The sequence below is a fragment of the Ruminiclostridium josui JCM 17888 genome (assembly GCF_000526495.1).
GTDB lineage: Bacteria > Bacillota > Clostridia > Acetivibrionales > DSM-1351 > Ruminiclostridium > Ruminiclostridium josui.
The window spans coordinates 680,001-910,686 of sequence record NZ_JAGE01000001.1 but is presented as its reverse complement, the minus strand read 5'-3'; the positions used below and the strand labels follow the sequence as shown (position 1 = coordinate 910,686).

Here is a 230,686-nt window from a genome sequence, read left to right as displayed (position 1 = left end):
AAGTGACGGAGGAGGCGGTTTTGCATCCTTTGGCGGAGGCGGAGGCTCCATCGGTGGTGGTTCTGGCGGAGGAACGAGATAATTCTTTATTACATATCCGTCATTTATTAATTTAGCAATAAATAACATTGATAGAGGTAGAATTTTTAGGTCAGCTTAAATAACCTAAAGATTCTGCCTCTTTTCTTTAATTAAACTAGCTATGGTGTAAGATGTTTATATATTGCAAATATGGTACGCATTGACAATTAATTAGGTAATTGATAAACTCAGAAAGTACAGTGTTCAGATTATGATGTAAGAATCATAATGAAAGGAGGTCTATACTGTACTGCTGATAATCAGCTAAACGTACTGCTTTTAGAGATAATATTTGCAAAGTAAAAGGATTTCCGCAATAACTTCAAAATAGTCGGACGGCTAACTATACAACAAGGAGAGATTTTATATGAAATTTAGTAAAAAGAAATTGTTGTCATTACTCATGGTTGTTTCAATGTCTTTTGCTTTTATTTGTCCAATGAACGTAGTTGCAGCAGAAAAAACAGATTTAAAAATGCGTGTTGAGTATGCACCTAATAAAGAAATAAAGACACAAGAAGCAGTACAGGTTACTAATTTGATTTCTGCTAAAAATACAGTGAAGTCAAAAAAACTGGATAAGAAAGTTGATATTTCAAGTGTTAAAAAGGGACGTCTACAGAATGATACAGGAACAGCAAAGGTAGCGGCTGCCAAGTCAGAAGTAACGGCTCAATCAACAGTAGTTGCAGGAACAGTAAGTGGCTATTTAACTGCTACTGGTGATGCAAGGTTATATTCTTTAAATTTGCAACCGGGAATATACCTTCAGGCACAGCTGACAACACCTGCAAATCCTAATTTAGATTATGATTTATATTTGCTGGATTCGCAAGGATATATTCTGTGCGGCTCAGAATATTTTACGCAGATTAACGGGACTGGAGGGACATTGCCGGAAGCACTGGGATATATAACATCAGGCGATGCAACAGCTACATATTATTTATATGTTCATTCATCAAGCGGCGGAAGTGTAAGCGAAGCATTTAAATTAGATTATTCAGTAAGCGCTGCTTGTGATAGCTATGAAATCGACGAGCATGCAAGCCAGGCTCTGGCATTTACATACGGAACGAGCGGAGCATATGTTAACGCAAGAAATTTGAGTTCACCTATTGATAACGATTGGTATGTTATTACAGTACCCAGCAGCAGAATATATGATAAATTGCAGATTACTGCTACTACTTCGTCTACTAATACATGTTCAGTTCAGGTTTATAGGAATGTTTCATCATCAGGTTTTGCTATGCAGAGGATAACCCCAAGCGGAAATAATTTTTCTGTTGGCACAGGAACATATTATATAAGGGTCAGCAATGCAAAAACCATGGAAGAGTATAATGATACTGATATTCAGAATTATACATTGACAGTAACTCCAATATTAAGAGCAGACACTATAACAATTACTGATTTAAACGGAACAGAAGGTTTGAATCATGTGGTTAACTACCCTGGTTATGGAACTCATTTCAGGACTGGTACAGGAACATTAACAATTTCCGGGTATGCCACGGTAAAAGACCCAACTACAAATGTTACTTATGCAGTTGCAGGAGTGGGAGTTACAGGGATGTATTACAATCCCCATTGGGATAGTAATAACACACCGGATTATGCCGTCAGAACAGGTACTAACGTGACTGATTCTTCAGGCAAATTTAACATTTACATAAACTTACCGTCGGGATATGGTGCCTTTATGTACGTTTCAACTGCTACCTACCATTATTTCGATATATGCGGTGTTCAGGCATATTTGAGTGATAACCCAAATATAAAAGATGAGGAAACCATTTTCCATCTTGCATATACAGTGTATCATCCATTCTAATCTAAATTATATAAAAATATGTCTAGTGGTAGTAAAAATAGGAAATCCAGCAAATATTAAAAACAGTATACATAACGCTGAAACAGCTTTAAAAGCTTCATCCGCTTTGGATGGAGCTTTTTTTATGAGTGCGTGTTATAAATTCCCAGTAATTTTGTTGGTTTTCACTTCTTATTTTGGGTATAAATATATTAACACAATATAAAAAGAGGTGTTTACAATGGACGCTTGGAGATATTTCAAAACTGGCAACTGGTCCGAAGAAATAGATGTAAGGGATTTTATTATTAATAATTATACACCATATGAAGGAGATGATTCATTTTTAAAGGGCCCCACGGAAAGAACCAAAAAGCTCTGGAAAAAAGTCAGTGATAAACTGGATGAGGAAAGAAAGAACGGAGGAGTCCTTGATGTCGACACTAAAATAATATCAACAATGACTTCACATGAACCTGGATATATAGATAAAGAGTTGGAGAAAATTGTAGGTTTGCAAACTGATGAACCTTTGAAAAGGGGCATAATGCCATTTGGCGGTATCAGAATGGTGGTAAAGGGTGGTGAGGCCTACGGCAAAAAAATTGACGAAAGCGTTGTTAAGCTATTTACTGAATATCGAAAAACTCATAATGACGGCGTTTACGATGTATATACCCCTGAAATGATGAGGGCAAAAAAAGCAGGTATCATAACAGGGTTGCCTGATGCATACGGTAGAGGAAGAATAATAGGTGATTACAGAAGGGTTGCACTGTACGGAGTTGACAGGCTTATCAACGATAAACAGAAGCAGCTTACAAGTCTTGAAATGGATTATATGGACAGTGAGACTATCCAAGAGAGAGAAGAAACCAAAAGCCAGATAAAAGCTCTTGAGTACTTAAAACAAATGGCACAAATGTACGGCTTCGATATTTCAAGGCCTGCTGAAACCGCACAGGAAGCCTTCCAATGGCTGTATTTCGGTTTCTTGGGAGCAGTAAAGGAGCAGAACGGTGCTGCTATGAGTCTCGGAAGAGTTTCAACATTTCTTGATATTTATATAGAGAGGGATATGAAGGAAGGTACACTTACTGAGGAAGAGGCTCAGGAGCTTGTGGATCACTTTGTAATGAAACTGAGATTGGTAAGATTCCTGAGAACCCCAGAATACGAAAAACTGTTTTCAGGAGACCCTACATGGGTAACAGAGAGTATTGGAGGAATGGGTCTTGACGGACGTACATTGGTAACTAAGAATTCCTTTAGAATGCTCCATACATTGTTTAACTTAGGTCATGCACCTGAGCCTAATTTAACGGTATTGTGGTCGGTACATTTGCCTGTTGGCTTCAAAAAATATTGTTCATATGTTTCCATTAATACAAGCTCCATCCAATACGAGAACGATGACATAATGAGATACTATTGGGGAGATGATTATGGTATAGCGTGCTGTGTTTCCGCCATGAGAATAGGAAAACAGATGCAGTTCTTTGGAGCCCGTTGTAATATGGCTAAAGCCCTATTGTACGCAATTAACGGAGGACGTGACGAAAAAACAGGAGTTCAGGTAGGGCCTATTATGCAGGCTGTTGAGACCGAATATCTTGATTACGATGATGTAATGAAAAGGTTTGACGCAGTACTTACATGGGTTGCAAGACTTTACATTAACACTCTGAATATTATACACTATATGCACGACAAGTACGCTTATGAAAGACTGCAGATGTCTTTGCACGACAAAGATATATTAAGAACTATGGCCTGCGGAATAGCCGGATTGTCCGTAGTTGCAGATTCGCTGAGTGCTATCAAATATGCAAAGGTAAAGGTAATAAGAAATGAAGATGGACTTGCAGTTGACTATGATATAGAAGGTGATTATCCGAAATTTGGAAATAACGACGACCGTGTAGATAATATAGCAGTAATGTTAGTGAAAAATTTTATGGAAAAGTTGGAAAAACAGAGAACTTATAGACATTCTGTTCCTACTCTTTCAATACTTACTATTACATCAAATGTTGTATATGGTGAAAAGACAGGTAATACACCTGATGGAAGAAAAGCAGGAGAACCTTTTGGCCCAGGTGCAAACCCAATGCACGGAAGAGATTTGAACGGAGCACTTGCTGTTCTTCAATCTATTTCAAAACTGCCTTACCAATTTGCACAGGACGGTATATCATATACATTTTCCATAATTCCAAAAGCACTTGGAAGAGAGGAAGATGCAAGGATAAACAACCTTTTATCCCTCCTAGACTCCTACTTCAAGTCAGGTGGACATCATATTAATATAAATGTGTTTGAAAGGGAAATGTTGATGGATGCAATGGAGCATCCCGAAAAGTATCCTCAGCTTACAATCAGAGTATCAGGCTATGCGGTAAACTTTATAAAGTTGACAAGGGAACAGCAACTGGATGTAATAAACAGAACTATACACGAAAATATATAGGTAACAACCGGATGGATTTCGGGGTATATACTAATATAAATCCCGGAATCTATTCTGGATTTAATTTTATAAGGGTGTGCAAGTTAGAAGGAGGTAATTCTGGTGGAAATTAAAGGAAGAGTGCATTCGTTTGAAACCTTTGGGACTGTGGATGGTCCAGGTATTAGATTTATAGTATTTCTCAAAGGCTGTCCTCTGCGATGCAAATACTGCCATAATAGGGATGCATGGAGCTCTGAAGGGGCAAAACTGTACACACCACAGGAAGTGATGACTGAAATACTGAAGTACAAAAACTTTATAGAAGCCTCTCAAGGAGGAATAACAGTTAGCGGAGGAGAGCCGCTAATACAGCATGAATTTGTAAAGGAATTATTTAAATTGTGTCGTGAAGCGGGAATACATACTGCTGTTGATACTTCAGGCTACGTCAATGTTGAAGATGTAAAGGAAACACTTGAATATACAGACCTTGTACTTCTGGACTTAAAACAGGCAAATGCAAAGAAGCATTTGGACTTGACTGGTGTGGAAAATGAACGCATAAAGCTTTTTACAAGCTATTTGAGTGAAATTGGAAAACCAGTGTGGATTAGATATGTCCTTGTACCAGGTTATACAGACCACGAAGAGGATTTGCTGGCAGCATATAATTATTTAAAGGGATTCAAAAATATAGAGAAAATAGAGGTTCTTCCATACCATTCTATGGGGAAAGTTAAATGGGAGAAGCTAAACGTAGAATATCCTCTGGAGGGGGTGCCTTCCCCTTCTCAGGAAGAAGTGGACAGAGCTAAAAATATTCTGACCACAGGAAAACCGTAGCAATTTTACATTTGCTTTCTTACGGTTTTATATTCGTCATTAAATTGAAAGTAAGGGCAGTTGCTAAAAGATTTTGTAATAAATCTTAACATTTCATCTTCATCCAGATTTACCTGACAGTAATAAGAGCCGTATTCTTCATCATACAGGTAATTGATGCAGCAGTCGCAGTTTGATTTAGTTTTCATCAGAAAAACCTCCTACTAAAAAATTGTACTATAATAAAATGTCTCATGATTTTAAATCATAGGGGCATTTTTTTATACCATATATTAAAAAATGATGTATTGTCAAGAAGTAGTAAAGTGACTATAAAAATAAGTAAAGGTTAGAAGTATTTGATATAAAGAATGTGGTTGTAAATATGGGGAATTATGAGTGTAAGCTCCACAGCTAGAAATAAAATGGTTACATATGCAACAACAAATTGCTCTAAAAATCAACCAAGTTCAGGAAATTCAAGCCTTGCTCCATACTATGATTTTTCTCACATTAGTGGAGCATATGATTGTACTAATTTTATATCCCACTGTTTATTAGCGGGAGGTGCTGTAGAAAATCATAACGGTTGGTATTATGATGGGGATAAGGGACGCTCCGCTTCATGGACTGGTGTTGTGCAATTTTATAATTTTATAGTATCAAATACAGGAAAAGGACCCAAGGGTAAGGGGAATGGATTGAAATACGCTTGTCCTCCTTCAGAAGTAAATTGGCAAAAAGGGGATATTATACAGATAAAGTATACTGATGTATTTCGTCATTCTACAATAATTACCGGTACATATGCTCCAAACGCATACAGCACTATACCAAAAATAACTTCCAGAACAGCTGATAACAATTACAAAAAAAATGTAGCTCTTACTAGTGCATACCCGATTGGACAAGGGGTTAAGGAATATAGATTGATTAACATAACCAGTTTGACTTAAAAGTAAATTTTACATTAAATCTGTTTTATTTGTGAGGGCTATATGGACTATTGAGTATTGCAGTCGTCCCTCAAGACAAAGTATAAAGTATTTACTAACAAGTAAAAATTAAAATGCGAGTCCTAAAGAGGCTCGCGTTTTCTTTTTTTATAAAGTTTGAAACGAGAATGCCGATAAATATATGTAACAGTATTACAAACAATCCAAAAATTAGAATAAAGTTTATCTTAAACTTACTTACTAAAGGAACTAGTTCAATGAAAATTAAATGTTTTATTTGTATGATTGCAATATTATCAATTATTTTATGCGGTTGTAATGGACAGAAAGTGTCTGTTAATACTCAAGATGTCAGTCAAAGTGAAAATACTCCTGATGTTAAGGTTAATACGGAAGTAACCTTAGGCAGCTGCCCGTTAACCGATATGGGAAAAGCTGACTATATACTGGCACTACGAATGTACAAAGGTGAGTATCATGAACAGTATCTTCCGGGAAGTGATTCAGGGCCTAACTGGACAGGAAACTTCAAACTGTGCATTATTGATACACTACAGGATCGTGTTATTGAATCATACCCAATTAATGAAGAGCTAACCTTTAAAAAGCAAATAGGAATAACCTTAAAGGATTATAATAAGGATGGGAATTTTGATTTTCTGATAGGTCAATATGCATCATCTAATTTTAATATATATAAAATGTACTATATTACAAAAGACTTTAAAATAGGGTATTATAACAATATCGGCGAAATTTCCGTTAGCAGTAAAAGCTATTCTCCGGAATTAGAAGAGGATGATAAAGGTAATCTGGTATACGCCTTTTATGATAATTCCTCAGGTAAAACAATTACAAAAACAATAGATTTAAAAATGCTTAATATAAAAAAGTAAACTTTAATATGAATATGTATTTCACCAAATGGCTAAACAATGACTAAACATTCAATTTTAGGGAAACATAATTATTGAATGTTTAGTTTTTTTATTAAAAATTTTAAGATAAACGGTGATATACATATATGAATAATATATCAATTATCCTAATAATAATATTAATTGCTATTATTGCAGGTTTGATAGGACTTGTTCTTAGAAAGAAACCATCTTATGAGGTTCACATAGAAGATGTCGTCCTCAGTCCTGATGATTTATTGAGACATGCCGAGCAGTTGGCCAAGACACAGATTACAGAAAAGAGAAGCACAGGAATAAATAAGATTAGGGAAAGAATAGAAAGAAATTTTCAAAATGTTCTTGACACCTATCATAAATTCAATATAGATATTTCTGCGTCTTTCCCTATTCCTCCGGCGGCTGAATGGCTTTTAGATAATTTTTATATCATTGAAGAACAAAAGAGTATTCTTTTAAAGGAATTAGGAGAAGCAAAGCAGGCATTACCTGTAATAACCGAGGGTGCTTATGCAGGATATCCAAGGATATTTGCAATAGCGGTGGATTTAGTGTCTCATTGTGATGGCAATATCAATGAAAAGGTTATAAGAGATTTCATTACCGCCTATCAGAAGTACTCTTTCCTTTCAATACAGGAACTTTGGATGCTGTCAACAATGTTAAAGGTGGCTCTTTTAGAAAAACTATGGGCTGTGTGCGACAGGATGAAGGAAAACCGTCAGGATTGGTATAAGGCGGAAAATATAATTAATGGTATCAGGCATAATAATGAGAATTGCGATGATTTCAAAAGGCATATAGACCAGCTTGACAAAATAACACCTGCTTTTGCGGAACATCTTATTAAAAAACTTAGGAAAGATGGAGCAAAAACTCTATGGATGATTGAATGTCTGGACAGTATTCTTATTCAAAAAAGTACTTCAACAGATAATCTGATTTCAGAGGATCACTTTAATCAAGCAACACTTCAGGTATCCATAGGAAATGTTATTAATAGCTTCAGAGCATTATCAAGCTTTGACAATACTGTCCTGTTTGAAGAATTAAGTGAAGTTGAAAGAATTCTCAAACTTGACCCATGTGGAATATATTCTCAAATGGACTTTAATTCCAGAAACCATTATAGAGACATTGTAATGAAAATGGGAAGCAAATATAATACAACTGAAATAAACATAGCAAGATTATGCGTAGATTTGGCAAAGGAAAAGTACCAACAGAATCCTTCTATAACTGCTGAAACCCATGTAGGATACTATCTTACCGGAAATGGAATCGGCATTCTTACTGACAGACTCGGAAACAATAAGCCGACATTCTTTAAAAACCGCGAGAGATGGTATATTTCAGCCGTGGTGATTTTCTCTATTTTAATTGCACTTATACCTACAGTAAACAGTATAGCAAGAGAAAAGGGTGCAATGGTCTATTTTGCCTTACTGACTGGAATACTTTCAATTATTCCTGCAAGCGAGATAGTTGTGTCGGTACTCAACAGCAGTATAAGCAGAATTGCAAAGCCTGCAAGACTTCCAAAACTGGAACTCAAGGATGGCATACCTGAGGAATGGGCAACTATGGTGATTATTCCAACCCTTATACCTAATGTAAAGAGAACCATTGAACTAATTGATAATTTGGAAGTTTTTTATCTTGCCAACAAAGGCAGTAATATATACTTTTCCCTTGTGGGAGATTTCAAGGATGCGGATGAAGAAACCCTTTCAGATGATAATGAAATAATAGAAGCTGGAATAAAAAGGGTAAAAGACTTAAACAGCAAATACTCTAATGCCGATGGAAAGCCAATTTTCTATTTTTTCTGCAGGAAAAGAACCTATAACGAAAAGCAGAGTAAGTGGTTGGGTTGGGAGAGAAAAAGAGGAGCAATTGTAGAATTCAACAGACTTCTTGTGGGAGACAGAAATACAGGTTACGTGTTTAGCAGTGGTGATATTAATTCACTACCTAATATAAAGTATGTAATAACTTTGGATGCAGATACACAGTTACCTCTGGATACTGCAAAACAGATGGTAGGAGCTATGGCTCATCCCTTGAACAAGGCGTATTTTGATGTTGAAAAGGGTATTGTCACTAAAGGCTATGGTATTATGCAGCCTCGTGTTGACGTAAATATCGAAAGTGCAGGAATATCCCTATTTACCAGAGTATTTGCAGGGCAGGGAGGTATTGACCCGTATACAACAACTGTTTCTGATGTATATCAGGATACGTTTGGTGAAGGTATATTTACCGGGAAAGGCATATATGACGTTGATGTTTTTAGAATGGCTCTTGATACAACAATACCTGAGAACAGTGTGTTAAGCCATGACCTGTTGGAAGGTAGTTTTTTAAGAACTGCTCTAGTTACTGATATAGAATTGATTGACGGCTATCCGGCAAAGTACAATTCATTTATGATGAGACTTCATCGCTGGACAAGAGGAGATTGGCAACTGCTGCCGTGGATACTGGGGAAAAATCCTTTATCTTTGCTGTCGCGCTGGAAAATGATAGACAATTTAAGGAGAAGTCTGGTTCAGCCACTTCTAGCACTTATAGCATTATTGGCTGTATTGCTGTTTAGATATAGTAGCAGGGGATGGCTTATCCTAGCGCTAATTTCTCTGTGTTCCCCAGTTTTGAATTATTTTGTACAGCTTGTGCTTGTAGGTAACTATAAGATATATATTGCAAAGCGAAGAACTACTATTATAACTGGGCTAAAAGCAATACTTTTGCAATTAGGACTACTTCTGACATTTTTGCCGTATCAGGCTGAATTAATGGTAGATGCTGTATTTAAATCACTATACAGAGTATATATATCAAAACGGAACCTTCTGGAATGGGTTACGGCAGCGGATATGGAAATGTCCCTTAAAAATGGAGTGGACAGCTATTACAGACGAATGTGGTTCGCGCCTGTATATGGTACGGTTATTTTACTGATTTCAATTTTTTACAGGAAAGAGTTTATACCTGTGGCTGCGGCAGCATTTGTTTTGTGGGTTCTTTCTCCCTGGATAGCGTATGCTATCAGTATTCCCACATCAAAAAGTAAAGCGCTGCTTGATTCAAAAGAAATTGAAGAGGTCAGATTGCTGGCAAGAAGAACCTGGTGCTATTTTGATGAATTTGCAGGATTAGAAGAAAACTATTTGCCTGCAGATAATTACCAAGAAGAACCATATAAGGGAGCAGCACATAGAACATCTCCTACAAACATAGGTTTGCTTCTGGTATCAAATTTGGCTGCCAGAGATATGGGATATATAAATACACTGGACTTTTTAACAAGAATTGAAAACACAATAAATACCATTGAAAAAATGGATAAATGGAACGGGCATTTATATAATTGGTATAATACTACAACATTGGAGGTGCTTCGCCCTAAATTTATTTCAACTGTAGACAGCGGAAATTTCATAGGCTACTTGATGGTGCTTCAAGAAGGCCTTTCCGAGCTGATGAAAAGGCCAATATATGACTTCTCAACAATTGAGGGGTTATTTGACCTGCTTGCGATATGCAATTCGGAAATAGACAAAAGTTGTGCATATTTTGATATAGAACTACTGAAAAAGCTTATAAATAAGGATAATACAGGAGAAAGTCTTAAAAATCTTTTGTCTGCCGCATTAAAATTAGTTGACGAGCTGGACAAAAGTAAAAGGACAGGGTACTGGCTTAAAAAGCTGGATAGATATATTAACACAATTAATTCTGAATACGCAAAATACAAGGAAAATCTCTTTTCTCCCATTGAAAATATACCCCAGGAGATGGAGAGAATTCATAAGCTGCAAACCAAGATTCAGCAGCTTATTGATGCAATGGAATTCAAGCATTTATTTGACCCGGTCAGAAATCTCTTTACCATAGGCTTTGATGTTGAGGAAGGCCATGCAAGCAAATCATATTATGACCTTTTTGCTTCGGAAGCCAGACAGACCAGCCTTATTGCTGTAGCCAGAGGCGAAGCAGGGAGGCAGCACTGGTTCAAGCTGGGAAGGAAGCTGGTTAAAGTAAACGGTATGAAGGGGCTTGCCTCATGGACAGGAACAATGTTTGAATATCTTATGCCAAGACTGCTAATAAAGAGTTACTCAAACACTTTAATTGACAAAACCTACGAATTTGTTGTAAAGACACAGATAAAATATGGACTGTCAAACAAAGCACCTTGGGGAATTTCAGAATCTTGCTATTATGCATTTGATATTGGATTAAATTACCAATATAGAGCTTTCGGTGTACCTCAACTGGGATTGAAAAGAGGTCTTGCAAATGATTTTGTTGCTGCACCATATGCAACTGTAATGGCTCTGGACATAGCTCCACGGGAATGTATTGAAAATATACAAAGGTTCATGGCTATTGGTGCTGTTGGAAATTTTGGACTTTATGAAGCAGTTGATTTTACAAACTCAAGAATGGGCAAGGATCAGTTATATGCTGTTGTGAAATGCTATATGGTTCACCATCAGGGAATGAGCATGCTTGCATTTGTGAATTTCTTTAAAAACAACATAATGCAGGAGCGTTTCCATAGAAATCCTATTATAAAAGCTGTTGATTCTCTATTACAGGAAAAATTCCCTGCAGCTGCGGTAATAAGCAAGGAATTTAGAGAACAGCCTGTAGGAGGAATACGAAAGAACGTTACCCACGAGGATACAGTTATAAGGGAATATGAAAAGCTCTATGCATATCCAAACATGCATTTGTTGTCCAACGGAAGCTACTACCTGATGATAACGGACAAGGGCTCAGGATATGGCAAGTTACATTCAATGTCTGTGTACAGATGGATTAACGATTATATGCAGAGTAGCGGAGCATTTATATATATTAGAAATGTTAACTCAAATGAGTTTTGGTCCACTACGTATAATCCGACAAATACCAAGCCGGAGGTATACAAGGCTATATTCGCACCTCACAAGGCGGAGTTTGTCAGGAGAGAAGGGAATATTGAAACAAATACTGAGGTGATTATCAGCTCTGAGGACAACACCGAGGTAAGGCGAGTAAGCATACACAACCACAGCAACTCCAAAAGGATAATAGAGCTTACCAGCTATATGGAAGTTGTGCTGACACAGCCTGAAGCCGATACAGCTCACCCTGCATTCAGCAAGTTGTTTGTAAAGACTGAATATGTGGACGAATACAACGGACTTCTGGCAATGAGAAGGAAAAGGGATGATATAAAACAGACTACATGGGGATATCATATTGCCTCTACAAATGGAAAAGTACACGGACATGTGGAATATGAGACAGATAGGTCTCTTTTCATAGGCAGAAACAGAAATCTTTCAAACCCGCGTGCAATGGAACCGGACAGACCTCTTTCCAATTCTGTAGGTTCTGTACTTGACCCTGTTTTCAGTTTGAGAATAAGGGTTATAGTTGAGCCGGGAGAAAGTACTGTAGTCAATTTTTGCATGGGAGCATGCGACAGCAGGAAAACAGCTGTTGAAATGCTGGCAAAATACAGTGACCCCGCAGCGGCAGATAGAGTCATTGAAATGGCATGGACAAGAAGCATTGTAGAAGCAGGCTTTATAAACGTCAATGCCGATGACGAGAAAAATTACCTTAGACTTTTACCTCGAATGATATTTGGCATTGACAGAAGAGATCAGGCCGAATATATCCTGAGAAATTCTTTGAGTCAGCCTGATTTGTGGCCTTTTGGTATATCAGGGGATTTGCCTATTGTACTTGTTACGGTAAAAAGCAGAGACAGCTTTGAAGAGGTTGACTGGGCTTTGAAATTACATGATTTCTATAGAATCAAAGGGGTTGTATTTGATTTGGTAATTCTGCTTACGGATGAAGAATCCTATATACAGCCTATATTTGAAATGATACGGGATATGGCTGTTTCGGGAAGACCTTTTGATCTTATGGATAAAAGAGGCGGTATATTCATACGAAATTCAAGGCAGATGAATGAAGAACAAAAAAATCTGCTTTATGCATGTGCAAAAATAGTATTGGATGCTGATAAGGGTATTTCGTCATTGATGGACGTAATAGAAGGTATTGAAAAATCTCTGAATGTTGAAACTCATGGGATTTCCGAGGTTTCTCCGGAGGAGGTTATTACATCAACTCTGATAGACGAAAACATTAGGAAAAATGCTGTAATATCCGAAGAACTTTTGTTTTTTAACGGCTTTGGCGGTTTTGCTAAAGATGGTAAAGAATATGTTATCCAATTAGGTGCTGGAATGAGTACTCCTGCACCATGGGTAAATGTAATTGCCAATGAAAAATTTGGATTCATATGCACCGAGTCAGGAGGAGGCTATACATGGCATCTTAACAGTAGTCAGAATAAACTGACCTCCTGGATAAACGACCCCATTACCGATACTCCATCGGAGATAATATATATTTGTAACACTCAAAGCGGTAAAGTGTGGAGTTGTACTCCTTTGCCTGTAAGAGAAACAGAACCGTATACCATAAGACATGGCTTCGGATATACCTGCTTCAGGCATAACAGTAACGGAATCAATCAAACCCTTACACAGTTTGCAGCAACAGAAGCAGCTGTGAAATTAAGTATATTGAAATTGGAAAATACCACAACAAGAGAAATGACTCTGGAAACAGCATATTATTTTAGGCCTGTACTGGGTACAGATTTTTCCCAGACATCACCGTATATTGTTACTGGTTTTGATGATGCTGCAAATGCAATATTAATTGATAATGTTTACAATGCAGATTTCAGAGGATTAAGAGCTTTTCTGGCTTCTTCAGAGAGTGAAATATCCTACACCGGCAGCCGCTTGAAATTTTTTGGCCCGGATATGGATATGCAAAACCCGGCAGGTATGAGGGAAAAACTTGATTCTAATACAGGAGCAGGTATTGATGCATGTGCGGTAATAAAGTCAAGTATAAGGCTAAAACCCGGTGAGATAAAAGAAATAGTATTCCTGCTTGGGCAAGATAATTCTGAAAAGGTTTCGGAAGTCATTGGGGCGTTTAGAAATATCGGAAATGCCAAAAATGAATTAGAAAAAGTTAAAGACAGTTGGAATAGAAGACTGGGACACATACAGGTAAAAACTCCTGACGAATCAATGAACCTGCTTCTGAATGGATGGTTACAATATCAGGTACTTTCCTGCAGAATATGGGCAAGATCAGGCTTCTATCAAGCAGGAGGGGCATTTGGTTTCCGTGATCAGCTGCAGGATGTAATGGCAGTTGTTTATAGCTTGCCGGAGCTTACAAAAAACCAGATACTTTTGCATTGTAGACACCAGTTCCCAGAAGGGGATGTTCAGCACTGGTGGCATAATCAAAAAATGAATGGTATCAGAACCAGGTATTCTGATGATTTGCTGTGGCTGCCTTACGTAACATGCGATTATATAAATGCAACGGGAGATTTTGATATACTTAATATAGAGGAACGGTATATTACATCTCCTATCCTAAAGGAAAATGAACACGAAAGATATGAGATACCCGGTGATTCAGGTCTGAAGGGGACAGTTTACGAGCACTGTATCAGAGCTATAGACCATGGCCTGAAATTCGGAATCCATGGAATACCGCTAATGGGCGGCGGAGACTGGAACGACGGAATGAATCTTGTAGGTGTTAACGGAAAAGGTGAAAGTATCTGGCTGGGATGGTTCATGTATTGTGTACTGCTTAGAATGATTCCTATTTGTAATAAAATGGGAGATACTGAGAGGGCAGAAAACTACAAAATAAAGGCAGATGCTATTATACAAGCAATTGAAAAAGAAGCATGGGATGGAAGTTGGTATAGACGTGCATATTTTGATGATGGAACGCCTCTGGGGTCAATAGAAAATGATGAATGTAAGATAGACTCATTGTCACAATCATGGGCCGCAATAACTGGTGCAGCAAAAAACACCAGAGTAGAGGAAGCAATGAGTGCCGTAGAAAAATATCTGGTTGACAGGAAAAACGGACTTATCAAGCTGCTGACTCCGCCGTTCTATGACAGTGAACTAAACCCTGGTTATATTAAGGGCTATTTACCTGGAGTGCGAGAAAACGGAGGTCAGTATACTCATGCGGCTACTTGGGTTATTTACGCATTTTCCAAACTAGGAGATGGAGAACGTGCATGGGAGCTGTTTAATATGATTAATCCTATAAATCATGCCAGAACAAAGAATGAAAGTATGACCTACAAAGTGGAGCCTTACGTCATGGCTGCCGATGTATATGCAGTTTATCCAAATGAAGGAAGAGGTGGATGGACATGGTATACCGGAGCAGCTGGCTGGATGTACAGGATAGGTATAGATCATCTTTTAGGACTTAAAAAGCAGGGAAATTCCATTTTGCTGGACCCATGTATACCACAGAGTATGATGGAATACTCCGTCAGATATGTTTATGGCAGCTCAGTTTACAATATAACAGTAAAAAATCCGGGACACAAAAATAGAGCCATTCAAAGAATAACCATAGACGGTAAACGTTACGAGACCAACAGAATAGAGCTTGTTGACGATGGAAGTACGCATGAGGTGGAAGCGGTAATGTAGACGAAATGAGGCTTTCGTAAAATTAAATTTTATTTTTATTAACTTGTATTTAGAGTATAAATTATATCAATGGAAGCTTGGTAGCAACCATTGATATAATTTTATTCGGGAGTACGGTGCTAAAACAATAAAATTCTGTATTGCAGCAGCCCGATTTTTATACGGATTTTAGTATATCAGCTTGTTAAACAGTTTACATACATCCTTCTCATATGCTATATTAAAGTAGTGTGTGAAATCTGTAACAAACTGACTTTGTATAATAAACTCGGATTTTACTGGAGATAAAGTACAATCTGAGTAAAATAACTAAAAAGGAGTATATATATGGCAAAAATATCAATGAAAACTCCACTGGTTGAAATGGATGGAGACGAAATGACCAGAGTAATCTGGAAAATGATTAAGGACATTCTTTTAAATCCTTATATTGACCTCAAAACAGAATATTACGATCTTGGGCTTGAGTACAGAGAAAAGACAGGAGACCAAGTAACTACAGATTCTGCTATTGCTACTAAAAAATACGGTGTTGCAGTAAAATGTGCAACTATAACTCCAAATGCAGAAAGAGTAAAGGAATACAACCTTACACAGATGTGGAAAAGCCCTAACGGAACAATAAGAGCAATTCTTGATGGAACAGTTTTCCGTGCACCTATATTGGTTGACAGCATTAAACCCTTTGTTAAAACATGGACAAAGCCTATAACAATAGCAAGACATGCATACGGCGACGTTTATAAGAATGTAGAATACCGTGTTCCCGGAGCAGGAAAGGCAGAATTGGTATTTACAAACGAAAAAGGTGAAGAAACCAGAGAGACAATCCATGATTTCAAAGGCGCCGGTGTTATACAGGGAATGCACAACATTGACAAGTCAATAGAAAGTTTTGCAAGATCCTGCTTCAACTATGCACTGGATGTGAAACAGGATGTATGGTTTGCTACAAAGGATACCATTTCAAAGAAATATGACCATACATTTAAAGATATTTTCCAAGAGATATACGAAAAAGAATATGATGCAAAATTCAAGGAAGCTGGAATAGAATATTTCTATACCTTAATTGATGATGCAGTTGCACGTGTTGTAAGGTCTGAGGGTGGATTCATATGGGCCTGCAAGAACTACGACGGTGACGTAATGTCAGATATGGTAGCTACTGCTTTCGGAAGTCTTGCAATGATGACTTCTGTTCTTGTATCACCTGAAGGTTACTATGAATACGAAGCAGCTCATGGAACAGTTCAGCGTCACTACTATCAGCACTTGAAAGGACAGGAAACCTCCACTAACTCCATGGCTACATTGTTTGCATGGACAGGAGCACTCCGCAAGAGAGGGGAACTGGACGGAATAAATGAACTTGTGGAATTTGCGGACAAGCTTGAAAAGGCTTCAATAAAGACAATTGAAAACGGTATAATGACAAAGGATTTGGCTGCTCTTTCAGAATTGAAGGATATAAAGACTGTAAATACAGAGCAATTCCTTATTGAAGTAAAAAATACTCTTGATTCAATGATGTAATTAATGAGAACCTAAAAGCATAATAACCATAGGATTCGGTTATTATGCTTTTTTGTCTGCCAATGGCAATTTACTATATATTTTCCTGAAAGTGTGATAAAATGACACTAGCTGTTTTGCGACTTGCAAATTTTAGAGATTTATTATGTTTTGAATAATAATTTTTCAGGAGGGTAACATGAACAGTTTGATTAAGCCAAAAGGCTATAAACCAAGCCTTGACATACGTATGACAGAAGTAGCCATAAAAAAGACAAAAGATTATTTTGAAAATGAACTTGCAAAGGAATTGAATTTAACCAGGGTTTCTGCGCCATTATTCGTAAGACCTGAAACAGGCTTGAATGACAACCTCAACGGTACTGAAAGACCTGTGGCTTTTGATGTAAAAGGTATCGGAGGAGATACTGTAGAAGTTGTTCATTCACTTGCGAAATGGAAGAGAATGGCACTCAAAAGATACGGTTTTGCACCGGGAGAAGGCCTTTATACAGATATGAATGCAATCAGAAGAGATGAGGATATGGACAATCTTCATTCAGTATATGTTGACCAGTGGGACTGGGAGAGGATAATCCAAAAAAGTGAAAGAACCGAAGAAACCTTAAAATCAATTGTAAAAAAGATTTTCTCAGTATTCAAAAGAACTGAGGATTATTTGGCAGGACTGTATCCAAACTTGCAAAGATACCTTCCGGAAGATATATTCTTTGTAACCACTCAGGAACTTGAGGATATGTATCCTGAATTGACCCCAAAGGAAAGAGAAACTGCCCTTGCAAAAGAAAAGAAAGCTATATTCATTATGAAAATAGGAGATACTCTGAAGTCCGGTATTAAACACGACGGTAGAGCTCCAGACTATGATGATTGGTCACTGAATGGAGATATAGTTTTCTATTATCCTGTTCTGGATATAGCATATGAAGTTTCTTCAATGGGAATTAGAGTAGACGAGGATTCACTTTTGGCACAGCTTAAAAAAGCTGGCTGTGAAGACAGAAAGAATCTTAAATTCCACAAGGATCTTTTAAACAAAGAGCTTCCTTACACAATCGGCGGAGGAATCGGCCAATCAAGAATATGCATGTTCTTTTTGGGAAAGGCCCATATCGGAGAGGTTCAGGCTTCAATATGGAGCGATGATATGATAGAAGAATGTTCACAAAATAACATAGAATTACTATAATAACCTATATAAAATGTACAATGGGGTACTAAAATTTTATACAGGTACTTTTAATTTAATATATTTTGACATATTATAGACTAGAGTATGTTATGTAAAACAAATGTACAAAGGAGTACGGGTAAATGAGTTATACAGAGATAAAAAAATTATTCAGGTCACCGAATGAATATATTGGAAAGACCATAACAGTTCCTGGATGGGTAAAAACAGTCCGTGATTCAAAAACCTTTGGTTTCATTGAACTAAACGACGGTACTTTCTTTAAAAATCTTCAGATTGTATTTGAAGAAGGTAATCTTGAAAACTTTAAAGAGGTTGCAAAACTTTCTGTTGGTTCGTCCATAGAGGTTGAAGGTGAATTGGTGGAGACTCCAAACGCAAAACAGCCCTTTGAAGTAAAAGCAAAGAGGATATCCATTGAGAACCTATGTCCTGCGGACTACCAGCTCCAGAAGAAAAGACATTCCTTTGAATTTTTAAGGACTATCTCACATTTGAGACCAAGAACAAACACATTTTCTGCTGTTTTCAGAGTAAGATCTCTGGCTGCCTTCGCCATACACAAATTCTTTCAGGAGAGGGGTTTTGTCTATGTTCATACTCCCCTTATTACAGGAAGTGACTGTGAGGGCGCAGGACAGATGTTCAGGGTTACTACACTGGATATGAAAAATCCTCCAAGAACAGAAAACGGTGAGATAGATTTTTCACAGGACTTTTTTGAAAAGGAAACAAGCCTTACAGTAAGCGGTCAGCTTACGGGTGAAGCTTATGCTTTGGCATTTAAGAACATATACACCTTCGGACCTACTTTCAGAGCTGAAAACTCCAACACTGCTAGACATGCAGCGGAATTCTGGATGATTGAACCTGAAATTGCATTTTCAGATTTAAAAGATGACATGATGCTTGCAGAAGATATGCTTAAATATGTTATTAATTATGTTCTTGAAAATGCACCTGAAGAGATGCAGTTCTTTAATAGCTTCGTAGATAAAGGTCTTTTAGAAAGACTGGATAACGTTGTTAATTCTGATTTCGCACACATTACTTATACAGAAGCTATTGAGATATTGAAAAAGAATAAGGACAAGTTTGAATATCCTGTGGAGTGGGGTGCTGACCTTCAAACAGAGCATGAAAGATACATTACGGAACAGGTATACAAGAAACCAGTATTTGTTACCGATTACCCAAAAGAGATAAAAGCATTTTATATGAGGTTAAACGATGATAATAAGACGGTAGCAGCAATGGACCTTCTGGTACCTGGTGTAGGTGAAATAATAGGCGGAAGTCAGAGGGAAGAACGTCTTGATGTCCTTGAGAAGAAGATGGATGAAATGGGTCTTAACAAGGAAGATTATCAGTGGTACCTTGACCTTCGTAAATACGGAGGAACAAAGCATGCAGGCTTTGGTCTTGGTTTTGAGAGAGCGATTATGTATCTCACAGGAATAACAAATATTAGAGATGTAATTCCTTTTCCAAGAACTACAGGTAGTTGTGAATTCTAGTGAAATTAGGGAGCTTCACAAAAAATGTGAAAAGCTCCCTTTTGTTTTTATACTCTCAAATAAGTAGTACCGTCCATAGGGATGTATACTTGTAAACCGGGTTGAATACTTGGATTTCCGACAACATAGAAAGTCAAGTTTCTTCTGGGGAGAAGATTTACAGGTACAAGTAGAAGGTTGGTTGATGAGTTGGACGGTCTGACAAAAAAGTTGTATCTTCCTAGAGGGAAGCTTCTGTAATCAGAAACTTCTGTATATCCTATATCTGTAAATACTTCTGGGCCTCCTCTTAAAACGAGATCAAGGTTTCCAGAATTGGGAGAGAGATTTGCAAACCTGATGTTGACTCTTCCGGGAGCGAGAGTTTCATATTCATCTTCAACAGGCAGTATCCCTATTCTTGGAAGGATACCTATTACAGCCAGAGTGAATACCTGTTTTTCTGATACAGGGAAATTTATACGTAATATAAGAGCATTCTTCTGTCCAGCAGGATATACTTCAATATTGTACGTGCCTGTAGCTAAGGGCATATATTCAGTAAACTGCCCATAAGAAAGCCCCCTGGCAATAAGTCTGTCATTTGCATAAACATCAACAGCAGGAGTTCTCGGAGAAGCGTGAAACAGCCTGATATATGAAATACCGGGCATTTGTCTCAGACTGTCTGTTTTATTGATGTCAATAAAGTCATAATCCATAAAATTCACCACCATGTTTTTAATAAATTTTAGTAGTCATATATCAATATATGCTGTGGAATTAGGAAAAGTTAACATAAGTATTAAATAAAAAAGAATTATGCAAAAATTTTATGTTGTATGGAATTAAATAATTAGTGTATGATTAATATGTTTATGGTATAATATCATGAGATTTTATAAGAAAAGGAGTAGTTGTTATGTCGATATACGAACAGTGGAGAGAACTAGCGGATGCTGAAAGAACTCCACAAGAAAATGAGTCTTTCTGGAAAGATTATTTTTTAAAGGAAAAAGATAACTACGCATATATATTAGGTAATAATTTAAAGACCTTAAAAGGCGAACTCAAAGAACTTGCAAGCACATTCAATATGGACAATGTTATATTTACAGGTTTTTTGGATGGAATAAATACCAGTCTTGTACAAGAGATTGATTTGGAGTCATTAGAAGAAACAACAGTTCTGGATGTGGAAATAGATTACGAAAAGCTGTATTATAACATGTTAGATGCCAAAGCAGAATGGTTATACAATCTTCCTGAATGGGAAGGCATACTATCTGCTGAAAGAAGAAAAGAAATCACTACTGAATATAGAAAGGCAGGAATTGCTGTAAGCAATAAAGTTGGGAGAAATGACCCATGTCCTTGTGGAAGTGGCAAAAAGTATAAAAAATGCTGCGGAAAGTAAGATTTTCTGATCCTAGAGAATAATTATACACATAAATAAAAGGCTTGAGTTATACACGGATATTTCCCTGATTGACTCAAGCTTTTATTTTTTTTGATAAGTGCTGGGGGATAAAGGTTCTAAAAAAATGCATACTGATATTGATGAATTTTTAACAAATTAAACTTGCACTGAGAAATGAATTATTATACAATTAGAATAATTAGGAACTTTTTGTGAAAGAACTGATCTCTGATAATTCATTCTAGAACAAAATAAATTAGTTTATTTAGAAAAATAGTGGCACAGGTATAAATGTATTTATCCAATGCCGGAAATGGAGGAAGTATGGAAAAAAAGTTAAATGCTTATATTGATAAGATGATAAGTGTAGTTGATTGTATAAACAAAATTGACCCGGAATACTTTACAAAATACAGTGTAAAAAAAGGACTAAGAAATAGCGATGGTTCCGGCGTTTTGGTAGGATTGACCGAAATAGGTGAGGTTCACGGTTATGTTATGTACGAAGGCGAGAGAAAAGAGGATGAAGGTCGTCTTGTATATAGAGGTATAGATGTATACGAACTGGTAAGAGGATTTCAGCAGGAGAAAAGATTTGGCTTTGAAGAAGTATGTTATCTGCTGTTGTTTGGAAAGCTACCAAATAGCCAAGAATTGTCAGAATTTACTGAGTTGTTGGGAGGATTAAGAGCATTACCCAATGGCTTTACTGAGGATATGATATTAAAGGCACCCAGTTCAGACATTATGAACAAGCTGGCAAGAAGTGTACTTGCGTCATATTCATATGATGAAGATCCCGACGGTATAGACCCTAAAAATCTTTTAAGGCAGAGCATTGAGTTGATTGCAAGATTTCCAACAATGGCTGCTTACGGATTCCAGGCAAAGTCTCACTATTACGGAGGTCAAAGCCTTTACATACATAGTCCAGTTCCAGAATTGTCAACTGCTGAAAATATACTGTACATGATTAGGCCGGATAATAAATATACTCAGACTGAAGCGGAAATTCTTGACCTTGCACTGGTACTTCACGCAGAGCATGGAGGAGGAAACAATTCAACATTTGCAGCAAGAGTAGTTTCATCTACTGAAACAGATACATATTCCGCTATTGCGGCTGCAGTAGGCTCTCTGAAGGGACCGAAGCACGGTGGAGCAAACATTAAAGCAATGAATATGCTTGCAGATATAAAAGAACACGTTGAAGATTGGGCTGATGATGACGAAGTTAGAAATTATCTGGTAAAGATAATCAACAAGGAAGCCTTTGACAGAGCAGGCCTAATATATGGAATGGGTCATGCCGTATATACCTTGTCAGACCCAAGAACAATACTGCTAAAGGAAAAGGCACATCAGCTTGCAATTGAAAAGGGTAGAGAAAGAGAATTTCTCTTATATGATTCTGTTGAAAGGATTGCACCTGAAGTATTTGCACAGGCAAAAGGTACAACTAAAAATATATGTGCCAATGTTGACCTTTACTCAGGATTTGTATATGATGCACTAGGAATTCCAACCGAGCTGTTCACACCTTTATTTGCAGTTGCTAGAATAGTCGGATGGTGTGCCCACAGAATTGAAGAGGTAGTATCTATGCAAAAGATAATAAGACCTGCATACAAGAGTATTTCAAAGCCACAGAAATTCTTGCCACTGAGCGAAAGATAATATTCTTTTTAAATAAGAGATGGGGAAACGCATAAATTGCGTTATCCCCATACTCCTATCATACTCATAAAAACAATAAACAGTAGAACCGGTGCAATATACCTTACCAAAAAAGTATAAATCCTTATAAGTGTCTGATTTTTCAACTCTCCATAATTAGAAAGTTCTGTTTGAATATCTTTTTTATTTATAATATAACCTGCGAACAATGCAATTAGCAGTCCTCCAAGAGGCAACAATACATTTGAAGAAGCCTGGTCGAAGAAATCAAATAAGCTTAAGCCGAAAGGTTTTATTTTGCTTATAGGATTATCACTGTTCTGAGACATAGTAGCAAATGTTCCTATAATCATAACTATGGAGGAACATATTAATACTGCTTTTCTTCTTGACACCTTTTTTTCTTCTACAAAATAGGTAACTACAACTTCAAGCATTGAGAGCATTGCGGTTGTTGCTGCAATGGCCGACAATACAAAGAAAAGAACTATTAGTACTCTACCAAAGGGTACTTTTGAAAATACCAACGGAATAGTTTTAAATAGCAGCCCGGGGCCTTGTTGAGGAGTCATGCCAAAGGAGAAAACTGCCGGGAAAATTGCTAATCCCGCCAGAAGCGAAACAATAGTATCTGATACGGCAACCCTTCCGGCGGTAGCTATCATGTTGTCGTTAGAAGTAAAGTAGCTGCCGTAGGTAATTATTGTTCCCATTCCTAAAGACAATTTGAAAAAAGAAAGTCCTAATGCCATTAAAATAACTTCTTTTGTGATGCTGGAGAAATCTACTTTGAAAATGAAAGTTATTCCCTTCATAGAACCTGGCAATGTCAGTGCACGTATATCACAAATTATAATAAGAATCAGTAACACAGGCATCAAAACTTTGGTCATTCTTTCAATTCCTTTTTTTACACCCAGCACCAGAATAGACGCTACTACTGCAATAGCCACAAACTGCCATATAATAGGGGCAACAGGGGAAGAAGCCGTTTGATTGAATATGTTGTCCATGTCTTCATAAGAACTGTTGGCGAAAGTTCCTGATAAACTCTTAAAAATGTAGGAATAGACCCAGCCTGCCACAGAACTGTAGAAGAAAAGAATAAAAAAAGCCGACAATATACCCATATACCCTATTATTTTCCATGGCCCTCTGGGCTTAATAGCAGATATAGCGCCTATAGTATTTTTTCTGGTCCTTCTCCCGATATACAGTTCACTTATCATAACAGGCAGCGCTACAAGAACAACACATATAAAATATATAAGTAGAAAAGCCCCACCTCCGTAATTGCCTGTAAGATAAGGAAATTTCCAAATATTCCCGAGACCCACGGCAGAACTTAAAGTTGCAAAAAATGCTGCTAATCCTGTTGAAAATCTTTCTCTTTCCTGTGCTTGTTTTTCCATTAATTTAAAATACCTCCAATGCTTTAGTGATAATTATTTTTTGCAGTTTGATAATAATAATACGGATGTGATAATTTAAGAGATTAAATGTTTAAAACATGGGTATAACCAAAATAACAAAATAATTTTATGTGGACAAGGAGCAAAAAATAAAATATCATAAATTAGATGATTATGCAATAAAACAGTAATATTAATAACAATTTAAAACAAAATAAATGGTATATATGGAGGACGAATATGAGGAGAACAAAAATAATTTGCACATTGGGGCCTGCTTCTGATAGTGAAGACATATTAAGGAAAATGATGCTTGGCGGAATGAATCTGGCAAGATTGAATTTTTCCCATGGAACACATGAAGAACATAAAAAGAGGGCAGACTTAGTAAAGAAAATAAGAGAAGAACTTAATCTTCCTATACCTTTATTACTTGATACAAAAGGGCCTGAAATACGAACCGGCAAATTTAAGGACGGTCAGGTCATACTTGAAGAAAATAATGAGTTTATACTTGTTAACAAGGATATAATAGGTGATGAAACAAAATGTACAATTACCTATAAAGAACTTTATAAAGATGTTTCAAAAGGAAGCAAGATACTTATTAACGATGGTTTGGTTGAACTTGAAGTTACCGAAATAAAGAACAAGGATATTTACTGCAGGGTTCTTAACGGCGGAGCAGTAGGAAATCACAAGGGAATAAATGTACCAGGTGCGGAAATCAAACTGCCTGCATTGACGAAACAGGATATTGACGATATCAAATTTGGTATAGAAAATGACTTTGACATTATTGCAGCCTCATTCGTCAGAAAAGCTTCGGATGTTATAGAAATAAGAAAGGTTCTTGAAAAGAATGGTGGCAAGGACATATTGATAATATCAAAAATAGAGAATAGAGAGGGTATAAAAAACTTTAATGATATTCTTAAGGTTTCTGACGGAATAATGGTAGCAAGAGGAGACCTTGGTGTTGAAATACCCGTAGAAGAGGTTCCTATTGTTCAAAAGAACATTATAGAAAAGTGTTATCAGGCAGGTAAACCTGTAATAACTGCTACCCAAATGCTTGACTCTATGATTAGAAATCCAAGACCTACAAGAGCAGAAGCCAGTGACGTTGCAAATGCTATATTTGACGGAACAAGCTGTGTAATGCTTTCAGGAGAAACAGCAGCGGGAAAATACCCTCTTGAAACTATAGAAGTAATGTCAAGAATTGCTGAAAAGGCTGAAAGCTCAATGGATTACTGGAAGAGATTCACAACTACACGTACCGAATTAAATTCCAGTGTTACAAATGCTATCAGTCATGCAACCTGTACCACGGCATTGGACTTAAAGGCTTCTGCCATAATAACGGTTACGCAGTCGGGACACACAGCAAGAATGATAGCCAGATTTCGTCCTGCATGCCCGATTATTGCAACAACAGCAAATCCAAAGGTGCAAAGACAGTTGAACTTGTCCTGGGGAGTATCGCCATATTTAGTAGGAGTTGCTAATACAACAGATGAAATGTTTGATAACGGCGTTGAAAAAGCGTTGGAGTCTGGTCTTGTAAAGAATGGTGATTTGGCGGTAATAACAGCCGGAATGCCTGCCGGAATAAGCGGAACAACCAATACACTTAAAGTTCATATAGTAGGAAAAGTGTTGGTTCAGGGTGATGGAATTGGTACAGCTTGTGCAACAGGCGAATTATGCGTTGCACAGAACGGAAAAGAAGCTATGGATAAATTCAGCGACGGCAATATATTAGTTGTTCCATTTACAGATAACTCAATGCTCCCAATAATAAAGAGAGCCTCTGCCATAGTTGTGGAAGAACACGGACAGTCTTGCCATACTGCAACAGTTGGTTTGGCACTGGATATACCTGTAATAGTAGCGGCTGAAAATGCTACTAAGATATTGAAATCAGGTTCAGTAGTAACCGTTGATTCTGAAAGAGGCCTCGTAATCAGATGTAATTGATAAATACCTGAAAAAGGGATTTATCAGTTGAACTGGAAAGTCAATAAGGTTATAATAATTAATGCTAATTGGAATATTTTATGGAAAAATGAGAGGATAGACATGGCTGACAAAAGTGAAAAAAAACAGAAAAAACAATTACCGCTGCTTCCGCTCAGGGGACTAACGGTTTTCCCTTTTATGACCCTGTACTTTGATGTAGGAAGGGATAAATCCATAAAGGCACTCGAAGAGGCAATGATCAATGACCAACTGATTTTTCTTGTAGCACAAAAAGATGCTTCCACTGATTCTCCAGGTGCTGATGATATTTATTCAATCGGTACTGTATCAAAGGTTAAGCAGTTACTTAAACTACAGGGTGATACAATAAGAGTTCTTGTTGAAGGTATAAACAGAGCTGAAATAAAGAAAATTGTCCAAGATGATCCTTTTTTCATTGTAGAAGTGGTTGAAACAAGGGTAGAAGAAGAGGACTTTGAGGGAAATGAAGTAGAAGCTTTAAAAAGAAGGCTAATTTCGGCCTTTGAAGATTATGTAAAACTAAGCGGGAAGATTTCTCCTGATACAGCTCTTTCGGTTGTGGAGATTAGCAATATAAGTCAGGTTTCCGATATAATAGCAAATAATATACCTCTGAAGGTTGAGCAGAAGCAGGCCATACTTTCAGAATTTCACCCATTAAGAAGGGTTGAAAAACTACTGGAAATCTTATATCAGGAAATAGAAATACTTGAGATTGAAAAAGATATAAACGCAAAAGTAAGAAAGCAAATAGATAAGCTCCAGAAAGAATACTATCTTCGTGAACAGATGAAGGCAATTCAAACTGAACTTGGCGATAGAGATGGGATTGCCGGTGAGGTAGAGGAGTACAGAGAAAAATTAAAATCAGCCGGACTTCCGGAAGAGGTTGAAAAGAAGGTTAATAAGGAATTGGATAGGCTTTTGAAAATGCCGCAGGGCTCTGCCGAAGGCGGTGTGATTAGAACCTACCTTGATTGGATATTTGACTTGCCATGGAATAAATCAACACAAGAGCATATAGATTTGAAAAGTGCAGAAGAAATTCTGGAAAAGGACCACTACGGTCTTACGAAGGTAAAGGAAAGAATAATAGAATATTTAGCGGTCCAGAAGCTGAAAAACAGCCTGAAAGGCCCTATTCTTTGTCTTGTAGGACCACCGGGAGTGGGTAAGACATCCATTGCAAAGTCTATTGCAAAAGCACTGAACAGGAACTATGTACGTATCTCTCTTGGCGGTGTTAAGGATGAGTCAGAGATAAGAGGACACAGAAGAACATATGTGGGCTCAATGCCAGGAAGAATTATATCAGCCTTAAAACAGGCAGGCTCAAACAATCCTTTGATACTTCTGGATGAAATAGATAAAATGAGCTCTGATTTTAGAGGTGACCCTGCCTCAGCAATGCTGGAAGTGCTGGATTCAGAGCAAAACTTTGCTTTCAGAGACCACTATATTGAATTGCCTTTTAATCTGTCAAATGCAATGTTCCTTACTACTGCAAACACTTTGGATACAATACCAAGGCCACTGCTTGATAGAATGGAAGTAATTAATCTTTCCAGTTATACTGAGGAGGACAAGGCAAATATAGCTATGAAATATCTGCTTCCAAAGCAGATTAAGCTTCACGGACTTACATCAAAAAATATAAGAATAGATGAAAAAACCATAAGAGATATAATCAATTACTATACCCGTGAAGCAGGAGTAAGAAATCTTGAAAGAGAGATAGGCTCTGTTTGCAGAAAAGTTGCAAAGATTTTGGTATCTGAAAATAAAAAATCAGTTACAGTAAACAAGAACAACCTTGAAAAATTCCTTGGTGTTAAGAGATTCAGATTTGATTATGCAGGGGAAAAGGATGAAATTGGTATTGCCACAGGGCTTGCATGGACACCTGTTGGAGGTGACACACTTTCCATAGAAGTAAACCTTATGCAGGGGAACGGTAAGTTGGAACTCACAGGGCATTTGGGCGATGTTATGAAAGAATCCGCCAAGGCTGCTATGAGTTTCATAAGATCAAGATGCACAGAATTGAAAATAGATGAGAAGTTTTATGAAAAAAATGACATACACATTCATGTTCCCGAAGGTGCAATTCCTAAAGACGGACCATCAGCCGGAATTACACTTGCAACGGCAATGGTATCTGCCTTGTCAGGAGTGCCGGTAAACAGAAAGGTAGCTATGACAGGGGAAATTACCTTAAGAGGCAGAGTTCTTCCAATCGGTGGATTGAAAGAAAAGGTGCTGGCAGCACATAGAGCTGGAATTGAGACTATAATTCTTCCGGTGGACAATAAAAAAGATATAGAAGAAATACCTGAGAATGTAAGACAGTCTTTAAATTTCATATGTGCTTCTGATATGCATACCGTATTGGAAAATGCGTTGGTATATAAAAAGGACAGTTTAAAATAACTTAAACCAACAAAATATTACTGAAAACAGCTGTGAGGGTTTTATCCTTTGGAGCTGTTTTTTAGTTTCAAGAGTATGATAAAGTATTATATTGCCATATTATTAAATAAATGTTAAAATAAAATGCAAGAAGGATATGACGGCAGTGGCAATTACAGTGACAAAATTCGGGAAAATCACATAAAGTATAATCAAAAAGATAGCATATAAAGATTATGGTACTCATACTATAAAGAACTCTGCTATTGTAAACTGAAGAGAAATTAATGGAAATTTAGGTATTATCATTAAAATTCTAAAGTTTATAAATGCTTAGGCCTTCGTATTTAGGAGGTCTTTTTCATGTTTGAGAAAAGAATTGATAAAATAACATTAGGCTTTAACAGAGCTATTTTTAAAAAAATTAAAATCAAGAAGGAATTTTGTCGATTTATGACGAATATAATATTTTTAGTACAATTATGTATACTAATGATAATTAGAGAGTTATATCCGGAGGACCATATGACAAATAGTATAATGGCAACTGCGACTATACTAATTACAACTTTGATGGCTTTTTACTATTTATATAAATCAAGAGAGCTTGATTTGGGTACTTTATTGTCGATTTCATTAGGATCGGTTATTCTAGGTATTACTTTCAATCCGGCTTATAATACTATATTTGGATATATAGATAGTTTTTGGAATATTAATCCTAAGATTGAATTTTTATTTTTTGTAATTATAGCTTCTATTTTCTTTTTAATCTTGGCTTTTACCATAAGCATAATTGTTTCTGTTTGTCTTCCTGACAGGCTAAGTTCAATAAATTGCAGTTTGGTAATAGAAAGGTTTTTTGTAAGGACAAAGAGTTATTTTAAACCCGAAATATCAGAAAATAAGACACCTGAAATCCCCGAGAACAATGAAACCTTTGAGGAGGATTTATCAGAGGATTTATCAGTTGAGGAAAATAGTGAATTTGACTCAACTGTTGAAGAAGCTGCTGCTTGTGTTGAAGCTTTAGAAGATACCCCCAAACAAGAAATTGCGGAACCTACTTATGAACCTGTCAATGAATCAGAAATATTGGTATTGAAAGCTTTTGACTGCAAAGTAAAAGGTCAGAAAGAGCTGGCTGTACAGCACTATACAAAGGCTTTGAACTATGGCAGTCTCAGTAATGATATGGTTTTTTGGGTAGTATTGGACATTTGTACTCTGTATAAGGAATTGGGACTTAATGAATTGGCTTGCAGCATCTTGAATAGTGTTGCACAAAGGTACGGTAATGAATTAAAACCGGAAATTAGAAGAGAAATTTTAAAAAACTTACAATAGAGGAAGTTTTTGTTTTACATTTTTCAAGGAGGAACATCTTTAATGAAAAAAACTGAAGAGATAATAGGTTTACCTATAATTAGCATCTGCGATGGTGAAGAAGTTGGTAAGGTAAAGGGAGTTATAGTTAATGCTGCAAAAGGCGCAGTTGACTATGTGGTAGTAGAAAACGGAATACAGATTCTAAATGCAAAAGTAATTTCTGCAAAGGATGTAATAGGAATCGGTGAATATGCACTTACCATTGAAAATGAAGCCGTAATAAGTGATATTAGTAAAATACCCGCTGCCATAGACCATCTCCAGAAAAATATACCTGTTAAAGGTACAAGAGTTATGACTAAAAAGGGAAGCCTAATAGGTGAGATAGGGGATATCTATATAGATGAGGATAACAACTGTTTAATATTTGCATTAGAGTTTATTTCAGTTAAAGACCAAAATAATATAAGATTAATTCCAAGAGAAAGCGTTATAACATTTGGTAAAAATCTAATTGTTGTACAGGAAAATGTTGAAGCTACTCTTGCAGATGATATTTCAAAGTTAGAATCAGGAGTAGAAAACCATAGTTCAGATTCAATCCAAACAAACAATGAAATCATTGGCGAAAATATTGAATCGGGTTCAATGAGTGAGCTTATGGAAAAGAAACACCGAGAGTTTCTCAATGGTAAAAGAGTATCCAAAACTATATATGACGATGAGGGAAAAGTATTGATAGAAGAGGACACTCTTATTGATGATGATGTATTTGACCTGGCAAAAGCTTATGACAAGGTAATTGATTTGGTAATGAATAACAAATAGAATAAAAACGGCTGCATCCCATGCAGCCGTTTTTAGCGGTTAGTTAAAAGTAAACGTTTAAAGTTTCTAAAGCGTTTTCCCGGATAATTTTCTCTCCGTATTCATTAAGATAGCCTTCGAAAAAGTTAGCATTTCCCACATGTACAGAGTACTCATCCATGATTATGTCCAGCTTGGGAGAGGATGAAGAACCGGCAAGCAGAAGATAGTAGCTATTTTTAAGCCGGTAAACAGAACTGTCACCATTGTACAAAGTGTAAATCCGTTTTGCCAATTGGCATAAGTCTTCAATTGAATCAAAACAGTATATGTTCAAAGTGGAGCAAACCTTGCTTTTTTTCTTTTTCTGTCTCAAATCAGAATTCTTGTATTTGCTTTTAATATATTTATGAATGGATTCAAATTCACCGTCTGAGTCAATCTTTGTAATAGTTACTACAAATCCGTCTTCGCTTTCAGGAGAAGCTTCAAACACCAATTGAGAATCCCCGGATGCGAAACCATACTCTTCTTCGGCACGTTCCATCATATCCCAGAATAATTCCTGGGCGGCAGGTGAATTATAATTCAGAGAAGAAATATCTATATTTCTTTCTTCCAGGTCATTTAATGTGATTGTGACCTTCAGTACATTTTCATTAACTTTTTCTATTCTCATTCAATCACCAACTTACTTTAATTAATTTAATTTGGATCTGGAAAACCTGCTGAACATTATTTTTAATAGTTTATTATATTATACTTCGAAAATAAATACTTGAGAAGTAATATTTATCAATAATATATTTTAAAAAGACATGTAATATCTATAAATACATCCATATAATACATTACTAATATTATACTGCAATGTAAATAATACATAAAAGGTTAATTACCAAGCTACAATACATTTGAAATAATACCTATAAAAATATATAATATTTAAAAAAATATCCAATTTGTAAGAGGAAATAATAAATGAGAAGTATAGTTTTGGCATCATCGTCACCCAGAAGAAAAGATTTACTGCAGCAAATAAAATTACCCTTTGAAATTATTCCAAGCGAAATTGATGAGAATATAAACGAGCTGACAGGTACTCCGGCTCAAAAAGCAGAACAGCTTGCATATAACAAAGCTAAAGATGTTTCCAACAGAATAAAGAAAGGTTTGGTTTTAGGTGCAGATACCATTGTTGTCATTGATAATGAGATTTTAGGAAAGCCTAAAGATTCTGAAGATGCATTTCAGATGCTCAAAAAACTTAGTGGCAAGGAACATGAGGTTATTACAGGAATATGCTTACTAGACCTGGATAATAATATTGAGCTTATAGAACATGAAACAACCATTGTTCAATTTATAGAGTTGGATGATGAAAAAATCAGAGCTTATATTAAAACAGGTGAGGCATTTGATAAGGCAGGCTCTTATGCAGTACAGGGCTTAGGCTCGGTATTAGTAAAGGGAATAAATGGTTGTTATTCAAATGTTGTGGGGCTTCCATTAACTAGATTGAGTTATATGTTGGAAAAGCTTAAGGAAAGTGTCATTAAATAAAAGCTTTATGATAGCAAGTTCTTAAAATTGCGACTTCAAAACACATAATGACGATGTAATTGAAATAAAAACATGGTATAATGAAAGATATGTGAGTTGAATAGATTGTTCAAAAAATAACGAGGTTAACCATGGATAGGTTAAAAATAAAAGAACTTCCCGTATGTGAGAGGCCTTATGAAAAAATGTCGGAAGTGGGGGCAGAGCGCCTGTCAAACGCCGAATTGCTTGCTATAGTAATTAAGACAGGAACAAAATCTTACACAGCTGTGGAGCTTGCACAGATGGTTTTAAAGCTTTCCCATGACGGAAGACTTTCCTCACTTAACAACCTCTCTATTGAGCAGCTTATGAGAGTTAAGGGAATTGGTCGTGTAAAAGCCATTCAGATAAAAGCTGTGCTTGAGTTTTCAAAAAGAATAGCAACCAGCAACGGAGTTGTACGTCATTTTATCAAAAGTGCCGGTGATGTAAGTAACCTTATGATGGAAGAAATGCGATACCTTAAAAAGGAAATGTTCAAAGCTATTTTGCTGGATACAAAAAATAAAGTGATGAAAATAGAGAGTATTTCAACAGGCAGTTTGAATGCTTCTATTGTTCATCCCAGAGAAGTTTTCAGCGAAGCTGTAAAATGCGGTTGTAACAGTATTATTTTTGTACATAATCATCCCAGCGGAGATCCTACACCTAGTAGCGAAGATATACGTACTACTGAAAGACTTGTAAATGCTGGAGACATATTGGGAATAAAGGTATTGGATCATATTGTACTGGGTGATGGAAGATATGTGAGTTTAAAAGAACAAGGATATATTTAGCTAAAATACACAGGAGGTACTACTTAATGAGTTTTTTTGCAAGAGATATAGGTATAGATTTAGGAACAGCGAATACACTGGTACATGTTAAAGGAAAAGGAATTGTTGTCAGAGAGCCGTCTGTTGTGGCAGTTAACATTAAGAATAACGAAGTATTGGCGGTAGGAGAAGCCGCAAAGGAAATGATTGGGCGTACCCCGGGCAATATTGTAGCAATTAGACCTATGAAAGATGGAGTTATAGCTGATTTTGACATAACTCAGAATATGATAAAGTACTTTATAAAAAAGGCTATGTCTCAAGGCAGATTTAGCAAGCCAAGAGTTGTAATATGTGTTCCGTCAGGTGTAACAGAGGTTGAAAAGAGAGCTGTTGAAGATGCAACTTTACAGGCAGGAGCAAAAGAGGCTTATCTTATTGAAGAGCCCATGGCAGCAGCAATTGGTGCAGAATTACCTGTAGAAGAACCTTCTGGTAGTATGGTTGTTGATATAGGGGGAGGTACTTCAGAAGTTGCGGTAATATCTCTTGGAGGTATTGTTACAAGTAAGTCCCTTAGAATTGCCGGTGATGAATTGGACGAATCAATTGCTCACTACATTAAAAAGGAATACAGTCTTATGATAGGTGAGCGTTCTGCTGAGGAAATTAAAGTTACAATAGGCAGTGCTTTTCCTAAGGCAAAAGAAGAAAAAATGATGATAAGGGGAAGAGACCTTATTACAGGTTTACCAAAAAACATAGAGATAACTTCCACTGAAATAAATGAGGCATTGAAGGAGCCTGTTAATGCCATAATAGATTCCATCAAATTTACTCTTGAAAAAACTCCCCCTGAGTTGGCTGCGGATATTATGGATAGAGGAATAATGTTAACAGGAGGAGGAGCACTTCTTGATGGCTTGGATAAGCTGATAAAGCAGGAGACGGGTATGCCTGTATCAATAGCAGAAAATCCTCTTGATTGTGTTGCTTTGGGAACAGGCAAAGTTCTTGAGGAAATAGAAACATTAAAGAAGGTTCTTTTAGCACCACAGAGGTTAAAATAAGTAAAAGCTTTAAATAGGTGGGTTAAGAGAGGAGAAGTATTCCTTGAAGTATTTTAAAAGCAGGGCATTGATAGTAACAATAATAATTTTAATTCTTATTGTTTGTATAGGCTTGACCGTAAATCCGGCAAGCAATATAAATTGGATTGGAAACTTGATTTCAGTACCATTTACATCTGTTGAAAAGGCATTTTCCTACACTGGGCAGAAGGTTGAGGAAGGTATCAACCTTTTTGATAATGTCCAAAGACTGCAGGCTGAAAACAAGGAATTAAGAGAAAAAATTGATAAGTTAAATAACGAAAGAACTGAGTATTTAAGGCTGAAAAGGGAAAATGAAGACTTGCGTAAAGTTTTTGATTTGAAAGATCAGCTAGCAGACTCTGATTTTGTTGGTGCCAATATAATAGCCAGGGATAGCGGAAATCTCTTTAATATCTTTTTAACGGATAAAGGGTCTGCTAACGGAATTGATTATAACATGCCGGTTATTACCAGTAAGGGACTTGTGGGAAAAGTAGTGTCTGCACAGCCTTTTTCCTCCAAAATCATAAGCATTATTGAAGACGGCAGTTCTGTAAGTGCCATTGTTGCCAAAAGTGGTGACTATGTGGTTGTAAAGGGAGATATTAAGCTGGAAAAAGAGGGCTTGTGTAAATTGGAATATATTCCTGCAGAACTTGACCTGATTCAGGGGGATGTAATTGAAACCTCTGGAATAGGGGGAATTTATCCAAAAGGTATTATCATTGGGACAGTCAAGGAAATTAGATCCGGGGAAAGTGATCTTGACAGATATGCAATTATTCAGCCGGCTGCGGATTTAAAAAGACTAAATCAAGTGGTAATACTAAGAAACAAAGAAGCACAATCAAAGTCAGAAATGGAAAATTCAGACAAATGAGAAACAAAGTAATTTTATATGCTATACTTATATTCATATTTGTAACTGCACAGGTTACATTTTTGAATAACTTTGCAATTTTTGGAGTATCTCCGAATCTTGTGATTATTTTAATAGTAAGCATTTCACTGCTGAAAGGCAAGACCGACGGCGCCGCTGTGGGTTTTGCTGCAGGATTGTGCATGGATGCCGTAATAGGTGTTGCCTTAGGATATCATGCACTTGTAGGAATGCTCCTAGGACTTACACTGGGTAATATAAATAAAAGGCTATTCAAGGAAAATATGCTTGTAATGGCTTTTTGTACTTTTTTATCTACATACGTTTTTGAGTCAGCAATTATATTTATATCCTATTTGCTGGGTCTAAAAATTGAGTTTATTACAACACTAAAAACTGTGATTTTACCGGAATCACTAGTAAACTGTGTTTTGGGTATTCTTATATTTTTAATTATCATATTGCTGGATAGGAAATTTTTAGAGGTTGAAGAAAAAAACAGGTACTAAATGAGGTTTAGAGGTTAAATGAAACAGTTTTTTAAAGACAGATATACCATTGTGGGAATAGCTTTAGTTTTAATTTTCTCCGTAATTGTTTACCAGCTGGCAAATATGCAGTTGGTTCAGGGCGAAAACTACTATACACAGTCCCAAAGTAAAATAAGGAGATCCACTACCATTTTGGCTGAACGTGGGAATATACTTGATAGATATGGTGTTCCTATAGCTATAAATTCTACTAGCTATTCTATTTTCTTGATGGATACTGGGCTTGGGTCGAAAAAGCTAAATGAAATGATGTATAAGCTTTTAAGAGTTCTTGAGAAGAACGGTGACTCACACGTAAATACTTTCTCAAAGTATATGACATACCCGATTGGTTTTGGCTCTATGTTAAAAAATAATGAAAATAGAAGAAAAACTCTAAAAATAATGACAGGCTATGAATTTAAGGGTTTTGATCAAGAGTCTACACCTGAAGAAATATATGAATATTTCAAGGATATGGTGTTCAAGGTTGATGATAAGTACTCTGATAAGGATGCTTACGATATTATGGCACTCAGATTTCAAGGAATTTCAATGGACCCTGTTCTTGCAGATTCAATCAGTACAAAGACAATTGCAGAATTGGAAGAACGGAGTGATGAATTTCCGGGAATAATAATAGAGAGTGTTCCTAGCAGGAAATATGTTGATGCACATTATGCAGGACAGTTAATTGGTCATGTAGGACCTATAGATGCTGAAGAACTGGCAAAAAACAGCGATGCAGGCTATAAAATGACAGATATTATAGGAAAGTCAGGAGTAGAACTGACTACCGAAGGGTATCTGAGAGGTACTAACGGTTACAGACGTGTTGAGATAGATGATAACGGAAAGCCCAGAATAGTTAGTGAAGAAGCGGTAAAGCCCGGTAGTGACGTTGTTTTAACTATTGATATGGGACTTCAAAAGGTAGCCATGGATTCCCTGGCAAAAAATATAAAGCTTATCCGGGAGTCCAACAACAAAAAAAATCATCATGATGCTTTTGCAGGAGCAGCGGTTGCTATAGATGTTAATACTGGGGAAGTACTTGCACTGGCAAATTATCCAAGTTATGACCCATCCATATTTATAGCAGACCCTGACGATAAGGCTGCAAAAAAAGCTAAAGCAGCCTTGGCAGATCCTAAAAATAAAACTACTTCGGAGTATAACAGAGCCATTGCAGGAATATATACACCTGGCTCAACCTTTAAGCCATTGGTTGGAATTGCTGCATTAGAGGAAGGAAAGACAACTCCATATGAAACATATTTTGATAAAGGATACGAGCAATATGACGGTTTGATGCTAAAGTCAATTGAGTATAACCAATATCGTGCAGGTTTAGGAACAGTTAATCTTATAACTGCAATACAGAAGTCATCAAACCCATACTTTTACAACCTTGGTAATAGGGTTGGGATTGATAATATAGTAAAATGGGCCAAAAGGTTTGGACTGGGTCAAAAGACGGGAATTGACCTCTTAGGTGAAAGTAAGGGAATTATTTCCTCAAGAGAATATAAAAAGACCGTAGAGCCATATCCCTGGACTGCTGCGGACACTGCACAGTCATCAATAGGCCAGATGTATAACAGCTTTACCCCAATACAGCTTGCAAATTATGCAGCTACTATTGCTAATGGAGGTAAGCATTTAAAACCTCATATAATAAAGAGAGTTGTAAAGTATGATGGCTCTATTGTAACTGAAACAAAGCCAGAATATGAAATAATTCCGGTTAAGAAAGAAAATATGAAAGCAATTCAGCAGGGAATGATTGCGGTTGCCAATGCAACAGATGGAACAGCTGCAGATAAATTCAAGGATTTGCCTGTAAAAGTTGCCGGAAAAACAGGTACAGCTGAAACAGGAATGGAAGCAACTCAGTCATCAAATGCATTATTTATATGCTACGCTCCGGCTGATAAGCCTCAGATAGCAGTAGCTGTAGTAGTTGAAAGAGGTGTATTTGGTGCTTACACAGCACCTATTGCAAAGGATATACTTAAATATTACTTTGATTCAAACGGAACAGGCAATAAGGATTATACTGTTAAAGCAGATATAGTTCAATTGACCAAGTAAAGTATTTATGCCGCAGGGTTAGGCAGGTGGAGGGTAAAATTATGGATGAAAGTTCAGTAACTTTTAAAGGGACTGTAAACGGTTTGACAATTATTTTAAAGGACGAGCCTGCATTTAGTGAAATTCTACAATGTATGAGGGACAAAGTAAACTCCGCAGGTAAATTCTTCAGAGGTGCGAAGCTGGCAGTAAAGTATAGAGGCAGACTCCTTAACGAAGAAGAGAAGTCTCAGCTGTTGGAAATACTTGTAAAAGAAAGCGGAGCAAGGATAGAGTCATTTGAAGAAGATAAAGAACAGGTGCAGGCAGTAGCAAGTAATGTATCACAGGACAAGGCTGTTGAAAGAAAGAATCAGATAAAAAAATATATGTTCTTTAAGGGAATAGAAGAGGGACAGACAAAGTTTTACAGAGGCACTGTCCGGTCAGGACAATTGGTGAATTTTGACGGAAATCTAGTAATACTTGGGGATGTTAATCCCGGTGCAGTAGTTGAAGCTACCGGAAATATAGTTGTAATGGGCTTGCTAAGAGGAGTAGTTCATGCAGGCAGTGATGGAAATAAGGAAGCAATTGTAGCAGCTTTGGGGTTGAATCCCACACAACTTAGAATAGCAGACATTATAACACGTCCTCCTGATGAAAAAGGAGTAGTTGGGAATCCTATACCTGAACTGGCATATGTAAAGGATGATACCCTTTATGTAGAACGGTTTTTACCTGCCAGATAGCCCTATTCAAAAAGGCTGCAATATTGACAAATTGAAAAAACAAATATATAGTTTAATGTATATGAACTTGAAATAATTCTCTTTTTTATATATTTTCTTCTTAGAATTGGAGGCAATGCTGTATGGGCGAGGTAATTGTAATTACATCCGGAAAGGGTGGAGTAGGTAAGACTACAACAACTGCCAACATTGGTACAGGTCTGGCACTGGCTGGTAAAAAGGTTGTGCTTGTGGATACTGATATAGGACTAAGAAATCTGGATGTTGTAATGGGCTTAGAAAACAGAATCGTGTACGATTTGGTTGACGTTATTGAAGGAGTTTGCAGAGTGAAGCAGGCTCTGATAAAAGATAAAAGGTACGAAGGATTGTATTTGCTGCCCGCAGCACAGACAAGAGACAAGTCTGCGGTAGTACCTGAGCAGATGATAAATCTTGTTAATGAATTGAAAAGTGAATTTGATTACATAATAATAGATTGTCCGGCAGGAATCGAGCAAGGCTTTAAAAACGCTATTGCCGGAGCAAACAGAGCAATAGTAGTAACAACACCAGAGGTTTCAGCGGTAAGAGATGCTGACCGTATTGTAGGATTGCTTGAAGCAAATGAACTAAGAAATCCCAAACTTTTAATAAACAGAGTAAGAATTGATATGGTTAAGCGTGGAGACATGATGACCATAGATGATATTATTGATATACTGGCTATAGACTTGATAGGTGTGGTACCTGACGATGAAAAAATTGTTGTGTCTACAAACAAAGGTGAGCCTGCGGTAACTGATGAAAAATCTCTTGCAGGACAAGCATACAGGAATGTAACCAGAAGAATACAAGGTGAAGATGTACCTATTATGAATCTTGAAAATGATGAAGGATTTTTGAACAAGTTTAAAAAATTATTGGGATTTAAAAATACGTAAGGAGGGTTAGTAGTATGCTGATAGATTTCTCTAAAATCTTTGGCAGATCCAAGCCGTCTAAGGATGTAGCCAAAGAAAGGCTTCAATTGGTGCTTATTCATGACAGAGCTAACGTTTCTCCTGAATTTTTAGAAATGGTTAAGGGCGAAATAATAAAAGTAATACAACATTATATGGAAATTGATGAGGGTGCACTCGATATACAGTTAACTAGAACCAAAAGTGAAGAAGGTGACAGAGTAGTTCCGGCTCTTATTGCAAATATTCCTATAAAAAACGTAAAAAATGCAGGCAAATAAACTCAAAGGCAAGTGATTGGTTAGATGAATATAGCATTTATAGCTCATGATAACAAAAAAGAATTAATGACAAGCTTTTGCATAGCATACAAGTCAATTCTTCAAGATCATCATATAATAGCGACACGATCTACAGGTATTATGATCAACAAAGCCACAGGGTTGAATGTCAATCTTCTTGCATACGGCAGTCTGGGTGCACAGCAATTGTCAGCCAGAATTGCTTGCGATGAAATTGATTTACTTATTTATTTCAGGGATGCAAATAGTGAAGAAGACCACAATAATTACCTGTTATTCAAGCATTGTGATGTGAACAATATTCCTTTTGCTACCAATATAGCATCTGCCGAGGTTCTTATAAAGGGTCTTGAACGTGGAGACCTTGCGTGGAGAGAACTGCTAAGGCAGGATTAAATTATTTAAACAGAGTATTATTTTAAAAGATATCCTACATATACTAGGGTATCTTTTTTGTTAACAATAAAATCTTCTAAATGGAATATTCTTTCAAATAAATAAATATAATTTATATAATTAATCAGCCAAAGAAAGGGTGTAAGTCATGGATGAAATTATTGAAAGACCAAAATATTCCCGACCTACCGGTACTCCCCGGAGAAACAGAAGAAATACAAACAATGATCTTATTTCAACAATTGCAGCTGCAAAAATGCTGATTGTAGTGGTCTTTTTATCTTCAATAGCATTGTGCAAGGCAGCAAATACACCTGCAACAGATGCATTTATATCAAAGGTTAAGGTAATTACAACTGTAAACTATGACGTAAATAAATATATTATGAGTGCGGCAACTGCATTAGGCGTAAAACTTCCAAAAGGGGATGGCAAACTTCAAAATTTAGCAGAGGGTGAAAGCAGTAAAGAAGGTAATGATATTCAGACTTCATCAGTTTTAGATAAAATAGATTCAGATGATGGGGTTAATGCGGCAGCGGGTACAACCAGCAGTTCTGTATCAGGAAGTAATATGCAGGTACTGGACGAAATTGAAATAAAGAGTATTGCAGATAAATACTCATTTATTGTTCCTATAAAAGGAGAAATAATTTCACCCTTTGGTACAAGGACAGACCCTTTAAGTGGAAATCCTCAGTTCCATTCTGGTATTGATATAGAGGCGAATATGGGAACATCCATAAAGGCAGCATTAGCAGGAGAAGTTACTGAGGTGGGATCGAACCCTGAATATGATAATTATGTAAAAATAAAGCATAATGATGGGATATCGACTCTATACGGACACTGCTCAATTTTGGTTGCAAAAGTAGGGCAAAAGGTTAATCAAGGTGATGTGATTGCAAAGGTGGGTAACTCAGAGGATGAGTCAAGCTCAAATCTTCATTTTGAAGTATGGAAGGATAACAAGTTAGTTAACCCGGGAAAGCTTTTTGACCTTATTAACGGAGGTAACTAAAGCATTGCCAAATTTGGATTTCCGGCTCAAAGGGACAAGGATTCAGATAGATTTATTAATTCTTCCTGTATTTTTGTTGGCAATGATAGGAAGACTTCTTGTAGAATATTCTATGACTTTGGGTTTTATTATTTGTCATGAACTTGGCCACATTGTTGCCGGAGCAGTGTGCGGGGCTGAGCTCAGAAGTTTAAGGCTTTTGCCTGTAGGCATTAATGCAGCTATTGAGGATTTTCAATGTTCCAAGTCTCAAAAACTTCTGATTTACATTTCAGGTCCTTTGGTAAATGTTGTTTTTACAATAATTATATACTGTGTATGCATGTGGAGGACTCCTTCAGGAGGACTAACTGTAAATCTTATGCTGGCCGTAACAATAAATTTATGGCTAGCTATTTTTAATTTGATTCCAATACCTCCTCTTGACGGTGGCAGAATTGTAATAGAACTTCTGGCGGATAAAGTGGGTTTATTCCGTGCAAACAGATTTATGAATAGATTTTCATGGTTTTTTTCAATTATGATTATATGTATTGGAATCATTGTATTAATAAAAAGTAGGTACAATGGGAGTTTTATCTTAATAGGAGTTTACATTATTCTTCTTTTAAGGAAAAGTAAAAAGGAGGCCGCCATCTTGAATATGAAGAATTTCATTTTAAAACGTTCGGCTATTATCAAAAAAGGTATTTTCCCCGTAAGAGAAATTGCCGTATTGGAAGATGTTAAGATACTGGATGTAGTAAAATCCATGGATTATTCCAATGTATTTCATATAATAAAGGTATTGGATCGTGATTTGCATGTTATAAAAACCATAACTGAGCAAGATGTTTTGAATACACTTATGAAAGGTGTTACAGATATTAAAATAGGTGAAATAATAGCAAAAAATACATAAAATTCAAAAGAATGGAATTACCGATAAATGGTATAGTTTAATCAAATTGTTTGTGTTGACTTTTAGTACATGATAATTATAAAATTAAAATTAGAATTTCTCATAGAGCGTTATAAAACCATAATATCAATTGGGGGGGAAAAATAGGATGTTTAAAATAGTAAAAAAACAAGTGTTGAATCCTCAAGTAGTTTTAATGTCTATAGACGCACCATTAATAGCAAAGAAGGCGGAGCCAGGACAATTTATCATTTTGAGGATATCTGAGGGGGGAGAAAGAATACCTCTTACTATTGCTGATTATGACAGGGAAAACGGTACTGTTACTATTATATATCAGATAGTAGGTAAGACCACAAGTGAGCTGGCTGAAATGAATGAAGGAGATACTCTTCTGGATTTTGTAGGCCCCTTGGGAATCGCTTCTCATCTTGAAGGCTATAAGAAGGTTGCTGTTATAGGAGGAGGCCTTGGAAGTGCTATAGCCTATCCACAAGCCAAGAAACTTCATAGCCTGGGTGCAGAAGTTCATGCTATTACAGGATTTAGAAATAAAGACCTTATTATTCTTGAAGAAGAAATGAAAAAAGTCAGCAGTAAGCTAGTTGTAGCAACTGATGACGGTTCAAACGGAAATAAAGGTTTTGTTACTAATGTGTTAAAGCAGCTCATAGATGAAGGCAATAAGTATGATTTGGTTATTGCTATAGGGCCCCTCGTAATGATGAAGGCTGTTAGCAACCTGACCAAAGAATATGGCATTAAGACATTGGTAAGCATGAATCCGGTAATGATTGACGGAACAGGAATGTGTGGAGGATGCAGGCTTACAGTGGGAGGAAAGACGAAATTTGCTTGTGTAGACGGACCTGACTTTGATGGACATGAAGTAGATTTTGACGAAGCAATGAGAAGACAGAACATGTACAAAAAGCAGGAGAAAGAATCCAATGATATACATGTATGCAGACTTGGGGGTGTAAAAAATAATGCCTAATATGTCATTAACTAAAGTAAAAATGCCTGAGCAAGAGCCGGATATAAGAAATAAGAATTTTAAAGAAGTTGCACTGGGTTATGATGAGAAAATGGCTATTGAAGAAGCACAGAGATGCCTTAATTGCAAACACAAGCCATGTGTTTCCGGCTGCCCTGTTAACGTAAAGATACCTGAGTTTATCCAGCTTGTAGCTGAAGGAAAATTTGAGGATGCTTATTATAAAATAAGAGAAACTAACAGTCTGCCTGCTGTATGCGGAAGAGTTTGTCCCCAAGAATCCCAATGTGAAATGTTATGTGTAAGAGCAAAAAAAGGTGAGTCTGTTGGAATAGGTAGACTTGAAAGGTTTGTAGCAGATTGGTACATGCAAAACGTAAAGATTTCTGTTAACAAGCCCGAAAGTAATGGTATAAAAGTAGCAGTTGTAGGTTCAGGTCCTGCCGGACTTACTTGTGCAGGAGACCTTGCAAAAATGGGATACGAAGTAACTATTTTTGAAGCATTCCACGTTCCTGGAGGGGTTCTTATGTACGGAATTCCTGAGTTCCGTCTGCCAAAGGCTTTGGTTCAGCGGGAAATCCAGACTGTGAAGGACCTGGGAGTTGATATACAGACAAATATGGTAATAGGTAGGGTACTATCAGTTGAAGAGCTGAAAGCAGAAGGATACAAGGCAGTATTTATAGGTTCTGGTGCCGGTCTGCCAAGTTTTATGGGTATTCCAGGAGAAAACTACAACGGAGTGTACTCTGCAAATGAGTTTTTAACAAGAATAAATCTTATGGGTGCATATAAATTCCCAAATACTGATACCCCTGTGTTTGTAGGGAAAAATGTTGCAGTTGTAGGGGGCGGTAATGTTGCTATGGATGCAGCCAGAAGCGCAAAACGCCTTGGTGCCGAAAATGTATACATTATATACAGACGTTCCGAAGCAGAAATGCCTGCTAGACTTGAAGAAATTCACCATGCAAAAGAAGAGGGAATTATTTTCAAGGTTCTTACCAATCCAAAACAGATTCTTGGAACAGAGGACGGATGGGTAAAAGGAATAGAATGTGTGGAAATGGAGCTTGGTGAGCCTGACAAGTCAGGAAGAAGACGTCCTATAGAAAAGAAAGGTTCTGAGCATGTAGTGGACCTTGAAACAGTCATAATTGCAATAGGACAGTCTCCAAATCCCCTTATATCTTCTACTACTCCTGGACTTGACATACAATCTTGGGGCGGTATAATAGTTGAAGAAGAGACTGGTGCAACAAGTAAGAGTGGGGTTTATGCCGGTGGAGATGCTGTTACCGGCGCGGCTACTGTTATATTGGCAATGGGTGCCGGAAAGAAAGCAGCAGAGGCCATAGACAAATATATCCGGCAGAACCAATAAGTCTTTTACAAACTTAACAATATTTGTAGAGGAGATTGCAATGAAGACATGGGTTTTGTATTACAGTAAAGGTGGAAATACCAAGAAGATTGCGGATGCAATTGCAGATGAGTTGGATGATGTATTGAAATCAGAACAGATTCCCCCTGCATATCCGCCTGAAAACGTTGCCTTATTGTTTCTCGGTACAGGTGAATACGCAGGTAAGCCTGATCCAAAAACACTGGAGTTTGTTAGAACTTTAAACAAAGACAGAGTTAAAAATGTAGCTGTTTTTGGAACTAACGGAAAGGGCGTAGCAGGTCAGGCAATTAATACAATTAAATCTCTTTTAAAAGAAAAGGGTATAAATGTTGTTGATGAATCATTCTGTTGCAAAGGAAAGTTCTTTATATTTGCAAACAGAAAGAATCCTGATGCAAATGACATAAAAGCTGCAAAAGAATACGCAAAAAGAGTTTATAATAGCATTAAATCATAGAAATAAAAGGGCATAACAACTGTTAATTACGGCTGTTATGCCTTTTCTTTTTTCATTTTTTCCAGGCACTTATTAACATCAATGTTTACAGGAACCCAGGCACCGTCTTTTTGTATAAGTGTGTTTATAAGAAAATCTGTACCATTGGTTAATTTTGCAAACTTAAACATGTATTTGTCGCCATTTACTCCGTCAACGACAATTTCCTTAGTGAAATCATTTTGCTGAGGAGTATACTGTTTTTTAATTAAACCGCACCAATTACCATATACTATTTCCACATATGATTCTGCGTTTTGAGACCAGCCATGGTAAGCAGCACAGAAAAAGTCCTCTGGAGAAAGCAAGAGCGAATCAATATAATACCTGTTATTTGCATTTACAAGTGAAATTTCAGCAAAATAGTAGTTGAAAGATGTTCCACCGGTATTTGTACCTTCAAGAATTTCCAATTCCAAAAAATATTTGATTTCATTGGAATTTTCAGTTATTACTGGTATTACTTTTATGAGGTTTATATGTCCTATGCCTTGAAAGGAATCAAGATATTCATTGTAGGACATTGATTTCTTATTACTTTCGGAAAGAAACTGATATGCTATAGGATATGGCTCTTTGGCATAACCCACAGTGCCGCAGCCTCCAGTTTTTTCAGCTGTAAGATTTTCAGCCTGTTGGAGCACACTGAAATAATTGACTATTGTTTTAACTGGAGTATCCATTAACTCAGCTGGAACCGTTCCTCCTTTAAAAGTTTCTGAAAAGGTGTTAAAGTCAATAAAATTGTTATTTAGAGACTTTAATGAGGATGGCCTGAAATAAGTTTCATTGAAATTATTCCGTTTTTCTTTCATAATGGAAATTGTCTGTCTGGATAATACCTCATCAGTTTCTTTAATCTGTGTTAATTCTTTGACAGAGCCTCCGATTATATTTGATTTGTGATTCTGATTGTCTACTCTTATACAGATTGTAGTTATAGCAAGAACAATAAAGAAGAAAGATACTATAATTCCCGATTTATATATGTATTTCATAAAAACCCCCAACCTATTATTACTATAAATATATTCATAATAAGCTTATACATTCTTTAAAATTTAAGTTGCTACATCTTAATCAAATTTTGCTAATAATATTTGTGTATACAAAGCCTGTTTCCTATTAGTGGGGCAGAGTTTATTATACTTGAAAATATGTATTATATATGTAAAAATTACTATTAATATATTTAGATAGCAGTATTGTTTTCGAAAATAAAGGTAATTATTTTAATAAATATGTGAACTGAGAGGAGAAAAAATGAGACTTATACTAGCAGGTTTTGTGCTTCTTACATATGCTTTTCTGAATTATTATATCGGATTAAGAGGACTAAAATCTATAAATATAAAGGTTCCTGTAAATAAGTATGCATACTGGGCTATAATTGCCGTACTTGCATCCACCTATTTTATAGGAATGATAGGTGGTAAATATCTACCGGACAGACTTGAACGCATAGTTAACAGGGTGGGAGGCTACTGGCTGGCAGCATTTGTTTACTTAATAGGAATTGTTGTTATACTGGATGTATTTAGAATCCTCGGAAAAAAGCTGAATATTCTTCCGGATTTCTTAAGAGAAAGAACCTGGGTGGTGGCAGCGGCGGTAGTATTATTCGTGGGAATTATACTTGCTGTGGGAACATACAATGCCTTTATTCCAAGGGTAGTTGCATACGATGTAAATGTAAATAAAAAAGCTGGAGATATGGATAAGTTAAAGTGTGCCATGATTTCTGACGTACATCTTGGAGATACTATAGGTAGAGACAGACTTCGCAGGGCTGTGGAGAAGATTAATTCCCTAAATCCGGATATTGCTGTTATTACAGGGGACTTAATTGACAGAGAAATAGAACCAGTCAAAAAAGCAAATATGCTGGAGGAACTAAAAGGGCTTAAAACAAGATTCGGTGCTTATGTCATTATGGGAAATCACGAATACTATTCAAATGATGTTGAAGAGATAACCAGAATGTATGAAGAAAGCGGACTTGTTGTGCTAAGAGATAAATGCGTTAAGATTAACAACAGCTTTTACCTGGTAGGACGTGAGGATTATATGGCTGATGACAGCGGCTATCGTAGAGAAAAACTTAGTAACCTTTTGGAAGGTATAGATAAAAGCTTACCGGTTATTGTGCTTGACCATCAGCCTAAAGACTTGTCGGAATCAAGGACGGAAGGTGTGGATTTGCAGCTTTCAGGCCATACACATGGGGGGCAGTTTTTTCCCATTAGTCTTGTAACCGATAGTATTTTTGAAGAAGATAACGGCTACCTTAAAGACGGTAATTTTAACCTAATAGTATCCTGCGGATACGGAACATGGGGTCCCACGGTCCGTATCGGAAGCAGGTCAGAAGTTCTGGATATAAATATTAATTTTACTTTTTCTTCTTGAAACTGAACTTTGGTGTTTTTTTAGGCTTTTCAGGTTCATCTGGTATATCCAGATTAAGTGTTTCTGCATATTTTGGGTAGTACATTTCAATTATATTTTTAATTGTAATTTTGATTGCAGAATACAGAGGGATAACTATTATCAAACCTATGAATCCCAATATAGGTATAATACCCATTAAGAGCAGAATTACTGTTAGTGGGTGGATATCCATACTCTTTTTCATTACCTGAGGTGAAATGAAATTATTATCTATTTGCTGAACAATTGTCATTACTAGAAATATCTTTACTGCCATAAATGGGTTATCTGCTAATGACAGAAGTATGGCAGGAACAATTCCTATCCATGGACCGAAGAATGGGATAATACAAGTAATCATTGCGAATATTGCCAGTAATAAGGAATATTTCAAGCCTATAATCAGGTAGCCGATATACATAAGAAGCCCTATAAAGAAAGCTACAAGAAGCTGGCCTGCAATGTAATTTGACAGTACAAAATCTATATCAGTTAAGATTTTTCTTATGTTATCTTTTTGGGAAGCAGGGAAAAATCTTACTACACTTGGCATAAACTTATGTCCGTCTTTTAAAAAATAAAACAAAATGACCGGCAAAATAATAATTACTGAACCGATATTTGTAATAGCGCCTATAAGGTTAATTGTATTTTTTCCTATACTCTTGGCAGCACTTTGCAGAAAATTGGAAACTTTATCAGCTATGTCTAAGCTCTGAAAATTTGAATCATTAAAATAACTTAGCAAATTGCTTGAAAGAAGATTATTTATAGTATTTTCAGCCTTTTCATACAAGAACGGTAGACTCTTTGCGAAGTCGTTAAACTGGGATTTAATAATTGAGCCGGTATATGAGCTTAACAAGATTAATGCAGAAAGAACAATAACAAAAGCAAGGACTATAGCCCATATATGTGGAATCTTACCCTTTTCCAGCGTTAAAACAATTGGCCGCAGGATATAATATAACAACCCTCCGAAGAGTATAGGGAAGATTATTGAGTATACAAAACTCTGAAAGGGTGAGATAAAGAATTTTATCTTCCCGAACATATATATTATAATCAGAGCAAGAAGCAGGTAACAACCGTATCTGAAAAGCTTGCTTTTTAATAAACTGTTGTTGCTTGAATCCATAAATTATACCTCTTCTAATATAGTTTTATAGCTTGTTACAGCTACATAAATTATAAAATTAAATATATTATTATTCAACCTAATATTTGGATTTCTTGACATCAGAAAATATCAAATTAACGAATTATTACCAGTGTATAATCAAATATATTATAAAACAATAACAATAAGAAGTAATTACTTTTGGAGGTTGCTAAATGGCGTTCTCAGGTAGGACTGCAAGATATCTGAAATACATCCTGATAGGCATAGCTGCGGGAGTAGCAAACGGGCTTTTTGGCTCGGGAGGTGGAACCATAGCTGTTCCTGCAATGGTATTCCTCCTTGATGCAGAGGAACACAAGGCACACGCTACTGCATTGCTTATTATTCTGCCATTGACAATTGTGAGTGTTTATTTCTATTTGACTAATAATTATGTTGATTGGAATATAACATGGAAGGCAATGGTCGGAGGAGTTGTGGGAGGGGCTATAGGGGCTTTTCTTTTGAATAAATGTCCTTCAAAAATTCTTCGAAAAATATTTGGAATATTTATGATACTTGCAGCAATAAGAATGATTTTTTAGGAATAAAACTTAAATGGGAGGGGAATTTTGCTATGACAGTTATTTTAATAGGTCTGGCAGCAGGAATAATAAGTGGTATGGGAATAGGCGGGGGAGCTATACTTATACCTGCTCTTGTAATTTTCGTTAAACCAGAGCAGCACATAGCACAAAGTGTAAACCTTCTCTTTTTTATTCCTACGGCTATTGTTGCACTTGTAATACATATAAAAAATAAAAATGTCAACTTCAGAATGGGTATACCAATAGTAATTTCAGGACTTGTGGGAGCTGTGTTGGGCTCTAAGCTAGCACTTTCAATGAACGGGACAGCCTTAAAATGTATTTTTGGAGTATTCCTTCTTTTAATGGGGCTGTATGAGATATTTGGAAAAGGAAGAAAGAAAAAGGTAAACAATGTCTGATAATGTGTAACCGCTTTATAAGATGTGGTATAATTATGTGAAAATCTAGAAAAGGTGGTTAAATATATGGAGCTTGGAGATATTGGACTAATAGCAAATAAAATAAAAGAAAATGTTTCAAAAGTAATTGTTGGTAAAGAAGACATAATAGATTTGTCGTTAATTTGCATAATTACTGGAGGTCATATGCTTTTAGAGGATGTTCCAGGAACAGGTAAAACGGTTTTTGCTAGAGCATTGGCCGCTTCCCTTGATTGCAGCTTCAGACGCATACAATTCACACCTGATTTGCTGCCCTCTGATGTTACGGGTATAAATTTCTATAGCCAGAAGGAAAGTAATTTCACTTTCAGACCTGGCCCGGTATTCTCCAATATTGTTCTTGCTGATGAGATAAACCGTGCTACTCCACGTACTCAGTCCTCAATGCTGGAATGTATGGAGGAAAAACAGGTGACAATTGACGGCGAGACCCGATTACTTGCTGCTCCATTTTTCGTTATAGCTACGCAGAATCCCGTGGAAATTCAAGGAACATTTCCGCTGCCTGAAGCCCAGCTGGATAGGTTTTTGATTAAAACTTCAATGGGGTATCCCGATAGTAAGTCTTCAATAGATATTCTCAAAAGGTTTAAGGAAAACAATCCTCTTACGGAGCTAAAGTCAGTTGTTTCCGCTGCTGAAATATGTGAGGCATCGGAGATATACGCAAAAGTGAAAGTTTCAGAGGATATAATGGAATACATAGTAAACATTGCAGAAGCAACAAGAAAACATTCGGGGGTTCATCTGGGAGTCAGCCCAAGAGGTACATTATCTCTTATGAAAGCCTCACAGGTTCATGCTCTCCTTAAAAACCGTACATATGTTACACCTGATGATATTAAAGCAATGTCTGTTCCTGTTCTGGCACACAGAATAATACCAAAAGGACTTTCAGCTGATATGAGTAATCCTGGTGAGAAAATTATAAATAATATTTTAGAGCAGACAGCGGTTCCGCTTGAATAGGAGGAAGTATGTTATTTTTGCAGATTGCACTTGCTCTGCCGCTGCTGATTCTCATTGAAACTATTCTTTTTAAGCGGCTTTTGCTTAAAGGAGTTGTTTACCGCAGAACTATTTCTGAAACCTCAGTTTTTGAGGGTGATAAAATATCAATGATTGAGGACATAGAAAACAATAGTTTTCTGCCCATTCCATGGATGAAAGCAGAATCTCGGATAAGTCCGAACCTAGAGTTTAGTGCTATTAAAAATATGCAGGTTTCTCAGGGAGGCTATCATAGAAGCGTTTTTTCAATAATGCCTTTTTATCGGTTGAAAAGAACCCATACTGTCACCTGTCTTAAAAGAGGTGAATATAACGTGGGGAATGTGACGCTAACAGCAGGGGACATATTGGGCTTTGTTACTAAGATATCATCATATGAAAATGAGGTCAGACTTCTTGTCTATCCAAGTCCTCTTTCCGAAAACAGAATGGTTCAGTGTTACCAATCTCTCCAAGGTGATGCAGTTGTAAGAAGATTTATAAACCCAGACCCGTTTCTTGTAGCAGGAGTGAGAGAGTATCAGGCAGGAGACCCTATTTCGTCCATTAGCTGGAAGTCAACGGCAAGAACCAATTCACTTCAGGTATATAAGTATGACTATTCGGCAGATACAAAACTCTTGATTCTGTTTAATATTGATTCCAGCAGTAGTCAGGATAATTACCCTAATGAGAAAGAATGTGAAAAAATAGAGTTGGGAATACATTTCTGTGCTTCAATAGTTGACAAAGCAATTAAACAGGGGATAGCTACAGGGTTTTGCTGTAACGGACACTTCAGAGACCAAAATGAAATTGTAAATATACCCTCACGCTGCAGTCAGATTCAGCTTTTTACTATTTTTGAAGCCATGGCAAAATTGCAGCTTAATAGAGTGTTATCCTTTTATACAATGATAAAAAACATAAAAAGCACTATTCCGAAGGATACAGATATACTTATTATTTCTCTTTACAATGATGAAAAAATCCAGGAACAGATTTATGAACTGAAACAATCCGGTCATGATGTTGAGACTTGGATTATTTCTGAAAGTGAGGTGGAATAATGTCAAAAATGTTTTTGCTCTCTAATGTATTGCAAAGTTTAGCCTTGATACCATTGAATTTTTTTATTATGCAGTTTGTACTTCCAGCGGATAATGCTCTTATTTTATCAGTTATCATAGTGGTTATTACTTTTCTGTCGTCATGGGTGTGTAGCTTAAATATAAAAGCCTATTTGCATAATCCTGTCTCTTTGGCTGTATCAATTTTTATTGGAGTTGCAAGTACCAATACTGTCCTTGGGAGACTTATTGTAACCGTAATGTTTATGGTAGTTCTTATTAGTATCCGGTACAGTTTGAAAAAAGAAAATGATTTGTCTATGCAGACTGCAGTATCTGCACTTATTATAAATGTCATCTGCGGGGTAATAAACAATGTGGGCGATATGAGCGACAGTGTACCATATGGAAATGCAGCAATTTGTATTTCTGTGATTTCTGCTGTTATACTATTGATAGTAAGGCAGGTAGATGATTCCAGAAGCTTTGGGAAAGCTGCCATGGACATAAGCAGAACCCAACGAAAGAATAATAGGATATTCGGTGGAGTAATACTTTTAGTGCTTATAATAATGGGCACTTTTGGAAGAGTATCAGAAATTTATAAGTTTGTATTGAGATTAATAGGAAGAATATTCCAGTTTTTAGTTATGTTGCTAAGTCCCGAAGCAACTCACTCAGAGGAAAATCAAATACCTGCACAACAATTTCAGGGAGCTAAAGCATCCTCAAGTCTCTTTGATGAAATACTGAAGGTAATTCTTGATATATTTGCAGTAATATTAATAGCAGCTTTTACAGTATACATTTTGTACACAATAGCAAAATTGATAATCAAACTTGTACGCGGTATCATCAGGTGGCTTGCCAATAGAGAATCGGCAGCCATAATAGTAAACGAAAACGGACTCATTGATGAAAAGCAAAGCCTTTACGGTAAAAATATAAAAAAAATCACCGACAGATTTATTAGCAGGACAAAGGGACTATTCAGAAGAGAAGTTCCTTATAGCAAATTACCTGATAGGAAAGCTAAAATAAGAAGATTGTTTAGAAACTTTGTTGATAAATCTAGGCAAATAGGAGTTAATATAAAAAAATCTTCAACTGCAGATGAAATATCAAGAGGTGCTTCTGAGGCAGTACCTTCTGAAACAGAAATCAACAGTTTAATGTCTGAAAGCTACAATGCTGTACGTTATGGCGATATAGAGCCATCTCCAGGGGACCTAGAGATTCTGGAAAAGAAGTTTAATATAGGAGGTATCCGTTGACAAAAAACTAGAAATATTATATAGTGGTTTTATATAGAACCACTATTTTTATGAAGAGAGATGTTGCAGGTGGATATTATTGATGCTCTGATGCAGGCGGGTTTTACCAGACATGAGTCTGTTTTGTATATTACTCTCTGCAGGGAAGGCGAACTAACAGGATACGAAGCGTCCAAGCTCACAGGGATTCCAAGATCAAACGCGTATCTTGGTCTTGCCGGTTTGTGCGACAAGGGCGGTGCTTACAAAATAAGCGGTGAAACAGCCCAATATGGTGCGGTGCCTGTTAATGAGCTTGTTGAAAACCTGAAAAGAAAGTTTTCACAGACCATAAAGGTAATTGAAGAGATTCCAAAGGTTAATATACCCAAGGATACTTTTGTAACCATAAATGGAGCTAAGCAGATAGTTAATAAAATGAAAAACCTGATAAATGAGGCTCAATACAGGATATATATTTCAATAGCCAGAAATCAGTTGGAACTTGTTCTAGAAGAACTTATCCGTGCAAAGGAAAGAGGACTCAAAGTAGTTCTGATAACCTCTGATTGTATCGACATGGATGGTTTTATATGTTATAAATCCCAAAAAAAGCCCGGAAGCGTCAGACTTATTACAGATTCTTCTAATGTTCTGACAGGACATTTAAGTGAATTTGATGCTACAGGATTATTTTCAATGAATAAGAATATGGTTGATGTTATAAAAGATTCTTTGACTAATGAAATCAAACTTATAAAAATTGAAAATAATCAGAAATGAAGTAGCACCTATATGCAGAAAGAGGTTTATAATATTACAAATTAAATAAAGAAAGGTGTATATTATGACAGAATACTATTCAACAAAAACAAACTTTTTCGGTAATTCAAATCCGGAAAAGCTAATAAATGAATATGGGAGCCCATTATATGTCTACAATGAAAAAATATTGAGACAAAAGTGTAGAGATATGAAGAATCTTGTGGATTACAAAAATTTTATCCCAAACTACTCCATAAAAGCAAATTCAAACCTTACTATTCTGAAGATTGTGAAAGAAGAAGGACTGCGAGCTGATGCTATGTCTGCCGGAGAAATACAGCTTTTGCTTTATGCGGGTTTTAAGCCTGAAAATTTGTTTTTTGTGCCAAACAACGTATCGGAATCAGAACTAAAGTATGCGGTTGATAACGGTGTATTGGTAAGTGTGGATTCACTTTCACAGCTTGAAATGTTGGGCAAAATCAATCCAGGAGGAAAGGCCGCTGTAAGGTTTAATCCTGGAGTAGGAGCAGGTCACCATGAGAAGGTTGTAACAGCCGGAAAAAAAACAAAGTTTGGAGTAAACATTGACTGTGTGGATGAGGTTAAGGCAATTGCCAAAAAGTATAATATGAAAATCTGCGGAGTAAACCAGCACATAGGTTCACTGTTTATGGAAGGTGATTCATACATTGAAGGAGTAAAATCCTTACTAGCCGTAGCAGAACAGTTTGAAGACATAGATTTCGTTGATATGGGCGGAGGGTTCGGAATTCCTTATAAAAAGCAGGAAGGCCAAGCACCTCTTGATTTGGCAAGCTTTAAGGAAAAGCTTACACAGGTTCTTGAGCAATGGACTGACAAGTATGGAAAGAAGATTTTGTTTAAAACCGAGCCCGGCCGTTATATTGTTGCAGAAAGCGGAGTGCTTTTGGGTAATGTTTATGCCACAAAATCAAATTATGGTAACAAGTATGTTGGTACTGATATTGGATTCAATGTGCTGGCAAGACCTGTTATGTACGATTCACACCACGATATAGAAGTATACAGAAACGGAAATCCTTTAAATGACAGTGAAGAAGAAGAGGTAACAGTTGTAGGTAATATCTGCGAAAGTGGTGATATTATTGCAAAAAACAGAAAACTACCTGTCATAAAAGAAGGAGATATTCTTGGAATAATGGATGCAGGGGCCTATGGTTTTGCAATGAGTTCAAACTACAATATGAGACTAAGACCTGCAGAAGTACTTATAAAGGAAGACGGTGAGCCTGTGTTGATAAGACGCAGGGACACATTTGAGGACCTAATAGCAGGCTTCAATATTTAATAAAATCAAATTATAATGGAAAAGAGGATTAATGATGAACAAGATAAGAATAGGTATCGTAGGATATGGGAATATAGGTAAGGGAGTTGAAGCGGCAATAAGACAGAATAGTGATACAGAGCTGGTTGCCGTATTTACCAGAAGAAATCCTGAAAGTGTGGTTTTAAAGACTACTGGAGTCAAGGTAGTGGATATAAAAGACGCTGAAAAATATAAAAATGATATAGATGTAATGATTCTATGCGGGGGTTCTGCAACAGACCTTCCTGAACAAGGGCCTAAATTTGCAGCTATGTTCAATATTGTTGACAGCTTTGATACACATGCAAAAATTCCTGAGTATTTTGCAAAAGTAAATAATGCTGCCGAGGCAGCAAAGAAAACTGCAGTTATATCCGTTGGATGGGATCCTGGATTGTTCTCAATGATAAGAATGTTGTCAGGCGCTATTCTGCCAGAAGGAAACGATTATACATTCTGGGGTAAAGGAGTAAGTCAGGGACATTCTGATGCAATCAGAAGAGTAACGGGAGTAAAGAATGCAATTCAGTATACTATTCCTATAGATGATGCCGTTGAAAGTGTAAGAAACGGTAAAAATCCTGAATTGTCCACAAGACAGAAGCATTTGAGAGAGTGTTTTGTAGTAGCAGAAGAAGGTGCAGACAAGGCAAAAATAGAAGCGGACATAAAGAATATGCCAAACTATTTTGCAGACTATGACACAGTAGTACATTTTGTAAGTGAAGAGGAACTGAAAAGTAACCATTCCAAAATGCCCCATGGAGGATTTGTTTTCAGAAGCGGTAAGACGGGTATAGATACAGTTAACAACCATATTATAGAATTTTCACTCAAACTGGACAGCAACCCTGAGTTTACTGCAAATGTATTGGTTGCATATGCAAGAGCTGCCGTACGCATGAACAAAGAAAGCAGCTACGGAGCCAAAACAGTATTTGACGTACCATTGTCATATTTGTCAGCAAAGAGCCATGCTGAACTTATAAAGGGACTTTTATAAGTGGAATTAGAACCAAAACTCATTATCCGCCATAGTATGTATTATTATTTTATGGATGCAGCTATGCGGGTAGGAGGTAGTAATGAGGAGTTCAGCATTAAACAATGTTACTTGGAAAGGCAACAGCAGAAAAATGTTTAAAGCAGTAATGTCTGCAGTTCCTCCAATTTTCAGATCCATGATAAGACGTGAGATAGAGAGCTGGATTTTGGAGCACAAAGTTAAAGTTGTTACTGAAGAGTTGCTTTTGAGAATGTTTTATGAAAAAGCTCCAAAGGCATATAAACAAAAGCTTGGCCCGAAACTTGAAGCAATGAAAACAACTCGGGGAGAAACGCGGGGAGAATCAGAAGAAGGAAATAATGAATCTGAAGATTCTAAAGATGAAGAATAATTTTATCTAATTAAATAGCAGATACAGCACACTCATGAGTGTGCTGTATCTGCTATTTTTGTCCCTCTGCTTGTCTTAAAGCAACCCCGGTTGTAAATAGTACCTTCATTTTACCTTCTTTTTTAGAAAGTTAAAAATGGACATTGCTTATATGGGGGGTAAGTCTAATGAGGGAATTTTTCATTGATTACTGGTTTGTTATATTAATTGCCATAGGGTTTGCAGGATACGTTATTTACCTGATAACAAAACACCGTTGGACAAAGTTAAGGGAAATGGCATATAAAATGATTATACAGGCAGAGCAGGTTATTACGGGAAGTAAAAAAGGACAGGAAAGGTTTAATGCTGTACTTAACCAGCTTTATAATGCTATGCCTTTGTGGATTAGATTGTTTATTTCAAAAAACCTTCTTGAGAAAAAACTTCAGGAATGGTATGAGCTTATAAAGGATTCACTGGATGACGGAAAAATAAACCACTCTACAGTACATGAAAAAAATAATAATATAGATAACTTATAGTTATATGGGGACTTATTGATTAACTTGAAAAACCTTGATATTATACCATTACATTACAAATATAAAAAGGAGATGGTAGGATAATGAAAATCAAGGGATTGATAGTTACTTTTACACTGCTTTTGGCAGTGGTATTCAATTCAGGTATTTCTTTGACTGTCGGAACGGCTTCAGGAAATTCGCTAATCTATGGCGACTACAATGGTGACGGGAACATTAATGCATTGGACTTGGCAGGGTTTAAACAATACCTTATGGATTCAGAACGTACATACAATAGTAGTATGGATCTCAATTTGGATAATGCCGCAGATTCAGTGGATTATGCTATTTTGAAACAGTATTTGCTGGGAATAGTAACTACACTGCCTATAAATGCTCCTGTAAGCAATATTAAGACAGGTGTTAATTACAAGATAATCAATCGTAACAGCGGTAAACTTCTAGATGTATCAGGTGCATCTGTTGCTGATGGAGGAAATGTTATTCAGTGGGGCCTCACTGGTGGAACAAATCAGCAATGGAGCTTTGCAGATGCAGGTGGAGGATACTACAAAATAGTTAACCGCAATAGTGGAAAGCTTCTGGAAATACTTAACTCCTCAACTGAAAATGGCGGTGACGCTATTCAGGGAACAGATAGTGGGAGTGATTCTCAAAAATGGAGATTGATAGATATTGGCGGGGGATACTATAAAATAGTTAACATGAGAAGCGGAAAGTTGCTGGATGTGTTAAGTGTATCTACAGCCAACGGAGGTGATGTAGCCCAATGGACTGACAATGGAGGCAAAAATCAGCAGTGGTATCTTGTTCCTCAAACAACAGGCAACATTACATATACACTGGTTAGAGAGCAAAATCCCACAGCCGACCAAGCCGATGCATATGCAAAAATAAAAGCCGCTATGGATTCTGCAGTTCTATACTATAATAATCTCACTAATATCAGCAAGCAGTTAACTGTATATTACAACCCATCAGTTTCTACAGCAGATGGAAGTATAAACGGAACTATAAGATTTGGAGCATCAAGAAGTTATATGGACACCTGCACCGCTATGCATGAAATTGCTCATACTGTGGGTGTAGGACAGAGCTCAGCTTGGTATTCTTTGGTAAAAAATGGCATATATACAGGAATATACGGTACAGAAGAATTAAGAAATATTACTGGTGTTTCAACGGATGTTGTACATGGGGACAGTCAGCATTTTTGGCCCTATGGACTGAACTATTCCAGTGAGGTAAAGACTGATGCAGACTATGTAAATCATTGCAGAATTGTAAACCAGTTTAAAAAGGACGGGGTATAAAGCTCAACTAAAGGAGAATGCAAGAATGGGTAAAACAAGTTTTTTTTCTATAAACAAGTTTTGCATAATGATAGCTTTAACTGCTTTTTTTTCCTTATGCTTTCAGGTAAATATAAATGCATATGATCCTGGGAATGATGCCACGTTGAGTACGGCGTCAACTATAAAAGGGGTTAAAATAGCAGACTTGGGAACCCCAGCAGGGTCATTAGAGGGCTCTATTACCCCGGGAAAAGTGTTGCTAAATGGTATTCAAGCAGCGGACACATCTAATGCAGGGGCGTTTATTACACTATTTGCTCAAAATGCTCCTGGGGCAAAGGTAAAGGCAGTCAAATATAAATATGGGGCATGGACACGATATTTTGAAACGGATGCTGCATATGCAAATGAACCTATATCAGATAATGATTTTTTTATAGTAAAGGTAACATCATCATACAATACACAAATAAGATACTATAAAATAATAGTGACTGTTGATGCAAATGCACCTTTTTTAGGATACTATCCCATAGAGGGACAGATGCAGGCGACGGGAACAAAGAAAGCAGAGATTATTGTAAAAGCAGACGATTCTGGAATGATACACTACATAGTTAGTAAAAATACTCCAAAACCTACTGCTAGGCAAATAATGGAAAGAAAAGATGGATATGATGATCCGGCTTATGCCTCAGGTAGTACAGATATAACTGCCAATAGAGAAAAGAGCATTATAATAGAGAATCTACCGGAATATTCCACAACATATGATGTATGGTTAGTGGCTGTGGATTCAATTGGTAATATTTCAGATATATACAGAATTGATATAAGAACCCCTGGAGAAACTGCCAGCAGCGAAGCAAAGTTGGACTACATGTCTACAATAAAGGGAAAAACAATTGGCTATTACAATACGGGAACTCCTGCTTCCACAATAGCAGGGGTAACAGCTGGAATGACAGAACTGACAATGGCTCAGGCAATTAATGAAAGTAATAGTTGGCCTTATATCACATCTTTAAGAGCAACCTATGCAGAGGCTGATGTTAAGGTGGTCAAGTACGCAATAGGAGAGTCTACGGAAAATTTTGAAACAGACTCGGAATATGCAAATGAGCCTGTAACCAACAATGACTTTTTCATAATAAAAGTGACTTCAGAGGACAAATCAACAATAAGCTATTATAAAATCATAGTAAAATCACCTTACTTGTCTTACAAACTGCCACAGGTGAAAAATGTAACATTAGATGAGACTGGGACAGCGAGATGGGATGATCTTACAAATGAATCTGGGTATGTGGTGCAACTATATAGTGATTCCGGGGAAGTAGGCTCACCAATAAATTTGCCAGCAGGAACAACCTCCTACAACTTTTTAGCTGCTATGAGAGCAGCAGGAGAAGGCAGCTATAACGTAACTGTAATGGGAAAAGGAGACGGTATATTGTATTTAGACGGTCCCTGGTCTCTTCACTCAGCTGAGCAGACAGTAATTTGTCTTTCAACAGTAACTGAAGGTCTCAATTGGGATGGGGATGTGGCAAAGTGGTGCCAGGTACCATATGCTGTAAGCTATGAGGTACAGGCATATAGAGACGGAAAGGAATGGGTAATGCCTGTAACTGTGCCTGCTGAAAAGGCATCAGAGGGTTTTGATTTCGGGCCATCAATTGCTAGAGCTGGAGCGGGTAAATACACTTATAAAGTAATGGCAAAGGGAAACGATACACTTATTCTGGATGCACCAGCTCCATCACCATTATCAAATGAAAACATAAAGTTATCACAAATCAGCAGTACACTATTATGTACAACATCAACAATAAAAGGTACTGCCATCAACGATATGGGAATTCCCAATGCAGACCCAAATCTTGTAGTACCGGGAAGTGTAACGATAAGTGCAACCAGAGCTGCTGATACTTCCAATGCAGGATTATATATAACCTTATTTACGCCAAATGATGCAAAATCAAAGGTAAGAGTAGTTAAATATGCCAATGGAGCCTCAACAGCAAACTTTGAAAAGGATTTAGCATATTCAAACCAGACTATAAAAAATAATGACTTCTTTCTTATTAAAGTAACAGCAGAGGATAATGTAACAATAAATTACTACAAAATTATCGTAAATGTTGTGGGTACAATACCTGCGGTGTACGACCGTTATGGCGGGCCTATACAGGCAGCAGGCACAAAGAAAGTTGAGTTGGTCGTAAAAGTCAATCAAACAGGAAGGGTATATTATGTAGTTACAGAAGAAGTTGGTTATTACGATCCAACTCCAACAAAGGAGCAGGTATTGACAGGTAAAAACGGAAAGGGCGGAACCGGATTAGCTTCAGGAAATGTGTCCATAACAGCCAATGTAGAGGAGAGAATTATAATAGATAATCTTCCTGGGTATTCGACCACATACAACGTATGGATAGTTGCAGTTAATGAAGAAGGGAATATGTCGGCACCATGCAGACTAGAGGTAACAACACCGGGATTGAGAGCAGGCAGTGAGGCAAAATTAGACCACATGTCAACAATAAAAGGTAATGCCATAGGGTATTATAATATTGGTATACCGGCAAAAACAATAGACGGTGTTACAGCCGGGACAACAGTGCTGACTGGTGCGGCTGCAGCAGATAAAACAAATGCCGGATCATATATTACATTGTTCAGGGCAACTTATGCAGAAGCTGAAATAAAAGCAGTCAAGTATGCAGAAGGAGCTTCCACAATAAACTTTGAAACAGATGAATTGTATGCAAACACTCCTATATCCAATAATGACTTTTTTATATTAAAAGTGACTTCGGAGGACAAAAAATCACTTAACTACTATAAAATCATAGTAAAAGTAAATCCTTGATTATTTTTTGCAAAGGGGCTGTCACAAAATTTTTCTACTTTAGCACCTGTACTCATGTATAGGGTAAAAAGATAGAAAATAATTTTATGACAGCCCCAAAAATTTTATTCCTGTACTGTTTTCTTTTTATTTTTTAGAAGCAGGGCTGCAACCAACCCTATAATTGCAATAACACCTGCGGCTATAAACATATTTCTGTAGCCTGTGCTTATTGCAGTCTGAAATGTGTTTTCAATAGTTGCTCTAGCACCTTCAATTTTATTAAGATAATCCAGCTTCCAATCACTGAAAATTTTATCTAGATTGATTTGTGAAGCAACACCTTTTGGAGCGGCTGACATTGCTTCAAGTACTTTATCCTTGATAGTTGGTATTACTTTATCAAGCATATTTGAAGTGAAGTCTTTCAGAACATCTACCACAGTAGTAACATCAGCAGACTGAAGTTTTTCTATTGAACTACTTGAAACACTACCTCCACTTGTCATTTTTGACATATCAAAGTAACCGGATACATACTGGGAACCCGGGAACGTAGGTGTTGGTGGTTCAGGCATTACTGCCATTATTTTACCCTGAACACTCTTACCGGCTTCAGCTATAAAGTTAATCATTATATTAGGAGAAACAGCTATTCCTATTGACCTTACCAAAGACAAGGTAGATAATGCTGAAGCTGATTCACTTTCACTTACAAATGACAGCATAAGGTAATTCAGCGGAGTACCCATTGTGAAGCCCATACCGAAACCTACAAAAACTAGTCCTATCATTATTGAAAGGAAGCTTGGGTGGGCTGTTGTATAAAATGCCAGGAAGAAAGTACCTAAAGCGGTACAAATCATACCTAGAACTGTTACAAGTTTAGCAGAATACTTATCAATAAGCTTTCCTCCAAGAGGTGAACCCAGACCTGCGAATACAGACATTAACGTAACAAGATATCCACCGTTTCCAGTCTTAATCTTTAGAATGTTTTCAGCAAATTGAGGTATGAAAACAACTGCCATAAGACCGACACCAGTGATAAAACCAAGTATAAGAGTTAAAAGTATCTGACGCTCTTTAAAATATCTCAGGCTTAAAATTGGATCTTCTGCTTTAGATTCCACAATAACAAACAAAGGCAAACTGATTACAAAAACAATTAGGAAAGGATACACATGCAAATCCTTAATACTTTCAATAAAATTGAAGTAGTTCAGGTTGGTAAGGGCATACATAAGGCTTAAAATCATAATACTTAGTACGAGACTGCCCTTTAAATCCATTTTACTGTTATTGTCCCCAAGGTTTTCAGTGAGATTGTAGCTTAATGCAATAATTAATAAACTTATAGGAACGTTTATGAAAAATATCCATCCCCAGTGCTCAACTCCTGCAATATCCAGAATTGATGAACCCATGGTAGGCCCAAGAATTGTGGCTATACCATAAACTCCTCCTACAAAACCAAGTGCGGTTCCTCGTTTTTCAGGAGGAAAACTGTTTCCTATAAATGCATTTGCTATAGGCATGATTCCTCCACCGCCGATGGCTTGAATAACTCTGGATATAAGGAAAAATGTGAAATTGCCGTAAAAGTTTGATATACCGCATAAAAATGAACCAATTGCAAAAACAATTATGCTGGTCAGATAAACTTTCTTACGACCAAACTTATCTGAAAGTTTACTTACTATAGGCATAGCTACTGCATATGCCAAAGTGTAAATGGTAACCATCCATACACTTAATGATTCGCTGATACCAAAGCTGTTCTTAATTACAGTTCTTGCCGGGGATACAATACCGCTGTCTATAGCCCCCATAAAAATACCCAACAAAAAAATTGTCAGTACAACAATTCTTTTCTTATTGTCGTTTTTAGTATTCATTTTTTCACCTTTCTGAACATTGTTCACTTAATAATAAAATAATAAAAAATTTTTAAATATTCATATGACAATATAATTCGTCAAATGATATATACTTGGTTTTACTCAAATACACTAGGTTAGATACAATAAAATGGGACAAACAGTGGGGTGTTAGCATAGACTTAATTGCTCCGTTTGCTTTTTCAATATTTAAAATATCTTCAACCATGGTATAGAGTTCTTTCATATCATCGTCTCTTTCAGGACTATAGCCTTTAAGCATTGAAATTTCGTAGAAAATAGAAAGATACTTATCTACAAAGCCATCCAGATAAATGTATATTTTTTGGATTTTATCCTTCAGGGGCTCTTTTGAAGATTTAAGGCTTTCAGAGAGCCCTATAATCTTTCTCCAGTCGTCCATAAATATTTCGTGGACAAACTTTTCTTTGTTTTCAAAGTAATTGTAAAAGGTACCTATACCGATACCGCAAGTTTTTGCAATATCACGTATGTTCAGTTCCTTGTAGCTCTTTTCTATAAGAGTTTTTCTCCCTTCCAATATTAAGTTTTCCTTTATATTTTCAATTATCTTTGGCACATAATCACCTTTTATATGAACGATGTTCATATTATAACACCCTGTAAATAAAAATAAAAGTTTAAATTTGCACAAAAATAATGTTAATTAACCAAGTATAACCTTATACTATGCAGGAAATTTATTTTAATACATAGAATAATGTTTACGTAGAAAGGGGTTGAGAAAATAAGTGGAGCAAATAAACGAAACCTATCCGGAAAGGCCCTGGGAACTTAAACCTTGTAAATTTGAAGAACTTGAGAATAAAACAAGGAAAATGATGGGCAATGATTACTGGGAGAAAAACAAAGAGCAATTAATAGAAAAGTGGAAGCAATCTGTAAACATAGAAAACAAAAGAATACAGCTGCTAAGTTTTCTCTCCGAAAAGGGTAAGGCTACCTTAGATGAAATTTATGGGGTTATTGGAGAAAAAGAGAAAAATGAAGTTCTTAAAATATTAGCAGTAATGAAATTTCAAAAACTTATAGAAGGTATTGATAATCGGTTAATTATAATTAGTGACCTTGGAAAAGAATATTTGAAAAACTCATAGAAAGAGCTAAGACTCTTTCTTTTTTTGCGGTTAACGATAAATTTAGAATACGTAGCTGAATTACTTGATTTTAGTTTAAAAATCATTTACAATATACATTAAATGACAAATAATACATTAGTTTGTTAAATATATAATTAATTAAAAAAATGCATAAAAATGTAATAAAAAATTGAATAAAAACTTTTTTGCTATATTCTAAGTACACGGAAACAGCTGTATTTTAGGCATACCTTATAAGCATAACTAGTACAAGCTCGTATATAGAAGTAAAAATTTTGTCAGATAAGATTATTTAAATGCCTTATGTTCACAGTTTTTTTGAGTGATTGTGATGGTACACTTTATATTTTGTTGCAATATGATGTATTAAAAATATATAAAGTTTTACAAGAACACCAAGGATAGGAGGTTTGGAATAATCTATTTTTTATATTAGGGTTTTAGATACAGTATTTTTAACTTAATTGAGGGGGCGTGTACTAAAAATGAAAATAAAATCAAAAATTTATATTATATTTTCGGTATTAATTATATCTTATTTGGGAGGACAATTTTTATTTCTTAGCGTAGCAAACGATATACTATATAACAATTTTAATAATCTCACATCAACTTTAAGTAAATCTGCAAATCAAAAGGTAAAGGGTCAATTAGAAAACATATCAAATCAAATAAGCGTGAGTATAGAATCAATAGAAAATCAGGTTGATCTATCAATGCTCAATGCGGCATACGCATTACAAGAAATAGATTCTCAGAAAACTCTTACTGACAGCGATCTTGAAGCAATCCGCAATAAGATGGGAATGAGTGATTTATATCTTACAGACGAAAATGGCGTATTTATAGCTTCAACGGAAAAAGCGGCAAAAGGTTTATCACTGTTTTCCATATGGGAGGGCTATAAAGACCTTGTCACAGGAAAAGCCCAAGTATTACCGTCTACTTTAAAAATTAAGGAAGAAACAGGACAAATATTCAAATTTACTGCAATACCAAGAAAAGGAAATAAGGGCGTTATTGAAACTGCATGCGAATCCGGCGTTGTAGAAAAGGCACTAAGCATGTATGTTGACAATAACAATAGCAACGGAATTAACTCAATTCAGATAGTTGACAGTGAGGGCATTGCCCTGACACAGAACCTCAAGCAGGGAGTTAAGGCTCAATGGCCTAAAGGTAAAAAAGTTGAAAACAATTATGTAAAGCAAGTATTCAAAGACGGAAAAGCAGTAATTAACATTAATGACAAAAATGGTGATGTTTTTGCTCCAGTCAAGTTTGGAAACGAAATCAGATATGTAATGCATGTAAACATAGATACTTCAACTTACTATAGCGAGGCAACAGTAACGAAAAAGAATCTGGATTCTGTTCTAAAGAATCTGAGTATAAATCTTATCCTGTATGCTTTACTTTCATTCGTTATACTTTTGGTATTGCTTTTTATACTTCTGATGTATCTGAATTTTGTATTGAAATCTTTGAAGAGATTTGCAAATGTACTCAAATCCATGGGTAAAAATAAAAATAATAATAATAATCTGGAAACTGTTAATGTAAAAGAGGCTGAACTCAATGAAATTCAGGATGGTATAAATGTTGTTACAAAAAGCTATGAAGAAATTATAAAAACCATTAAGACCAGTATTGCTAATGTATCGGCTTTGCAGCTAGAGTACAGTAAAAATATGAACAATGCTTTTGAGACTATAAAGCAGATTTCTTTGGCATCTGGAGAAATGGCAGCAAACAACGAGAAAGAAATGCAGCATGTAGATGAGATAACTAAGGTTATGGGAAACATGATCCATACGTTGAATGATGTAAACAGTGCCACCCATTCCCTTAAGGACATGTCCGACAAGACTCATGAATATGTAAAAACAAGTGATGAGGGTCTGAATAAAATTACAAATGCCATGGAAAGAGTTGAGATGGAAGTTGCAAACAGTCATGAAAGTATAAAACAGTTGATTAACAGTTCAAACGAAATAAGTGGAATAGTTGAGTTTATAAACAGTGTGACTTCACAAACAAATTTGCTGGCTCTTAATGCGGCCATAGAGGCAGCTAGAGCAGGGGAAGCAGGAAGGGGCTTTGCAGTAGTTGCTGAGCAGATAAGAAAACTGGCAAATGACAGCTCCGAAGCAACCAGCAGGATAGTCGAAATATTAGGTAATATTAAAAAGGACATTCAATCTACTACCGAAGGTAATGAAAAACAGATTATTGTCATAAATGATAGTAAGTCTGAAATTGACTCGGCAAAGGTTGCTTTAAAAGGACTTATTGATTTCACTATCAAGTCAAGAGAGCAGGTTGAAGAGGTTGCAAACAATGTAGAACTTCTCAGAGAAAATGAGAAAACAGTGGAAGATGTTGTAGCAGTAGTTAACCAGGCTATTGAGTCTAATGCTGCAAGCAGTGAAGAACTACAAGCTACAATAGAAAATCTTCTTGCTTCCATGGAATACCTGTCAGAGTCTCAAAACAGCATAACAAACGAGTTGCAAACATTGGATAAACTGTAAAATATTATAACGTATAATAGAATTCTTTAAGGCTGTGAGTGAACTTGTGTTCATGCATAGCCTTTTTTCTAATCTTTTAGCTGCCGGATATATTTTAAATAAATAAGGTTTGATGTAAAATATATATGAAATGCGAATTTAAAATTGAGGAGGATATTCATTTTGGATAAATCTATATTAGCAGATTATCTGGATTCGCTGGAAGCAAAAGGTATACCCGGTTGTGACTGCGTTATTTTTCACAATCATAAACAGGTTTTCCGCCATACTACCGGATTCTCAGATGCAAAAAAAACAAAGCCCTTGACTTCTGCAAATACATACTGGTTATTCTCGGCAACAAAGCTTATAACATGTACTGCTGTTATACAGCTTATTGAAAAAGGAAAAATATCATTGGATGCCCCTGTAGCTGATTACCTCCCAGAATACAAACATTTGAATGTTAAGTGCGGTTCTGAAGTGGTGCCTGCTAAAAATACACTTACAATCAGACATCTTCTTTCCATGCAAAGCGGGTTAAACTATAACCTTCAGGCCCCATCCATACTTAAGGTGCTTAAGGACACTAATAATGAAGCTACTACCAGAGAGATTATACGAGAATTGGCAAAGGAACCTTTAGAATTTGAACCAGGTACTCATTTTCTTTACAGCCTTAGCCATGATGTACTTGGGGCAGTTATAGAAGAAGCTGCCGGTCAAAAGTTCGGAGAATATCTGGATGAACATATACTAAAACCAATTGGAATGAAAAATACAGGCTTTGAGCTAACAGCTGACAGAGAGGCAAATATGTCAGAACAGTTTGAATTTGATATGGATACTATGACATCAAAACCCATATCCTTAGAAAACTGCTATAAGCTTTCCAATAAATATGAAAGCGGAGGGGCAGGTTTGATATCTACAGCAGATGATTATATCCTGTTTTTAGATGCAATGTGTAATGACGGGGTGAGCGCAAACGGATATAGAGTACTTACAAGAGAATCTATTGATTTGATGCGTAAGGATCAGATGAACGACATATCTAAAAAGGATTTTGATGAATTTGGCAGAATAGGATACAGTTACGGACTTGGCGTACGTACTCTTATTGAAAAGGAAAAATCCGGCTCTAAAAGCCCCTGTGGGGAATTTGGCTGGGATGGTGCTGCAGGAGCCTATGCAGTCATTGACGTTGATAACCATCTTGCGATTTTTTATGTACAGCATGTGCGTAACTGCGGTTATGCTTACTCAGATATTCATCCTAAAATCAGAGACCTTACTTACGAAATGCTAGGACTATAGAATAAAGTTCAAGGATAAGCATATTGACCATAAAAACTACCCAAAAGTTTAGTGGTTAATATGCTTATTATTTATCAATTCCAACTAATCCCTTTACTGACATTAAATAATGTTATTGATTAATTTTGTAGAATTAGACACAAGTTAATATTATGTTAATGTTTAAGGAAGTTTTAACTAATATTATCAAAAATGGTAAACATAATTATGTTAGCTTTTTCTATTATAGGTGTGGTAATATAAATATAATGCAATATGAGTTTTTGATTATGATTAAAAACTGAATATGGGGGGATATATACATGAGATTACAACCAGTAGAAGAAATACTAACGTCATGGAGAAGATGTATTAATTCTGGTTTGACTAATTCAGTTTCTGCTGAGAGTACGTATATTAGTAAAGATGCGTTACAAACAGCATTAAGTGAAAGCAAGCAGGTAATATCGCTATTTGATGGAATAGGGATTGAGTTGGAAAACCTTACGGTAAACAAAAACTTAGCCTTTTTATTAATTAATCCCGAAGGAGTCCTTTTAAAAAAAAGTGCTGTAAAGAATTGAACAAGAAAATTGAAAAAATCGGGATTAAAATTGGAATGTCTTTTGCAGAAAGGTCAATAGGTACCAATGCAATAGCCTTGTCTATAAGAATAAAAAAACCGGTTTACACTACACCACTGCACAATTATTGTGACCTACTCAGAGAACTCTATTTTTATTCAGTACCGCTAGAAGTTAATAAAAATGATATAGGTTATTTAGCTATATGTAGTCTAAATGAGCCTGTTAAGGTTGAATTTGAAGTTATCGCTAATCTTACTGCCTACAAATTAATCAATGAGTTTAAATCCAATAAAATTAGTACAATTCTGCCTGACAAGATGGATTGTGTGTTAAACAAGAAGCAGCTGAATATTCTAAGGTTAATTGCTATGGGAGTCCCCGACAAGACTATAGCACTCGAAGAAGGTATAACCATAAATACTGTTAAGTACCACAAAAAAAGTATTTATAAAAAACTTGGAGTAGAATGTTCAGCACAAGCCGTAATTAAATGTTTAAAGCTTAATCTTATGTCTATAGACGATATTGATTGTTGAAAATAAAAAGGGACAGACTACCTTTTAAGGTAGTCTGTCCCTTTTTATTTATTTTACTACACTAAGAAACAATGGCAAATTCAGAAAATGTTATATAAAATGACAATTAATACATCATATTGGAATTATTTTCTGTTTTTAATTTAATTGTTAGTATTGTTAGTACGGTTCTAATTAGTTTCTTTTTGTATTTTGTAGAAAAAAACGAGAGAAGGGTGCCCAAAATGCCATTTATTGAAGTAAACAATCTTGTAAAGGATTACAAACTCAATGTAAGAAAAAAAGGGTTATTAGGTTCGCTTCAAAGTCTGCTTGTTCCTGAGTACCAAATGAAGCGTGCTGTTGATAATATCAGTTTTTCCATTAACAAAGGTGAAATGGTTGGTTTTATAGGCCCAAACGGTGCCGGTAAATCTACAACTGTAAAAATGTTAACCGGGATACTGGTGCCAACCTCAGGATCTATAGTAATTGACGGTCTATGCCCATATAAAGAAAGAAAAAGAAATGCTATGCGTTTAGGAGTAGTTTTTGGCCAAAGAACTCAACTTTGGTGGGACTTACCCGTAATAGATACTTTTGAAATTCTGAAATATATTTACAAAATACCTGCAGACAGATACAAAAAAAATATGGAATTATTTAATGAATTATTAGAAATTAATTCATTCATGAGTCAACCGGTAAGACAGCTTAGCCTTGGGCAAAGAATGAGGGCAGATATTGCAGCTGCATTGCTGCATGACCCTGAAATCATATTCTTTGATGAACCGACCATAGGACTTGACGTTATTGCAAAAGAAAAGATAAGAGAGTTTATCAGGTACATAAACAAAGAAAAAGGTACAACAATGCTCTTTACCACTCATGACATGCAAGATATTGAAAAGACCTGCCAGAGAATGATAATTATTGACCATGGTATAACAATATATGATGGCACGGTAGAAGAAATAAAAGAAAAGTACGGTACTAACAGAACTCTACAGGTAGATTTTTCTGAAAACGTAGAAAAAATTGATATACCCGGAATACAGGTAATTGAGGAAAAGGGAAACAAAAAGAGATTTACATTCCGAAAGGATGAAATCCAAATATCCAGTCTTATAAATGAATTAACCCAAAAATACTCTATTGTGGATTTTACAGTTCAAGAACCTGAAATTGAGGGGATTATCAGAGAAATCTATCAAGGGGGGATCAAGTTCGATGAGAGCCTATGTGGAGTTCGCTAAAAAGGCATTCCAGAATAACATTGCATATAGGGCAGATTGTGTAGCAGGTATTATAAATGCCATAATCATGATTTTTGTCAACATATGTGTTTGGAAGGCAATCTATGAGGATGAACAGGCTGTAGACGGTGTACAGTTTAAAATGCTCATAACCTATGTGGTTCTTGCATTTCTTATGCAGTGTATTTATGCCATGGATGAGTACCACATTGAAAATAAGGTACGTTCAGGCTCGATAGGATTGGATTTACTCAAGCCTATTAATTTCAGTGGCTATATTTTTTCATATAATTTAGGTATCTTGATTTTCAGAGTTGTCATGCAGCTCACACCTGCACTTATCATTTCCATAATCCTTTTCAAGATGCTTCCGCCTTTTTCATTAACAATGTTTGCGCTTTTTTTACTCAGTATGATATTAGGCTATCTTGTATTATACTGCTTAAATTTCATAGTATGGATAAGTTCATTTTGGTTTTATTGGACATTCAGCCTTGTAACTATCAAGGACGCAGCTGTAATGATATTGTCGGGTGCATTACTTCCGCTGTGGTTTATGCCTCAGGCAATGGTAGATTTTATAAAACTTACACCCTTTGCTTCCATATATTATGTCCCCATAACTATTTACTTGGGGCAAGTACCCATGGAAGAAATAGCTTTTGCACTTTTAAAACAACTCATATGGGTTCTTGGCCTTTTTATAGTTGGCAGACTCTTATGGAGATCAGCATTAAAAAAATTGGTTGTTCAGGGGGGATAGTCAGTGAAAAAGAAACCTTTATACAGTCCCATTGAAATGATTATTTTGATAATGAAGTATGCAAAACTCAGTATAAAATCAATTCTGGAATATAAATTTGATAGAGTCTTTATTACAATAGCGATTTTTTGCAGAGAAATGATTTCCGTCGTAGTTATGTTTCTCATACTTACAAGATTTGTACGGATAAAGGGCTGGGAGTATAATCAGATGTTTTTCCTGTATAGCTTTCTGTTTTTATCTTATAGCGTATTTGTATTGTTTTTTGCCGGTATGAGAGACTTTGACAATATGATTTATTCAGGAGAATTTGACAGGTTTCTGACTAGGCCTCTTGGGCTTATGTATCAGATAGTTGCCTCAAGAATAGATTTGAGTGCGGCTCTGGGTCACGGAATAGTAGGAATAATACTATTTGTAAACACTGCATTTTCAGTAGGAATAGTCTGGAATGCAAAAAATATTATTTACTATATAGTGATTCTGTTGTCAGGGGCAGTTATACAGGCGTCAATATTCTTGTTTTCCGCTTGCTTCAGCTTCTGGACATACAAGGTTGATAATCTTAGAAATATGATATTCTTTAATGCCAGAAGAATTTCCGGCTATCCCTTGAGCTTTTATCCGGGTATTATACAAAAACTGCTGATGTTTGTAGTACCTTTCGCTTTTGTAAACTTTTTTCCTGCACAATACTTCTTACGAAAAAGTGAAATGTCTTCTTATTGGAACGGTTTTTTCTATATGACACCGGTGGTTGCAGTAATAATGTTTTTGTTGGTATATGCTTTTTGGAAAAAAGGTGTAAGCCGTTATTCCAGTACAGGTACAGCAATGTAATGATACAGACTAAAGGGGGACTATTGTTTTGAAAAGCTATAAAAATCTGATTGTTATAGGAGTGCTTGTATTCGGTATAGCAGCATTTCTTACGGTAAAGTATGTTAACTTTAATGATTTGCTTAAGAACATAGGCTATTATGATGAAAAAGTAAGTGTTGTAAGTACTGCAGATATACACGGGCATATTATCTTCGATGAGGAGGCTGGGGGATATTACTCTCTGGATGACGTAAGTGTGATGATGGGTATGCCCCTAATGAAACATTTAATAGATGACATAAAGGAGAAAAATAAGAATACATTGGTTCTGGATTCAGGAGATATGTTTCACGGAACCAACGAAGCCAACATAAATAAGGGGGAAGGAGTTGTACAAGTAGCCAATTTAATGGGTTACGATGCAATGACACCCGGTAACCATGATTTTAACTTTGGTTATGACAGACTTGTAGAAATTAAAGATGAACTCAAATTTCCAATTCTTTCAGCTAATATTTATAAAGATGGAAAGCCTGCTTTTCAAGAGTATAAGATTGTAGAAGTTGGAGGAAAAAAAATAGGTCTGTTCGGAATGACGGAGCAAAATGCCCTTATAAATACAAATTCCCGGGATAATGAAGGTGTAACCATTGAAGATCCTATAAAAATTGCAGAGAAAATGGTAACGACGCTAAAGGATAAGGTGGACGCAATAGTACTTATATCTCATCTTGGGGATGACATAGACAGAAAAGTAGTAAATAAAGTAGACGGTATAGACTTAATTCTGTGCGGACATCACCACTTTTTATATGAAAAGGCTGAAAAGATCAACAATACATATCTGGTTGAGGCTGGAGGATATAGTACCCACGTAGGACTTGCAGATATGTACTTTAAAGACGGGAAACTGGCAAAGGTAGTATGGAGTGTTAAAAAGACAAAAGACAAAGAAAAAGCCGATCCTGCTGTAAATAAGGTAGCAGAAAAGTATCACTCAATTGCTCTTGAAGCTACCAAAGAAGTTGTAGGAAAAACTAAGGAAAAGCTTGACGGCTTTAGAAATAACGTAAGAAGCAGAGAAACAACTTTAGCCAATCTGCTTTGTGATGCAATGCGTGAAACTGCCGGAGCAGATTTGACTCTTATGAATGGAGGAGGAATACGAGAAAGTATTCCGGCGGGAAACATCAATCTGTACATGATTGGAAAATCTCTACCATTTGTCAATTCTCTTGTCACAATAGAGGTGAAGGGAGAAAACATATACACTGCAGTAGAAAGAGGTATAAGACTGTATCCTGACGGAGGATCCAATGGAGGTTTCCTGCAGGTGTCAGGTATAAATTATACATTTGATGCATCAAAACCTGCCGGTAAAAGGCTGGTAAGCATTACAATGAACGGTAAACCGCTGGATAGAGAACAGTATTACAAGGTTGCTACAAATGATTATCTGTATAACGGCGGTGATGGCTACGATGAATTGAAAGAAGGAAAGCTGCTAAGCAAGGGCGAGCTTCTTAAAGATGTTCTTGCTAAATACATAAAAGAAAAGGGTGATATTTCAGCAAAGGTTGAAGGCAGAATAAAGGTAGTAAATGAGAGGTACAAGTAAAATATTTTAAAGGAGTGTAAAACTTATGCAGAGACAAGAAATAGAAAGCAAGGTATGTGAAGTTGTAAGCAGAGTTGCACAATTTAATAATGACAATGTGGTGACAGACAGTGATTTAAGAGATAACTACGGAGTTGACTCAATAGTTCTTGTGGAACTTCTGGTTGAAATCGAAGATATTTTTGGAATAACTTTTGATAGTAGTTCTTTAACCTATGAAACATTTTCAACAGTGGATTCTATAACCGATTATGTTGACAATATATTGAATTCTTAAATACGTAGTGATAGGACAGGTGACTATGATAAAACAAATGAGCGATGTACCCAGGTATTTTGAACCGTACGTAAATGATTGTTTTCATAATGCTTATTCTGCCGTACTTTTACATATGGGAATGAATCCTAACATTATTCTTGCTGATTATCTATCATTTATGTATGACTGTAAAAACCGACATATTGGGGTTAACTATTTTTACAGGCCGAATACGACGGTTGAGTTTACAGAAGATGAATTGAATACATCCCTTGAATTTGTCTATCTGCCGCAAACTACCTTATACAGTAAAGCGGTAGCAAAAAAGGCTGATATCAGGTACAAAGACAGGGTTCAAATCAACATGTTCATTGAGGATAACCCTGATGTGGCATATCAAAGATTAAAGGAAATGCTGGATAACGGCATACCCGTAGTTGCAGCTGTTGATTTGTTTTATATGAAGTATCACAGGGCGTACGGAAAGGAACATGGTTTACATTGTGTGGTATTTACCGGATATAACGAAGAAGAAGGACTTTTTCACTTGTTTGATAAGTATAAGCTTTCAAGCAGTGATTTTGACGGGATACTGCCTATAGACGAAGTTAACTTGGGAAGGACATCGGATAATCCCTTGCCGGGAGGAAATGAGACACAAAAAAGACCAGTTCGTAATCTTTGGATGGAGATAAGCTCAGATAAGGATTTTAAAGTTACAGAAGAAAAATTGCTTAATGTTATAAGAGAAAGCTGCCTGAGAATGAGAGGACAAAAGGAAGTTCTTGGACATAAGTGCGGCTTAGAAGCAATTGAGCTATTTACAAAAAGTTTATTGGAAATGAAAAATGAAAAGATTGATGATGAAAAAGTCTACTGGTTCAGAGTGTATCTGAACGGCACCTTAAAAAATATTTCAAGAAGCAGGAAACGTTTTGCGGTATTTATTAATGAAATCAGTTCTATATTGCCACAACAAACTGTATCGGACTTGTGTGTTTCATTGAATGAATCCTCAAAACACTGGGATATTTGCTCCAGTATTGCTTTAAAGCTTGGAATAAGAAAGTCGTTGGATATGATTGATGATTTGGTAAATCAACTTGATATTATCCGTGAATTGGAGAACAGTATTGCAGAAAGGCTGGAAGACTGTCTGTAAGTCACAAACCTAAATATATAGAAGGGAAGCGACGCAAGTGAAAGAATTTGAATACTCACCATGGAACCTTTTTAACGAGAGCTGCGAGAAGTACAGAGATAATATACTACTTATATACAATGATAATAAATTTACATATGGACAGATATATGAAAAGGTTTTGGAGTTTTGCAAACTAATAGAAGACTGGGATTTTAAAATAGGTGGAATTTATCTTCCGAATTGTACAGAATTCATTACAAGCATGTTGGGTTTAAATCGACAGAAGAAGGTTTTTGTATCACTTTCGTATCAATTCAAGGGAGATACTCTTACAGATCTTATAAACTACACAGATGTTGAACTTCTAATAACAGATTCAAAAGGGTATAGTGCTATTCTTAATAGTATTGAAAAGATGAATATAAGGATAGTACTTGTTTTACAGGAAAACGGTACATTTGCAAAATACGAGTTCAAAAAGGAAAAGCGTGAGCTTACAGATATAAAAGAAGATACTTTTGGTATTTGCTTTACATCAGGCTCCACTTCCAGACCAAAGGGGATAGTATTGTCAAATCATGCAATTGTAGGAAATGCATTGGCGGTTGCAGAACATTTGGGTTTCACCAGCGATGAACGAACTATCCTGCCAAGGTCACTTGCACAGGCAAGTCCTATATCAGGAGACGTGCTGATGGCAATAAGTCGAGGAGGAGGAATTATCCTTCTGAATAATGTGTTCCATCCGGCAATTTTCTTAAAAGCAGTTCAGGAGTATAAGGCAACTAATTTTTATATAGTAAGAACCATGCTTTTGCAAATTCTTGAGTATTCTCAATTGAAAAATTATGATATTAGTTCGGTTAAAAGAGTCCTTATCGGCGGAATGGTAAATCCTATGACAATTTACCAACGGGCAGCTGAAGCATTTCCGGGGGCAAGGGTTTTCAATGCTTATGGCACATCAGAGGCATCAGCCAGAGTAACCTTTGGTGAACATGAAGATGTAACAACACTGCCTTGTGTAATCGGAAAACCTATGAGAGGCTGCGGTATAAAAATCTATAGAGAAGATGGAAGTGAAGCCCCAGTAGGCGAAATAGGAGAATTATACATAACCAGCGATTACATGATGGACGGCTACTATAATTCACCTGAACTTACAAAAGAAGTTCTTAGTGAAAAAGGCTTTCGTGTAAGAGACTTGGGTTATAAGGATGAAGAAGGACGTTTCTTTGTACTTAGCAGGAACGATGACATGATTATGCAGGGTGGAAGCAGAGCTTATCCAATAGATATAGAGGAAGTTATGCTTAAAAATCCGGTAGTCAAGGAATGTGCAGTAATAGGTGTTGATGACGAGAAACTGGGACAGAGAATTGTAGCCATGGTAGTTCTAAAAGAAGGTTGTCAGGCAGAAGTAAAGGATATATACAAATGGTGCAATATACAGCTTGAAGACAGAAAAGTGCCAAAGGAAATATATATAATATCGGAAATACCGAGAAATGCAATCGGAAAAATTAGTAAAAGCGATGTTAAAGAATTATACCAAAGCTTAAAAAAATGACAGGGGGAAATGAGAATGAAAAGAGAAGAAATATCAAAGGAAAGACAGCTTGTATTGCTAACTGCAGTGGAAATGAATGATTCACAGGGTGATGAACTGAAGAAGATGCTGGATGGCGGTGTGGACTGGTCTGAAGCAATATACCAGATGATTACTCATAGAACCTTGCCTATGTTCCGGTACAATCTCAAGAAGTTTAATCTTTACGATTCAATGGAAAAAGAACTACAAAGACTTATGGATACTCAGTGGGCAGTGTTTGGCGAAAGAAATACCTGCTATCTTGAGAAGCTTTCAGAAATACTCAAGGAGTTTGAAAAGTACAATCTTGTAGTTCCTGTTCTAAAAGGTAACCTTCTTGCAAGTATAGTATATCCTTCAATAGAATCAAGAATATTCAATGACTTGGATATGCTTATGAACCTTGATGATGTAGGAACTGTAGTAAAGGCTCTTGAGGATCTTGGTTATATACAGGGTAATTACGATGAGGAGAATGATGTAATAGTAGAAGTGCCAAGAAAGCAAAAAGTTCTGCACCAAATGGCAACTCATGAAATACACCAGTTCCTTAAACTCAGCGATAACAAGTTCGCAAAACTTGTTGAAGTTGATGTAAACCACGACATTCTCTGGAAAGGCAATTGCCCTTACAAAGTAGTGACAAAAGACCTTATACAGAGAGCTATTCCTGTTGAAATAAATAATACAAAGGGGTATATGTTGGACTACATAGATAATATTATCCAACTTAGCTGCCATTTGTACAAAGAAGCATGTCTCATGATATGGATAGCAAGTCTTAAAGACTTGAAAATTTACAAGTTTGCAGACTTATTTATGTACATACGCAAATTCTATGACAAGATTGACTGGAATCTGCTTGTTGAGAGAGTTAAAGAGTATAAACTGGAGAAAATCCTTTACTATAACTTCTACTACATAGAGCTTATGTTTGGGGAGATAGTGCCTCAATTTGTAAAGGACAGTTTTAAACCGGAAGATCTTTCTTATCTAGATGAGTACGCAATTGAAAACAAAGAACCATCAAAATGGCCATATGATTTCTTTACAAGGCTTTTTGATGTTAACAGAATTCTGAATATAGACCAGAGCAAAGCTACAGGTATGAACAGGTTCCTTGATGCAAAATTTGGTGAAGGCCAGTCTTAAAATATTTAAAGACATATAACTATAAGCCAAGGAGTTGAATCCTATGGGAAAAAGAACAGTAACAATACTCTGCTCAGGCTTTGGACTTGGGCTGTATATTCCGGGACTTCTTATAGACCGCAGATTACGGGAAAAAGGAGTTTATACTGAAATAGAAGTATTCGAAAATCTTATATCACAAGATAAGAGGGATAACATACAAAAGAGCCGGAAGGCATATCACAGTAATTTTGCTGTTGCATTAATGTCTGCACGAATGCCTATGGATATTCGTCAGAGTATTGACAACGAGCTTGCAGATGCGATGATGAAGAGCTGGGCTAAAGAGAACAGAAGGGATTTTATATTACTGTCTGGGCACTGGCTGCACATAATCGATGAATACAGAACAAGGATAGCTCCTGAAACTGTTAATGCAGAAATACTGTATGTTGACTGTGATTTGCCTCCGTCATGGAAAAGCCTTCAACAGTATAAGCCAGACTATAATCAAAGCTATAAAGAAGTTTGGCTGTATGATTTCGAAAACACTAAAATTCAGTATCAGATTCCAATTGTAAATGAAGAGCCAATCCCCATACTTGAAAGACCAGAGAGATTCATTATCCATGGAGGAGGCTGGGGTATGGGAACATATCAGGGGAAAATACCCGAGCTGCAGGAAAAAGGTTTTGAATTGGATATTGTATTGTATGAAATTCAGGAAGCTTCAAGAAAAAGGATAGGGGACAGGTGTTTTATGGTTGACCCTTCATGGAGGGCATGGAATAAAAATGAAAGAGGCAGTTATGAGTTTCCGCCCTTAGCTCAGATAATACCTGATGAAGAACCTATATTTGAAAATAAAGAAGAATATCATGAGCTTTTTGATATTACAAAGAATACAAGAGCAATCATTGGAAAGCCGGGTGCTGGGACCCTTATGGATTCATTATCATCTGCAACACCAATGATAATGCTGGAACCCTTTGGGGAGCATGAAAAAAAGAACACCCGGTTGTGGGAAAAACTTGGTTACGGAATTAGTTATGATACTTGGAAAGAAAAGGGTTTCTCTATGGAAATATTGCGAGAACTCCACGAAAACCTTGTAAAAGGCAGAAAAGCTGCTCTTGACTACACAGAGGGCTATAAGTACAGAAATAGCTTGTAGAATGGCAGAAATGCGTTACATTAGGTTCTTCACTTAAAGCAATATTATTAGTTTACATAAATAAAATTATGGATGTGAAGGCTTATGCAACAAGAAAAAAATACATCAAGCGTGAACGGCATGTTGATAGTATTTGAGGGAATAAGTGGTTGTGGGAAAAGCGAGAGCGTAAGGGCTCTGAGAAAGTATCTTACCGATAATGGATATAAAACCAGTGTGTGGGAATGGAATTCAAATAAGGTAATAAGAAACATAATTAAAGTATTTGACTCCAGAGGATTACTGACACCTAGTATATACAGCTTTTTTCAATGGATTAGTTTTCTTATAGATTACCTTTTTAAAGTAGTTCCGCTTTTAAAGAAAAATTATATTTTAATTGCAGACAGATACATATATACTGGTTTGACCCGTGATGATGTAAACGGAGCGGGAGGAGCAATGGGAAGACTATTGCACAGGGTTGTTATAAAACCGACCGTGGTGTTCTTTCTGGATGTAAGTCCTGAAGTTTGTGATAGAAGAATCAAAAAAAGAGGAAAAGAGTTATTCCACACAAATAAGCTCATAAGAAAAAACAAGCTTTTGAAAAACAAAGAACTTTATTACCTGACTAAGCTGAGGAGCAAATATTTGTGTTTGTTTAACGATAAAAAAATCCAAAATGAAACCAATATTATTACAGTTAATGAAGATACTGATGCCGTGTTAAAATATGTCGATGATTATATTTCAGGCAGAAGGGAGACTTATGAATACTTTAAGCCGATCAATTGACGGAGTACCGCGATACTTCGCTCCTTACGTAAATGACTGTTTTCAAAATGCCTACGGAGCAATTGCAGCACACTTTGGGTTGAAACCGGAGTTGATTTTGGCCGACTATCTGTCTTTTATGTATGATCAAGATACAGGATATATAGGGCTAAATTATTTACATAAGCCCTCACGCTCTTTTGAGTTTTCTGAGGAACAGCTGAATACTTCCCTTGAATACGTTTACTTTCCGGCAGTTACACATTATAGCAGACGTGACAGAAATGAAGTACAAAAATTACCTGACAATAAAATAAAAATTTCCTTATATATTGAAGACAACCCCCAGATAGCTCATGAGAGGCTTATTGAACTGATAAACTTGGGAATTCCTGTGATAACAGTTGTAGACATGTATCATATGAGTTATCACAGTGCCTACCATAATGCTCATGGGGCACATGCTGTTGTTGTAACTGGATACAACCTGGAAGAAGGGTACGTGGAAATTTTTGATAAGTATGGACTATCCAAAAGTGATTTTGACGGAAGGATGTCTATAGAAGAGTTTATATGCTCAAGAAATTCAGATAATGATCAGGGTTCATATAAGAAGCCCATAAGAAATATGTGGATGGAAGTCAGTAAAAATGAATGTTTCACACCGGATTATGCCAGCTGTAAAAATATTATTGTTGAAAGCCTAAGCAGGATGAAGGGTGAAAAGGACATTTTGGGATTTAAATGCGGATTACCTGCATTGGAGAGTTTTATAAAGGATTTAGTATATAAAAGAGACACTATGCCGGATGATGATTTATTTTATCTTTTGAGGTATTACAACACGGCCTTTAAAATTGTGTCAAGGAGCAGGACAAGGTTTATGGTATTTCTCAAGGAAATATCAGCAATGGTTGATGATATAGAAGAAATCTGCGATTGCTTTAATAATTCTTCAGCCAAATGGGAAATAGCATCTAATTTGGCCCTTCGTTTAGCCTTAACAAAAAACAAGAATGTTATGAGCAATATATGCAGGCAACTGGAACTCATAAAAGAAACTGAAAGCCGTGCAGTTGAAAAGCTTCTTAAATTAAGCTTTAAACGGGAGGCATAAGATGAAAGAAATTAAGCTGTTTTGTTTACCGTATGCAGGAGGTTCAGCGGATGTATATGCAAGATGGAGAACTTTTTTGAACAATTCCATAAAGCTTTATCCCATTGAACTCCCGGGAAGGTCTAAAAGAGCAAAAGACCCATTTTATAAAAGTATGGAGGAGGCTGTGGAGGATATAGCAAATCTTGTTGAGAGGGAAACACAAGACAGTGATTATGCTGTTTTTGGCCACAGCATGGGCAGTATAATAACCTATGAATTGGTATGCAGTCTTTACCAAAAAGGTTTGAAATTACCAAGGCATGTATTCTTTTCAGGAAGATACCCTCCTTATATTGAAAAGCAGGGAAAGAATATGCATTTATTGTCTGATGATGAGTTGATACAAGAAGCAGTGGCAATGGGAGGAATACCTGAAAAGCTTTTAAAGTATAAACGATTGGTGGAAAACGCAGTTAATACTCTTAGGGCAGACTACACAATTCTGGAGACATACGGTCATAATCCCCATATACATAAATTAGATATTGATATTTCTGTACTTTCGGGTACAAATGACGAATTGGCAACCATTGAAGATATGAAATGCTGGGAGCTGTATACTAAAAAAAGCTGTACATTTTACACTTTTGACGGAGGGCATTTTTACATTCACAAAAATGCCGAAGCAATAGTGAAAATTATAAATAATGCTTTGGCGGTCGCAGAATAGGAGGGTCATATGAACGACAAAATACTAAATGATATCGCAACCAGATATGGAACACCTGTCTACGCTTATGATACTGAGAAAATCATATCTCAGTATACATTGCTCAAGAACAGTTTACCACAAGAGGTTGGGATATTTTATTCTATGAAGGCAAATCCTCTTTTGGGAATATGTCAACTGTTCAAGAAGCTAGGCAGCTGTATTGAAACGGCATCTTCGGGAGAATTACACACTGCGCTTTTAGCAGGATTTTCACCTGATAAAATTATATTTACCAGTCCTGGAAAAACGTATGAAGAATTGAAATATGCTGTGGAAACCGACATTTACAGTATAAATATAGAAAGCTTGGAAGAAGCCCAAGCAATTAATCAAATAGCAACTGAAAAAAGTAAGGTAGTAAATATATCTATAAGAATAAATCCTGACTTTGACATTGCAGGCTCCGGTATTAAAATGTCAGGAGTTGCATCTCAGTTCGGGATAGATCAGATTCTTATGGAGAATGTATTTAATGAATTAAAAACACTACCAAATATTAATGTAATTGGGATACATATATATACAGGGACACAGGCATTAAATGCCCACAGTATTGTTCAGAGTATGGAGCAAATTATTAAGCTTGCACTGGATACTTCGGAAAAATACTGTTTTAGCCTCAAGTTTCTAAACCTTGGCGGGGGTTTTGGTGTTCCTTACTTCAAGGATGATAGTAATCTTGATATGGACATACTCCGCAATGAGTTTAGTGATATATGGGATAAATACAAGGACAGGCTTTCTGACACGCAGGTTTTTGTAGAAAGCGGAAGATTTCTTATGGCTGAATCGGGAACATATCTTACAAAAATTCTTTACAAAAAAGAATGTAAGGGCAGAAAATACCTGGTTTGTGACGGTGGTTCAAATCAGCATGCGTCATCTGCTTTCCTTGGCAGGCACATTAGAAATAATTTTCCAATGCATATTCTCAATAAGTCGGGCAATGAAGAGCAGGTAAATGTAGTAGGGCCTCTATGTACTCCAACAGATGTTATAGGACAGAATGTTATGCTGCCCGAAGCTGTTCCAGGAGACATAGTAGCAATTGAAAAGTCAGGAGCTTATGGAATAACACAGAGCCCAGGACTTTTCCTGAGTCATCCGTTACCGGCAGAAGTTCAGTATTATGAAGGTAGGACATATATTCTCAGAGAAAGGTGGGAAAAAGAAGATTTTATGCAAAGACAAAAACCTTTGGATACAAATCTTCTTTAAACAGTATGAGAAACGATTTTAACTTAGTGAACCTTCTTACCACAGAAAGAAGCAAAGGAATCATAGTATGGTTGTGTAATATAGGTGCGGAAAAATACTGGAGTAACTTGAGTGCAGGAGTTGTTAATAGGCAGGAGGACATTGCTGTAAACCGTATGGAAGAAATGAATCTTCTCATATGCAGAGAACAGGATATTGTTATTCTTCGAGAAATGCCTAATGAAGATTATCTGGAAAATCTCAAAAGAATGGGTTTTTCTATTCCAACTATACTATCTCCTGAAAATGCTGATTTATTAACTCCCATTTCAGAGTTGGTACTTGGAGATGAAAACTTACTTAATAAATTAAAAGAGGCCGCGGATAAAAACGATGATTTGTATTTTGTTCCCTATGGAATTACTCATCTTGAAGAGGAAATAGCTCAAAAGACAGGTATGAAGATAATGGGGGCACCTTCACATATTAATGCAAAAATCAATGATAAGATATTTAATAGAGAAATATCTGAAAAGCTTGGTTTAACTGTGTGCCAAGGAAAAGTGTGCAGTTCTACTGATGAAATCAGGGAAGAATATGAAAGACTGACAAATAACGAACCATTCTTTAGCAAAGTTATTATTAAAGAGCCAAAGGGTGCTTCGGGAAAGGGCTTATACATAGTGGACAGCAAGCATAAGCTGGAATCAAGCCTAAGAATGATAGCACGATTTTCCAAAGGCAGAACAGATAGTAAATGGCTTGTGGAGGGCTGGTACGATAAGAAAGGGGATGTTAACTACCAAATATACGTATCCCCTGAGGGTCAAGTAACGGTCTTTTCTATTAAAGAACAGTTACTGAGAGACACAGTTTACATAGGCTCGAAAATGCCTCCTGAACTGGAGCAAAAAGTTCTGGACAGTTATGTAGAATATGGACAAAAAATAGGAAGGTATTTGTACGAAATCGGTTTTACAGGAGTTGCAGGAGTTGATTCAATTATCACAGAACAGGATGTATGTATTCCTATAATTGAAATTAACGGCCGATTTACATTATCTACTTATATTTCATTTGTTAATCAAATTTTGAAGGATAAAAAGATATTATCAAGATACTTCAGACTGACTCCTGAAAAACCCGTGAACTATACCGATATTTGCGGCAAACTGGACAAAGAGGGTTTGCTAATAAATTCTGATACTAAAGAAGGAATATTCGTTTATACCTCCGGAACACTTCCATATAAGCTTCACGACAGCAATGACTGTTGTGTGGGAAGAGCTTTTGCATTAATAGTATCTGATTCATGGGAGAAAGTCAGTATACTTAATTCAAAACTAGAGAATATTATGGAAACTTATTCAAAATAACATAATTTATCAAAGGAGATGTATCTTATGGAAGTAAAAGAACAAATTATAGCTGTAATTGCTTCAGCTTTAAACATTGAAACTGAACAAATAAACAGCATATCAGAAGATGAAAACCTTAACAGGATAGGTGTGGATTCAGTTAATTTTATTGAAATTATTATTAATCTGGAAGATAAATTAAATATTGTTTTTGATGATGAAGAACTATTGCTGGATAATCTGAATACACTAAACAAGTTGGAAAAGGTAGTAAGTCAGAAACTTGGAAATTAGTATGGTACATACTAATAAAAGATGGGGGTAAATTAATGGGGAAGGCCTTGGACATTGACCTGTATAAAAACGGGTTTGATTATAAGAATATTGACTGCATACAATCTCCGATTGCTGCAGCGGCAGGTTATTTTAATCGTGAAAACTATTTTTATTACTGTTTTTTACATAGCATTGCAGGAGTATATGTAAATTACTCGAAGTACGACCCATCAGACTATTCCAACAAAATCCTAAGCAAAATGGGCTTAGAACTTAAAAAAATCGATTGCAGAGGGTGTACCACTGAGAATGTAATTTCCATGGCAGCCGAGGAAATTTTTTTTGGCAGGCCTGTTATTATGGTTGTAAAATATAATTCATTATTTTATAATTCTTATTACAAAAATATGGACTTCAAGCTTAATCACGGATTACTTGTGAATGAGTTTAATGAGTCAAATAGAACATTTTGTATTAGAGATCAGTTTTATAAAGACATTCTGGATACTCATAAAAACACTTACTTTCCTCTTCATATTACTTATGATATGCTTGAAGAAATATGGGAGCACTCAAACAACCAATTTCGAATGGAATTAGCTTCGTGTGCAGACAGTATTTACAGCATAGATCAGAATGAAGAGGTAAATCTGGATACAAACAAAGTCATTAGTATTGGGTTGTCAATGTTTGAAGGTAAAAACGAATTGATAAGTATAATAGAAGATTTTGATGGAACTAAGGATTTTGACAACAATATTTTAGTTAACAGGCTGCGTTTCCATGGGAGCCTGGAACCTATATTCCATATACTTTATGAGCAGTGCATAAATCAAAGTCTCGATCTTACCCGGTTGCAGGAAACGAAAAAAAATATAGAAAATATCAGAAACAAAGTAATAAATGCTCTTGGTAAGGCTAGCCGGCGTTGTGAAAAAATAAGCGAAGAGAGAAAAAAAGATTTGTGCAAAATGGTTACTGATGGAGATGAAATGCTTCTGAACCTTTTGAAAACTTTGGTTGTTTACGAATCCGAAAAAAAGCTGAGTAATTATTTTATAGATATATCAGAATACTATAACAATCAAGCTTTTGAAGATACCTTGAGGGATGATTCCAAAGCTGATATTACAGGAGAGGGCACACATTACATATTCCAAGATTTATTGGTAAATCAGGAGTGGATAAAAGGGGATTTATGCTTTAATTACAAATATTTACCATCTAAGGCTGATAATATTAGTTGTAATGCTCAGGAAATAAGTATACCAAACATAAATGCACAATATATTAGTATACTTGGCTGTTCTGAGTTTGGATGCTATAGAGAGAATATAGTAATAGAGTATTCAGACGGAACAAAAAAGATAATAACTGCTGACTTTTCGGATTTCTTTCAGCCTCCCATTTATGGAGAAAAGGTTTACTGGACTGGGGCAGCAGCAGAAAGAAAAAATGGCAGGACAAGGTATCATAGCTTTAATGCAAGGCTATTAGCAAAGAGATATCCTATAGAACCCGGATGTGTAGTGAAGATATATTTACCTAATAAAAGAAATGTTCATATATTTGCTTTGACACTTACCGACGAGGTGGTTTTATGAAAGAGGGAAAAAATATAGAAGTAGAAAAGAAATATGTAATTGATGAGGAAAACGGCTTCCTTTTCAATAAAGTCCGAGATGAGTTTTCAGGCCTTATGAAAAATTTCAAGGCAGGGGACATAAAAGTAAAAGATAGTGCAGATGATTACTTTGATACTGACGGTGGCGACTTATACGGGCAGAATATAATACTTAGGATTCGAAAGGATAATAAAAGAAACCGCATAACGATAAAAAAGGATATTCCTGACATAGATGCTTGTGGCAGTAACAGTCACCTTGAAAGATTTGAATACGAACAAGATATTAATTCAGAAAAGATAGAAGACAACTGGGAATTACTAACAAAATATTGTGCGGAACTTACTGAAAGGTTCCAACCGAAGGATTTTCATAAAGTAATCAGGATTGAAAAAAGCCGAGAGAAAGTACTTTTTTCTCAAGATGAATTCTCAATTGAGGTTGCTTTCGATAATGTTACTTACATAAATCTAAAAAATAATGTATCAAAAAAAGAATACCAGATAGAAATAGAACTCAAATCAGATTACGCCCATAGAGACAGATTAAACACTGTAACAGATGAGCTGGAAAAGAGATATGAGTTTCTTAAACCCAATTTTGAATCAAAATATAAAAGGGCAGTGAATTTGACAAGTATTTAAAAAAGATCTATGGTAAATGGAATTTGTTCTCCGAATAATTCATTGAAGGTTTTAACAGCTTTTTTGTCTACACTAAGCAAAAGGGCTTCATTTGTTGACATTATTACTTCGGCATAACCAATAAAAATATTATTTTTAGTTAATGCAATTATGCTTCCTTCAGTCATGTTTGTATTGGGGGGGATTTTTAGTATCATATTTTTCACCGTTTCGTTACTGGTTTATATAGTATATTCTATTTATGCTCAAATTATTTTAAAAATATACCATTTTGCTACCAAAGATAAAACCATTATATGCAAAAAGGAACCCGGAGTCCCCTCACTCCAAGTTCCTTTTTGTTTTTTTGTGTGTGATATAATATTTATCCTTGAAGTAATGCTAACATATATGTAATTAATTGTAAATCATTATTTTTATTATTTCTTATAAATTATCAAATAAGACCAATTCCTCATAATTAAATCTCCAATTCTGTACGATATATCATGGTAAGAGACAAATAGTTTACAATAAAATAAAATTAAGAGAAAGGTTTTTATATGTACGAGGATAATACTAAGTTTAATGTTGCATCTTCAATAGAGCAAAGTATTGAACTTCTAATGAAATTAAATCAGGAATATGCAAACCTTACTTCAAAGGTGAAAAATCTTGAAAACAGGCTTGCAGCCGTATCCGTACTGATAGATATTAATGAGTATATGGGTAACATCCTTCATTTTCAGGATCTTGTAAGCTATCTGAAAGATGTTATTGCAGGGGTTCTCGGGCTGGATTGCAAAATATTCACTCCTGATGATATTAGAAAGATGAATATTGATAGTTCATACCTTCCCAGCACTGATTTGTATATACAGGATTTGAAGGCTCAGAATAAGGAATTGTTTGGATATAATTCCGGCTCCCTTGGAGTGCTGAGTATTTCAAAACGTGATTTATATGGGTATCTTGTTATTCACCATGAATTAGCTGATATGATTGACGAGGAAAAAAAGGTCTTGCTTCAGTTAATCAAAAGCCAGATATGTATATACTTTGAAAATGCAATTTTATTTTCAAAGCTTAGAGACTCAGCGGAACATGATGGATTGACAGGTCTCTATAACAGATTGTATCTTTCTCAGCTTCTGGATAACTGGGAAGATAGAATGGTTGATATAAATGGTGCGATAATACTTGATTTGGATAATTTTAAGAATATTAATGACAATTACGGACATCTGGCAGGAGATAATGTTATTAGGATGTTAGTTGGTGTTATTAATAATACCATTATGAATCTTCCAGTATATGCTATACGTTATGGAGGAGAAGAATTTCTTTTACTTACAAGGGGAATAGATTCCAAGGATATTGTGGAAATAGCCGAAACAATTCGCAGAGAGTTTAGCCTCTTGAAATATGAAGAAAGCAGTCTCAGCGTAAGTCTGGGAGTTTCAATTTTAGGCGAATCCTGTAGAGTAGTGGACTATATGGAGCTTATTAGGAGTGCGGATGATGCATTGTATACAGCAAAGAGAATCGGCAAAAATGTGGTAGTTACCTCCGATGAAGACCTTCAGCTATTTGAGTCAGTATCATTTAACATTGCAAAGAATTTATCAAGATACAACAGGTTCAATGTTATAGGAGAAATTTACAGGGTTAATTTTAAATCACCCCATTTATTATCCATAGATGAATACAATAAACTAAAATATTGTATTACATCATGTTTCAGGGAATATGACGGAATATATGGCTCTGTTTCACTATCATTTGTAGTTTTAACAGATAACCAGATACCTCAGGAGCTTATTGAGAATAAAATTAATATGGCTCTAGCAAGCAATGAACTGGATTATATTAGCTTTGAAGTACATTCGAATACAGATGCTTATAGGGAGGTTATGCTCCACAGTGAGAGAGTTGCTGCTATTAGTGTTGCCCTTGCAGAGGCTTATGGCCTTCCTGCAGATGAATGTGAAAAGGTAAAGCTTGCAGCTGCCAATCATGATATAGGAAAACTGTATGTGAATCCAAAGATTCTCAATAAACCTGGTAAGCTTACACCTGAAGAATATGAAAAAATCAAAATGCATGCCTTTTATAGCTATCAATATGCTAAGAGTCGTGAAAACCTTAAATTTGTTGCAGATTACATATTCTATCATCATGAATATGTAGATGGCTCAGGATATTTTAAGAAAAAAGATATTCCACTCCATTCTCAAATAATAGTATTGGCTGATATTTTTGATGCGTTATGCGAAAACAGATGCTACAGGGCTGCTTTTAGCAGGGATGAAGCAATAAGAATAATGGAGAGTGAAAAGCACAAGTTTAATCCGGAGTTGTTTGAATTAATGAAGCAGATTGCAAATTATATTTAATTTTATAAATCTAAATTGCAAAAGAAAGCTATTAATATGCAACAATTAAAAAAAGATTAATAGGTAAATACTGCAAAATAAGTGCAGGAAATGATATAATTGATACATTAGTCGTCAACTTACAAACAAGGAGGATTAGTGTATGCAGTACCGCGAATTAGGTAAAACCGGGATAAAGTTATCCGCTTTAGGATTTGGTGCAATGAGATTGCCGCAATCAAATGTTGGTGGTAAAACGGTTTTTGATACCGAAGAGAGTATTAGGATGATACATAGGTCTTTCGAGTTGGGTGTGAATTATATTGACACAGCACCGTACTATTGTGAAAAGCAAAGTGAGGAGATAGTTGGAAAAGCAATAAAAGGCTGGAGAGACAAAGTCTATCTTTCAACTAAAAATCCAATTGAAGATGATTCCGGTGTACATTATAGAGAAAGACTTGAGAATTCCTTAAAGAAGCTTAATACTGACTACATAGATTTTTATCATATGTGGGGAATAAGTCTTGAAGCCTTTGAGCAGAAAATAAACGTAAAAGACGGACCGCTTTCAGCTGCATTAAAAGCAAAAGATGAGGGATTAATAAAACACATTTCCTTTTCTTTTCATGACAAAGCTGAAAACTTGATAAAGCTAATTGATACCGGATGCTTTGAGACAGTGTTATGTCAGTACAATATGTTGGATAGAAGCAATGAGGCCGGCATAGCTTATGCACGTGAAAAAGGCCTTGGAGTCATAATAATGGGCCCTATTGGCGGAGGAAGGTTGGGAGCACCTTCAGAGGTAATCAGTAAATTAATTCCAGGTGGAGCAAAAAGCAGTGCTGAACTAGCTTTGAGATTCGTAATATCCAATCCAAATGTCACATGTGCATTGTCGGGTATGAGTAGCATGGCAATGGTTGAGGAAAATATACAGGTTGCATCAAACCAGGAGCAACTTACAGAGAAAGAAATCAATGCAATAAATGAGGCAATGGAGCAAAATAAAAAACTTTCTGACTTGTACTGTACAGGGTGTAACTACTGTATGCCTTGCCCCAAGGAGGTTAATATTCCTAAGATATTTGAATATATGAACTATCATCGGGTATATAAATTGACTGAATACGCAAAAGAAGAATATAAAAAAATTGGAACCAATGAATGGGTTAAAGGAAAACGAGCTGATGCATGTGTAGAATGTGGCATATGTGAGCAGAAATGTCCTCAAAAAATACAAATACGCAAGCAATTAAGGGAATCTGAAAAAGCATTAGCTTAGGATAAACAGTATTATAATTATTAGGGTCGGTGAAAAAACTTTCGCTGGCCCTCTTTTATAATTATTTTAATTTCTTGAAAACATTGACTTCCATTACAGCATACTGCTACAATTACAATAAATTCATAAGACAGTTCGTGACCATCCTGTCTGTAAACAAAACTACGGGCCTGCTATCGTAAAGGATAGCTTATTTTGTTTACACATGGGCATATGCCCTTTTTTTATTTACGTTTGGAGGATATTTTATGAGAAAAATCGGAATTACAACTACAGTTCCTATAGAAATACTGCTTGCTGCAAACTACAAAGTAATTGACTTGAATAATGTATTTATATCCAGTGATAGTTATTCAGAAGATATAGAAAGGGCGGAAAGGGACGGTTTTCCTAAAAGCTCCTGTGCCTGGATAAAAGGAATTTATGGAGCATGCCTGCGCTATGGTATAGATGAAATAGTAGGAGTTCAGGAGGGTGATTGCTCCAATACGGGAGCATTGCTTGAGGTTCTGAAGAAAAAAGGAATAAAAGTGTATCACTTTTCTTATCCATCATCTCATACCATTGAAGATATTACTTCAGAATTAAATAAGTTTATGAAAGCTTTTAATGTCAGCTTGGAGCAGACGGAGTCTGTCAGAAAGGATTTGAATAACATAAGAAACCTCGCAAAAGCTATTGATGAACTTACTTACATAGACAACAAAGCTACAGGCTTTGAAAATCATATATCACAGGTAACTTTAAGCGACTTTGACGGCAACCCGCAAAAATGTGCAGAATTCCTTGAAGGAAAAATAAATGAAATATCAAAAAGACCGCCGAGAAAACAGTTATTGAGACTTGGTTATATAGGTGTACCTCCAATGATATGTGATGTTTTTGAATATGTTGAAAGGTTCAACGCCTGTTTTGTATATAATGAAGTGCAAAGAGAGTTTTCCTTTCCAAGGGCTTCACAAGCCCCTAATATATACCGGCAATATTATGACTATACATATCCTTATGACCTGGAATTCAGACTTATGGAAATTAAAAAACAGATTAGACTAAGAAGCCTTGACGGTATTGTCCATTATACGCAGTCTTTTTGCCACAGAGCCATACAGGACATAGTAATAAAACAGGAGCTTGATATTCCTGTATTTACTATAGAGGGAGACAAGTCAAATTGTCTTGATTCAAGGACAAAGCTCAGACTTGAAGCTTTTCTGGATATGTTGGGAGATATAAGGGGGCTTAAGTAATGAAAATACTTGGAATTGATATGGGCAGCAGGGAAGTAAAAATAGCTCTTATGGATAAAAATTTAATTATACATAAACAGAAAATCAGTACAATGACTTTTTATAAAAACTACTGTCTGTATAAGAATGGAAAACTTGAAGTTGACATAAGTAGACTGGGAATTAGTGAAGAGGTTGCCGCTGTATCAACGGGATATGGAAGGAATAACACTGATATCAGTATGTTCAAGCAAATAACAGAAATAAAGGCTCATGTATACGGAGCTATTTATCAAACAGGAATGAAGGAATTCACACTGCTGGATGTGGGGGGCCAGGATGTGAAGGTTGTAAAGGTTGAAAAAGGCCTTATAACTGACTTGGAGATGAATGAGAAATGTGCAGCTTCCTGCGGAAGGTTTCTAGAAAACATGGCGGGAGTTCTGGAAATTTCGCTTGATAAATTAACAGAATATTTCAAAGAACCTGTAGAGTTGAATTCTACCTGTTCTGTGTTTTCAGAATCGGAACTCATAGGTAAAATAGCGGAAGGCGTTTCAATGGATAGACTATGTGCCGGAGTAAACTATTCACTTTACAGGAAACTCAGACCCTTGCTATTTAGATTTAAAGGGAAAAAGTTAATTTTATCGGGAGGAGTAGCAAAAAGTAAATCACTTGCTCGTTACCTTGCAAATGATTTTGACGAAATAATAAAGCTTGAAGAACCGCAATTTAACGGTGCAATCGGGTGCTGCAGTTATGGTTCGTTTTTTTGATTTTTTTACCTCTTTACAAAAAAAAATTTTGGACACAATATAAAAAGAATTATTCTATTTTAATTAGTTCTCTTACCAAGGCATAGCAAGCAGGGAGGGATTTATCATTAAAATAATAGGTAGATTTTTGGAGCCAGGTCAGGTAGGCGGGGTAGTTGATTCTCTGAAAAACAGCGGAATCAGCAGGCAAGATATGATAATCAGCAGTTTCGATGAAGCCAAGTTTCGAAGCATGAACGCTGATGCCATAGATAATCATATAAGTGCCACCGTTAAAACAGCATATGATGACCCTGGTAGATTAAAATCTTTTGTTGAAAGCTTAAACGAACTAAATGATGATAGTGGGATTGTAGTGTTTGTTAAAGCTGCAAGGCACAAAGCTCAGGAAGTAAAGTCGGTCATGGAGCAATCCGGGGCCGTGGAAATTAAGATTGATGATGACAAAGACTAAAAAGTATTGTAAATCAGAAGGAGGATGTTTATATGAAGAATAAGCCAAAACCAGATGATAGAAGCGACAATGTAGAAAGAATACAAGCCAATATCAATCATACAATTAAAAATATGGAATTAGCAGAGGAACTGATTGAAAAAACTGATGACAGAAAAATGGCGAAAACTTTGGAAGAAAAAAATGAAAGAAGACGTGATGCACTTGAAGGCTTCAGAGCAGAAATAAGAGATGAAGCTTTGCATCAAAAACGTAGGGATGATTAATAAAAAAGGGGCTGTTTTATGCAGCCCCTTTTATCTATTTTTTAGATTCATTTTTAACGGCAATGGAAATTGTTACAGCTAGTCCACCCCAGAGGAAAACCGCACCAATCAGAAAGAATACTATAGATGTAGCAGTCATCTACTTCACCTCCTCAGATTTATAAGAGGTAATACTTCTGTCCTTCCAAGGTCTTTGGCATAATATCAAAGATAAAGCAATTCCGATAATTATCACACTCCAACCATAAGCAATCAGTGCTTTTTGTGAATACCCTCCGTATGGTTTTGATATTTCATTTATAATGTTGGATATAATCATAAAGGTCAATACAGCAGGAGTTACAAATTTAATCATGAGATTCCACCACTTTCCAACTGAAAAATAGGAAATGGGGTTAGTGTGTTCGCGTATTTTAGAAGCTCCGAAGAACCATCCTATGGTTATTGCTTCAAGCAAGCCTACTGTTACAATTCCGTATGAATTTACAAAGTTGTCTATAATATCAAGGAAATATAATCCTGCCCCTGTAGAATATAGTATACTTATTGCATACCCAACAAGGCAAACTAAAGAAACAACTTTTTTTCTTCCTGCTCCTGTTTTGTCAATCAATGCCGAGGAGGAAGCTTCAACCAGAGATATGGAGGAAGTTATTCCGGCAAAAACAAGACAGGTAAAGAATAATATGCCAAAGAACTTACCTATTCCACCCATAACCGTAAATACCTTAGGAAAGGCTACAAACGCAAGTCCGATACCCTGTGAAGCAACTTCATCTACTCCCACTCCCTGAGTAGATGCCATGTATCCTAAAATTCCAAAAATTCCTATTGCTGACAAGAACTCAAACCCACAATTGGCAAAGGCTGTCATGAAAGCGCTGTTATTTATATCTGTCTTTTTTGGAAGATAACTAGAATAAGTAATCATGATTCCCATTGCAAGGCTTAATGAAAAGAAAACCTGACCATATGCAGATATCCAGACTTTTGGCTCCAGTACTTTTGACCAGTCCGGTGTAAAAAGTTTGTTAAGTCCAAGACTAGCTCCCGGAAGAGTTACCCCTCTGATAACAATAATTATCATTGCTATTACTAGGGTTGGAAGCAGAATCTTATTAATCTTTTCAATTCCACTGGAAACACCTTTAAAACATACAAACCAGTTTATCAGCCATATAATAGTAATACCAACAAATACCGGCCATACAAATCCACCCAGCTTAAAGGGGCTATCAGCCATTTTAAGGAAGTCCTTAAAGAAAAATGAATTTGTATCAGTTCCCCAAGCCTGTGTAAAGCTGAAAAACAGATAGTTTACAGCCCAGCTGAGTATCAGCGTGTAGTAAGTCAATATGATAAATGAATTAATACTTGGCCACCAACCAAGCCACTCCCATTTTTTATTTGCTCTGGCAAGAGCCAAGGGCGGTGAACCTTTAAATTTGTGTCCTAATCCATATTCTAAAATTATTAATGGTATTCCGGCAGTTAATATAGCGAAGAAATATGGAATTAGAAAAGCACCTCCGCCGTTTGAATAGAGTACATACGGATATCTCCATATATTGCCTAGACCAACAGCCGAACCAATGGCAGCAAGGATAAATCCGGCTTTTGATCCCCACTGATCCCTTTTTTGCGTCATGTTAATACACTCCTTATTAATATATTTTTGCCCTAAACTAAAATAAAAAAACATTATAGCCACTTTTGTCTTCTAACAGTTTACTAGTCTAAATATAGTGACTAGATAATAATAGCAAGGATGAAAAAATATTTCAATTACTATATATAAATTGTTAACAAGAAATTATTTACATAACCTTATCAGAGAAGAGATTGAAGTCCTATAATACTAATGTTTAGAATTTTTACATTGAAAAAAATCATTGCTTAAAATATTTAGTTCAAGCAATGATTTTTGTATTACAGAATTGTCACATTAAAAATGTTCAATAAATTTTACCAATTCCATATTAAACTTATCTTTTTCCTCAAAGAACAGACTGTGCCCGCTGTATTCAAAAGGTACGAGCCTTGAGTTTTTGATACTTTTTTCCATGACTTTTGCCAGAGGAAACAGGCAAACACGGTCATGTATACCGTGAAGTATCAAGGTTGGAACCTGAATTTGGGGTAGGTCGTTAAAAAGGCTTTCGTCCCGGAAGGTTTTAGCACATTCTGCAGTAGCCCAGTTAGCAGCCATAAAGCCAAGTTGGAAAAACCAATCTGACAGAGCTTTAGTTATTGGTTTGAAAAAAAACATTGGTGCAGTATCCAAAAGCATTTGAGGTCGATTATCATATACACTATTAATTATTTTTGTTATATCTTCTTTAGGGAGACCGTAAGGAAAGTCGGGGCGCATAGTAAGGCTTGGTGCAGCAGCGGCAAACAATGCCAGCTTTGAAACACCATATCCCTTGAAGAGGGACATATAGCGTATAACAGTAGCACCTCCCATTGAGTGGCCTGCCAGAACGAAGTTCCGAAGCTTTAATGAGTCAACTACACAACGGACATCTTCAGCCAACCTATTGTAGTTATAACCCCAAAAGGGCTTACTTGAATTGCCAAAGCCTCTTGTATCCATACCAATACATCTGTACCCCATTTTAGGAAGGACATTGAATTGGTATTCAAATGCCCTGTGACTTAAAGGCCAGCCGTGCACAAAAAGAATTACCTTTTTACCATAAGGATTAATATCATTTACATAAATATTCACATCCTGTTCTGTCTTAATGGTGTACTCCATAAATTATTACTCCTAAATAATGCAAAAATTCTATAATATACTATTCAAAATGTATTAATTGAGTGTGTTAAATAAAAATTAGTACTTAAGAACAAAATAATTAAAAGAAAAATAAATATAAATTAATCGGAGGAAAACATGAGTTTATTTCTTGGTAAAATACATTACTGGCTTTATAACAAAATAATTTGGTATGAGAAAATTGAAAAAGATATTATAAAATGGGCTCAGGAAAAGAAGCTGCCTATAGGCACCTGGGTTCAGGATATAAATGAAAAACACGGCCCACCTTTGGAGCCAGAGCCACTGGAACAATTGATTGATACCTCAAATATACACGGGTGGCTGCAGGAAAGAATAGAAAGTGCAGAATTAAGGCAGGCAGCACTTGTAACTCAGGTATTAAACAGGAACATGGATTATAAGAAGGATTTAACTGAGATTTATAAAAATCAAGGGAAAGCTGCCGCAGCAGATTATCAAGGGAATGCAGCCACACCGGAAGAAATATTTAATGCTTTGAATGATTACATTCTTGAGGGAATGCCTTGTGACCGAGTAAATGAAATAGTATCAAGCAGTGATAGGGAGTTTGTATGGAAGTCTGCAATATGCCTGCATACACCATATTGGAAAAAGGTTGAGGGAAATGTAAATAATTTTTATGAACTTAGGGAGGCTTGGGTAAAAGCATTTGTAGAAGAGCTGAACCCTGATTTTATTTATGTAAGGTCCGTTGATAATACACACAGGATAACCCGTAAGTAGAAAGGAGGAAAATATGGACTGTATTGATTTAATGGTAGATGAGCATAAAAATATTAAGCGTATGCTGAAGGTTATACGCGTATACTGCTACAAGATTTTAAAGGGTGAACAGGTAGAGTACGAGGATTTTTTTACAATAATTGATTTTGTAAGAAATTATGCAGATGCCCACCACCATGGTAAAGAAGAAAAACTTCTTTTTGACAGGATGGAAAAAGAAATGGGGCCAGCAGCACAAAAACTTGTAAGACATGGCATGCTGGTGGAACATGATTTGGGACGGCTTCATATGCAGGAACTTGAAGCTGCTGTAAAAAGGGTTCTGGAAGGTGATGATGAATCTAAGCTTGATATCATAGCTAATGCTGTTTCATATACGCACCTGCTTTACAGGCATATTGAAAAAGAAGACGGAGTAGTATACACTTTTGCAAGAAATAATCTGGTTAAAGAAACCATGGACATGCTTAACTTCGAATGTGAAAAGGCAGAAAGCAAAGCACAGGAACAGAATTTACAGGAGAAATACCTGAAAATTATAGAAGAGTTTGAGAGAAAGGTATTATAGGGTCTGTAAAAAAAATGGAATTTTATCTTTTAACCTGTACTTAGAGTATAAATTGTATCAATGGAAGCTTGGTTAAAGATATTTGTAGATGTTTATTGGCGAAGCAAGGATATTTTACCGGAAAACTTTCACGATGAATGTGGGCGACGGTAAAATATCCTAAGATAAGCCGTTATAAACTTATGCAAATATCTTGGAAGCAATCATTGATACAATTTTATACGGGAGTAGAAGTGTTAAAACAGAAAAATTTATGCGACATTCCCTTATTTGAATATTTTAAATCTTGATTCAATTGGTTGAAATTGCTTTTCATCGGGTGACGCAGTTGGTTTTCCGAATGGCATCTGGGCAACAAGTCTCCAGTTTAAGGGAATCTTCCATTCGGTTCTAACGGCATCATCTATCAATGGGTTATAGTGCTGAAGAGAGACTCCCAGACCTTCAATTTCCAAAGCGGTCCAAATCACATATTGTAACATTCCATTTGACTGCTCTGCCCAAATAGGAAAATTATCCTTATACAGTGCAAATTGCTGTTGTAGAGATTCAATAACTGAGTTGTCCTCAAAAAATAAAACAGTACCATAGCCACTTCTAAAAGAGTTGATTTTCTGCTCGGTTGCTGAAAAATTTTCAGGCGGCACTACTTTACTTAGTGTATTCTTTGTTATGTCCCACAATTTATCATGGTTATCTCCCAATAATAATACAACTCTTGCACTTTGACTGTTAAAGGATGAAGGTGTGTGGAGAACCGCATCTTTTATAATCTCCTGAATCCTCTCGTCGGAAACAGGACTTTGCTTATCAATTCCATAATATGTGCGTCTGTCTTTTACTGCTGCAAAAAAATTCTTGGACAAAACAATTTCCTCCCTTATTATTGAATTAGTTTTAAATATATTGATATTAACTTACTAACATTAACATACCAATAAACATATTTTTTACAATAATAAGGTAATTATTCATACTAACAGCTTTTAGCTTCTCATGGGATATATGCCTTGGGTGGCAATACAATATACAGTGTTTGGAACAGGTTCAGCACCTGTTAAATTTGGGAGACAGAATGTAGTAGTGCCATTACCTCCGAATTTAGTCCCAATCAGGGAATATAAGGCAGAATTTGTCTGGATACTTATAGTTGCACCGTTACAAACTGCCCAACCATAAGGAATATAAGAATACGGAAAACACTTTATCATACCTAAAATAGGACTATCCATTATAATAACCTCCATTAAAATAAGACTGCAAAAGTGTTACTCTTTAGAAATGGCCTTAACTGCGAGACGGATAAATACCGTAAATTGCAATATAATAAGCCATAGGGCGACCATTCTGATATGCACTTGCGTTTAACAGATTTGGAACAGCAAAGCTCTGACCGGGTGTACCGCCAAATTTATTTCCTAATAATGAGTATAATGCCTGATTCTCTGCAATTTTAATTATCGACCCATCGCACAACTGCCAACCCCGCGGAGCGAATCCAAAAGCAAAAAGCTGAATTTGACCTATGAAAGGATCCATAATAATAGCCTCCTTGAGCCGAAGAACGGCTAAAATAATTTATAGAAGTTAAATTTATATAACAATTAACCTAATTCTTTGAGGGATAAATACCTTCTATTGCTATGCAATACATTGTATTCGGTACAGGCTCCGTGCCTAATAAATTAGGTATAGCAAAGGTTGTTCTACCGTCACCGCCATAAGAAACCCCTAATAACGAATACAGTGCTTGATTTTGTGCGATGTTTAGTAACTGGCCATTACACAAAAGCCATCCTTGCGGTACAAAGTTAAATGGGAAAAGTTCAATTTGACCCAACATCGTCTCCATATAAACACCTCTCACTGATTGATATATAGCAATTATATATTATTGTGTAAAAATATGTCAATAGAATGTCATAATTAATGACAATTTTAAAATTTAGATTGTTTTTTTGTAGGAGTTACAATATAATAATATTATAAATTTAATGTAAAAAAATACTAATTTTAACATAGCGGGGAGGAAATACATATGGGTAATACCGCCTTAACTGGCCTTACTTCAGCATCCAGTTATATAGCTCCTTTTGTGGCTCAAAAAGCGGTTGACGGAATAATGAAACCTGTCAACAGGTGGGTTGGAGAAGTACCTTGTACACTTAATTTTAAGCCAGACAAATTGTATTGTGTAAATCGGTGGGTAGTAAATGGCATGCCGTCAGTAGGGTGGGATCCTCAACAATACTATTTGCTAAAATATTCTTTACAGGGAAGCAATGATAACGTAACGTGGACAACACTAGACACTGTGGATAACACAAATACTAGTACAATAAGTTATAGTTCTGATAGGACATTTATTCCAACTGCCGCATATACTTATTATAGGGTTAATATAACAAGTGGACTAAAATGTAATCCTAGAATTGCTTCTATTTCAAATTTTCAATTATTCGCTGTTGACCCTTCAAGCCCATATTTATCAAGCTTGGCGATAAACAGCGGTACACTTTCACCTGCTTTTAATAAAACTACGTTCGCTTATACTGCTACAGTTGACTATGGAGTCACCAGTATTGTAGTAACTCCTACTGCAGAAACTCCCACTGCCTATGGTCAAAATGTAATAATAAAAGTAAATGGAGTTGAAACTGCCAGTGGAGTAGGTACATCTGTAAACCTTGCAGTTGGTGTCAATACCATAAATATTGACGTTACTTCTGCTGTTGGTTACTTAAACCAGAGATATACGCTGACTGTTACAAGGCTTAACAGTAACAAACTCACAGGTCTTTCTGTTCTTAACGGAAGCACAGTACTTCCGATAGTACCAACTTTTAATAAAAATACTTTTGAGTACACTGTGGAGGTTGAAAAAACAGTTCAGAGCGTTATGATATGTGCTACAAGTGAAGACCCTGCATCCACTATAAAAATAAACGGAGGAACTGCTGTCAGCGGTCAGCCATATGGGTCTATTACGCTGCAAAAAACGGGAAATACAACAGTAAATATCATAGTATCTACAGCAACAACGTCATCGCAGCAATATACAGTAACAATTAAGAGGAAAGAGAATTTAACTTTGTCTGGGTTGATATTTAAGAATGGAAAAACAACGCTTACATTGCAGCCAACATTTAGCCCAACACATAGGGAATATACTTCAAGTACAAGTAATGCTTCTAGCATAACTGTAGTTCCAACTGCTAGTAATCCTGGTGACGTTAATATTACTGTTAATGGTAATACAGTGACAAGCGGTTCGTCATATAGTGTAACTAACTTGAGAAAAGGGGAAAACACGATTATTATTAAAGTTATTTCAAAGATTACAGGAAATGAAAATACTTATATCTGTGTAATAAAAATATCTTAAATTATTATGTAGCTGCACTCTAGGTTTATCTACACCATGAGTGTGGCTATGTATTATATAATAGGGAGGGTCAAATGTCAAAAACAGTTAAAAAAATATCTTTAGCAATTTGTATTATATTTTTTACTATCATGCTGATATATAATACTGGATATGTTTATGCCGAAGCACCACAGGACCAAAACTTCGATTCGCTTGAAGCTTTGCGAGAAGAGGGGCCCTATCAAATAGGAGATATTATTTTTGATACTGATGGTATTATTGATGTAAGAAGCTGGGAAGCATTAACTTATGAATATACCTATGGTCGTATAATAGATGGTTTTAGTGGGATGGCAATAAGCAATGATCCAGATTTATATACAAACCCTACATATATCTCATTTGAATCAGCAGCAAAAAGCCCATTTAAGCTTGAGGCGTTTTATGCATTGATAACTGACGTGGGTTCTTCTGCGACTCAGGTTGATATCAAGGGATACAATGGTACAGTGGAACTTGTCTGTGTTAAGGGTATTGATTTTACTAAGCCGGGCAGTACTGTATATGGTGATGTCAAATATACCAATAATGTGTGCAATACCGACGACAAAGAGTACGGTGGATTACTTGAGTTCGGAGAAAGTTGGTATGATATTGACAAAGTAGTAATTACTGGAACAAATACTGAACAGGCATTGTATATTTGTCTTGACTCCCTCGACTTCTCAAACGTCACAGACATTTCAATAGCTGATGTATCTGAGATTACTGAAGGACAGAATGCAATCTTTAGAGTAAATCTTACAAAGCCCTACAAGGATGATATAACTGTCAATTACTTAATCAATTGTGATTCTGCAACAGCAGATGATTTTGATACTACAGTTTTAAATGGTACACTTACTATTCCTGCAAATGCAACCTATGGGGAAATAGTGATACCAACAAAAGATGATACTGACCACGAGATGGCAGAAACTTTTAAAGTATCAATTTCAAATCCCAGTGTCGGAGGCATTACAGATGGTGAAACTACCTGCACAATAAAGGACAATGATAATCCTCCAAAGGTGACATTAAATGTTGATAAAAGCAGTATAGTTGAGAATGGTGGTTCAGCAAAAATAACGGCTACTCTTTCAAATAAGACCTATGAAAATGTAGTAGTCAATCTTAATTTTTCAGGTGCAGTGGCCGGAACTGACTTTAATGCTCCCACTTCAATTTCCATACCTGCAAACAGTTTATCCGGTTTCGTTAACATAACTGTCATAGATGATGATATCTTCTCAGGCGAAAATAAAAAGGTAACCATTGGCATAAGCAGTGTGGAAAACGGAAGTAAAGGTGAATTTACTCCTCCTGAGCTGACAATTAATGATGACGAACCCGAGCCAAAAGTCAATTTAAGCATAACACCGGGCTCAATATCAGAAAACGGAATCGAAGCAGCAACCGTAACAGCTACTCTTACAAATAAATCAATTAAGGACGTGACTGTAAAATTATCTTTTGAAGGTGCTGTAAATGATACGGATTTTACTGTTTTAAGCGATACTATTACAATACCAAGTCTACAAACAACAGGAACAATGGAAATTTATGGAAAACCTAATAATAAATTCAATTATGACAAGACGCTCACAGTAAGTATCTCAGATGTTGATGTTACAAACGCAACTACAGGAGACATTAAATCAGTGCCGTTAACAATAACCAACATAGACTCGAAACCTACGGTAAAGGTAGACCCTGTTACATATGAAGTTGAGGAAAAGGATTCCGCTAAGGTTGCTATTACCGTTTTACTGTCAAAAGCCAGCGGCGAAGATGTAATTGTAAAATATAAAACATCAGATGGGGCTGCAAGGGGTTCTAAAGACTATATAAGTGCTTCAGGAAGCATAACCATACCTAAAGGTGAAGCAAGTGGCACTATCGAAATAGATATATTAAATGATACATTAGATGAAGAAGATGAGAACTTTTTCGTTACTATTCAAAATGATATTGTAGGTGCGGAGCGAGGAAGTCCTTATACTGCGCAATGCATTATAAGGGACGATGATGATGCACCAGACATAGTAATATCTGATGCAGAGGTAGATGAAGTTGATTCAGGTAATACTACCAAACTGATATTTAATGTGTCACTTTCAACAGAAAGCGGAAAAACCATAGATGTAAATTACTCAACTTCCGATGATACAGCTACTAAAGAATTGGATTATTTGGAGACTACAGGAACTCTCACCTTTATCCCAGGAGATAAAGGTCCAAAACAAATTGAAGTGACTGTTATAGGGGATAATTTACTTGAGTCAAATGAGACAATTAGACTGAATTTGACGGCTACTAATGCCCGAAAAACCAATTATACTGCTACAGGTACAATTAAAGATAACGACAAGCCGACTGTATCTATAAATGATGTATCTGTAACAGAAGATACTTCTCCAAATATAGTATTCAAAGTATCTCTCAGTAAGCCAACTTCCCAAAATGTATCACTCAAATTCAGAACAATAGACGGCAGTGCTGTAGCGGGAAGTGATTATATACAACAGACAGGTGCTATTACTTTTGCAGCAGGTGAAACCGGAGAAAAGGTTATAGCTATTGACATAAATGATGATGACATATACGAAGGAACTGAATCTTTCTATGTTGAACTTTATTATATAACAGACCCGGCAATAGAAGTGGTGAAGAATACAGGAACAGGAACTATATATGACAATGAATCCATCCCGAAAATATCGGTTGAAACTACTCCGATAAATGAGGGTAATTCAGACACTAGTGTTGCTACCTTTACAGTGAAAGTTTCACCGGCAAGTGCTAAGGATATATATGTAGATTATGAAACTTTGGATGGAACTGCAAAAGCCGGAAAAGACTATACGGCTGTAGAAGGCAGACTAAAAATACCTGCCGGACAGAAAAGTGGGATAATCAATGTAAATGTAAAAGGGGACACTGTGTATGAGGAGAATGAAACATTTTCATTAATTCTTTCAAATCCAGAAGGTGCAGAAATAAATTCTTCAAAAGGGACAGCGCAATGCACAATAAATGATGATGATTCGGCTCCTTCAATAACATTTGTACAGAATAAAGTGAAGGTAGTTGAAGGTGATTCTGGAAATACACCGATGGTGTTCTATGTAACACTTTCTGAGGAGTGTGAAAAAACTGTTTCTGTGGATTATGTAACAGAGGACGGAACAGCTACAACTGCAAATAACGACTACGATTTAGCGTCCGGTAAGTTGGATTTTATTCCAGGTGAAACATCCAAGTCAATAACAGTTAATATTAACGGAGACAAAGACGCAGAGTATGACGAAAATTTCTTTGTTGTTCTGAAACCCGTAACCGGAGATATTAAAGCCGAGGGAATTATAGTAGACGATGATAGAGCTTTTATAAAGATGTTTAGAAAAAAAGATGGGTTTGAAATTGCAAACGGTAATACCGTAAATTTCGAAAATACAAAAACAGGCAAGGAAAGCGAGCTGGAGTTTATAATATCAAATGTCGGTAATGCTGACCTTACAGAGGATGGAATAAATAAGCTAATATCAATATCAGGTTCTGATTTTACTTTAAAAAATGAACCTGTAAGTCCTATTGTAGGAAAAGGCTCTGCTGCCTTCACCATAGTATTTAAGCCTTCCTCCACAGGGGTTAAAACAGCCGAAGTAACCATAACCGGCAAAGATACAGTAAACAGTCCGTTTAAGTTTAAGGTGTCAGGAACCGGTACATCAGACAGCTCCACAGGCGGTGGTTCAACTTCTGAAACATCTAGAGAAGCAATAGTTATAAATGTAGGGGACCACTCTATTGAAAATGTCTCTGTAGATGTTAAACATGAAAACAACATTAAAATCACCACGGTAAATCTGGATGAAACAGAAGTACACAAAACCCTTAATGAAATGGCAAAAAATGAACCTGACAAGGAAAAGAAGGTAACTATTCCTGTTACTAATAATTCAGATAAAGTTGTCGGGGAGTTAAAAGCCAGTACTTTAAAGGCAATGGCAGATATGAACGCAGTCCTTGAAATTAAAACGGAAAACGTATCTTATACGTTACCTGCCAACAATGTCAATATAGATGAGGTACTTGGAAAACTTGGCGGTAACCCCGAACTTAAAGATATATTGGTAAAAGTCACAGTAACCAAGGCTTCTGAAGATAAAACTGAAAGGATAAAAGATGAAGCTGATAAAAAAGGCTTTGAGTTAAATGGAAAACCTGTTGAATTTGAAATATCATTTACATATGCGGGCAGGGAAGTTACAGTCTCGTCATTTAGCAAATATGTTACAAGGGCTGTAGCAATACCGGAAGGAACTGACCATAAGAAAATAACTACGGGAGTTGTATATAATCCTGATGGTTCATTCACACATGTACCTACTGCAGTTAGCTTAATAGACAACAAATACTATGCAAAGATAAACAGTCTTACAAACAGCACATATGCACTTATATACAATCCGCTGACATTTATGGATGTGGAAGAACACTGGTCAAAGGATTACGTAAATGATGCAGGTTCAAGGCTCATAGTCAGTGGAACGGGAGATGGAAAATTTACTCCTGATAGAGCAGTAACAAGAGCAGAATTTGCAATAATGATAGTAAAGGCTTTGGGATTGAAAGATTCTGAGTTAGCTGATAATAATTTCTCAGATGTGGATAAGGATAATCCATATTATTCATATATCAGTACTGCTTACAAATATGGAATTATTACAGGCTATACGAACAGAAAATTTGGGCCAAATGATTTTATTACAAGGGAACAGTCCATGACAATGATTTCAAAGGCTATGAAAATAGCAGGTATGGACACTACACTGACAAATACCGATTATCTAAGCAAAAACTTCTCGGATTCCGATAATATATCGAACTGGGCAAAAGAGGGAGCAGCTATCTGTGTCAACAGCGGATTATTTGTAGGAAACAAAGGAAAGCTCAATCCTAAAAATAATGTTACAAGAGCTGAAAGTGCAACAGTAATTATAAAGCTTCTAAAAAGTGCAGGTTTAATTTAGGAATTACTAGTAAAGAAGGAGTAGCGCAAATTAGAAAGATTTACGCTACTCCTTTGATTTTTTTTTGCAGTGATACTAAGTTAAGATATTATAGTAACGGGGTCACTAAGAAAAGATATTATGTTTCCTGCGTCATCTACTTGTGCAACATAGTAATCATAGCTACCAATTAATGTTTCAACTGTTGTAGTTGTATTTGTGGTTTCCAAACATTTTTCAAGATCGTCTACTGAGTTTGTAGCTTTTCTATAGATTGCATATTTAGCTCCGGAGTTATCAGCTGCATTCCAACTGAATTGTATTTGTAAACCAGATCTGTTTGATATACGGAAGTTTTGCGGAGCGCTATATAAAGTCTCAACCAGAACAGAATTGCTCAGGGAAGATATTATGTTTCCGTTATCGTCTATCTGAGCTACATAATAATTATAGCTTCCATATAATGTAGTAACTGTTGCTGTTATGTTTGTGGTTTCCAAACATTTTTCAGGTGCATCTGTTGAACCTTCAACTTGTCTGTATATGGCATATCTTTTACCAATTGTACCATCCCATCCGAAGCCTACGCTCAAACCAGATCTGTTTGTAATACGGAAATTTTGGGGAGAAGGATGTGAGGAAAAACGAGTTATAGGGTTACTAAAATCTGAAACTCTGTCTCCATTTTCATCTACCTTTGCAATATAGTAATAACTCCCCAATACTGCATTAAAAGTTAATGTTGTGTTAGGGGTTGTTACAACTAACTGGGGTTCGGCTGAAGAACCGGTTTCTTTTCTAAATAGTCCGTATTGCGAACTTGCGTCACCGAATGGGAGCCAAGTTATTTGCAATGTCGTACCTGATGCATATTTTATGCTCAAATCAAGACCTACAGCACCTAAAGCTTTCCTTACAGTATTTGCTTCAGTGCTGTTTACTCCATATAATGTCTCTGCTGACTGAAGAAGTGCTGATGCAAATTGGATATATTTCATGTCATAAACTATATATCCATCATTAATGGCATGATAGAATATATTTGCAATTTTGTCCATTCCTATTGCTTCAACAGTAGTGTTGTTAAATGTTCCGCCCAGTGCCATAAGGCTTGCTGCTTTTGTAATAACACCACCACCTTCATGCGGTTTTGGATATTTGATAGTACGATCATCTTCACATTCTAAAATACGTCTTTTATATTCGGTGTAACTATCAATTACTGGATTGGCACAATCTCTGAGAATTGTTCCAGTATCTTCTGCTATTGTCCAATCAGGTGTTCCTTCACTTGGAAGAAAGTATTCGCAAATTATACCAAATACATCAGATATTCCCTCATGTAATGATAAACGCTCTGTTAAAACCGGGTTAAATTCAAAATGTCCATCATCGAAATCACCTAGACCTTCCGATGTAAGCATTCCATGAGTAAATTCATGTGCCAAAGCATCTACTGCAGCAGCAACGGACTTACCTGCTGAGCCTTTTCCAGCACAGATTTTTACTTTATTTACCTCTCCGTAGGCATTTAAAACATTGCTGCTATCTTTTATAATTTCAATTGAGTATTCAGAACCATTATCATCGTTTCCATTGCGATAAAAAGGTGAGCCTTTAAAGAAGTTTATAATATTTGTCATATAATAATGAGCATCTACGGCATCTTGTTGATAATTTGATCCTGTGTCTGTGTCAAAGCAATTATCATTTTCACTATATATTCCATATAATCCATGGGAAGTTGTTAGATTTTCAACGGTGTTTTTCAGATAGTATACGTTATTATCCTTTACCATTTTTAATGGTTGCCTAACTGCTCCGGATTGTCCAATACCTGAACCTACAGCAGGCTCTTCTAGAGATAATATCTGATTACTTTTTCTCAATATGGACTGATTACTTGCATAAATATAATATGCAAAATTCTTATATGTGGGCTGGCTGAATTTAATGTTTACCTTATATATGTAGTCATATTTTCCATCTACCGGATATAGAAGTAACTGACTTTTAGGAGCTTCGGTATATACTGGCTTAAATCCTAAATCACCTTCGATTACAGACAAGAGTGATTCCAGAGACACATCGGCTGGTTTAACTGCTGAGGCTAATTTATCAGCTATATCGTATACATATTCCCCAACGATAAACTCAATAACACCGTCAGAATTGATAAAATAGTTTCTGTCGCTATTTTGAACAGGTACACCGTTATAAGTTTGAACGGTTTTTACTACTGTCCTGTTCATTGAATTTACAAATTGCTCAGTAACTTTAAACTGTACTGTCGGCAATTGATATTTTTGTGCTTCTTGAGCAATATACTGCTCAACTATTCAGATTCTGCTGTTAATTGTCCTACCAAGAAAGAAGGAATAACTTCTTTTGATTGAATTGCTCCAATATTTGCATTGCCATCGGCGTTTGCGTAAACGGATGGAAAACTACTTGCAATAAGTGAAACAGAAAGTAATATAGTACTTAAAATTCTTTTTGCTGCTTTCATTTATTAAATACTCCTTTCAAACATTACAATTTTTTACCTGCCTGTCGTCACAGACAAATAATACTTTTATCTTGCAAGATTGGAAATTATAATACCATTAATTGATGTTTATGTCAAAGAAACAATTTTTTACCACTTTTACCATGGTATAAAATAAATTTGCTAATTGCACAGATTGGGTATATACTTAAAAAGAAGTTGAAAGAAGGTGGTAAATTGAATAAAGGAACATTTCTGGTAACACCAAGTGTTATCGAGGAATGCTTAGGCGAATCCTTTGATTCTTCTGAAAAGAAACATCCTGAGCATGACAAAACCAAAAAAACATTGAAATAGCCTATGGAAAGGGGCTTTTTTTATTGCAAAAAAAGAGCTGTGCACTAGTGAATAATCCAACTAATGCTACAGCCCGGTTTTACTTTATGGGTTATTTAGATTTCTTAGGACTACGCCTGTTAGGTGACACTAAACGGTTAAATGATGTACTGCGTCCGCTTTTCTTTCTTGCATTTGATTTTTCTATATTAATGCGTTTTCCTTTAATCGTGTAGTTTTTCATTGATTTCAGAACTTCGGGAGCAAAGTCCTTTGGAACCTCTACAAACGAATACCTATCAAATATGTCGATTGCACCCACCAGTTTACCTGGAAGCCCTGTTGATGCAACCAGACTTTCAATAATGTGCTTTGGCTGTATTTTGCTGCTGCTGCCAATATTGATAAATAATCTGACCATATCCTTGCTGCTACCTGGTTCTACTGCATTGTCTATTTCATTAACCATACTGGGCAGATTTCCGCTTTGTTCGCCGTACATTTTAAGTAATGCAGCTGCAATATCAAGAGAAGTTACAAAGTTCTCATCCTGTTCTTCTGATTCATTATTAATTGTGTCAATGAATCGTTCAATGTGGCTGGAGAACTTAGAGATACTTTCATCCTTTAGATTTTCTTTCAAGGTTTTTAGTATATTAAGCATCTTCTTTTCTTCAACTTCATTGAGACTTGGGGGCTTCATGGGGATAATAGTGGACTTTGTATACCTTTGGATATCTCTTAGTTTGTATATTTCCCTCCCAGAAATAAATGTAAAGGCTTTTCCGGTCCTTCCAGCCCTTCCTGTTCTTCCAATTCTGTGTACATAATATTCTTCGTCATTAGGAAGGTCATAGTTAAATACTGCTTCAACGTCGTCAACATCTATGCCTCTTGCAGCAACATCAGTTGCAATTAGTATGTCAAAATTGCCTTTTCTGAAAAGAGACATGACCTTGTCGCGATGTTCCTGACGCATGTCACCATGCAGGGCTTCAGCAGAAAAACCTCTGGATTGTAGGCTGGCTGTAAGTTCGTCAACCCTTTTTTTAGTATTACAGAATACAAGAGACAGCTTAATATCATTGGTATCTATCAATCTTGACAAAACTTCAAGTTTTGCAGATTCTTTTACTTCAAGGTAATACTGCTCAATACTTGGAACGGTGAGTTCTTTGTGGGCTATCTTTATATGAACGGGATCTTTCTGATATTTTTTTGTAAGTTCTAGAATTTCTTGAGGCATTGTAGCAGAGAATAAGATAGTCTGCCTGTCCTCTGGAACTTTTTCCAATATTGTATCTATATCTTCTCTAAAACCCATGTTCAGCATTTCATCAGCTTCATCAAGAACAATCATTTTTAGAGATTCCAGTTTAAGAGTTCTACGTCTCATATGGTCCATAACCCGGCCCGGGGTTCCAATAATTATCTGTGGACGCTTTTTTAAAGCCATAATCTGTCTGTCAATTGGCTGTCCCCCATATACTGGGAGAATTCTTATCCCATCCTTATATTTCAATACATTTCTCAATTCTTCACATGACTGTATAGCAAGTTCTCTGGTTGGACAAAGAACCAAAACCTGAATTGAATCACTATGTGAATCTATTTTTTCCACTGCAGGTATTCCGAATGCACATGTTTTTCCTGTTCCAGTCTGAGCCTGACCAATCAAATCATTGCCTTCCAAAATATATGGGATTGATTGTGACTGAATAGGGGTTGCCTCTTCAAAACCCATATCTGCAATTGCACGTTGTACCTCATCTGAGAGAGTTAAATCTTTAAAACTTAAATTTTCCATTTTAATTCCTTTACTTTAATAAATTTATATACTATACAATAATAATTACTATTGCCAAGTTTTGCAACGATTATTTATCAATAAAGAGTAAAACTAAAATTAATTATAATAATGTTGTAGAGATATGGTATTATATGATAGAAAACACCATAGGCAGATTTTGTATGCCGGAACGGAGCAATGTATGATGAAAAAATTTGCATTTGTATCTGATTTTGATGGAACACTCACTGACAGAGATTTTTATCACATAGTAATGGATAAATATTTAAAAGATTGGGCATGGGATTATTATGATGAATGGAAGAGAAACAAAAAGATAAATGTGGATTTTCTTAATAAAATCTTCGGCTCAATGGACAGAAGCGAAGAGGAAATATTTCAGGATATACTGGAGTTACCCCTTGATCCATATGCTGTTAAATTTATTCAAATGGTTAAGAATAACGGTGGAGATTTCTTTATATTAAGTGCAGGTACATCATATTATATCAATAAACTTCTGGAGCATTTCAAAATTAAGAATGTTACTGTTATCTCAATGGAAGGAAGATATCATAACAGAGGAATTGAGATAATGCCAGATCCAAAAAACGAATTTTACTCGAGAATATGGGGCATAGACAAGCAAAAAGTTATCCTTTCATTGAAAGAAAAATACGAAAAGGTATATTTTGCAGGTGACAGTGAGCCGGATATCGGTGCTGCTAAGTCAGCAGATTGTGCATTTGCAACAGGTTCCCTTAAAGATTGGCTTACAAAAGAACAGGTTCCATATATAGCCTTTGAGCATTTTGATGAAATTGCAAAACATCTTATAAGGGAAAAAATACTTACGGATTTTGAGTAAAGATTATTTCCGAAGGAGGTACTTGAATGATGAATACTGTACACAGAATTGAAATTCCTTCCATACTTGAAGTTAATAATAATATTCTGGGAAGTGTAGGGGCATACATTGAAAGAGCTGGAGTAAATAATGTGGTAGTACTGTTTGGAGAAGGAATAAGGGATTTATTTGGTGAAAAAATTATGAATTCCATAGAGGCAAGAAAATCTCTTGCTGTTCTTGAAACCTATGACTACGATGATATAACTCTTGAAAACCTTATGCCAAAAGCATTTTCCATACCTTCCAAAACAGATGCCATTGTTGGAGTAGGGGGAGGAAAGGTATTGGATGCAGCTAAGTATATAGCTTTTTTAAACAAGCTTCCATTTATAAGCATACCTACATCAACTTCAAACGATGGTTTTTCCAGCTCCGGCTGTTCTCTGATAATAAACGGAAGACGTACGTCAGTACATGCTTCAATGCCCTTTGGAATAATTGTTGATTTGGATGTTTTAAAAAATGCACCTATGAAATTTATATATTCAGGTCTGGGAGACATCATCTCTAAAATAACTGCTGTATACGACTGGTATTTCGAGGAAAGGAACAATGCTGCAAAAGTTGATGACTTTGCTGCAATGATAGCAAAAAAGTCTGTAAATAGTATTGTTAGAATGCCATATACTCAGGTAACAGAAAACTTCTTTTTAAAGGAAATGGTAGACTCCCTGACAATGAGCGGAATTGCAATGCAGATAGCAGACAGCAGCGCACCTGCCAGCGGCAGTGAACATCTAATATCTCATGCATTGGATAAGCTTCTGGAAAATCCTCAGCTACATGGAATTCAAGTGGGGGTTGCAACATACCTAATGAGTAAAGTTCAGGAACACAGATATCAGAGGGTAGAAAAATTTCTGACAGATACCGGCTTCTTTGACTTTGTTGAAACCTTAAAAATGAATGCTGAAGACTTTGAAAAGGCAATTGACCTTGCACCATCCATTAAGCCTAGCAGATATACTTACCTACATGTACCGGAATACAGAGAAAAAGCAAAACAACTACTTAAAAGCGATGAAATACTTAAAAGAATTCTTATATAAATGAACTTATTCGGATGCTTGTCCAAAGGGCAGCGCATCCGAATAAAAGTACATTCTACAAATTAAGTCCACTGATAACTTGTTTCAAAGCTTGTGCAGATTTATTAAGTAATCCCATTTCTTCACTGCTTAGAGGAACATTTAAAATCCTTGAAACGCCATCAGAATTTACCTGGCTGGGAATACTGAGACATATGTCATTTAGATCATATTCACCTTCGAATAGGCTTGATACTGTCAATATTGAGTTTTCATTGCGGACAATAGCCTCCACAATTCTTCTTACAGCTAGAGCAACGGCATAGTAGGTTGCGTTTTTTCTGTCAATAATCTCATAAGCAGCATTTTTTACTTTGTCAAAAGTTTCATGTTTGAAGCTTTCATGGTCGCAGGATTTACATTCTTTGCAATATAAGTCCATGGGTATCCCGGCTATTGACGCAAGACTCCAAGTAGGGACTTCTGTGTCTCCATGTTCGCCGACTATATATGCGTGTACGTTTCTTGGGTCAACCCCCATATGTTCTCCTATAATGTATTTGAAACGTGCAGTGTCTAGAACTGTGCCGGAGCCTATAACTCTGTTTTTAGGGAAGCCGGACAACTTATAAGTTACATAGGTTAATATATCCACCGGATTTGTAACAACAAGCAAAATACAGTCTGTATTATATTTAATAATATTTCCCACAATGTCTTTAAAAATTTCAGTGTTTTTATTTACAAGGTCAATCCTTGTCTCACCCGGCTTCTGGTTTGCACCTCCTGTAATTACAATAATATCTGCACCTTTACAATCAGAATAATCTCCATTATATATTCTAACGGGCCTTACAAATGGCATACCGTGATTCATATCCATTGCTTCGCCTTCAGCTTTTTTTGAATTTCGGTCTATAAGTACAATTTCCGAAACTAGACCGCTTACCATTAATGTATAGGCAGTGGTTGAGCCTACAAAACCTGTACCAACAATTACTATTTTATTTATAGATTTATTTTTCATATTAAATAACCTTCACTTTCGTAAGAGTAATTTGCTTAGTATAAATATACCCTTATTTTGCAGGATATAACAATGATGAAGAAGATTTTCAGGTATAGTAGAAAATTTATACAGGTCTTTTATGAAGTTTAGAGTTGAAATTCAGTCCTATATATTGTTTAAATCTTGGGAAGTATGTATAATCTTTGGTATACACACTACAACATTAAGGAGGGTCTTATATGATAGAATGGAGGGACGAATTCACTCTTGGAATCGAGAAAATCGATGAACAGCATAAAAAGTTATTTCAGATAGCTTCAGAAATTTATGCTACCATGAAAAATCAGCTTATTACCGACAAATATGATGAAATTGTACGACTTATTACAGAGCTAAAAGATTACACGGTCTTTCACTTTACCTACGAAGAAGAATATATGCATAGTATAGGATACCGAAAGCTGCTCTCCCATAAAGTTGAACATCATGACTTTATAGAAAAAATCAGTAGTTTGGACTATGACCGGATAGATAGTGATCAAGATCAGTACTTAACGGAATTGCTTGATTTTACTGTAGAATGGATTGCAAATCATATAATGAAAACAGATAGAGACTATATAATCAAATAAAATTTCTTTAAGGTACATTCTAAGGTGGATGTACTTTTTTATTTATATAAAGAATAGAATACTGAATTTGTTTAAAAAATATATTAGGTGGTATATATGTAATATATTTACATGCAAACAGAGGAGGATATAATATGAAAATAGTAGTAATAGGATGTACACATGCAGGGACGGCAGCAATTAATAGTATGGTAAAACTCTACCCTAATTCGGAAATAACAGTTTATGAAAAGAATGATAATATTTCTTTTCTATCTTGTGGTATAGCCCTTTATGTAGGCGGTGTTGTAAAGAATCCACAAGGCTTGTTTTATTCATCACCAGAGAAGTTAAGAGAGATGGGGATAACAACCCGGATGCGTCACGAGGTTGTGGATATAGATATTGATAAAAAAACCCTGTTAGTAAAGAACATAGAAACGGGAGACAGCTTCGAGGACAATTATGATAAGTTATTAATTTCTTCTGGTTCATGGCCTATTATTCCTAATATTGAAGGTATTCAGCTAGAAGGAGTTCTTCCAGCAAAAAATTATAACCATTCAAAAGAAATAGTCAGCAAGGAAAAGTCCGCTCAGAGCATTGTTGTGGTGGGAGCAGGATATATCGGTGTGGAATTGGCAGAAGCCTTTGCCATGAATGGGAAAAAGGTTACTTTGATAGATACTGAAAGTAGAATACTCAGCAAGTATTTTGACAAAGAGTTTACGGATATTGCAGAAGAAACCATGAAATCAAAAGGTATTACACTAGCCTTGGGTGAGACTGTAACAAGCTTCATTGGAAACCAAAATAAAATAAAAAAGGTTAAAACAAATAAAGGAGAATATGATGCTGACCTTGCAATTCTTTGTATTGGTTTCCGACCAAGTACAGGATTGTTCAAGGACAAGCTCGAGATGCTGCCTAACGGGGCTATAGTAGTAGATGAATATATGCAGACAAGCAAAAAGGATATTTTTGCAGCCGGAGACTGTTGTGCTACGATTTATAATCCTACAGGAGCCAGACAGTACATCCCTCTTGCAACCAATGCCGTAAGAATGGGTACCCTTGCAGCATTAAATATAGAAAAGTCTACTGTAAAGTATTTGGGGACACAAGGAACTTCAGCAATAAAGATATATGACCTTAATTATGCAGCAACTGGATTGACTCAAAATGCAGCGAAATTTAACAATATTGATATAAAATCGGTTACAATCAGGGAAAACTACCGTCCAGAATTTATGCCGGATTATGAAGAGGTATTATTGAAAGTAGTATTTAATGCTAAAACAAGAGAGATTCTTGGAGCTCAGATTCTGTCAAAGGCGGATTTAACCCAGTCTGCCAATACATTGTCTTTAGCAATTCAAAAGAAATTGACTATTGATGAACTGGCGTTTACAGACTTTTTCTTCCAGCCTCATTACAACAAACCATGGAATTTCCTTAATACTGCAGGACTTCAAGCTAAAGACATTTAAACATTGATTAAAAAAAGCAGGCTGTCTTATAAAGACAGTCTTTTTTTGATATTAATTGAAGTTGATATGCGAAAATATTTATGTTATTCTAAAATGAATTTGTTTTAATACTAATTAGATGGAGTTAAATATGGAAAACACAGATAAACAATATAAAAATAAGGAATTAATCCTTGTAAACATTGTATTATTGACTTTTATGGCATGCCTAGACAGTAGCATTGTAAATGTTGCTTTGCCTGTAATGGCAAATAAATTTTCCGTAGGAATGAGTTCTATTTCAACAATAGTTTCAACGTATTTGATTGCCATTTCTGCGACGGTGCTGATTTTCGGAAGGCTGGGAGACATTAAGGGGAAAATAAAAATATTTAAAATAGGTATTGTTGTATTTACATTGGGCTCCTTATTGTGTGCTGTTTCCCCTTCGTTAAATATCCTTGTATTATCAAGAATTATTCAGGCTATTGGTGCGGCAGCTTTTATGGCAACAAACCAGGGAATAGTTACAAGAGCGTTCCCTGCAAATGAAAGAGGCAGAGCACTGGGAATTACAGGTTCCTTTGTTGCACTGGGTACTCTTGTAGGGCCTCCTCTGGGTGGTTTTATAGTTGACGTAGCAAGCTGGCAATATATATTCCTGATAAATATACCGATTGGTATATTTGCATTTATTATGGGATTAAAGGTTCTTCCAAAGGACGAAGAGAGCAGCGAAGGAAAGTTTGACATAAAAGGTGCCATTCTTTTTCTTATAACTATAATATCACTCTTTGCTGCATTGCTGGCAGGCGAGCAGATAGGTTTTCTTAAGCCGGTTATTTTGGCAAGTTTTGCAGTAGCTATTATATCATTTATATTATTTATTAAAATGGAAGGAAGAGTTGAAAGTCCTCTTTTGCAACTGAATATTTTTAGTAATAAGCTTTTTTCACTAAGTATTTTGTGTGGTTTTTTGCTTTTTGTATGTATGAACTGCTCAAATATTATAATGCCATTTTATTTTCAGGATATTATTAAAATGTCACCTTGGTTAACAGGAATATATCTTATGTCATATCCTTTGATACTTTTGGTAGTATCACCGATTAGCGGATTTTTGTCAGATAAAATTGGCTCTGAAATGCTTACTTTTGTGGGGCTGGCAATTTTTAGTACAGGCTGCTTTCTTATGGCTACTATTAATCAGACCTTTAGTCCTGTAAGAATTATATTGTTTATTTCATTGATGGCAGTAGGAAACGGTATGTTTCAGTCACCCAACAATTCACTTATTATGTCGACTGTACCTAGAAGTCGTTTAGGGATTGCAGGCAGCATTAATGCACTTGTCAGGAATCTTGGTCTGGTAGTGGGTGTATCTGTATCAACACTGGTGCTTTACGGAATGATGAGTTTTAAGTTGGGTTATAAAGTAACAAATTTTGTTGAAGGAAAGGAAGCAGAGTTTATTTTTGGAATGAGTTCTGCCTATATATTCATTGGAGCACTTTCCTTGGCTGCAGCAACTCTGACAGCAGTCAGACTATACAGAACCAAGAAAAATGCTAAGTCCAATGACAAATATACTGATGATCAGGATTTTGAAATAGGTGATATGGAAGCAAAATAATTTACAGCTTTAATATGTCAAGCAAATCAGCAGGCTTCTTGAAAAAGAAGTCTGCATTTATATTTTCAGCATTATTTGAGCCCCATAGAGCCAATGCAAACTTTACTCCGGCATTTTTTGCACATTCTCTGTCGAATACCGTGTCACCGATATACAGAGTTTCACAAGGAACAGCATTAAGCTTGTCCATGGCAAATAGCAAAGGAGCTGGATTTGGTTTATGCAGAGTGGTATCGTCTGAAGTGACAATAGATTTAAAATATCTAGTGAATTGCTGCAGACAGCTATCAATTTCAATTTCATACTGACACCTTGAGGTTACAACACCCATTGAGATATTTAACTCTTTAAGTTTTTCCAGTATTTCAGGTATTCCCTCAAATGCAGTACATTTTTTAAAACCTTCAATCAAGTAATGATAATAATCTTTTAAAGCCGCGTCAATATCAGTAAAACCATATCTCTCAAGAGAAATGGGAGTAGGAACACCATAACCCTTTAAGAGTTCTTCATTGGTAAAATATCTTCCGTGCTTTTTGAAAATAATGCTCTGGTATGCATAGTTTACTGCTTTTTCCGTATCAATCATTGTTCCGTCAATATCAAATATAATATATTTAAACATTTTTGCCCTCCAGGTTTTTTCCTCGATTATACAAGGTATTATAACACCAAAGGAGACATTCTTACCAGTTATGTTTACAATTATAGAATTTGGTTAAGTAGAATATAACGAAAAAGCAGATTCCAACTGACATCATTACATCAAATACCATAAAGTTGTCAGGAATAATGATGCTGACTATTCTCATTGCTGCAAAGCCAGCAAGCCCGCATATTACAAGTGTAACTCCCCTTGGCAGTGAAAATCTTATTTCGCAAGACTTGCGTATTTCTATTAAATTTAGAACCAGAGCAGTTAATGATGTAACAGCTAGAGAAATCCCTACACCGTATATGTTAATTGAGGGGATACCTGTTAAAATATATACAAGCAAAAGATCTTCAACGGAAACAATAATGGAATTTTTTAGATTTACATTCTGTTTTCCTAGTCCGTTAAGTATCCCGAAAGAGGCGGAAGCCACGTAGCTTATAAAATTACATATACCGGCCACCATAATCATTTTTCCCAAATCATTTCTTCCGTAAAAGAACAAGCCCAGTTTTCCGGGAATACATATTGAAACAAGCAAGGTCCCCAACCCTATCATACAGGATATTCTGAGAACTTGCGAAATCCGTTTTTCAGTACTCCACATATCCCTTTTACTTAGGCTTAAGGACATATCTGGAATTAGTACAGTCATCATGGAGCCTACAATTATAAATGGAAGGTTCACTGTAGTAAGGGCCATACCCATAAACTTGCCTATCTGCTGTAAGGCTACATCATAGTTTATCCCGGCACTCATTAGTCTTCTTGGAAGAATCAGGGTTGAAGCAGTGGTTAGTAAGGATGAAATAAAACCGTTCAGACACAGGGGGCAGGATATAACAAGAATGTCGGCTAGAAGCTGCAGGGGATTCTGTACTTTTGCTCCCGAAGGTTTAAGTTTTCGTGAGATTAGCTTGAAACCTGTCATCAGGAAGAGCATACTGATTAATTCTCCAACTGCAAGAGCAAAATAGGCTATAGTAACAGTACTTTTAATGTCATTTAGCTGCAGTAAGGCTATTGTAGCCAGAAGTATTGAAATTCTTATGCATTTTTCAAGAATATCAATTCCAGCTGGAATAGTATACTTTTCAAATCCGTAAAAAAAGCCTTTAAAAATAGCGGACATTGGGACAAACACCAGTGCCGGACAAATAATTCTCACAGCGCTTAGAGCTCGGATATCTTTTATAATGTATTTACTGATAAATGGTGCATTGAAAAATACCAGTACGGCTACGGCTATACTCCACAGCCCCAGAAAGCATATAGCTGCTTTCACGCTTCTGTGAAGATTCCTATAATCCTTTTTACTATTATATACCGCACAGGTTTTTGAAGTTGCGGTGATTAGACCATCTGTAGTAAGGCAAAGCAGCAGGGAATAGACCGGCATAATAAGCCCGTATAACCCAAGTCCTTCAGCTCCGAGTTTTTTTGAAAGAACTATTGAAAATGTAAATCCAATAAAACCTGTTACCAAGTTTGATAATGTAAGTATTGCTGAGTTTTTATAAAATTTATCAAGTCCCATTAAAATAAACCTCGTATTTGCTGTGTTAATTAAAGGTTATTCAAATAGAGACCTCATTATTCCATCATATAAAGGCATAAAAAAAGAGGCTTCATAATTTAATAACCTCATTTTTTAGTAAGAAAATATATAAAAACAAATTGAGAAATAATTATTAGGGGAATAATTGTCATGAAATACCAACGGCGGGTTTTATGCTTGAAAGTAAGCAGTCCTATATAAACACCTATACTTCCGCCCAAAATGGAAAGAAGAAAAAATGACCGTTCAGGAATTCTCCACAACCTGTTTTTTGCTTTATATTTATCAAGTAAAACCAGTATAAAACCTAATATATTTAAAATAATTACAATAGCGATGAAATATTTATGCATAAAGGCACCTCGTAATTTTTTAAACTACCTAAGAGAGTATTATATTTTATATCATACATTATTATACAGTTAAAGTGTATATTTTGTTCTATAAAATCTTAAAAATAAGTCAACTTTCCTATTTGGTAGTTATTTATAGTAAACGGACAGATTAGAGTGAATATACATTGGAATAAAATTCCATTAAAATTGAAAAAAATATCTAATTTATATATAATAAAGAAAAACTTATTGACTGGAGCATGGGTTTATGGATTTTAGTTCGCTTTCGGTAGTATTTAGAATCGTATTGGTTGTTTTGATTTTTATAATAATTTTATATGCATTAAAAATAATATCAAAAGATTTAAAAAGAGGTAAAGCCGGGAAAAACCTCGGATGGAAGCTTAGAATAGAATATTCTGGTGATAGGAGCAGTTTTGAAGAGGGAGAAATTGTCCCAATCGGCAGTAAACTCACAATTGGCAGAAACAAAAATAATCAAATGGTTTTGCCCTCAAGAGCTGTTTCTAACTTTCATGCAAAAATTTATTTTGAGGACGGCAGGTACATGCTGGAGGATTTGGACTCCACAAACGGTACTTATGTAAACGACAACAGAGTAGATAAGAAAAGTTTGCAGCCGGGTGACGAAATTAGAATTTCAGAGACGGTTCTAACTGTAACAGACGACGATTAAATCTGGCCGATATTTAGGAGAACCAAATGACTAAAAAATTAAGAATTTTCCAATTATTAATATATGTATTTCTATTTTTCGGTTTTTTGAACCTTGGAGTGTTAAAAAAACCTTTTGACCCAAAGGCAGGTATATTTTTCGGCATAATGATTGTAATCATAGCATTGACTACATGGATTCTAAAAAGATTTTATCCCATGGGAGACAGAATAATATTTCTTTTAGCAATACTGCTATGCTCAATAGGAATAATTATGCTGTATAGGCTCAACATAGACCTTGCTACAAAACAGCTGGTTTGGCTGTTATTAGGAATTTTGGCTTTCCTTTTTGTAGTACTTTTCCTTAAAAGAGGTCTTGCTAAATTTGCCCGTTTGAAATACCTCTTTCTAGCAGGAACCATAATGTTTATGTCTATGGCAACCTTTATAGGATATGAAATACTTGGTGCAAAAAACTGGGTTAAAATTGGACCTGTGAGCTTTCAGCCTTCTGAATTCGGAAAAATATTTCTTATATTATACCTTGCAAGTGCCCTCTCAAATGTAGATACAAGAAAAAAGCTCATGGAACCGGGTATAGTCATTTCAATATCATTGGGTTTTATGGTAATTCAGAGAGATTTGGGAACTGCGCTTATAATATTTGCAGTATCTGTTACTATGGTGTATCTTGCAACCTCCAAGAAACTGTATGTTTTAATTTCACTAGGACTATTTGCAGCGGGTGGAGCGGCAAGTTATGCGATGTTTGATCATATAAAAAGAAGGATAATGATATGGCATAATCCATGGCCTTATGTCTATAATGAGAGTTATCAACTGGTGCAGTCCATGTATGCCATTGCTACAGGAGGACTGTTCGGAAGAGGATTGGGAATGGGACATCCGGGTTATGTTGCAGTTAATGAGTCGGACTTTATTTTCTCTGTAATATGCGAAGAAATGGGTCTGCTAATGGGTTTCGCAATATTAATCTTACATTTTCTGCTTTTCTACCGTTCAATAAGAAGTGCGATACATGCAGAAAATAATTTTTCAAAGCTTCTCACTGCAGGACTCAGTGTAATGATTGCAACTCAAACTTTGGTTATTGTGGGAGGCGTAACAGGTTTTATACCGTTGACGGGAATAACACTTCCCTTTGTCAGCAGCGGAGGAACTTCCCTATTAATCAGTTTTCTTTCTCTTAGTATAATTCAGAAGGTTTCGGAAGGTGAAGACTGAATGGCAATGGAGGCTTAATTAGCATATGGATAATTTAACTAATAACATAAAACGCATAATGATAATTTTTCTGATTGTCTTCTTTGTTCTCATAAGCTATCTGGCTTACTTTACCCTTGTAAAGGGTCCTGAAATAGTTACAAGGCCTGACAACAGAAGAATGTGGGATATTAGAAACAAGGTTGTACGTGGAACTATATATGATAGAACCGGAAAGGAGCTTTCCGTCAGTGAGAAAAAGTCCAGCAGCGGGGAGTATAAAAGAGTATATAAGGGCGGCGCAGTTACAGCACATGCATTGGGATACTATGACCCGCAGTATGGGATAACAGGTTTGGAAAACTTATATGACAGCTATTTGTCCAGTAATATATCAGCGTCTCTGATGGCATGGATTGGTAACGGATTCAAAGAGGTTAATAAAAAAGGTGATGATGTTTACAGTACTCTTGATTACCAACTCCAAAAAACAGCATATGATGCCCTTGGTTCATCTAATGGTTCTGTAGTGGTACTCAAGGTTGATACCGGAGAAATACTTGCAATGGTGTCAAAACCTGCGTATGACCCCAATAACCTTAACAAGAATTGGGAAACACTTGTGAAAAGTAAAAATGTTCCACTGCTTAACAGATCAGTTTCAGGGTTGTATCCGCCAGGTTCAACCTTCAAGGTAGTAACGGCAGTAAGCGCTTTGGAGAATATTAAAGGTATAAAAAACGAGACCTTTAACGACAAGGGAAAATTGAATTTGGGAGGAGGATATACTCTCAGCAATGACCATGGTGAAGTTCTCGGAAAAATAAATCTTGAAAAAGCTCTTGTAAAATCAAGTAATGTTTTTTTCGGAAACTTGGGCATAAGGCTGGAAAATGATTTATATAAGACCGCACAGGATTTTAGGTTTAACAAAGATATACCGTCCGATGGTATTATAATTGATAAAAGCAGATTTCCAAAGTACAAGAGTTATGAAAAGGGTAATATGGCACAAAGTGGGATAGGGCAGGCGGAAGTACTTGCTACCCCAATGCAAATGGCCCTCGTTGCTCAGACAATTGCCAATAACGGAGTTATGATGAAGCCTACGTTAGTTAATAAAATAACAGATTATAACGGCAGCATCATACATACTCTTAAATCATCAGAAGTAGGGCAGATTACATCTGCAGAATATGCAAGTGAGATAAGAAAGTATATGAGAGATGTTGTGTCAAAGGGAACAGGAACAAGGGCACAAGTAAGCGGAATTCAGGTTTGCGGAAAAACGGGAACTGCTCAGCACATTGAAAGCAAGACTCCTCACAGCTGGTTTATAGGCTTTGCACCATACAAAAATCCTCAGATAGCAATAGCAGTAATAGTTGAAGAAGGAGGCTACGGCGGTGTTGCAGCTGCTAAAATATCTCAGAAGGTTATGAGTAAGCATTTTTATAAATAAATTAGATATTTTATGTTTTCATACAAAAGAACAGTATCCTTGACTGCTTTAGTAACAAAAAGTATAATTTTCAATGGAGGGTGGCCTATACACCCGGCTATTTTATAGAAAACAAAAGGTAAGAAAAACATGAATATATTCAGCAACAGAGATTATTTCCTTTTTGATGGTGCCATGGGTACCTACTATTCGACAAAGCATAAAAGCAATACGCCCTGTGAATTTGCTAATATTAGTGAAAGAGAAAATATCTTTAATATTCATTTAGAGTACATACAAGCTGGTGTAAATGCCATTAAAACAAATACATTTGGTGCAAATCGTTTTTCACTTGGCTGTCAGCAGTTGGAGGCTGAGAAGATTATAAAAGCAGGATATGACATTGCTGTACAGGCTTGTTCCGGGCATGATGTGGCGGTTTTTGCGGATATTGGCCCAATACCTGACGGAAAAGGAGCCAATCTAGATGAAGAATACAAGAGAATTATTGATATATTTCTAGAGTGCGGAGCTAAGAACTTTCTGTTTGAAACCTTTGCAAATACTGATATTTTGATGGGGGCTGCAGCTTACATAAGACTGCGTTTACCAGATGCTGTTATCGTCACCTCTTTTGCAGTTTATCCTGATGGTTATTCAAAGGAAGGACTTTTTTATATTGATATATTGGACAAAATGCATGCCAGTGGGCTTGTTGATGCGGTTGGACTAAACTGTATAAGCGGCCCTGCTCACATGTATCGTCTCATTGAAAAAGCGGATATCAGGGGTAAAAACATTATTATTATGCCTAATTCGGGATATCCGGGTTCAGAGAGAGGCAGAACTGTTTATATTGACAATTCTGAGTACTATGCTGAAAAACTTCTGGATATAATGAAGTTGGGAGTAAAAATCCTTGGTGGCTGCTGCGGAACCACGCCACGGCATATCGCTGCTGCGGCAAAGTTATTAAATAGTCCTCAAACTGTTGAATCCAATGCAGGAATAAACACTCATATAGAGACATGTGACCTTGCAAATGAAAATATTCTGGACAAACTTATTAAGAATAAGAAGCCAATACTGGTAGAAGTTGATCCTCCTTTTGATACTAATTGGGAGTACATGCTAAGGGATACCCTTATTCTTAAACAGGCAGGGGCAGATATTATTACTATTGCTGATTCGCCTCTAGCAAAGGCAAGGGCCGAAAGTACCATTATGGCTGCAAAAATTCAGAGAGAAGCAGCTATACCTGTTATGCCACATATAACCTGCAGAGATAAAAATCTTTTGGGGATAAAAGCATCACTTTTGGGTGGGCACATTGAAGGCATAAGAAATGTGCTTGTTATTACAGGTGACCCTATTGCAAATATTGAGCGAAACAGGATAAAAGGAGTTTTCAGCTTTAATTCTTCCAATCTTGCAAATTATATTAAAAGCTTGAATAGTAATGTTTTTTGCGGACAGGACATTAAAATAGCCGGTGCTTTAAATGTAAATGCAGTAAATTTTGGTGCTGAGTTAAAAAGAGCTTTTACTAAAGTCGAAAACGGAATCAGCTGTTTTCTTACTCAGGCGATTTATACAAAAAGCGCTATTGAAAATTTGCTAAAAGCGGTTGAAACCCTGAATGTACCTATATTCGCAGGGTTTATGCCAATAGTGAGCTACAGAAATGCCCAGTTTATAAATAATGAGGTTCCGGGAATAGATATAGATATTGAAACAATTGAAAAATTCCGGGATAGAAGCCGTGAAGAGGCAGAAAAGTTAGGAATAGAGATTACAATGGATATTATTAAGGAAGTTTATCCCCATGTTGCCGGCTTTTATCTTATGACTCCTCTTAAAAGAACGGGTGTAATATGTGAATTGATAAAAAAAATTAAGGAGATATAAAATGATAATAGTTGGAGAGAAGTTAAATAGTTCCATACCTAAAATGTTTGAAAAAATGAAAGCCAAGGATACCGAAGCTATTAGGCAAATAGCCATAAGTCAGCAGGAAGCAGGGGCAAGATATCTTGATATTAATACGGCGATATTCAGAGAAGAAGAGTTTGAAATGCTAAAATATATTCTGGATATTGTTCTGGAAAATACTGATTGCGGAATCATGCTTGATTCACCTTCACCTGCTGTAATAGAAAAGGCTTTGCCTCTTTTATCAGGCAGAGATATAATAATAAACTCTGTAACGCTTCAGGATAGAATAAATGAGCTGCTTCCGCTGGCTAAAAGTTACAAGACCGGAGTTGTAGGACTGCCTATAGACACCGAAGGTATTCCTAAAACGGTGGAAAAGAGAGTGGAAAATTCCCTTAAGCTAATTGAAATTATGAACAAGGAAGGTATTAAAAATACCGACATATACATTGATGCACTTGCAGAAGCGGTAGCTGTGGAAAGCGAAGCATCAGCCATAACCATAAAAACAATAGAAGGTGTCAGAAAAGCTCATGAAGACGTTCACCTTATTTGCGGAGTTTCAAATGTTTCTTTCGGACTCCCTAAAAGGACGGATATAAATTCTGTTTTCCTTTCTGCTGCAATTTTTGCGGGACTTGATAGTGGTATTGTAGATATAACCAATGAAAAAATTAAAAGCACTATTTATACTGCTGAAATGATCGCAGGTCTTGATGAATATTGCATGGAATACTTGGGTTATATTAGAAGTAAAGAATAAACTCAGCATATATGATAAAATAATTTATCAAATCCATAAAATCTAGGAGAAGGTAGCATCGTGAAAAGCAAACCATTATATGAGGTAAGAAAAATATCTAATCTTAAAGACATGATAGAGCAAAGTGCGAGTCTGTATGGCTCCAAGCCTGCTTTTCTGGTTAAACAAAAAGGGGACTCTGCATATATTCCCATTACTTTTAAAAAGTACAAGGAGGATATTGATGCACTTGGAACTGCACTTATCAGTCTTGGATTGAAAGGCAAAAAGATTGCTCTGATTGGCGAAAACAGGTACGAATGGGCCACTACTTATTTAGCTGTGTGTAACGGTACAGGCATTATTGTGCCCTTGGACAAGGAATTACCACAAAACGAGATTGAAAATTGTCTTATGAGAAGCCATGCAGATGCCATAATTTTTTCAGGTAATGTGTCAAAGAATATTTCTGGTATACTCAGAAATATTACTACTTGTAAATATTATATAAATATGGATATTGCTGAGGATTCAGACGGACAGATGTCATATGGACAATTGCTTGAAAAGGGGTATGACCTCATAAAGAGTGGAAACAGAGAGTTTCTGGATGCAGTTATTGATAATGAGAAAATGAATATACTGCTCTTTACTTCGGGTACAACTGACAAGTCAAAGGCTGTTATGCTGTCTCACAGAAATATTGCAGAAAACCTGATGGCTATGTGTTCTATGCTTTATATAGATGAAAAGGATGTTTTTCTGTCTGTTTTACCTATACATCATACATATGAATGTACCTGTGGATTCCTGTGCCAAATGTACAGGGGATCTACCATTGCATTTTGTGAAGGATTACGTCATATTGTTAAAAATCTTAGCGAATCAAAGTGTACTGTTATGAATGGTGTACCGTTGGTTTTTGAGTCTATATATAAACAATTAATGCATCAGGTTTCTAAAAAGCCAGGAGGAGCAAGAAAATTAAAATTTGGAATAAAGCTCAGTAATGCCCTTGGTAAGTTAGGAATTGATGTGAGGAAGAAACTTTTTGCTGAAATTCATAAAGCCTTGGGAGGACATTTGCGACTCTTCATTAGCGGAGCAGCTGCTATTGACCCGGAAGTAGCAAAGGGGTTTAGAAATATTGGAATACAGCTTGTTCAGGGTTATGGTCTTACAGAATGTGCACCTATTGTGGGATTAAACAGAGATTGTTGGTTTAAGGATGATGCTGCAGGTTTACCTTTACCGGGACTTAAGGTGGCAATACATAATCCTAATGCTGAAGGTGTCGGAGAAATAAAGGTATCAGGACCAAGTGTAATGCTGGGCTACTATGAGAATAAAGAGGCTACCCAAGAGGTTGTCAGGGATGGATGGTTTTACACAGGAGATATGGGATATCTGGATTCCGACGGATTTATTCATATAACTGGCAGGATGAAAAATGTAATCATTACAAAGAATGGTAAAAATGTTTACCCTGAAGAAATTGAAACACTCCTTAACAGAAGTGACTATATAAAAGAATCCATGGTTTTTGGGAAAAATGATAATGATGATGTAGTTGTATGTGCCCAAATTGTGCCTGAAAGAGACAAGATTGAAGAAGACTTTAAAAACGGTATTCTTGACAGCAGTGATGCTAAAGTTGTTATAAATCAAGAGGTTAAACGGATTAACAAGAAACTGGTAACATATAAATATGTAAAAGAATTTACTCTCAGGGATACAGAATTTGAGAAAACTACAACTAAAAAAATTAAGAGGTATCAGGAGCTGAAAAAAGGTGAGTAATATAATAGAAACTGCAATAAATGATGCTGTAAAAATGGTTCGTGAGGCGGGGGAACTCTTACTTCAGAACGTGGATGACAAAAAAGTTATTACCAAGAACGGTACTGCAAATTTTGTTACTGAAATAGACTTGAAAGTTCAGGAGATATTATTCGGTAAGCTGGTTAATTTGCTGCCTGATAGTAATATTATTGCTGAAGAAACAGCAGATAATAAATTTACCCTAGAAAAATACACATGGATACTTGACCCTGTTGATGGAACTACAAACCTTATGTATGGGTACAAATGTTCCGCCATAGCTCTTGGATTGGTGGTGGACGGCGTTCCATATGCAGGAATTGTATATAATCCCTTTTTAAATGAAATGTATACGGCTCAGAAGGGTAAAGGAGCATTCATAAATGACAAGAGAATCGGGGTAACTTCAAACGGGAGTCTGTCTAACAGTCTTGTGGCCTTCGGAACTTCACCCTACGACAGAGAAAAGGCCGATGAGACCTTCAGAATAACCAAAAACGTGTTTGGAAAATGCAGAGATATAAGAAGGAGCGGTTCTGCTGCTCTAGATATATGTAATGTAGCTGTCGGACGTACTGATGGGTATTTTGAAATGGAATTACAGCCTTGGGATTATGCAGGAGCATCCATAATTCTGAATGAAGCAGGCGGTAGAATAACCGATTGGCAGGGCAAGGATTTAACCTATATTTCAAAAAGTTCAGCAATTGCTACAAACGGGCTGATACATAAGGAATTGATAGAAGCAATGAAATAGGTTTATAACATGAATATTTCACCGGGTCAGAAAATGACTCGGTGTTTTTATATATCTATATAAATTATATTTATATTTCGGATGTAAAATTTCCTTAAAAATTTACTTAATATTTAGAAGTTAATTTTTAAGGAGAGATAATATGAACACCGGAAGTGCCGTTGCAAGAAAATCTCAACAGTCCTCGAATTTACTATATAGCAACAGTCAGAAAAAATCTTCTGTGTCAAAGACCGCTAGTAAAAAGCCAAACGTACGAGTGACAGAATTTTCACAAATAGTTGCACTACTTCTTAATGACCCTGATTCAGTAACACGTGATGAATTTATGTTCTTTCAGTCAAAGTTGGGCTACAGTCAAACAGTTAGGCTCATGACAGAAGGTAGAAAACGTAAGCAAATGGTAAAACAGGGTAAGGAGATAGACCAGAAGAAAAGTTCTCTTACCCTTATAGATAATACTAAGGACACTAAAGAATCAAATAAGGATATCAATAAACCTCAGGAGGAAAAGACATCTTCTACTACTGAGGTTAAGTCTCTTAGCAGTGAAGAAACAAGTAAGCCTAAAGCAGAGAAAAAGCAGGAAACCCCTGATTCACATTATGTAAATACAACTAAGGATAAAAATAAAGAAAATTCCCATACTGGAAAATATTCTCAAGTGAAGCAAACAACACAAAAACAGACAAAGGAAACAGTCAAGCAAAAAACAGATACCAAAAGCTCTGCTCAATTGACAAATGCAAATACTGCAAAGACTGTGGCTGTGAAAACTCAGGAGAATACACAAATAAAACAGAAAGCTCAGACCAAGGCTGCGACTCCAGACAAAAAGCAATCGGAAAAGAAACAGCAGCAGAAGGCACCTGCACCATCCTTTGGAAAGGAAATAGCCGCTATTGCTTCAGCTACAGCACCAGGACAAAAAGCTAAAAAAACTCCTGAGGTAAAAATAAAGGGTGGAGACCCGGGAAGTTTATTGTCACAGTTGGAAAATGTACCGCCTACACAGGCGCTAAATGCATATTCCCAGGTAACAGCCCTGTCGGGAGAAGCATTAAAAAACCAAACTCAGAAAACCCAAAACAACGTACCACAAATAAAGGCACCTACAGGGATAACGGCAATATCCAAAAGCAAAAAAACTAAAAAGCCCTTAAAGACCTTTAACCATGCAGTACCAACAAGTTTTAAAGCTGAAAAGACAGGCAAAGCACAAGACGGAGCTAAAAACTTTGATATAAACATAAACAGTGAGGCAGAGCCAGACGAGATAATGGCACAAGCAAAGCTGCAGACTGCAAACACACCGGGAGTTGAATTTACCGGAGAAGCAGACCCATCACAGATGGAAGGCTACAATGCCGAAATGTCTCAGAACGTACAAGCAGCAAAACAGCAGGAACTTGAACAGATACAAAATGACTTTGGAGAAAACAATATATTCCCCGATGAAGATAACACAATCCTCAAAGCCAAAAAAGCATTAAAAGGAACAACAGCAAAGGCATATAAAGCCCCAAAAACACTTGAAATTCCGGTAGAAATGGAGGCACAGCTGAACAAAACCCTTGGGCCAAAAATGAAAACCAAGCTAACAGAGCAAAAAGAAAAATATCAAACAGGACGAGAAAAATTCGATTCGGATGTAAAAGCTGCAAGAGCAGAATCAGATAGCCGAATAATGGCAATGAAAGCGGAAACAAGCAAAAAGCAGATGGAGGAACAAAAAGGTGCCCAAGCAGAAGTAGAACGTCAAAGAAAACAATGGAGACAAGAAATAGATGGGGCAGTGGCAGAATACGACAAGCAGGCAGAAGCTGAAACAAAAAACAAAACCAAAGAAATAAACAAAATAAAAGAAGAAAAGAATAAAGAAATTAAAGAAAAAATGGCAAAAGCAGAAAGTGATGCCAATCAGGAATGTAAAACAGCAAAGAAAAAAGCAGAAGATAAAAAGAAAGAGCATGAAAAGGAAAAAGAAAAAGAAGACAAGCCATGGTATGCAAAAGCCATAGACTGGGTAAAGGACAAAGCACAGAAATTCATAGAAGGTCTAAAAAAGGCACTGAATTTCATATTTGACGCACTGAGAAAGGCAGTAAAAGTCATATTTGATTTGGCCAAAAAAGCAATAAACGGACTAATAGAGTTAGGCCGAAGAATGATAGTGGGACTTATCAAAGGGCTGGGAGCCTTCCTGAAAGGACTCGTAAAAATAGTATTTGCCAAATTCCCAGGAATATCGAAAAAAATATGTGGCTTTATAGATAAAACAGTAGACAAGGCAGTAAACAAAGTAAACGCATTGGCAGATAGCCTGAAAAAAGGAGTAAATTCGGTGCTGGATTTCCTGTCAGGAACATTGGATAAACTACTGGGAGTTGTACAGAGCATTTACAATGGAATATTGACCTTTACGGGAATGTTAATCTCAGGCCAGTTTGCTGAAATAATGGAGGGAATAAAAGCATTAGGAGAAGCTGCAAAAGCGTCACTGCCTCATATAGAAGGAAAGGTCTGGGAACAGCTGCTAGGAGTAGACCTGACACAGCCTATGGAAGACCAGGCAGCAGAAGGAGGACAGCCACAAGGCCAGACAGTAGAAAAATTAACCGAGAACGATATAGTCATAGAACAAGTTGAGAAAGGTGAAATAACTCCTGAACTTCTGGAAGACATAAACCTAAAAGACGGAGAAACAAGGGAACTACAGGGAAGTTCCAACCCCCATACCACAGAAAGCATAATGGAGGAATTTGACACACAAAAAACAGGCAACAGCTTTGGGGACGGACTAAAGACACGAGCCCAAAACGCAGAAAAGATTCTTGACCAGATAAAACAATTTGTAATAAAATGGTTAAAAGATAACTGGTGGAAGCTGCTGCTGGGAGTACTGGGAGCACTGGCTGGAATAATAGCGGCTGAAATAGTAACAGGGGGAGCAATAACCGCAGCACTGCCTGTAATAATAAACGCAATAACCACGGCAATGAATGCGGCCATGGTAGTGTCCATAATAGATACCATAGCAAAAGCGGCAGGCTACATAGAAACATACCTGACACAGGGATGGGCAAGACACATACAACCTGCAGCAATAGCTCTTGCAACAGCCTTGGCAATGGGGTTGGTAGAACTTGCAATGGCACTGGGCTTCAAATTAGCCGGAAAAGGCATAAAAGCGGCCAAGAGTGGTATCAAAAAAGGAATAAAAACAACTGCCAAAGGTGCAAAGAAGCTGGCTACAACAGTAGGAAAAGGCATCAAAAGCCTGCTGAAATCAGGAGCAAAACTGGTATCCAAAACAGGCAACATGATAATCGAAAACGGAAAGATAATCATAAAGAGCCTGAAAAAAGGATTCTCAAAGGGAATAAAGAAGCTCAACGGCCTGATAGAAAAAATATTAAGCAAATTCAGATTCAAAAAATTCAAAATAGAGCGAAAAGGTCGGCATATACGAATATACGGGGAAGTCAACCCGTGGGTACTGCTCTATGATGGAACAATAGAAAAAATAGACCGTAAAAACACCCATGCAGGAGACATAATAGAGCACGAAGGAAAACGTGGAATAGTATTAACCCGTAACACTAAACCAACCGCCAAAGTCAACGACCTAAATGCATTAAAGCAGGGAGAACGGAAAGCAATTTATGAAAATGCTTTAGAGAATGGCGGGAAGGTAAATATTAAAGCAACTAATACAACAAAAGAAGTAAGATATAAATATAATATGGTTGAAAACCCAGGTCCTCTTGCAGAGTTAAATCCTAGTGCGGCATCAACTTTTTCAAGTGGAAAATATGATATTGAAATTCTTAAAGAAGATAGAATATTATATAGGGGTGGAAAATCTGGAGGTGGTAAAAATGGCTTTGGCCAATACTTTACTCAAACTCCACCAGAGTCTAGTATTAAAGTTAGAATTGATACAGCAGTAAAACCTCAGTGGATTGATCCTAGAACAGGAGCATTAACAGGTTCATCGCCAATTGAAGTAGTGTATGCTGTAAAGATTCCTAAAGGTACTACAATATTTAAAGGACCTGCAGGATATCAGTCAGATATTTATTTAGGGTCACATGAACAAATATTTGTTTCTAAACCATGGGAAATACCTGGAGTTAAAGTGATTTCTGAAACTCCACTGCCATAAGGGGGTACATAGTAAATGGACGATAGTTATTCAATTGCAAATTTGGAAGAACTTGGAGATATGTTTAAAAAGTTATTAATAATACTAGAAAAAGAAGGTGATTACGAAGTGAAATATGCAAAAACAGTATTAAATAAAATAGTAATTGATATTGAAAATATATTACTGAATACTAATACAATCAACTTAACCGAGGTATTTTATGGCATAATTCAGGATTACAAAAGTTTATATCCACCAAAAAGCGGATTAACAGAATTTTTTATTTGGCGTGATGATTACAATGAGAGGGTAAAAGCTAATAAAAATCTTGATGATTTAAAGAATAATATTAAGAAAATTATTGGGGTTTAATATATTATAAAATTTGTAGTTTAATTTTATTGCTTAAGAAATGAGGTATAAAATAATTACGGATTTGGTACTGCAATGATTAGAGTAAAAACACGAGCCCAAAGCGCAGGAAAGATTCTTGACCAGATAAAACAATTTGTAATAAAATGGTTAAAAGATAACTGGTGGAAGCTGCTGCTGGGAGTACTAGGAGCATTGAGAAGGAAATAGTATTTGGTCTTGAGGATACCAAAGGCTTTGGCAGAAACTTGGCTGCTTATTTTATTGGAAGAAGGTTTGATGTTAAACATGTAAACCCTGCCTATACCAGTGCGGTTAGGCTTTCAAACCCTATTGTTTTCAAGGATGACTCCTATGATGCTTTTTGTGTTGCAAGAGTACTCCGTGATATGGTAGACACTTTACAAGATGCCAAGCATGAGGATTTTTACTGGACTATTAGGCAGATTGTAAAAAGACATGACTTGATTGTAAAGAGTAATGTTATGAACAAAAACCAGTTACATAGCCAGCTTTCCTACGCCTACCCATCTTACAGGAAGGTCTTTGCACTGATTGATGCCAAGAGTGCATTATGCTTTTGGGAGAACTACCCTTCGCCTGAGAATGTGAAGAATAGCACTCCAGAAAAGATATATGAAACCATAAAGCCAGTACATCAGGCATTGAAAATGCAGCGTGTCCATGAGATTATAGCCATGATTGAAAAGGACGGAGACACAAGGAAGGATTATCAGTGGAAAGAGATTTTATTGTCAGAAACATCGTGAAGGAAATCAAGCATAACAAGGAACTAATTGCAGAAATAGACGATGAGCTACGGAAACTGCTACCTTTAACAGGCCATAAACTTCATACAATGCTAGGTATTGACCTTGTAACTGAAGCACAGTTGATATCTGAAATTGGTGATATTAACCGATTTCCTGACTCAGACAAGCTTGCTAGATTTATGGGGCTTGCTACTGTACAATTCAGTTCTGCCGGAAAGGGTAAAGACCAACGCAGCAGACAGGGAACAGGGTTTTAATTGCTACATTTCACTTCCTTGCAATCCAATTGGTGCAGGTGAATTCAAACGGTAAAGCAAGGCATCCGGTATTCAGAGATTATTTTGAAAGCAAGCTTAGGGAAGGTAAAAGTAAGCCCCAAGCTCTTGTTTGTGTGTCAAGAAGGGCTGTAAGAATTATATATGGTATTATGCGGACAAAGACGGATTACGAGTCGTTTGAAAAGTTAGTAGGCTGATGTTGTTTGGAACTACCATTGTGGTAAAATAGTAATTGTAAAATATGTAAAAAATCCTCTAAAAAGAGGCTTCATATAGATTATGCTTTTTAGTGGTATAAAGTGCTTACAGGATAAAACCATAGTATAGAATATCTATAATGCGGGAGTAAGTGGGGTTAACAAGTTAAATTACAAACCAACATCTGGAGTTGAACTTGTTAGTACGCGGGGAAAACTACAACTATATTGGGAACATTTGCAAAGGATACTGGAGCGATAGTAAACGAGCTTGGCAATGTTAAAACGACGAATTTTGGACCAAGGCAGAATGGATTTAACGTTTTGAATGTGCCAGATGAGTTATATCAAAATCCAACTCAATTTTGGAATGAATATAATAAACCATGGCTTGATAATGCTATTTCTAGAAATGATATTATTATAATGGCTACAAAACCAGAATTTCAGGTCGGAAGTTTATATAGAACAAATAGTGTAGGCAAACTTGAACTATCGGGTTTTGGAAAAGAGTATAATTATTTACGTAAAAATGGATATAGATTTGATTCTGCTACAAATCAAATGATTAAAAAATAAATGGAGAGTGATAAATATGCCAGACATGCAAAATCTGAAAAGTATAATGAAGACTTTGATAAACAGCTAAAAGAAACGAAGGTGTTTACAAAAGAACTGTTTGAAAAATTCTACGATGCATATTCTTATGACACTGCAACAACCTACAGTTGGGTTGTTAAGAAATTGAAAATACTAAGAGATAGACTTGGACAAGGCAACTCATTACCAATTGAAAATAGAAACAGAGTTTTAGAACATAATAATTTTTTGGATTGGGTAGAAGAAGAATTTCCTAATACAAAAAAAGATTTGATTTAGGATTAATGGGGTAGGTGTAACAACTTGCCCTCTCTTTATGTCCTTCGATAATTACAACCTAGCTTCACAGATGGTTGTTGTTAAATTTGATTTCAAGTGAATTATAGGGAAAAGGTGGATTACCTCAAGTTTATATAGTGAATTTTGAGGAACTAGAAAATACTGGGGGAAAAGGGAATTTTCTTATAAAATAGGTGCATTTTTATGTGAAGTAAAGGTACTGAGAATCGCTATATTATACCGTGAAAGAGCAAAAAGGAAATTTAAGTTATATTTCATAACAGAAAAATACTATTTCATGCAGCAAGGAAATTTTCAAATGACTTTTTAAGATATAATTCACAGGCAGACTTGTTAAATATAAGCAATAGGTATTTTACAAAAACAACATTTGGAGGGAACAGAAAATGAAAAGAATCAAAAACATTATGGTAACTATTTCAGCATTACTTATTTGTGTTACAGCATTAGCAGGTTGCGGATCAGATCCTGTGCAAGATGACTTGATTAATTACATAAACAATCAATTACCTGCTATTGCAACGTTAGAAGATAAAGTGACTAGTGAGTATCAAGCTATTAAGAAAGACAGTAATGCAGATGACGCAGCTTTTGCAGCTAAATTAAAAGATGTGATAATTCCTGCATCTGATGAATTAATTGCAAAATCAAAAGCAACAGTTCTGGCAACAGAAGAAGTGAAAAAATTACATGATAAGTATATTGCATCAATGACTAAACAATCTGAAGCTTTTGCCATACTCCTTGATGCTGCTAAAAATAGTGATGAAAATTTAGTAAAAACTGCAAATGATAAACTAACAGAGGCTGAAAATTTATCTAAAGAATATTTAGCAGACTTAGAAACTCTGAAAAAAGATCATGATGTAGTGACTAAAGAGAGTAAGTAGCATGATTTAAACCTACAATTACATAAGTGTTAGAATTAACGAAACTCATTAGGTGATACAGATAATAGTATTACTTAATGAGTTTTACTTTTGCGACGCCTTTTATAATACTTCCCAATAGTGTATAATTGTAAACAAGTTCAAAATATTACATAAGAAGGAATCACTATATTCCAGAAAATATTTTGATGATGAAATGAAGATACTAGATTATATATGGAATAAGATGGACAAACCGTCCTTTGCATTACATTCTGGTGAGCTTAGTTTAATGGGCTCTCCTGTAGAACCCATGGCAACCCGTATCAGTACCACAATCGAAAAGGGACATGCTCTGAGAATAGGCCACGGTGTTTCAATTGCTTGAGAGAAAAATCTGCCTAAATTATAAAAAGAAATGAAAGAGAAAAATATACTTGTTGAAATATGTCTTTCAAGTAACGAGTCAATTTTAGGAATAGAGAATGATGAGCATCCATTTATTATGTATAGAAAAGCGGGAGTAAAAACTGCTTTATCAACGGATGATGAGGGAGTTAAGCCGAGGGAATCTTACTGAAGAATATGTAAAAGCAATTCAAAGATATGACCTTTCTTATAAAGATGTCAAGGAACTTTCTCGTAACAGTTTGGAGTACAGCTTCCTTCCGGGAGAGAGCCTCTACATAAACGGAGATTATACAAAAGTTCGTAATGAGTTTGAAAACATATGGAATGTAGATTTCAAGATATCTCCTAAGGCCCAAAAACTTCTAGATGAGAACCTAAAAATGGAGCGTGAGTTTGTGCTAGAGCGTGCTTATGTGACCTTTGAGAATAAACTCTTAAGTGGGGAATTTGGTGATTAAAAAAACATAGTAAACCAGATTATCTTATGTTACTTGATAAAATCACTTAAAAGGACTGAGTTGGCAGGAAGCGGATTTAGTCCTTTAAATGTTAACAATTAATTTATGGAATTTTTAAAAAGAGATTGGTATCATATTCGGTATAGGCTATTTAATAACAGCGGATTATGGAGGATGGCAATGAGAACACCGGAAGAAAAGTATAAAAAAAGAATAGATGTTTATAAAAGAAAGTTTGAATTATATACGGTAAGAAGCAGTACCACAGGTAATTACAAGCTGTTAGTATTTTTTACAGGCTTGATTGGGACAGCCGTTTTATTTTTCATAAAACTATATATACTAATGGCAGCAGTATTACTGCTTTTCGGTGGATTATTCGTCTATCTTTCTATAATTCACAATACATTTATAAAAAATAAAAATTATTATAAGGCCATGTATCAAATAAACCAAATGTGCCTTAAAAGAGTTGAGGGCCATTGGAATGAATTCTCAGATACAGGTGAAGAGTTTATAAATCCTCAGCACAACTATACCTATGACCTTGATATATTCGGGAAAGGCTCTCTTTTCCAGATGCTTAATATGACAGCAACATATTCCGGAAGGCAGAAACTTGCCGAACTGCTTTTAAATCCTATGCAGAATAAAGAAGAAATATATAAAAGGCAGGAAGCCTTACAGGAGTTGGCCAAAAAGCTTATTTTCAGGCACAAGCTATTTTCAAATGGTTTAATCCTTAACAAGAATACAGTATTAACCAACGATGATGACAGTGATAAAAAAAGAAAGAAAACTCTTCTGGATACTATGAACAAGTTGGATGAAGTATACAAATGGGCAAATGAAGAAAAAAGCTTGTACACATCATTTAAATTTAAACTTTTAATATTCGGGGCTCCTGTTCTTTCATTTACTATGCTTATACTGAGCATAGTAAGGCTTGTTCCTGTCTATGTACCAATAGTGCTTTATATTCTGCAATTTATTATGATAGGTTTCAGAGCAGGAAACAGAAACAAGAACTTTGAATTAGTAGAAAAGCACTCAGACACTCTAAAGGTTTATAAAAGTGTATTAAAAAAATTTGAAACCGAGAAGTTCTCAAGCGGTTACATAAACAGTTTAAAGAATAACTTAAAGGATGATTACGGATATCCTGCATGGAGACAGATTGAAAAACTGTCAAAAATATGGGAGCTCATTGCTAACAGATATAACCTGATGCATGTATTTGTGAATGCAGCTGTACTATGGGATTTTCACTGCCTTGCGGCTCTTGAAAACTGGAAAAAAAACGGAGGTAAACATGTTGAAAGGTGGTTTGACACAATAGGAGAGGTTGAAGCCTTATGCAGTCTGTCCTTGATGTGCCACGACAACCCCAAATACGTAATGCCTCGTATTTGTGAAGAAAATGCTCCTCGAATAGAAGCTTTACATTTAGGGCACCCATTACTTTCCAAGGCCAGAAAATGCAATGATATAGTAATAAATTCAAAAGAACCAATACTGCTTATAACAGGTTCTAATATGTCAGGGAAAAGTACATTCTTAAGGACTGTAGGAATAAGTCTTGTATTATCGTACCTTGGACTGCCGGTCTGTGCAGAATCATTTATCTGTCCCATACTGAAGGTATACGCATGTATGAGAACTAGTGATAATCTTGGACAAAGTGTTTCTTCTTTTTACGCTGAACTGCTTAGAGTAAAAATGATTGTGGAAGCAGTAGAAAAGGGAGAAAAGGTATTTTTCCTTCTGGATGAAATTTTTAAGGGAACAAACTCAGCAGACAGACATACGGGTGCTAAAATGCTAATAAACCAGTTAGATAAAAGAGGTTCTTGGGGACTTGTTTCTACCCACGACCTTGAGCTTGCAGATATGGAAAATGAGAGTGAGGGTCGTATTAGAAATTACCATTTCAAGGAGTATTACAAAGATAATCAGATATTCTTCGATTATCAGCTGAGAAAAGGTGTATCAGATACAAGAAACGCTATTTACTTAATGAAAATGGCTGGAGTTAATATAGAATAATAAAAATCAAGCAACATAAAAGGACTGCAAAGTTTGCAGTCCTTTAATACTCTTCTTCCTGTATATCAAAAACAAAATTACATTTATCACATCTGAAAACCAGGAGCGAACCAAAATTATCACTTTCGGTTTTCTCTACGTGAATCAAACCGCCGCAATCACATTTTTTAGGATAACCTCCCATGCATGTGCAGCACTGACAATGGTGTGAATTAGGATTCTTATAGCCTGTTTTTTCTAAGTTAGACATTTCCATCACTCCCGTCCTGTTATGTATTAATTTTAATACATAACAGGACATATGTAAAGAATTCTTCAGATAACAAAAGAATATTTTAAATATATTAAAAATTCTGTGAAAAAAATATCAAACTTTGATTGACAATATAAATTACAGTAATTACAATATTAGTGGATATACAAACGTGCGTATTAGAGATACGGTAAAAAATTTTTCAATTGTATACAATGTACTTATATGGTCGGTACATTGGTGCCTTGTTTCTCATTAGACAAGGAGAGAATTAATTTTATATGGGGTCGTTATGGCCTGTAGGAGGGCAAAGAATGGAGAAGGTTAAGGAGATATTGAATCGCTACGGTAATTCAAAAGACAATCTTATTCAAGTGATGTTGGAATTACAAAACATTTCAGGGACAAATTCACTGCCACACGAATGGGTTGTATTTGTAGCAGAAGCACTGGATATGCCTGTTAGCAGGGTATATAGTGTAATTACTTTTTATTCTATGTTTGGCACAGAGCCAAGAGGCAAGTATTTGGTTGAAGTTTGCAAAAGTGGACCATGCCATGTTTCCGGTGCAAAAAATGTATTGCAGCTTCTTGAAGAAAAACTTGGTTTAAAACCGGGTGAGACGACTGAAGATGGAGTTTTCACACTGATTCAATCAAGTTGTTTTGGTGCATGTGACATAGCTCCTGCTATCAAAATAGGTGAGAAAGTTTATGGTAATCTCACATCTGAGAAGTTGTCAGAGATAGTAGACTCTTACAGGGAGGGCCAACATAATAGATAAGGTATTAAGCGCAAGATTTGGGAAAATTAAACCCGACAGCATTGAAGAATATATTCAGGCCGGTGGATATGAAGGCTTGAAAAAAGCGATGTCAATGGAACACCTTGATGCAATAGAAGAAATAAAGAAAGCAAATCTTTTTGGAAGGGGCGGAGCTGCCTATCCTACCGGAATTAAGTGGGAACAGGCATATGCAATCCAAAAAGGTCCTAAATACATGGTTTGTAACGCCGATGAAGGCGAGCCTGGTACGTTTAAGGATAAACATATATTGTCTGAAGACCCATTTGAACTGATTGAAGGTATGACCATAGGAGCATATATAATGGGTGCAAAGGAAGGATATATCTATATCAGAGGCGAATATGCGGCTATTCAGAAAATCGTTAAAAGTGCAATAGAAAATGCAAAAAAGGCAGGATATTTGGGTAAGAACATTTTAGGCAGAGAAGGTTTTGATTTTGAATTAAAGGTTGTTTCTGGTGCAGGTGCATATGTTTGCGGTGAAAATACTGCTTTGGTTGAATCAATCGAAGGAAAGACCGGAAGACCAAGACAAAAGCCACCTTATATTAAGAACTGCGGTTTGTATCAAATGCCTACCATACTTAACAATGTTGAGACATATTCATGTATTCCATGGATAATAAAAGATGGCGGAGAAAAATTCAGCTCAATGGGGACTGAGTTTAGCGGCGGAACAAAATTAATGTGCCTTTCAGGTAATGTTAACAACAGAGGAGTTTACGAAATACCATTCGGAATAACTTTGAGAGAACTTATATATAACTTAGGTGGAGGAATAAAAGACGGACGTAAGTTGAAATTTGTTCACCTTGGTGGTTCATCAGGAAGCTGCTTCCCAGAAAGCATGATTGATACAAAGATATGCTATTATGATTTGAAAAAAGCAGGTTTCTCATTAGGTTCAGGTGCGGTACTTGTAGTAGATGATACACATTGTGTAGTGGATTACCTGAAAACTGTTATGGAGTTCTTTGAAGAGGAATCCTGTGGTAAATGTACACCTTGCAGAGAAGGAAATCACAGGTTGGTTGAGATTCTCGATAAGATGACAGAAGGAACTGCAACAATGGATGATTTTAATAAAATGAAGAGCCTTGCACAAACTATGAAGACAACAAGCTTCTGCGGATTGGGCCAAAGTGCTCCAATGCCATTGATAACGTTGGTTAAATATTTTGAAGAAGAATTTTTGGAGCATATCAACGGAAAATGCAGGACCGGAGTGTGCAGCATGTCTGGAAAGGCAGGTAAATAATTATGGATATGATTAATTTAAAAATAGACGGATTTGATGTTTCTGTTCCTAAGAACACAACAATTCTTGAGGCTGCAAAACAGCTGAACATAGATATTCCGACATTATGTTTCATGAAGGGCATAAACGAGCCAGGTTCATGCAGGGTTTGTGTAGTTGAGGTTGAAGGTTGGAGAGGTCTTCATCCTGCATGTGTAACTAAGGTATCTGAGGGTATAGTTGTAAAAACTAATACAAGCACTGTGAGAGAAGCAAGAAAGAACATACTTGAGTTGATTATGGCAAACCATAACAGGGAATGTCTTTCATGTCCAAGAAACTTAAAGTGTGAACTTCAGACACTATGCAATGACAACGGAATAGATGCAATTCCTTATGAGGGAAAAGTTGACAAGGGATGTCTGGATACTTCCGGTCCCATCGTAAGAGATCCTAACAAGTGTGTTCTCTGTGGAAGATGTGTAAGTGTCTGTTCAAAAATGCAGGATGTCAGCGCTATTGACTTTGCTTTCCGTGGAGCACATATGACGGTTACAACTGCATATGAAGAAGGTCTTGCAAGTCAAGAGTGTATAAACTGCGGTCAGTGTATCAAGATTTGTCCAGTTGGAGCATTACAGGAGAGAGATGATACTGCAAAGGTATGGAAGGCTTTGGAAAATCCTGATTTACACGTTGTTGTTCAGACTGCTCCGGCTGTAAGAGTTGCACTTGGTGAAGAATTTGGATTTGCACCAGGAACAAATGTTGAAGGCAAAATGGTTACAGCACTTAGAAGATTGGGATTTGACAAGGTATTTGATACCAACTTCAGTGCTGATTTGACAATAATTGAAGAAGGTACTGAGCTTATAAACAGAATTCAAAACGGTGGAAAGCTACCATTGATTACATCTTGTTCACCGGGCTGGATTAAATACTGTGAGCATAACTACCATGATTTTATAGAAAATCTTTCATCCTGCAAATCACCACAGCAAATGTTTGGTGCAATTGCTAAATCCTACTATCCTGTTAAGGCTGACGTTGATCCAAAGAGTGTATTTGTAGTATCAGTAATGCCATGTACTGCGAAGAAATATGAAGCAGACAGAGAAGAAATGAGCGTTGATGGATTAAGGGATATTGACGCAGTTATAACTACAAGAGAACTTGCAAAAATGATAAGGCAGGCAGGAATCAAATTTGCAGAGTTGGAAGACAGCAAGCAGGATAGTATCCTTGGAACCTACTCCGGTGCAGGAACAATATTCGGTAATACCGGAGGAGTTATGGAAGCTGCACTTCGTACAGTAGCTGACAAGCTTACAGGAAAATCACTGGAATGCATTGAATATACTGCTGTAAGAGGTTTGGATGGAATCAAAGAAGCTACTGTAAATATAGCTGATATGGAGATAAAGGTAGCTGTTGCAAATGGTACAGGAAATGCGTCAAAGTTACTTGATAAAATAAGAGCAGGTGAAGCAAATTATCACTTCATAGAAGTAATGGCTTGTGAAGGTGGATGTATCAACGGTGGCGGACAGCCAATCATCAAGGATAAATCAACTACAGATGCTGTTAAAGCTGCAAGAGTTAAGGGACTTTATGATATTGATGTATCATGTGAAAAGAGAAAGTCACATGAAAATCCAGAGATACAGAAATTATACGCAGAGTATCTTGGAGAAGCTGGCGGACACAAGGCTCACAAGTTACTTCACACACATTATACAGCAAGATAATTTATAAATATTAAGTAAAAAAGACGCTGTTGGTTTAACCCAACAGCGTCTTTTTTAATACAAAGTAATTATTTTGTTTTGGTTTCCAAAACTGACTTCTTAATGTTCCCTTTTGATATGCGTTTCTGGTTTTCTATGTTTTGTGTATCAGCAAAATATTCAACACCGTCTGATTTAGTACTTTTATTTTTTCCCATATGCAATAACCTCCCTGACTGATAATAATGTACGGTCTTATTGTTTGGTCATTTTACTATTACTATTCATACCCGTTCTAATAGCTTTATAAATTTGAATAACAACCAGTGGAACTAATGCTAGAAAAACAATTATTCCCAGACTTTCCAATACATCAGGATTAATTGTAAAGAGACTCTGGAATAAAGGAATCCACAGCACCAATCCGAGAAGCAGTACTCCTATGAGCAAAGCACCCCACAGAAACTTATTTGAAAAAATTCCTACTTTATATATGGGATACTTTGAGCGGCAGTTGAAGCCATGAATCATTCTAGATAAGGCTAGAACAGCAAAAGCCATAGTGCTTGCAAGGGTGGCATCACCTTTATTTAACCCATAATAAAATGCTGCAAGAGTACTGGCGGCAATAACGGCACCTTCGAAAAGAACATGAAACAGAAAGCCTTTGTTTAATAGGGGTTCGTTTATATTACGTGGCTTGGAATTCAGCACATCTTTTCTGTAAGGCTCCAACCCAAGGGCTATAGCCGGCATGGAATCTGTAAGAAGGTTTATAAACAACAAATGCATTGCTGTAAACGGCAACGGAAGTGCTAGAATTGACGTATACAGCACAGCAAGTATTCCGGCTGTGTTTCCTGAAAGCAAGAACTTAATAGAATTTTTTATATTTGTATATATGCTTCGTCCATTTGCTACAGCTTTAACAATAGTAGCGAAGTTATCGTCTACAAGTATCATGGATGCAGCATCTTTTGCTACCTCTGTGCCGACTTTTCCCATAGCTACACCAATATCTGCTTGTTTAAGGGCAGGAGCATCATTTACCCCGTCTCCGGTCATTGCAACAACATTTCCTTTGTCCTGCCATGCCTTAACTATTCTTATTTTGTGCTCAGGAGAAACACGTGCATAAACGGATATATCTTCAACGTTATTTCTTAATTCTTCATCGGACATCTTTTCAACTTCTGTACCTTCTACAGCTCTTCCGTTTTCTGTCATAATACCTATTTGACGAGCTATTGCAGAGGCTGTGATTTTATGGTCACCGGTTATCATTACAGGTTTAATTCCGGCTTTAATACAGTCAGCAACTGCAAGCTTTGATTCCTCACGAGGAGGATCAATCATTGCAATTAAACCTACAAAAGTAAGCTGTTTTTCGTCTTCAATAGAAATATTTGTATCGGAATCAAACTTCTTGTATCCAAATGCAAGAACTCTCAAACCTTCATTTGAAAAGTCGCGGTTTATCCCTTCAATCATTTCAATATCACTCTGAGTTACGGGCCTTTCCCCATCTTTTTCGGCAATATTGCTTACCCTGCTTAGAATAATATCGGGAGCTCCTTTTGTAAACATCATGTACTGTCCTTCAATATTATGAAAAGTACTCATAAGCTTTCTGTCTGAATCAAAAGGGACTTCAGAAAGTCGAGGGTATTCATTTCGAAGGTCTTCTTCTTCATAGCCGTAATTATTTGCAAGCTTTATAAATGCCAGCTCAGTGGGGTCGCCAACGCCTTTGTCTCCTGTTATAGTGGCATCACTTGCCAAAGCACTCATTTTTATTATAATTCTCTGAAGAGTATCCTCCATGGAAAGCTCGGTGGCATCGTATACCTTAGACTCTACATATACTTTTTCGGCTACCATTTTATTCTGAGTTAAAGTACCGGTTTTATCGGAGCATATTACAGAAACACTTCCAAGGCTTTCTACAGAGTGAAGTTTTCTTACAATTGCATTTTCTTTGGCCATTTTTTGAGTACCTATTGCAAGGACAATAGTAACAATGGAACTCAGTGCTTCAGGTATGGCAGCAACGGCCAATGCTATTGCAAACATAAAAGAATCAATAAGAGAGTAACCTCTTAAAACGTTTGCAGCAAATATTATTCCGCAAAGTATAAGTATAGCCACAGCCAACTTTTTACCAAATTTGTCAAGACTTACTTGGAGAGGAGTCTCCTTGCTTTGAGCTGATTCCATTAAATGTGCGATTTTTCCAAGTTCAGTGGACATTCCGATATCTGTAACTGCTACAACGGCTCTACCGTAAGTAATGAGGCTGCCTGTGAAGACCATATTCTTCCTGTCGCCTATAGCAATTTCAGAGTCATTTATAACTTCCGAATCTTTGAGCACACTTTCAGATTCTCCGGTAAGAGAACTTTCATTAACCTGAAGACTATAATTTTCAAGAATTCTTCCGTCTGCGCATACAAAGTCTCCTGCTTCAAGAAGAAGTATATCTCCTACCAAAACTTCACGAGATGGTATTTCAATTTTTTCGTTATTCCTTATTACTTTGGCTACAGGAGATGAAAGTGTTTTTAAACTGTCAAGGGATTTTTCGGCTTTAAAATGCTGTACAGTGCCTAAAATAGAGTTAAGTAAGGTAACTGCAAAGATTACTATTGCACTTTCATAATCTTTTAGAAACAGAGAAATTACACCCGCAATAATAAGGATTATTACCAGGAAATCTTTAAATTGACTTAAAAAAACTTTAAAGAATCCTGCCTTATTCTCAGCTTTGAGTTCATTAAATCCGTATTGACCTCTAAGTTGCTCTATTTCCGTTGAGGATATTCCTTCCATACTGGTGTTGAGCTTTTTCAAAACTTCATCAGTTGACAGGTTGTAGTAATTATTCATAATCTCCCCCTTTGATATTTTTACTAATTATAAATTGGTTAAGGAAAATTGTCCATATATAATATAATTAATTTCTGTTATTTAAATGGATTGTATTCTAAGGAAATTGGCAAAAGTAAGATATGAATAATATGTTAGAATTACCAAATATATGATACAAAGGTTACAACATTTTTAACAAAAAGAAATATAATTATTTTTATCAGTCTGATATAATAAGTAGGATATGATGAGTTGCCAAACATGGCCAATTTTGTAATAAAAAAATGGAGATAGAAAATGAGCAGAAAAAGAGGAAAAAGTGTTAATAAGCTGCTTCCCGCATTAGTTGTTGCTTTATTTGCTTTATTAGTAGCTATGGTAGCAATATATATGTTTTATATAGGGAAGCTTCCACCAAAAGTTTCAAACAATACACCGAAAGCTACTACCCAGACGACTTCAAACAACACCTCGCCGATTTCTACGAGTACTGTCGCGGAGAATACTCCTGCTGATGATACAGATAAAGAGCAGAAACCTGCGGAAAGCACTAACCCAAGTGAACTTTTAATTTCCTGGAAGAACCCGGCAAGCTTTATATCCAAGGCTGCAATGGGGGACGGTTCCATAAAGAAAACTTTTAAGGACGGTAATATAAGATACTGGAGACTTGTAAGCAATAAGGTAACATCAAGCTACAATCCATCTTACAGCCTTGCCTTTGGTTCCCCTGAAATGTACTCGGAGCTTGAAGGAGTTACCACTTTCAGAGGTAATAACTATAGGACAGCGCCTTCTTGGGGAAAAGCCGATGTAAGGGAAAAAAAGCTTGAGATAGTGTGGACACATGACATAGGGGCTGTTTCGGGAGTAGGAAGTTACTGGCCGGGTGCAGGATGGACAGGACAACCTCTACTGGCTCACTGGTCGCCGGATGTTCGGAAAGTAATGAACATAAATAACGATTTAAAGGATAAGGATCTTGTTGAAGTAATTTATCCGGTGTTTGATGGGCATGTATACTTCCTTGACATGGAGACAGGAAAAGAATCCAGACCCAGAATGAATATAGGATTTACCGTTAAAGGAACGGGTATGGTTGACCCAAGAGGCTACCCCTTATTCTATACAGGACAAGGGTTAAATGAGAATGACGGCAGAAAAGGTGCTTTCAAATACAGGATATTTGATTTGATTCATCAAAAGGAAATATTTTCAATGCCTGGAAATGACTCTGTTGCATTCAGACAGTGGGGTGCAAACGATTCTTCTGCCTTGCTGAACAGATATACTGATACATTAATTAACTGCGGTGAAAATGGTCTTGTTTACAAGGCGAAGCTAAATACAAAGTTTAATAAGGAAGCAGGATCAATTTCAATTAATCCTACAATAACAAAATACCGCTACAAGAGCAGCTACAGCTCGGAACAGGGAATTGAAAACTCTCCTGCTGTGTACAGGAACCTGATGTATTTTGCTGATAACGGGGGAACAATACAATGTTTGGATATCAACAAACTTGAACCGGTTTGGATATTCAAAGCAGGTGATGATACTGATAGTTCCATTACTCTTGAAGAAACTGACGAAGGAGTATTCCTATATACTGCAAACGAGATTGACAAACGAGGAAAATCTGGAGCAAAGGCAAACTGTAATATTAGAAAGATAAATGCTCTGACCGGAGAACTTGTATGGCAGATGGACTATTCCTGTGTTTATCAGAGTTATATAAATGGAGGAGCTTTGGCGACTCCGGTAGTTGGGAAAAATGATATAAGTGACATTGTCATATTCAATGTAGCACTAACAGGCTCTACAAGTGACGGAACTCTTGTGGCACTGGATAAGAAAACAGGCAAAGAGGTTTGGAAAAGACATTTAGATGCCTATAGCTGGAGTTCACCTGTAGATTTTATGTCCGAAGACGGAAAGACCTATATGCTGCTTTGTGACTTTAAAGGATACATGCATTTGATAGACCCGAAAACAGGAGAAGACCTGGATAAAATCTCAGTTGGAGGGAATGTAGAGGCATCACCTTCAGTATACAACAATATGGCGGTAGTAGGTACCTATGCAAAAAAAATATACGGAGTAAAAATTAAGTAAATTTATCAGGGAGTAAATTGAGAATGGCTAGATATAGAAGAAGGGCAACTAACAGACTAAAAGTAATACTGACGATTCTAATACTTTCATTAATAACAACAGGTGTTATGATTGGATTAAGCAAGATGAGTAATTCGGGGAAATCTGGAAACAACGGAGATTCCTATGCTGTAAATACTACTGCAGGCGAAAGTCAAGATGAAGTAGAAGAACCAGAACCTGAGCCGGTAGCAGACCCTATGCCTGCAGAAATAACAGACCCAAGCAAGTTGAAGGTTTCATGGAAAACTGCAGCAACTTTTGACGGTGAAAAGGCTTTTACTGAATTTGCCTTTCAAAACACACTTAAAAACGGAACTACAATGCAAAGCTGGATATTTAGAAACAATACCCCTTTGAAGGAATATACCGTAAAAAGCAAAAATAAAATCAGCTTTGGTTCATCTGATACATATTCAGATCTTGAAGGTATAACAACATTTAGAGGAAACAATTATAGGGATAGTGCATCCTTTGGCACACGTACCGTAACTCAGAAAAAGCTAGAGATAGTGTGGAAAAAAACAGGACTTGGGGCAATCTCAGGTGAAGGAAGCTATTGGCCGGGAACAGGCTGGACAGGACAGCCACTGATTGTTCACTGGTCTGAAGACGTGAGAAAACTGATGAACATTAACAGTGATATGAAGTCAAAAGACCTTGTAGAGGTTATATACCCTACTTTGGACGGAAACATATATTTTCTTGACCTTGAAACAGGTAAGCCTACCAGAAACCCAATAAAAATTGGTTATCCCATTAAAGGAACAGGGATGATTGACCCAAGAGGCTATCCTATACTTTACACGGGTATGGGGATAAATGATAACGGCGGAAAATACAGCGAATACAAATACAGAATTTTTAATCTTATAAACCAGAAGGAAATGTACGCTATATTTGGCAGAGATCAGGTTGCATTCAGAGACTGGGGAGCCAATGATTCTTCCGCAATTTTTGATAAAAAGACAGACACACTCCTTGACTGCGGTGAAAACGGACTTGTATACAAGGTTAAAATGAATACAAAGTTTGATAAGGCAGCTGGAACTCTTTCAATAGCACCCCAAATAACAAAGTACCGTTACAGAAGTCCTTATAACGATGAACAGGGTATAGAAAATTCGCCGGCAGTATATAAAAACTATATGTATTTCTGTGATAATGGAGGAACATTGCAATGCCTTGATTTGAATACTATGAAACCAGTATGGATATATGACACAGGTGACGATACAGATAGTTCTATTGTAATAGAAGAGACAAAGGGCGGAGTATTTCTTTATACCGCAAATCAGGTGGACAAGCGTGGTGAAAACGGTAAAAACAAGTTTACAGACTGCAATATAAGGAAAATAAATGCAATAACAGGGGAGCTTGTTTGGCAGAAGGATTATAAGTGTGTTTACAACTACTATATAAACGGTGGTTCACTAGGAACACCTGTACTTGGAAAAGACGATATAAGTAATATGGTTATATTCAATATTTGCTTTACAGGTTCAAATACTGACGGAAATATGATTGCACTTGATAAAAATACCGGTGAAGAGATTTGGAATAAGAAACTTACTGCATACAGTTGGTGTTCTCCCGTTGACTTCAAAAGCTCTGATGGCAAAACCTATTTGGTATATACAGATTATGCTGGATACATGCGTCTAGTTGATCCTATGGACGGAAAAACCCTGGATTCTGTATCTCTGGAGGGAAATGTTGAATCCTCTCCGGCAATTTACAATGATACTTTGGTAGTTGGAAGCTATGCTAAAAAGATATTCGGAATAAAGGTTAAATAATATATACTAAATAATTGCTTGGATTTATAGCAGTTCTTTGTAAAATGCTTATCCAGGCAATTATACTAATTGTGGTATGTAAAGGTATTATACAGCTGTTTCAGACTTATAAGTCTTTTATTTCGTATAATATATTAAATTCATAAATAATTAAGGAAAAGTTAATAAATTATGTCTATAAAATGTTACACAAATATATTATAATTAGGTAAATTTAGTAAAATAGAGGAGTAAAAACTCAAAAGAAAACATAAGCGAGGGAGATATTTTGGATATGAAAATTTTGAAAGAAATATTAGGCTGGGTAGGAACAATACTTGGGTCTGTGGTTTTGGCATTGATAGTTATAATTTTTATATTTCAACCAACCAGTGTAGACGGACATTCAATGGATAATACTTTGCATGATAAGGAAAAAATAATAATTAATAAGACTCAAAATATATTCCACACTAAACCAAAATATGGAGACATCGTTATTATTGACAGCAGAGTAGATAGAAAAAGAACCTTTTGGGACAATGTTATAGATCCTCTTAAATATAATATTCTTGTATCAAGGTTTACCGATAACACTCAGCAGATATTCTGGGTTAAGAGAGTAATAGGTAAGGCCGGAGACGAATTGCAGTTTAAGGATGGTAAAGTTATCCGTAATGGTATACCGCTAGAAGAACCATACATAAAAGAGCCTATGCGCTATGAATCGGAAAATATAATAAAGGTTCCTGAGGATACCGTATTTGTTATGGGAGATAATAGAAATGAAAGTAGAGACAGCAGAATCATAGGTCCTATACCTCTTGACCATGTAGTTGGCAAATATTTATTCAAACTTGGTTAAGAAACATTGCAGTAAAGGGAGGACATATGAACCCGCTTTCCATATACAAAAAGAACTATCATGTAGATTATGGCCATGCAGATTATTTTAAAAGACTAAAACTCAGTTATCTTTTTAATTGCTTTCAGAATATTGCAGGTCTCCATTCCGAGAGTACAAACCTTGGTATAGAAAAGTTACAAAATGAATATGGCGTGGCGTGGGTCATGGTTCGAATGATGCTAGAGATTAACAGGATGCCCGGTATTAACGAAGATATTTCAATTGAGACATGGCCGGTATCACCTAAGAAAATGATGATAGAAAGAAATTTTATTGTTAGGGATAAGGATGGACATATTCTTGTCAGTGCAATTTCAAGCTGGGTTATACTGGATTTACAGAAGCGTCAGATGGTAAAAATTGATTCCATTATTTCGCCACAATATCCGGAATTCTTAGAATCAAAAGCAATAGACAGAAAGTTTGAAAAGTTGAAACCGGCAGGGGAGCTGCATTTAGTTTACAAAAAACTTGTAGGTTTCAGTGACCTTGATATTAACGGTCACGTAAATAATGCAAAATATATAGACTATATATCCGACTGTTTTTCTTTAGAAAAGCATGGAAAGTATAGTGCTAAATCAATTCAGATAAATTATGTAAACGAAGCAGTTGCAGGAGATACTATTTCCTTATACAAGGATACTGAGGAGATAGATGGAAGCTGCAAGAAAGTGTATATTGAAGGAATAAATGAAATTGATGGCAAAGTTTTTTTTCAAGCACACATTCAGGTTCAGTAAGGCAATAACAAAAATAAATGATAATTAATTTAAAACCCGGGGAGGTTATTTATATGATTGATTCAAAGAAACTAAAAGCTATTTGCATAATTTTTTTCTGCTTTATTATTATTCTAGTAGTTTTGCTTGTATATGCAATAGGTCAGAAAAAAGAGCCATCTGAAACTTCAAGTACAGCTTCTAATTCATCAACAGTTTCATCACAAACTACCGCATCACAAACAACCCCAGTTAATGAAACAATGGAACTCAAACTCTATTATTATGATGCTGACGATTATGACAAACCAAAAGAAATACAAGGTATAACAGTTGATAAAAAATTATATGAAACTGATATAACCTCTGCAATAAACAAGGTTTTTTCTTCTACTGACATAAAAATAAACAAAGCTGTTTTAGATGGTAAAAATATTACCATTGATTTGCCCAAAGAGACTGTAAAAAAGTTTAATTCAGGGAGTGCGGGAGGTATAATCCATACTAGCATACTCGCAATGACAGTGTTGAATCTTCCGGGAGTTGAACAAATGCAGGTTACTATGGACGGAGAAGCAGGTATTGAATCCGATCATTTCAGCTTTAACGGTACTTTTATTAAGCCTGAGGAGGGTAAAAAGTACACTTTCAAGCCTTCAGATAATCCTGGTAAGGCTTTGGAATTTTAGTTATGAAAAATAAATATTTATATACATTATTGTACATACTGGCTGCTGTAGGAATAATGGATACTATAATTATTGCAAAAAGAAGCGGCGGTATGGACATGGGAATTTTGCTTCCTGCTATAGGAGGCACATGTATTATACTATGGGCATTGTTAAAAAAAACAGGATTGTACAAGCGAAGGCCGCAGTTTTACAATAAGCTTATAAAAGTATTTGCAGGGCTATTTACCATATGGTTGGTTTCTTTTATTATAATAACAGCTGTCATAATAACCTCTGCCATGTCAGATAAAGACAAGCAGGTTGACAGCATAATAGTATTGGGTGCAGGGCTTAAAGGAGAAACACCTACGTTGGTTTTGAAAAATCGTCTTGACTATACCTTGGACTATTACAAAAATAATCCTGATGTAAAGATAATAGTGTCAGGGGGACAAGGGATTGGTGAAACCATAACGGAAGCCGAGGGAATGAAAAGGTATCTGGTTAAGCATAATGTACCCGAGAACGTTATTTTAAAAGAAGAAAAGTCAACCAGTACATATGAAAATATGGTGTATTCTAAAAAAATATATGAAAACACTATTGGAAAGCCTCTTGATAAGGTAATGATTATAACCAATGATTTTCATATGTTCAGAGCAAAAATACTTGCAAAAAGGGCTGGACTAAAGCCATATGGAATCAGTTCCGGTACTCCATGGTACATATACCCAAATGTTTGTTTACGAGAATATTTTGCGTTATTTAAATCCCTTATTTTAGACCGATAATATAAAATTAACACTTTCATTTTTTGACAGATTAACTAAAACGGAGTTTTCTTTCCTTTCAACATACTTGTCTACCGTAAAAGCTTCATTTATTCTAATATGGCAGACTCCGTTTTGTCCTGCTGTTATCCGCGCAGAGACAAGATGATGGTTACGCCATGAAATATCTACAGTGTAGTTCCCTCTGGCTTTTAATCCCGTTACACTGCCGTCTTTCCAGTTATGGGGCAAAGCAGGCAGCAAGTGGAGTTCTCCTTCATGGCTTTGTAACAGCATTTCTGCAATGCCTGCTGTAAAGCCAAAATTACCATCTATTTGAAATGGAGGGTGTGCGTCAAAAAGGTTTGGATATACGGAACGAGTTAAAAGCTGATTAACAAAATGGTAGGCATTATTCCCGTCACCAAGTCTTGCGTAAAGGCATATAAGCCAAGCACAGCTCCATCCTGTATGACCTCCTCCGTTGGTAATGCGTTCTTTCAGAGATTTTCGGCAAGCTTTAGCAAGTTCAGGTGTACGCGATGGACTTATACTACTGCCGGGATAAAGTCCAAAAAGGTGAGACATATGCCGATGTCCCGGTTCTTCTTCCTCGTATTCATTAAGCCACTCTAGTAGCTGTCCTTTACTGCCTGTTTGAAATGGAGGTAATTTACAAAGCATTTGTGAAAGTAGGCAGGAAAGGTCAGAATCAATTTTAAGAATTGACTGTGCTTCTATACAGCTTTCAAAAAGCTCTCGGATAATAGCCAAGTCCATGGTTGAAGCTTTTGTGATTGAACATATTTCACCATCCGCAGTTATAAAGGAGTTTTCAGGTGAGGTGGAAGGGTTTGTTACATAATAACCATTGTCATCAAGTTTCATATAATCAAGTAAAAACAAAACCGCTTCTCGAAGAATAAAATAGTACTGTTGTAAAAACTCTATATCGCAGGTAAATCTATAATGCTCCATTATGTGAAGAGAAAGCCAAGCACCGCCCATAGGCCAAAAACCCCATTTTGCTTGACCTGACACGCTGGAAGCCATACGCCATAAATCAGTGTTATGGTGTAGTACAAACCCTCTGCACCCGTAATGCAATCGTGATATCTCAGAGCCTGCCTTTGAAACGTCTTTTAGCAGACTAAACAGAGGCATATGACATTCTGGAAGGTTTGTAGTCTCCGCAGGCCAATAGTTCATTTCAGTGTTGATATTGGTAGTGTAATTAGAGGACCAAGGTGCTGGCATATCCTTATTCCAAATTCCTTGAAGATTAGCCGCCTGTGTGTTGGGACGAGAACAGGCTATAAGTAGATACCTGCCATAGGCAAACATAAGTGAATCCAGAGAAGGGTCATGAATTCCCAATGCATATGAAGACAATCTTTCATCAGTTGGCAGTGGCGACTGATGCCCAAGGTCAAGACATACCCGTTCAAATAAAGAAGTGTAATCAGTTCGATGGCGGGATAATAGTTCATTCCAACTATAACATGCTGCCATATCCAAGATTCTCATACATTTGGTTAAAGGGTCGCTTCCTGAACTGCCGGGAATTCTATCAAAACCCTCAAAATTTGTAGCTGAAGAGAGTAACAGGAGAACTTCATCTGCATTAGTGACGGAAATCTTGTCTGGCTCAATAAGTAATGAGCCACCCTTTACATTTGCTCTCAATCCTACTGAAAAGTGGATACTTCTGCTGTATTCTTCATTGTCATAGATAATATGTTTATCTGCTTCCATGTAATCCGGAATCATATTAGATGGACAGTCGCCGGTGATTATTAAGGTACTATCTTTTTTATCAACCTTATAACGCAGTTGTGAATTAAGAGTAGCGTTAAAGGTCAATGCACCATGCTTATTTGCAGTCATATGAACTGCAATTACATTGTCGGGATAAGAACATATAACCTCACGGCAATAATTAACTCCACCGCAGTTAAAGTGGGTTTCACATACAGCAGAATTAAGGAAGAGTGAACGACTGTATTCTTTAATATCCCTTGACAGCTCACAGGTCAGTATTAACCTGCCTAGCGGCAAATATGACTGTGTGTAACCCGTTAGTATATTTTCTTCTATAAGCTTTTGAGCCTCATAATTTCTACCTTCATCCACCAGACGACGCACATTAGGTAATAAATGCAGTGTATTCTTATTAATATGCTGCCCAGGTAATCCAGACCATAGGGTGTCATGGTTTAAATAAATACACTCCCGATATATACCTCCATGAACCATTCCGCCAAGACTACCGTTACCGATGGGTAGTGCCTCTTCCCACATGTTGGCAGGACTCTTATACCATAATTTATATTCCAAATGTTTTTCCTCCTGAAAATAATATATTTAGGTCTTACAAAAGAAAAAGGATGCATCCTCGATATTACCGAAGGCTGCATCCTTTTTCCAAAGAGAGGATTTATAAAACGTACAGTTTTATTAGTTTATTTGCCGCTTTCAGCTGCCTGCTTGCGAGCCTCAGCAAGCTCGGCTAACTGATGTTTATCCCATTCTACAACGGTATCATAACCTTCTCCTTTGACCTTCTCGGTCATTTCCTTTAGAAGGGAATTAAATTCACTGTCACTCTTTGCATAAACCATTTTCCAGGAATAGTCACGAATATCCATTTTAACTACGTCCTGAATTGACTGGATGTCTGGAGGAAGAGTAGGAGCAACATAATCAGTTCCAGGAGATACTGAAACATGGTTGTTCTTCACAAGCCATTCTTTTGCTGTCAGAGCACCGTCCATGGCTGCACTCCAGTTTTTCTGCAGGGTACTTGTGTTGGATAACAGTGTTGACGACCAAAGCTTGTAATAATAAGGTTCATTTGTATTCGGGTTAATGGAGTTTGCTGCTAAGCCGTCAAAACCGACTTTACACTCCCCTGTCTGCCAATCGCTGCCACCAAACTCACTAGATACTTCAACTGCAATAGATGGCATACATTTTTTACCAAATTCTGTTAATATCGGTTTTCCATTTTCTATTTTCCATGCAAGACCTTCAGGGCCGTTCTTTATTGTCATTGTTCCTTCAGGAGAGTAGTACCAGTTTAGGAAGTCCATAGCTCGCTCAGGATTTTTACAGGACTTGCCTAATGCTACAAGGTAAGTGCTGCCGTTAGGAGTAAATCCATTTGACCATATTTTTTCATCAGCGATAGGAACAAGGGCAAATCCAATACCGTTTGATATATTTTCAGCATTGTTAAAATTGTTTGGGCCAAGCCAACTAAACTGAGAGTATAAAACTTGACCGTTTGCATACTTTTTGGTAATGTCATCCCAGGTCTGATTAATTGAGTCAGGGTCTAAAAGACCATCACGATATGCCTGGTTATAAACTTTCAAGGCTTTTATGTAGTAACTGTTGGGGTCAATAATGTTCTGATACTCGGTAGCCATATTATTTGCCAAAAGGAAACCACCGAAGGGAGCCTCTTCATAACCGTAAAGCTCTGCAATCATTTTTCCGAACATCATCATGCAGCCGTCCCAATCCTTAAACAGTGAAAAAGCATACTGCTTTTGACCATTTGAATTGGTGGGGTGTTTTTGTGCCATTGCTTTTAGCATGGGATATACATCGTCGAAGGTATTCAGCTTAGGAGAACCTATTTCTTGATAGTAATCATAACGGGTGTATACACCAAATGTAAGGTCAGAGTCCTCGGAAGGAGTATTTGGGGACTCTGTAGAAACATTATTAGGAATTGCATAATCACCATATTTATCGGAGATACGCTTTAAGGCACCTGAAAAATTCTTCACAATGTTACTTCCGTGTTTTGCCAGCAAATCGTTATCCGTCAACTTCAATAAAAGTCCGGCTTTAAGGGAATCAGTAAATTTGGTGTCCATTGCGCCGTATACCACAATATCACCAAGGTCACCGGAAGCAGAACGCGTTTGAAAAGACTGGTCTGCGTTTCCGTCTGTCTGAGCCGAGATAATGTTTAGTTTGAGATTAAACTTGTCTTTGATTACCTTTCCCAACCATCCTATCTGTTCACCTTGAAAATTTCCGGTGAGAGTGTAAACATCAAGTGTTACCGTATCTTTGTACGGGTTGTTGCCGGAACCAGATGCGGAACTGCTTGAACCGGATGAGGAACCGCTATCATCGCCCGGTTTAGTACAGGCTGCCATACTTACGGTAATACTAAGGATAATGGCAGCTGTTAGGGATTTAATTAGCCACTTTTTCATACATAAACCTCCATTAAATTATTGTATTATTAAAGCAGTATTTTTAATGTGCCGCTGCACATTGTGCATGACACGGATAAACTATATTAGAATTAACCCTTGACGGCGCCTATAATTATACCTCCTACAAAATATCTTTGGAAAAAGGGATATACAAACAAAATAGGAAGTATAACCACTACTGAAACAGTCATCCTTACCGACTGTGCCGTTTGAGAGCTTGCAAGATTTGAGACCGACTGACCAATTCCAGCACCGCTGTTTCTCATTATACTTGCAAGTGAGCTCGCTTGATTGAGGTAGCGGTACAGAATAAATTGTAGGGTATACAGACGGCTGTCTGTCATCAGAAGCAAGGTGTCAGTGAAAGAATTCCATTGACCCACGGCGGAAAAAATAGCTACCGTTGCAAGAATTGGAACACAGAGTGGCCAGACAACTTTAAGAAATATGGTAAAGTATCCTGCGCCATCTATCTGTGCTGCTTCCTGAAGTGCCTGTGGGGTATTTTCTATATAAGTTTTTACAAGAATGACATTAAAGGGAGCCACAATAGCCGGCAGAATATATGCAAGAAAATTATTACGAAGACCTAGGTTAAGCATTGTAATGAACCACGGAATCAATCCGGCATTAAAGTACATTGTAATAATGATAAAACGGTACCAGAATTTACGGCCCCACATTTCTTTTTTTGTGAACAGATACCCCAGAAAAGCAGAGGCAAAAACTGTTAGGGTAGCGCCGACTACTGTACGAGCTACTGATACAAACAAAGCATCCGTGAGTCCGTTTAACTTCAAAATCTTCACATAATTGTCAAAGTGCAGTTTTTGAGGAAGTAGTAAAACTGCTGTTTTAGAGCTTATTTCATTAGCTGTAAGAGTGTTTATAATCAAAAAATAAAAAGGATAAATACAAGCGATTGTTAATATTGTAAATACAAAATATGTAATTGTATAAAACACAATGTCTCCAAAAGAATACTGTTTTTTCTTTTTTACTATTGGTAGCATAGTTAATTTCCTCCTTTATAAATTTGTCAGACGATAGTTTCGCCACGCAAAAGTTTAGATACGCCGTTAACCGTAAACAGAAGTGCTATGCTGACGATGGACTTGAGCATACTGACGGCAGTTGCAAGAGGGAAATTCATACTGCCAACACCTATATTATAAACATAGAGGTCGAGAACCTGAATATGTGCTTTGTTCATTGCATTCTGGAATACATAATACTGGTCAAGGCCATTATTAAGGAAATTAGCAACTGACAGCATTAGCAGAACGAAGAAGGTTGGAAGCAGGGACGGCACAGTGATATTCCACATCATACGAAAGCGTCCTGCTCCATCGACTTTTGCAGCTTCATAAAGTTCCTGGTCAATGCCTGCTATTGCTGCAAGATACATAATGGCACTCCAGCCGAGAGTTTTCCACAAACTCCATAAAGTCATTGAAAGCCATGTATGGTTGTCGCTTGCAAGAAAGTTTATGGGAGAAGAAATAATATGCATATCCATTAGTAACTTGTTTACTACGCCGTCACCGGTTGAAAAGAACACATAAGCAACAGAGTAAACAAGTACCCAGCTTATAAAATTAGGCAAAGTAGTTAACACTTGCACAATTCGCTTAAACCAGCCTCTCTTGACTTCATTTAGAAAAACAGCAAAGGCAAGAGGCAGAACGGAGGTTAAGAGATTTAACCCGCTGATAGCAAAAGTATTGCGAAGAACATCCCCAATTGCATTTCGATAAACAGGATTAGTAACAATTGCCGTAATCCATTTTAACCCAACAAAGTCACACTGATACAACTTAAATGGCGGACGATAATCAAACATTGAATAAATCCATCCGTATAATGGTAAGTAGGAAAATGTAAAACAAAGAATCAGAAAAGGTAAAGCCATAAAAAACAGTTTAAATCGATCTCGGTGCTTATTCTTTTTAATTTTAACGCGAGTATTGCCGTAAGACGGACTGGACATTTAGCTTCCCTCCAAATGTTTTGTTTAGTAATTTTTTACAAAAATATTGTATCTTTCCCTTTAAATTTTGTATATCCTAAAAAAATAGTCAAAAACACTGTAAAATTTATAGGTGAGTATACTTTTTCAAAAAGTTCTAGAATTATTACAGTGTTTTTAATGTGATTTTTTACGTTTTAAAGGTACAGTTGTGACTGTATAATTGAGAATAAGAATAATAAATAGTCGGATAAACTTTTTAGGAGGTCTTTTTACCATGAAGTTTCTTAATGGATATTGGTTGAGTAAGGAAGGATATTCTCTGCATTACCCATCAAAGGCATACCGTATAGAAAACTGTGGGGACAGTTTACGCATTTTTGCACCATGTAACCCCATTAATCACAGAGGAGATACTTTGGGTGGTCCTGCACTGACTATTGAGTTGAGTTCACCGGCGACTAATATAATTCACGTAAAAGCATACCACTATAAAGGAGTAAAAAAGACCGGGCCTTATTTTGAACTTAATTATCCCGGACACACTCCATCAATTATTGAAGATAATGATGCAGTGTGGCTTGAAAGTGGCAGCATTAAGGCTCGCATTGATAAAAATAGCTATAATATAGACTACTATAGGGGAGATGAACGCCTAACCGGGAGCGGCTTTCGGCACCTTGCATACATAAAACATCAAAGCGGTCAAACCTATATGAGAGAACAGCTTGATTTGGATGTGGGAGAATGTGTATATGGTTTGGGTGAAAGGTTTACCCCCTTTGTTAAAAATGGACAGACAGTTGATATTTGGAATGAGGATGGAGGTACTTGTACCCAGCAATCCTACAAAAATATCCCTTTTTATATAACAAATCGAGGGTATGGAGTTTTTGTAAACAATCCGGGTCTTGTGTCATTTGAAATTTGCAGTGAAGTAGTATCACGTGCACAATTTTCTGTTGAAGGAGAATCATTGGAATATTTTATAATTGGGGGTTCAGACTGTAAGGAAGTGATTTCAAACTACACTGCTCTTACGGGAAGGCCTTCTATGCCGCCAACCTGGTCATTCGGTCTATGGCTTTCCACTTCATTTACAACTAATTACGATGAAGAAACTGTCACAAGCTTTATAAATGGAATGAGTCAGCGGCATATTCCGCTATCAGTATTCCACTTTGATTGCTTTTGGATGAAAGAGTTCAACTGGTGTGATTTTATTTGGGACAAAGATGTTTTTCCTAATCCCAAAACCATGTTAGCCAACCTAAAAGAAAAGGGACTGCATATATGTGTATGGATTAATTCATATGTTTCACAGGAGTCTGTTCTTTTTAATGAAGGAATGGAAAAGGGCTATTTTATACGTAAAAAGGATGGCAGCGTTTGGCAGTGGGATTTGTGGCAGCCGGGAATGGCTATTGTTGATTTTACCAATCCTTATGCGTGTAAGTGGTTTTCTGAAAAGTTACTTAACCTGGTTGATATGGGTGTAGATTGTTTTAAAACCGATTTTGGAGAACGTATTCCAACAAAGGATGTTATATATTACGATGGTTCAGATCCTGAGAAGATGCATAACTTCTACACTTATCTTTATAACAGGACTGTTTTTGATACTTTGAAATCAGCAAATAAAGAGGCTGTAGTATTTGCACGGTCAGCTACAGTAGGCAGTCAAAAGTTTCCGGTTCACTGGGGAGGAGATTGTTCTGCTGACTTTTCCTCTATGGCTGAAAGTTTACGAGGAGGTCTATCACTAGGACTGTGCGGATTTGGTTTCTGGAGTCATGACATCGGAGGCTTTGAGCATACGGCTACAGCTGATGTTTATAAGAGGTGGCTGGCCTTTGGTATGCTGTCATCGCATTCTCGTCTCCATGGCAGTACCAGCTACCGTGTACCGTGGCTATATGACGAAGAGGCGGTAGATGTGCTGCGTTTTTTTGCAAAACTTAAATGTCGCCTCATGCCTTATATTTACAAAACGGCGGTTCAGGCCTCAAAGCAAGGATTGCCCACAGCACGTGCAATGTTTCTTGAGTTTCAGGATGACCCAGCATGTACAACCCTTGACCGTCAGTATTTGCTGGGGGATTCTCTCTTGGTGGCACCTGTATTTACGGTCTCGGGATTAGTGGACTATTATTTACCTAATGGTCAGTGGTATAACCTTCTGACAGGTGAAATTGTTGCAGGAGGCAGTTATCGCAGGGAAAAGCACAATTACATGAGCTTGCCATTGTATGTCCGCCCAGGAAGCCTTCTGGCTATGGGTAATAGCCAGGAAGAAACAGTTTATGAATATGCACAGGATGTTTGCTTACTGCTGACGCCCCTTTCCGATGGTGCTAATGCAAATACTTCTGTTTACGAGAAGGATGGAAACGAAGCACTTAATGTCTCAGTAATCCGTAAAGGTGGCGAAATCACTGTAATAGCAAAGGGAGAGGGAAAACCATGGAGTTTAAAACTATGTGGCATTAAAGCAGCAGAGTGTACAGGTGGAACTATTGTAAATGAGGAGGACGGGGAGAAATTTATACCAACAGTTTTTTGTGGAACATTTAAGATTGGAATTCTGGAATAACAGCAATAACAAAATAAAAATATCAATTATGGAGTGAATAAAATGCAGTATAACGAAATAGATGAAAAAATAGAGGAACTACTGTCCATGATGACTTTGGAGGAAAAGGTGGGAATGTGTCATGGCAATGGGTTATTCCGTACAGGTGGGGTACCGAGGTTAGGAATTCCTCCCCTTGTGTTTTCCGACGGACCTATGGGTGTACGCAATGAGTTTGCCGATGATCATTGGGAAACAGTGGGTGGTAACTGGGACTTTGTTACGTACTTGCCTTCCTGCACAGCACTTGCAGCAACCTTTAACAGAACTCTTGCGGAAAGGGTGGGAGAGGTACTGGGCTGTGAAGCAAGGGGCCGTGGTAAAGATGTTATTCTTGCACCGGGTGTAAACATTATCCGTACACCTTTATGTGGTAGAAATTATGAATACTTTAGTGAAGACCCTGTACTGACAGCAGAACTTGCATCAGCCTTTATAAAAGGTGTGCAGCGTTTTGATGTTGCAGCCTGTGTCAAGCATTTTGCTGCAAATAATCAGGAGACGGAAAGACTTAGTGTCAGTGCAGAAGTGGATGAACGCACACTTAGGGAGCTGTATTTTCCTGCATTTGAAGCAGCAGTGAAGGCAGGAGTTTTTACTGTTATGACTGCATATAATAGGCTCAACGGCACATTTTGTAGTCACAGTCATAAGTTAATTACAGAAATTCTTCGTAATGAGTGGGGGTTTGATGGCGTTGTGGTTTCGGATTGGGGAGCAGTACATGATACAGAGGCTCCGGCTAAAGCTGGCCTTGACATTGAAATGAACGTAACCTCTGATTTTGATGACTACTTTTTTGCAAAACCACTAATTAATGCTGTTCAAAAGGGAAAAATCTCTGAGAGTATTCTTAATGAAAAAGTGAGACGAATTCTAAAATTGATGTTCAGATTGAATATGTTCTCCAAAGACCGAAAACGAGGTGGTTTCAATCTGCCTCAACACCAACAGACAGTACTTGATGCTGCTAAAGAGAGTTTTGTTTTATTAAAAAATGACAGAGAAGTGCTGCCTCTTAATGCAGACAAAATTAAAACTGTTGCTGTTATTGGTAATAATGCAGATAAAAAGCACTCCACTGGTGGAGATAGTGCAGCAGTTAAGGCACTATATGAGGTTACTCCTCTATCCGGCATAGTTATGAGATTGGCAGGGGGAGCAAAAGTGTCATATTATCCGGGTTGCCTCGATGAGACGTATTCTAAGCATGAATTTCATATACCTTCTAATGCTGATGAAAAAACTAGAGCCGAAATTGAGGAAAAGGCCAGAGCTGCAAATGAAGAATATAGAAACATTGAATTGAGATTAACAGAAGAAGCAATTCAGGCAGCACAGACTGCCGATGCAGTTATTTTCATTGGTGGTACCGGACACGAGCAGGAATCGGAAGGTCGTGACAGACCGGATATGACATTGCCATATAAACAGGACAAACTTCTGGAAAGAATTCTTGCAGTAAACCCAAATACTGTAGTAATTATCATAAGCGGGTCCCCTGTTGATATGAGCCCATGGATAGACAATGCACATACCGTTATGCAGGGGTTTTTTTCAGGTATGCATAGTGGAACGGCATTAGCGGAAGTTTTATTTGGAGACTATAATCCCAGTGGACACCTACCATTCACAATTCCTTTAAATGAGGAGGATACAGGAGTTAAGGCACTGGGTGAATATCCAGGTGGTGAGAAGGTTTGTTACACAGAAGGCCTTTTTGTAGGATACCCTTATCACGATGCTTTCAATGTTCCCCCACTTTTTCCATTTGGACACGGTTTGTCCTATACTACGTTTTCATTGACGAAGGCCGCATACAGACAGATTTCCGGTTCCTGCAAGGATTATGAAATAAGTGTTGATATTACCAACACCGGTAATAGGTCTGGCGCACAGTCAGTTCAGTTATATGTTGAGCCAGAAAAAAAGGAGGCTTCTCCTATTCGTACTTTGAAGGGATTTCAAAAAGTATACCTAAATCCCGGTGAAACTAAAACTATTACATTTAAACTTGATGAACGCACTTTCTCGGAATTCTGTATTAATTCAGGATGGGTTTTTAATCCAGGAAACTATACTATAAAGATTGGTACTTCATCCCGTGATCTCCCCATAGCTATGACGCTTACACTTTGATATGTATAGAAATAGGTTTGTATGTGGTTTACAATATTGCTATAATAAACCTATCATATAAGTGATATCAGTGTCGGCAAGGGTGGAATAAATATCGTGTTCATCAAGCGTTTGAAAGAAGGTTGGAACAATATTCGGATACGCAAAAAAATGATCGGTATCTACATAATTTCCGTGCTTCTGCCGGTTTTTTTCGTGAGCCTGTATTTAACCTCCAGCATGTCAAATCTTGTTTACTCACGTATGGTTAATGAGGCTAAAACAGATACCCTTCGAGTGCGAGACCGCGTTAACGAGCTGTTATATCTAATGACTAATGTATCGGACAAAATCTATTTTGACAAACAGCTAAAAAACATTATTTCAACTAAATACGGCAGTTTTTTAGAGTCTATAGATGCCTTATCAAAATACCCTGTTCTAAAGGAATACACACAGTACTACAGACAAATAGAGGCTATTACCATGTATGTTGATAATAGTACTATATGTGAGAACGGTTTTTTTGTTAAAACCACAGATGCAATTAGAAAAGAAGCTTGGTACAAGGCTGCGGTTCGGAGTGGCGGCAACATGATATGGCAGTGTTTTTATAATAAAGATAATAATTCCTATTACCTTGCATTAGTACGTCGTATTAGCATAGATGACAATGGAAATTATGCAGTTATGGTAATGAGAGTAAGCTACAGTTACCTGACCTCAGTTATTCAGAACGAAAGAACAACTATGCTTATGACTGTGGATAATGACCGTATTGTGCTGGCAGATGACCGGGAAAAGCTAGGCACAAAAATTGATATAAAAGGTCTAAATCCTAGTTACGGCGACAGTGAGCAAATTCTAAAGAATGTAACCTATGAAAACAGAAAAGTATTTATAGTCTGTGAATCCTTTCTTCCTCAGAAGACACGAAGTACATTACAGATTATCAATATTACGCCTACTAGTGATATCAAACGGCAAGTGTTTGCTACATATATAACAGGAATTGCAATCGCATTTATTAGTCTTGTAGTACCTGTACTGCTTATGCTGTTGTTTACTGGAAGTTTTTCAGATCGTATTTTATTTATAAGAACTCAGATTCACAGGGCGGCATCCGGAGATTTGGACATTACACCGGGCATCAGTGGCAGCGATGAGATTGCCGAACTGTATACAGACCTAATCAAGATGATTGGTGATATGAAAAAGCTTTTACAGGAAAATTATGAGCACAAGTTACAGCAGCAAAAGCTGCTGACAAAACAGAATGAGGCTCAGTTCAAAATGTTGGCAAGTCAGATTAATCCTCATTTTTTGTTTAACACTCTTGAAAGTATACGAATGAAGGCTTATGTCTGTGGACAGCGCGAAATTGCCACAGTAATAAAGCTTTTGGGGAAATCCATGCGCAGTTTGTTGGAGCTTGATGACAATCCTCAGCCGTTAAAAAGTGAGCTGGATTTTGTTCGTAATTACTTGGAAATTCAGAAGTTCCGCTTTGCTGACAGAGTAGATTATACCATTGATGTTCAGAATGGTATTGATGAGAAAATTCTCAAAGTACTACCACTATTGATACAGCCTATTGTTGAAAATGCTTTTGTCCATGGACTAGAGCAGAAAGAGGGAAGCGGAAAAATAGACATTATAGTTAATAGGCAGCATGAAAATGTCCTTGTAACTGTAAAGGACAATGGTCTTGGAATGGAAAGTGAGAAGCTGGAGGAGGTTCACCGTAAGATTAAAGAAGCAGGTGGAAAGACAGGAAAAAGTATTGGACTTTCAAATGTAAATCAGCGTATTAAGCTTTATTATGGTGAATCCTATGGAATCAGGGTAGATAGCAGTCCCGGAACAGGAACAACTGTGTGGATTTCTTTTCCGGAACAGCCAGTAAAAAATCAAAATATATTAGGAAAGGAATGGTAAACCCAATGCTCAAGGTTTTAATAATTGACGATGAGCCGGCAGTGAGAGCTGGACTAAAAGCTATCATTGATTGGGACAGCCTTGGTTATGAGATAGCCGGCGAAGCAGCGGACGGGCATGAGGGCCTTCGTATGCTGCTTGAGCTTAACCCGGACCTATGTATTACCGATATCAAGATGCCGGGATTGTATGGAACTGAAATGCTTGAAAAAGCAAGGGAAGGAGGATTCGATGGCAAGGTTATTATTCTGACCGGCTATTCCGATTTTGAATATGCCCGCAGTGCCATTAAATCCGGTGTCTCTTCCTTTCAGCTTAAACCTATAGAAGAGGATGACCTGCAAGAGGCAATTGTTAAGGTACGTAAGATGATTTTATCCGAAAAGGAAAAGCTTAAAAGTATTCAATCCAGTATGAATCTTATTTATGAAAAGCAGCTTACTGACCTTATTTGCGGTAAGCTCAATGCGGACTCAGTAAACCTTAATGAGCTTAAACTATGTGATGATGTTTACCGTGTTGCTGTTATAAAATCCACACAGTATGATACAGAAATTCCGAATCTTTTTGAACATGAAAAAGAAATGAGGTGTATCTGTATCGACGATTTATGGGTTGTTCTACTGCAAGGAGGAGGTATTACACGCTTCTCTGTACATATGAAAGATATATTTCGTAAAATGCCCGACTTGTTTGTTTCTATGGGAAGATTATGCAGCAGTGCTGATGAACTCCACATTTCTTATACTGATGCAAAAAAGATACAACAGCATAGTTTCTATTACCAGCAATCGGGAAACCTTGTTTTATGGGATGACATACAAGGAGATTTTTCAGATGAAGCCAACCTTGATTCTATTGACATAAAAGAATATATTGAAGCTTTTTGCGATTATATTGAAATAGGGCAAGAGGAATTGCTGCAAAAGAAAATGCGGAGCTTCGAGTCGGAATATCATAAACTTAATCTGAATCCTGAACGGTTTGCGGGAGTACTTTCCAATATTTTTATAAGAGTTAGGGATATGCTGTCTCAAAACTACCACAACCTCATAATCCCGGATGACGGACGAATAATTCATGATATATACAGAAAGCAAAGTTTGCATGAGATTACTGAATATATATTAAGTGAATTTCTATGCTTTATGAAGCAGATAGGAAATAACTCCCGGGACAATATAGTAAAAAGACTCTGTATGTATATTGAAGCCAATTATTCCAAGGACTTGAAGCTAGAATCCCTTGCTAAGATTTTTTGCTATAACAGCTCATATCTTGGAAGAATTTTCAGAAGCGGAACTGGTGAGAGTTTTAATTCCTATTTGGATCATGTTAGAATTCGCAAAGCAAAAGAAATGCTTGCTGAAGGTAAGTATAAAGTTTATGAAATATCTAATATGGTAGGATATAAAAATATAGACTATTTTTACAGGAAGTTTAAATACTACGTGGGACGAAAGCCCAGAGACTATTGGGGGGAAGTGTCGGAGCTTAATACATGTGTTGAAAAGGAGAGTTAAGGAATGGACAGATATATGCCTATTAGCAGCAAGTTTCCACATATTATACATGGTGGAGATTATAACCCTGAGCAGTGGCTGGAGACACCAGAGATAATAGCTGAAGATTTTCGACTTATGAAACTTGCCCATTGTAATGTAATGACAGTAGGAATATTTTCGTGGATGGCACTGGAGCCGGAAGAAGGGAAATATAATTTTGGTTGGTTGGACAATATTATGGATAGGCTTGCCCAAAACGGAATGATGGCCATTCTTGCTACTCCAAGTGGTGCAAAACCCCCTTGGATGTCACAAAAATACCCTGAAATATTGCGAACTCAGGCTGATAGGTTCAAGGATTTACATGGGGGACGCCATAACCATTGTTTTACATCTCCCATTTACCGTAAAAAAGTTAACCAAATCAATGGTATGTTGGCAGAACGTTATGGAAAGCACCCTGCGCTGATTTTGTGGCATATCTCAAATGAATACAGTGGGGAATGTCATTGTAGGCTGTGTCAGGAAGCCTTCCGCAATTTTCTCCGAAAGAAGTATGAGAATGACATTGAAAAGCTTAACCATGAGTGGTGGACGGGATTCTGGTCACACCGATATACAGATTGGTCACAAATTGAATCGCCATCTCCGCGAGGTGAGCATGAGACTCATGGACTTATTTTGGACTGGAAAAGATTTGTTTCACACCAGACAATTGATTTTTTTAAAAACGAAATAAAACCCTTACGGGAATTAACACCTGAAGTTCCGGTTACTACAAATCTAATGGGAACCTTTCCAGGTATAGAATACAGAGAGCTTGCAAAAGAACTGGATGTGGTTTCTTGGGATAATTATCCTACATGGCATACCACAGAGCAGCCAGATTGGAAAATCGCTGCCCGAACCTCTTTTATCCATGACCTGAACAGGTCTCTAAAGCAGGGGAAACCATTTATGATGATGGAAAGTACCCCAAGTACCGTTAACTGGCAAAAGGTAAACAAGCTAAAGCGGCCCGGAATGCATATGCTGTCATCTCTGCAGGCAGTAGCTCATGGAAGTGATACTGTCCAGTACTTCCAGTGGCGAAAATCACGGGGGAGTTTTGAAAAATTCCATGGTGCAGTAGTAGATCATGTAGGTCATGAAAATACACGGGTCTTCAGGGATGTTGCACAGGTGGGGCAAGCACTTGAAAAACTTGATGAGGTTGTTGGAACTACAGTTCACCCGCAGGTTGCCATTATTTTCGATTGGGAAAATCGCTGGGCCATAGAGGAGGCACAAGCTCTTGCTCGTGACAGGGTACAGTATGAGGAAACTTGTATCGCACATTATACAGCCTTTTGGAAACAAGGGGTACCGGTAGACATTATAGGTGCCAGAGAAGATTTTTCACAGTACAAGCTTGTTATTGCACCAATGCTTTATATGACCCATCCCGGTGTGGGAGAGCGTATAGAGGCTTTTGTAAATGAGGGAGGAACTTTTGTTACCACCTATTGGAGCGGAATTGTAAATGAGAATGATTTATGTCATTTGGGAGGATTTCCGGGGCCCCTACGCACTGTTACAGGCATTTGGAGCGAGGAAATAGATACATTGCACCCTGATGAAAGCAATAGCCTCATAATGAATGATAATTCTCTAGAGTTTATTGGAAATTACAGGATAAAGGATTTCTGTGAGCTGATTCATGCAGAATCTGCAAAGGTTCTGGCTGTGTACGGAGACGATTTTTATAAAGGGAGACCGGTACTTACAGTTAATTGTTTTGGAAAGGGGAATGCCTACTATATTGCAGCTCGCACGGGAGATGATTTTATTGATGATTTTTATACTGCCCTTACGAATAAGTTATCACTTACACATACATTAGATTCTAAGCTCCCAAATGGAGTAACAGCACAGTATCGTGCGGATGGGCAAAACCGTTATATATTTATAATGAATTTCAATGCTGAAAAGAAAGAGATTTCTCTTAACGGGATTTACACGGATTTGCTTACCGAGGAAGAGAGACAAGGAGTGCTAGAACTTACTCCCTTTGACGTAAAAGTCCTAAAACAGAAAGTTTTTTGAATTTACACCAGTACTTCAGTATAAAATTATATCAATGATTGCTTCCAAGATATTTGCAAGAGTTTATATCGGATAAACTTATGCAAATATCTTTAACCAAGCTTCCATTGATATAATTTATACTCTTCGTACAGGTGATAAACAAAAAAATATCTGTTTATAAAGCCCTTCTATTTACTTGATGTTAAGCGGAAAACTACTTTATATTCGGCAAGTTTTGTAAACTTTCTTTTGTGGATTCAGGAGAAAATTCTATATCATCAATGAGTCCATTGAAATAGTTTTCATATGCCGCAAAATCAAAGTATCCATGTCCGCTGAGACAAAATAGTATAACCTTTTCCTGGCCTGCTTCCTTTGCCAAAAGTGCTTCATCCATTGCAGCTCTTATAGCATGTGCTGATTCAGGAGCAGGAACTATTCCTTCTGTTCGTGCAAAGGATACAGCTGCTTCAAAAACGGATTTTTGACCATATGCTTTTGCTTCAATGATTCCGTCATGATATAGTTGGCTGACAATAGCGGAATCACCGTGGTATCTCAAGCCTCCGGCATGTATACCGGATGGAATAAAGTCATGTCCTAAAGTGTACATTTTTGTTATTGGAGCTGCTTTTGCGGTATCTCCGTAATCATATGCAAATATACCTTTTGTCAAAGTAGGACATGCTGATGGTTCAACTGCAACTGCTTTTAGGTTACGCCCATTGAGTTTATCTTGTAAAAATGGGAAAGCCAGGCCGGCAAAATTGCTTCCGCCTCCGCAACACGCAAAAACTACGTCAGGATATTCATCCAAATACTCCATTTGTTTTTTTGCTTCGATTCCAATTATGGTCTGATGCAGACATACGTGGTTCAAAACACTTCCTAGAGCATAGTTGGTATCAGCATGTGTTGCTGCATCTTCAACCGCTTCACTTATTGCAATTCCAAGACTGCCCGAGCAATTTGGGTCTTTTTCCAGAATACTTCGTCCGCTGTTTGTAAGTGTACTTGGACTTGCTACAACATTTGCTCCAAATGTTTTCATAAATGAACGTCTGTAAGGTTTTTGCTGATAGCTGACATTTACCATGTAAACTGAACATTCCAATCCAAACTGACTTGTTGCAAGGCTTAAGGCACTGCCCCATTGTCCTGCTCCTGTTTCCGTTGCAAGTCTTTTTATTCCTGCTAGTTTATTATAATATACTTGTGGAATAGCGGTATTAAGCTTGTGACTTCCCGTAGCATTTGTTCCCTCATATTTATAGTATATTCTTGCAGGAGTGTCCAACAGTTTTTCAAGAGCTTTTGCCCTGTAAAGAGGACTTGGCCTAAACTGACAGTACATTTGACGAACCTCGTCAGGAATATCTATGTAACGTTCAGAAGACATTTCCTGTTTGATTACTTCATCCGGGAAAATAGCTTTCATATCGTCAGGCTTAATGATTTCAAGTGTTGACGGATTGTGATAGGGTGCAGGCTTATTTGGCATATCTGCAACTATGTTGTACCACTGTTTTGGAATATCGCTTTCAGACAGAATTACCTTACTGATCTCATCTCTTCTCATCTTAACCTCCATATCCTTTATAATTAAAGGATTTCTTAACTAGTCTATATACTAATTTTACTTGAATTGGTATATAAGTCAACAAAATAATTTGCATACCTATGGATTAATTGATTGTCATAAGAATATAATTTTATTATAACGGCAAGTAGGACAAGGAGGTTTTATATGTTCAGATATTTTTTTACTTATATAGATAATATACCTTCAAGACTTCATAATTCTCTGTTTTCTGTACAACATCTTCTTGCTGTGGGAATGGTAGTTTGCACGTGGTGTATTGTGACTGTCCTTTTTAAAGATAAAAGCGAGGAAAAAAAGTGGAGGATGCTTATACTTGTCAGTTTGATATTGCCCTTGTCAGAATGTGCACAGATACTTTGGTACAATGCTGTAGGGAAGTTTTCATGGGGCTATACTCTGCCTCTTCACTTGTGCAGTCTTATGTGCATTATACTTCCGGTAATGACTATTACCAGAAGCAGACTGCTGATGGAATATTCGTATGCCATGGGATTGGCACCGGCTTTTATGACACTTTTAACACCTGATATTTATTATTATCCGTCCTTGTCATTTATTTATATGCAAAGTATGCTGGTTCATGGAATTATTTGCTTTATTCCACTATTTATGGTTTTTGGCATGGGCTTCAGGCCAGATGTACGCAGCCTTCCAAAAACAGTTGCAATGTTGGCAACTTTTGCCCTTATGGTTACTCCTATTAATATAGCTACAAATGGAAATTACTTTTTTCTAAGGTATCCAGCACCGGGTTCACCTATGGAGGCTTTTGCTAATTATGTTGGGAGTCCTTGGTATCTTATACCTACATTTCTTCTGGGCTGTCTGCTTTGGTTTATTTTATATATACCTTTTGCTTTTTTTAAAAGGTGCCAAAAGAAATCAGAACATATTGACAGGGATAAAACACGAATTTTATTTTAACCTGTCAAGAGGGATTATAGCGGGGCCTTCAATCACTGTCCCGTCATAATTGTATCTGGAAGCATGACAGGGACAATCCCAGGTTTTTTCCGCAGAATTCCAATTAACTTCACAACCCAGATGTTTACATGTTGTATCTATTATAAAAACATTTCCATCATTATCCATGTATGCGCCGGCTTTTTTTCCTTTATACTTTACTGCCTTGCCTTCACCGGGAAGTATTTTAAATTCTTCCGGGGGAGACTCCAGTTTTCCTGAAACTAGATTATTAACAACATCTGCGTTTTCTTTTATAAAGTTCTTTGCAGAACTAACAGGAGTAAACCTTGATGGCTTGAATATATTTTCAGCTTCGCTTTTCCCATTAGCAATAATATCACGTATTATCATCGCTGATACATGACTGGTTGTCATACCCCATTTCTGGAACCCTGTGGCTACAAAAATATTCATTTTCTTACCTGTGATATGTCCTATATAAGGTATTTCGTTCATTGCTGTATAATCCTGGGCTGACCAGCGATAAAGTACATCTGTAGCATGAAAATCGGTTTCTGCAAAATTTATAAGCTTTGTATATTTTTCTTTCTCGTTTATGTTTCCACCCGTTTTGTGGTGCTCCCCACCCAGTATAAGAAGCTGGTTTCCGTCTTCTCCGAGTTGGGTTCTGATAGACCTTGTAGGTTGTTCATATGAGATATACATTCCATAAGGAACATTGACAGGGGATTTAACTGCAAGTGCATAAGAACGCTCACCGAACATTCTTGCCGAATAAAATCCCCATCCGTCATAAAATGGGAAATGACTGGCTACTATTACCTTATCTGATTTTATACTGAACCCATTTCTGGTAGATGTGGTACATTCACGGTCTTCATGGATGTCAATAGCTGCCGTATTCTCAAAAATGTGACCGCCGTTTTTTATAAATATATCTGCTAGGGACAGAAGATATTTACGAGGGTGAAACTGAGCCTGATTATCAAAGCATATTGCTCCCTGAACAGAAAAGGGTAGGGGCAGAGAGGTTTCAAATCTTGCAGGAAGACCAATAGATTTTGCTGCATTTACCTCTTCCTCGATAATGTTTATATATTGTTCTTCTTTTGTATATACAAAGTTTGGTTGACGGCTGAAATCACATTGAATATTGTTTTCTTTTATTATATCTTCAATCATGGATATTGCTTTTTCGTTAATTTCTCCGTATTTGCCTGCCCCCTCTTCTCCCAATTGCTTTATCAGTTTTGCATATTTTACGCTGTGGAGAGAAGTTATTTTTGCTGTGGTGTGTCCTGATGTGGAATGAGCAATTCTGCCGGCATCTATTATAACAACATCCAAGCCTTCCTTCTGAAGTAAATATGCTGCCGCTATTCCGGTTATTCCGCCTCCTACAATCAGAATGTCAGTTTTAATATTCTCATTCAGTTCAGGGTAAGTGGTTTGGGGGGTGGTTCCAATCCAATATGATTCTACCGGTCTTGAGAATGCTTTTTCTATCAGATTCTGTGACATATATTTTTCTCCTTAATTAAATTAATTAGTTAATTTTCATTTAATTTACATTGTTAGAATATCCAGTTTTATTAAAGAAATTCACATGAAGCGGTTCTAGTTTGGTTTAATTTAACCTCTACAGGTCAATATTTTCATAAGGCTTGATTTTATAGAAAGGGGAATATATGGCATATTCAGATCTTCATGAATTTATTGATAAACTCGAAAAGAAAGCACTTATTAAAAGAATAAAAGCCGAAACGGATTCTGAACTCGAGATTACCGAAATAACAGATAGAGTGGTAAAAAACGGTGGGCCTGCTCTTCTTTTTGAAAATGTAAGAAATTCAAAATTTCCATTGCTTATAAATACTTTTGGCAGCTATGAAAGGTTGAACCTTGCGCTGGGTGTTGAAGAAATTGAGGAGGTTGCTGAAAAAATAGGCGATTTTATTGATGCAGCAAATTATGCGGGATTTATTAAAACCGTAAAAGCCGTTCCATCTCTATTACAGTTGACGTCTGTTTTTCCAATAAAGCTTCCCACAAAAGGAAAGTGCCAGCAGATTATTGATTATAGTCCTGATTTGGGAAAGCTGCCAATACTAAAATGCTGGCCAGGGGATGGAGGCAAATTTATTACTTTGCCTGTGGTTATAACAAAAGACCCTGAAACAGGTATACAAAATATGGGTATGTATCGTATGCAGGTATATGATGGGCAAACTACCGGAATGCACTGGCACCTTCATAAAGACGGCAGGAGTATATATGATAAGTACCGTGCTATTGGAGGAATAATGCCTGTGTCAGTGGTAATAGGCTGTGACCCAGTGGTAATATATTCTGCAACAGCTCCTCTTCCAGAATATATAGATGAAATATTATTTGCAGGGTTCCTAAGAAAAAAACCAGTATCTTTGGTTAAGTCTATAACAAATGATATTTATGTACCGGCAAATGCTGATTTTATTCTGGAAGGATATGTGGACACAAGAGAGGAACTTCGTCTGGAAGGGCCTTTTGGGGATCATACAGGATATTATTCTCTTGCAGATATGTATCCGGTTTTTCATTTGACTTGTATGACATACAGAGAGGATGCTATTTATCCTGCCACAGTTGTGGGGAAACCTCCCATGGAGGACTGTTATCTGGGAAAGGCAACTGAAAAACTATTTCTTCCTTTTTTAAGAATTCAATTTCCGGAGATTATTGATATTAATTTTCCACTTGAAGGTGTATTTCATAATTGTGTTATTGTTTCAATAAAAAAGAGATTTCCGGGACATGCTAAAAAAGTAATGAATTCAATTTGGGGTTCGGGACAGATGATGTACACAAAAATGATTATAGTTGTGGATGAATCTGTAAATCCCCATGATTTATCAACAGTTGCATGGAAAGTCTTCAACAATATTGACGGCAGGCGGGATATAGTATTCTCTGACGGACCTCTTGATGCACTGGACCACGCCTCTTTACAAAGACATTACGGATGCAGGATAGGCATTGACGCTACCATAAAATTTCCGGAGGAGGGCTACAGCCGCACATGGCCTGATGAAATAGTAATGTCGGAGAGTATAAAAGCATTGGTAACAAAAAGATGGAAGGAATACGGTTTCTGATAAGGAGGAATTATGATTGCTTCAAAGGTAATAAGAAAAATATCTGACTATGGAACTCTTGTAATGTTTTCTCATTCTATATTTTCATTATCTTTTGCTGTTATTTCCATGTTGCTGGCTTCAAATGGTTTTCCAAGTGCATGGAAAGTATTCTGGATATTAATGGCGTTTATGGGTGCCAGAACAGGTGCTAATGCTATTAACAGGGCTATAGATGCAGAGATTGATATGCTTAACCCAAGAACTTCCACAAGACAGATTCCACAGGGAAAGATTAGTAAGAATGAAGCCTATGGGCTGGCGGCAGCTTCTTTTGGAATAATGCTTCTTTCCGCGGCTATGTTGAACATTCTTTGCCTGATTCTGTCACCTCTTGCTCTTATATTCATGACAGGCTATTCCTATACAAAAAGGTTTACTTGGCTCTGTCATATAATTTTAGGGGTTACAACTGCTGCAGCCCCAGTGGGTGCATGGATTGCCGTAACAGGGAACTTATCTGTAACACCTTTGATAATGGGTGTTTCAAATACTTTATGGGTAGCTGGATTTGACATAATATACAGTATACAGGACTATGAGTTCGATAAGGCTAACAAACTGCGTTCAATTCCTGTGAAATTCGGTATACACAAGGCACTTCATATATCAAGCATTTTCCATATTATATCCTGTATCTTCCTGCTTGTTTTAGGACTAATCTGCAAGCAGCTTGGAATAATATATTTCTCAGGACTATTGATAATAACAGTACTTTTTGCTATAGAACATTTACTTGTTGCAAATGTCAGAAAACCTGATGATACCCGAGGCGAAGTATATTCATTTACGGCGTATTCACTGAACCAGATTATAAGCATAGTATTTTTAACAGCCTCACTGTTGGAAATGCTAGTATAGATTTATTCATTAGGCTAAGAATGGACTTGGAATAAATGATAATGAAACCTATTTTACTAATTTTTTGTAAACTTTATAAGACATATTTTTATTTTTATCGTATAGTTATACAAAGCGAAGGATAAAAAATAAAAGGAGAAAAGATTAATGAAAAAAGTTGTTTCCTATATGATGTCATTTGTTTTAATTTTGAGCATTTTTCTTAATGCTGCACCTTGTGTAAATGCTGCTCAGACAGAACTCAAGGCATTGCCGGAGGTAGGGCAGGTAGTAGCCGGCTTTAAGGTTCAGGAAGTTGAGGATATGGAGCTAATAGACAGTAAAACTGTTTTATTTGAGCATGAAAAAACAGGTGCTAAGCTTATTTTTATTCAAAATAAGGATACTAACAGAGCGTTTGATATTTCATTCAAAACACCTGCCTTCAACGATACGGGAGTAAATCATGTATTGGAGCATATAACTGTATCTGGCTCACAGAAATATCCTATGAAAAACGTGCTATTCACAATTTTAAATCAAACATACTCTACCTTTATAAATGCATTTACCGCTCAAAACTTTACTACATATCCTGTCTCATCACTGAGTGAGGATCAACTCTTAAAGTTAGCAGAGGTTTATTTGGATTGTGTATATTATCCGTCTGTATATAACGACAAGAATATTTTCAAAAGAGAAGCCTGGAGATATGAAATGGCAGACAATAAGGCGGAGCTGAATATCAGCGGTACTGTATATAATGAAATGAAGGGTGCTCTTGGAAATATTTCAACTGCCGCCGCATACAATGACTTAAAAACACTTTTCCCAAACAGTACCCAATCCACTATATCAGGAGGAGACCCAGATAAGGTAAAGGATTTGACATATGAGGATGTGATTAAGACTCATGATACTTACTACCATCCTTCAAATTCACTAATGGTTCTCTACGGAAATGTGGATTATCAAAGATTTCTTAAAATGATTGATGAGAGTTATCTTTCAAAGTATAACAAAAAAGATATTAAGATTGAAAAGTTAAAACTTGAGCCATTTAATAAAACAATTGAAAAAACTTTTAAATACCCGGTAGCTGTTGGTACAAACACTCAAAATGCATCCCAGATTGATTATTGTTTTCCTATTAAAAATATGTCCGATGAAGATTTACTGGGAATAGCTGTGTTAGGCGAGCTGTTTGGAAGCGAAACATCGGCTTTAAAACAGGAATTCAGGGATAAAAAACTCGGAGGAGATATTTTAATTAATTTCAACACCGGGTTATCAATACCTGTATTAACTTTTTCGGTACAAAATACTGATGAAAGTAAAAAAGCAGATATTAAAGCACTTGTTGATAAATACCTGAATAGTATTGTAAAATCAGGCTTTAAGTCGGCTGATGTTGATGCTGTACTTGCCGGGGAAATAAGGGGATTATCAAATATCACGGAAACCCCTAACCTGGGTGTAAATTTGTCTACTCAGGTGGGCAGCTTTTGGGCTAATTTTGACAGCCTTGATTTTTACAATAATATGATTAAGAACATAAAGTCTATTTCAGCTAAGTCCGGCAAAAGATATTTTGAAGGCCTTACAGAAAAATTCCTTGTAAATAATAAAAACACCGCACTGGTTACTACTGTTCCTGAGGCAGGACTTTCAGAAAAACAGGCAGCGGAACAGAAAAAGTATTTGACTGACTTGAAGGCATCCATGAGCCAACAGCAAATAGATGCCATTGTTAATGAAACCAAAACTTACAACGAGTGGAATAGTAGAGAAGATAATAAAGATGTTGTAAAAAGTATTCAGGCTGTAAATATTTCTGATTTACCTGAAGAAGTAAAAAATTATAATATTAAAGAAACCAAATCAGAGGGAGTAAGATTGATATCTGCAGAAGCAAACGTTGGGGAGACGGAATCCACCAGCCTTTATTTCGATACTTCATCTGTCCCTGTGGACAAGCTACATTACTTGAACTTTTATACTGAATTATTAGGAAATCTTGATACCAAAAAAAGTGACAAGGCTGAGTTGGGAAATCTCAAGACAAGGTATATTAACGGAGTATCCTTCAACTTATCTATAATACCTGACAAGACTTATACAAAATACTCTCCTGTATTAAGTGTGTCCTGGACCGGTATAATAGGGGATTATGACAAGCAGCTTGAAGTTGTCAAAGACATTATTTTAAATACACAGATAAGCAAAAGTACTGATATATTGAATATTGTAAAGTCCAGAATATCAGAAATGAAAACTCAATACACAAGCAATCCCTTAAGTATACAGCTTGTGAGAAGCAGATCGTATTTCAATGAAGGATATAACTATCTGAATTATACTTCTGCTATTGATTACTACAATTTTCTTACAAAATTGGAAAATAAGCTCTCCGAAAATCCAAAAGAGGTTTTAAAGGAGCTGGATAATGTTAAAGCTTTAGTTACAAACAAAAAGAATTTGATAGTAACTTTTACTGGTAATAAAAACAGCATTAGCAAATTTGAAAATTCAATAAAGAAGTTTATTGTTGGTATACCATCAAAGGATATTGTCAAACAGGACTATTCAAAACTTCCTAAGCCTGCAAAAAGTGAGGGCATATCTGTAGATGGCTCTGTACAATATAATATGCTTTATGCACCATATGAGCAAATGGGAGCTGTATTTAGCGGAAAATATATACCAATAGGTTCAGTAATAAACGAAAACTATATTACTCCAAAGATAAGATTTGGATACGGCGCGTATGATAACATAGTTGAATTTAGTGATGAAGGCTTTATACTAGCATCCTACCGTGACCCGAATATCAAGGAAACTTTTGAAGTATATAACGGATTACCTGAATTTATTAAGAATATTAATCTTACTCAGGAACAACTGGATAGTTATATTTTAAAGTCATTCAGCAATTACACTGTACCTACAGGTGAAATATCCGGTGCCAATACTGCTATAAGTTACTATTTGATGGGTATTAAATCAGAGGATATTTTAAAGATATTGAAAGAAATTAAATCCGTTACTGTCAAAGATGTCAAGGATACGGCTACCATGATTGAAAATATGCTTAAAAATGGAGCATATTCTACGGCAGGAAGCAAGGATAAACTTAACGAAAACAAGGAACTTTATGAAAATATCATAGCTTTAGAGCAGGGACAGGATAGTACTATTACAAGAGGCCAATTCTTTGAACTGGTTCTTGCAGGTGCCCCAAATCCTCTTGAAATTGCTAAGCAGCAGGGGCTGATAACTTCTGACAAAAAAGGGAATTACCATGAAAATAGAAAACTAACAAGAGAAGAACTTGCGGTATTTATATGGAAAATAGCAGCTTTAAGTGGTGTACAGCTTCCGGCTGCAACTCCTGAAATATCAGATACCAACTCAGTTGCATCATGGGCAAGAAATGCAGTTAATGCTTTGGTTGGGTTTGAAGTTATAAAACTTGATGACAAGGGCAATTTTAATCCAAAAGGTGAGGTAACATCTGACTTTGTTATGACTGTTTTAAACAACCTTAATCAGAAGTTGACAGCAAAATAGTCTAATTTATACTCAGGCACGAAATCCCCGGTTACTACAGCGACAATGGCTGTAGTAACCGGGGATTTTACTATTCATAAAAAAGCTAAATGCGTAATATAGTGCATTTATGGAGGTTGAATATATGAGTAATAAATTGATTATTAAAATTTTTTGTGCATCATTGTGTTTTTTGATTATTGTTGCTGTCTGCGGCTGCAGCAAGGAAAAAAGTCATATTGACGAGGAGCATCTGAAAATAGGTCTAACTCCAGCAGTTGATGCTATTCCATACATAATAGCCCAAGACAAGGGTATTTTTAAGAAGTACGGGTTAAGGGTAGATATGGAGGTTTTCAAAAGTGCCGGGGAAAGGGATGCGGCCTTTCAAAGCTCTAACATTGACGGTGTTTTATGTGATATGGTAGCAGTTTGTCTTTACCGGAACGCAGGATTTAAAGTCAAAATAACCGGAGTAACAGACGGGGACTTTATACTCTTGGCAAGTAAGCAATCAGGTATAAAAAGCATAAAAGAAGTCAAAGGGCACCAGGTTGCAATATCTGAAAATACCATAATAGAATATGCACTGGATAAAATTCTGAATAAAAATGGTATTGGGATTAATGATGTTAAAAAGGTGGCAGTGCCTTCCATACCGGTTCGTTTGGAGATGCTTCAACACAACAAGGTTCAGCTTGCTTTGCTTCCTGAGCCCTTTTCTTCAATGGCAATTAAACAAGGTGCCGTTGTACTGGATTCTGCTTATAAAAATAATATTTACAGCAATGTAATTGCTTTTAAGGAATCTACAATTAAAGAAAAAGCGTCAGTAATTAAAAAATTGAATGAAGCCTATAATGAATCCGTAAAATATCTAAAGGAAAATCCAATAGAAGAGTATCAGGACCAAGTCATTAAATTTATCGGATACCCGGAAGACATGAAAGGAAGTATTGTACTGCCCGATTACAGAAAAACCGAACTTCCTGGGAATAGCGAATTGAAATCCACTATAGAATGGGCTGAAAAAGAAAACTTGCTGAATAAAAAGATTACAGAAAATGATTTGAAGGCTGAAATAGAATAGTTATAAGTAGCAGAGAAAAAATGAATTTTCTTCATAAATAGAAAATATAAAAGCCTTGGGATGATATTAATATAAAATATCTCCCAGGCTTTTATCCTTTTTATGAAAACAGTAAACTGTAGGTTTCAATAATCACGCTACAGATTCATTTTTATTATGTTTTGAGCTAAATACAATTTTTAATAATGCCGGTGTTATGACTGTTGTAAGTATAACTACAATCAGCGTTGGAATATAAATCCCCTCGGAAATAATGTTGTTTTGCATTCCGATGTTTGCTGTAATAATGGCAACTTCGCCTCTTGAAATCATACCTACTCCGATTTGAATACATTCTCGCTTGCTTATTTTAAACAGCTTTGCTGCTCCACCGCATCCAAAGAGCTTACCAATAACTGCTATTACAAACATAACAAGGGTAATAAGCACAACGTCGAAGTTCAACCCCTTGATATCCGCTGCAATACCTACACTTGCAAAGAATATCAGGGACAAAAAGCCGGAAGAAATCGCTTTGACATTTTTCTCAATGTAGTCTTTGTGTATGAACTGTGAAAGTGTCAAACCGCAGATGTACGCACCTGTGATTGCAGCAATACCAAGTAATTCTGATATAAATGCCAGAATGAGTGCCATAGCTATGGCGTAGCTTAAAAGATCACGCTTGTGACTGCTATCAGCCTTGATTTTATTAATAAATTTTGGCACTATTGCAATCATAATAACTGCAATTACACAGAATACAATTATTTTAACAAAAGTAAGAACAAGACTTATTACGGCATCTGAACCGGATGCTCCGCTTCCAACGGTTTTGGATACGGCTAGAACGATTGATATAAGAATCAGACCAAGAACATCGTCAATAACCGCCGCCCCCAGAATATTCACTCCGGCTTTTGTATTGAGTTTTCCAAGTTCGTTAAGGGTTTCAACTGAAATACTGACACTGGTAGCTGTAAGAATTACACCCACAAAGAGGTTTTCCCAGAAATTTGTAAAAAACAAATATGCAGCAGCTGTTCCCAGTATCAATGGTATAATTACTCCGCCCAGAGCAATAACAAGTGATGTTTTTCCCGCTTTTTTCAGTTCGTCTACATTAGTTTCAAGACCTGCAAGAAACATAAGCATTATTACGCCCAATTCGGACAATAGCTTAATGTGCTCAGTATAGTCAACAAGCTTCAGAACTGCAGGACCTAGTATTACACCAGCAATTAATGCCCCTAACACCTCAGGCATTTTGAATTTTCGGCTTACAAGCCCTCCTATTTTTGTAAAAATTAGAATAAGGGCGATATCAATAAGAACCTTTTCCAAGTTTACACCTTCTTTACATTCAATATTATGTAGTGTGAATTTTCCATTAATACAAATAAAAAGGAAAGTCGCTAACGGACTTCCCTCATTGGAAGACAAAAAAGATTATCAAACAGAAATCTCACAGTAATATTATACCATGCTAAAATCAAATTCAACAAGCCCTTTAATTTAGAAGCATCCTATATTTTTTGTGATACTCCGGCATATATATAAATATATCTTTATAGGGGGCGAGAGCTTTTTGCTTGAAATGACAGAGGTTAGTATTTATTACGATTCAAAAGGAGAAAAAAAGCATGTGGCAGGACCTATAACTTTAAAGGTATCCACTAGTGAGACTTGTGCCATAATTGGTCCGTCAGGCTGCGGAAAGACAAGTTTGCTCCGAATTCTGGCAGGAGTCCAAAACAATTTTATAGGTAAGGTTAGGATAGACGGAGAGGAGTTGAAGCCCACCAAACACAGAATTGCATATATTCCTCAGAATAGCGGATTTTTGAGGTGGAAAACCATCCGGAATAATTGTCTACTGCCTGTAAAAATTAGAAAGGTACCTTTGAATGAAGAAGTTTATTCAAGGCTAACAGAAATAACACGAAGAATGGAAATAGAAGATATTTTGGACAGGTATCCTTCACAAGTCAGCGGAGGACAGCTCCAAAGGGCTGCAGTGGCCAGAAGTCTCATACTAAAGCCTGATATATTATTAATGGATGAACCTTTTTCAGCGCTGGATGCCCTGACACGTGAATATACCCAGAATATGTTACGTTCTGTTCTAAGGGATTTCAAGGCTACGACAGTACTTGTCACTCATAGTATAGAAGAGGCTATATTTTTGGCAGACAGGGTGATTGTTCTGTCAGCCTCTCCGGGTAAAATAATTGGTGACATTACAACTTTAAGCAGTGAATATGAGGATAGGTCGGCAGTCCGTTACACAAAGCTTGTGGCAATAATAAGACAACTTATAAAGGATGAGTGGGATGAAAACAGTGAAGAAGAAAGTAACAGTGTATGCTAAAGGTATGTTAATTATAAATCTCATATGGTATGTAATACATTTAATCTTTCAAACAAGGATAATTCCTGACCCTATAAGAGTATACAGGAGTTTTTATTTATTTTTTCAAGAGGGCATGCTCTGGCATATTGGAAGTAGTCTATGCAGAATATTTGCAGGAGTTTTAATAGCACTTTTACTTGGGTCACTGACAGGCTATATAATGTCTGTATCTGAAAGGTGTAATAAAATTATAAATCCACTAGTATTTTTTACATATCCTGTTCCCAAAACAGCTTTGCTCCCTATAATAATGACTATATTTGGATTAGGGGGAGTTTCAAAAATAATTCTTATTACAATGATAATTATATTTCAAATTATAATAACTGTTAGAGATTCGGTCACAGGTATTGATAAAGAGTATATCTACAATATACGAAGTATGGGTGCATCTCAGGGTCAGATACTAATCCATGTTGTGATACCTGATATCGTACCAGGTATATTGACCAGCCTTAGGGTAACAATAGGCTCTGCACTATCAATTCTTTTTTTTTGCGAGGCATATGGTACTTCCTGGGGGATGGGATACTATATTCTTGATGCATGGACAAGAATAGATTATATCAGTATGTACAAAGGTATTTTAATATTGTCCTCAGTGGGAATAGCATTGTTTTTTTTAATAGATATTTTAGAGCAGAAAATTGTTAAATGGAGATAAATTACTGAGCATAACCTTGGAATGAATAATAGGTATTCAAAACTGGAGTGACGCAAAACTTAATTTTATTATTTATACCTGTACTACCGTATAAAATTGCATCAATGATTGCTTCCAAGATATTTGCAAGTGTTTCTAGTGGCTCATCATAGGATATTTTACCGTCGCTCACATTTATCGTCCATGATTCATGGTGTCGCTAAAACCTTCATCGTGAAGATTTTCCGGTAAAATATCCTTGCTTCGCCGATAAACATCTGCAAATATCTTTAACCAAGCTTCCATTGATAAAATTTATACTCACGTACGGCTAGAAAAGATAAAAATTATGTTTTGCAACACTATCTTTTAGTTAGACTATCCTAACTTTATATTCCTTAAACCAGTAATCCAACTGTATCAACCATGCAATAAGCTGTGGTCTTCCCATAAGCTGCCCATACCAAGTTACATTACTGCCGGAACGGAGAAGTGGGAGAGTATCAGGGTGTAGTATATCCTTGAGTATGGAATCTGGAGCAGCCATAACTTCTTCAAACATTTGCGAAACTATTGCTTCGTATTCAGGATTATGAGTTTTTGGATATGGACTCTTTTTCCTGTACAAAATTTTATCAGGCAGGTAATCCCTCATAGCTTCCCTCAAAAGTGACTTCTCAACCTTATTTTTGAATTTTATCTTCCATGGTACATTATAAACATATTCCAGAATTCGGTGGTCGGCAAAGGGAACCCTTACTTCAAGTCCACTTGCCATTGACATACGGTCCTTTCGTTCATCAAATGATATAAAAGTAAAACATGTTGAGTTTGATGTATGGCTTGAAGTAAAATACGTTGTTTAATGCTTGCTAATAATGTATAATTGTTACGGATAAAATCTTAAGGGCATTTGAATACATCATTTTTCTGATGATGTATTTACGAATGAGGTGAATTTTTTGCAGGAAAACTCAAATATAGATACTATGAGATTTGTAGAGACCTTTGACAAATTAGCAAGAACTGAGAGGCGTAAACAGTCATTATTTGGATTAAAGCAAAGTGAAGTACGGGTTTTACTTTGCATTAAGCAGCTTTTTTATGATAACAAGCAGAACATTACAGTTTCTGAAATCAGTAAGAAACTGTTTGTAACTTCCCCTACTGTTACTGAATTAATAAAAAGCTTAAGTAACAATGGATATATTGAACGCAATGTTGACTCTCAGGATAAACGAGTATCTGATATAAAATTAACGGCTAAAGGGGAAAAGAAAGTAGAAAAATTAATAAACTACTTTACTTCTTTATTTTCCGGACTTATAGAAAGAATAGGAGTGGAACAGAGCGAAAAATTACTGGATTTATTAGATGAAGTGTGTAATTATTTGAATGAAACAAACTTGGAGATTGAATGACAGATAGGCTTATCAGTTGGTAATTCTTATTAAATAAACAGGGAGTACTATATAAAATAGTACTCCCTGTTCTATTATATCTATTAACTTTTAAATAGTATGTATGTAATAGGACATCCATATTATTTAATAAATATAAGTAACACAATCAAATAGGGGCGAATATACACATGGGTGTATTAATAATTACAGAAAAGGAAGAATTCTTAAATGGTTTTAAAGTAATCACCAAAAAGCCGGATTTAACTGAATATGAATATAAGATTACGGAATACACCATTGTAAACAATATTATAAAGAGCCTTATGGAATATTCAAAAGGTTAAAGATAAAAGGATAGAAGCTTATGATTGCCATATATGCAAGACAATCTGTAGACAAAAAAGATAGCATATCCATTGAAAGTCAAATCGGATTTTGTATGAAAGAAATATCTTCTGAAAAATACAAAATATATTCTGACAAGGGTTACAGTGGAAGTAACATAAACAGGCCGGCATTTGAGGAAATGATTAGAGATATCAAAATAGGAATTATTGAAAAAGTAGTGGTCTACAAGCTTGATCGTATAAGTAGATCACTTCTTGATTTTGCACAAATTATTGAGTGCTTCAATAAATATAAGGTAGAATTCATAAGTCAGACAGAAAAGTTTGATACAACTACATCCATGGGCAGAGCAATGCTGTCAATAGTAATGGTTTTTGCCCAACTAGAAAGAGAGACAATCCAGCAAAGAGTAAAGGACAACTATTATCAACGAGGAAAGGTGGGGCTATATCTTGGAGGTATAGCTCCCTTTGGATTTAATAAGGTTCAAACATATTTAAATGGGAAAAAGACTTATATGTTTGAAAGAGATGAGGAAAAATCCGAGATTGTTGGGCAGATATACAGTATGTATGCGGAGGAGTCAAAATCCTTGGGAGGTATTGCAAGATTTTTGAATTCAAGAAAACTGAAAACCAACAAAGGGCATAATTGGACAGCCACAGCTTTGGGAAGATTAATCAGAAATCCGGTGTATGTTAAAGCAAATGCGGACGTTTATCTTTATTTAAAAAGTAAAGGGGCTGTTATAAATAATGACATAAGTGATTTTATAGGAGAAAATGGCTGCTATGTATATGGAGAAAGGCAATCAATAACTACCAGTAAATTTACAGACCTTACTAATAATTTTGTAACCATAGCACCGCATAAAGGTATAATAAGCCCGGAATTATGGCTTAAATGCCAGTACATAGCCGATGAAAACAAACATTTAAAAAACAGTGGCAGAGGAAAAAACAGTTGGCTTTCCGGATTAATTAAATGCGGATATTGTGGGTATGCAGTAACAGTTGTAAAAAGTCGAGAGTTTATTTATGTAAACTGCGGAGGAAGAAAGAGTGGCTTTTGCCATGGAAGGAAAAGGGTAATTTATCTAAAAGAAATTGAGCAAATAGTGGAAACAAAGTTATTAGAAAAAATGAAATCGCTAAAAGGGGATTATATTAAAGAAACGAACTCAAATTTCAGAGAAATTAATGATTTAAAAATTCAGCTTGCTGAAGTTGAGGAAAATATAAAAAAATTGGTGGATAGTCTGTTAATCTTAAATGAAACGGCTGGAAACTATGTAAATGAAAAAATTACCGAACTTGATAATAAAAAAAAGCAGTTGCAAAACAAAATAAATAAACTTTCTATAGACAATTCTCAAAGCAAAATAAATGGGGAAGACCTTTCAGAATACCTGAAAAATTGGGATAACTACGGCTTGGAGCAAAAGAAAGGTGCAGCAAAAGCCTTGATTGAAAAAGTAGTTATTACCGATGAAGAAATAGAAATAGTATTTAAAATTTGATGTTTTTCTTTTCGTTCAAGTACACTATAAAATTAGGCTATTTTAGCGTATAAGCAAATAAACTTTGAAACTAAAACAGCATCATTGAATAATGTTACAAACTAGAAGGGAGTCATTTAAATTTAGCTCTCTTTTTATAAAATGGATGTTAAAAGCCCATAAAAATTTACATATATTTGAGTAGATTTTAATGGGAGTGATTTAATGCAGACCAAAGTGTTAGCAAAAAAACCGAAGCCGGCTCTAGGCAGAACGAATAATTTTATAAATAATAATCAAAAGAACAAGCTTGCTGCAAATAAAAAAAATGTAAGAACAACAGATCATAAGAAGTTACTGCAGATAATGCTTAATGATCCGTATGCCATAACAAGAGAAGAGTTTATAGTTCTGCAATCTGCAATAGGATATCGGCGTGCAGTGGAAATAAGAGAGGAGGCAATACTACGTAAAAATCAGAGAAAGTTAGAACAGACTAATGTTGCAATGAATCCAATTTCATTAGAAACATCAAAATCTGAAATAAGAAAGGATTCAGATAGTAAAAAAGAAGCTTCGAAATTGAAGAATAATGACAATAAAAATTCTCAACAAATGAAGAAGGATGAGGGTAATACTTCTGCTTCAAGCTCAAGCATGCAACATAATTTAAGGGCAAGACTTGAAAATATTTCAGGTATGGATCTTTCAAATGTAAGTGTACATAAAAATTCTGAAAAGCCGCAGCAGATTGGAGCCTTGGCTTATACCCAGGGTAAAAATATATACCTCTCACCAGGACAGGAACAGCATCTTCCCCATGAAGGGTGGCATGTAGTTCAACAAATGCAGGGGAGAGTAAAGCCTACCATACAATTGAAATCCGATACACTTGTAAATGACGATGCAGAGCTTGAAAAAGAAGCGGATATTATGGGAAGCAAAGCTGTAAAAGAAGGCTCACAAAGTAAAGTATTACAAGGAAAAAAATCCTCTAAAATTCATCTGGAACACCAGGGACAAGTTATTCAGGGATTTGGGTTTAATCTTGGAAAAATAGCGGGAAATGTAATAAAAAAAGTAGCTAAAGCAGGAGCCAATGGAGTAAAAGCAGTAGGAAATGCAGCAAAACAAGCAGCTAAAGCAGGAGCCAATGGAGTAAAAGCAGTAGGAAATGTAGTAAAACAAGCAGCCAAAGCAGGAGCCAATGGAGTAAAAGCAGTAGGAAACGTAGTAAAACATGCAGCCAAAGCAGGAGCCAATGGAGTAAAAGCAGTAGGAAACGTAGTAAAGCATGCAGCCAAAGCAGGAGCCAATGGAGTAAAAGCAGTAGGAAACGTAGTAAAGCATGCAGCCAAAGCAGGAGCCAATGGAGTAAAAGCAGTAGGAAACGTAGTAAAACAAGCAGCCAAAGCAGGGGCCAATGGAGTAAAAGCAGTAGGAAACGTAGTAAAACATGCAGCTAAAGCAGGAGCCAACGGCATAAAAACAGTAGGAAATATAGTTAAGCAAGGGGTTAAGGCAGGAGCAAAAGGATTAAAAACAGTAAGTAATCTAGTTAAAAAAGGAGCAAAGCTAGGGGAGAAGGGTTTAAAAATAGCATATGAAGTAGTAAAGCAAGGAATACAAAAAGGAGTAGAACTAGGATCAGCTACTGTAAAAAAAGCAAAAAAACAACTTAGTCAGGCTGGAGGAATAAAGCAAAATCTTTCAAAAAGGCTTAGCAAATTATTTAGTACAGTTTTTACTGAGATAAGAAACAATCCTAAAATAGTCTTTGATGCAATAAAAACCAACTCCAAGACAGTCATTGATGCAATAAAAAATCCCAAAAAAGTCTTTGATGGAATACATGATGAATTTAAAAATAATATTGAAAATTTTAACAAAAATGATAATATGGAGTGGAATGATAGGTTAATGTATACTTTTAAACGCACTTCCTTATACAAAAGTTTTCTCAAAATAACTCAAAGTGGTAAAATGCAGCCGCTTTTCGAGTTTGCAGGATTTGATAGGGATGAAAAGCAAAAAGGTGTATATCATTCTCAACAAGATGCACTGCAAATGTATTTCGGTTACAACGACATGTATGACATGGTATTTGATTTGGCTACTGATATGGGAAAAGAGAAGTATTCATTCAAGTCTGGAGGAGAAGATTATATAATTTGGTTATGGAAAGGTGATTATCTGAATCTTGGAGCAGGGGCAGAGATAGGAATATATACTGGCGGAGAACCACATTGGATTACAGATGAGAGCTTGGCAATGCCAATGGAATTGTATTTAAAAGATGATAAGGGGAACATAATTTTTGAATACAGGCCGAAAGAAAAACAATGGTGGTGTACCGGATTTAATTCAATGGAGCAGGACAGAAAGAAAGAAGAGCTAATTGCTGAGGGAAAATTAATTTTTTCTGGTGATAAAAAGCATAAAGAAATGTACAAAGATTTTAAGAGAATGTGGGAAGGCAACGAAGTATGGAAATTTGATGATGCAACTTTTACTGCAACATTTAAGTGGGAAAAGTAATCTAAAAATTAAGTATATGAGGAGAAAAGGTATGAATATTAAGAAAATAATATTGTTGTTTACAACTATTATGGGACTTTGTTTAGGATTAAGTTCGTGCAGCTCATACAGAGCTGTATTAGCCAGAGATGATGAAAAATATGGAGAAGCCCGTTTTCAAAATATAATTGATGCACTGGAAAATAAGGATAAAGAAGGAATAAAGAAGATGTTCTCTTCTAATGCCTTAAAAGAAGCTAAGGATATTGACGGTGGTATAGAGTACCTAATGAAGTTTTATAAAGGTAAACTTGTGTCCAAGGAAGGTGCGTATAATGCTTCACACTCAAAAGGTGATGGTGAAAAGACTATTACTATGAAGTATTTCTATATGGTAACAACTGATGAAGATAAGTTTATTGTGTTCTTTATAGACAAAGTATATGATAAAAAAAATCCTGATAATGTGGGATTGTATATGCTGCAAATAATTAAACTCTCAGACAGGGAGAAAGAATTCGACTGGGGAGGGGATAAGACAAGGTGTGCTGGTATTTATCGGCCTGAAGACAATAAAAAATAATTCTGTATTACCTCGACGATATAATTAATTTTCGTACAATACAAGCATGAAGGAATACCAAAGGATTAGCGGCATCTTTCATGCTTCTTTTTTATACAAATATGCAAGACAAATTCATAGATAAAAAGACAGTATATGGTGAAGAAATAGAAATAGTATTTAAAATTTGATGTTTTTCTTTTATATCTTTTCGCTCAAGTAGAGATACCATAAACCAGTTTACAGAAAGCCAATTTGCCAGCCTTGCAGTTTTCATTTCCTCGGTTTCATTTCCGGTAAGAGGACATGCATTTACACTGTCACGGTACATCTGATTTACAAAATCCATACCTTGCTTTGGTTTTGCAAAATCATCAGCAAACAGGTAAATTCTTGATTCAGGGTCATGTATCCATGGGAAAAAGTTGCGATGGAGCATTTCTGGTTTATAGAACCATGGATATCCGCCGAATATTTCATCAGCACATTCACCGCTCAAAGCAACAGTATGTCTTTTTTTAATCTGCTTGCAATAATAAAGAAGAGAGGAGTCTATGTCCGCCATACCTGGATAGTCTCTAAATTTTACTGCATCATAAAGGAGGTCTGCGATACTTTGCTGGCTTACAGTAAGAACTGTATGGTCTGTGCCAAGATACTCACTTAGCCATACTGCATAACTGTCATCGCTTTCGGGCTGGAAGCTTGTAGAGGTAAAGTGCTGCTTATTTCCTTCATATTCAAAGGAATAGGTGGATAATAAATCCCCGTTTTTCTTATCAGCCCGGGCAACAGCTGTTACTACGGAAGAATCAAGTCCTCCTGACAAAAAGGTACACAAGGGTACATCAGAAATCAGCTGTCTTTGAATTGCATCTGTGAGATAAAATTTTGTTTTTTCTACAATAGTACTTTCACTGTCCTCTAGCTCATAAGCCTGCAAGGACCAGTATTTGCGTAATTCAAGTCCATTATGGTTATAAATTCCGTGAAAGCCGGGTGAGATTTCAAAAATGTTTTTGAAAATACCGTTATTGGACGGGCGCATAGGAGAGAGATATAACAGTTGCCAAATACCTTCACTGTCAAGCTCTGCTTTAATCTGAGGATGTTTTAATATTGCTTTTACTTCTGAGGAGAAAATTAAAGTATCTCCGATAAAAGTATAAAAAAACGGTTTTACTCCCATTCTGTCTCGGGATAGATAAATCTGTTTTTTATCATCATCATAAACTGCAAAGGCAAAAATACCATTTAGTTTTTCCGAGCAGCCCATACCCCAAAGGATGTATGAATAAAGCAAAACCTCAGTATCGCAGTGGGTTTTAAATTCCACTCCTAGATTTTCGAGCTCAGAGCGTAATTCATTTGAATTATATAGTTCTCCGTTGTAAACAATAGTATAGGATTTACCTTCAAAAACTGCTGTCATAGGTTGTAAGCCGTTGGCAACATCAATAACGGCAAGCCTGTTATGACCAAAGCAAACATAGTCATCTCTGAAAAAACCGTGTTGATCAGGGCCTCTGTGATTAGTAGTAAGCCTCATGACTTCAAGGGTTTCCTTAGAGATGCTTTTTGTACCATCTTTAAAATTTACCAAACCAAGAATTGAGCACATATTTTATCCTCCAGAAAGTATTCTTATAAATATAAGACATGGGACAACTATCATCACTGACGACGCCATTGTCCCATGCTTTATTATTATATGAAAAAGAGAGGTGATTTGTGCTTTAAAAATCAATGAATATTTATATCAATACCTACTACTCCAACGATTTCACCTGTATTGGACATAATAGGAGAGGAAACTGTAATACAAGGATTTCTGGTTATGGCAGAAATATATATTGAGGAAACAAAATTTTCACCTTTAATACTCCTTTTGAACCATTCACGGACATTTGCATTTGCAATTCCTGCTTTTGGTAAGGAGCATATAAAACGGCCTTTTTTATCATTTGTCCATACTGCCTCTACAAAAGGATACTTATCTTTAAAATCTCTTAAAATTTCTTCATGGATTGCGCTATCTTTAGAGTTTATGATTTCACTTTTTGAACAAAGTTCCTCATGAATAATTGAAAGAGAGTTTTTTGCCTTGTCCATAGCGTCGTTGCTAAGAGCTTCAACATCTTCTGCTTCACCAGAAAATAATTCAGATAGAGTAGAGGAGGCTTCGTTAAGCCGTATGCCCATAGAGGATATCTCCTCTATATTCTTTTTTTGCTGGTGCACTGATTCACAAACATCATCCACCGAGCGTAAAGTTGCAGACAAAACATCTTCCACATCTCTAATCTGATTTCCTACGTTCTGTGCAATGAGAACCTCCTGTTGGGATAATGAATTTATTTTGTCCATCATGCCAAATACATCGTTAAATGAAGAATCGATTTTTTCCAAATATTTTTCAATGCTTTTTGTTGCAGAAATACCTTCATCAACTCTAGAGGCGTTTTCCCTTACAACAGTATATACGCTTCCGACTTCTCCATGAATGGATTTAATCAGTGCTCCTATTTCTTCCACAGATTTACCTGTATTGTCAGCAAGTTTATGAATTTCAGCTGCCACCACAGCGAAGCCCTTTCCATGTTCCCCGGCACGGGCAGATTCAATGGTTGCGTTTAATGCCAGAAGCTGAGTTTGCTTTGAAATACTGCTGACAGTTTCAAGAATATGCTCAATCTCCCCAGAGGTTTTTTGAAGTCTCTCCATATTTGCAAGAGTTTTATTTGAGGATTCGTGGATACTGTCAATTGTCTTGACAATCTGCATTATTTCTTCAAGACTCAATCTGACTGTATCCTTGGAAATTGAGCTTTTTTTAATCATTTGACTTGTTATATCTTTTGCGTTATTTAACAAATCCACAATGTTTTTGACTTCAGAAAGGGTATTGGTAATACTATTATATACATGTTCATTCTTGTTTGACATTTCCTTAACTTCGTCATAAACATATTTTGCAAATTCATTGTTTTCGTCTAATGTTACCGAAATATTTTCAGATACGGATGAAATCTGACTTGAGGTAACCTGAACTTCAAAATTAAATTTTTTCAGGTCTCTTTTCAATTTTTTAATTCTGTCAGTATATTGCTTGAATTTTCCCTGAATAAGTTTCCGAGTAACTATAAAGTAAACTGCAAATACAATAAGATTCAATATTAGCTTAATATAAAAATTTATCCCTGAAAAACATACTAAAAAAGTTGATGCCAGAAATAACAGACAGCTTGAAATTATGTAGGAAGAGCTTTTCATTAGACTTCTCTCCGTTTCATTTAAGTATTATACTATCATGCTAAAAAAATGGCAAAAGGGACAGTAGTAGGGTGGTACATATGTCCCTTTGTGCCAAATACAATTATATTTTATTTTTCTATTTTATATCTATATATTAAAAAGCAATTCAGCATAGCTAGGGAATGGATACAAATCTTTTGGAATGATTGCTTCCAGTTTATCTGCATCAGCTCTCAATGCTTCCATGGCAGGCACTACAATTTTACTGAATGCCTCTGCCTGTTTTAATGCACTTGTGTCTTCAGCACTTGCTTTTTCTACAGCTTTCTTCAAAGCGTTTATGTTTGAAGAGAAGGAGCTTAATACTGGTGATAATTCTTTAAGAACAGAGGATTGTGCTGATACTTCAACTGACATTCCGGTAGCTTTTACGGAGTTAATTGTATCGGATAAATCCTTGCTGAACTTAAACGCAGCAGGAAGAAGTTGAGTTTTAGCCATTGATATCATAGTACAAGCTTCAATGTTAATTGTCTTAATATAGTTTTCAAGTAAAATTTCATATCTTGATTCAATTTCCGATTTACTTAGAACTCCATGCTTAACAAAAACAGCTACGTTTTTGTCTTTTATGAATGTAGGTATACATTCAACAGTTGACTTGAGATTGAGTAATCCTCTGCTTTCTGCTTCTGCAACCCATTCATCTGTATAGTTGTTGCCGTTGAAAATTATACGCTTGTGATTTTTGATAGTTTCAGATATTAAATCTGTAACTGCACTAGAAAGATCGCTTTGTCCCTCCAGAGTGTCAGCAAACTTTTGAAGTACTTCAGCAACTATTGTATTTAGTACAAAGTTCGGACCAGCTATAGAAGCTGAAGACCCAAGCATTCTGAATTCAAATTTGTTACCAGTAAATGCAAATGGTGATGTTCTGTTACGGTCAGTTGTATCTTTAGGAAGCTTTGGCAAGCTTGCAACACCGGTTTCAAGAATAGAGTTGTAAGCTTTGCCCTTAGCTTTTCCGTTTTCAAGCTGATTGAGGACATCTGTTAATTGATCTCCAAGGAAAATTGAAACTATAGCAGGCGGAGCCTCATTTGCACCTAGTCTGTGGTCGTTTCCGGCTGATGCTACTGAAAGACGCATTAAATCCTGATAATCGTCAACAGCCTTAATAACTGCACACAGGAAAACAAGGAACTGAACATTTTCATGAGGAGTAGATCCGGGCTCCAACAGGTTTTGACCGTCATTTGTGGACATTGACCAGTTGTTGTGCTTACCTGAACCGTTTACACCTGCAAATGGTTTCTCGTGGAGAAGGCATACAAGATTGTGTCTGAGAGCTATTTTCTGCATAAGCTCCATAGTCAGCTGATTGTGGTCGGTTGCTATGTTTGAAGTTGTGAATATAGGAGCCAATTCGTGCTGAGCAGGCGCAACTTCATTATGCTTTGTTTTAGCTGCAATTCCCAGTTCCCACAGTTCTTTATCAAGATCCTTCATGTAGTTTGCAACTCTTTCCTTAATGTTTCCAAAGTAATGGTCTTCAAGTTCCTGTCCTTTTGGTGGTTTATTGCCGAAAAGAGTTCTTCCTGTAAAGATCAAGTCTTTTCTCTTTTTATATAAATCTCTGTCAATCAAGAAGTATTCCTGCTCAGGTCCAACAGTAGTTGTAACCCTTGTTGCAGTAGTGTTTCCAAAGAGTTTTAGAATTCTAAGAGCCTGTTTATTGAGAGCTTCCATTGAGCGGAGCAAAGGAGTCTTTTTATCTAGAACTTCTCCAGTATATGAGCAAAAAGCAGTTGGGATATATAAAGTGCCATCTTTAACGAAGGCTGGTGAAGTACAGTCCCAAGCAGTATAGCCTCTGGCTTCAAAAGTTGCTCTAAGTCCACCGGAAGGGAAGGAGGATGCATCAGGTTCACCTTTTACAAGGTCCTTACCTGTAAATTCCATAATAACCTTACCGTCATTTGTAGGCGAAATGAAAGAGTCATGTTTTTCAGCTGTGATACCAGTCATTGGCTGGAACCAGTGGGTGAAATGAGTTGCACCCTTCTCTATAGCCCAATCCTTCATTGCACTTGCAACTACGTCAGCTACTGTAATATCCAATGCTAAACCTTCATCAATAGTCTTCTTTAATGATTTATAGGTATTTTTGGGAAGACGTTCACGCATAGTTGCATCATTAAATACATTACTTCCATAAATTTCTGTAACACGAAAATCCATGTTAACCCCTCCTTGAATAATTTAAATTTAATTGATTGTCAGTGTAATATATAAAAAAAGACATTTCACCCCTTAAAAATATTTTTAAGGAAGTGAAACGCCTTTGTTTCACAAAATCTATTAAGCTTTTTTATATTTGTTAGCTTTTAAGCTTATTTAACTCGCTTCTGAGAATCTCCTGAATTACTTTAGGATTACCCCTGCCAGCCAAGGCCCTTGAACATTGGCCCATCAAAAATCCAAAAGTTTTTTCCTTACCTTCAAGATATTCTGCAACAGCTTTTTTGTTAACAGATAGTATCTCTTTAACAGTGTTTTCAACTTCAGCTGTATCATTTATTACTTTGTAACCCTTTTCAGCTATAATAGCTTCAGGCTCCTTACCTGTTTCAAACATTTCTGCCAATACCTTCTTGGCGTTGTTTGAAGTAATCTCATCACTGTCCATCATCTTTATAAGTCTTCCTAACAGCTTGCCGTCAAATGGAATATCCTCAGGTGCCATACAGTTGTCATTGAGCCTTCTCAAAACTTCAACAACTATAAAATTAGCGGCTGTTTTAGGATTACCTGATTCAGCTGCAGTAGCTTCAAAGAAATCAGAAAGGCTTACAGAAGTCAGCAGCAGGTTTGCATCAGTCGGGTTAATTCCATATACTTTAGTATATCTTTCAAATCTCTTGTCTGGCAGCTCCGGAAGAGATTTTTTCAATCTCTCAATATCCTCACTTGTAAATGTGATAGGCACAATATCCGGTTCGGGAAAATATCTATAGTCATGAGCATTTTCCTTGCTCCTTAGAGGTTTGCTTTCTCCTTTACTGTCATCCCAACGTCTTGTTTCCTGAGTTATTTTTAAGCCTTCATCCAGAAGTTCTGACTGTCTGTTGATTTCATATTCAATAGCTCTTGCAATAGCCTTTATGGAGTTGATATTTTTCATTTCTGTTCTTGTGCCAAGTTCATCAGTACCAACGGGTCTAATGGAAACATTAACATCGGCTCTCAAAGAACCTTCCTCCATACGGCAGTCGGATACACCGGAGTAGAGGAGCATCAAGCGAACTTTTTCAACAAAGTCTCTTGCTTCCTCTGGGGAAGACAAATCAGGTTTAGTTACAATTTCTATTAGAGGAACTCCGCAACGGTTATAATCAGCGAGACTGTATCTGTCATAGCTGTCATGAAGGAGCTTTCCGGCATCTTCCTCTAAATGAATTCTTTCAATTCTTATAAATTTTTCGCCATCAGGCGTATTTATAGTCAATCCGCCATCTTTGCAGATAGGAAGATCAAATTGCGATATCTGGTAAGCCTTAGGTAAATCAGGATAAAAGTAATTTTTTCTGTCCATTTTCGAAAATTCATTTATCTTGCAGTTTAAGGCCAAGCCAGCCATTACAGTATATTCAACTGCTTGCTTATTAAGAACTGGCAAAGTTCCGGGCATTCCTGTACATACTGGACAACACCTTGTATTTGGCTCACCACCGAAACTAACGGGACAATCGCAGAAAATTTTCGATTTTGTAGATAACTCTGAATGTATTTCCAAACCTATAGTAGGGATGTATTTCATCGCTATGCTCCTTTCTTGCTATATTGCGGGAACTCTGAACTTATCGGCAAATTCAGCCTCAAAATTCGCAGCAGCCCTGAATATATCTTTTTCTCCTAACGGCTTGCCTGTGAAGGAAAGACCTATAGGAAGCCCCTTTGAATCGTAGCCGCATGGGACAGATATAGAAGGAAGTCCGGCTATATTTACAGCAACAGTGTAAATATCTGCAAGATACATTGTAAGGGGATTATTTGTGTTCTGCCCTATTTTGAACGCGGTTTCAGGAGCAGTAGGGTGCAGAACCACATCATATTTTGAAAAAGCCTCATTAAAGCCATTACTTATTAATGTTCTAAGCTTGAGAGCTTTTTTGTAATAAGCATCGTAGTAACCTGAGGCAAGAGCGTAAGTTCCAAGAAGAATTCTTCTTTTAACTTCTTTTCCAAAGCCCTCAGCTCTAGATTTGCCGATTAGTTCATTAAAGGATTTGCAGTTGTCGGCTCTATAGCTGTACTTTACTCCGTCATACCTTGACAAATTGGAACTTGCTTCAGCAGAGGACATAAGATAGTAAGCAGGTACGGCGTGTTTCAATACCGGCATAGAGAACTCTTCTATTTTTGCACCCATACTCTCTAATTTGTCAATGGATTTATAAAGTGACTCCTTTACTTCGGCGTTTAGGCCTTCTGTCAGATATTCCTTAGGTAAACCAATCTTAAACCCTTTTATATCGCCTGAAACAGAAGAACTGTAGCTTGAATCCTTTTCGTATTTTAAGGAAGTAGCATCTTTGGAATCATTTCCGCAGATACTGTCCAGAATTATTGCACAATCCTCAACGGTTTTAGCTATGGGGCCAATCTGGTCAAAGGAGGATGCAAAAGCCACTAAACCATATCTTGAAACCAATCCATAAGTAGGTTTCATACCAACAACCCCACAAAAGGAGGCAGGCTGTCTTACTGAACCACCTGTATCAGAACCAAGAGAACCAAGGGCTAAAGAAGCAGATACACAGGCAGCAGAACCGCCTGAAGAACCACCGGGGACTCTTGTTAAGTCAAAGGGGTTTTTTGTTGTCTTAAATGCAGAATTTTCCGTAGAACCTCCCATGGCAAATTCATCCAAATTAGTTTTTCCAAGAATAACTGCATTGTCTGCCAGAAGCTTGCTTACTGCCGTTGCTGTATATGGGGAAACAAAGTCCTCAAGCATTTTTGAAGCACATGTAGTTTTTGTTCCTTCAATACATATGTTATCTTTTATACTTAGTGGAATACCTGTAAGCAAGGATGATTTACCGCTATCTATGATATTCTGTGCCTGTTGGGCATGTTCCAGAGCCATATCTTCAGTAACTGAAAGATAGGACCCTACTTTATCATCAAGTAAATTAATTCTGTCCAAATACATACGAGTGAGTTCTACAGCACTTATTTCTTTATTATCAAGAAGCCCCCTGGCTTCTTTAATGGTTAACTTGGTTATATCCATGAGGACCTCCTTATTCAATCATCTTAGGAATAGCAAAACAATTTTCCATAGTCTTTTTTGAATTTGACAGGATTTTTTCGGTTTCAAACGAGTCTCCGGGATTATCTTCCCTCAAATTATTAGTTACTCGGGATATATGTTCGGTTGCATCAATATGCTCTGTATCAATATTTTTAATAGTATCCATTAATCCTATAATATCTCGCATATCATCAGCCAATGACTGTATCTCACTATCATCAAGAGATAATTTTGCAAGATCCGCTATATATTTAATGTAATCATTAGAATCAGTCATTACGTACCTCCTCAATTTGCAATTTTCAATGTAAACTTAAGCTTTGCAAAAAGATAAAAAATTATATACTATATTATATAAATAAAAAAACTGTACCAAACAAACATTTAACTATTAACTATAAATGTTTGTTGACACAGCACCTTTGCTGCAATTAATTAATTTACAACCATTATAATATACGTCCTGCAAAAATGCAATACTTTTTCCAGAAAACATTTTTATAGATTAAACAAGCTTAATATCTACCTTTCCGTGACACTGCTATAGTTTTGCTGTTTTGTTGTATAAACTGGATACAAAAAGATTTTGCAGGATTGGAAATATAAAATTGCAAAAAAAGTATTGACGGATAATTATTTTCTTAGTAAAATACTCTTGAAGTTAAATTGCAGTTATGTCACATAAATTAAAAAAAAATAAACGAAGAACAATGGCGTTCTCATAGAAACCTGATTTTAGGGGTTTGTATGAGTACGCTTTTTTGTTACCCAAATATGTGACTGTTATTTTTATAAATATAGAAATTTATTGTTTTGATTTTTATTTTTTTAGTAAAGGAAGTGTACGACATGTTATTGAAAGAAGGTCAGGTAAGAATACCATCTGGTTGTGCAATTTCAGGAATGTTCAGCAGGGAAGGTAGACGCATCTCAGGTCAGGATATAGTAAAATCAATAGCGGTTATGCACGATCGCTCCAACGGCTTAGGAGGAGGATTTGCAGGCTATGGTATTTACCCTGAATATAAAGAACTTTATGCATTTCATGTATTCTTTGACAGTAATGAGGCAAGAGAAGATGCCGAAAGATTCATAAACAGACATTTTGATGTGGTCAATTTAAGCAGAATTCCTACAAGAAAACATCCAAGAATAACTGATGCTCCCCTTATATGGAGATATTTTGTATCACCTCTTCACAGCAAGCTTGAGGAAAGTCAGCTTGAGGAAAAGGAATATGTTGCAAGGTGTGTTATAAAGATAAACACAAGAATTGATGGTGCATATGTATTTTCCAGTGGTAAAAACATGGGAGTATTCAAAGCAGTAGGTTTTCCCGAGGATGTTGGAGAGTTCTATAAGCTTGAGGAATACGATGGTTACTGTTGGACTGCACATGGCAGATATCCTACAAATACTCCTGGCTGGTGGGGAGGAGCACATCCATTTTCACTTCTGGACTATACAATAGTACACAACGGAGAAATATCTTCATATGATGCCAACAGACGTTTTATGGAAATGTTCGGATACAAATGTTCCCTTCTTACTGATACAGAAGTAATAACATATATCTTCGATTATCTGAACAGAAGACAGGGTATATCCCTGGAAGATTGTGCATCCATAATAGCTGCTCCTTTTTGGTCTGAAATAGACAAAATGCCTCAGGATATGAAAGAGAAATTTACAGCAATAAGAAATGTTTATGCAAGTCTTCTTATAACAGGTCCTTTCTCAATAATATTGGGATATGAAGGCGGAATGATGGCGCTGAATGACAGATTGAAACTTCGCTCCATGGTTGCTGCAGAAAAAGGAGACCTTGTACTTGTAGCCAGCGAAGAGAGTGCTATCAGGATTATACATCCAGAGGTAGATAGAATCTGGAGCCCAAAAGGCGGAGAACCAGTAATTGCAACGTTATCAGGGGGTGAAATCTAATGGGAATTAATTATTTTACACCTCAATACGAGGTATGTAGAGATCCTAAGAAATGTATTAAATGTAAAGTATGTATGCGTCAGTGTGCCAATGAAGTACACAGCTATGACGAAGAACTTGATATGATGGTTGCTGATGACAGTAAGTGCGTGGACTGTCAGAGATGTGTTTCACTGTGTCCTACACGTGCACTGCGTATAACCAAATATAAGAATGAGTTTAAGGAAAATGCCAACTGGACACAGCAGCAAATAACAGAGATATATAAGCAGGCAAATACAGGTGGAGTTCTTTTGTCATCAATGGGTAACCCAGTTCCATATCCTATTTATTGGGATAAATTGCTGATAAATGCAAGTCAGGTTACCAATCCATCCATAGACCCATTGAGAGAACCTATGGAAACAAGGGTTCAGTTGGGCTCAAAGCCACAAAAATTGGAATTTGATGAGAATGGAAAGCTCAAGACAAAGATAGCACCTCACCTTGATTTAAAAGTACCTATCATGTTCTCGGCAATGTCATACGGCTCAATAAGCAGAAATGCTCATGAAAGTCTTGCAAGAGCAGCAGAAGAACTGGGAACCTACTATAATACCGGTGAAGGTGGTCTAAATGAAGACTTTTACAAGTACGGCAAAAACACAATAGTTCAGGTAGCTTCAGGAAGATTCGGTGTTCATGTGGGTTACTTAAGCGCAGGTGCCGCAATAGAAATAAAAATGGGTCAGGGAGCAAAACCTGGTATAGGCGGACACTTGCCAGGAGAAAAAGTTGGCGAGGATGTATCAAAAACCAGAATGATTCCGGTGGGAAGTGATGCAATATCACCTGCACCTCACCATGATATATATTCAATAGAAGATCTAAGACAGCTTGTATTTTCATTAAAGGAAGCAACTGCATATACCAAACCGGTTATAGTAAAGATAGCCGCAGTACACAATGTAGCTGCCATAGCATCAGGTATAGCCCGTTCCGGAGCAGATATCATTGCAATTGACGGATACAGAGGAGGAACAGGTGCAGCACCTACCAGAATCAGAGACAACGTGGGAATCCCAATAGAGCTTGCACTGGCCTCAGTTGATCAGAGATTGAGAGATGAAGGTATAAGAAACAATGTTTCGCTGGTAGTAGCAGGAAGCATAAGAAACAGCGGGGATATTGTAAAAGCCATCGCTCTTGGAGCAGACGCCGTGTATATCGGAACATCTGCGTTGATTGCTTTGGGCTGTCATGTATGCAGAAGCTGTCATGGCGGAAAATGTAACTGGGGTATAGCAACACAAAGACCTGATCTTGTTAAGAGACTTAACCCTGATATCGGATACAAACGCTTAATAAATCTTGTTCACGCATGGGATCATGAGATAAAGGAAATGCTCGGCGGCATGGGTATAAATGCAATCGAGAGTCTCAAAGGAAATCGTTTAATGCTCAGGGGAATAGGATTAAGTCAAAAAGAACTTGATATATTAGGCGTTATGCACGCCGGCGAATAAGGGGTGAAGATTTAAGATGAAAAAAATATATGTAAATGAAGACAGATGTTTGGGATGTCATCTTTGCGAATACTATTGTGCATTTGCACATAGCGGAAAGAAAGATATGGTAAAGGCTTTTTCGGGAGATTCGAAGCCACAGCCACGCTTGACAATTGAAGAGGGAGACAGCATTAATTTTGCCGTATCCTGCAGACATTGTGAAACACCTTTATGTGTGAAATCATGTATTACTGGAGCAATGCAGAAGGATGAAGACGGAAGAGTATTTGTTGATGAGTCAAGATGCGTGGGCTGCTATACTTGTATTCTTGTTTGTCCATATGGTTCGGTTATACCCGGAAAAGAAAAGGCCATTAAAAAGTGTGACCTGTGTATTGAGAGCGGAAAACCGGCTTGTGCAGAAAACTGCCCGAATTTAGCTATTGTATATGAGGAAAGGGGTTGATTTTAAGTGAAGTATGTGATTATTGGAAATTCAGCTGCTGCAATAGGTTGTGTCAGCGGAATCCGTAGTGTAGATGGGGAATCATCAATTACTTTGATATCGGATGAACCACATTTTACGTACTCCCGCCCGCTTATATCATATTGGTTAAAGGGCAAAGTAACTGATGACAAGATGTATTACAGAAGCAGTGATTTTTATGAAAAAAATAATTGTACTGCTATTTTAGGAAAGAAGGCAGTACAAATAGATACAGATGTAAAGAAAGTTGTGCTTGAGGATGGAAGTACTGTTGAATACGACAAGCTATTGGTAGCCACAGGATCATCACCGTTTGTACCTCCTGTTGAAGGCTTGAATGATGCTAAAAATGTTTTTACTTTTCTCAAGTGGGATAGTGCAAAGGGTGTAAAGGAAGCGGTAAATAGGGACTCAAAGGTTGTAATAATGGGTGCTGGTCTTATCGGATTAAAGGCTGCAGAAGGACTTCATGAAGTGTGCGAGGATATTACTGTTGTTGACCTTGCTGACAGAGTTCTTCCAAGTATTCTTGATGCAGCAGGTGCATCTATGGTACAGAAACATATAGAAAAAGAAGGAATAAAGTTTTTACTAAATGACGCTGCATCAGCAGTAAAAGAAAACACAGTAGTACTTAAATCCGGAAAAGAATTGCCATATGACGTTTTGATAGTAGCAGTTGGCGTAAGGCCAAACACTGGATTGGTCAAGGATGCCGGAGGAGAAGTAAACAGGGGGATTGTTACAGATAACCGTCAGGAAACAACATTGAAAGACATATATGCCGCTGGTGATTGCACTGAAAGCTTAGACATTTGCACAGGACAGAGCAAGATACTTGCACTTCTTCCAAATGCATATTTCCAGGGTGAAACAGCCGGAATAAATATGGCTGGCGGAAATCAAACCTTTGATACTGCAATGCCCATGAATGCCATAGGTTTCTTTGGTTTACACATGTTAACTGCGGGAGCTATGGAAGGTGAATGTTACGAAGAAATTAATGAAAATAACTATAAAAGAATGTTTTTCTCAGATGGGCTGCTAAAAGGTTTTATACTTATAGGGGAAATAGACAGAGCAGGGATTTATACTTCACTGATACGAGAAAAAATCCCGATGGATGAGATTGACAGCAATTTATTAAAAATGAATCCTCAGCTCATGGTGTTTGATAAAAAGGCTAGGATGCAGAAATTGGCGGGAGGGAAGTAATATGAGGATTACAGTTGGTGATACTTACTATACCGAAATTAATGAACAGATAAGAAATACCGCTGATAAAGAGATAATACTCGACGAGGTATATGGACAAAGATATATAGGCTGTGGAATTAAGGGAAAGACTATAACTATAAATGGTACTCCAGGAAATGCCCTGGGCTCATATATGGATGGCGCAGATGTAATAGTTAACGGTAATGCTCAGGATGCTACAGGAGATACAATGAATGAAGGGTCGATAATAATCCACGGTAACTGCGGTGACACCACAGGTTATGGTATGCGCGGCGGTAAAATCCTTATAAAGGGAAATGCTGGCTACCGTGTAGGAATACACATGAAAGAATACAAGGATCAAAAACCTGTTGTGGTAGTTGGAGGTAAAACCGGCGACTTTTTGGGCGAATATCAGGCAGGTGGAATAATCGTTGTACTTGGAATAGGTGTGGAAGGAATTCCGGTTGGTAATTTTTGTGGTACTGGAATGCATGGTGGTGCCATATACTTGAGATGTAATGATATTCCCCAGGGACTTCCTCCGCAGGTTTCTGCAACCTTTGCAACGGAAGAAGACAAAAAGCAGATTGATGGCATAGTAGAGGATTTTTGTAATAGTTTTGGATATGATAAAAAGGATATACTAAAATCAAATTTCATAAAGCTGACTGCAAATACCAAAAATCCGTATAAACAACTATATACACATAATTAATAATTGTGTAAAATACTAATAATAAGAAAGAAAAGGAAAGAGGTGGGAAAATGGCTACTAAGAACGATGTTTTGAAATTTATAGAGCAAAATGATGTTAAATTCATCAGACTGCAGTTTTCAGATATATTCGGCAGAATGAAAAATATAGCTATAAATTCACAACTACTTGAGAGAGCTCTTGATGAAGGGGTAATTTTTGATGCATCTGCCATTGCGGGATTTTCCGAGGTGGAATCGTCAGATATGCTGCTGTTTCCGGATCTCAATACATTTTCCATTATTCCATGGAGACCGCAGCATGGCAAGGTAGCAAGATTTATATGCGATATTAAGAATTATGATGGCTCACAGTTTATGGGAGACCCAAGATACATCTTAAAAAGATCTGCCGAAAAGGCAAAAAAACAAGGATATACGTTTAATATAGGTTCAGAGTGCGAATTTTTCCTTTTTAATATAGATGCTGATGGTATGCCTACAACAAAACCTCATGACTCAGCGGGTTATTTCGATGTTGCTCCTGCTGATTTAGGCGAAAATTGCAGAAGAGAAATTTGCATGGTCCTTGAAGATATGGGTTTTGAAACAGAGGCATCACATCATGAAAATGCAGCCGGACAGCATGAGGTTGATTTCAGGTACAGTGATGTTATGACTGCTGCTGACAGAATAATGACATTCAAAACAGTAGTCAAAATTGTTGCACAAAGAAACGGGCTTCATGCAACCTTTATGCCAAAACCAATATATAATGACTATGGCTCCGGTATGCACATAAACATGTCTCTGTTTAAAGACGGCAAAAACCTTTTTAGTGCAGGTGAAGACAGTAGGGATATATCCGACACCGCAAAAATGTTTGCGGCGGGTATATTGGAACATGTAAAGGGATTCACGGCAGTTGCAAATCCACTGGTAAACTCATACAAAAGGTTTGTACCCGGATTTGAGGCTCCTATTCATATTGCATGGTCTCATATGAACAGAAGTCCTCTTTTAAGAATTCCTGCACCAAAGGGTGAAGCAACCAGAATAGAATTAAGGAGTCCTGACCCATCCTGTAATCCGTATCTTACATTGGCACTGATTCTGGAAGCAGGCTTGGATGGATTGCAAAAGAAAATGGAAATACCTGAACCTGTTGATACTAATACTTATAACCTTTCTCCTGAACAGGAGAAAGAATTGAAGATACAACGACTTCCTTCTAATCTTTATTTAGCATTGGAAGAGATGAAAAAGGATACTTATATCAAGGAAGTTTTAGGAGAACACATATATTCAAAGTATATATCCGCTAAAGAACTTGAGTGGGCTAACTACAACAGTACAGTTCATCCTTGGGAGATAGATAATTACCTTACTGCATATTAATTGACAGATTACAGCAGTATAATTAGCTATAATTATTCCCCATTCAAATGGAGGTGATGCCAATGAGTGCAGGAGGGATTCTTATAGTATGCAGTAAGCCGGAGTTAATCAAAGAAATCAGAGCCCTCATGCTACAGCAGGGATATTCGTCTGCGGAATACTCGTTATCGGCAAGTGCTGCCAGACGTAAACTTGATTTTTTTGAACCTGAACTGATATTGGTTAATTCACCTTTACAGGATGAACTTGGAACTGATTTTATTTTAGATATTGCAGACAATACAGATGCAGGAATAGTAGTATTGGCTAAACATGAAAATCTTGAGGATATGCAGTATAAGCTTGAGAAAGTAGGAGCGTTAATACTGCCTAAGCCAATAAACAAAATGATTTTGTTACAAACAGCCAGATTTGCTGTTCAGTCTAGAAAGTCATTAGTGGGATTAAAAACTATAAACGAAGATCTTGAAAAGAAGATGAAGGATCGGAAGATTATAGAAAAAGCGAAATGGATTCTTGTAGAAAAGATGAATATGACAGAACCTCAAGCGCATAGATATATTCAGAAGAGAGCAATGGATACAAGAACATCACAGTTAAAAGTAGCTGAGGAAATTATTCAGAGTTTTTAAATAAATTACTTGAAATTATTAATATCAAATGGTAGTATTACTGCATATTATTAATCAATTTAATATCAAAAACAGCAATGAGGCTGCTTATAAATCAAAGTTTATAAATTTGATTTATTAAGTAGCTTTCTGTATTTTATAAGAGTTTTATATTAATTCATTCACAATGGCGTGTAAAAGAGGATAATTCTGTCTCTTTACATGCTTTTTTATTAAATATTTTTCAGTTTAATTTATAAAAATATGGGGGTAAAAAATTATGGGAAGTATTAACACTGGCGATACAGCCTTTATGTTGGTGTCAACTGCTTTAGTATTCTTTATGACACCGGGTTTAGCACTCTTTTATGGAGGAATGGTAAAAAGAAAAAATGTATTAAGTACTATTATGGCATCCTTTTTTATTGCAGGTCTTGCATCGGTACTCTGGGTAGCTATAGGGTATTCTTTGTCATTCGGAAAAGATTTTGGTGGAATCATAGGAAATTTTGACTGGGTATTTTTCAGAAATATGTCAAGTGAGCCGAATGCTGATTATGCAGGAACTATACCGCATACTTTATTTGCAGCTTTTCAAATGATGTTTGCAATAATAACACCGGCACTTATTACAGGTGCATTAGTTGAAAGAATGAAATTTTCATCACTGGTTCTTTTTATAACCTTGTGGTCATTAATCGTATATTACCCAATGGCTCATATGGTATGGGGCGTGGATGGATTTATAAGAAATCTCGGAGCTGTAGACTTTGCCGGAGGTAATGTAGTTCATATAAGTTCGGGTGTTTCAGGTTTGGTGGCAGCAATTATACTGGGTAAGAGAAAGGGCTATGGAATGACCTCGCATCAGCCCCACAATATACCTTTAGTGTTTATCGGTACAGCAGTTCTCTGGTTTGGATGGTTTGGTTTCAATGCTGGAAGTGCATTAGGAAGCGGAGAGTTAGCGGTTCATGCATTAATTACTACAAACACATCTGCTGCAATGGCTCTTCTGTCATGGATGGTAGTTGAGAAGATTACAAGAGGAAAGCCTACTATGCTGGGTGCAGCAACTGGAGCTGTTGTTGGTCTTGTTGCAATAACACCGGGAGCAGGTTTCGTACCTATTTGGGCATCACTGATAATAGGAGCCATTGTAAGTCCTATCTGCTACTTTTCAATGAGTATTATAAAACCAAAATTCGGGTATGATGATGCACTTGATGCTTTTGGATGCCATGGAATCGGCGGCATATGGGGCGGTATTGCAACTGGATTGTTTGCTAAATCCTCTATAAACTCAGCAGCACAGTGGGATGGACTCGTATTTGGAGACACAAGATTGTTTGTAGCACAGATAATAAGTATAGCAGTAACAATAGCTTTTGCTGTAGTAGGAACAGTAGTTATTATGTTTGTAGTTAAATTAATTATGAAGGAAATCAGAGTTGCTCCTAGAGAAGAGTCTGAGGGACTTGACATATCACAACATGGTGAATCAGCATATCCTTCATTTACTGGAATGGATTAATGAAAGAATAATTATCATGTATTGAGGGAGGGTATAACATGAAAAAAATAGAGGCAATTATCAGACCGTCAAAACTGGAAGAACTAAAGGAAGCCCTATTGGCAATTGATATAGACGGCATAACCATTACACAGGTAATGGGTGCAGGAAAGCAAATGGGATGGAAAGAATATTATAGAGGAACAGAGGTATCCTTAAATATACTTCCAAAAGTAAAGCTTGAATTAGTAGCAGCTGATGAAAAGGTTGAGCTGATAGTAGATACTATAGTTAAGTACTCTCAGACAGGTGAGGTAGGAGACGGCAAAATATTCATATTTGATCTTGAGGATTGTATCCGTATTAGAACAAAAGAAAGAGGAGAAAAAGCATTGTAAACCTTTATACTATAAGAAAAGAACCCGTTATCTAGATTTTAGGAATAACGGGTTCTTAATATTTGCAATATTTATAAATTCTGCATTGTAAGAATTACTTCCCTTAAAACTTTACATGCAACAGCAGTAGAAGCACCGCTATGATCATAATGTGGTGACAGCTCAACTACATCTGCACCTATTATATTTAATGTGGATATTTTCTTAAGTGCATTTATCAATTCAAGGAATGTAACTCCTCCTGCTTCAGGAGTACCTGTTCCTGAGAATATGGAAGGATCAAGAACATCCAAATCTATTGTAAGATAAATCGGAAAAGTACCTATTTGAGACACAGCATTTGAAAGTGTATCAAAATTATGAAGACAAAGATTGGTATGACCATCCTTAGCCCAATAAAATTCCTCACGTGTTCCGCTTCTTATACCAAACTGATAGATGCGATTGTCTCCCAAAATATCCCATGCTCTTCTTATAACTGTTGAGTGTGATAAAGGTTCTCCAATGTATTCTTCTCTCAAATCAGTATGTGCATCAAAATGAATGATTCTGAGCTCAGGATATATTTTTGCAGCCTGTTCAATTGAAGGTAGTGATACAAGATGTTCTCCGCCAATCATAAGAGGTTTTTTACCATTTTCAAAGATTAACCGTGATGTTTGAGATATCATTTCTAAAGCCTTATTTGGTGAACCAAAGGGAAGATCAAGGTCACCGTAATCATGAATTTTATAGTCGGAAATATCGGCATCAAAGTAAGGACTGTATGTTTCAAGACCAATAGAATCAATTCTCATGGCAGAAGGGGCAAATCTTGTGCCGGGCCTGAATGTGGTTGTACCATCGAAGGGAGCTCCGAAAATTACAATATCTGAGTCATCAAAGCAACTTTCACATCCAAGGAAATTTGTTGGAAGAGTATTCTTATTTATCATAAATTAAACTCCTTATTATTATTTTTAATAATAGACGAATATAATTCTACCATGACTGGTTTGAATTACAATACCTAAATAAATTATGGGAATGTCGGTATACTAGTCTATAATTTTTTAGTATACTATTACGTGAACAAAGTATGCAATTTATGTAAAAAGGTTATTATAGTACCAGATATTTAATGGAGGATAATGGGATGTTCATACCGGAAATTGAAGGTAACTTGCGAAAGCATATGGTAAAAATACCTGAAATTATAAATCAAGCCAGCGGAATAAATATTTTTGGAAAAAATATAAAGTCTTTACTGTTTTCAACTGATGTTGCTATAATAAAGAATTGCAATGCCCATGCAGTTATTGCAGTGTATCCTTTTACACCGCAGCCAATAATTACTCATGCCATTATAACTGCATCAGATATCCCCGTGTTTTGCGGAGTAGGGGGAGGAACCACAACCGGTAAAAGAGTTGTAAATATTGCAATGGATGCTGAATTTCAAGGTGCAATAGGAGTTGTTGTAAACGCTCCCACACCAAATGAAATTATAAGACAGTTAAATATGAAGATAGATATTCCTATTGTAGTTACCGTCGCGTCTGAAAAAACAGATATACAAGGCAGACTGAATGCGGGAGCATCCATTCTTAATGTATCATGTGCTGGGAAAACACCTGCAGTTGTAAAGGAAATTCGCAAGAACTTTCCTGAGGTACCCATAATTGCAACGGGAGGACCCACAGTAGATAGTATAAGAGAGACAATAGAAGCAGGAGCAAACACCATTACCTATACACCGCCTACAAGTGCAGAGCTGTTTAAAAATCTAATGAATAAATACAGAGAAGAGCTATAGGTTTAGGACTAAAATACAGTATATATTTAATGTAGGAAAAAATAAATGGAGGAAAATAAATGTTACTGGCAGACGAATGGAAGGAATATGAACTAATAGAGACAGGAGACGGTGAAAAGCTTGAACGATGGGGGAATGTCATACTTAGAAGACCTGATCCTCAGATAATCTGGCCAATAAAGGACAAAAAAATATGGGATAGGGCGGATGCACATTATCACAGAAGTCAAAGCGGCGGAGGGCAATGGGAATTTAAGAAAAAGATTCCCAAACGTTGGACAATATCATTTAATGACTTGAAGTTTTATATTGAGCCTACTGGTTTTAAACATACAGGATTGTTTCCAGAGCAAGCTGTTAACTGGAAGTGGATGATAAATAGTATTCAGAAGGCAAACAGGCCTATCAAGGTTCTTAACCTTTTTGCCTATACGGGAGGGGCCACTGTTGCAACTGCATATGCAGGAGCTGAGGTATGCCACGTAGATGCAGCAAAAGGAATGGTAAATTGGGCAAAGGAAAACCTTGCACTTTCGGGTTTGGCAGACAGACCGGTTAGATTTATAACCGACGATTGTATGAAATTTGTACAACGTGAAATAAGAAGAGGCAAAAAATATGACGGAATTATAATGGACCCGCCTTCCTATGGTAGAGGGCCAGGAGGAGAGATATGGAAGATAGAAAATTCTCTGTATGGCTTTGTGGAGCAATGTATGGGCCTTTTATCGGACAGGCCTTTATTTTTCTTGATAAACTCGTATACCACAGGGTTTTCACCCACAGTACTCACTAATATTTTGAAGCAAACTATTGGAAAAAGATTTAAAGGGACACATAGCAGTGGCGAAGTTGGAATACCTGTAAGTAACTCTGGTCTGGTACTTCCATGTGGCATATTCGGAAGGTGGGAGAATAGATGATTCCCAAAATAATATATGAGGACAATCATCTGCTGGTAGTTGAAAAGCCTGTAAATATACCTGTTCAGGCTGATAATACAAAGGATATTGATATGCTCACCCTATTAAAACAATATCTCAAGGAAAAATATAATAAGCCCGGAGAGGTATATCTTGGCCTTGTACATAGACTAGACAGGCCTGTAGGTGGCGTAATGGTATTTGCCAAAACATCAAAATCTGCGTCAAGGCTATCTGAACAAGTCAGAACAAGAATCTTCAAAAAGGTTTATCTGGCAGTAGTCAGAGGTGTCCCAAAGGAACAGAAAACTAAACTAAGGAACTTTTTGGTGAAAGACAGTTCAAAGAATATGGTTTATGTTGTAAAGGAAGGTACAAGGGATGCCAAGGAAGCAGTACTGGAATATGAAGTCCTTAAATCCAACGGAGAGCTAAGTCTGATAAAGGTGAAACTTCATACGGGAAGACCTCACCAGATAAGGGTTCAGCTTTCTCATTTGGGATATCCTTTGTATGGGGATCAACGATACGGAGCTTCGGTAAATAAGCCCGGACAACAAATAGCACTTTGGGCATCTTCATTAACATTGGAACATCCCACTAAAAAAGAAGAAATGACATTTAACTGTGAATTACCAAAAACTGAACCGTGGAATCGGTTTTTGTAAAAATATTTCTAACAGTAAAAAACCATGGCACATAAAATATGCCATGGTTTTTACATTTTATATGAGGGTTTAGGTTAGTATGCAACTCCTTGAGCGTACATAGCATTGGCAACCTTCAGGAAACCTGCGATGTTAGCACCGGCAACAAGATTGTCTTCCATTCCGTATTCTTTTGCAGCAGCACTAACGGTATTGTAGATATTAACCATAATATCTTTGAGCTTCGCATCAACTTCTTCAAAAGTCCATGAGTAACGCATGCTGTTCTGACACATTTCAAGAGCAGAAGTTGCAACTCCACCTGCATTTGCAGCCTTAGCAGGCCCGTAAATAATCTTGTTTTTGAGGTAAACTTCAACAGCTTCTGGAGTTGATGGCATGTTTGCACCTTCTCCAACTGCGTAGCAGCCATTTGCTACTAATAATTTAGCAGAAGCTTCATCTATTTCATTCTGAGTAGCTGAAGGAAGAGCGATATCACACTTAACGCTCCATATACCTGAGCAGCCTTCAGTGTAAGTTGCGTTCTTGTGAATCTTAACATATTCACTGATACGCTTTCTTTCAACTTCTTTAATCTGCTTAACAGTGTCAAGCTTAATTCCGTCTGGATCATAGATGTATCCGTTTGAATCACTTAGTGCAACAACTTTTCCACCTAACTGGTGTACTTTTTCAGTAGCGTATATAGCAACGTTACCTGAACCGGAAACAACTACTGTAGCACCCTTGAATGATTTACCCTTAGCCTTTAATGCTTCTTCCATAAAGTAGCAGAGGCCGTAACCAGTAGCTTCAGTACGAACAAGGCTTCCGCCCCAAGTCAATCCTTTACCTGTGAGAACACCAGTAAATTCATTTCTCAATCTTTTGTATTGTCCGTACATATAACCGATTTCCCTTGCACCAGTTCCAATATCACCAGCAGGAACATCAGTGTCAGCACCGATATGCTTTGATAATTCTGTCATAAAGCTCTGGCAGAATCTCATAATTTCAAGGTCTGATTTTCCCTTAGGATCGAAATCACTACCACCTTTACCACCACCGATAGGTAGACCTGTTAATGAATTTTTGAATATTTGTTCGAAACCAAGGAATTTGAGGATACTTGCATTAACGGAAGGATGAAGTCTTAAACCGCCCTTATAAGGACCAATTGCACTGTTGAATTGAATTCTGAAACCACGATTTACATGTACCTTACCATTATCATCAACCCAAGGTACTCTGAAAATGATTTGTCTTTCTGGTTCTACTATTCTGTCGAATATACCTGCTTCTACCCATTCAGGATGTTTCTCAGCAACAATTTCAAGAGATTCGAGAACTTCTTTTACAGCCTGATGAAATTCTGGTTCACCAGGATTTCTTTGAATAACCTGATCCATTACTCTTTGTAATATCTTCATTTAAATAACCTCCTGCTATGTATTTAATTATTAAGTAGTATTTGGTGACAGGAGATATTTAGACATGGTAATTTGAAACAAAAGTTACAAAAAAACCTTTTTTTTATTAACATACGCGCCCAGAAATAAATATAAAGAAAGACATACAGACATGTAGTTAAAATGCATACTCCATTGTACACCAATTATTAACTTTTTTCGCCTCCCATATTATATCATCAGATATTTTTATATGCAAGAGCAAAAAGCAAAAATTGCAAAATTAATCATAAAAATGAAATAGATAAAAATACAATATACATAAAAACATTGTAATATAAGGATTTGAAGACTAAAACAAGATTTAAACATATGGTAAAGTGATAAAGGGGAAAATGGATAATTGCAAGCAGTGGTTAAATCGGTGTCATTTGTTTTGTCTGGTATATTTATATAATGTTTATATTTTTATACATGTATGCTAAAGTGCATCAGAGTGCTGAATGTGGCAAATAATGTTGTTAATAATCCTTAGCAAGGTTATAATAATATTACTTATTTTTGTAATAAAATCTCAAAAAATGTTTCGTGAAAGGTAAAAAATGAGCAAATTACAACTTATTGCTACATCCGCTTTTGGAATAGAAGCTGTAACGGCAAGAGAATTAAAAAAACTTGGATATTTAGAGCAGAAGGTAGAAAATGGGAAGGTTACATTTTCGGGGGATGAATCGGCTATTTGCAGAACTAATTTATGGCTTAGAACTGCAGACCGTATTTTGCTTAAAATGGGTGAGTTTAAGGCCTTGAGCTTTGAAGAATTATTCGAAAAAACCAAAGCCTTACCTTGGGATGAAATAATTCCAGTGGATGCGGAATTTCCAGTTGAAGGAAAGTCTATTGATTCGAAGCTTTTCAGTGTCCCTGATTGTCAGGCTATAGTAAAAAAAGCAGTTGTTGAAAAACTAAAACAAAAATATAAATGTGAATGGTTTGAAGAAACCGGACCCAGATATAGAATAGAAGTAGCATTACTAAAGGACATAGTTACTCTTACAATAGATACAAGTGGAGCAGGACTCCATAAAAGAGGCTATAGAAAGCTGGTAGGAGGTGCTCCACTAAAGGAGACTCTTGCTTGTGCCATGATTTTGATAAGTCATTGGAAGAAGGACAGGATTTTGTTGGACCCTTTTTGTGGAAGCGGGACTATTCCCATAGAAGCAGCTATGATAGGAAGAAACATTGCACCGGGCTTAGGTCGTGAATTTGATGCTGAAAAGTGGCCGACAATTCCCCAATCACTGTGGGATGATGCTCGAGACGAGGCGTATGATATGATGGTTGAGGATCAGGAACTTAGAATCCATGGTTCAGATATAGATGAGAATGCCATGAGCCTTGCTAGATACCATGCGAAAAAAGCTGGTGTTGAGGATGCCATACATCTTCAGAGGCTTCCCATGTCTGAAATAAGCTCAAGATATAAATACGGAATTATTATATGTAATCCTCCTTATGGTGAGAGACTTGGAGAGAGGGAAGCCGTAGAAGACCTCTACAGAGAAATGGGTAAAGTGTTTAAAAAGCTGGAAACCTGGTCCTATTATGTTATTACATCCAATATGGATTTTGAAAAACTATTTAGCAGAAGGGCAGATAAGAAACGCAAGTTATATAATGGAAGACTTCTTTGCAACTATTACCAATTTTTTGGACCGCCTCCACCGAAACAAATAATCAATACACAGCAGTAAATTTGTATATTTCAAAAAAATAGGCTAAGTATCGGTTGACGAGACTTAGCCTAATTAGATAACATAGTAATGTAGGAATAATGTAGCACGGTAAATTTGCAAGTAAAAAATACGGTAATATGGTAGGTGAATTTTATGTTTTTAAAGGTAGAAAAATCAGATCTTTCGGGTAATATAAACATACCCGGGTCGAAGTCCCACACTATAAGATCATTATTTCTGGCAGGGCTGGCAAAGGGTACAAGCACTATCAGAAATCCTTTGCTTTCGGCAGATGCAATATCTGCTGTCCATGTATGCAGGGCTTTTGGCTCAACTTATGATCTTAATGAAGAAAGCTATACGGTTAATGGAATTGGAGCATATCCACAGGTTCCGGAAAATGTTATTGATGTAGGTAATTCCGGAACAAGCCTCAGACTTGGGCTTATGACTGCTGCCCTCGTTGAGGGATGTACTGTTTTTACAGGCGATTATCAGATTCGTAAAAGACAGATTGGGCCTTTGGTAAAAGCCATAAATAATTTGGGAGGCACAGCGTTTACAACCAGAGGAAATGAGTCAGCACCTGTAGTTATTAAAGGAAGGGCCACAGGAGGTTTTACTGAACTTGATTCTGTCACGTCACAATACCTGTCTTCTATTTTGTTAAATGCTCCGCTGCTTGAAAAGGATACCCATGTAAAAATTACGCGTCTTAATGAAATACCTTACGTAGAAATTACATTGTGGTGGCTTGACAAGCTTGGTATCAAATATTCACACAACTTAATGAAAGAATTTTTCATACCGGGAAGCCAGCAATACAAACCTTTTGAATGTACAATTCCAGGAGATTTTTCGTCGGCGACATTCTTTATGGTGCATGCGGCAATATCCGGTAATGAGTTGGTTCTGACAAACCTTGACATGTCTGATCCTCAAGGAGATAAAGCTGTTCTTGGAATACTTGAGGATATGGGTGCAGAAATAAAATATGATGATAAAAAAGTAAAAATAAAAGGGAAGAGTCTTAAAGGAAGAGAAATCGATATGAATTCCATACCTGATGCTCTGCCCGCCATGGCTGTAGCAGCATGTTTTGCAAAAGGTGAAACCAGATTGGTTAATGTTCCTCAGGCAAGATTAAAGGAGACGGATAGAATAAGCGTAATGTGTTCTGAGCTTACCAAAATGGGGGCTGACATATCCGAACTCCCGGATGGATTGATTATACGTGAGAGTAAATTGCACGGAACTTCGGTAAATGGCCATGATGACCACAGAGTGGTAATGTCATTGGCAATAGCGGGCTTAAATTGCGAAGGAGAAACTATTATTGATACAGCAGAGGCAATGAATGTTACATATCCTGGCTTTGTTGAATCGGTAAAAAGCTGCGGCGGGAAAATTCAATTAATATAATTACAGCTGCGTATTTGCGGAATTGGAGGTTTATATGTTAGGAAATACATTTGGAAGATTATTCAGAGTTACAACATGCGGTGAATCATATTCAGGTGCTTTTAGAAAAAATCCGAATATTCCCCCTGAACTGTGGGGAGGACTGGCAGTAATAGTTGACGGTGTTCCGGCAGGGTTGAAAGTAACTTCTCAAATTATACAGGAAGAATTGGATAAAAGAAAACCTGGACAGTCTCAGCTTCACACTCCAAGAGCGGAAGCGGACAAAGTATATATTTTTTCAGGAGTAATGCAGGATGACAGAACAACGGGTGCACCTGTGTGTATGATTATACCAAGCAGTGATATAGGAGATTACCATATAGAACAACACAAAGGAAATAAAGATTTGCTAAGACCTGGGCAGGCAGCATATACCTATTATAAAAAATATGGGGAACATTCTGACTATCTTGGAGCAGGAAGGGCATCAGCACGTGAAACAGTTGCAAGAGTAGCAGGAGGAGCTATAGCGAAAATAATTCTAGATAGTATGGGGATTGATGTAATAGCGTTTACAATCGAATCTCATGGTATAAAAGCAGGTCCATTTTCATATGAAACTGCCAAACAGAATTATCGAACAAATGAGATAAATTGTCCTGACCCAGAAATAGCAAAGCTTATGATTGAAGATTTGCTTCAGGTAAAAAAAGAAGGAGATTCCTGTGGAGGTGTTGTGGAGATAATAGCAAAGGGAGTACCAGCAGGACTTGGAGAACCTGTTTTTGACAAGTTAAGTGCTACGATTGCACATGGAATTATGTCTATTGGAGGGGTCAAAGGAATTGAGATTGGAGAAGGCTTTGGAGTAACGTCAAAAAAGGGTTCAGAATGTAATGATACACCTTATTACGATGAGGATACAGGACGAATCAGATTTAAAACAAACAGAGCAGGCGGTATGCTTGGAGGAATATCAAATGGTGAAGAGATAAGAATACGTGTTGCTGTTAAACCGACACCAACTATTTTAAAGGATCAACTGACAGTAAATGTATCGACTCTTGAACCAGTTACCCATAAATTTGCATCAAGAAGTGACCCTTCGCTGGTACCGAGAATATACCCTATTTGTGAAGCCATGGTTAGAATGGCGTTGGTAGATAGTATACTGATGGCCTCTGGAAGCAGAAGTATAACTGATATGGATAGCAGGTGGGATAAGCTATGATAGAGTCTCCCAAAAATATAGTATTGATAGGCATGCCTGGAAGCGGTAAGACGACAGTTGGGGAAAAATTGTCGGAAAGACTTGGGTACACATTTATTGATACTGACCAGCTTATATGTGAACTGACAGGTAAAACCCCCAGACGGCTTGTGGAAGAAGATGGTCTTGAATATTTTATGAAAGTTCAGGATGAAGCAGTTCTTTCGATAAAGGATAATACTTGTATAATATCAACAGGTGGAGGACTTGTTCATAGTGAAATTTCCATGAATTATTTAAAAAGCATCGGATTTATTATATATTTGGATACAAAGTATGATATTATTAAAGAGAGAATGGATTCATCAAGAAAGTTAGTTAGAACAGCGGAAACCTTACTTGAGTTGTATAATAATAGAGTTCCTTTGTACCAAAAATATGCAGATCTAGTCGTAAATTGTGACTCTGCAGATCCTGATACAGTTTCAGGGACGATACTTGGGGCCATATCTTCAAAATAAACTGATAAATTAAAAGAAAAGGGTAAAAAGAGGTATAATGCGTAAGATAAGGATTTTAATTGCTGACGACAATCAGTTGGCTGCACAGACATTAAGGGATAATTTGGCAGAACACGAAGACTTAGAGGTAACCAACATAGCAAAAGATGGGTTTCAAACAATTGAGTTTATAGAAAAGGATTTACCCGACGTAGTTTTATTAGACCTAATTATGCCAAAACTGGATGGTATAGGCGTACTAGAATATGCCAAAACATTAACAAAGGAAAGCAGACCCGTATTTATCATTTTTTCAGCAATAAGTCAGGAAATTTATATTTCAAGAGCTATGAATCTTGGGGCAAATTATTACATAATTAAGCCCTTTGATGAAAGCGTTATTGCTACTAGAGTAAGGCAATTATATTCTGATTCTGAAAGAGCTCAAATTGGAAAAAGTCAATATACATATAATAAGTCGAACAATTATAAACAAAAAAATCAAACAGATAATGAATTAAAACTTCTTGCAACAAAATATATGAGAGAATGTGGCCTGAAAGCTCACATGACCGGGTATTCATATATCAGAGATATAATAACGGCATCTTTTGATTATTATTGTAAAACCGGCTCTTTACCGAAAGGTGTATATAGGACAATAGCCGAAAAGAACGGTGTTCCTGTTCAAAAAGTTGAGAGAGCAATAAGAAATTGCATCGAAAAAGGAATTGATGACAACGAAAATGCTAAAAAACCAACAAACTCACAAGTTATATGCCGGATAATCGATAAGATAAGAAAAAATAACTAATACAAAAGGGGCTGTCGTAAGAAAGAAATTGCTTTCTGCCTTATGACAGCCCCCTTTATGTAGTTCCGCATTAAGCGTTTACGTTATCCTTTAAACCTTTTCCAGCCTTAAATACTGGAGCCTTGGAAGCTGGAATAGTAATTTCTTCCTTAGTCTGAGGATTTCTGCCTTTTCTAGCAGCTCTTTCCCTTACTTCGAAAGTTCCGAATCCAACTAATGTAACTTTATCGCCAGCTTTAAGAGTTTCTTCTACTGAAGAAATGAAAGCGTTCAAAGCAGCTTCACTATTTTTCTTATTTAAGCCTGACTTTGTGGCGATGGAATTGATTAAATCTGATTTATTCATTTATACACAACCTCCTAAAAATGGAATTCGACAATATTTTATAATGAAAGCTCGCTAAAGTCAAGCCTTTCAGGGGAAAATAGTTATTTTGTACCATCCAAAATAGGAAATATTTTATCATTTTACGTTTTAGTTAGGTACAACATGTATATTGACCTTATCCAATCTAGCTTTTAAAGCCTTATAAAAGTAGTTTTCGCTGTGATCTCCTTTGGAATCACCCATGACCAGCATATCTATATTGTTATCCAAAGAATAGGATACAATGGTATCTACAATATCATCAGACCTTAAAACCGTCAGATTGGCACCGACTGATTTTGCAATACCGAAAAGATACTCTAGTGCTTCCCCTTCTTTATCATTATCAAGGAAACTCCAGTCATTTTTTGCTACGTGTATTATAAACAGGGAATCCCCGTCACTTGAGAATTCTAATGCCTTTTTAATAAGTCTTTCGCAAGTTTTTTGTTGTGTTACACAAACCAAAATATTACTGGCAGTCGATTTCAATAAATAGCCTCCTTATACCCGTAATAAAACGTTCTGGGGATTTGAATAATAAAACTTCTATATAAATATTATACTAAAAAAACGATGATTTGTCTTTATAGTTTACGGGTTTTGGAAGCTATTATACGGTATTTAAAATATTTAAAAATTGTTGTTGAGATAAAATGGCAAATGTATAATAAAAAATATATTTACTTTAAGGATTTAAACGGAGGAAGCATGAGAGAGATTGATGTTACGACAATAATAAAAGAAGTTAGCAGACTATGTATACAAGCGAATTATTTCCTCAACATTGATATAAAACAAGCTATGGAAAAAGGTGTGGAGTGCGAGAACTCACATATTGGAAAGGAAATACTTGATAAACTTTTGATAAATGCTAATCTGGCAGCCGATAAAAAAGTAGCCATATGTCAGGATACTGGTATGGCAGTGGTTTTTGTAACAATTGGTCAAGAGGTACACATAACAGGTGGAGGGTTATCAGAAGCAATAAATGAAGGTGTGAGAAGAGGGTATAAAGAAGGTTTTTTAAGAAAATCAGTTGTTAGTGACCCAATTGAGAGAGTGAATACAGGTGATAATACACCTGCTGTAATCCACTATGATATTGTTGAAGGTGATACACTTAAAATTGAATTGGCTCCTAAAGGCTTTGGCAGCGAGAACATGAGTGCTCTGAAAATGCTTAAGCCTTCAGATGGCATTGAAGGAGTAAAGAAATTTATATTGGAAACTGTTGATAAGGCTGGGCCAAATCCATGCCCTCCTATAGTTGTAGGGGTAGGAATTGGGGGTACCATGGAAAAAGCTTCTATTATGGCAAAACAAGCATTGCTTAGACCAATAAATGTACGTAGTAGTATAGAATATGTTAGAAACCTTGAAAATGAAATGCTGGATAAGATAAATCAATTGGGTATAGGTCCGGCAGGATTAGGAGGTAATACAACTGCACTGGCGGTCAATGTTGAGACATATCCTACACATATAGCTGGACTACCTGTTGCCATAAACATAAGCTGTCATGTTACAAGACATGCAGAAGTGACATTATAAAGGGGGAGAAGAATGCATCATATATTAAAGGCACCTTTTGATAGAGATAAGGCCAGAATACTGAAAGCTGGCGATACAGTGTCTCTTAGCGGTACTATTTATACCGCCAGAGATGCTGCGCATAAACAAATGCTGGAATTATTAAAGGAGAACAAAGAGCTTCCATTTGATATAAAAAACCAAACCATTTACTATGTGGGACCTTGTCCTTGCAGGGAAGGTGAAATCATAGGGTCAGCAGGGCCGACTACAAGCTATAGAATGGATGCTTATGCTCCTACTCTGATAAAGCTTGGTGAAACAGGTATGATAGGAAAGGGTTTGAGAGACCAAAATGTTATCAATGCAATGAAGGAGTACGGTGCTGTTTATTTGGGTGCTATAGGCGGAGCAGGTGCTTTGATGGCTGAGTGTATTAAAAGTCAGGAAATTATTGCCTTTCCGGAATTAGGTGCTGAGGCTGTAAGACGCTTGGAAGTCAAAGATTTCCCATTAATTGTAATAATTGATAGTTATGGAAATAACCTGTATGAAAGTGGTAGAAAGCAATTTATGAAAATAAACCTGTAAACTGGCTCTAAATATAGTATATTTTTAAAAATGAATAGTGTATAATACAGAGGTAGTAGCAATTATTTGATTTGATAATATCATAAGGAGGTTCTGTCATAATGGCTAAGGTAACTAAGGATATGATTATTTCTGATGTATTAAACTTGGATAAGGGTACAATTCCAATATTTCTTGAAAGCGGTATGCACTGTCTTGGCTGTCCATCATCTTCCGGTGAGAGCATTGAAGATGCGTGTGCAATTCATGGTATAGATGCCGATAAATTGATCGAAAACTTAAATAAATATCTTGAAAACAAATAGGTGTTAATATATACCTGGAGTCCCATTTCCAGGTATTTTTTTGTGTGTAATAATATATCTTAGGTAAAAGTAAATACTAAGTATATGTCTGTATTACTTTATGTTGAATTATAAATTTCACTACGATATAATTTAATGGGTTGAATTAGCAAAATATACATATCAATTAGAAATAATATTTTGATCTGGGTTGAACATTTATGAATAGGAGGATAATAGGATGGCCGTAAGGGTAGTTGTAGGAACTCAATGGGGTGATGAAGGTAAAGGCAAGTATATAGATATGCTTGCTGAGCAATCAGATATAATTGTAAGATTTTCCGGTGGTAATAATGCCGGACACACTATTGTAGCCAATGGAGTAAAATATGCACTGCATCTGATACCTTCAGGAATTCTTCATACAAATAAGTCTTGTATAATTGGAAACGGAGTAGTTGTAGACCCTGCAGTGCTTCTTCAGGAAATGAAGGGCTTAAATGAAAGAGGGGTAACAACAGATCATCTTTTAATAAGCGATAGGGCTCACTTGATAATGCCTTATCACAGAGAATTGGATGAACTTCAGGAGAAGTTCAGGGGCAATGACAGTATTGGAACTACCAAGAGAGGAATTGGCCCTTGCTATGCGGATAAAATTGAAAGATCTGGAATAAGAATGTGTGACTTGATAGATGAAAATGAATTTATCAAAAAGGTTAAGTCTAATCTGAAGTTAAAGAATCTTATAATAGAAAAAGTTTATGGAGGGAAACCTTTTGAAGCTGAGCCAATAATCAACGAGTACTTAGGTTATGCAAAGCAGTTGAAAAAATATATTACAGATACTACTTGTATATTGGCAGACGCAATAGACCAAGGCAAAAATATACTATTTGAAGGTGCTCAGGCAAACTTCTTAGATATAGACTTTGGTACATATCCATATGTAACATCGTCTAATCCGATTTCTGGTGGAGTATGTACAGGTTCAGGTCTTGGCCCAGTATATATAAATGAGGTTTACGGTGTACTTAAAGCGTACACATCAAGGGTTGGTGCAGGACCATTCCCAACAGAGCAAAATAATGAAATTGGGGATACAATCAGAGAACTTGGTTGGGAATACGGAACAACAACAGGTAGACCGAGAAGATGTGGCTGGCTGGATACTGTTATGATTAAATATGCTGCAAAAATAAATGGTTTAACAGCTTTAGCTATAAACCATGTAGATACAATAGGAAAACTCAAAGAGATTAAACTTTGCGTTGGATATAAAAAAGATGGTCAGGTAATTAGAACATTCCCTGCAAGTCTTAACGAATTGGCAAAGTGTGAACCTGTATACGAAGTATTTGAGCCGTGGAATGAAGATATTTCAAATGTGAAGTCATTTGCAGAACTGCCTCAGAATGCTCAAAAATACCTTAACAGGATTGAAGAACTTGTAGGGGTAAAGATTGGCCTTATTGGCGTAGGAAAGGACAGAGAGCAAATTATAAAGGTATTCTAGTATAGAATGTTCAGAAAAAAAATAAAATATAATGACATTTTGCCATTATATTTTATTTTTTTTAGAAAAAAGTTCACATTTTTTTAAAAAATGAGTTGACAAAAGTTAATTTATTAAGTAATATTTATACTTGTGGTTCGGAAAACTTGCATGACCCATTAGCTCAGTTGGCAGAGCACTTGACTTTTAATCAAGGTGTCCGCAGTTCGAATCTGCGATGGGTCACCAATAAAAACCCTTGAAAACAATATGTTTCAAGGGTTTTTTGCTTGTTAAAAAGGATGATTGTAGGAATTTGAATTTGAATACTGAGTAGATTAAATTAATAGTTCTAAGTTTGCAACTTTCAAACAGACTTTGATATTAAAATACTAAGGTACTCATATTGACATTGGGGACTGATATATATATCATAGAAACAAGCAAATTATCCCAACAATGAAACAATATTACTTCTCAGCGTAGATTTTTATTTCTAAAATTTAAATCTAATAATGCAACATTGTGATTCTAAAAAATTAAATGTTGGCTTTTACTTAGGCTATAAGCACTTATTAGTTGTTAATCGTTGGGTTACGTTAACTATTGAATAGGAAGTTGAGGAGTTTTTAATATTCTTCAAACGTATAAACTAAGGAAGTGCAAAAATGAAGAACAAAAAGCAAAATTTATATATCCTTAAACTGAGCTTTATTAGTTTTATTAATTATAGCTATATAATTGTGGATGAAGCGAGTGGACAGGCTGCAATTATTGATCCTGCATGGGAATTGGATAAAATAATTAATAAAATCCATGAGACTAATGTAGTGATATCAAAAGTACTTTTGACACATTCTCATTTTGACCATACAAATCTGGCAGATAGAATTGCGAAAAAGTATAATGCAGATATTTACATGTCAAAAAAAGAAATTGAATATTATAAATTCAAGTGTAGAAAGTTAAACCCTATATGTGAAGGGGATATCATTCAATTGGGGGAGACTTCTATTAAGAACATTCATACACCTGGACATACTTTTGGAAGTACTTGTTATTTGGTTGATGGCAACCTATTTACAGGTGATTTTATATTTATAGAAGGATGTGGCATTTGTACTTCTAATGGTGCTTCAGCGAGAGAAATGTATACAAGCATTCAGAAAATAAAATCAAATATTTCACTGGAAACGCGTATTTTTCCAGGACATTCATATGGAAAACCTCCGGGCTACCCTCTTAAATATCTATTTGAAAATAATATCTATTTTCAGATTGATGATGTGGACAAATTTATAGCATTTAGACAGAGAAAAGGCCAGAAAGGGATTTTTAACTTTAAATAGGATTTGCAAAGTAACGTTGGAAAAGAGCTGAATAATGACGAAAATAATAAAATCTACGTGAGTTGGATAGATAAATATAGGTAAAGTAAACACTGGGGCTACAGAATAGGTTTTAGGGCTTCTAGAAGGTATTCGTTAACAAATGCTACCATAATTTTAGATATACGTTATATTGCCGCAGGTAAACATATTCAAATATAATATGTTTATCAAAATAATAGCTTACTATAAAAGCATAAAAATGTTTCAAGAAAGAAATAGAGATGATTAACCTTACCAGAAATGAGGTATAATAAGTCGGGAGTAGGGATAGCAAGTACACTTTTCAGATGGAAATTTATAACTTAAAAAAAAGATAAAAAATTGCTTGACTTTTAAGCTATGTCCCGTTACAATATATTTTGTCAGTCGGCGAGGTGCTCGCCAAAAATAAATATGGCCCATTGGTCAAGTGGTTAAGACACCGCCCTTTCACGGCGATAACAGGGGTTCGACTCCCCTATGGGTCACCATTATAATTTAAAGAAATGGCCCGGTAGTTCAGTTGGTTAGAATGCCAGCCTGTCACGCTGGAGGTCGACGGTTCGAGCCCGTTCCGGGTCGCCATTTAAATTATACAAAAAGCAACTTTCACATAAAGAAAGTTGCTTTTTGTTTTTAAAAAAAATCAAAATTGCATTTTCAAAATATTCCTAAAAATAACAGCAAATTTTTTAAAATAAAGTGTTGACAGTTACTCAATTCCCATGTTATTATAGACAGGCAGTTGAGCGAAGCACTTGCTCAACAAAAGAAGAAGTATCTGCTATAAGTGTGCTGGTGTAGCTCAGCAGGTAGAGCAGCTGACTTGTAATCAGCAGGTCGGGGGTTCGATTCCGTCCGCCAGCTCCATATGGAGGGGTTCCCGAGTGGCCAAAGGGGGCAGACTGTAAATCTGTTGTCTCTGACTTCGATGGTTCGAATCCATCTCCCTCCACCACAAAGTCTTGTGCATTCGCTATTGAAGCTGTGTGCAGGGCTTTTTACGTTGTATAATTTAAATTATTTAGATTTATAAATAAAAAGAAGGAAGCATATCAAAAAATATACTTCCTTCTTTTATTATTATGGTTAATATCTGAAACTCCAGCCTGGGAACAATTGTAGCATACTTGCATACCATCTGGGCACAATCATACCTGATAAAATAGGGTAATACATTATGAAAATTATTGCTGTCAATGCTAAATAAGTATATACAATCTTTTTCGTATTCCCTCCAAGTTCCAGGAATACTTTGATTAAGTATACAATGATAATTATAAGAAAAGGAACAACGGAAAAGTAATGATAGATAAAGGCCATTCTGCGCACTACCATCCAAGGAATATACTGAAATAAAGCACCGAAAATAGGAACAAGCATATATTTGTCTTTTCTCTTAATTGCAACAATTATTCCTGCAATTAATGACGGTATGCTAATCCACCAGATTAATGGGTTTCCCATGCAAATGATACTAGAAGTTAATTTTTCTGCAGCAAGTGCTTTAGAGCCATAATACCAAATAGGCTTGATCATTACGGGCCATTCAAACCACTGAGAAGAATAATCATGCTTAGCATTTAAATCATTGTGGAAACTGTACATATAAGACTGATTGTTAAAGAACTCTTTAATACCATTTCCGGGAACCTGCATTATAGATGTATATGAAGCAAAATAAATTATGCCGGGTATTATTATGAAAAACAAAACACAAAATAATGCAGTTTTAAAAAAATACTTACTCCAGAATTTGCTAAATAAATCCGATGAAAGACCACTTTTTTTATAGGCCATATAATAAACAATCTCGTCAAGCTTTACAATAACAAAAATAAGGAAAATACCCACAGCAGCATACATTGCTATCCATTTAGTAGCAATACCTATACCAAATATCAGGCCACAAAGAAAAAGAGGTTTTAAGGACTTTTTTAAGCCGGCCTTGTATGATTTTTTGGCAAAATAGTCATAAATGAAATAGTACATTAAAATAACAAAGAAGGTAACATAAACGTCAATTGTAGATATTCTGGTTTGAGCAAAATGCATAAAATCAAACATCATAAAGAAAGCTGTGCAAAATGCAAGGAATCTATTTTTGAATATTTTATAGCCAAACAGGTACATAAGAGGAATCATGGCTACTCCAAATAAAGTTCCTATAATTCTCCAGCCAAATGGGTTTACTCCAAAAATAAGCATACCAATCATAACGAAATATTTGCCAAGAGGTGGATGAGTTCTTTCGAAGGGATGGACTTTATAAATGAAATCAAGAGCCGTTCTTGGATAAAATACTTCGTCAAAATATGTGCTAGTTGATGATAAAGTATAAAAATCAACTCTATCTTGTTCATCAAGGAGATTACTTAATTTATAAGCTTTTCCGTCAGGGCTTTTCCCGGCACTATTTGCTATTTGCTCTACAGGAGTTATATTTTTTACTTCAAAAGGCTTATTTGAACCCTTTTCAAATATAGCAAGCTCATTAATTGCAGCACCGGATTTATCAGCAGTAATCTGAATTTTACTTGTCTTAAATTCCTTAGTAGATACTTTCCATGAAAAAAAGCCTGATTTTTCAAGAGTCTCAGATTCTGAGTATGTACCGTTGGAATTTAAAAACTTGATATTAAACTTGGTACCGTCATATTTTTCTTCGTTATATCCCTGATAAAGCATAACTTTCGCAACCTCTACTTCTCTTCCGAGGTCTACAACAAACCCGTCATTTTTATCAGCAGGAGACCATGGCGTTTCAGGTATCTTGAAACCACCTAGATTGTACAAAGCCGGAATTGCATATAGCAAAGTCATAACAAGCATAATAATATAATCTTTTTTTACGAGCTTAAACAAAGGCTTTGTTTCTTTTTCATTGTTTAGTAATCCGTATTCGGTAATTATCAGATTACCCTTTTGAATATTCCGGATTCTTAGAAAGCCCCATATTCCTATACATATAAGGAATATAAAAATAACACTTAACATCATAGTTGCAAAACCTGGCATTTTTACATGTGAAATAAAATCGGAAAAATTCTTAAAATACGTTTTCAAAGAGTATGCCTCCAATTACTTTTATTTGAAAAGTTTTACCATAATTATATTATAGTATGTAAAACAATACAAATAATAGTTGTTAGTGTATAAGAGTTGATTTCGTTGTAAAACTTAAAAGGTATGTTATAATATGAACAAGTTAATTTGATAAAGCAATTAATTAAATTTACATAAGATTGTTACAAGTATGAAGAAAGGAGAAGATGAAATGAGATTTACAAAAATGCAGGGACTTGGAAACGACTATATATATGTGAATTGCACGAAAAATCTAATTGCGAACCCATCAGAAGTTGCAAAAAAAGTAAGCGATAGACATTTCGGAATCGGCTCAGACGGATTAGTACTTATAATGAAATCGGATATAGCTGACTTTAGAATGAGAATGTTTAATTCGGATGGTTCAGAATCTGAAATGTGTGGAAATGCTATACGTTGTGTTGGGAAATATGTATTTGATAATGGATTGACAGACAAAAGGAATCTTACAATAGAGACTTTAGCGGGTATTAAGGTTCTTGATTTAAGGGTTGAGGATAATAAAGTAGTACAGGTAAGAGTAGATATGGGTGAACCTATATTGGAGCCTAAGAAAATACCTGTTGATAGTGACAAAGATAGATTTATATCCGAGAGCGTTGAAATTGACGGCAACGTCTACAAGGTTACAGCTGTATCCATGGGGAATCCACATGCTATTACATATGTAGATGACACCGTAAACTTTCCTTTATATGAAGTGGGACCAAAGATGGAAACACATAAACTGTTTCCCAGAAAGGTAAATGCTGAATTTGTTGAAATCATAGACAGAACTACACTAAAAATGAGAGTGTGGGAAAGAGGGGCAGGGGAAACCCTTGCTTGTGGAACAGGTGCCAGTGCTGTACTTGTAGCTTCGGTATTAAATGGTTTATCTGAAAGAGCTGCAACTGTAAAACTCCTTGGTGGAGATTTATTTATTGAATGGTCCGAAAAGGACAATCATGTGTACATGACAGGGCCTGCGGAAAAGGTATTCGAGGGAGAAATAGAAATCTAAATAAATAATAAAAAATTATATATTATTAGTAGAAAAGAGGGATATGAATATGGCAATAGTAAATGAAAACCATTTAAAATTACCCGGAAATTATCTATTTGCGGAGATTGGTAAAAGAGTTGCAGTGTTTAAAGAACAAAACCCTAGTGCAGAGATTATAAGGCTTGGTATCGGAGATGTAACCCGTCCCCTTCCTATGGCATGTATAGATGCAATGCATAAGGCTGTTGACGATATGTCCAGAATAGAAACCTTTAAAGGGTATCCTGAGTACGAAGGATATGATTTCCTTATTAATAAGATAGTTGAGAATGATTACCAAAAAAGAGGCATCTCAATAGGATACGATGAAGTATTTGTAAGTGATGGTGCCAAAAGTGATACAGCTAATATCCAGGAACTTTTTGGCTTAAATTCAAGAATAGCAGTTACGGATCCTGTTTATCCTGTTTACGTTGACTCCAATGTTATGGCTGGAAGAACAGGAGAATACATTGACGGAAAATGGACTAACGTAACCTACCTTCCATGTACTGCTGAAAACGGTTTTGTTCCGGAACTTCCAAAAGAAAAAGTAGACCTTATATATTTGTGCCTTCCAAACAATCCTACAGGAACTACCCTTACAAAGGAACAGTTAAAAGTTTGGGTAGATTATGCTGCAAAAAACAAGTCGATAATACTATTTGATTCTGCATATGAAGCTTTCATTAGTGAAAAGGATGTTCCTCACAGCATTTACGAAATAGAAGGAGCAAAAGAAGTAGCTATAGAATTCAGAAGCTTTTCAAAAACTGCAGGATTTACAGGAACAAGATGTGCTTATATGGTAATACCAAAAGAATTGAAAGCCTATACTACAGATGGCAGTGAAATAGGGCTCAACAGACTTTGGTACAGAAGACAGGCAACAAAATTCAATGGGGTATCCTATATTGTTCAGAGAGGAGCAGAGGCTGTATACTCAGAAGAAGGCCAAAAGCAGGTAAAGGAAACAATATCTTATTATTTAACAAATGCATCTATCATAAAAAATGGGTTAGAGAGCATAGGAATAAAGGTATTTGGAGGAGTAAATGCACCGTATATCTGGATGCAGACTCCAAATAAAATGGATTCTTGGGCGTTCTTTGATAAACTTCTAAATGAGGCCAATATAGTTGGAACTCCCGGAGTAGGCTTTGGACCAAGCGGACAGGGGTATTTCAGACTGACTGCATTCGGAAGCAAGGAAAATACACAGGCCGCTGTAGAGAGATTTAAAACAAGGCTCAAGGTTTAAATAAAATATTAAGTTTGTTATGCAATAGGAAAATAGTTGGCTTGCTTATGATAACCTATCTTAGATTATGGTTACAAAAGGCTTGCTGACTATTTTTATATTATAGATTATAATGTTATGTAGTTGTACTATAATAACTATAGAAGGATGAGTTAATTTGTTGAACTGGGATCAGCTTAATTCTACATGTGCTAATTGTAGAAATTGTGACCTTGCCGGAACCAGAACAAATATAGTGATAGGAAGAGGAAATCCACGTGCTCCAATAATGTTCATAGGAGAAGGACCAGGAGAGCAGGAGGATATTCGGGGATTACCCTTTGTTGGTCCGGCAGGACAGCTTTTAGATACATTACTTGAAGCTTTAAAATTTAAACCTGATGAATACTATATTGCTAACGTTGTGAAATGCAGGCCGCCAAATAACAGGGTACCAAGTGAAGAGGAGGCAGAAAAATGTTTGCCATATTTGAGAAATCAGGTATCCTTAATAAGACCTCGTATAATTGTATGCCTTGGAAGTACTGCGGCAAAATATGTCATAGACAGAGATATAAAAATAACACAAATACGGGGACGGTGGATAGAGATAAAGAAATTCTGGATTATGCCTACATTTCATCCAGCTGCATTACTAAGAGATCAAAGCAAAAAGGAACTACTATTTAAGGATATGAAGGAAGTAAAAAAGAAAATAAAAGAACTTGAAAGTGAAGAGTCCGGAGGATAATTTGATTAAAAATACAATACAAAACAACTTAGAACAACTATGCTATGAATATGTACAAGAATTCAAAGATAAAGAAATAGTGCTAGGTTATGGCCGTATTGACAGCCCTATTGTAATAATTGGAGAAGCACCGGGCAAAGATGAAGTTAAACAAGGAAAACCCTTTGTAGGTGCAGCAGGGAAAAACCTTAATGAATTTATAGAAGTATTAAAAATAAGCAGAGACGATCTATATATAACAAATGCAATAAAGTACAGGCTTAGAAGATTAAATCCAAAGACTCAGAGAGTAGTTAACAGACCTGCAACAATGAAGGATATAAAGGAAAACCAGATATGGTTACATAAAGAAATACATTTAATAAATCCACAGATTATAGTCACCCTTGGGAATGTACCGCTTAAAGCTATAACAAACGATTTTGGAATTTCAATAGGAGATATGCATGGTACATTACAGGAATGTAATCTGTCAGGAAAAGTATATAAGCTCTTTCCCTTATATCACCCTGCAAGCATTATATATAACAGATCGCTTAAAGATGTCTATGGGCAAGACATGCTCACGCTTAAACAGGAAGTTAATAAACTAGATTTAAACTTTAGTAAATAGAAAATAAAATTGGACAAAAGTGTGAATAATAAAGAAAAGGACATCTAAATTAGTTTTATTGGTTTCAACAGAATTAAGAGACGTTGAAATAAAACTATTCCGGTGTTAAACTAAACAAGCTGTCAGCGAGGGAGACACTATAAAATAATCTCTTAATTTAAGTAGTAAAAAGTGTTGACAGGCAGATAGCAAACATGGTATTATAATCAAGCTGTCACGACAGGAAATACTTTATTTTACAGATATGAAGTAATGAGCGTAACTAAAAACTTCCAATAAAAAAAGTATTGACATAG

At 36.5% G+C, this 230,686-nt stretch carries 194 protein-coding genes, 5 tRNA genes and 2 pseudogenes (1 of these 201 running past the window's edge); 155 read left to right on the top strand and 46 right to left on the bottom strand.

Annotated features, from left to right (window positions below):
- From K412_RS0104270 to pflA, 4 genes are all read left to right on the top strand, one after another.
- Positions 1–82 carry the final stretch of a DUF2207 family protein gene (locus tag K412_RS0104270; protein WP_034847147.1) on the top strand. The gene continues 1,607 nt to the left of window position 1, outside the view, so the window shows 82 of its 1,689 coding nt (coding positions 1,608–1,689); its start codon lies off the left edge, out of view; its stop codon occupies positions 80–82.
- A 366-nt stretch (positions 83–448) separates the two neighbouring features.
- Positions 449–1,921: a hypothetical protein gene (locus K412_RS0104265; protein ID WP_024831971.1), complete on the top strand. Its 1,473-nt coding sequence runs from the start codon at positions 449–451 to the stop codon at positions 1,919–1,921.
- A 220-nt stretch (positions 1,922–2,141) separates the two neighbouring features.
- A complete protein-coding gene (gene pflB / locus K412_RS0104260; protein WP_024831970.1) occupies positions 2,142–4,370 on the top strand; it encodes a formate C-acetyltransferase in 2,229 nt (742 codons plus the stop codon).
- A gap of 102 nt (positions 4,371–4,472) precedes the next feature.
- Positions 4,473–5,195, top strand: a complete 723-nt coding sequence (gene pflA, locus K412_RS0104255) for a pyruvate formate-lyase-activating protein (RefSeq protein WP_024831969.1) — start codon at positions 4,473–4,475, stop codon at positions 5,193–5,195.
- Between the two features lie 5 nt (positions 5,196–5,200).
- On the opposite strand, the gene K412_RS0104250 is transcribed toward pflA, so the two are convergent.
- Positions 5,201–5,383 (bottom strand): DUF6472 family protein, encoded by a 183-nt coding sequence (locus K412_RS0104250; protein WP_024831968.1) that lies wholly within the window; start codon positions 5,381–5,383, stop codon positions 5,201–5,203.
- A 186-nt stretch (positions 5,384–5,569) separates the two neighbouring features.
- Between K412_RS0104250 and K412_RS21305 the strand changes: the two genes are divergently transcribed.
- The 6 genes from K412_RS21305 (at position 5,570) to asnS (ending at position 19,871) form a co-directional block, all read left to right on the top strand.
- On the top strand, positions 5,570–6,130 hold the full coding sequence (locus K412_RS21305; protein ID WP_024831967.1) for an amidase domain-containing protein: 561 nt from the start codon (positions 5,570–5,572) through the stop codon (positions 6,128–6,130).
- A 257-nt stretch (positions 6,131–6,387) separates the two neighbouring features.
- Positions 6,388–7,026: a hypothetical protein gene (locus K412_RS0104240; protein WP_024831966.1), complete on the top strand. Its 639-nt coding sequence runs from the start codon at positions 6,388–6,390 to the stop codon at positions 7,024–7,026.
- Positions 7,027–7,154: 128 nt separating this feature from the next.
- Positions 7,155–15,626 carry a glycoside hydrolase family 94 protein gene (locus tag K412_RS0104235; protein WP_024831965.1) on the top strand — a complete coding sequence of 2,824 codons (8,472 nt, stop codon included), beginning with the start codon at positions 7,155–7,157 and terminating at the stop codon, positions 15,624–15,626.
- A gap of 327 nt (positions 15,627–15,953) precedes the next feature.
- A complete protein-coding gene (locus tag K412_RS0104230) occupies positions 15,954–17,162 on the top strand; it encodes an NADP-dependent isocitrate dehydrogenase (RefSeq protein ID WP_024831964.1) in 1,209 nt (402 codons plus the stop codon).
- A 178-nt stretch (positions 17,163–17,340) separates the two neighbouring features.
- Positions 17,341–18,351 (top strand): aspartate--ammonia ligase, encoded by a 1,011-nt coding sequence (gene asnA / locus K412_RS0104225; RefSeq protein WP_024831963.1) that lies wholly within the window; start codon positions 17,341–17,343, stop codon positions 18,349–18,351.
- A gap of 125 nt (positions 18,352–18,476) precedes the next feature.
- Positions 18,477–19,871, top strand: a complete 1,395-nt coding sequence (gene asnS / locus K412_RS0104220) for an asparagine--tRNA ligase (protein WP_024831962.1) — start codon at positions 18,477–18,479, stop codon at positions 19,869–19,871.
- Positions 19,872–19,918: 47 nt separating this feature from the next.
- Here the strand turns inward: asnS and K412_RS0104215 are convergent, their stop codons facing one another.
- Positions 19,919–20,572, bottom strand: a complete 654-nt coding sequence (locus K412_RS0104215) for a DUF4397 domain-containing protein (protein WP_024831961.1) — start codon at positions 20,570–20,572, stop codon at positions 19,919–19,921.
- A gap of 200 nt (positions 20,573–20,772) precedes the next feature.
- Between K412_RS0104215 and K412_RS0104210 the strand changes: the two genes are divergently transcribed.
- Positions 20,773–21,267 carry an SEC-C metal-binding domain-containing protein gene (locus K412_RS0104210; protein WP_024831960.1) on the top strand — a complete coding sequence of 165 codons (495 nt, stop codon included), beginning with the start codon at positions 20,773–20,775 and terminating at the stop codon, positions 21,265–21,267.
- A 327-nt stretch (positions 21,268–21,594) separates the two neighbouring features.
- Entirely contained in the window at positions 21,595–22,947 is a 1,353-nt protein-coding gene (locus K412_RS0104205) for a citrate/2-methylcitrate synthase (protein WP_024831959.1), read from the top strand.
- Positions 22,948–22,988: 41 nt separating this feature from the next.
- Here K412_RS0104205 and K412_RS0104200 read toward each other — a convergent pair whose 3' ends face one another.
- On the bottom strand, positions 22,989–24,359 hold the full coding sequence (locus K412_RS0104200; protein WP_024831958.1) for a sodium-dependent transporter: 1,371 nt from the start codon (positions 24,357–24,359) through the stop codon (positions 22,989–22,991).
- A 240-nt stretch (positions 24,360–24,599) separates the two neighbouring features.
- On the opposite strand from K412_RS0104200, the gene pyk reads away from it, so the two are divergent.
- From pyk to K412_RS0104180, 4 genes are all read left to right on the top strand, one after another.
- On the top strand, positions 24,600–26,342 hold the full coding sequence (pyk, locus tag K412_RS0104195) for a pyruvate kinase (protein WP_024831957.1): 1,743 nt from the start codon (positions 24,600–24,602) through the stop codon (positions 26,340–26,342).
- A 102-nt stretch (positions 26,343–26,444) separates the two neighbouring features.
- Positions 26,445–28,796, top strand: coding sequence for an endopeptidase La (gene lon, locus K412_RS0104190; RefSeq protein WP_024831956.1), 2,352 nt, complete (start codon positions 26,445–26,447; stop codon positions 28,794–28,796).
- A 504-nt stretch (positions 28,797–29,300) separates the two neighbouring features.
- On the top strand, positions 29,301–30,122 hold the full coding sequence (locus K412_RS0104185) for a hypothetical protein (RefSeq protein ID WP_024831955.1): 822 nt from the start codon (positions 29,301–29,303) through the stop codon (positions 30,120–30,122).
- A 42-nt stretch (positions 30,123–30,164) separates the two neighbouring features.
- Positions 30,165–30,932 carry a PRC-barrel domain-containing protein gene (locus tag K412_RS0104180; RefSeq protein WP_024831954.1) on the top strand — a complete coding sequence of 256 codons (768 nt, stop codon included), beginning with the start codon at positions 30,165–30,167 and terminating at the stop codon, positions 30,930–30,932.
- A gap of 43 nt (positions 30,933–30,975) precedes the next feature.
- Here the strand turns inward: K412_RS0104180 and K412_RS0104175 are convergent, their stop codons facing one another.
- Positions 30,976–31,590 (bottom strand): adaptor protein MecA, encoded by a 615-nt coding sequence (locus K412_RS0104175; RefSeq protein ID WP_024831953.1) that lies wholly within the window; start codon positions 31,588–31,590, stop codon positions 30,976–30,978.
- Positions 31,591–31,892: 302 nt separating this feature from the next.
- On the opposite strand from K412_RS0104175, the gene K412_RS0104170 reads away from it, so the two are divergent.
- The 15 genes from K412_RS0104170 (at position 31,893) to K412_RS0104100 (ending at position 45,029) form a co-directional block, all read left to right on the top strand.
- On the top strand, positions 31,893–32,474 hold the full coding sequence (locus K412_RS0104170) for a Maf family protein (protein WP_024831952.1): 582 nt from the start codon (positions 31,893–31,895) through the stop codon (positions 32,472–32,474).
- A gap of 131 nt (positions 32,475–32,605) precedes the next feature.
- On the top strand, positions 32,606–33,295 hold the full coding sequence (gene radC, locus K412_RS0104165) for a RadC family protein (RefSeq protein WP_024831951.1): 690 nt from the start codon (positions 32,606–32,608) through the stop codon (positions 33,293–33,295).
- Positions 33,296–33,321: 26 nt separating this feature from the next.
- On the top strand, positions 33,322–34,344 hold the full coding sequence (locus K412_RS0104160) for a rod shape-determining protein (protein ID WP_024831950.1): 1,023 nt from the start codon (positions 33,322–33,324) through the stop codon (positions 34,342–34,344).
- 43 nt (positions 34,345–34,387) lie between these two features.
- The gene (gene mreC / locus K412_RS0104155) at positions 34,388–35,248 is read left to right on the top strand and encodes a rod shape-determining protein MreC (RefSeq protein ID WP_024831949.1); all 861 of its coding nucleotides are present in this window, start codon (positions 34,388–34,390) and stop codon (positions 35,246–35,248) included.
- A complete protein-coding gene (gene mreD, locus K412_RS0104150) occupies positions 35,245–35,757 on the top strand; it encodes a rod shape-determining protein MreD (protein WP_024831948.1) in 513 nt (170 codons plus the stop codon). Before mreC ends, mreD begins: the two co-directional genes overlap by 4 nt.
- Before the next feature lie 18 nt (positions 35,758–35,775).
- Complete coding sequence (mrdA, locus tag K412_RS0104145; protein WP_024831947.1) at positions 35,776–37,872, top strand: penicillin-binding protein 2; 2,097 nt, start codon at positions 35,776–35,778, stop codon at positions 37,870–37,872.
- Between the two features lie 41 nt (positions 37,873–37,913).
- Complete coding sequence (gene minC / locus K412_RS0104140; RefSeq protein ID WP_024831946.1) at positions 37,914–38,603, top strand: septum site-determining protein MinC; 690 nt, start codon at positions 37,914–37,916, stop codon at positions 38,601–38,603.
- 122 nt (positions 38,604–38,725) lie between these two features.
- On the top strand, positions 38,726–39,526 hold the full coding sequence (gene minD / locus K412_RS0104135) for a septum site-determining protein MinD (protein WP_024831945.1): 801 nt from the start codon (positions 38,726–38,728) through the stop codon (positions 39,524–39,526).
- A gap of 14 nt (positions 39,527–39,540) precedes the next feature.
- A complete protein-coding gene (minE, locus tag K412_RS0104130) occupies positions 39,541–39,825 on the top strand; it encodes a cell division topological specificity factor MinE (protein WP_024831944.1) in 285 nt (94 codons plus the stop codon).
- A 24-nt stretch (positions 39,826–39,849) separates the two neighbouring features.
- Positions 39,850–40,242 (top strand): methylglyoxal synthase, encoded by a 393-nt coding sequence (locus tag K412_RS0104125; protein WP_024831943.1) that lies wholly within the window; start codon positions 39,850–39,852, stop codon positions 40,240–40,242.
- A 148-nt stretch (positions 40,243–40,390) separates the two neighbouring features.
- Positions 40,391–41,263 carry a M23 family metallopeptidase gene (locus tag K412_RS0104120; RefSeq protein WP_024831942.1) on the top strand — a complete coding sequence of 291 codons (873 nt, stop codon included), beginning with the start codon at positions 40,391–40,393 and terminating at the stop codon, positions 41,261–41,263.
- 4 nt (positions 41,264–41,267) lie between these two features.
- The gene (locus K412_RS0104115; RefSeq protein ID WP_024831941.1) at positions 41,268–42,164 is read left to right on the top strand and encodes a site-2 protease family protein; all 897 of its coding nucleotides are present in this window, start codon (positions 41,268–41,270) and stop codon (positions 42,162–42,164) included.
- Between the two features lie 148 nt (positions 42,165–42,312).
- Positions 42,313–43,161 (top strand): sulfide/dihydroorotate dehydrogenase-like FAD/NAD-binding protein, encoded by an 849-nt coding sequence (locus K412_RS0104110; RefSeq protein ID WP_024831940.1) that lies wholly within the window; start codon positions 42,313–42,315, stop codon positions 43,159–43,161.
- Positions 43,154–44,548, top strand: a complete 1,395-nt coding sequence (gltA, locus tag K412_RS0104105; RefSeq protein WP_024831939.1) for an NADPH-dependent glutamate synthase — start codon at positions 43,154–43,156, stop codon at positions 44,546–44,548. Before K412_RS0104110 ends, gltA begins: the two co-directional genes overlap by 8 nt.
- Positions 44,549–44,588: 40 nt before the next feature.
- Complete coding sequence (locus K412_RS0104100; protein ID WP_024831938.1) at positions 44,589–45,029, top strand: flavodoxin family protein; 441 nt, start codon at positions 44,589–44,591, stop codon at positions 45,027–45,029.
- A 35-nt stretch (positions 45,030–45,064) separates the two neighbouring features.
- On the opposite strand, the gene K412_RS0104095 is transcribed toward K412_RS0104100, so the two are convergent.
- Positions 45,065–46,066, bottom strand: coding sequence for a hypothetical protein (locus tag K412_RS0104095; protein WP_024831937.1), 1,002 nt, complete (start codon positions 46,064–46,066; stop codon positions 45,065–45,067).
- Positions 46,067–46,331: 265 nt separating this feature from the next.
- Between K412_RS0104095 and K412_RS0104090 the strand changes: the two genes are divergently transcribed.
- Positions 46,332–47,477 carry a metallophosphoesterase gene (locus K412_RS0104090; RefSeq protein ID WP_024831936.1) on the top strand — a complete coding sequence of 382 codons (1,146 nt, stop codon included), beginning with the start codon at positions 46,332–46,334 and terminating at the stop codon, positions 47,475–47,477.
- On the opposite strand, the gene K412_RS0104085 is transcribed toward K412_RS0104090, so the two are convergent.
- Positions 47,461–48,636 carry an AI-2E family transporter gene (locus tag K412_RS0104085; protein ID WP_024831935.1) on the bottom strand — a complete coding sequence of 392 codons (1,176 nt, stop codon included), beginning with the start codon at positions 48,634–48,636 and terminating at the stop codon, positions 47,461–47,463. The genes K412_RS0104090 and K412_RS0104085 overlap by 17 nt on opposite strands.
- Positions 48,637–48,833: 197 nt before the next feature.
- On the opposite strand from K412_RS0104085, the gene K412_RS0104080 reads away from it, so the two are divergent.
- From K412_RS0104080 to K412_RS0104025, 12 genes are all read left to right on the top strand, one after another.
- A complete protein-coding gene (locus K412_RS0104080; protein WP_024831934.1) occupies positions 48,834–49,205 on the top strand; it encodes a sulfite exporter TauE/SafE family protein in 372 nt (123 codons plus the stop codon).
- A 32-nt stretch (positions 49,206–49,237) separates the two neighbouring features.
- Entirely contained in the window at positions 49,238–49,609 is a 372-nt protein-coding gene (locus tag K412_RS0104075) for a sulfite exporter TauE/SafE family protein (RefSeq protein WP_024831933.1), read from the top strand.
- Positions 49,610–49,675: 66 nt separating this feature from the next.
- Entirely contained in the window at positions 49,676–50,620 is a 945-nt protein-coding gene (locus K412_RS0104070; protein WP_024831932.1) for an AAA family ATPase, read from the top strand.
- 8 nt (positions 50,621–50,628) lie between these two features.
- Complete coding sequence (locus K412_RS0104065; protein WP_024831931.1) at positions 50,629–51,711, top strand: DUF58 domain-containing protein; 1,083 nt, start codon at positions 50,629–50,631, stop codon at positions 51,709–51,711.
- A complete protein-coding gene (locus K412_RS0104060) occupies positions 51,711–52,985 on the top strand; it encodes a hypothetical protein (RefSeq protein ID WP_024831930.1) in 1,275 nt (424 codons plus the stop codon). The genes K412_RS0104065 and K412_RS0104060 overlap by 1 nt, the downstream gene beginning before the upstream one ends.
- 60 nt (positions 52,986–53,045) lie before the next feature.
- The gene (locus K412_RS0104055; RefSeq protein ID WP_242835522.1) at positions 53,046–53,747 is read left to right on the top strand and encodes a TrmB family transcriptional regulator; all 702 of its coding nucleotides are present in this window, start codon (positions 53,046–53,048) and stop codon (positions 53,745–53,747) included.
- A 64-nt stretch (positions 53,748–53,811) separates the two neighbouring features.
- On the top strand, positions 53,812–55,062 hold the full coding sequence (gene lysA / locus K412_RS0104050; protein WP_024831928.1) for a diaminopimelate decarboxylase: 1,251 nt from the start codon (positions 53,812–53,814) through the stop codon (positions 55,060–55,062).
- Positions 55,063–55,096: 34 nt separating this feature from the next.
- Positions 55,097–56,086: a diaminopimelate dehydrogenase gene (locus K412_RS0104045; protein WP_024831927.1), complete on the top strand. Its 990-nt coding sequence runs from the start codon at positions 55,097–55,099 to the stop codon at positions 56,084–56,086.
- Positions 56,087–56,168: 82 nt separating this feature from the next.
- Positions 56,169–56,480: a hypothetical protein gene (locus K412_RS0104040; protein WP_024831926.1), complete on the top strand. Its 312-nt coding sequence runs from the start codon at positions 56,169–56,171 to the stop codon at positions 56,478–56,480.
- Positions 56,481–56,647: 167 nt separating this feature from the next.
- Entirely contained in the window at positions 56,648–57,004 is a 357-nt protein-coding gene (locus K412_RS0104035; protein ID WP_024831925.1) for a hypothetical protein, read from the top strand.
- 83 nt (positions 57,005–57,087) lie between these two features.
- Positions 57,088–58,320 carry an RICIN domain-containing protein gene (locus K412_RS0104030; protein ID WP_034847137.1) on the top strand — a complete coding sequence of 411 codons (1,233 nt, stop codon included), beginning with the start codon at positions 57,088–57,090 and terminating at the stop codon, positions 58,318–58,320.
- A 25-nt stretch (positions 58,321–58,345) separates the two neighbouring features.
- Positions 58,346–61,177, top strand: a complete 2,832-nt coding sequence (locus K412_RS0104025) for a hypothetical protein (protein ID WP_024831923.1) — start codon at positions 58,346–58,348, stop codon at positions 61,175–61,177.
- A 104-nt stretch (positions 61,178–61,281) separates the two neighbouring features.
- Here the strand turns inward: K412_RS0104025 and K412_RS0104020 are convergent, their stop codons facing one another.
- Both K412_RS0104020 and K412_RS0104015 read right to left on the bottom strand, forming a co-directional pair.
- Positions 61,282–63,054 carry an MFS transporter gene (locus tag K412_RS0104020; protein ID WP_024831922.1) on the bottom strand — a complete coding sequence of 591 codons (1,773 nt, stop codon included), beginning with the start codon at positions 63,052–63,054 and terminating at the stop codon, positions 61,282–61,284.
- Positions 63,055–63,106: 52 nt separating this feature from the next.
- On the bottom strand, positions 63,107–63,667 hold the full coding sequence (locus K412_RS0104015; protein ID WP_051461010.1) for a TetR/AcrR family transcriptional regulator: 561 nt from the start codon (positions 63,665–63,667) through the stop codon (positions 63,107–63,109).
- 142 nt (positions 63,668–63,809) lie between these two features.
- On the opposite strand from K412_RS0104015, the gene K412_RS0104010 reads away from it, so the two are divergent.
- From K412_RS0104010 to K412_RS0103905, 22 genes are all read left to right on the top strand, one after another.
- Positions 63,810–64,175, top strand: a complete 366-nt coding sequence (locus tag K412_RS0104010; protein ID WP_024831920.1) for a hypothetical protein — start codon at positions 63,810–63,812, stop codon at positions 64,173–64,175.
- Between the two features lie 488 nt (positions 64,176–64,663).
- Positions 64,664–66,712, top strand: a complete 2,049-nt coding sequence (locus tag K412_RS0104005) for a methyl-accepting chemotaxis protein (RefSeq protein WP_024831919.1) — start codon at positions 64,664–64,666, stop codon at positions 66,710–66,712.
- 162 nt (positions 66,713–66,874) lie between these two features.
- Positions 66,875–68,008 carry a serine hydrolase domain-containing protein gene (locus K412_RS0104000; protein WP_024831918.1) on the top strand — a complete coding sequence of 378 codons (1,134 nt, stop codon included), beginning with the start codon at positions 66,875–66,877 and terminating at the stop codon, positions 68,006–68,008.
- A gap of 302 nt (positions 68,009–68,310) precedes the next feature.
- A complete protein-coding gene (locus K412_RS0103995; protein WP_024831917.1) occupies positions 68,311–68,571 on the top strand; it encodes a hypothetical protein in 261 nt (86 codons plus the stop codon).
- Positions 68,568–69,110, top strand: coding sequence for a helix-turn-helix transcriptional regulator (locus tag K412_RS0103990; protein ID WP_024831916.1), 543 nt, complete (start codon positions 68,568–68,570; stop codon positions 69,108–69,110). The genes K412_RS0103995 and K412_RS0103990 overlap by 4 nt, the downstream gene beginning before the upstream one ends.
- 224 nt (positions 69,111–69,334) lie before the next feature.
- Positions 69,335–70,345, top strand: coding sequence for an ABC transporter ATP-binding protein (locus K412_RS0103985; protein ID WP_024831915.1), 1,011 nt, complete (start codon positions 69,335–69,337; stop codon positions 70,343–70,345).
- Positions 70,320–71,108, top strand: coding sequence for an ABC transporter permease (locus K412_RS0103980; protein ID WP_024831914.1), 789 nt, complete (start codon positions 70,320–70,322; stop codon positions 71,106–71,108). The genes K412_RS0103985 and K412_RS0103980 overlap by 26 nt, the downstream gene beginning before the upstream one ends.
- A gap of 3 nt (positions 71,109–71,111) precedes the next feature.
- Positions 71,112–71,948, top strand: coding sequence for an ABC transporter permease (locus K412_RS0103975; RefSeq protein WP_024831913.1), 837 nt, complete (start codon positions 71,112–71,114; stop codon positions 71,946–71,948).
- A gap of 28 nt (positions 71,949–71,976) precedes the next feature.
- Positions 71,977–73,548, top strand: a complete 1,572-nt coding sequence (locus tag K412_RS0103970) for a bifunctional metallophosphatase/5'-nucleotidase (protein ID WP_024831912.1) — start codon at positions 71,977–71,979, stop codon at positions 73,546–73,548.
- Positions 73,549–73,573: 25 nt separating this feature from the next.
- Complete coding sequence (locus K412_RS0103965; RefSeq protein WP_024831911.1) at positions 73,574–73,825, top strand: acyl carrier protein; 252 nt, start codon at positions 73,574–73,576, stop codon at positions 73,823–73,825.
- A 25-nt stretch (positions 73,826–73,850) separates the two neighbouring features.
- Positions 73,851–74,969: a BtrH N-terminal domain-containing protein gene (locus K412_RS20380; RefSeq protein ID WP_034847133.1), complete on the top strand. Its 1,119-nt coding sequence runs from the start codon at positions 73,851–73,853 to the stop codon at positions 74,967–74,969.
- Between the two features lie 37 nt (positions 74,970–75,006).
- Positions 75,007–76,521 (top strand): class I adenylate-forming enzyme family protein, encoded by a 1,515-nt coding sequence (locus tag K412_RS0103955; protein ID WP_024831910.1) that lies wholly within the window; start codon positions 75,007–75,009, stop codon positions 76,519–76,521.
- 15 nt (positions 76,522–76,536) lie between these two features.
- The gene (locus K412_RS0103950) at positions 76,537–77,694 is read left to right on the top strand and encodes a nucleotidyltransferase domain-containing protein (protein WP_024831909.1); all 1,158 of its coding nucleotides are present in this window, start codon (positions 76,537–76,539) and stop codon (positions 77,692–77,694) included.
- Positions 77,695–77,737: 43 nt separating this feature from the next.
- Positions 77,738–78,847 carry a UDP-glucuronosyltransferase gene (locus K412_RS0103945; RefSeq protein WP_024831908.1) on the top strand — a complete coding sequence of 370 codons (1,110 nt, stop codon included), beginning with the start codon at positions 77,738–77,740 and terminating at the stop codon, positions 78,845–78,847.
- Positions 78,848–78,931: 84 nt separating this feature from the next.
- Complete coding sequence (locus K412_RS0103940; RefSeq protein WP_024831907.1) at positions 78,932–79,624, top strand: thymidylate kinase; 693 nt, start codon at positions 78,932–78,934, stop codon at positions 79,622–79,624.
- Positions 79,599–80,720 (top strand): BtrH N-terminal domain-containing protein, encoded by a 1,122-nt coding sequence (locus K412_RS0103935; RefSeq protein ID WP_024831906.1) that lies wholly within the window; start codon positions 79,599–79,601, stop codon positions 80,718–80,720. Before K412_RS0103940 ends, K412_RS0103935 begins: the two co-directional genes overlap by 26 nt.
- 1 nt (position 80,721) lies before the next feature.
- Positions 80,722–81,432, top strand: a complete 711-nt coding sequence (locus K412_RS0103930; protein WP_024831905.1) for a thioesterase II family protein — start codon at positions 80,722–80,724, stop codon at positions 81,430–81,432.
- A gap of 9 nt (positions 81,433–81,441) precedes the next feature.
- Entirely contained in the window at positions 81,442–82,692 is a 1,251-nt protein-coding gene (locus tag K412_RS0103925) for a type III PLP-dependent enzyme (protein WP_024831904.1), read from the top strand.
- Entirely contained in the window at positions 82,635–84,047 is a 1,413-nt protein-coding gene (locus K412_RS0103920) for a preATP grasp domain-containing protein (RefSeq protein WP_242835520.1), read from the top strand. Before K412_RS0103925 ends, K412_RS0103920 begins: the two co-directional genes overlap by 58 nt.
- A 27-nt stretch (positions 84,048–84,074) precedes the next feature.
- On the top strand, positions 84,075–84,323 hold the full coding sequence (locus tag K412_RS0103915; RefSeq protein ID WP_024831902.1) for an acyl carrier protein: 249 nt from the start codon (positions 84,075–84,077) through the stop codon (positions 84,321–84,323).
- 35 nt (positions 84,324–84,358) lie between these two features.
- Positions 84,359–85,909, top strand: a complete 1,551-nt coding sequence (locus K412_RS0103910; RefSeq protein WP_024831901.1) for a hypothetical protein — start codon at positions 84,359–84,361, stop codon at positions 85,907–85,909.
- Positions 85,906–86,574 (top strand): CYTH domain-containing protein, encoded by a 669-nt coding sequence (locus tag K412_RS0103905; RefSeq protein ID WP_024831900.1) that lies wholly within the window; start codon positions 85,906–85,908, stop codon positions 86,572–86,574. The genes K412_RS0103910 and K412_RS0103905 overlap by 4 nt, the downstream gene beginning before the upstream one ends.
- Here K412_RS0103905 and K412_RS0103900 read toward each other — a convergent pair.
- Positions 86,571–86,771 carry a hypothetical protein gene (locus tag K412_RS0103900; RefSeq protein WP_024831899.1) on the bottom strand — a complete coding sequence of 67 codons (201 nt, stop codon included), beginning with the start codon at positions 86,769–86,771 and terminating at the stop codon, positions 86,571–86,573. The genes K412_RS0103905 and K412_RS0103900 overlap by 4 nt on opposite strands.
- A 345-nt stretch (positions 86,772–87,116) precedes the next feature.
- On the opposite strand from K412_RS0103900, the gene K412_RS0103895 reads away from it, so the two are divergent.
- The 6 genes from K412_RS0103895 (at position 87,117) to tlp (ending at position 92,941) form a co-directional block, all read left to right on the top strand.
- Entirely contained in the window at positions 87,117–88,949 is a 1,833-nt protein-coding gene (locus K412_RS0103895) for a bifunctional diguanylate cyclase/phosphohydrolase (protein WP_024831898.1), read from the top strand.
- 142 nt (positions 88,950–89,091) lie between these two features.
- Positions 89,092–90,216, top strand: a complete 1,125-nt coding sequence (locus K412_RS0103890; RefSeq protein WP_024831897.1) for an aldo/keto reductase — start codon at positions 89,092–89,094, stop codon at positions 90,214–90,216.
- Between the two features lie 248 nt (positions 90,217–90,464).
- Complete coding sequence (locus tag K412_RS0103885) at positions 90,465–91,463, top strand: 2-hydroxyacyl-CoA dehydratase family protein (RefSeq protein ID WP_024831896.1); 999 nt, start codon at positions 90,465–90,467, stop codon at positions 91,461–91,463.
- A complete protein-coding gene (locus K412_RS0103880) occupies positions 91,463–92,221 on the top strand; it encodes an acyl-CoA dehydratase activase (RefSeq protein ID WP_024831895.1) in 759 nt (252 codons plus the stop codon). The genes K412_RS0103885 and K412_RS0103880 overlap by 1 nt, the downstream gene beginning before the upstream one ends.
- Positions 92,222–92,348: 127 nt before the next feature.
- Positions 92,349–92,675, top strand: a complete 327-nt coding sequence (locus K412_RS0103875) for a hypothetical protein (protein ID WP_024831894.1) — start codon at positions 92,349–92,351, stop codon at positions 92,673–92,675.
- Positions 92,676–92,707: 32 nt separating this feature from the next.
- The gene (gene tlp / locus K412_RS0103870; RefSeq protein WP_024831893.1) at positions 92,708–92,941 is read left to right on the top strand and encodes a small acid-soluble spore protein Tlp; all 234 of its coding nucleotides are present in this window, start codon (positions 92,708–92,710) and stop codon (positions 92,939–92,941) included.
- A 34-nt stretch (positions 92,942–92,975) separates the two neighbouring features.
- Here tlp and K412_RS22115 read toward each other — a convergent pair whose 3' ends face one another.
- From K412_RS22115 to K412_RS0103855, 3 genes are all read right to left on the bottom strand, one after another.
- Positions 92,976–93,080, bottom strand: a complete 105-nt coding sequence (locus tag K412_RS22115; RefSeq protein WP_117385189.1) for a MetS family NSS transporter small subunit — start codon at positions 93,078–93,080, stop codon at positions 92,976–92,978.
- Positions 93,081–94,589, bottom strand: coding sequence for a sodium-dependent transporter (locus K412_RS0103860; protein ID WP_024831892.1), 1,509 nt, complete (start codon positions 94,587–94,589; stop codon positions 93,081–93,083). It abuts the gene before it with no gap.
- A gap of 297 nt (positions 94,590–94,886) precedes the next feature.
- A complete protein-coding gene (locus K412_RS0103855; RefSeq protein WP_024831891.1) occupies positions 94,887–95,702 on the bottom strand; it encodes an alpha/beta fold hydrolase in 816 nt (271 codons plus the stop codon).
- A gap of 138 nt (positions 95,703–95,840) precedes the next feature.
- Between K412_RS0103855 and K412_RS0103850 the strand changes: the two genes are divergently transcribed.
- On the top strand, positions 95,841–96,470 hold the full coding sequence (locus K412_RS0103850; protein WP_024831890.1) for a hypothetical protein: 630 nt from the start codon (positions 95,841–95,843) through the stop codon (positions 96,468–96,470).
- Between the two features lie 13 nt (positions 96,471–96,483).
- Positions 96,484–97,038, top strand: a complete 555-nt coding sequence (locus tag K412_RS0103845) for a hemerythrin domain-containing protein (protein ID WP_024831889.1) — start codon at positions 96,484–96,486, stop codon at positions 97,036–97,038.
- 266 nt (positions 97,039–97,304) lie between these two features.
- Here K412_RS0103845 and K412_RS0103840 read toward each other — a convergent pair whose 3' ends face one another.
- The 4 genes from K412_RS0103840 to K412_RS0103825 all read right to left on the bottom strand — a co-directional run bounded on the left by K412_RS0103840 (position 97,305) and on the right by K412_RS0103825 (position 98,890).
- The gene (locus tag K412_RS0103840; protein WP_024831888.1) at positions 97,305–97,904 is read right to left on the bottom strand and encodes a nitroreductase family protein; all 600 of its coding nucleotides are present in this window, start codon (positions 97,902–97,904) and stop codon (positions 97,305–97,307) included.
- Positions 97,905–98,024: 120 nt separating this feature from the next.
- Positions 98,025–98,270 carry a phage tail protein gene (locus K412_RS0103835; protein WP_024831887.1) on the bottom strand — a complete coding sequence of 82 codons (246 nt, stop codon included), beginning with the start codon at positions 98,268–98,270 and terminating at the stop codon, positions 98,025–98,027.
- Positions 98,271–98,325: 55 nt separating this feature from the next.
- Positions 98,326–98,577 carry a phage tail protein gene (locus K412_RS0103830; RefSeq protein WP_024831886.1) on the bottom strand — a complete coding sequence of 84 codons (252 nt, stop codon included), beginning with the start codon at positions 98,575–98,577 and terminating at the stop codon, positions 98,326–98,328.
- 70 nt (positions 98,578–98,647) lie between these two features.
- Complete coding sequence (locus K412_RS0103825) at positions 98,648–98,890, bottom strand: phage tail protein (protein ID WP_024831885.1); 243 nt, start codon at positions 98,888–98,890, stop codon at positions 98,648–98,650.
- A gap of 186 nt (positions 98,891–99,076) precedes the next feature.
- Between K412_RS0103825 and K412_RS0103820 the strand changes: the two genes are divergently transcribed.
- Positions 99,077–100,423, top strand: a complete 1,347-nt coding sequence (locus K412_RS0103820) for a cadherin-like beta sandwich domain-containing protein (RefSeq protein ID WP_024831884.1) — start codon at positions 99,077–99,079, stop codon at positions 100,421–100,423.
- Between the two features lie 74 nt (positions 100,424–100,497).
- Positions 100,498–105,480 carry a Calx-beta domain-containing protein gene (locus K412_RS0103815; protein ID WP_024831883.1) on the top strand — a complete coding sequence of 1,661 codons (4,983 nt, stop codon included), beginning with the start codon at positions 100,498–100,500 and terminating at the stop codon, positions 105,478–105,480.
- Between the two features lie 80 nt (positions 105,481–105,560).
- On the opposite strand, the gene K412_RS0103810 is transcribed toward K412_RS0103815, so the two are convergent.
- The 3 genes from K412_RS0103810 to K412_RS0103795 form a co-directional block, all read right to left on the bottom strand.
- The gene (locus tag K412_RS0103810; protein ID WP_024831882.1) at positions 105,561–107,756 is read right to left on the bottom strand and encodes a M4 family metallopeptidase; all 2,196 of its coding nucleotides are present in this window, start codon (positions 107,754–107,756) and stop codon (positions 105,561–105,563) included.
- A 38-nt stretch (positions 107,757–107,794) separates the two neighbouring features.
- Positions 107,795–107,968, bottom strand: coding sequence for a hypothetical protein (locus K412_RS22645; RefSeq protein WP_242835519.1), 174 nt, complete (start codon positions 107,966–107,968; stop codon positions 107,795–107,797).
- Positions 107,969–108,395: 427 nt separating this feature from the next.
- Positions 108,396–110,090 carry a DEAD/DEAH box helicase gene (locus tag K412_RS0103795; protein ID WP_024831881.1) on the bottom strand — a complete coding sequence of 565 codons (1,695 nt, stop codon included), beginning with the start codon at positions 110,088–110,090 and terminating at the stop codon, positions 108,396–108,398.
- 184 nt (positions 110,091–110,274) lie between these two features.
- Here K412_RS0103795 and K412_RS0103790 point away from each other — a divergent pair, with 184 nt between their 5' ends.
- Together K412_RS0103790 and K412_RS0103785 are read left to right on the top strand one after the other, a co-directional pair.
- Positions 110,275–110,940 (top strand): MtnX-like HAD-IB family phosphatase, encoded by a 666-nt coding sequence (locus K412_RS0103790; RefSeq protein WP_081741722.1) that lies wholly within the window; start codon positions 110,275–110,277, stop codon positions 110,938–110,940.
- 29 nt (positions 110,941–110,969) lie between these two features.
- Positions 110,970–112,031 (top strand): iron-containing alcohol dehydrogenase family protein, encoded by a 1,062-nt coding sequence (locus K412_RS0103785; RefSeq protein ID WP_024831879.1) that lies wholly within the window; start codon positions 110,970–110,972, stop codon positions 112,029–112,031.
- A gap of 55 nt (positions 112,032–112,086) precedes the next feature.
- Here K412_RS0103785 and K412_RS0103780 read toward each other — a convergent pair whose 3' ends face one another.
- Complete coding sequence (locus tag K412_RS0103780; protein WP_024831878.1) at positions 112,087–113,037, bottom strand: L-lactate dehydrogenase; 951 nt, start codon at positions 113,035–113,037, stop codon at positions 112,087–112,089.
- 221 nt (positions 113,038–113,258) lie between these two features.
- On the opposite strand from K412_RS0103780, the gene K412_RS0103775 reads away from it, so the two are divergent.
- From K412_RS0103775 to K412_RS0103765, 3 genes are all read left to right on the top strand, one after another.
- Positions 113,259–113,651 carry a bacteriohemerythrin gene (locus K412_RS0103775; protein ID WP_024831877.1) on the top strand — a complete coding sequence of 131 codons (393 nt, stop codon included), beginning with the start codon at positions 113,259–113,261 and terminating at the stop codon, positions 113,649–113,651.
- Between the two features lie 134 nt (positions 113,652–113,785).
- On the top strand, positions 113,786–115,120 hold the full coding sequence (locus K412_RS0103770; protein ID WP_024831876.1) for an FAD-dependent oxidoreductase: 1,335 nt from the start codon (positions 113,786–113,788) through the stop codon (positions 115,118–115,120).
- 130 nt (positions 115,121–115,250) lie between these two features.
- On the top strand, positions 115,251–116,732 hold the full coding sequence (locus K412_RS0103765) for an MFS transporter (protein WP_024831875.1): 1,482 nt from the start codon (positions 115,251–115,253) through the stop codon (positions 116,730–116,732).
- Position 116,733: 1 nt separating this feature from the next.
- Here the strand turns inward: K412_RS0103765 and K412_RS0103760 are convergent, their stop codons facing one another.
- The 3 genes from K412_RS0103760 to K412_RS0103750 all read right to left on the bottom strand — a co-directional run bounded on the left by K412_RS0103760 (position 116,734) and on the right by K412_RS0103750 (position 119,298).
- Entirely contained in the window at positions 116,734–117,357 is a 624-nt protein-coding gene (locus tag K412_RS0103760; protein WP_024831874.1) for an HAD family hydrolase, read from the bottom strand.
- A 61-nt stretch (positions 117,358–117,418) separates the two neighbouring features.
- Positions 117,419–118,924 (bottom strand): stage V sporulation protein B, encoded by a 1,506-nt coding sequence (spoVB, locus tag K412_RS0103755; RefSeq protein ID WP_024831873.1) that lies wholly within the window; start codon positions 118,922–118,924, stop codon positions 117,419–117,421.
- A gap of 107 nt (positions 118,925–119,031) precedes the next feature.
- Positions 119,032–119,298 (bottom strand): DUF1294 domain-containing protein, encoded by a 267-nt coding sequence (locus K412_RS0103750; RefSeq protein ID WP_024831872.1) that lies wholly within the window; start codon positions 119,296–119,298, stop codon positions 119,032–119,034.
- A gap of 250 nt (positions 119,299–119,548) precedes the next feature.
- Between K412_RS0103750 and K412_RS0103745 the strand changes: the two genes are divergently transcribed.
- The 17 genes and pseudogenes from K412_RS0103745 to K412_RS0103665 all read left to right on the top strand — a co-directional run bounded on the left by K412_RS0103745 (position 119,549) and on the right by K412_RS0103665 (position 138,332).
- Positions 119,549–119,977: an FHA domain-containing protein gene (locus K412_RS0103745; RefSeq protein WP_024831871.1), complete on the top strand. Its 429-nt coding sequence runs from the start codon at positions 119,549–119,551 to the stop codon at positions 119,975–119,977.
- 26 nt (positions 119,978–120,003) lie between these two features.
- Positions 120,004–121,203 carry an FtsW/RodA/SpoVE family cell cycle protein gene (locus K412_RS0103740; protein ID WP_024831870.1) on the top strand — a complete coding sequence of 400 codons (1,200 nt, stop codon included), beginning with the start codon at positions 120,004–120,006 and terminating at the stop codon, positions 121,201–121,203.
- Between the two features lie 25 nt (positions 121,204–121,228).
- Positions 121,229–122,644 (top strand): peptidoglycan D,D-transpeptidase FtsI family protein, encoded by a 1,416-nt coding sequence (locus K412_RS0103735; protein ID WP_024831869.1) that lies wholly within the window; start codon positions 121,229–121,231, stop codon positions 122,642–122,644.
- A 129-nt stretch (positions 122,645–122,773) separates the two neighbouring features.
- Positions 122,774–124,531: a bifunctional homocysteine S-methyltransferase/methylenetetrahydrofolate reductase gene (locus tag K412_RS0103725; RefSeq protein WP_024831868.1), complete on the top strand. Its 1,758-nt coding sequence runs from the start codon at positions 122,774–122,776 to the stop codon at positions 124,529–124,531.
- Between the two features lies 1 nt (position 124,532).
- Positions 124,533–125,321, top strand: coding sequence for a dihydropteroate synthase (locus K412_RS0103720; RefSeq protein ID WP_024831867.1), 789 nt, complete (start codon positions 124,533–124,535; stop codon positions 125,319–125,321).
- 60 nt (positions 125,322–125,381) lie between these two features.
- On the top strand, positions 125,382–127,100 hold the full coding sequence (locus K412_RS0103715) for an AMP-dependent synthetase/ligase (protein WP_024831866.1): 1,719 nt from the start codon (positions 125,382–125,384) through the stop codon (positions 127,098–127,100).
- Positions 127,093–127,878 carry an inositol monophosphatase family protein gene (locus K412_RS0103710; protein ID WP_024831865.1) on the top strand — a complete coding sequence of 262 codons (786 nt, stop codon included), beginning with the start codon at positions 127,093–127,095 and terminating at the stop codon, positions 127,876–127,878. The genes K412_RS0103715 and K412_RS0103710 overlap by 8 nt, the downstream gene beginning before the upstream one ends.
- A 142-nt stretch (positions 127,879–128,020) precedes the next feature.
- Positions 128,021–132,046 (top strand): hypothetical protein, encoded by a 4,026-nt coding sequence (locus tag K412_RS0103705; protein ID WP_024831864.1) that lies wholly within the window; start codon positions 128,021–128,023, stop codon positions 132,044–132,046.
- Positions 132,047–132,061: 15 nt separating this feature from the next.
- On the top strand, positions 132,062–132,400 hold the full coding sequence (locus K412_RS0103700; RefSeq protein ID WP_024831863.1) for a hypothetical protein: 339 nt from the start codon (positions 132,062–132,064) through the stop codon (positions 132,398–132,400).
- A gap of 75 nt (positions 132,401–132,475) precedes the next feature.
- Entirely contained in the window at positions 132,476–132,610 is a 135-nt protein-coding gene (locus K412_RS22880) for a hypothetical protein (RefSeq protein WP_278244532.1), read from the top strand.
- Positions 132,601–133,648 (top strand): annotated as a pseudogene (locus tag K412_RS20370) (IS110 family RNA-guided transposase); the annotation flags it as partial. The gene K412_RS22880 and the pseudogene K412_RS20370, both read left to right, overlap by 10 nt.
- Positions 133,649–133,876: 228 nt before the next feature.
- Positions 133,877–134,227: a hypothetical protein gene (locus K412_RS0103690; protein ID WP_024831862.1), complete on the top strand. Its 351-nt coding sequence runs from the start codon at positions 133,877–133,879 to the stop codon at positions 134,225–134,227.
- Positions 134,228–134,527, top strand: a complete 300-nt coding sequence (locus K412_RS0103685; RefSeq protein ID WP_024831861.1) for a hypothetical protein — start codon at positions 134,228–134,230, stop codon at positions 134,525–134,527. It begins immediately after the preceding gene.
- Positions 134,528–134,934: 407 nt separating this feature from the next.
- On the top strand, positions 134,935–135,438 hold the full coding sequence (locus tag K412_RS0103680; RefSeq protein WP_024831860.1) for a hypothetical protein: 504 nt from the start codon (positions 134,935–134,937) through the stop codon (positions 135,436–135,438).
- Positions 135,439–135,634: 196 nt separating this feature from the next.
- Positions 135,635–135,805, top strand: a complete 171-nt coding sequence (locus tag K412_RS22280; RefSeq protein ID WP_157833810.1) for a hypothetical protein — start codon at positions 135,635–135,637, stop codon at positions 135,803–135,805.
- A gap of 160 nt (positions 135,806–135,965) precedes the next feature.
- On the top strand, positions 135,966–136,286 hold the full coding sequence (locus K412_RS21300) for a hypothetical protein (protein ID WP_051461009.1): 321 nt from the start codon (positions 135,966–135,968) through the stop codon (positions 136,284–136,286).
- 180 nt (positions 136,287–136,466) lie between these two features.
- Positions 136,467–138,332 (top strand): MutS family DNA mismatch repair protein, encoded by a 1,866-nt coding sequence (locus K412_RS0103665; RefSeq protein WP_024831858.1) that lies wholly within the window; start codon positions 136,467–136,469, stop codon positions 138,330–138,332.
- A 43-nt stretch (positions 138,333–138,375) separates the two neighbouring features.
- Here the strand turns inward: K412_RS0103665 and K412_RS0103660 are convergent, their stop codons facing one another.
- The gene (locus K412_RS0103660) at positions 138,376–138,582 is read right to left on the bottom strand and encodes a hypothetical protein (RefSeq protein WP_024831857.1); all 207 of its coding nucleotides are present in this window, start codon (positions 138,580–138,582) and stop codon (positions 138,376–138,378) included.
- Positions 138,583–138,899: 317 nt separating this feature from the next.
- Between K412_RS0103660 and K412_RS0103655 the strand changes: the two genes are divergently transcribed.
- The 3 genes from K412_RS0103655 to K412_RS0103645 all read left to right on the top strand — a co-directional run bounded on the left by K412_RS0103655 (position 138,900) and on the right by K412_RS0103645 (position 142,379).
- The gene (locus K412_RS0103655; RefSeq protein WP_024831856.1) at positions 138,900–139,370 is read left to right on the top strand and encodes an NADH-quinone oxidoreductase subunit NuoE family protein; all 471 of its coding nucleotides are present in this window, start codon (positions 138,900–138,902) and stop codon (positions 139,368–139,370) included.
- A gap of 76 nt (positions 139,371–139,446) precedes the next feature.
- A complete protein-coding gene (locus tag K412_RS0103650) occupies positions 139,447–140,652 on the top strand; it encodes a complex I 51 kDa subunit family protein (RefSeq protein ID WP_278244531.1) in 1,206 nt (401 codons plus the stop codon).
- 2 nt (positions 140,653–140,654) lie between these two features.
- Entirely contained in the window at positions 140,655–142,379 is a 1,725-nt protein-coding gene (locus K412_RS0103645; protein WP_024831854.1) for an NADH-dependent [FeFe] hydrogenase, group A6, read from the top strand.
- Between the two features lie 68 nt (positions 142,380–142,447).
- On the opposite strand, the gene K412_RS22875 is transcribed toward K412_RS0103645, so the two are convergent.
- Together K412_RS22875 and K412_RS0103635 are read right to left on the bottom strand one after the other, a co-directional pair.
- On the bottom strand, positions 142,448–142,576 hold the full coding sequence (locus K412_RS22875; protein ID WP_278244530.1) for a hypothetical protein: 129 nt from the start codon (positions 142,574–142,576) through the stop codon (positions 142,448–142,450).
- Between the two features lie 37 nt (positions 142,577–142,613).
- Positions 142,614–145,244, bottom strand: coding sequence for a cation-translocating P-type ATPase (locus K412_RS0103635; RefSeq protein ID WP_024831853.1), 2,631 nt, complete (start codon positions 145,242–145,244; stop codon positions 142,614–142,616).
- Between the two features lie 279 nt (positions 145,245–145,523).
- Between K412_RS0103635 and K412_RS0103630 the strand changes: the two genes are divergently transcribed.
- The 6 genes from K412_RS0103630 to K412_RS0103605 all read left to right on the top strand — a co-directional run bounded on the left by K412_RS0103630 (position 145,524) and on the right by K412_RS0103605 (position 152,249).
- Positions 145,524–147,341: an outer membrane protein assembly factor BamB family protein gene (locus tag K412_RS0103630; protein WP_024831852.1), complete on the top strand. Its 1,818-nt coding sequence runs from the start codon at positions 145,524–145,526 to the stop codon at positions 147,339–147,341.
- A gap of 23 nt (positions 147,342–147,364) precedes the next feature.
- Entirely contained in the window at positions 147,365–149,179 is a 1,815-nt protein-coding gene (locus K412_RS0103625; RefSeq protein ID WP_024831851.1) for an outer membrane protein assembly factor BamB family protein, read from the top strand.
- 274 nt (positions 149,180–149,453) lie between these two features.
- Positions 149,454–150,023: a signal peptidase I gene (lepB, locus tag K412_RS0103620; protein ID WP_024831850.1), complete on the top strand. Its 570-nt coding sequence runs from the start codon at positions 149,454–149,456 to the stop codon at positions 150,021–150,023.
- 26 nt (positions 150,024–150,049) lie between these two features.
- Positions 150,050–150,808, top strand: a complete 759-nt coding sequence (locus K412_RS0103615; RefSeq protein ID WP_024831849.1) for an acyl-[acyl-carrier-protein] thioesterase — start codon at positions 150,050–150,052, stop codon at positions 150,806–150,808.
- 53 nt (positions 150,809–150,861) lie between these two features.
- Positions 150,862–151,476, top strand: coding sequence for a GerMN domain-containing protein (locus tag K412_RS0103610; RefSeq protein WP_024831848.1), 615 nt, complete (start codon positions 150,862–150,864; stop codon positions 151,474–151,476).
- A gap of 2 nt (positions 151,477–151,478) precedes the next feature.
- On the top strand, positions 151,479–152,249 hold the full coding sequence (locus tag K412_RS0103605) for a YdcF family protein (protein ID WP_024831847.1): 771 nt from the start codon (positions 151,479–151,481) through the stop codon (positions 152,247–152,249).
- Here K412_RS0103605 and K412_RS0103600 read toward each other — a convergent pair.
- From K412_RS0103600 to K412_RS0103585, 4 genes are all read right to left on the bottom strand, one after another.
- Positions 152,238–154,565: a glycoside hydrolase family 95 protein gene (locus K412_RS0103600; RefSeq protein ID WP_024831846.1), complete on the bottom strand. Its 2,328-nt coding sequence runs from the start codon at positions 154,563–154,565 to the stop codon at positions 152,238–152,240. The genes K412_RS0103605 and K412_RS0103600 overlap by 12 nt on opposite strands.
- 125 nt (positions 154,566–154,690) lie before the next feature.
- Positions 154,691–156,463, bottom strand: coding sequence for an extracellular solute-binding protein (locus K412_RS0103595; protein WP_024831845.1), 1,773 nt, complete (start codon positions 156,461–156,463; stop codon positions 154,691–154,693).
- A 92-nt stretch (positions 156,464–156,555) separates the two neighbouring features.
- Positions 156,556–157,479, bottom strand: a complete 924-nt coding sequence (locus K412_RS0103590) for a carbohydrate ABC transporter permease (RefSeq protein WP_024831844.1) — start codon at positions 157,477–157,479, stop codon at positions 156,556–156,558.
- A gap of 26 nt (positions 157,480–157,505) precedes the next feature.
- Complete coding sequence (locus tag K412_RS0103585; RefSeq protein ID WP_479691911.1) at positions 157,506–158,309, bottom strand: ABC transporter permease subunit; 804 nt, start codon at positions 158,307–158,309, stop codon at positions 157,506–157,508.
- Positions 158,310–158,712: 403 nt separating this feature from the next.
- On the opposite strand from K412_RS0103585, the gene yicI reads away from it, so the two are divergent.
- The 5 genes from yicI to K412_RS0103560 all read left to right on the top strand — a co-directional run bounded on the left by yicI (position 158,713) and on the right by K412_RS0103560 (position 168,713).
- The gene (gene yicI, locus K412_RS0103580) at positions 158,713–161,028 is read left to right on the top strand and encodes an alpha-xylosidase (RefSeq protein WP_024831842.1); all 2,316 of its coding nucleotides are present in this window, start codon (positions 158,713–158,715) and stop codon (positions 161,026–161,028) included.
- Between the two features lie 42 nt (positions 161,029–161,070).
- Positions 161,071–163,206, top strand: a complete 2,136-nt coding sequence (locus K412_RS0103575) for a glycoside hydrolase family 3 C-terminal domain-containing protein (RefSeq protein ID WP_024831841.1) — start codon at positions 161,071–161,073, stop codon at positions 163,204–163,206.
- A gap of 309 nt (positions 163,207–163,515) precedes the next feature.
- Positions 163,516–165,123, top strand: coding sequence for a sensor histidine kinase (locus K412_RS0103570; RefSeq protein ID WP_242835517.1), 1,608 nt, complete (start codon positions 163,516–163,518; stop codon positions 165,121–165,123).
- Positions 165,063–166,646 carry a response regulator transcription factor gene (locus K412_RS0103565; protein ID WP_242835515.1) on the top strand — a complete coding sequence of 528 codons (1,584 nt, stop codon included), beginning with the start codon at positions 165,063–165,065 and terminating at the stop codon, positions 166,644–166,646. The genes K412_RS0103570 and K412_RS0103565 overlap by 61 nt, the downstream gene beginning before the upstream one ends.
- A gap of 3 nt (positions 166,647–166,649) precedes the next feature.
- Positions 166,650–168,713: a beta-galactosidase gene (locus K412_RS0103560; RefSeq protein WP_024831838.1), complete on the top strand. Its 2,064-nt coding sequence runs from the start codon at positions 166,650–166,652 to the stop codon at positions 168,711–168,713.
- Positions 168,714–168,909: 196 nt separating this feature from the next.
- Here K412_RS0103560 and K412_RS0103555 read toward each other — a convergent pair whose 3' ends face one another.
- Positions 168,910–170,274, bottom strand: a complete 1,365-nt coding sequence (locus K412_RS0103555; RefSeq protein ID WP_024831837.1) for a TrpB-like pyridoxal phosphate-dependent enzyme — start codon at positions 170,272–170,274, stop codon at positions 168,910–168,912.
- Between the two features lie 168 nt (positions 170,275–170,442).
- Between K412_RS0103555 and K412_RS0103550 the strand changes: the two genes are divergently transcribed.
- The gene (locus K412_RS0103550) at positions 170,443–171,222 is read left to right on the top strand and encodes a YwaF family protein (RefSeq protein ID WP_024831836.1); all 780 of its coding nucleotides are present in this window, start codon (positions 170,443–170,445) and stop codon (positions 171,220–171,222) included.
- On the opposite strand, the gene K412_RS0103545 is transcribed toward K412_RS0103550, so the two are convergent.
- Complete coding sequence (locus K412_RS0103545) at positions 171,214–172,746, bottom strand: FAD-dependent oxidoreductase (RefSeq protein WP_024831835.1); 1,533 nt, start codon at positions 172,744–172,746, stop codon at positions 171,214–171,216. The two genes, K412_RS0103550 and K412_RS0103545, sit on opposite strands and share 9 nt — an antisense overlap.
- A gap of 167 nt (positions 172,747–172,913) precedes the next feature.
- Between K412_RS0103545 and K412_RS0103540 the strand changes: the two genes are divergently transcribed.
- The 4 genes from K412_RS0103540 to K412_RS0103525 all read left to right on the top strand — a co-directional run bounded on the left by K412_RS0103540 (position 172,914) and on the right by K412_RS0103525 (position 179,877).
- On the top strand, positions 172,914–174,359 hold the full coding sequence (locus tag K412_RS0103540) for a menaquinone biosynthesis decarboxylase (protein WP_024831834.1): 1,446 nt from the start codon (positions 172,914–172,916) through the stop codon (positions 174,357–174,359).
- 12 nt (positions 174,360–174,371) lie between these two features.
- Complete coding sequence (locus K412_RS0103535) at positions 174,372–175,259, top strand: UbiA-like polyprenyltransferase (protein ID WP_024831833.1); 888 nt, start codon at positions 174,372–174,374, stop codon at positions 175,257–175,259.
- Between the two features lie 147 nt (positions 175,260–175,406).
- The gene (locus K412_RS0103530) at positions 175,407–178,808 is read left to right on the top strand and encodes an insulinase family protein (protein ID WP_024831832.1); all 3,402 of its coding nucleotides are present in this window, start codon (positions 175,407–175,409) and stop codon (positions 178,806–178,808) included.
- Between the two features lie 124 nt (positions 178,809–178,932).
- On the top strand, positions 178,933–179,877 hold the full coding sequence (locus tag K412_RS0103525; RefSeq protein ID WP_024831831.1) for an ABC transporter substrate-binding protein: 945 nt from the start codon (positions 178,933–178,935) through the stop codon (positions 179,875–179,877).
- Between the two features lie 132 nt (positions 179,878–180,009).
- Here the strand turns inward: K412_RS0103525 and K412_RS0103520 are convergent, their stop codons facing one another.
- Complete coding sequence (locus K412_RS0103520; protein WP_024831830.1) at positions 180,010–181,200, bottom strand: cation:proton antiporter; 1,191 nt, start codon at positions 181,198–181,200, stop codon at positions 180,010–180,012.
- A gap of 253 nt (positions 181,201–181,453) precedes the next feature.
- Here K412_RS0103520 and K412_RS0103515 point away from each other — a divergent pair, with 253 nt between their 5' ends.
- Together K412_RS0103515 and K412_RS0103510 are read left to right on the top strand one after the other, a co-directional pair.
- A complete protein-coding gene (locus tag K412_RS0103515) occupies positions 181,454–182,227 on the top strand; it encodes an ABC transporter ATP-binding protein (protein ID WP_242835666.1) in 774 nt (257 codons plus the stop codon).
- On the top strand, positions 182,190–182,933 hold the full coding sequence (locus K412_RS0103510) for an ABC transporter permease (RefSeq protein ID WP_242835513.1): 744 nt from the start codon (positions 182,190–182,192) through the stop codon (positions 182,931–182,933). The genes K412_RS0103515 and K412_RS0103510 overlap by 38 nt, the downstream gene beginning before the upstream one ends.
- A 1-nt stretch (position 182,934) precedes the next feature.
- Here K412_RS0103510 and K412_RS22275 read toward each other — a convergent pair whose 3' ends face one another.
- Positions 182,935–183,105 (bottom strand): hypothetical protein, encoded by a 171-nt coding sequence (locus tag K412_RS22275; RefSeq protein WP_157833809.1) that lies wholly within the window; start codon positions 183,103–183,105, stop codon positions 182,935–182,937.
- Between the two features lie 180 nt (positions 183,106–183,285).
- Positions 183,286–183,711 (bottom strand): annotated as a pseudogene (locus tag K412_RS0103500) (asparagine synthase-related protein); the annotation flags it as partial.
- A 163-nt stretch (positions 183,712–183,874) separates the two neighbouring features.
- Between K412_RS0103500 and K412_RS0103495 the strand changes: the two are divergent.
- The 5 genes from K412_RS0103495 to K412_RS0103475 all read left to right on the top strand — a co-directional run bounded on the left by K412_RS0103495 (position 183,875) and on the right by K412_RS0103475 (position 189,261).
- The gene (locus K412_RS0103495) at positions 183,875–184,333 is read left to right on the top strand and encodes a MarR family winged helix-turn-helix transcriptional regulator (RefSeq protein WP_024831826.1); all 459 of its coding nucleotides are present in this window, start codon (positions 183,875–183,877) and stop codon (positions 184,331–184,333) included.
- Positions 184,334–184,503: 170 nt separating this feature from the next.
- Positions 184,504–184,659 (top strand): hypothetical protein, encoded by a 156-nt coding sequence (locus K412_RS22465; protein WP_173585606.1) that lies wholly within the window; start codon positions 184,504–184,506, stop codon positions 184,657–184,659.
- A 20-nt stretch (positions 184,660–184,679) separates the two neighbouring features.
- Positions 184,680–186,182 carry a recombinase family protein gene (locus K412_RS0103485; RefSeq protein WP_024831825.1) on the top strand — a complete coding sequence of 501 codons (1,503 nt, stop codon included), beginning with the start codon at positions 184,680–184,682 and terminating at the stop codon, positions 186,180–186,182.
- Between the two features lie 204 nt (positions 186,183–186,386).
- Positions 186,387–188,699, top strand: coding sequence for an eCIS core domain-containing protein (locus K412_RS0103480; RefSeq protein ID WP_024831824.1), 2,313 nt, complete (start codon positions 186,387–186,389; stop codon positions 188,697–188,699).
- A 31-nt stretch (positions 188,700–188,730) separates the two neighbouring features.
- The gene (locus K412_RS0103475; protein WP_024831823.1) at positions 188,731–189,261 is read left to right on the top strand and encodes a DUF5104 domain-containing protein; all 531 of its coding nucleotides are present in this window, start codon (positions 188,731–188,733) and stop codon (positions 189,259–189,261) included.
- 91 nt (positions 189,262–189,352) lie between these two features.
- Here K412_RS0103475 and asnB read toward each other — a convergent pair whose 3' ends face one another.
- From asnB to gatC, 6 genes are all read right to left on the bottom strand, one after another.
- Positions 189,353–190,861 (bottom strand): asparagine synthase (glutamine-hydrolyzing), encoded by a 1,509-nt coding sequence (gene asnB / locus K412_RS0103470; protein ID WP_024831822.1) that lies wholly within the window; start codon positions 190,859–190,861, stop codon positions 189,353–189,355.
- Positions 190,862–190,983: 122 nt separating this feature from the next.
- Positions 190,984–192,513, bottom strand: a complete 1,530-nt coding sequence (locus K412_RS0103465; RefSeq protein WP_024831821.1) for a methyl-accepting chemotaxis protein — start codon at positions 192,511–192,513, stop codon at positions 190,984–190,986.
- A 129-nt stretch (positions 192,514–192,642) separates the two neighbouring features.
- Positions 192,643–194,739 carry a glutamine synthetase III family protein gene (locus K412_RS0103460; protein ID WP_024831820.1) on the bottom strand — a complete coding sequence of 699 codons (2,097 nt, stop codon included), beginning with the start codon at positions 194,737–194,739 and terminating at the stop codon, positions 192,643–192,645.
- 139 nt (positions 194,740–194,878) lie between these two features.
- Positions 194,879–196,318 (bottom strand): Asp-tRNA(Asn)/Glu-tRNA(Gln) amidotransferase subunit GatB, encoded by a 1,440-nt coding sequence (gene gatB, locus K412_RS0103455; protein WP_024831819.1) that lies wholly within the window; start codon positions 196,316–196,318, stop codon positions 194,879–194,881.
- 18 nt (positions 196,319–196,336) lie between these two features.
- Positions 196,337–197,797, bottom strand: a complete 1,461-nt coding sequence (gene gatA, locus K412_RS0103450) for an Asp-tRNA(Asn)/Glu-tRNA(Gln) amidotransferase subunit GatA (protein WP_024831818.1) — start codon at positions 197,795–197,797, stop codon at positions 196,337–196,339.
- A 10-nt stretch (positions 197,798–197,807) separates the two neighbouring features.
- Positions 197,808–198,095 (bottom strand): Asp-tRNA(Asn)/Glu-tRNA(Gln) amidotransferase subunit GatC, encoded by a 288-nt coding sequence (gene gatC / locus K412_RS0103445; RefSeq protein WP_024831817.1) that lies wholly within the window; start codon positions 198,093–198,095, stop codon positions 197,808–197,810.
- A 572-nt stretch (positions 198,096–198,667) separates the two neighbouring features.
- On the opposite strand from gatC, the gene K412_RS0103440 reads away from it, so the two are divergent.
- From K412_RS0103440 to K412_RS0103400, 9 genes are all read left to right on the top strand, one after another.
- Positions 198,668–199,762 (top strand): class II glutamine amidotransferase, encoded by a 1,095-nt coding sequence (locus tag K412_RS0103440; protein WP_024831816.1) that lies wholly within the window; start codon positions 198,668–198,670, stop codon positions 199,760–199,762.
- Positions 199,762–201,267, top strand: coding sequence for a glutamate synthase-related protein (locus K412_RS0103435; RefSeq protein WP_024831815.1), 1,506 nt, complete (start codon positions 199,762–199,764; stop codon positions 201,265–201,267). The genes K412_RS0103440 and K412_RS0103435 overlap by 1 nt, the downstream gene beginning before the upstream one ends.
- Before the next feature lie 16 nt (positions 201,268–201,283).
- Positions 201,284–201,715, top strand: coding sequence for a 4Fe-4S dicluster domain-containing protein (locus K412_RS0103430; protein ID WP_014312452.1), 432 nt, complete (start codon positions 201,284–201,286; stop codon positions 201,713–201,715).
- Between the two features lie 6 nt (positions 201,716–201,721).
- The gene (locus K412_RS0103425; protein WP_024831814.1) at positions 201,722–202,951 is read left to right on the top strand and encodes an NAD(P)/FAD-dependent oxidoreductase; all 1,230 of its coding nucleotides are present in this window, start codon (positions 201,722–201,724) and stop codon (positions 202,949–202,951) included.
- A gap of 1 nt (position 202,952) precedes the next feature.
- A complete protein-coding gene (locus K412_RS0103420) occupies positions 202,953–203,672 on the top strand; it encodes a GltB/FmdC/FwdC-like GXGXG domain-containing protein (RefSeq protein WP_024831813.1) in 720 nt (239 codons plus the stop codon).
- 50 nt (positions 203,673–203,722) lie between these two features.
- The gene (glnA, locus tag K412_RS0103415; protein WP_024831812.1) at positions 203,723–205,048 is read left to right on the top strand and encodes a type I glutamate--ammonia ligase; all 1,326 of its coding nucleotides are present in this window, start codon (positions 203,723–203,725) and stop codon (positions 205,046–205,048) included.
- 62 nt (positions 205,049–205,110) lie between these two features.
- The gene (locus K412_RS0103410) at positions 205,111–205,680 is read left to right on the top strand and encodes an ANTAR domain-containing response regulator (RefSeq protein ID WP_024831811.1); all 570 of its coding nucleotides are present in this window, start codon (positions 205,111–205,113) and stop codon (positions 205,678–205,680) included.
- 259 nt (positions 205,681–205,939) lie between these two features.
- Entirely contained in the window at positions 205,940–207,193 is a 1,254-nt protein-coding gene (locus K412_RS0103405) for an ammonium transporter (protein WP_024831810.1), read from the top strand.
- Positions 207,194–207,231: 38 nt separating this feature from the next.
- Positions 207,232–207,570: a P-II family nitrogen regulator gene (locus K412_RS0103400; RefSeq protein ID WP_024831809.1), complete on the top strand. Its 339-nt coding sequence runs from the start codon at positions 207,232–207,234 to the stop codon at positions 207,568–207,570.
- Between the two features lie 71 nt (positions 207,571–207,641).
- On the opposite strand, the gene speB is transcribed toward K412_RS0103400, so the two are convergent.
- Positions 207,642–208,505 (bottom strand): agmatinase, encoded by an 864-nt coding sequence (speB, locus tag K412_RS0103395; RefSeq protein WP_024831808.1) that lies wholly within the window; start codon positions 208,503–208,505, stop codon positions 207,642–207,644.
- Between the two features lie 200 nt (positions 208,506–208,705).
- Here speB and K412_RS0103390 point away from each other — a divergent pair, with 200 nt between their 5' ends.
- Genes K412_RS0103390 through K412_RS0103380 form a run of 3 tightly spaced genes read left to right on the top strand, consistent with a single transcriptional unit; the run spans position 208,706 to position 210,956 of the window.
- Positions 208,706–209,365 carry a beta/alpha barrel domain-containing protein gene (locus K412_RS0103390; protein WP_024831807.1) on the top strand — a complete coding sequence of 220 codons (660 nt, stop codon included), beginning with the start codon at positions 208,706–208,708 and terminating at the stop codon, positions 209,363–209,365.
- A 59-nt stretch (positions 209,366–209,424) separates the two neighbouring features.
- On the top strand, positions 209,425–210,288 hold the full coding sequence (locus K412_RS0103385) for a class I SAM-dependent methyltransferase (RefSeq protein ID WP_024831806.1): 864 nt from the start codon (positions 209,425–209,427) through the stop codon (positions 210,286–210,288).
- Positions 210,285–210,956 carry an RluA family pseudouridine synthase gene (locus K412_RS0103380; RefSeq protein WP_024831805.1) on the top strand — a complete coding sequence of 224 codons (672 nt, stop codon included), beginning with the start codon at positions 210,285–210,287 and terminating at the stop codon, positions 210,954–210,956. The genes K412_RS0103385 and K412_RS0103380 overlap by 4 nt, the downstream gene beginning before the upstream one ends.
- A gap of 74 nt (positions 210,957–211,030) precedes the next feature.
- Here the strand turns inward: K412_RS0103380 and gdhA are convergent, their stop codons facing one another.
- Complete coding sequence (gene gdhA / locus K412_RS0103375; protein WP_024831804.1) at positions 211,031–212,368, bottom strand: NADP-specific glutamate dehydrogenase; 1,338 nt, start codon at positions 212,366–212,368, stop codon at positions 211,031–211,033.
- Between the two features lie 581 nt (positions 212,369–212,949).
- Between gdhA and K412_RS0103370 the strand changes: the two genes are divergently transcribed.
- From K412_RS0103370 to K412_RS0103350, 5 genes are all read left to right on the top strand, one after another.
- The gene (locus K412_RS0103370) at positions 212,950–214,104 is read left to right on the top strand and encodes a THUMP domain-containing class I SAM-dependent RNA methyltransferase (RefSeq protein WP_024831803.1); all 1,155 of its coding nucleotides are present in this window, start codon (positions 212,950–212,952) and stop codon (positions 214,102–214,104) included.
- Between the two features lie 135 nt (positions 214,105–214,239).
- Complete coding sequence (gene aroA / locus K412_RS0103365; protein ID WP_024831802.1) at positions 214,240–215,508, top strand: 3-phosphoshikimate 1-carboxyvinyltransferase; 1,269 nt, start codon at positions 214,240–214,242, stop codon at positions 215,506–215,508.
- A gap of 34 nt (positions 215,509–215,542) precedes the next feature.
- The gene (aroC, locus tag K412_RS0103360) at positions 215,543–216,721 is read left to right on the top strand and encodes a chorismate synthase (protein ID WP_024831801.1); all 1,179 of its coding nucleotides are present in this window, start codon (positions 215,543–215,545) and stop codon (positions 216,719–216,721) included.
- Entirely contained in the window at positions 216,718–217,221 is a 504-nt protein-coding gene (locus K412_RS0103355) for a shikimate kinase (RefSeq protein WP_024831800.1), read from the top strand. The genes aroC and K412_RS0103355 overlap by 4 nt, the downstream gene beginning before the upstream one ends.
- Before the next feature lie 37 nt (positions 217,222–217,258).
- Positions 217,259–218,014 carry a response regulator gene (locus K412_RS0103350; protein ID WP_024831799.1) on the top strand — a complete coding sequence of 252 codons (756 nt, stop codon included), beginning with the start codon at positions 217,259–217,261 and terminating at the stop codon, positions 218,012–218,014.
- 70 nt (positions 218,015–218,084) lie between these two features.
- On the opposite strand, the gene K412_RS0103345 is transcribed toward K412_RS0103350, so the two are convergent.
- Together K412_RS0103345 and K412_RS0103340 are read right to left on the bottom strand one after the other, a co-directional pair.
- The gene (locus K412_RS0103345; RefSeq protein ID WP_004621297.1) at positions 218,085–218,360 is read right to left on the bottom strand and encodes an HU family DNA-binding protein; all 276 of its coding nucleotides are present in this window, start codon (positions 218,358–218,360) and stop codon (positions 218,085–218,087) included.
- Between the two features lie 129 nt (positions 218,361–218,489).
- Entirely contained in the window at positions 218,490–218,873 is a 384-nt protein-coding gene (locus K412_RS0103340) for an adenine nucleotide alpha hydrolase family protein (RefSeq protein ID WP_024831798.1), read from the bottom strand.
- A gap of 219 nt (positions 218,874–219,092) precedes the next feature.
- Here K412_RS0103340 and K412_RS0103335 point away from each other — a divergent pair, with 219 nt between their 5' ends.
- The 10 genes from K412_RS0103335 to K412_RS0103290 all read left to right on the top strand — a co-directional run bounded on the left by K412_RS0103335 (position 219,093) and on the right by K412_RS0103290 (position 224,612).
- Complete coding sequence (locus K412_RS0103335) at positions 219,093–219,935, top strand: fumarate hydratase (RefSeq protein ID WP_024831797.1); 843 nt, start codon at positions 219,093–219,095, stop codon at positions 219,933–219,935.
- Between the two features lie 12 nt (positions 219,936–219,947).
- Positions 219,948–220,505 (top strand): Fe-S-containing hydro-lyase, encoded by a 558-nt coding sequence (locus K412_RS0103330; RefSeq protein WP_024831796.1) that lies wholly within the window; start codon positions 219,948–219,950, stop codon positions 220,503–220,505.
- Between the two features lie 101 nt (positions 220,506–220,606).
- Complete coding sequence (locus K412_RS0103325) at positions 220,607–220,810, top strand: DUF1858 domain-containing protein (protein WP_024831795.1); 204 nt, start codon at positions 220,607–220,609, stop codon at positions 220,808–220,810.
- 220 nt (positions 220,811–221,030) lie between these two features.
- Positions 221,031–222,305: an adenylosuccinate synthase gene (locus tag K412_RS0103320; RefSeq protein WP_024831794.1), complete on the top strand. Its 1,275-nt coding sequence runs from the start codon at positions 221,031–221,033 to the stop codon at positions 222,303–222,305.
- 152 nt (positions 222,306–222,457) lie between these two features.
- Positions 222,458–222,533, top strand: a tRNA-Lys gene (locus tag K412_RS0103315).
- A 419-nt stretch (positions 222,534–222,952) separates the two neighbouring features.
- On the top strand, positions 222,953–223,633 hold the full coding sequence (locus K412_RS0103310; RefSeq protein ID WP_034847112.1) for an MBL fold metallo-hydrolase: 681 nt from the start codon (positions 222,953–222,955) through the stop codon (positions 223,631–223,633).
- A gap of 437 nt (positions 223,634–224,070) precedes the next feature.
- Positions 224,071–224,145, top strand: a tRNA-Glu gene (locus K412_RS0103305).
- 17 nt (positions 224,146–224,162) lie between these two features.
- Positions 224,163–224,239, top strand: a tRNA-Asp gene (locus tag K412_RS0103300).
- A 209-nt stretch (positions 224,240–224,448) separates the two neighbouring features.
- A tRNA-Thr gene (locus K412_RS0103295) sits at positions 224,449–224,524 on the top strand.
- Between the two features lie 3 nt (positions 224,525–224,527).
- Positions 224,528–224,612: transfer RNA gene (locus tag K412_RS0103290), tRNA-Tyr, on the top strand.
- A gap of 131 nt (positions 224,613–224,743) precedes the next feature.
- Here the strand turns inward: K412_RS0103290 and K412_RS0103285 are convergent.
- On the bottom strand, positions 224,744–226,720 hold the full coding sequence (locus tag K412_RS0103285; RefSeq protein ID WP_024831792.1) for a phospholipid carrier-dependent glycosyltransferase: 1,977 nt from the start codon (positions 226,718–226,720) through the stop codon (positions 224,744–224,746).
- A 211-nt stretch (positions 226,721–226,931) separates the two neighbouring features.
- On the opposite strand from K412_RS0103285, the gene dapF reads away from it, so the two are divergent.
- From dapF to K412_RS0103265, 4 genes are all read left to right on the top strand, one after another.
- Positions 226,932–227,765, top strand: a complete 834-nt coding sequence (gene dapF, locus K412_RS0103280; protein WP_024831791.1) for a diaminopimelate epimerase — start codon at positions 226,932–226,934, stop codon at positions 227,763–227,765.
- Positions 227,766–227,814: 49 nt separating this feature from the next.
- Entirely contained in the window at positions 227,815–229,047 is a 1,233-nt protein-coding gene (locus K412_RS0103275) for an LL-diaminopimelate aminotransferase (RefSeq protein ID WP_024831790.1), read from the top strand.
- Positions 229,048–229,204: 157 nt separating this feature from the next.
- Positions 229,205–229,777: a uracil-DNA glycosylase gene (locus tag K412_RS0103270; protein ID WP_024831789.1), complete on the top strand. Its 573-nt coding sequence runs from the start codon at positions 229,205–229,207 to the stop codon at positions 229,775–229,777.
- 1 nt (position 229,778) lies between these two features.
- Complete coding sequence (locus K412_RS0103265) at positions 229,779–230,390, top strand: uracil-DNA glycosylase (protein ID WP_024831788.1); 612 nt, start codon at positions 229,779–229,781, stop codon at positions 230,388–230,390.
- Positions 230,391–230,686: the final 296 nt, after the last annotated feature.

What these genes read in the sequence shown, in the direction of transcription:
- K412_RS0103825 (WP_024831885.1), bottom strand. Translation starts at nt 98,890, where the DNA reads ATGGAGACGATGTTGGGTCAAATTGAACTTTTCCCATTTAACTTTGTA.
- K412_RS0104175 (WP_024831953.1), bottom strand. Translation starts at nt 31,590, where the DNA reads ATGAGAATAGAAAAAGTTAATGAAAATGTACTGAAGGTCACAATCACA.
- K412_RS0103275 (WP_024831790.1), top strand. Translation starts at nt 227,815, where the DNA reads ATGGCAATAGTAAATGAAAACCATTTAAAATTACCCGGAAATTATCTA.
- K412_RS0103855 (WP_024831891.1), bottom strand. Translation starts at nt 95,702, where the DNA reads ATGGAGTACACCATTAAGACAGAACAGGATGTGAATATTTATGTAAAT.
- K412_RS0103900 (WP_024831899.1), bottom strand. Translation starts at nt 86,771, where the DNA reads ATGATACTAAAAATCCCCCCCAATACAAACATGACTGAAGGAAGCATA.
- K412_RS22115 (WP_117385189.1), bottom strand. Translation starts at nt 93,080, where the DNA reads ATGACTGCTACATCTATAGTATTCTTTCTGATTGGTGCGGTTTTCCTC.
- K412_RS0104110 (WP_024831940.1), top strand. Translation starts at nt 42,313, where the DNA reads ATGTTTAAAATAGTAAAAAAACAAGTGTTGAATCCTCAAGTAGTTTTA.
- K412_RS0103625 (WP_024831851.1), top strand. Translation starts at nt 147,365, where the DNA reads ATGGCTAGATATAGAAGAAGGGCAACTAACAGACTAAAAGTAATACTG.
- K412_RS0103785 (WP_024831879.1), top strand. Translation starts at nt 110,970, where the DNA reads ATGAATACTGTACACAGAATTGAAATTCCTTCCATACTTGAAGTTAAT.
- K412_RS0103420 (WP_024831813.1), top strand. Translation starts at nt 202,953, where the DNA reads ATGAGGATTACAGTTGGTGATACTTACTATACCGAAATTAATGAACAG.
- K412_RS0103410 (WP_024831811.1), top strand. Translation starts at nt 205,111, where the DNA reads ATGAGTGCAGGAGGGATTCTTATAGTATGCAGTAAGCCGGAGTTAATC.
- K412_RS21300 (WP_051461009.1), top strand. Translation starts at nt 135,966, where the DNA reads ATGAGGGAGTTAAGCCGAGGGAATCTTACTGAAGAATATGTAAAAGCA.
- K412_RS0103845 (WP_024831889.1), top strand. Translation starts at nt 96,484, where the DNA reads ATGGACTGTATTGATTTAATGGTAGATGAGCATAAAAATATTAAGCGT.
- K412_RS20380 (WP_034847133.1), top strand. Translation starts at nt 73,851, where the DNA reads ATGATAAAACAAATGAGCGATGTACCCAGGTATTTTGAACCGTACGTA.
- K412_RS0104210 (WP_024831960.1), top strand. Translation starts at nt 20,773, where the DNA reads ATGTCGATATACGAACAGTGGAGAGAACTAGCGGATGCTGAAAGAACT.
- K412_RS0103465 (WP_024831821.1), bottom strand. Translation starts at nt 192,513, where the DNA reads ATGAAAAGCTCTTCCTACATAATTTCAAGCTGTCTGTTATTTCTGGCA.
- K412_RS0103940 (WP_024831907.1), top strand. Translation starts at nt 78,932, where the DNA reads ATGCAACAAGAAAAAAATACATCAAGCGTGAACGGCATGTTGATAGTA.
- K412_RS0103770 (WP_024831876.1), top strand. Translation starts at nt 113,786, where the DNA reads ATGAAAATAGTAGTAATAGGATGTACACATGCAGGGACGGCAGCAATT.
- K412_RS0103575 (WP_024831841.1), top strand. Translation starts at nt 161,071, where the DNA reads ATGCAGTATAACGAAATAGATGAAAAAATAGAGGAACTACTGTCCATG.
- K412_RS0104015 (WP_051461010.1), bottom strand. Translation starts at nt 63,667, where the DNA reads ATGAACATCGTTCATATAAAAGGTGATTATGTGCCAAAGATAATTGAA.
- K412_RS0103815 (WP_024831883.1), top strand. Translation starts at nt 100,498, where the DNA reads ATGTCAAAAACAGTTAAAAAAATATCTTTAGCAATTTGTATTATATTT.
- K412_RS0103895 (WP_024831898.1), top strand. Translation starts at nt 87,117, where the DNA reads ATGTACGAGGATAATACTAAGTTTAATGTTGCATCTTCAATAGAGCAA.
- K412_RS0103905 (WP_024831900.1), top strand. Translation starts at nt 85,906, where the DNA reads ATGAAAGAGGGAAAAAATATAGAAGTAGAAAAGAAATATGTAATTGAT.
- K412_RS0104235 (WP_024831965.1), top strand. Translation starts at nt 7,155, where the DNA reads ATGAATAATATATCAATTATCCTAATAATAATATTAATTGCTATTATT.
- K412_RS0104035 (WP_024831925.1), top strand. Translation starts at nt 56,648, where the DNA reads ATGAGGGAATTTTTCATTGATTACTGGTTTGTTATATTAATTGCCATA.
- K412_RS0103850 (WP_024831890.1), top strand. Translation starts at nt 95,841, where the DNA reads ATGAGTTTATTTCTTGGTAAAATACATTACTGGCTTTATAACAAAATA.
- K412_RS0104265 (WP_024831971.1), top strand. Translation starts at nt 449, where the DNA reads ATGAAATTTAGTAAAAAGAAATTGTTGTCATTACTCATGGTTGTTTCA.
- K412_RS0103965 (WP_024831911.1), top strand. Translation starts at nt 73,574, where the DNA reads ATGCAGAGACAAGAAATAGAAAGCAAGGTATGTGAAGTTGTAAGCAGA.
- K412_RS0103350 (WP_024831799.1), top strand. Translation starts at nt 217,259, where the DNA reads ATGCGTAAGATAAGGATTTTAATTGCTGACGACAATCAGTTGGCTGCA.
- K412_RS0103890 (WP_024831897.1), top strand. Translation starts at nt 89,092, where the DNA reads ATGCAGTACCGCGAATTAGGTAAAACCGGGATAAAGTTATCCGCTTTA.
- K412_RS0103995 (WP_024831917.1), top strand. Translation starts at nt 68,311, where the DNA reads ATGAGATTACAACCAGTAGAAGAAATACTAACGTCATGGAGAAGATGT.
- K412_RS0103510 (WP_242835513.1), top strand. Translation starts at nt 182,190, where the DNA reads ATGAAAACAGTGAAGAAGAAAGTAACAGTGTATGCTAAAGGTATGTTA.
- yicI (WP_024831842.1), top strand. Translation starts at nt 158,713, where the DNA reads ATGAAGTTTCTTAATGGATATTGGTTGAGTAAGGAAGGATATTCTCTG.
- K412_RS0104200 (WP_024831958.1), bottom strand. Translation starts at nt 24,359, where the DNA reads ATGGAAAAACAAGCACAGGAAAGAGAAAGATTTTCAACAGGATTAGCA.
- K412_RS0103400 (WP_024831809.1), top strand. Translation starts at nt 207,232, where the DNA reads ATGAAAAAAATAGAGGCAATTATCAGACCGTCAAAACTGGAAGAACTA.
- K412_RS0103385 (WP_024831806.1), top strand. Translation starts at nt 209,425, where the DNA reads ATGTTACTGGCAGACGAATGGAAGGAATATGAACTAATAGAGACAGGA.
- K412_RS0103550 (WP_024831836.1), top strand. Translation starts at nt 170,443, where the DNA reads ATGTTCAGATATTTTTTTACTTATATAGATAATATACCTTCAAGACTT.
- asnS (WP_024831962.1), top strand. Translation starts at nt 18,477, where the DNA reads ATGAGTTATACAGAGATAAAAAAATTATTCAGGTCACCGAATGAATAT.
- K412_RS0103540 (WP_024831834.1), top strand. Translation starts at nt 172,914, where the DNA reads ATGGCATATTCAGATCTTCATGAATTTATTGATAAACTCGAAAAGAAA.
- K412_RS0104070 (WP_024831932.1), top strand. Translation starts at nt 49,676, where the DNA reads ATGGAGCTTGGAGATATTGGACTAATAGCAAATAAAATAAAAGAAAAT.
- lysA (WP_024831928.1), top strand. Translation starts at nt 53,812, where the DNA reads ATGACAGAATACTATTCAACAAAAACAAACTTTTTCGGTAATTCAAAT.
- K412_RS0103585 (WP_479691911.1), bottom strand. Translation starts at nt 158,309, where the DNA reads ATGTTTGATTATCGTCCGCCATTTAAGTTGTATCAGTGTGACTTTGTT.
- K412_RS0103590 (WP_024831844.1), bottom strand. Translation starts at nt 157,479, where the DNA reads ATGCTACCAATAGTAAAAAAGAAAAAACAGTATTCTTTTGGAGACATT.
- K412_RS0103820 (WP_024831884.1), top strand. Translation starts at nt 99,077, where the DNA reads ATGGGTAATACCGCCTTAACTGGCCTTACTTCAGCATCCAGTTATATA.
- K412_RS0103830 (WP_024831886.1), bottom strand. Translation starts at nt 98,577, where the DNA reads ATGGATCCTTTCATAGGTCAAATTCAGCTTTTTGCTTTTGGATTCGCT.
- K412_RS0103745 (WP_024831871.1), top strand. Translation starts at nt 119,549, where the DNA reads ATGGATTTTAGTTCGCTTTCGGTAGTATTTAGAATCGTATTGGTTGTT.
- K412_RS0103700 (WP_024831863.1), top strand. Translation starts at nt 132,062, where the DNA reads ATGGACGATAGTTATTCAATTGCAAATTTGGAAGAACTTGGAGATATG.
- K412_RS22645 (WP_242835519.1), bottom strand. Translation starts at nt 107,968, where the DNA reads ATGAAAGCAGCAAAAAGAATTTTAAGTACTATATTACTTTCTGTTTCA.
- K412_RS0103720 (WP_024831867.1), top strand. Translation starts at nt 124,533, where the DNA reads ATGATAATAGTTGGAGAGAAGTTAAATAGTTCCATACCTAAAATGTTT.
- K412_RS22465 (WP_173585606.1), top strand. Translation starts at nt 184,504, where the DNA reads ATGGGTGTATTAATAATTACAGAAAAGGAAGAATTCTTAAATGGTTTT.
- K412_RS0103330 (WP_024831796.1), top strand. Translation starts at nt 219,948, where the DNA reads ATGCATCATATATTAAAGGCACCTTTTGATAGAGATAAGGCCAGAATA.
- radC (WP_024831951.1), top strand. Translation starts at nt 32,606, where the DNA reads ATGGATAGGTTAAAAATAAAAGAACTTCCCGTATGTGAGAGGCCTTAT.
- K412_RS0104025 (WP_024831923.1), top strand. Translation starts at nt 58,346, where the DNA reads ATGGGTAAAACAAGTTTTTTTTCTATAAACAAGTTTTGCATAATGATA.
- K412_RS0103645 (WP_024831854.1), top strand. Translation starts at nt 140,655, where the DNA reads ATGGATATGATTAATTTAAAAATAGACGGATTTGATGTTTCTGTTCCT.
- K412_RS0104125 (WP_024831943.1), top strand. Translation starts at nt 39,850, where the DNA reads ATGAATATAGCATTTATAGCTCATGATAACAAAAAAGAATTAATGACA.
- K412_RS0104180 (WP_024831954.1), top strand. Translation starts at nt 30,165, where the DNA reads ATGAAAAAAACTGAAGAGATAATAGGTTTACCTATAATTAGCATCTGC.
- K412_RS0103935 (WP_024831906.1), top strand. Translation starts at nt 79,599, where the DNA reads ATGAATACTTTAAGCCGATCAATTGACGGAGTACCGCGATACTTCGCT.
- K412_RS0104160 (WP_024831950.1), top strand. Translation starts at nt 33,322, where the DNA reads ATGAGTTTTTTTGCAAGAGATATAGGTATAGATTTAGGAACAGCGAAT.
- minC (WP_024831946.1), top strand. Translation starts at nt 37,914, where the DNA reads ATGGATGAAAGTTCAGTAACTTTTAAAGGGACTGTAAACGGTTTGACA.
- K412_RS0103605 (WP_024831847.1), top strand. Translation starts at nt 151,479, where the DNA reads ATGAAAAATAAATATTTATATACATTATTGTACATACTGGCTGCTGTA.
- K412_RS0103885 (WP_024831896.1), top strand. Translation starts at nt 90,465, where the DNA reads ATGAGAAAAATCGGAATTACAACTACAGTTCCTATAGAAATACTGCTT.
- K412_RS0104005 (WP_024831919.1), top strand. Translation starts at nt 64,664, where the DNA reads ATGAAAATAAAATCAAAAATTTATATTATATTTTCGGTATTAATTATA.
- K412_RS0103665 (WP_024831858.1), top strand. Translation starts at nt 136,467, where the DNA reads ATGAGAACACCGGAAGAAAAGTATAAAAAAAGAATAGATGTTTATAAA.
- K412_RS0103780 (WP_024831878.1), bottom strand. Translation starts at nt 113,037, where the DNA reads ATGAAAAATAAATCTATAAATAAAATAGTAATTGTTGGTACAGGTTTT.
- K412_RS0103915 (WP_024831902.1), top strand. Translation starts at nt 84,075, where the DNA reads ATGGAAGTAAAAGAACAAATTATAGCTGTAATTGCTTCAGCTTTAAAC.
- K412_RS0103535 (WP_024831833.1), top strand. Translation starts at nt 174,372, where the DNA reads ATGATTGCTTCAAAGGTAATAAGAAAAATATCTGACTATGGAACTCTT.
- K412_RS0103570 (WP_242835517.1), top strand. Translation starts at nt 163,516, where the DNA reads ATGACTAATGTATCGGACAAAATCTATTTTGACAAACAGCTAAAAAAC.
- K412_RS0103775 (WP_024831877.1), top strand. Translation starts at nt 113,259, where the DNA reads ATGATAGAATGGAGGGACGAATTCACTCTTGGAATCGAGAAAATCGAT.
- K412_RS0103950 (WP_024831909.1), top strand. Translation starts at nt 76,537, where the DNA reads ATGAAAAGAGAAGAAATATCAAAGGAAAGACAGCTTGTATTGCTAACT.
- speB (WP_024831808.1), bottom strand. Translation starts at nt 208,505, where the DNA reads ATGATAAATAAGAATACTCTTCCAACAAATTTCCTTGGATGTGAAAGT.
- K412_RS0103930 (WP_024831905.1), top strand. Translation starts at nt 80,722, where the DNA reads ATGAAAGAAATTAAGCTGTTTTGTTTACCGTATGCAGGAGGTTCAGCG.
- K412_RS0103980 (WP_024831914.1), top strand. Translation starts at nt 70,320, where the DNA reads ATGAGAGCCTATGTGGAGTTCGCTAAAAAGGCATTCCAGAATAACATT.
- K412_RS0104250 (WP_024831968.1), bottom strand. Translation starts at nt 5,383, where the DNA reads ATGAAAACTAAATCAAACTGCGACTGCTGCATCAATTACCTGTATGAT.
- K412_RS0103740 (WP_024831870.1), top strand. Translation starts at nt 120,004, where the DNA reads ATGACTAAAAAATTAAGAATTTTCCAATTATTAATATATGTATTTCTA.
- gdhA (WP_024831804.1), bottom strand. Translation starts at nt 212,368, where the DNA reads ATGAAGATATTACAAAGAGTAATGGATCAGGTTATTCAAAGAAATCCT.
- K412_RS0104240 (WP_024831966.1), top strand. Translation starts at nt 6,388, where the DNA reads ATGAAAATTAAATGTTTTATTTGTATGATTGCAATATTATCAATTATT.
- K412_RS0103440 (WP_024831816.1), top strand. Translation starts at nt 198,668, where the DNA reads ATGTTATTGAAAGAAGGTCAGGTAAGAATACCATCTGGTTGTGCAATT.
- K412_RS0103615 (WP_024831849.1), top strand. Translation starts at nt 150,050, where the DNA reads ATGAACCCGCTTTCCATATACAAAAAGAACTATCATGTAGATTATGGC.
- K412_RS0103945 (WP_024831908.1), top strand. Translation starts at nt 77,738, where the DNA reads ATGGGAAAAAGAACAGTAACAATACTCTGCTCAGGCTTTGGACTTGGG.
- K412_RS0103985 (WP_024831915.1), top strand. Translation starts at nt 69,335, where the DNA reads ATGCCATTTATTGAAGTAAACAATCTTGTAAAGGATTACAAACTCAAT.
- K412_RS0103430 (WP_014312452.1), top strand. Translation starts at nt 201,284, where the DNA reads ATGAAAAAAATATATGTAAATGAAGACAGATGTTTGGGATGTCATCTT.
- K412_RS0103475 (WP_024831823.1), top strand. Translation starts at nt 188,731, where the DNA reads ATGAATATTAAGAAAATAATATTGTTGTTTACAACTATTATGGGACTT.
- K412_RS0103860 (WP_024831892.1), bottom strand. Translation starts at nt 94,589, where the DNA reads ATGACGCAAAAAAGGGATCAGTGGGGATCAAAAGCCGGATTTATCCTT.
- K412_RS0103655 (WP_024831856.1), top strand. Translation starts at nt 138,900, where the DNA reads ATGGAGAAGGTTAAGGAGATATTGAATCGCTACGGTAATTCAAAAGAC.
- pyk (WP_024831957.1), top strand. Translation starts at nt 24,600, where the DNA reads ATGAGGAGAACAAAAATAATTTGCACATTGGGGCCTGCTTCTGATAGT.
- K412_RS0103790 (WP_081741722.1), top strand. Translation starts at nt 110,275, where the DNA reads ATGATGAAAAAATTTGCATTTGTATCTGATTTTGATGGAACACTCACT.
- K412_RS0103835 (WP_024831887.1), bottom strand. Translation starts at nt 98,270, where the DNA reads ATGGATAGTCCTATTTTAGGTATGATAAAGTGTTTTCCGTATTCTTAT.
- K412_RS0103370 (WP_024831803.1), top strand. Translation starts at nt 212,950, where the DNA reads ATGAGCAAATTACAACTTATTGCTACATCCGCTTTTGGAATAGAAGCT.
- pflB (WP_024831970.1), top strand. Translation starts at nt 2,142, where the DNA reads ATGGACGCTTGGAGATATTTCAAAACTGGCAACTGGTCCGAAGAAATA.
- tlp (WP_024831893.1), top strand. Translation starts at nt 92,708, where the DNA reads ATGAAGAATAAGCCAAAACCAGATGATAGAAGCGACAATGTAGAAAGA.
- K412_RS22280 (WP_157833810.1), top strand. Translation starts at nt 135,635, where the DNA reads ATGAAGATACTAGATTATATATGGAATAAGATGGACAAACCGTCCTTT.
- K412_RS0103765 (WP_024831875.1), top strand. Translation starts at nt 115,251, where the DNA reads ATGGAAAACACAGATAAACAATATAAAAATAAGGAATTAATCCTTGTA.
- K412_RS0103705 (WP_024831864.1), top strand. Translation starts at nt 128,021, where the DNA reads ATGAACACCGGAAGTGCCGTTGCAAGAAAATCTCAACAGTCCTCGAAT.
- K412_RS0104120 (WP_024831942.1), top strand. Translation starts at nt 40,391, where the DNA reads ATGGATGAAATTATTGAAAGACCAAAATATTCCCGACCTACCGGTACT.
- K412_RS0103735 (WP_024831869.1), top strand. Translation starts at nt 121,229, where the DNA reads ATGGATAATTTAACTAATAACATAAAACGCATAATGATAATTTTTCTG.
- aroA (WP_024831802.1), top strand. Translation starts at nt 214,240, where the DNA reads ATGTTTTTAAAGGTAGAAAAATCAGATCTTTCGGGTAATATAAACATA.
- K412_RS0103680 (WP_024831860.1), top strand. Translation starts at nt 134,935, where the DNA reads ATGAAAAGAATCAAAAACATTATGGTAACTATTTCAGCATTACTTATT.
- spoVB (WP_024831873.1), bottom strand. Translation starts at nt 118,924, where the DNA reads ATGGGACTTGATAAATTTTATAAAAACTCAGCAATACTTACATTATCA.
- K412_RS0103630 (WP_024831852.1), top strand. Translation starts at nt 145,524, where the DNA reads ATGAGCAGAAAAAGAGGAAAAAGTGTTAATAAGCTGCTTCCCGCATTA.
- K412_RS0104095 (WP_024831937.1), bottom strand. Translation starts at nt 46,066, where the DNA reads ATGAAATACATATATAAATCGGGAATTATAGTATCTTTCTTCTTTATT.
- gatB (WP_024831819.1), bottom strand. Translation starts at nt 196,318, where the DNA reads ATGAAATACATCCCTACTATAGGTTTGGAAATACATTCAGAGTTATCT.
- K412_RS0103335 (WP_024831797.1), top strand. Translation starts at nt 219,093, where the DNA reads ATGAGAGAGATTGATGTTACGACAATAATAAAAGAAGTTAGCAGACTA.
- K412_RS0103525 (WP_024831831.1), top strand. Translation starts at nt 178,933, where the DNA reads ATGAGTAATAAATTGATTATTAAAATTTTTTGTGCATCATTGTGTTTT.
- K412_RS0103435 (WP_024831815.1), top strand. Translation starts at nt 199,762, where the DNA reads ATGGGAATTAATTATTTTACACCTCAATACGAGGTATGTAGAGATCCT.
- minE (WP_024831944.1), top strand. Translation starts at nt 39,541, where the DNA reads ATGCTGATAGATTTCTCTAAAATCTTTGGCAGATCCAAGCCGTCTAAG.
- K412_RS0104030 (WP_034847137.1), top strand. Translation starts at nt 57,088, where the DNA reads ATGAAAATCAAGGGATTGATAGTTACTTTTACACTGCTTTTGGCAGTG.
- mrdA (WP_024831947.1), top strand. Translation starts at nt 35,776, where the DNA reads ATGAAACAGTTTTTTAAAGACAGATATACCATTGTGGGAATAGCTTTA.
- K412_RS0103795 (WP_024831881.1), bottom strand. Translation starts at nt 110,090, where the DNA reads ATGGAAAATTTAAGTTTTAAAGATTTAACTCTCTCAGATGAGGTACAA.
- K412_RS0104215 (WP_024831961.1), bottom strand. Translation starts at nt 20,572, where the DNA reads ATGGATTATGACTTTATTGACATCAATAAAACAGACAGTCTGAGACAA.
- minD (WP_024831945.1), top strand. Translation starts at nt 38,726, where the DNA reads ATGGGCGAGGTAATTGTAATTACATCCGGAAAGGGTGGAGTAGGTAAG.
- K412_RS0103610 (WP_024831848.1), top strand. Translation starts at nt 150,862, where the DNA reads ATGATTGATTCAAAGAAACTAAAAGCTATTTGCATAATTTTTTTCTGC.
- K412_RS0104185 (WP_024831955.1), top strand. Translation starts at nt 29,301, where the DNA reads ATGACAAATAGTATAATGGCAACTGCGACTATACTAATTACAACTTTG.
- K412_RS0104170 (WP_024831952.1), top strand. Translation starts at nt 31,893, where the DNA reads ATGAGAAGTATAGTTTTGGCATCATCGTCACCCAGAAGAAAAGATTTA.
- K412_RS0103880 (WP_024831895.1), top strand. Translation starts at nt 91,463, where the DNA reads ATGAAAATACTTGGAATTGATATGGGCAGCAGGGAAGTAAAAATAGCT.
- K412_RS0104080 (WP_024831934.1), top strand. Translation starts at nt 48,834, where the DNA reads ATGGCGTTCTCAGGTAGGACTGCAAGATATCTGAAATACATCCTGATA.
- aroC (WP_024831801.1), top strand. Translation starts at nt 215,543, where the DNA reads ATGTTAGGAAATACATTTGGAAGATTATTCAGAGTTACAACATGCGGT.
- K412_RS0103910 (WP_024831901.1), top strand. Translation starts at nt 84,359, where the DNA reads ATGGGGAAGGCCTTGGACATTGACCTGTATAAAAACGGGTTTGATTAT.
- dapF (WP_024831791.1), top strand. Translation starts at nt 226,932, where the DNA reads ATGAGATTTACAAAAATGCAGGGACTTGGAAACGACTATATATATGTG.
- K412_RS22875 (WP_278244530.1), bottom strand. Translation starts at nt 142,576, where the DNA reads ATGGGAAAAAATAAAAGTACTAAATCAGACGGTGTTGAATATTTTGCT.
- K412_RS0103725 (WP_024831868.1), top strand. Translation starts at nt 122,774, where the DNA reads ATGAATATATTCAGCAACAGAGATTATTTCCTTTTTGATGGTGCCATG.
- K412_RS0103380 (WP_024831805.1), top strand. Translation starts at nt 210,285, where the DNA reads ATGATTCCCAAAATAATATATGAGGACAATCATCTGCTGGTAGTTGAA.
- K412_RS0104075 (WP_024831933.1), top strand. Translation starts at nt 49,238, where the DNA reads ATGACAGTTATTTTAATAGGTCTGGCAGCAGGAATAATAAGTGGTATG.
- K412_RS0104205 (WP_024831959.1), top strand. Translation starts at nt 21,595, where the DNA reads ATGGAAAAAAAGTTAAATGCTTATATTGATAAGATGATAAGTGTAGTT.
- K412_RS0103595 (WP_024831845.1), bottom strand. Translation starts at nt 156,463, where the DNA reads ATGAAAAAGTGGCTAATTAAATCCCTAACAGCTGCCATTATCCTTAGT.
- K412_RS0104020 (WP_024831922.1), bottom strand. Translation starts at nt 63,054, where the DNA reads ATGAATACTAAAAACGACAATAAGAAAAGAATTGTTGTACTGACAATT.
- K412_RS0103545 (WP_024831835.1), bottom strand. Translation starts at nt 172,746, where the DNA reads ATGTCACAGAATCTGATAGAAAAAGCATTCTCAAGACCGGTAGAATCA.
- K412_RS0103660 (WP_024831857.1), bottom strand. Translation starts at nt 138,582, where the DNA reads ATGTCTAACTTAGAAAAAACAGGCTATAAGAATCCTAATTCACACCAT.
- K412_RS0103685 (WP_024831861.1), top strand. Translation starts at nt 134,228, where the DNA reads ATGGAGAGTGATAAATATGCCAGACATGCAAAATCTGAAAAGTATAAT.
- K412_RS0104060 (WP_024831930.1), top strand. Translation starts at nt 51,711, where the DNA reads ATGTCAAAAATGTTTTTGCTCTCTAATGTATTGCAAAGTTTAGCCTTG.
- K412_RS21305 (WP_024831967.1), top strand. Translation starts at nt 5,570, where the DNA reads ATGAGTGTAAGCTCCACAGCTAGAAATAAAATGGTTACATATGCAACA.
- lepB (WP_024831850.1), top strand. Translation starts at nt 149,454, where the DNA reads ATGAAAATTTTGAAAGAAATATTAGGCTGGGTAGGAACAATACTTGGG.
- K412_RS0103635 (WP_024831853.1), bottom strand. Translation starts at nt 145,244, where the DNA reads ATGAATAATTACTACAACCTGTCAACTGATGAAGTTTTGAAAAAGCTC.
- K412_RS0103405 (WP_024831810.1), top strand. Translation starts at nt 205,940, where the DNA reads ATGGGAAGTATTAACACTGGCGATACAGCCTTTATGTTGGTGTCAACT.
- gatC (WP_024831817.1), bottom strand. Translation starts at nt 198,095, where the DNA reads ATGACTGATTCTAATGATTACATTAAATATATAGCGGATCTTGCAAAA.
- K412_RS0103325 (WP_024831795.1), top strand. Translation starts at nt 220,607, where the DNA reads ATGGCTAAGGTAACTAAGGATATGATTATTTCTGATGTATTAAACTTG.
- K412_RS0104085 (WP_024831935.1), bottom strand. Translation starts at nt 48,636, where the DNA reads ATGGATTCAAGCAACAACAGTTTATTAAAAAGCAAGCTTTTCAGATAC.
- K412_RS0103345 (WP_004621297.1), bottom strand. Translation starts at nt 218,360, where the DNA reads ATGAATAAATCAGATTTAATCAATTCCATCGCCACAAAGTCAGGCTTA.
- K412_RS22880 (WP_278244532.1), top strand. Translation starts at nt 132,476, where the DNA reads ATGATTAGAGTAAAAACACGAGCCCAAAGCGCAGGAAAGATTCTTGAC.
- K412_RS0104055 (WP_242835522.1), top strand. Translation starts at nt 53,046, where the DNA reads ATGTTGCAGGTGGATATTATTGATGCTCTGATGCAGGCGGGTTTTACC.
- lon (WP_024831956.1), top strand. Translation starts at nt 26,445, where the DNA reads ATGGCTGACAAAAGTGAAAAAAAACAGAAAAAACAATTACCGCTGCTT.
- K412_RS0103750 (WP_024831872.1), bottom strand. Translation starts at nt 119,298, where the DNA reads ATGCATAAATATTTCATCGCTATTGTAATTATTTTAAATATATTAGGT.
- K412_RS0103460 (WP_024831820.1), bottom strand. Translation starts at nt 194,739, where the DNA reads ATGGATTTTCGTGTTACAGAAATTTATGGAAGTAATGTATTTAATGAT.
- K412_RS0103320 (WP_024831794.1), top strand. Translation starts at nt 221,031, where the DNA reads ATGGCCGTAAGGGTAGTTGTAGGAACTCAATGGGGTGATGAAGGTAAA.
- K412_RS0103555 (WP_024831837.1), bottom strand. Translation starts at nt 170,274, where the DNA reads ATGAGAAGAGATGAGATCAGTAAGGTAATTCTGTCTGAAAGCGATATT.
- gatA (WP_024831818.1), bottom strand. Translation starts at nt 197,797, where the DNA reads ATGGATATAACCAAGTTAACCATTAAAGAAGCCAGGGGGCTTCTTGAT.
- K412_RS0104230 (WP_024831964.1), top strand. Translation starts at nt 15,954, where the DNA reads ATGGCAAAAATATCAATGAAAACTCCACTGGTTGAAATGGATGGAGAC.
- glnA (WP_024831812.1), top strand. Translation starts at nt 203,723, where the DNA reads ATGGCTACTAAGAACGATGTTTTGAAATTTATAGAGCAAAATGATGTT.
- K412_RS0103485 (WP_024831825.1), top strand. Translation starts at nt 184,680, where the DNA reads ATGATTGCCATATATGCAAGACAATCTGTAGACAAAAAAGATAGCATA.
- mreD (WP_024831948.1), top strand. Translation starts at nt 35,245, where the DNA reads ATGAGAAACAAAGTAATTTTATATGCTATACTTATATTCATATTTGTA.
- K412_RS0104045 (WP_024831927.1), top strand. Translation starts at nt 55,097, where the DNA reads ATGAACAAGATAAGAATAGGTATCGTAGGATATGGGAATATAGGTAAG.
- K412_RS0103310 (WP_034847112.1), top strand. Translation starts at nt 222,953, where the DNA reads ATGAAGAACAAAAAGCAAAATTTATATATCCTTAAACTGAGCTTTATT.
- K412_RS0103925 (WP_024831904.1), top strand. Translation starts at nt 81,442, where the DNA reads ATGAACGACAAAATACTAAATGATATCGCAACCAGATATGGAACACCT.
- K412_RS0103560 (WP_024831838.1), top strand. Translation starts at nt 166,650, where the DNA reads ATGGACAGATATATGCCTATTAGCAGCAAGTTTCCACATATTATACAT.
- K412_RS0104065 (WP_024831931.1), top strand. Translation starts at nt 50,629, where the DNA reads ATGTTATTTTTGCAGATTGCACTTGCTCTGCCGCTGCTGATTCTCATT.
- K412_RS0103515 (WP_242835666.1), top strand. Translation starts at nt 181,454, where the DNA reads ATGACAGAGGTTAGTATTTATTACGATTCAAAAGGAGAAAAAAAGCAT.
- K412_RS0103355 (WP_024831800.1), top strand. Translation starts at nt 216,718, where the DNA reads ATGATAGAGTCTCCCAAAAATATAGTATTGATAGGCATGCCTGGAAGC.
- K412_RS0104090 (WP_024831936.1), top strand. Translation starts at nt 46,332, where the DNA reads ATGAGACTTATACTAGCAGGTTTTGTGCTTCTTACATATGCTTTTCTG.
- K412_RS0103480 (WP_024831824.1), top strand. Translation starts at nt 186,387, where the DNA reads ATGCAGACCAAAGTGTTAGCAAAAAAACCGAAGCCGGCTCTAGGCAGA.
- K412_RS0104100 (WP_024831938.1), top strand. Translation starts at nt 44,589, where the DNA reads ATGAAGACATGGGTTTTGTATTACAGTAAAGGTGGAAATACCAAGAAG.
- K412_RS0103390 (WP_024831807.1), top strand. Translation starts at nt 208,706, where the DNA reads ATGTTCATACCGGAAATTGAAGGTAACTTGCGAAAGCATATGGTAAAA.
- asnB (WP_024831822.1), bottom strand. Translation starts at nt 190,861, where the DNA reads ATGTGCTCAATTCTTGGTTTGGTAAATTTTAAAGATGGTACAAAAAGC.
- K412_RS0103530 (WP_024831832.1), top strand. Translation starts at nt 175,407, where the DNA reads ATGAAAAAAGTTGTTTCCTATATGATGTCATTTGTTTTAATTTTGAGC.
- K412_RS0104040 (WP_024831926.1), top strand. Translation starts at nt 56,169, where the DNA reads ATGAGGAGTTCAGCATTAAACAATGTTACTTGGAAAGGCAACAGCAGA.
- K412_RS0103760 (WP_024831874.1), bottom strand. Translation starts at nt 117,357, where the DNA reads ATGTTTAAATATATTATATTTGATATTGACGGAACAATGATTGATACG.
- gltA (WP_024831939.1), top strand. Translation starts at nt 43,154, where the DNA reads ATGCCTAATATGTCATTAACTAAAGTAAAAATGCCTGAGCAAGAGCCG.
- asnA (WP_024831963.1), top strand. Translation starts at nt 17,341, where the DNA reads ATGAACAGTTTGATTAAGCCAAAAGGCTATAAACCAAGCCTTGACATA.